The organism is Hoeflea phototrophica DFL-43 (assembly GCF_000154705.2).
GTDB lineage: Bacteria > Pseudomonadota > Alphaproteobacteria > Rhizobiales > Rhizobiaceae > Hoeflea > Hoeflea phototrophica.
The window spans coordinates 1,265,033-1,495,718 of the sequence record NZ_CM002917.1 but is presented as its reverse complement, the minus strand read 5'-3'; the positions used below and the strand labels follow the sequence as shown (position 1 = coordinate 1,495,718).

Annotated in this window: 203 protein-coding genes, 3 tRNA genes and 2 pseudogenes (2 of these 208 cut by a window edge); 89 read left to right on the top strand and 119 right to left on the bottom strand. The window is 60.1% G+C overall.

Going from position 1 to position 230,686, the window contains the following annotated elements; genetic code table 11:
- From HPDFL43_RS06905 to pufB, 3 genes are all read right to left on the bottom strand, one after another.
- On the bottom strand, window positions 1–352 hold the beginning of the coding sequence (locus HPDFL43_RS06905; protein ID WP_007196571.1) for a PucC family protein. The gene continues 1,052 nt to the left of window position 1, outside the view; 352 of the gene's 1,404 nt are visible here — the first part of the coding sequence; its start codon is at window positions 350–352; the stop codon falls past the left edge of the window.
- 254 nt (window positions 353–606) lie between these two features.
- A complete protein-coding gene (locus tag HPDFL43_RS21620; protein WP_007196570.1) occupies window positions 607–948 on the bottom strand; it encodes a light-harvesting protein in 342 nt (113 codons plus the stop codon).
- 12 nt (window positions 949–960) lie between these two features.
- Window positions 961–1,116, bottom strand: coding sequence for a light-harvesting antenna LH1, beta subunit (gene pufB / locus HPDFL43_RS06895; protein WP_007196569.1), 156 nt, complete (start codon window positions 1,114–1,116; stop codon window positions 961–963).
- 384 nt (window positions 1,117–1,500) lie between these two features.
- On the opposite strand from pufB, the gene HPDFL43_RS06890 reads away from it, so the two are divergent.
- Window positions 1,501–2,067 carry a hypothetical protein gene (locus tag HPDFL43_RS06890; protein ID WP_040449109.1) on the top strand — a complete coding sequence of 189 codons (567 nt, stop codon included), beginning with the start codon at window positions 1,501–1,503 and terminating at the stop codon, window positions 2,065–2,067.
- Window positions 2,068–2,352: 285 nt separating this feature from the next.
- Here HPDFL43_RS06890 and HPDFL43_RS06885 read toward each other — a convergent pair whose 3' ends face one another.
- Both HPDFL43_RS06885 and HPDFL43_RS21910 read right to left on the bottom strand, forming a co-directional pair.
- Window positions 2,353–4,461 (bottom strand): mechanosensitive ion channel family protein, encoded by a 2,109-nt coding sequence (locus HPDFL43_RS06885; RefSeq protein WP_156970215.1) that lies wholly within the window; start codon window positions 4,459–4,461, stop codon window positions 2,353–2,355.
- Between the two features lie 328 nt (window positions 4,462–4,789).
- Complete coding sequence (locus HPDFL43_RS21910) at window positions 4,790–4,954, bottom strand: hypothetical protein (protein ID WP_007196567.1); 165 nt, start codon at window positions 4,952–4,954, stop codon at window positions 4,790–4,792.
- Window positions 4,955–5,068: 114 nt separating this feature from the next.
- On the opposite strand from HPDFL43_RS21910, the gene HPDFL43_RS06880 reads away from it, so the two are divergent.
- A complete protein-coding gene (locus HPDFL43_RS06880) occupies window positions 5,069–5,992 on the top strand; it encodes a LysR family transcriptional regulator (RefSeq protein WP_007196566.1) in 924 nt (307 codons plus the stop codon).
- 96 nt (window positions 5,993–6,088) lie between these two features.
- On the opposite strand, the gene HPDFL43_RS06875 is transcribed toward HPDFL43_RS06880, so the two are convergent.
- The gene (locus tag HPDFL43_RS06875) at window positions 6,089–7,426 is read right to left on the bottom strand and encodes a nucleotide sugar dehydrogenase (protein WP_210165625.1); all 1,338 of its coding nucleotides are present in this window, start codon (window positions 7,424–7,426) and stop codon (window positions 6,089–6,091) included.
- Window positions 7,427–7,860: 434 nt separating this feature from the next.
- On the opposite strand from HPDFL43_RS06875, the gene HPDFL43_RS06870 reads away from it, so the two are divergent.
- The 3 genes from HPDFL43_RS06870 (at window position 7,861) to HPDFL43_RS06860 (ending at window position 11,078) form a co-directional block, all read left to right on the top strand.
- Window positions 7,861–9,165 carry a UDP-glucose dehydrogenase family protein gene (locus tag HPDFL43_RS06870; RefSeq protein ID WP_007196564.1) on the top strand — a complete coding sequence of 435 codons (1,305 nt, stop codon included), beginning with the start codon at window positions 7,861–7,863 and terminating at the stop codon, window positions 9,163–9,165.
- Between the two features lie 75 nt (window positions 9,166–9,240).
- Window positions 9,241–10,344 carry a glycosyltransferase family 4 protein gene (locus HPDFL43_RS06865; protein WP_007196563.1) on the top strand — a complete coding sequence of 368 codons (1,104 nt, stop codon included), beginning with the start codon at window positions 9,241–9,243 and terminating at the stop codon, window positions 10,342–10,344.
- Window positions 10,341–11,078, top strand: coding sequence for a polysaccharide deacetylase family protein (locus HPDFL43_RS06860; protein WP_007196562.1), 738 nt, complete (start codon window positions 10,341–10,343; stop codon window positions 11,076–11,078). The genes HPDFL43_RS06865 and HPDFL43_RS06860 overlap by 4 nt, the downstream gene beginning before the upstream one ends.
- A 79-nt stretch (window positions 11,079–11,157) precedes the next feature.
- Here HPDFL43_RS06860 and HPDFL43_RS06855 read toward each other — a convergent pair whose 3' ends face one another.
- Window positions 11,158–11,940, bottom strand: coding sequence for an MBL fold metallo-hydrolase (locus HPDFL43_RS06855; protein WP_007196561.1), 783 nt, complete (start codon window positions 11,938–11,940; stop codon window positions 11,158–11,160).
- 286 nt (window positions 11,941–12,226) lie between these two features.
- On the opposite strand from HPDFL43_RS06855, the gene HPDFL43_RS06850 reads away from it, so the two are divergent.
- Window positions 12,227–14,017 carry a metallophosphoesterase family protein gene (locus HPDFL43_RS06850; protein WP_169743234.1) on the top strand — a complete coding sequence of 597 codons (1,791 nt, stop codon included), beginning with the start codon at window positions 12,227–12,229 and terminating at the stop codon, window positions 14,015–14,017.
- A gap of 22 nt (window positions 14,018–14,039) precedes the next feature.
- Here HPDFL43_RS06850 and HPDFL43_RS06845 read toward each other — a convergent pair whose 3' ends face one another.
- Genes HPDFL43_RS06845 through HPDFL43_RS06835 form a run of 3 tightly spaced genes read right to left on the bottom strand, consistent with a single transcriptional unit; the run spans window position 14,040 to window position 17,836 of the window.
- Window positions 14,040–14,510: a cyclic nucleotide-binding domain-containing protein gene (locus HPDFL43_RS06845; protein WP_007196559.1), complete on the bottom strand. Its 471-nt coding sequence runs from the start codon at window positions 14,508–14,510 to the stop codon at window positions 14,040–14,042.
- 43 nt (window positions 14,511–14,553) lie between these two features.
- Window positions 14,554–17,271 carry an ABC transporter ATP-binding protein gene (locus HPDFL43_RS06840; RefSeq protein ID WP_007196558.1) on the bottom strand — a complete coding sequence of 906 codons (2,718 nt, stop codon included), beginning with the start codon at window positions 17,269–17,271 and terminating at the stop codon, window positions 14,554–14,556.
- Between the two features lie 7 nt (window positions 17,272–17,278).
- Entirely contained in the window at window positions 17,279–17,836 is a 558-nt protein-coding gene (locus HPDFL43_RS06835; RefSeq protein WP_052093172.1) for a hypothetical protein, read from the bottom strand.
- A gap of 40 nt (window positions 17,837–17,876) precedes the next feature.
- Here HPDFL43_RS06835 and HPDFL43_RS06830 point away from each other — a divergent pair, with 40 nt between their 5' ends.
- Window positions 17,877–18,551 (top strand): class I SAM-dependent methyltransferase, encoded by a 675-nt coding sequence (locus HPDFL43_RS06830; RefSeq protein ID WP_040449839.1) that lies wholly within the window; start codon window positions 17,877–17,879, stop codon window positions 18,549–18,551.
- Here the strand turns inward: HPDFL43_RS06830 and HPDFL43_RS06825 are convergent.
- The 7 genes from HPDFL43_RS06825 to HPDFL43_RS06795 form a co-directional block, all read right to left on the bottom strand.
- Window positions 18,548–19,696 (bottom strand): glycosyltransferase family protein, encoded by a 1,149-nt coding sequence (locus HPDFL43_RS06825; protein ID WP_007196555.1) that lies wholly within the window; start codon window positions 19,694–19,696, stop codon window positions 18,548–18,550. The genes HPDFL43_RS06830 and HPDFL43_RS06825 overlap by 4 nt on opposite strands.
- Window positions 19,693–20,931, bottom strand: coding sequence for a glycosyltransferase (locus HPDFL43_RS06820; RefSeq protein WP_007196554.1), 1,239 nt, complete (start codon window positions 20,929–20,931; stop codon window positions 19,693–19,695). The genes HPDFL43_RS06825 and HPDFL43_RS06820 overlap by 4 nt, the downstream gene beginning before the upstream one ends.
- Before the next feature lie 16 nt (window positions 20,932–20,947).
- Window positions 20,948–22,156: a glycosyltransferase family protein gene (locus HPDFL43_RS06815; protein ID WP_007196553.1), complete on the bottom strand. Its 1,209-nt coding sequence runs from the start codon at window positions 22,154–22,156 to the stop codon at window positions 20,948–20,950.
- Window positions 22,157–22,316: 160 nt separating this feature from the next.
- Window positions 22,317–24,209, bottom strand: coding sequence for a dipeptide ABC transporter ATP-binding protein (locus HPDFL43_RS06810; RefSeq protein WP_007196552.1), 1,893 nt, complete (start codon window positions 24,207–24,209; stop codon window positions 22,317–22,319).
- Window positions 24,210–24,347: 138 nt separating this feature from the next.
- Window positions 24,348–25,253 (bottom strand): polysaccharide lyase family 20 protein, encoded by a 906-nt coding sequence (locus tag HPDFL43_RS06805; RefSeq protein WP_007196551.1) that lies wholly within the window; start codon window positions 25,251–25,253, stop codon window positions 24,348–24,350.
- Between the two features lie 186 nt (window positions 25,254–25,439).
- Complete coding sequence (locus HPDFL43_RS06800; protein WP_007196550.1) at window positions 25,440–26,588, bottom strand: DUF3095 domain-containing protein; 1,149 nt, start codon at window positions 26,586–26,588, stop codon at window positions 25,440–25,442.
- A 106-nt stretch (window positions 26,589–26,694) separates the two neighbouring features.
- Entirely contained in the window at window positions 26,695–27,732 is a 1,038-nt protein-coding gene (locus HPDFL43_RS06795; protein ID WP_007196549.1) for an NAD-dependent epimerase/dehydratase family protein, read from the bottom strand.
- A gap of 240 nt (window positions 27,733–27,972) precedes the next feature.
- Between HPDFL43_RS06795 and HPDFL43_RS06790 the strand changes: the two genes are divergently transcribed.
- The 4 genes from HPDFL43_RS06790 to HPDFL43_RS06775 all read left to right on the top strand — a co-directional run bounded on the left by HPDFL43_RS06790 (window position 27,973) and on the right by HPDFL43_RS06775 (window position 33,684).
- Window positions 27,973–29,343, top strand: coding sequence for an adenylate/guanylate cyclase domain-containing protein (locus HPDFL43_RS06790; RefSeq protein WP_007196547.1), 1,371 nt, complete (start codon window positions 27,973–27,975; stop codon window positions 29,341–29,343).
- A 266-nt stretch (window positions 29,344–29,609) separates the two neighbouring features.
- The gene (locus tag HPDFL43_RS06785; RefSeq protein WP_040449833.1) at window positions 29,610–31,511 is read left to right on the top strand and encodes an ABC transporter substrate-binding protein; all 1,902 of its coding nucleotides are present in this window, start codon (window positions 29,610–29,612) and stop codon (window positions 31,509–31,511) included.
- 2 nt (window positions 31,512–31,513) lie between these two features.
- Window positions 31,514–32,512 (top strand): ABC transporter permease, encoded by a 999-nt coding sequence (locus HPDFL43_RS06780; protein WP_007196545.1) that lies wholly within the window; start codon window positions 31,514–31,516, stop codon window positions 32,510–32,512.
- Window positions 32,509–33,684 carry an ABC transporter permease gene (locus tag HPDFL43_RS06775; protein WP_007196544.1) on the top strand — a complete coding sequence of 392 codons (1,176 nt, stop codon included), beginning with the start codon at window positions 32,509–32,511 and terminating at the stop codon, window positions 33,682–33,684. Before HPDFL43_RS06780 ends, HPDFL43_RS06775 begins: the two co-directional genes overlap by 4 nt.
- A gap of 8 nt (window positions 33,685–33,692) precedes the next feature.
- Here HPDFL43_RS06775 and HPDFL43_RS06770 read toward each other — a convergent pair whose 3' ends face one another.
- The 3 genes from HPDFL43_RS06770 to HPDFL43_RS06760 form a co-directional block, all read right to left on the bottom strand.
- Window positions 33,693–35,048 carry an adenylate/guanylate cyclase domain-containing protein gene (locus tag HPDFL43_RS06770; protein ID WP_007196543.1) on the bottom strand — a complete coding sequence of 452 codons (1,356 nt, stop codon included), beginning with the start codon at window positions 35,046–35,048 and terminating at the stop codon, window positions 33,693–33,695.
- Window positions 35,049–35,307: 259 nt separating this feature from the next.
- Window positions 35,308–35,384: transfer RNA gene (locus HPDFL43_RS06765), tRNA-Pro, on the bottom strand.
- Between the two features lie 154 nt (window positions 35,385–35,538).
- Window positions 35,539–35,805, bottom strand: coding sequence for a DUF3329 domain-containing protein (locus HPDFL43_RS06760; RefSeq protein WP_156970213.1), 267 nt, complete (start codon window positions 35,803–35,805; stop codon window positions 35,539–35,541).
- Between the two features lie 251 nt (window positions 35,806–36,056).
- Here HPDFL43_RS06760 and bhcC point away from each other — a divergent pair, with 251 nt between their 5' ends.
- The 5 genes from bhcC (at window position 36,057) to HPDFL43_RS06735 (ending at window position 44,004) form a co-directional block, all read left to right on the top strand.
- Window positions 36,057–37,220 (top strand): 3-hydroxy-D-aspartate aldolase BhcC, encoded by a 1,164-nt coding sequence (gene bhcC / locus HPDFL43_RS06755; protein ID WP_007196541.1) that lies wholly within the window; start codon window positions 36,057–36,059, stop codon window positions 37,218–37,220.
- A gap of 79 nt (window positions 37,221–37,299) precedes the next feature.
- The gene (locus tag HPDFL43_RS06750) at window positions 37,300–38,502 is read left to right on the top strand and encodes a glycosyltransferase family A protein (RefSeq protein WP_007196540.1); all 1,203 of its coding nucleotides are present in this window, start codon (window positions 37,300–37,302) and stop codon (window positions 38,500–38,502) included.
- On the top strand, window positions 38,499–39,623 hold the full coding sequence (locus HPDFL43_RS06745) for a glycosyltransferase family 2 protein (protein ID WP_007196539.1): 1,125 nt from the start codon (window positions 38,499–38,501) through the stop codon (window positions 39,621–39,623). The genes HPDFL43_RS06750 and HPDFL43_RS06745 overlap by 4 nt, the downstream gene beginning before the upstream one ends.
- Before the next feature lie 209 nt (window positions 39,624–39,832).
- Complete coding sequence (locus tag HPDFL43_RS06740) at window positions 39,833–40,801, top strand: efflux RND transporter periplasmic adaptor subunit (RefSeq protein ID WP_007196538.1); 969 nt, start codon at window positions 39,833–39,835, stop codon at window positions 40,799–40,801.
- Complete coding sequence (locus HPDFL43_RS06735) at window positions 40,798–44,004, top strand: efflux RND transporter permease subunit (RefSeq protein WP_007196537.1); 3,207 nt, start codon at window positions 40,798–40,800, stop codon at window positions 44,002–44,004. Before HPDFL43_RS06740 ends, HPDFL43_RS06735 begins: the two co-directional genes overlap by 4 nt.
- A gap of 12 nt (window positions 44,005–44,016) precedes the next feature.
- On the opposite strand, the gene recQ is transcribed toward HPDFL43_RS06735, so the two are convergent.
- The 4 genes from recQ to HPDFL43_RS06715 form a co-directional block, all read right to left on the bottom strand.
- A complete protein-coding gene (recQ, locus tag HPDFL43_RS06730) occupies window positions 44,017–45,894 on the bottom strand; it encodes a DNA helicase RecQ (protein WP_007196536.1) in 1,878 nt (625 codons plus the stop codon).
- Window positions 45,895–46,026: 132 nt separating this feature from the next.
- On the bottom strand, window positions 46,027–46,554 hold the full coding sequence (gene mog / locus HPDFL43_RS06725) for a molybdopterin adenylyltransferase (RefSeq protein ID WP_007196535.1): 528 nt from the start codon (window positions 46,552–46,554) through the stop codon (window positions 46,027–46,029).
- Window positions 46,555–46,631: 77 nt separating this feature from the next.
- Window positions 46,632–48,245 (bottom strand): GMC family oxidoreductase, encoded by a 1,614-nt coding sequence (locus HPDFL43_RS06720; protein ID WP_040449107.1) that lies wholly within the window; start codon window positions 48,243–48,245, stop codon window positions 46,632–46,634.
- 115 nt (window positions 48,246–48,360) lie between these two features.
- On the bottom strand, window positions 48,361–49,086 hold the full coding sequence (locus HPDFL43_RS06715) for a Crp/Fnr family transcriptional regulator (RefSeq protein WP_040449106.1): 726 nt from the start codon (window positions 49,084–49,086) through the stop codon (window positions 48,361–48,363).
- Window positions 49,087–49,280: 194 nt separating this feature from the next.
- On the opposite strand from HPDFL43_RS06715, the gene HPDFL43_RS06710 reads away from it, so the two are divergent.
- The 3 genes from HPDFL43_RS06710 to HPDFL43_RS06700 are packed head-to-tail and all read left to right on the top strand — an operon-like array spanning window position 49,281 to window position 53,593.
- On the top strand, window positions 49,281–50,006 hold the full coding sequence (locus HPDFL43_RS06710; protein WP_007196532.1) for an ABC transporter ATP-binding protein: 726 nt from the start codon (window positions 49,281–49,283) through the stop codon (window positions 50,004–50,006).
- Window positions 50,003–52,378, top strand: a complete 2,376-nt coding sequence (locus HPDFL43_RS06705) for an ABC transporter permease (RefSeq protein ID WP_156970212.1) — start codon at window positions 50,003–50,005, stop codon at window positions 52,376–52,378. The genes HPDFL43_RS06710 and HPDFL43_RS06705 overlap by 4 nt, the downstream gene beginning before the upstream one ends.
- A gap of 3 nt (window positions 52,379–52,381) precedes the next feature.
- Window positions 52,382–53,593 (top strand): efflux RND transporter periplasmic adaptor subunit, encoded by a 1,212-nt coding sequence (locus HPDFL43_RS06700; RefSeq protein ID WP_007196530.1) that lies wholly within the window; start codon window positions 52,382–52,384, stop codon window positions 53,591–53,593.
- 45 nt (window positions 53,594–53,638) lie between these two features.
- Here the strand turns inward: HPDFL43_RS06700 and HPDFL43_RS06695 are convergent, their stop codons facing one another.
- From HPDFL43_RS06695 to HPDFL43_RS06675, 5 genes are all read right to left on the bottom strand, one after another.
- Window positions 53,639–54,262: an SCO family protein gene (locus HPDFL43_RS06695; RefSeq protein WP_052093169.1), complete on the bottom strand. Its 624-nt coding sequence runs from the start codon at window positions 54,260–54,262 to the stop codon at window positions 53,639–53,641.
- Entirely contained in the window at window positions 54,252–54,785 is a 534-nt protein-coding gene (locus tag HPDFL43_RS06690; RefSeq protein WP_007196528.1) for a copper chaperone PCu(A)C, read from the bottom strand. Before HPDFL43_RS06690 ends, HPDFL43_RS06695 begins: the two co-directional genes overlap by 11 nt.
- A 170-nt stretch (window positions 54,786–54,955) precedes the next feature.
- A complete protein-coding gene (locus tag HPDFL43_RS06685; protein WP_007196527.1) occupies window positions 54,956–55,351 on the bottom strand; it encodes a hypothetical protein in 396 nt (131 codons plus the stop codon).
- A gap of 116 nt (window positions 55,352–55,467) precedes the next feature.
- Complete coding sequence (locus HPDFL43_RS06680) at window positions 55,468–55,827, bottom strand: cupin domain-containing protein (protein WP_007196526.1); 360 nt, start codon at window positions 55,825–55,827, stop codon at window positions 55,468–55,470.
- A 92-nt stretch (window positions 55,828–55,919) separates the two neighbouring features.
- Window positions 55,920–55,994 (bottom strand) — tRNA-Gln (locus HPDFL43_RS06675).
- 248 nt (window positions 55,995–56,242) lie between these two features.
- Between HPDFL43_RS06675 and HPDFL43_RS06670 the strand changes: the two genes are divergently transcribed.
- Window positions 56,243–57,205, top strand: a complete 963-nt coding sequence (locus HPDFL43_RS06670; protein WP_007196525.1) for an MBL fold metallo-hydrolase — start codon at window positions 56,243–56,245, stop codon at window positions 57,203–57,205.
- A 32-nt stretch (window positions 57,206–57,237) separates the two neighbouring features.
- On the opposite strand, the gene HPDFL43_RS06665 is transcribed toward HPDFL43_RS06670, so the two are convergent.
- Window positions 57,238–58,074, bottom strand: coding sequence for a DUF1499 domain-containing protein (locus HPDFL43_RS06665; RefSeq protein ID WP_007196524.1), 837 nt, complete (start codon window positions 58,072–58,074; stop codon window positions 57,238–57,240).
- Window positions 58,075–58,323: 249 nt separating this feature from the next.
- Between HPDFL43_RS06665 and HPDFL43_RS06660 the strand changes: the two genes are divergently transcribed.
- Entirely contained in the window at window positions 58,324–58,821 is a 498-nt protein-coding gene (locus tag HPDFL43_RS06660; protein WP_007196523.1) for a hypothetical protein, read from the top strand.
- Window positions 58,822–58,832: 11 nt separating this feature from the next.
- Here the strand turns inward: HPDFL43_RS06660 and HPDFL43_RS06655 are convergent, their stop codons facing one another.
- From HPDFL43_RS06655 to HPDFL43_RS06645, 3 genes are all read right to left on the bottom strand, one after another.
- Window positions 58,833–59,921, bottom strand: a complete 1,089-nt coding sequence (locus HPDFL43_RS06655) for a YeeE/YedE family protein (protein ID WP_007196522.1) — start codon at window positions 59,919–59,921, stop codon at window positions 58,833–58,835.
- 221 nt (window positions 59,922–60,142) lie between these two features.
- Complete coding sequence (gene ppdK / locus HPDFL43_RS06650; RefSeq protein WP_040449816.1) at window positions 60,143–62,815, bottom strand: pyruvate, phosphate dikinase; 2,673 nt, start codon at window positions 62,813–62,815, stop codon at window positions 60,143–60,145.
- Between the two features lie 175 nt (window positions 62,816–62,990).
- Window positions 62,991–63,872: a LysR family transcriptional regulator gene (locus HPDFL43_RS06645; RefSeq protein WP_169743233.1), complete on the bottom strand. Its 882-nt coding sequence runs from the start codon at window positions 63,870–63,872 to the stop codon at window positions 62,991–62,993.
- Window positions 63,873–63,974: 102 nt separating this feature from the next.
- Between HPDFL43_RS06645 and HPDFL43_RS22240 the strand changes: the two genes are divergently transcribed.
- Both HPDFL43_RS22240 and HPDFL43_RS06635 read left to right on the top strand, forming a co-directional pair.
- Entirely contained in the window at window positions 63,975–64,337 is a 363-nt protein-coding gene (locus HPDFL43_RS22240) for a DUF1127 domain-containing protein (RefSeq protein WP_007196518.1), read from the top strand.
- 273 nt (window positions 64,338–64,610) lie between these two features.
- The gene (locus tag HPDFL43_RS06635; protein WP_007196517.1) at window positions 64,611–65,753 is read left to right on the top strand and encodes a DegT/DnrJ/EryC1/StrS family aminotransferase; all 1,143 of its coding nucleotides are present in this window, start codon (window positions 64,611–64,613) and stop codon (window positions 65,751–65,753) included.
- Window positions 65,754–65,808: 55 nt separating this feature from the next.
- Here the strand turns inward: HPDFL43_RS06635 and HPDFL43_RS06630 are convergent, their stop codons facing one another.
- From HPDFL43_RS06630 to HPDFL43_RS06615, 4 genes are all read right to left on the bottom strand, one after another.
- Complete coding sequence (locus HPDFL43_RS06630; protein ID WP_007196516.1) at window positions 65,809–66,759, bottom strand: alpha/beta fold hydrolase; 951 nt, start codon at window positions 66,757–66,759, stop codon at window positions 65,809–65,811.
- Between the two features lie 61 nt (window positions 66,760–66,820).
- Window positions 66,821–70,285 (bottom strand): chromosome segregation protein SMC, encoded by a 3,465-nt coding sequence (gene smc, locus HPDFL43_RS06625; protein ID WP_007196515.1) that lies wholly within the window; start codon window positions 70,283–70,285, stop codon window positions 66,821–66,823.
- An 87-nt stretch (window positions 70,286–70,372) separates the two neighbouring features.
- Window positions 70,373–71,128 carry a DsbA family protein gene (locus tag HPDFL43_RS06620; RefSeq protein WP_007196514.1) on the bottom strand — a complete coding sequence of 252 codons (756 nt, stop codon included), beginning with the start codon at window positions 71,126–71,128 and terminating at the stop codon, window positions 70,373–70,375.
- A 182-nt stretch (window positions 71,129–71,310) separates the two neighbouring features.
- A complete protein-coding gene (locus HPDFL43_RS06615; protein WP_007196513.1) occupies window positions 71,311–71,814 on the bottom strand; it encodes a DUF721 domain-containing protein in 504 nt (167 codons plus the stop codon).
- Window positions 71,815–71,987: 173 nt separating this feature from the next.
- On the opposite strand from HPDFL43_RS06615, the gene mutY reads away from it, so the two are divergent.
- Complete coding sequence (gene mutY, locus HPDFL43_RS06610; protein ID WP_007196511.1) at window positions 71,988–73,070, top strand: A/G-specific adenine glycosylase; 1,083 nt, start codon at window positions 71,988–71,990, stop codon at window positions 73,068–73,070.
- A 12-nt stretch (window positions 73,071–73,082) separates the two neighbouring features.
- The gene (locus HPDFL43_RS06605) at window positions 73,083–73,700 is read left to right on the top strand and encodes an HAD family hydrolase (protein WP_007196510.1); all 618 of its coding nucleotides are present in this window, start codon (window positions 73,083–73,085) and stop codon (window positions 73,698–73,700) included.
- A gap of 56 nt (window positions 73,701–73,756) precedes the next feature.
- Here the strand turns inward: HPDFL43_RS06605 and HPDFL43_RS22330 are convergent, their stop codons facing one another.
- From HPDFL43_RS22330 to HPDFL43_RS06595, 3 genes and pseudogenes are all read right to left on the bottom strand, one after another.
- Window positions 73,757–74,344 carry an efflux RND transporter permease subunit gene (locus tag HPDFL43_RS22330; protein ID WP_280949345.1) on the bottom strand — a complete coding sequence of 196 codons (588 nt, stop codon included), beginning with the start codon at window positions 74,342–74,344 and terminating at the stop codon, window positions 73,757–73,759.
- Between the two features lie 34 nt (window positions 74,345–74,378).
- Window positions 74,379–76,919, bottom strand: a pseudogene (locus HPDFL43_RS06600) (efflux RND transporter permease subunit); the annotation flags it as partial.
- On the bottom strand, window positions 76,919–78,085 hold the full coding sequence (locus HPDFL43_RS06595; RefSeq protein WP_007196508.1) for an efflux RND transporter periplasmic adaptor subunit: 1,167 nt from the start codon (window positions 78,083–78,085) through the stop codon (window positions 76,919–76,921). The gene HPDFL43_RS06595 and the pseudogene HPDFL43_RS06600, both read right to left, overlap by 1 nt.
- Window positions 78,086–78,196: 111 nt before the next feature.
- On the opposite strand from HPDFL43_RS06595, the gene HPDFL43_RS06590 reads away from it, so the two are divergent.
- Window positions 78,197–78,820 (top strand): TetR/AcrR family transcriptional regulator, encoded by a 624-nt coding sequence (locus HPDFL43_RS06590; protein WP_007196507.1) that lies wholly within the window; start codon window positions 78,197–78,199, stop codon window positions 78,818–78,820.
- Between the two features lie 108 nt (window positions 78,821–78,928).
- Here HPDFL43_RS06590 and HPDFL43_RS06585 read toward each other — a convergent pair whose 3' ends face one another.
- Entirely contained in the window at window positions 78,929–80,062 is a 1,134-nt protein-coding gene (locus HPDFL43_RS06585; RefSeq protein WP_007196506.1) for a site-specific DNA-methyltransferase, read from the bottom strand.
- Between the two features lie 204 nt (window positions 80,063–80,266).
- Between HPDFL43_RS06585 and HPDFL43_RS06580 the strand changes: the two genes are divergently transcribed.
- Window positions 80,267–80,956: an HAD family hydrolase gene (locus HPDFL43_RS06580; RefSeq protein WP_007196505.1), complete on the top strand. Its 690-nt coding sequence runs from the start codon at window positions 80,267–80,269 to the stop codon at window positions 80,954–80,956.
- Window positions 80,957–80,998: 42 nt separating this feature from the next.
- On the opposite strand, the gene HPDFL43_RS06575 is transcribed toward HPDFL43_RS06580, so the two are convergent.
- Window positions 80,999–81,550, bottom strand: coding sequence for a hypothetical protein (locus HPDFL43_RS06575; protein WP_007196504.1), 552 nt, complete (start codon window positions 81,548–81,550; stop codon window positions 80,999–81,001).
- Window positions 81,551–81,720: 170 nt separating this feature from the next.
- On the opposite strand from HPDFL43_RS06575, the gene thrC reads away from it, so the two are divergent.
- The 4 genes from thrC to HPDFL43_RS06555 are packed head-to-tail and all read left to right on the top strand — an operon-like array spanning window position 81,721 to window position 88,025.
- Window positions 81,721–83,124 (top strand): threonine synthase, encoded by a 1,404-nt coding sequence (gene thrC, locus HPDFL43_RS06570; protein WP_007196503.1) that lies wholly within the window; start codon window positions 81,721–81,723, stop codon window positions 83,122–83,124.
- Between the two features lie 18 nt (window positions 83,125–83,142).
- Entirely contained in the window at window positions 83,143–84,441 is a 1,299-nt protein-coding gene (locus HPDFL43_RS06565; protein WP_007196502.1) for a M16 family metallopeptidase, read from the top strand.
- 33 nt (window positions 84,442–84,474) lie between these two features.
- The gene (locus HPDFL43_RS06560; RefSeq protein WP_040449105.1) at window positions 84,475–85,098 is read left to right on the top strand and encodes a GNAT family N-acetyltransferase; all 624 of its coding nucleotides are present in this window, start codon (window positions 84,475–84,477) and stop codon (window positions 85,096–85,098) included.
- Complete coding sequence (locus HPDFL43_RS06555) at window positions 85,095–88,025, top strand: EAL domain-containing protein (protein ID WP_007196500.1); 2,931 nt, start codon at window positions 85,095–85,097, stop codon at window positions 88,023–88,025. Before HPDFL43_RS06560 ends, HPDFL43_RS06555 begins: the two co-directional genes overlap by 4 nt.
- Before the next feature lie 45 nt (window positions 88,026–88,070).
- On the opposite strand, the gene HPDFL43_RS06550 is transcribed toward HPDFL43_RS06555, so the two are convergent.
- On the bottom strand, window positions 88,071–88,622 hold the full coding sequence (locus HPDFL43_RS06550; protein WP_425348854.1) for a YqgE/AlgH family protein: 552 nt from the start codon (window positions 88,620–88,622) through the stop codon (window positions 88,071–88,073).
- Window positions 88,623–88,867: 245 nt separating this feature from the next.
- On the opposite strand from HPDFL43_RS06550, the gene HPDFL43_RS21315 reads away from it, so the two are divergent.
- Both HPDFL43_RS21315 and HPDFL43_RS06540 read left to right on the top strand, forming a co-directional pair.
- Window positions 88,868–89,746, top strand: a complete 879-nt coding sequence (locus HPDFL43_RS21315) for a protein-disulfide reductase DsbD domain-containing protein (protein WP_007196498.1) — start codon at window positions 88,868–88,870, stop codon at window positions 89,744–89,746.
- Window positions 89,747–89,843: 97 nt separating this feature from the next.
- Window positions 89,844–90,329, top strand: coding sequence for a peroxiredoxin (locus HPDFL43_RS06540; protein WP_007196497.1), 486 nt, complete (start codon window positions 89,844–89,846; stop codon window positions 90,327–90,329).
- 21 nt (window positions 90,330–90,350) lie between these two features.
- Here HPDFL43_RS06540 and rnhA read toward each other — a convergent pair whose 3' ends face one another.
- From rnhA to coxB, 12 genes are all read right to left on the bottom strand, one after another.
- Entirely contained in the window at window positions 90,351–90,815 is a 465-nt protein-coding gene (rnhA, locus tag HPDFL43_RS06535) for a ribonuclease HI (protein ID WP_007196496.1), read from the bottom strand.
- Window positions 90,812–91,792 (bottom strand): homoserine kinase, encoded by a 981-nt coding sequence (locus HPDFL43_RS06530; RefSeq protein WP_007196495.1) that lies wholly within the window; start codon window positions 91,790–91,792, stop codon window positions 90,812–90,814. The genes rnhA and HPDFL43_RS06530 overlap by 4 nt, the downstream gene beginning before the upstream one ends.
- Before the next feature lie 2 nt (window positions 91,793–91,794).
- Window positions 91,795–92,793 carry a 4-hydroxy-3-methylbut-2-enyl diphosphate reductase gene (gene ispH, locus HPDFL43_RS06525; protein ID WP_007196494.1) on the bottom strand — a complete coding sequence of 333 codons (999 nt, stop codon included), beginning with the start codon at window positions 92,791–92,793 and terminating at the stop codon, window positions 91,795–91,797.
- Between the two features lie 32 nt (window positions 92,794–92,825).
- The gene (locus HPDFL43_RS06520) at window positions 92,826–93,191 is read right to left on the bottom strand and encodes a DUF1304 domain-containing protein (protein ID WP_007196493.1); all 366 of its coding nucleotides are present in this window, start codon (window positions 93,189–93,191) and stop codon (window positions 92,826–92,828) included.
- Between the two features lie 68 nt (window positions 93,192–93,259).
- Complete coding sequence (locus tag HPDFL43_RS06515; protein WP_007196492.1) at window positions 93,260–94,003, bottom strand: SURF1 family protein; 744 nt, start codon at window positions 94,001–94,003, stop codon at window positions 93,260–93,262.
- On the bottom strand, window positions 93,996–94,379 hold the full coding sequence (locus HPDFL43_RS06510) for a DUF983 domain-containing protein (protein ID WP_007196491.1): 384 nt from the start codon (window positions 94,377–94,379) through the stop codon (window positions 93,996–93,998). Before HPDFL43_RS06510 ends, HPDFL43_RS06515 begins: the two co-directional genes overlap by 8 nt.
- Window positions 94,380–94,476: 97 nt before the next feature.
- The gene (locus HPDFL43_RS06505; protein WP_007196490.1) at window positions 94,477–95,352 is read right to left on the bottom strand and encodes a cytochrome c oxidase subunit 3; all 876 of its coding nucleotides are present in this window, start codon (window positions 95,350–95,352) and stop codon (window positions 94,477–94,479) included.
- A gap of 64 nt (window positions 95,353–95,416) precedes the next feature.
- Window positions 95,417–96,025, bottom strand: coding sequence for a cytochrome c oxidase assembly protein (locus tag HPDFL43_RS06500; RefSeq protein ID WP_007196489.1), 609 nt, complete (start codon window positions 96,023–96,025; stop codon window positions 95,417–95,419).
- A gap of 8 nt (window positions 96,026–96,033) precedes the next feature.
- Window positions 96,034–96,183 carry a hypothetical protein gene (locus HPDFL43_RS22105; RefSeq protein WP_169743232.1) on the bottom strand — a complete coding sequence of 50 codons (150 nt, stop codon included), beginning with the start codon at window positions 96,181–96,183 and terminating at the stop codon, window positions 96,034–96,036.
- A 2-nt stretch (window positions 96,184–96,185) separates the two neighbouring features.
- The gene (locus HPDFL43_RS06495) at window positions 96,186–97,124 is read right to left on the bottom strand and encodes a heme o synthase (RefSeq protein WP_007196487.1); all 939 of its coding nucleotides are present in this window, start codon (window positions 97,122–97,124) and stop codon (window positions 96,186–96,188) included.
- A gap of 120 nt (window positions 97,125–97,244) precedes the next feature.
- Window positions 97,245–98,897, bottom strand: a complete 1,653-nt coding sequence (gene ctaD / locus HPDFL43_RS06490; RefSeq protein ID WP_007196486.1) for a cytochrome c oxidase subunit I — start codon at window positions 98,895–98,897, stop codon at window positions 97,245–97,247.
- An 18-nt stretch (window positions 98,898–98,915) separates the two neighbouring features.
- A complete protein-coding gene (gene coxB, locus HPDFL43_RS06485) occupies window positions 98,916–99,791 on the bottom strand; it encodes a cytochrome c oxidase subunit II (protein ID WP_007196485.1) in 876 nt (291 codons plus the stop codon).
- 426 nt (window positions 99,792–100,217) lie between these two features.
- On the opposite strand from coxB, the gene HPDFL43_RS06480 reads away from it, so the two are divergent.
- The 3 genes from HPDFL43_RS06480 (at window position 100,218) to HPDFL43_RS06470 (ending at window position 103,433) form a co-directional block, all read left to right on the top strand.
- Entirely contained in the window at window positions 100,218–100,682 is a 465-nt protein-coding gene (locus HPDFL43_RS06480) for an invasion associated locus B family protein (protein ID WP_483423440.1), read from the top strand.
- Between the two features lie 122 nt (window positions 100,683–100,804).
- Window positions 100,805–102,220, top strand: coding sequence for a metalloprotease TldD (tldD, locus tag HPDFL43_RS06475; RefSeq protein WP_007196483.1), 1,416 nt, complete (start codon window positions 100,805–100,807; stop codon window positions 102,218–102,220).
- 157 nt (window positions 102,221–102,377) lie between these two features.
- Window positions 102,378–103,433 (top strand): polysaccharide deacetylase family protein, encoded by a 1,056-nt coding sequence (locus tag HPDFL43_RS06470; RefSeq protein WP_052093168.1) that lies wholly within the window; start codon window positions 102,378–102,380, stop codon window positions 103,431–103,433.
- A 2-nt stretch (window positions 103,434–103,435) separates the two neighbouring features.
- Here the strand turns inward: HPDFL43_RS06470 and pdxH are convergent, their stop codons facing one another.
- A complete protein-coding gene (pdxH, locus tag HPDFL43_RS06465) occupies window positions 103,436–104,050 on the bottom strand; it encodes a pyridoxamine 5'-phosphate oxidase (RefSeq protein WP_040449103.1) in 615 nt (204 codons plus the stop codon).
- Window positions 104,051–104,088: 38 nt separating this feature from the next.
- Between pdxH and HPDFL43_RS06460 the strand changes: the two genes are divergently transcribed.
- The 5 genes from HPDFL43_RS06460 (at window position 104,089) to HPDFL43_RS06440 (ending at window position 107,252) form a co-directional block, all read left to right on the top strand.
- Window positions 104,089–104,547: an RT0821/Lpp0805 family surface protein gene (locus tag HPDFL43_RS06460; protein WP_052093167.1), complete on the top strand. Its 459-nt coding sequence runs from the start codon at window positions 104,089–104,091 to the stop codon at window positions 104,545–104,547.
- Window positions 104,548–104,654: 107 nt separating this feature from the next.
- A complete protein-coding gene (locus HPDFL43_RS06455; RefSeq protein WP_052093166.1) occupies window positions 104,655–105,101 on the top strand; it encodes a J domain-containing protein in 447 nt (148 codons plus the stop codon).
- Window positions 105,004–105,702: a J domain-containing protein gene (locus HPDFL43_RS21310; protein WP_169743231.1), complete on the top strand. Its 699-nt coding sequence runs from the start codon at window positions 105,004–105,006 to the stop codon at window positions 105,700–105,702. Before HPDFL43_RS06455 ends, HPDFL43_RS21310 begins: the two co-directional genes overlap by 98 nt.
- A gap of 113 nt (window positions 105,703–105,815) precedes the next feature.
- Entirely contained in the window at window positions 105,816–106,628 is an 813-nt protein-coding gene (gene fabI, locus HPDFL43_RS06445) for an enoyl-ACP reductase FabI (RefSeq protein WP_007196480.1), read from the top strand.
- Between the two features lie 36 nt (window positions 106,629–106,664).
- Complete coding sequence (locus HPDFL43_RS06440; RefSeq protein ID WP_007196479.1) at window positions 106,665–107,252, top strand: histidine phosphatase family protein; 588 nt, start codon at window positions 106,665–106,667, stop codon at window positions 107,250–107,252.
- Between the two features lie 32 nt (window positions 107,253–107,284).
- Here the strand turns inward: HPDFL43_RS06440 and HPDFL43_RS06435 are convergent, their stop codons facing one another.
- Window positions 107,285–107,545, bottom strand: coding sequence for a DUF1344 domain-containing protein (locus HPDFL43_RS06435; protein WP_007196478.1), 261 nt, complete (start codon window positions 107,543–107,545; stop codon window positions 107,285–107,287).
- A gap of 223 nt (window positions 107,546–107,768) precedes the next feature.
- On the opposite strand from HPDFL43_RS06435, the gene aroC reads away from it, so the two are divergent.
- The 3 genes from aroC to HPDFL43_RS21305 are packed head-to-tail and all read left to right on the top strand — an operon-like array spanning window position 107,769 to window position 110,947.
- Window positions 107,769–108,863 (top strand): chorismate synthase, encoded by a 1,095-nt coding sequence (gene aroC / locus HPDFL43_RS06430; protein ID WP_007196477.1) that lies wholly within the window; start codon window positions 107,769–107,771, stop codon window positions 108,861–108,863.
- A gap of 12 nt (window positions 108,864–108,875) precedes the next feature.
- Window positions 108,876–109,976, top strand: a complete 1,101-nt coding sequence (gene ribB / locus HPDFL43_RS06425) for a 3,4-dihydroxy-2-butanone-4-phosphate synthase (RefSeq protein ID WP_007196476.1) — start codon at window positions 108,876–108,878, stop codon at window positions 109,974–109,976.
- Window positions 109,976–110,947: a hypothetical protein gene (locus HPDFL43_RS21305; protein WP_007196475.1), complete on the top strand. Its 972-nt coding sequence runs from the start codon at window positions 109,976–109,978 to the stop codon at window positions 110,945–110,947. The genes ribB and HPDFL43_RS21305 overlap by 1 nt, the downstream gene beginning before the upstream one ends.
- A gap of 12 nt (window positions 110,948–110,959) precedes the next feature.
- Here HPDFL43_RS21305 and HPDFL43_RS06415 read toward each other — a convergent pair whose 3' ends face one another.
- On the bottom strand, window positions 110,960–112,153 hold the full coding sequence (locus HPDFL43_RS06415) for a winged helix-turn-helix domain-containing protein (protein ID WP_007196474.1): 1,194 nt from the start codon (window positions 112,151–112,153) through the stop codon (window positions 110,960–110,962).
- 149 nt (window positions 112,154–112,302) lie between these two features.
- Here HPDFL43_RS06415 and HPDFL43_RS06410 point away from each other — a divergent pair, with 149 nt between their 5' ends.
- The 7 genes from HPDFL43_RS06410 to HPDFL43_RS06380 all read left to right on the top strand — a co-directional run bounded on the left by HPDFL43_RS06410 (window position 112,303) and on the right by HPDFL43_RS06380 (window position 118,978).
- The gene (locus HPDFL43_RS06410; RefSeq protein ID WP_007196473.1) at window positions 112,303–113,229 is read left to right on the top strand and encodes a histone deacetylase family protein; all 927 of its coding nucleotides are present in this window, start codon (window positions 112,303–112,305) and stop codon (window positions 113,227–113,229) included.
- Window positions 113,230–113,232: 3 nt separating this feature from the next.
- Window positions 113,233–113,478, top strand: coding sequence for an exodeoxyribonuclease VII small subunit (locus HPDFL43_RS21905; RefSeq protein ID WP_007196472.1), 246 nt, complete (start codon window positions 113,233–113,235; stop codon window positions 113,476–113,478).
- Window positions 113,479–113,501: 23 nt separating this feature from the next.
- Window positions 113,502–114,422 carry a pirin family protein gene (locus tag HPDFL43_RS06400; protein ID WP_007196471.1) on the top strand — a complete coding sequence of 307 codons (921 nt, stop codon included), beginning with the start codon at window positions 113,502–113,504 and terminating at the stop codon, window positions 114,420–114,422.
- Window positions 114,423–114,547: 125 nt separating this feature from the next.
- Window positions 114,548–116,479: a 1-deoxy-D-xylulose-5-phosphate synthase gene (dxs, locus tag HPDFL43_RS06395; protein WP_007196470.1), complete on the top strand. Its 1,932-nt coding sequence runs from the start codon at window positions 114,548–114,550 to the stop codon at window positions 116,477–116,479.
- Window positions 116,480–116,568: 89 nt separating this feature from the next.
- Window positions 116,569–116,880 (top strand): hypothetical protein, encoded by a 312-nt coding sequence (locus HPDFL43_RS06390; protein ID WP_040449102.1) that lies wholly within the window; start codon window positions 116,569–116,571, stop codon window positions 116,878–116,880.
- A 62-nt stretch (window positions 116,881–116,942) separates the two neighbouring features.
- Window positions 116,943–117,722, top strand: a complete 780-nt coding sequence (locus HPDFL43_RS06385) for a TlyA family RNA methyltransferase (RefSeq protein WP_007196468.1) — start codon at window positions 116,943–116,945, stop codon at window positions 117,720–117,722.
- Window positions 117,719–118,978, top strand: coding sequence for a class I SAM-dependent RNA methyltransferase (locus HPDFL43_RS06380; RefSeq protein ID WP_007196467.1), 1,260 nt, complete (start codon window positions 117,719–117,721; stop codon window positions 118,976–118,978). The genes HPDFL43_RS06385 and HPDFL43_RS06380 overlap by 4 nt, the downstream gene beginning before the upstream one ends.
- Window positions 118,979–119,397: 419 nt before the next feature.
- On the opposite strand, the gene HPDFL43_RS06375 is transcribed toward HPDFL43_RS06380, so the two are convergent.
- The 4 genes from HPDFL43_RS06375 to HPDFL43_RS06360 form a co-directional block, all read right to left on the bottom strand.
- The gene (locus HPDFL43_RS06375) at window positions 119,398–120,732 is read right to left on the bottom strand and encodes an alpha/beta hydrolase family protein (protein ID WP_007196466.1); all 1,335 of its coding nucleotides are present in this window, start codon (window positions 120,730–120,732) and stop codon (window positions 119,398–119,400) included.
- A gap of 122 nt (window positions 120,733–120,854) precedes the next feature.
- Complete coding sequence (locus HPDFL43_RS06370; RefSeq protein ID WP_007196465.1) at window positions 120,855–121,613, bottom strand: crotonase/enoyl-CoA hydratase family protein; 759 nt, start codon at window positions 121,611–121,613, stop codon at window positions 120,855–120,857.
- 19 nt (window positions 121,614–121,632) lie between these two features.
- Window positions 121,633–123,414: an acyl-CoA dehydrogenase family protein gene (locus tag HPDFL43_RS06365; protein ID WP_040449101.1), complete on the bottom strand. Its 1,782-nt coding sequence runs from the start codon at window positions 123,412–123,414 to the stop codon at window positions 121,633–121,635.
- A 224-nt stretch (window positions 123,415–123,638) separates the two neighbouring features.
- Window positions 123,639–124,715 carry a GGDEF domain-containing protein gene (locus tag HPDFL43_RS06360; protein ID WP_007196463.1) on the bottom strand — a complete coding sequence of 359 codons (1,077 nt, stop codon included), beginning with the start codon at window positions 124,713–124,715 and terminating at the stop codon, window positions 123,639–123,641.
- Window positions 124,716–124,849: 134 nt separating this feature from the next.
- On the opposite strand from HPDFL43_RS06360, the gene HPDFL43_RS21610 reads away from it, so the two are divergent.
- The 3 genes from HPDFL43_RS21610 (at window position 124,850) to HPDFL43_RS06340 (ending at window position 128,227) form a co-directional block, all read left to right on the top strand.
- Window positions 124,850–125,607 (top strand): IS5 family transposase gene (locus HPDFL43_RS21610; protein ID WP_156970165.1). Its coding sequence is split into 2 segments (ribosomal slippage): window positions 124,850–125,186 and window positions 125,186–125,607, totalling 759 coding nucleotides; the frame shifts between segments, so codons are not numbered across the junction.
- A 134-nt stretch (window positions 125,608–125,741) separates the two neighbouring features.
- The gene (locus HPDFL43_RS06345; protein ID WP_007196460.1) at window positions 125,742–126,713 is read left to right on the top strand and encodes an L-threonylcarbamoyladenylate synthase; all 972 of its coding nucleotides are present in this window, start codon (window positions 125,742–125,744) and stop codon (window positions 126,711–126,713) included.
- Window positions 126,714–126,796: 83 nt separating this feature from the next.
- Entirely contained in the window at window positions 126,797–128,227 is a 1,431-nt protein-coding gene (locus HPDFL43_RS06340) for an FAD-binding oxidoreductase (RefSeq protein WP_007196459.1), read from the top strand.
- A 42-nt stretch (window positions 128,228–128,269) separates the two neighbouring features.
- On the opposite strand, the gene HPDFL43_RS06335 is transcribed toward HPDFL43_RS06340, so the two are convergent.
- Window positions 128,270–131,155 carry a DUF1217 domain-containing protein gene (locus HPDFL43_RS06335; protein WP_007196458.1) on the bottom strand — a complete coding sequence of 962 codons (2,886 nt, stop codon included), beginning with the start codon at window positions 131,153–131,155 and terminating at the stop codon, window positions 128,270–128,272.
- Between the two features lie 289 nt (window positions 131,156–131,444).
- Here HPDFL43_RS06335 and HPDFL43_RS06330 point away from each other — a divergent pair, with 289 nt between their 5' ends.
- Entirely contained in the window at window positions 131,445–132,011 is a 567-nt protein-coding gene (locus tag HPDFL43_RS06330; RefSeq protein ID WP_040449100.1) for a DUF6101 family protein, read from the top strand.
- A 68-nt stretch (window positions 132,012–132,079) separates the two neighbouring features.
- Here HPDFL43_RS06330 and ubiA read toward each other — a convergent pair whose 3' ends face one another.
- From ubiA to HPDFL43_RS21900, 3 genes are all read right to left on the bottom strand, one after another.
- On the bottom strand, window positions 132,080–133,042 hold the full coding sequence (gene ubiA, locus HPDFL43_RS06325; RefSeq protein ID WP_040449793.1) for a 4-hydroxybenzoate octaprenyltransferase: 963 nt from the start codon (window positions 133,040–133,042) through the stop codon (window positions 132,080–132,082).
- 113 nt (window positions 133,043–133,155) lie between these two features.
- Entirely contained in the window at window positions 133,156–133,587 is a 432-nt protein-coding gene (locus HPDFL43_RS21300) for a BLUF domain-containing protein (RefSeq protein WP_084594585.1), read from the bottom strand.
- Complete coding sequence (locus HPDFL43_RS21900; RefSeq protein WP_007196454.1) at window positions 133,553–133,897, bottom strand: hypothetical protein; 345 nt, start codon at window positions 133,895–133,897, stop codon at window positions 133,553–133,555. Before HPDFL43_RS21900 ends, HPDFL43_RS21300 begins: the two co-directional genes overlap by 35 nt.
- 18 nt (window positions 133,898–133,915) lie before the next feature.
- On the opposite strand from HPDFL43_RS21900, the gene purD reads away from it, so the two are divergent.
- A complete protein-coding gene (purD, locus tag HPDFL43_RS06315) occupies window positions 133,916–135,196 on the top strand; it encodes a phosphoribosylamine--glycine ligase (RefSeq protein ID WP_007196453.1) in 1,281 nt (426 codons plus the stop codon).
- Between the two features lie 96 nt (window positions 135,197–135,292).
- Complete coding sequence (locus HPDFL43_RS21290; protein ID WP_007196452.1) at window positions 135,293–135,871, top strand: plant virulence effector HPE1-like domain-containing protein; 579 nt, start codon at window positions 135,293–135,295, stop codon at window positions 135,869–135,871.
- Window positions 135,872–135,981: 110 nt separating this feature from the next.
- Here the strand turns inward: HPDFL43_RS21290 and glyS are convergent, their stop codons facing one another.
- From glyS to HPDFL43_RS06285, 5 genes are all read right to left on the bottom strand, one after another.
- Complete coding sequence (gene glyS / locus HPDFL43_RS06305) at window positions 135,982–138,348, bottom strand: glycine--tRNA ligase subunit beta (protein WP_007196451.1); 2,367 nt, start codon at window positions 138,346–138,348, stop codon at window positions 135,982–135,984.
- A gap of 107 nt (window positions 138,349–138,455) precedes the next feature.
- Complete coding sequence (locus tag HPDFL43_RS06300; protein WP_007196450.1) at window positions 138,456–138,941, bottom strand: fasciclin domain-containing protein; 486 nt, start codon at window positions 138,939–138,941, stop codon at window positions 138,456–138,458.
- 241 nt (window positions 138,942–139,182) lie between these two features.
- On the bottom strand, window positions 139,183–139,428 hold the full coding sequence (locus HPDFL43_RS06295; protein ID WP_007196449.1) for a CDGSH iron-sulfur domain-containing protein: 246 nt from the start codon (window positions 139,426–139,428) through the stop codon (window positions 139,183–139,185).
- Window positions 139,429–139,551: 123 nt separating this feature from the next.
- On the bottom strand, window positions 139,552–141,474 hold the full coding sequence (locus HPDFL43_RS06290) for a DUF2207 domain-containing protein (RefSeq protein WP_007196448.1): 1,923 nt from the start codon (window positions 141,472–141,474) through the stop codon (window positions 139,552–139,554).
- 26 nt (window positions 141,475–141,500) lie between these two features.
- Window positions 141,501–142,061, bottom strand: a complete 561-nt coding sequence (locus HPDFL43_RS06285) for a LemA family protein (RefSeq protein WP_007196447.1) — start codon at window positions 142,059–142,061, stop codon at window positions 141,501–141,503.
- 309 nt (window positions 142,062–142,370) lie between these two features.
- Between HPDFL43_RS06285 and HPDFL43_RS06280 the strand changes: the two genes are divergently transcribed.
- Window positions 142,371–143,840 carry a sensor domain-containing diguanylate cyclase gene (locus tag HPDFL43_RS06280; RefSeq protein ID WP_007196446.1) on the top strand — a complete coding sequence of 490 codons (1,470 nt, stop codon included), beginning with the start codon at window positions 142,371–142,373 and terminating at the stop codon, window positions 143,838–143,840.
- 43 nt (window positions 143,841–143,883) lie between these two features.
- Here the strand turns inward: HPDFL43_RS06280 and HPDFL43_RS06275 are convergent, their stop codons facing one another.
- Window positions 143,884–144,837: a glycine--tRNA ligase subunit alpha gene (locus HPDFL43_RS06275; protein WP_007196445.1), complete on the bottom strand. Its 954-nt coding sequence runs from the start codon at window positions 144,835–144,837 to the stop codon at window positions 143,884–143,886.
- A gap of 176 nt (window positions 144,838–145,013) precedes the next feature.
- Between HPDFL43_RS06275 and HPDFL43_RS06270 the strand changes: the two genes are divergently transcribed.
- Together HPDFL43_RS06270 and HPDFL43_RS06265 are read left to right on the top strand one after the other, a co-directional pair.
- Window positions 145,014–145,595 (top strand): TetR/AcrR family transcriptional regulator, encoded by a 582-nt coding sequence (locus tag HPDFL43_RS06270; protein WP_007196444.1) that lies wholly within the window; start codon window positions 145,014–145,016, stop codon window positions 145,593–145,595.
- Between the two features lie 25 nt (window positions 145,596–145,620).
- Window positions 145,621–145,908, top strand: coding sequence for a YciI family protein (locus HPDFL43_RS06265; protein ID WP_007196443.1), 288 nt, complete (start codon window positions 145,621–145,623; stop codon window positions 145,906–145,908).
- Here HPDFL43_RS06265 and HPDFL43_RS06260 read toward each other — a convergent pair whose 3' ends face one another.
- The 4 genes from HPDFL43_RS06260 to HPDFL43_RS06245 form a co-directional block, all read right to left on the bottom strand.
- A complete protein-coding gene (locus HPDFL43_RS06260) occupies window positions 145,909–146,100 on the bottom strand; it encodes a hypothetical protein (RefSeq protein ID WP_007196442.1) in 192 nt (63 codons plus the stop codon).
- Window positions 146,101–146,152: 52 nt separating this feature from the next.
- The gene (locus HPDFL43_RS06255) at window positions 146,153–147,010 is read right to left on the bottom strand and encodes a S49 family peptidase (RefSeq protein ID WP_007196441.1); all 858 of its coding nucleotides are present in this window, start codon (window positions 147,008–147,010) and stop codon (window positions 146,153–146,155) included.
- 160 nt (window positions 147,011–147,170) lie between these two features.
- On the bottom strand, window positions 147,171–147,977 hold the full coding sequence (locus HPDFL43_RS06250; protein WP_040449787.1) for a tRNA1(Val) (adenine(37)-N6)-methyltransferase: 807 nt from the start codon (window positions 147,975–147,977) through the stop codon (window positions 147,171–147,173).
- Between the two features lie 4 nt (window positions 147,978–147,981).
- Window positions 147,982–148,227, bottom strand: a complete 246-nt coding sequence (locus tag HPDFL43_RS06245) for a putative signal transducing protein (protein ID WP_007196439.1) — start codon at window positions 148,225–148,227, stop codon at window positions 147,982–147,984.
- Window positions 148,228–148,360: 133 nt separating this feature from the next.
- Here HPDFL43_RS06245 and HPDFL43_RS06240 point away from each other — a divergent pair, with 133 nt between their 5' ends.
- From HPDFL43_RS06240 to HPDFL43_RS06230, 3 genes and pseudogenes are all read left to right on the top strand, one after another.
- Window positions 148,361–149,377 carry a polyprenyl synthetase family protein gene (locus HPDFL43_RS06240; protein WP_007196438.1) on the top strand — a complete coding sequence of 339 codons (1,017 nt, stop codon included), beginning with the start codon at window positions 148,361–148,363 and terminating at the stop codon, window positions 149,375–149,377.
- 141 nt (window positions 149,378–149,518) lie between these two features.
- Window positions 149,519–151,420: a tetratricopeptide repeat protein gene (locus HPDFL43_RS06235; protein WP_007196437.1), complete on the top strand. Its 1,902-nt coding sequence runs from the start codon at window positions 149,519–149,521 to the stop codon at window positions 151,418–151,420.
- Window positions 151,421–151,435: 15 nt separating this feature from the next.
- Window positions 151,436–152,322: pseudogene (locus HPDFL43_RS06230) on the top strand (4-(cytidine 5'-diphospho)-2-C-methyl-D-erythritol kinase).
- A gap of 32 nt (window positions 152,323–152,354) precedes the next feature.
- On the opposite strand, the gene HPDFL43_RS06225 reads toward HPDFL43_RS06230, so the two are convergent.
- Window positions 152,355–152,870: a glycosyltransferase family protein gene (locus tag HPDFL43_RS06225; protein ID WP_040449783.1), complete on the bottom strand. Its 516-nt coding sequence runs from the start codon at window positions 152,868–152,870 to the stop codon at window positions 152,355–152,357.
- A gap of 224 nt (window positions 152,871–153,094) precedes the next feature.
- Between HPDFL43_RS06225 and HPDFL43_RS06220 the strand changes: the two genes are divergently transcribed.
- Together HPDFL43_RS06220 and HPDFL43_RS06215 are read left to right on the top strand one after the other, a co-directional pair.
- Entirely contained in the window at window positions 153,095–154,252 is a 1,158-nt protein-coding gene (locus tag HPDFL43_RS06220) for a PA0069 family radical SAM protein (RefSeq protein ID WP_007196434.1), read from the top strand.
- Window positions 154,253–154,412: 160 nt separating this feature from the next.
- On the top strand, window positions 154,413–155,057 hold the full coding sequence (locus tag HPDFL43_RS06215) for a ribonuclease HII (protein ID WP_040449781.1): 645 nt from the start codon (window positions 154,413–154,415) through the stop codon (window positions 155,055–155,057).
- An 80-nt stretch (window positions 155,058–155,137) separates the two neighbouring features.
- Here HPDFL43_RS06215 and HPDFL43_RS06210 read toward each other — a convergent pair whose 3' ends face one another.
- The 9 genes from HPDFL43_RS06210 to HPDFL43_RS06170 all read right to left on the bottom strand — a co-directional run bounded on the left by HPDFL43_RS06210 (window position 155,138) and on the right by HPDFL43_RS06170 (window position 162,396).
- Window positions 155,138–155,617, bottom strand: coding sequence for a F0F1 ATP synthase subunit B (locus tag HPDFL43_RS06210; protein ID WP_007196432.1), 480 nt, complete (start codon window positions 155,615–155,617; stop codon window positions 155,138–155,140).
- 15 nt (window positions 155,618–155,632) lie between these two features.
- Window positions 155,633–156,220: a F0F1 ATP synthase subunit B gene (locus HPDFL43_RS06205; RefSeq protein ID WP_040449779.1), complete on the bottom strand. Its 588-nt coding sequence runs from the start codon at window positions 156,218–156,220 to the stop codon at window positions 155,633–155,635.
- A gap of 68 nt (window positions 156,221–156,288) precedes the next feature.
- Window positions 156,289–156,516, bottom strand: coding sequence for a F0F1 ATP synthase subunit C (locus tag HPDFL43_RS06200; protein WP_007196430.1), 228 nt, complete (start codon window positions 156,514–156,516; stop codon window positions 156,289–156,291).
- 67 nt (window positions 156,517–156,583) lie between these two features.
- Entirely contained in the window at window positions 156,584–157,333 is a 750-nt protein-coding gene (locus tag HPDFL43_RS06195) for a F0F1 ATP synthase subunit A (RefSeq protein ID WP_007196429.1), read from the bottom strand.
- Window positions 157,334–157,373: 40 nt separating this feature from the next.
- Complete coding sequence (locus tag HPDFL43_RS06190; RefSeq protein ID WP_007196428.1) at window positions 157,374–157,778, bottom strand: AtpZ/AtpI family protein; 405 nt, start codon at window positions 157,776–157,778, stop codon at window positions 157,374–157,376.
- A gap of 239 nt (window positions 157,779–158,017) precedes the next feature.
- Window positions 158,018–159,196, bottom strand: a complete 1,179-nt coding sequence (locus tag HPDFL43_RS06185; RefSeq protein ID WP_425348835.1) for a cell wall hydrolase — start codon at window positions 159,194–159,196, stop codon at window positions 158,018–158,020.
- A 269-nt stretch (window positions 159,197–159,465) separates the two neighbouring features.
- A complete protein-coding gene (der, locus tag HPDFL43_RS06180) occupies window positions 159,466–160,965 on the bottom strand; it encodes a ribosome biogenesis GTPase Der (protein WP_007196426.1) in 1,500 nt (499 codons plus the stop codon).
- Window positions 160,966–161,004: 39 nt separating this feature from the next.
- Window positions 161,005–161,676 (bottom strand): tetratricopeptide repeat protein, encoded by a 672-nt coding sequence (locus HPDFL43_RS06175; RefSeq protein ID WP_007196425.1) that lies wholly within the window; start codon window positions 161,674–161,676, stop codon window positions 161,005–161,007.
- A 132-nt stretch (window positions 161,677–161,808) separates the two neighbouring features.
- Window positions 161,809–162,396, bottom strand: coding sequence for an NnrU family protein (locus HPDFL43_RS06170; RefSeq protein ID WP_007196424.1), 588 nt, complete (start codon window positions 162,394–162,396; stop codon window positions 161,809–161,811).
- 188 nt (window positions 162,397–162,584) lie between these two features.
- Here HPDFL43_RS06170 and HPDFL43_RS06165 point away from each other — a divergent pair, with 188 nt between their 5' ends.
- Together HPDFL43_RS06165 and HPDFL43_RS06160 are read left to right on the top strand one after the other, a co-directional pair.
- Complete coding sequence (locus tag HPDFL43_RS06165; RefSeq protein WP_007196423.1) at window positions 162,585–162,917, top strand: TraR/DksA family transcriptional regulator; 333 nt, start codon at window positions 162,585–162,587, stop codon at window positions 162,915–162,917.
- Window positions 162,918–163,001: 84 nt separating this feature from the next.
- Window positions 163,002–164,045: a polysaccharide deacetylase family protein gene (locus tag HPDFL43_RS06160; RefSeq protein ID WP_084594584.1), complete on the top strand. Its 1,044-nt coding sequence runs from the start codon at window positions 163,002–163,004 to the stop codon at window positions 164,043–164,045.
- Between the two features lie 58 nt (window positions 164,046–164,103).
- On the opposite strand, the gene sbmA is transcribed toward HPDFL43_RS06160, so the two are convergent.
- The gene (sbmA, locus tag HPDFL43_RS06155) at window positions 164,104–165,342 is read right to left on the bottom strand and encodes a peptide antibiotic transporter SbmA (RefSeq protein ID WP_040449771.1); all 1,239 of its coding nucleotides are present in this window, start codon (window positions 165,340–165,342) and stop codon (window positions 164,104–164,106) included.
- A 152-nt stretch (window positions 165,343–165,494) separates the two neighbouring features.
- Complete coding sequence (locus HPDFL43_RS06150) at window positions 165,495–166,670, bottom strand: YbfB/YjiJ family MFS transporter (RefSeq protein WP_052093163.1); 1,176 nt, start codon at window positions 166,668–166,670, stop codon at window positions 165,495–165,497.
- A 200-nt stretch (window positions 166,671–166,870) separates the two neighbouring features.
- Here HPDFL43_RS06150 and HPDFL43_RS06145 point away from each other — a divergent pair, with 200 nt between their 5' ends.
- The 5 genes from HPDFL43_RS06145 to xdhC all read left to right on the top strand — a co-directional run bounded on the left by HPDFL43_RS06145 (window position 166,871) and on the right by xdhC (window position 173,544).
- Window positions 166,871–167,644: a 3-hydroxybutyrate dehydrogenase gene (locus HPDFL43_RS06145; protein WP_007196419.1), complete on the top strand. Its 774-nt coding sequence runs from the start codon at window positions 166,871–166,873 to the stop codon at window positions 167,642–167,644.
- A complete protein-coding gene (locus HPDFL43_RS06140) occupies window positions 167,641–168,732 on the top strand; it encodes a patatin-like phospholipase family protein (RefSeq protein WP_245271106.1) in 1,092 nt (363 codons plus the stop codon). The genes HPDFL43_RS06145 and HPDFL43_RS06140 overlap by 4 nt, the downstream gene beginning before the upstream one ends.
- 128 nt (window positions 168,733–168,860) lie before the next feature.
- Window positions 168,861–170,345, top strand: coding sequence for a xanthine dehydrogenase small subunit (gene xdhA / locus HPDFL43_RS06135; protein ID WP_007196417.1), 1,485 nt, complete (start codon window positions 168,861–168,863; stop codon window positions 170,343–170,345).
- 2 nt (window positions 170,346–170,347) lie between these two features.
- Window positions 170,348–172,708, top strand: a complete 2,361-nt coding sequence (gene xdhB, locus HPDFL43_RS06130; protein WP_007196416.1) for a xanthine dehydrogenase molybdopterin binding subunit — start codon at window positions 170,348–170,350, stop codon at window positions 172,706–172,708.
- A 5-nt stretch (window positions 172,709–172,713) separates the two neighbouring features.
- Window positions 172,714–173,544, top strand: a complete 831-nt coding sequence (gene xdhC, locus HPDFL43_RS06125) for a xanthine dehydrogenase accessory protein XdhC (protein WP_007196415.1) — start codon at window positions 172,714–172,716, stop codon at window positions 173,542–173,544.
- On the opposite strand, the gene HPDFL43_RS06120 is transcribed toward xdhC, so the two are convergent.
- The 5 genes from HPDFL43_RS06120 to ugpB form a co-directional block, all read right to left on the bottom strand.
- On the bottom strand, window positions 173,529–175,145 hold the full coding sequence (locus HPDFL43_RS06120; RefSeq protein WP_007196414.1) for a GMC family oxidoreductase: 1,617 nt from the start codon (window positions 175,143–175,145) through the stop codon (window positions 173,529–173,531). The genes xdhC and HPDFL43_RS06120 overlap by 16 nt on opposite strands.
- A 157-nt stretch (window positions 175,146–175,302) precedes the next feature.
- The gene (locus HPDFL43_RS06115; RefSeq protein WP_007196413.1) at window positions 175,303–176,325 is read right to left on the bottom strand and encodes a sn-glycerol-3-phosphate import ATP-binding protein UgpC; all 1,023 of its coding nucleotides are present in this window, start codon (window positions 176,323–176,325) and stop codon (window positions 175,303–175,305) included.
- Window positions 176,326–176,331: 6 nt separating this feature from the next.
- Window positions 176,332–177,168 carry a sn-glycerol-3-phosphate ABC transporter permease UgpE gene (gene ugpE / locus HPDFL43_RS06110; protein ID WP_007196412.1) on the bottom strand — a complete coding sequence of 279 codons (837 nt, stop codon included), beginning with the start codon at window positions 177,166–177,168 and terminating at the stop codon, window positions 176,332–176,334.
- A gap of 8 nt (window positions 177,169–177,176) precedes the next feature.
- The gene (gene ugpA / locus HPDFL43_RS06105) at window positions 177,177–178,058 is read right to left on the bottom strand and encodes a sn-glycerol-3-phosphate ABC transporter permease UgpA (protein ID WP_007196411.1); all 882 of its coding nucleotides are present in this window, start codon (window positions 178,056–178,058) and stop codon (window positions 177,177–177,179) included.
- A gap of 63 nt (window positions 178,059–178,121) precedes the next feature.
- The gene (gene ugpB / locus HPDFL43_RS06100) at window positions 178,122–179,432 is read right to left on the bottom strand and encodes a sn-glycerol-3-phosphate ABC transporter substrate-binding protein UgpB (protein WP_007196410.1); all 1,311 of its coding nucleotides are present in this window, start codon (window positions 179,430–179,432) and stop codon (window positions 178,122–178,124) included.
- A gap of 299 nt (window positions 179,433–179,731) precedes the next feature.
- On the opposite strand from ugpB, the gene HPDFL43_RS06095 reads away from it, so the two are divergent.
- Together HPDFL43_RS06095 and guaD are read left to right on the top strand one after the other, a co-directional pair.
- The gene (locus HPDFL43_RS06095) at window positions 179,732–180,970 is read left to right on the top strand and encodes a urate hydroxylase PuuD (RefSeq protein ID WP_040449763.1); all 1,239 of its coding nucleotides are present in this window, start codon (window positions 179,732–179,734) and stop codon (window positions 180,968–180,970) included.
- Window positions 180,967–182,265, top strand: a complete 1,299-nt coding sequence (gene guaD / locus HPDFL43_RS06090) for a guanine deaminase (RefSeq protein WP_007196407.1) — start codon at window positions 180,967–180,969, stop codon at window positions 182,263–182,265. Before HPDFL43_RS06095 ends, guaD begins: the two co-directional genes overlap by 4 nt.
- A 197-nt stretch (window positions 182,266–182,462) precedes the next feature.
- On the opposite strand, the gene uraH is transcribed toward guaD, so the two are convergent.
- The 5 genes from uraH to HPDFL43_RS06065 all read right to left on the bottom strand — a co-directional run bounded on the left by uraH (window position 182,463) and on the right by HPDFL43_RS06065 (window position 186,097).
- The gene (gene uraH, locus HPDFL43_RS06085) at window positions 182,463–182,840 is read right to left on the bottom strand and encodes a hydroxyisourate hydrolase (RefSeq protein WP_007196406.1); all 378 of its coding nucleotides are present in this window, start codon (window positions 182,838–182,840) and stop codon (window positions 182,463–182,465) included.
- 22 nt (window positions 182,841–182,862) lie between these two features.
- Entirely contained in the window at window positions 182,863–183,354 is a 492-nt protein-coding gene (locus tag HPDFL43_RS06080) for an ureidoglycolate lyase (RefSeq protein ID WP_007196405.1), read from the bottom strand.
- On the bottom strand, window positions 183,355–183,858 hold the full coding sequence (uraD, locus tag HPDFL43_RS06075) for a 2-oxo-4-hydroxy-4-carboxy-5-ureidoimidazoline decarboxylase (RefSeq protein WP_007196404.1): 504 nt from the start codon (window positions 183,856–183,858) through the stop codon (window positions 183,355–183,357). It lies immediately after the preceding gene.
- Complete coding sequence (gene puuE, locus HPDFL43_RS06070; protein WP_040449099.1) at window positions 183,855–184,778, bottom strand: allantoinase PuuE; 924 nt, start codon at window positions 184,776–184,778, stop codon at window positions 183,855–183,857. Before puuE ends, uraD begins: the two co-directional genes overlap by 4 nt.
- A gap of 134 nt (window positions 184,779–184,912) precedes the next feature.
- The gene (locus HPDFL43_RS06065; protein WP_007196402.1) at window positions 184,913–186,097 is read right to left on the bottom strand and encodes an NAD(P)/FAD-dependent oxidoreductase; all 1,185 of its coding nucleotides are present in this window, start codon (window positions 186,095–186,097) and stop codon (window positions 184,913–184,915) included.
- On the opposite strand from HPDFL43_RS06065, the gene mnmC2 reads away from it, so the two are divergent.
- Window positions 186,096–186,830: a tRNA (5-methylaminomethyl-2-thiouridine)(34)-methyltransferase MnmC2 gene (gene mnmC2, locus HPDFL43_RS06060; RefSeq protein WP_007196401.1), complete on the top strand. Its 735-nt coding sequence runs from the start codon at window positions 186,096–186,098 to the stop codon at window positions 186,828–186,830. The two genes, HPDFL43_RS06065 and mnmC2, sit on opposite strands and share 2 nt — an antisense overlap.
- 44 nt (window positions 186,831–186,874) lie before the next feature.
- Here mnmC2 and HPDFL43_RS06055 read toward each other — a convergent pair whose 3' ends face one another.
- On the bottom strand, window positions 186,875–190,888 hold the full coding sequence (locus tag HPDFL43_RS06055) for a PAS domain-containing hybrid sensor histidine kinase/response regulator (RefSeq protein ID WP_007196400.1): 4,014 nt from the start codon (window positions 190,886–190,888) through the stop codon (window positions 186,875–186,877).
- Window positions 190,889–191,186: 298 nt separating this feature from the next.
- On the opposite strand from HPDFL43_RS06055, the gene HPDFL43_RS06050 reads away from it, so the two are divergent.
- Complete coding sequence (locus tag HPDFL43_RS06050) at window positions 191,187–192,785, top strand: trimethylamine methyltransferase family protein (protein ID WP_007196399.1); 1,599 nt, start codon at window positions 191,187–191,189, stop codon at window positions 192,783–192,785.
- A 6-nt stretch (window positions 192,786–192,791) separates the two neighbouring features.
- On the opposite strand, the gene HPDFL43_RS06045 is transcribed toward HPDFL43_RS06050, so the two are convergent.
- Window positions 192,792–193,679: a DMT family transporter gene (locus tag HPDFL43_RS06045; RefSeq protein ID WP_007196398.1), complete on the bottom strand. Its 888-nt coding sequence runs from the start codon at window positions 193,677–193,679 to the stop codon at window positions 192,792–192,794.
- Window positions 193,680–193,690: 11 nt separating this feature from the next.
- Between HPDFL43_RS06045 and HPDFL43_RS21895 the strand changes: the two genes are divergently transcribed.
- From HPDFL43_RS21895 to HPDFL43_RS06025, 5 genes are read left to right on the top strand one after another with little or no spacing between them, the layout of a single operon-like run.
- Window positions 193,691–194,002 (top strand): hypothetical protein, encoded by a 312-nt coding sequence (locus HPDFL43_RS21895; RefSeq protein WP_156970208.1) that lies wholly within the window; start codon window positions 193,691–193,693, stop codon window positions 194,000–194,002.
- A complete protein-coding gene (locus HPDFL43_RS06040; RefSeq protein WP_007196397.1) occupies window positions 193,996–195,390 on the top strand; it encodes a circularly permuted type 2 ATP-grasp protein in 1,395 nt (464 codons plus the stop codon). Before HPDFL43_RS21895 ends, HPDFL43_RS06040 begins: the two co-directional genes overlap by 7 nt.
- A gap of 2 nt (window positions 195,391–195,392) precedes the next feature.
- Window positions 195,393–196,337: an alpha-E domain-containing protein gene (locus HPDFL43_RS06035; protein ID WP_040449098.1), complete on the top strand. Its 945-nt coding sequence runs from the start codon at window positions 195,393–195,395 to the stop codon at window positions 196,335–196,337.
- Between the two features lie 4 nt (window positions 196,338–196,341).
- On the top strand, window positions 196,342–197,136 hold the full coding sequence (locus HPDFL43_RS06030; protein WP_007196395.1) for a transglutaminase family protein: 795 nt from the start codon (window positions 196,342–196,344) through the stop codon (window positions 197,134–197,136).
- Between the two features lie 34 nt (window positions 197,137–197,170).
- A complete protein-coding gene (locus HPDFL43_RS06025; RefSeq protein ID WP_007196394.1) occupies window positions 197,171–197,905 on the top strand; it encodes a proteasome-type protease in 735 nt (244 codons plus the stop codon).
- A gap of 16 nt (window positions 197,906–197,921) precedes the next feature.
- On the opposite strand, the gene ureG is transcribed toward HPDFL43_RS06025, so the two are convergent.
- From ureG to HPDFL43_RS05970, 11 genes are all read right to left on the bottom strand, one after another.
- Window positions 197,922–198,554 (bottom strand): urease accessory protein UreG, encoded by a 633-nt coding sequence (gene ureG / locus HPDFL43_RS06020; RefSeq protein ID WP_040449097.1) that lies wholly within the window; start codon window positions 198,552–198,554, stop codon window positions 197,922–197,924.
- Between the two features lie 57 nt (window positions 198,555–198,611).
- Complete coding sequence (locus HPDFL43_RS06015; RefSeq protein ID WP_007196392.1) at window positions 198,612–199,271, bottom strand: urease accessory protein UreF; 660 nt, start codon at window positions 199,269–199,271, stop codon at window positions 198,612–198,614.
- Entirely contained in the window at window positions 199,268–199,492 is a 225-nt protein-coding gene (locus HPDFL43_RS06010) for a DUF6434 domain-containing protein (RefSeq protein ID WP_245271105.1), read from the bottom strand. The genes HPDFL43_RS06015 and HPDFL43_RS06010 overlap by 4 nt, the downstream gene beginning before the upstream one ends.
- Window positions 199,479–199,958 (bottom strand): urease accessory protein UreE, encoded by a 480-nt coding sequence (locus HPDFL43_RS06005; RefSeq protein WP_007196390.1) that lies wholly within the window; start codon window positions 199,956–199,958, stop codon window positions 199,479–199,481. Before HPDFL43_RS06005 ends, HPDFL43_RS06010 begins: the two co-directional genes overlap by 14 nt.
- A gap of 76 nt (window positions 199,959–200,034) precedes the next feature.
- Window positions 200,035–200,199, bottom strand: coding sequence for a hypothetical protein (locus HPDFL43_RS06000; protein WP_007196389.1), 165 nt, complete (start codon window positions 200,197–200,199; stop codon window positions 200,035–200,037).
- Window positions 200,200–200,405: 206 nt separating this feature from the next.
- Window positions 200,406–202,118 carry an urease subunit alpha gene (ureC, locus tag HPDFL43_RS05995; RefSeq protein WP_007196388.1) on the bottom strand — a complete coding sequence of 571 codons (1,713 nt, stop codon included), beginning with the start codon at window positions 202,116–202,118 and terminating at the stop codon, window positions 200,406–200,408.
- 70 nt (window positions 202,119–202,188) lie between these two features.
- The gene (locus HPDFL43_RS05990) at window positions 202,189–202,605 is read right to left on the bottom strand and encodes a lysozyme inhibitor LprI family protein (RefSeq protein WP_007196387.1); all 417 of its coding nucleotides are present in this window, start codon (window positions 202,603–202,605) and stop codon (window positions 202,189–202,191) included.
- Window positions 202,605–202,910, bottom strand: a complete 306-nt coding sequence (locus HPDFL43_RS05985) for an urease subunit beta (protein WP_007196386.1) — start codon at window positions 202,908–202,910, stop codon at window positions 202,605–202,607. The genes HPDFL43_RS05990 and HPDFL43_RS05985 overlap by 1 nt, the downstream gene beginning before the upstream one ends.
- Window positions 202,897–203,085, bottom strand: a complete 189-nt coding sequence (locus tag HPDFL43_RS05980; RefSeq protein WP_007196385.1) for a hypothetical protein — start codon at window positions 203,083–203,085, stop codon at window positions 202,897–202,899. Before HPDFL43_RS05980 ends, HPDFL43_RS05985 begins: the two co-directional genes overlap by 14 nt.
- Window positions 203,086–203,091: 6 nt before the next feature.
- Window positions 203,092–203,394, bottom strand: a complete 303-nt coding sequence (locus tag HPDFL43_RS05975) for an urease subunit gamma (RefSeq protein WP_007196384.1) — start codon at window positions 203,392–203,394, stop codon at window positions 203,092–203,094.
- Window positions 203,395–203,404: 10 nt separating this feature from the next.
- On the bottom strand, window positions 203,405–204,265 hold the full coding sequence (locus HPDFL43_RS05970; protein ID WP_007196383.1) for an urease accessory protein UreD: 861 nt from the start codon (window positions 204,263–204,265) through the stop codon (window positions 203,405–203,407).
- Between the two features lie 232 nt (window positions 204,266–204,497).
- On the opposite strand from HPDFL43_RS05970, the gene HPDFL43_RS05960 reads away from it, so the two are divergent.
- From HPDFL43_RS05960 to HPDFL43_RS05945, 4 genes are all read left to right on the top strand, one after another.
- On the top strand, window positions 204,498–205,505 hold the full coding sequence (locus tag HPDFL43_RS05960; protein WP_007196381.1) for an ABC transporter substrate-binding protein: 1,008 nt from the start codon (window positions 204,498–204,500) through the stop codon (window positions 205,503–205,505).
- 89 nt (window positions 205,506–205,594) lie between these two features.
- The gene (locus HPDFL43_RS05955) at window positions 205,595–206,410 is read left to right on the top strand and encodes an ABC transporter ATP-binding protein (protein WP_007196380.1); all 816 of its coding nucleotides are present in this window, start codon (window positions 205,595–205,597) and stop codon (window positions 206,408–206,410) included.
- A complete protein-coding gene (locus HPDFL43_RS05950; protein ID WP_007196379.1) occupies window positions 206,410–207,192 on the top strand; it encodes an ABC transporter permease in 783 nt (260 codons plus the stop codon). The genes HPDFL43_RS05955 and HPDFL43_RS05950 overlap by 1 nt, the downstream gene beginning before the upstream one ends.
- A gap of 154 nt (window positions 207,193–207,346) precedes the next feature.
- Window positions 207,347–207,616: a YMGG-like glycine zipper-containing protein gene (locus HPDFL43_RS05945; RefSeq protein ID WP_007196378.1), complete on the top strand. Its 270-nt coding sequence runs from the start codon at window positions 207,347–207,349 to the stop codon at window positions 207,614–207,616.
- Between the two features lie 116 nt (window positions 207,617–207,732).
- On the opposite strand, the gene HPDFL43_RS05940 is transcribed toward HPDFL43_RS05945, so the two are convergent.
- Window positions 207,733–208,851, bottom strand: a complete 1,119-nt coding sequence (locus tag HPDFL43_RS05940; protein WP_007196377.1) for a hypothetical protein — start codon at window positions 208,849–208,851, stop codon at window positions 207,733–207,735.
- Window positions 208,852–209,017: 166 nt separating this feature from the next.
- On the opposite strand from HPDFL43_RS05940, the gene HPDFL43_RS05935 reads away from it, so the two are divergent.
- Complete coding sequence (locus HPDFL43_RS05935) at window positions 209,018–210,208, top strand: BaiN/RdsA family NAD(P)/FAD-dependent oxidoreductase (protein WP_007196376.1); 1,191 nt, start codon at window positions 209,018–209,020, stop codon at window positions 210,206–210,208.
- 37 nt (window positions 210,209–210,245) lie between these two features.
- On the top strand, window positions 210,246–211,130 hold the full coding sequence (locus HPDFL43_RS05930) for an NAD-dependent epimerase/dehydratase family protein (protein WP_007196375.1): 885 nt from the start codon (window positions 210,246–210,248) through the stop codon (window positions 211,128–211,130).
- 10 nt (window positions 211,131–211,140) lie between these two features.
- On the opposite strand, the gene HPDFL43_RS05925 is transcribed toward HPDFL43_RS05930, so the two are convergent.
- The 3 genes from HPDFL43_RS05925 to HPDFL43_RS05915 all read right to left on the bottom strand — a co-directional run bounded on the left by HPDFL43_RS05925 (window position 211,141) and on the right by HPDFL43_RS05915 (window position 214,194).
- A complete protein-coding gene (locus tag HPDFL43_RS05925; RefSeq protein ID WP_007196374.1) occupies window positions 211,141–211,599 on the bottom strand; it encodes a tripartite tricarboxylate transporter TctB family protein in 459 nt (152 codons plus the stop codon).
- The gene (locus HPDFL43_RS05920) at window positions 211,592–213,106 is read right to left on the bottom strand and encodes a tripartite tricarboxylate transporter permease (RefSeq protein ID WP_040449746.1); all 1,515 of its coding nucleotides are present in this window, start codon (window positions 213,104–213,106) and stop codon (window positions 211,592–211,594) included. The genes HPDFL43_RS05925 and HPDFL43_RS05920 overlap by 8 nt, the downstream gene beginning before the upstream one ends.
- A 131-nt stretch (window positions 213,107–213,237) precedes the next feature.
- A complete protein-coding gene (locus HPDFL43_RS05915) occupies window positions 213,238–214,194 on the bottom strand; it encodes a tripartite tricarboxylate transporter substrate binding protein (protein WP_040449095.1) in 957 nt (318 codons plus the stop codon).
- 499 nt (window positions 214,195–214,693) lie between these two features.
- Here HPDFL43_RS05915 and HPDFL43_RS05910 point away from each other — a divergent pair, with 499 nt between their 5' ends.
- Window positions 214,694–217,360 carry a bifunctional diguanylate cyclase/phosphodiesterase gene (locus HPDFL43_RS05910; RefSeq protein ID WP_052093162.1) on the top strand — a complete coding sequence of 889 codons (2,667 nt, stop codon included), beginning with the start codon at window positions 214,694–214,696 and terminating at the stop codon, window positions 217,358–217,360.
- Window positions 217,361–217,630: 270 nt separating this feature from the next.
- Window positions 217,631–217,707 (top strand) — tRNA-Arg (locus HPDFL43_RS05905).
- 340 nt (window positions 217,708–218,047) lie between these two features.
- On the opposite strand, the gene HPDFL43_RS05895 is transcribed toward HPDFL43_RS05905, so the two are convergent.
- From HPDFL43_RS05895 to HPDFL43_RS05880, 4 genes are all read right to left on the bottom strand, one after another.
- A complete protein-coding gene (locus HPDFL43_RS05895) occupies window positions 218,048–219,421 on the bottom strand; it encodes an HlyD family type I secretion periplasmic adaptor subunit (protein ID WP_007196367.1) in 1,374 nt (457 codons plus the stop codon).
- A complete protein-coding gene (locus tag HPDFL43_RS05890; protein WP_007196366.1) occupies window positions 219,418–221,649 on the bottom strand; it encodes a peptidase domain-containing ABC transporter in 2,232 nt (743 codons plus the stop codon). The genes HPDFL43_RS05895 and HPDFL43_RS05890 overlap by 4 nt, the downstream gene beginning before the upstream one ends.
- Window positions 221,646–223,319 (bottom strand): ABC transporter transmembrane domain-containing protein, encoded by a 1,674-nt coding sequence (locus tag HPDFL43_RS05885; protein ID WP_007196365.1) that lies wholly within the window; start codon window positions 223,317–223,319, stop codon window positions 221,646–221,648. Before HPDFL43_RS05885 ends, HPDFL43_RS05890 begins: the two co-directional genes overlap by 4 nt.
- Window positions 223,320–223,443: 124 nt before the next feature.
- On the bottom strand, window positions 223,444–230,686 hold the 3' portion of the coding sequence (locus HPDFL43_RS05880; RefSeq protein ID WP_040449093.1) for a cadherin domain-containing protein. The gene runs 3,098 nt beyond the window's last position; only the last 7,243 of its 10,341 coding nucleotides appear in the window; the start codon falls outside the window, past its right edge; it ends in the stop codon at window positions 223,444–223,446.

Sequence of the window (230,686 nt, the reverse complement as noted above, 5' to 3'; positions counted from 1 at the left end):
GGCCGCCAAATTGCAGCATGGTGCCGCGCCAGATGAACGGGACCCGGCGCCAACCCAGCGCCGAGGTGTGGACATCGGATTTGAACCCGATGATTGCGCGGAACGGCGCGAAAAGAATGGGCAGTGCAATCATGACACCGACAAGCGAAGCCGGCACGCCGAGTTCGACGATCATGACGCGGTTGAGCGTCCCGATCAGCAAGACCAGCGCCATGCCGACCGAAACCTGAAACAGCGACAGCCGAAGCAAGCGGCTGAGCGGCAGATCTTCGCTTGCCACGTCGGCAAACGGCAGGAACCTTGGACCAAGGCTGGCCCAGCTCTGTATCGCTTTCTGACTGATGCGGTTCATATCCCTCCCCGCCTCTCATCTGGTTTGTGGGCTGCCAGATCAGCCATTTGAGTCGCCGGGTGTGGCGCGAGCAACGCTTCGAAAAAGCGCGCTCGCAGCCATATGACCCTGCCAATGCCCGATCCGGGGTCCGTCGCGGACCCAAATCCGGGCTTGAATTCATTCCCTCAAGTTTCCAAAGACGGGACCCGCAGGCCCCGGCCTTGGCTTTCATCCCCTGCTTCACCGGAAGGCAAAGCCTGACATGTCCCACGCTATTTAAGCAGGGCAGTCTTGGTGCCATCGACGATTTGTGGCTCATCGAATACGACACGGGCCGTGCGGCCATCGGGCAGCACAACGACGCCCTGCTGGCCGGTACCGACCTGCTGGACACCGTCGAAGACAACGGTTGCGTTGCCGCCGGCCGGAACAATGCCCGGGGTGTGAATGGAGGCCTGCTCCATTGCGGCACCGCCGGACAGGAACTGAGGCAGCCAGGTTGTGTTTCGCAGGACGGACACATGGACTGCAAACGAGCCCACTGCCACTGCGGTGAGGAAGAGTGGAACACCGACGGTCGGCTTAACAACCAACCACATTTTTGCGTTGTTCATATCGTTCTCCCCTCACCCGAACCAAGGCGAATACACGTAGGCGAGAATATGCGCCAAAACCGCGATAAACCCGAATACACGTGTGCCGTCGATGATATGCCGGTGAAGCTCCTCAGCTTCCCCGATCGTCAGGCCGGATGGCCATACTTTGTCAGGATCATAGTTCATTGCGCCGTCTCCTTAAGGCGGTAGCATTACGATCCGCGTCATAAATCAGCGGATCCAACAGAGCAGCAACCTGGAGAATCGTGCATATGCGCAATCACCACAGGATGTCGCCACCGCCCAAATTGTCACAGGTTTTTGACAGTTTCAAGTGTCAACAACAATATACATTCGTTTTTGTCACAAATCAGCGTCATTCCCGTCATGCTAATATTTGAAGAACCGCGCCGATTCGGAAAGCCCGCATCTCCGGGCTTTTTGGCAAAATGTAAATTTTGCTAGACATATTAATATGTTAAATATTTGTGACGACTTGTGCTTGAATTGATCAAGTGATCGCTCTATCCTTACACTTATTGTTTCGGTGCCATCAGGCTTGGAGATATCATGACAACGCTCATTACGCGACTTTATGCCACCCAGCAGCTCGCCGATCAGGCAGTTGCAGCGCTCGCAGCCGATGGCTTTCGGGACAAGCATTACACCGTCATCGCCGCCCCATCGGGCAAGAAGGCGTCCAAGGCTGATCTCGGCAGCATTTCGGCGGCACTTTCCGCTGCGGGCGTGATTCCAAGATCAGCTGGGATTTACGCTCCGCTGATTGCAGAGGGCAATGTGCTTCTCACAGTGCGTGCCCCGGTCGGCGCCGCATTCCGGGCCAAAGACATTCTTGCACCGTTTGAGACGGTTGCGACAGACGCCCGCGATGAGGTTCATTTGCCGGCGGAAGTGTATCGCCCAATGCGCAAACACCGGCCCAGCGCCACATCACTCCTGGCGCGCGATGCGATGATCTTGTCAGGCAGGAAGTTCATGCCACCACTCACCTCATCATCGCGAACCATATCCGAGATGCTCGGCCTGCCGCTGCTTTCGAGGAAAGGCCCGCGCGCCAATCTGTCCTCATTCAGCATGTCAAGAATGTTTGGCCTGCCGCTGCTGAGCAAGCGCTGAAGCAAGTCACTTAAAGACCAAACGCCGCTAGCTTTGACGGGCTTGCGGCGTTTTGCATTTCAGCAGGCCTCTCATTCCGGCGCCAACCTGCCGCCGATGTCGATCGGCCATCGGACCTCCAAGGTCCGTTGCAATGGATCGGAGCGCCCGTGAAGGATTGAAACCCTTCAACTGCCCCGTTGCGGAGCCGCGCATCAACCAACATCGTTGGCCCTAGCACCTGACCACCAGACTTGGACGCCAGGGCTGATGCGGCGTGATAGCTGACGCGATTCTTGTACGCTATTACCCCTTCGCAGGGGCAGCCTCCGCTGCCATCTTGCGCGCAATTGCGGCTTGGGCCGCAGCAGTGGAATCGGTTTCTTCCCCGCCGCCGCCGCCGCCGCCTTGAACGTGAACGGTCGGGAACGGAATCTTGATCCCGTTCTCCTCGAACAAATGCTTGAGCCGGACGTAGGCTTTCCGGCGAATGGTGAACTGCTCGCCCGGTTTGGTCTTCATCTTCATCCGGAGTTCGATTCCGTAGTCACCGAAATTCTGAACGCCCTGCATTTTCATCGGCTCGATCACATGCGGGGCGAACTCCGGATCTTCCGCCAGTTCGATGCCCAGTTTCTTGATCAGCTTGCGAGCCTTGTCGATGTCGGTGTCGTAGCCGACGGTCACGCTGAACTTGTCGATCGCCCAGTCGCGGCTCATGTTCTGCACCGCGCCAAGTTCGCCAAAGGGAACGGTGGTCAGATAGCCTCTATGATGACGCAACTTTACAGAACGCAGGCTGAAACTCTCGACGGTGCCACGATAGGTCCCAGTTTCAACATATTCCCCGACACGAAAGGCATCATCGAATAGGTAAAACATGCCCGAGATCACATCCTTGACCAGCGTTTGGGCACCAAATCCGATTGCCACCCCGACCACGCCGGCACCTGCAATGAGCGGGCCAATTTCCACGCCGATGGCCGACAGGCTCATCAAAACCGCCATCACGATGATGACCGCCAGGAGAACGTTCTGGATGATCGGGAGCAATGTGCGCATACGTGACTGTTTGGGTGTCAAGGGAGCCGGCTGGCCATCGGGCAAAAGGGCTCTGCCTTCGTTGAGCCGGTTCTCGATAATGGCCCGGATAATTGCCCAACCAAAATCAGCGGCGAGAAGGATGACAACAGCGGTCAATCCACCACGCAACAGGCGCTGTTGCGTGTTTTCCCCCTGGGCAATTCCTGAAACATCGACACCCCAGATGTTGGCAAGGAAGTAGGCCGCCAATATGATGACCACACAACGGATGCCGCGGTCGATCACCGCAATAGTTACCGGCGTCAGGGAGGCGCTATCGTCCTCCGGTGCCCGGAAAAGGTAATCTACCGCATCGCTGGCGGCCATAACAATGACGGGGATCGCAACGATCGCGAGCAACAGCCAAAATGCGATGTTCGCACCGCTGACCCGCAAGGCCCACAACACGACAAAGAACACCGTCAGCAACCAGGAGATCGCAACTGGCCCAAGCAAAACACCACTGCCGCTTGTCTTAACCTGCTCTGGACGTCGCCACACCGCCGTCAGCAGCAGCAGCAGCTGAACCAATCCGACCACCCCTGCGATCAACATTCGCCCGGGTTCATCGAACCCGAAGGTCTTCAGAATGCCGATGGTCGCTCCGGTGAACAAGAAAAACGCGGTGTTGATGCCGACATACAGATACCAATGCCCGGCACGCGCGTCGCTCATCGGCAGCGCACGGTACTCCTGGGACGGGTGCAATCCGAGCATCGGCGGCACCAGAATGACCCGGGACATCATCAAAACGATCCAGGTGATCAGACCGACAGACAGATAAGTCAGGACAATCTCACGCATCAGCAACGGCCAATCAAAAATCAGGAAAACGCCCACACTGCCAGCAAAGAATGCGGCAATAAGGATCATGGCATACAAGAAACGGGCCGCCAGTCCTGCCAACCTGCCTCTGGGGTTCGTCGTCGGCAAGCTTTGCATCCAGCGCCGATACCCACCGGTCGCCATTCGCGCCAACCGATCAAACCCGAGACCCGCAACAGTCAACCCCAGAACCAATGCGATGATACTCAGAATACCCCGGTCCTCGAACTCGAGCATCAAGATGTTTCGGGCACGTTCAAATTGCGCCGGGATCGTGGGCAAGGCTTCTGTCAGCTCCTGCAAATGGGCCTTGATCGAATGGAGCCTCGTCGAAAGGGCAGCCCCTCCACCTGACTGCGCAGACTGGCCCGCAGACGAACCATTCTCCAATGCCCGTTGAGCAAGCCAGGATTGAATCACCGGATCCGAAAGCAAACCGATCAATTGATCGACCTTCTCGGCAGGGGGTGTCTCAGGAACGGCAGGGCTGGCTGTATTCGTCCCCACCACCCCTGGAACCAAGGATTGCGCGCCAGCAGTCTGCACAAGACTGAGCTGACTGGAGATCAACAGCAAAACACCAAGGACGCGAACACCACCCCAAAACAGTCTAATCAATTGCGCCCCCAAGGTCAGCTAAGACGCGCATTAACACCCAACTGCTTCGTCGATGTCAAATCATTATGGCCTCTGCCGAAGCAGTTGCTTCGATGAGAGCTCAGGGCTCAAGTATTGGGTCGCAAGAACTGCCAGAAACAGAGCAATTGTGCCGCCATCAGGCAAGCAGGATAGTTTCCGGGACAGTCGGGGAGGCTGCGACGTCCCGGACGCGATTCTACATGCCCGTCAGGCGGCCCCAGATTGCCGAAAGCGCGGCATTGATGGCGAGCGTGCGCTGGTGCTTGGCGCGGTCGCGCAATTGCAGAAAATCGGGTGTGCTGTCCGGCCAGACCATGTGATCGCGACCCTTGCCTCGTGCGGCTTTGGAATAATCGTTCATGCTCGTCTCCTTCGGGTGAGGCCGAAAACGATGCGGCCGGTGTAAAAACAGATGTATTCCTTTTTTTAGTCTTTATAATTAGCATTCATTGGCATTCACTCCGGACTATCAGTCATGAATAAGACATCCGCTTCCGATGAAATCGCGATCTTTGTGCGTGTGGTCGAGCGTGGCGGCTTTGCTGCGGCGGCCGAGGAGACCGGGCTTACACCGTCCGGCGTCTCCAAGGCGGTCACCCGGCTTGAGGACCGCCTCGGGGTCAAGCTGCTGCAGCGGACCACGCGGCGGCTGATGATGACAGCGGAGGGCGAACTGCTGCTGGCGCGTGGCCGCGACATCCTGGCGGCGATCGAATCCACCGAGGCCGAGGTGATGGCGGCGCGCGGAAAGCCACGCGGGACCATCAGGGTCAATGTCGGCACCGCCTATGCCAAACACCGTCTGGCCCCGGCGCTGCCGGAATTTCGCGAACGCTATCCCGAGATCGATCTGATCATCTCGGTGGCCGACCGCAGGGTGGACGTGATCGGCGAGCAGCTTGATGTGGCCATACGCACAGGGCCACTCACCGATTCGAGCCTGGTGGCGCGGCGGTTGGGCGAAGCGACACGGGTGATTGCCGCCAGCCCCGCCTATCTGGCGAAGTTCGGCGAACCCAAACAGGCGTCGGATCTCAAGCACCATATCTGCCTGACGGTGACCGGTTTCTCGCGGCTGTCGGAATGGCCGCTCAAGATCGACGGAAAGGTGACCCCGGTTGCGATCAAGACGGCCGTAAGCTGTGACAATGCCGATATCCTTGCCGAGATGGCGCTTGCGGGCATGGGCATCGTGCGGCTGGGCAGCTTCGTGATTGACGACGCGCTGTCTGATGGACGACTCAAGCCACTTCTGGTCGACTGCCATGTCTCTGAAACGGTGCCGATTACGGCATTGATGCCACCCGGGCGGCAACATCTGCCGCGGGTCAGGGCTTTCGTGGATTTCCTCGTCGAACAGACCCGAACATCAAATCCGGCAGAGCGGCCCGGCCCATGACGGTCAAATCGCGTCTGGAACAACCCGCGCAGAAAACAAAGCCAGGCACGGCTGAAGATGGAGATTTCGGTCTCTGATCCGAAAGGCCGCGTGACTCTATGCCAGCACCACATTCGAGCGGTCACCGACAGACTTGGTGGCGTTGCGGGTGTCGACAACCAGATCCATGGCTTTGACAATTGCGGCGTAATCGACACTGCTGTGATCGGTGCAGATGAGCCCCGCATCATAAGAGCCGAGCATGTCATCATCCAGGGCAACACTTTCGCGTCCGGCCAGTGCTGCATGCTCACGGGTGGGAGGGATGACGGGCACGAATGGATCATGGAAATCCACGGTCGCGCCGTGGCTCTCCAGCAATTCGATGAGCTTGAAAGCCGGACTTTCGCGCACGTCCTCCACGTCTTTCTTGTAGGCCAGGCCGAACAGCAAGATCCTGGCGCCCGAGATGGCCTTCGTCCGCCGCATCGACAGCGCCGACACAAGCTTCTCCACCACATGGTAAGGGGCTCGGGTGTTGATTTCGCCGGCAAGCTCGATGAAGCGCGTCGAGATGTCGTATTCGCGCGCTTTCCAGGTCAGATAAAACGGATCGATCGGAATGCAGTGTCCACCCAGTCCCGGTCCGGGATAGAATGGCATGAAGCCGAAGGGCTTGGTTTTCGCCGCCTCGATCACTTCCCAGATATCAATGCCCATCTCGCCGTAAATGACCTTGAGCTCGTTTACGAGCGCGATGTTGACGGCGCGGAAGATATTTTCCATCAGCTTAGATGCTTCGGCCACCTCACAGGAACTGACCGGGATGACCTTGTTGACGACCGCCCCATAGAGAGCGACCGCCAGTTCAGTCGAGAGCGGACCATCACCGCCAACGATCTTGGGAATGGTGGAGGTTTCAAAGTCCTTGTTGCCGGGATCCTCGCGCTCAGGTGAAAACGCCAGGAAGAAGTCTTCGCCCTGGCTGAGGCCGGTTTTCTCAAGAATTGGCTTCAACAGACCGGTGGTCGTCGTTGGATAGGTGGTCGATTCGAGAACGATGAGCTGGCCACGGCGGAGAATTCCGGCGATCATTTCCCCCGACTTGACCACATAGGAAAGGTCCGGCTCGTGGTGCTTGTTAAGCGGTGTGGGAACGCAGATCAGGATTGCGTCGCATGCTGCAAGCTCGGCGGCCTCGCCAGTGAGGGTCAAAGCCCCGTTGCCGGTGTAGGTGAGAACTTCCGACCCTGCGACCCGGCCGATCGTCGAATGACCAGATGCGAGCCGGTCGATATGGGCCACGTTGACATCATATCCGACCACACTGAGCCCGGATCTCAATGCCGCAATCGCCAGTGGCAGGCCGACATAGCCCAGACCAATGACGCCCACTTTGGCTTCGCGCGACTGGATCAAGCTCCGACAGTGTTCAAAATGCGTGTTTGTGCTCAACTTGGACTCTCCGACTAGGCTCCCGTCAATTAGATGGTTTTCAACGATTGGCAAATGGGTTTCGACAAGCTGGTCTCCGTTTGCAAATGAACCGCCGGCGTTTTTGCGCGCCCTGCGCCCGGGAAAGCCGGCTTCCTGCAGATCATGACTGACTGGTGATGGTAACGCCCTGACGAACGATCTTGTGATCGCCACCGGATAAACCGTGATTGATCTTGCCCCCTTTCAAAGATATGCATCCATCTGAAGGCTCCCGGGGAAATTCGGGTGTGCCAGATCCTCAAAGGGCGCCAAAACAAAGGCAATGCGGAATTGTAGCCCCCGTCAATTTCATCGGGCGGCAGTCATCACAGGACGGAGCTCTCCGTCCAAATTCAAGACAGATCGACGGGTTTTTCGCATTCCGGCGCCGGTCATTGAACAACGGATGAAACATGAGAATATCCATCGTTGGAGCCGGATATGTCGGACTGGTTTCCGGCGTGTGCCTGTCTTCATTCGGACACGACGTTACCTGCATTGATAACTCGTCCGAAAAAATCGACATGCTCAACTCGGGAAAGGTGCCGATCTATGAACCCGGCCTCGAAGAGCTCATGGCGGAAAATGTCGCTCTCGGCCGGCTTCACTTCACCTCGGACCTTCCCGCATCGGTCTCCAATGCCGATGCCATTTTCATTGCCGTGGGCACGCCCTCGCGCAATGGCGACGGACATGCGGATCTGCAATATGTCAATGCGGTCGTCGCCGATGTGGCGAAAGCGCTGAACGGCTACACGGTGATCATCACCAAATCGACCGTGCCGGTCGGAACCGGCGACGAGATCGAACGGATCGTGCAACAGGCCAATCCGGACGCGGATTTTTCCGTCGTCTCCAATCCCGAGTTCTTGCGCGAGGGAGCCGCGATCAGGGATTTCCTGGAACCGGACCGCGTGTTGATCGGCGCCGAGGATCCGCGCGCCATCGAGGTGGTGCAGGACATCTACAAGCCTCTGGACCCGGATCTCCACCCGCTTGTCATCACGTCCCGGCGCACCGCGGAGCTGACCAAATATGCTGCCAATGCTTTTCTGGCGGTCAAGCTCGCCTATATCAACGAGATTGCCGATTTGTGCGAGCAGGTGGGCGCGGATGTGCAGCATGTCTCGCTCGGGATCGGGCTCGACAGCCGAATTGGCAAGAAGTTTCTCAATGCAGGCCCCGGCTACGGCGGATCCTGTTTTCCGAAGGACACGCTGGCGCTGCTCAGGACCGCGCAGGATCATGATTCACCGATCCGGGTCATCGAAACCATTGTCGGGATCAATGAGACACGCAAACGGGCGATGGCGCGAAAAATCGAACGGGCCATCGGCGACGAGCTGAGAGGCAAGACGATCGGCATTCTTGGCCTCACCTTCAAGCCCAACACCGATGACATCCGCGAGTCGCCGGCACTGACGATCATTCAGGCTCTTCTGGACAAGGGCGCCATCGTCAAGGCCCATGACCCTGCAGGGATGGATGCCGCCCGTTCCGCGATGCCAGAAATCGAGTATTCGGATAGCATCCAGGCCACAGCAAGGGACAGCGATGCGCTGGTGATCATCACCGATTGGGACGATTTCAAGTCGCTCGACTTCGAGGACCTTCGTGAAGTGATGAAGTCGCCGGTTCTGGTGGATCTGAGAAATCTGTACAATCCGGCGCAGGTGCGCGAGCTCGGCTTCACCTACCACAGTATCGGGCGCAGCTGATCGCAACCAGGTGGCGACGGGCGGAAGAGAGTCTGGCCTAGGGTATTTTGGTGCTTAGGAAGGGTGTGCACTGGAATGGACATTGCATTTTACGCGCCGTTGAAATCGCCAAACCACCCCGTCACCTCGGGGGATCGGCTGATGGCGCGGATGCTGGTCAGGGCCCTTGAACACAAGGGGCACAAGGTCCGTGTCGTTTCCGAGTTCCGGAGTTTCTCTAAGGATCCAGGGACCGATGCCTGGAACGCGCTCAATGCGAGCACTCAAAGCGAGGTGTCTCGGATCTCGGCTCTTTGGGGTACAGATTCCCAACCGGATCTCTGGTTTTGCTATCACCCCTATTACAAGGCGCCCGATCTGATCGGGACCAAACTGGCTGATGCTTTTGGCCTGACTTATGTGACGGCGGAATCCTCCTATGCGGCCAAGCGCGATGGTGGACCGTGGGCACACTGGCAGGCTTGCGTGCGTGCTGGACTGGAGAAGGCCGCGGTCAACATCTGCTTCACCGAGCGGGACCGGGCGGGACTTCAAAGTGCGGTTTCAGATGCACAGACCGCCATGCTGAAGCCCTTCATTGATACAGAGCGGTTCGCCATCGGGCCTTACGGCCAGACGGAGCCCGGCACGAAGCTGATCAGCGTCGCGATGATGCGCGATGGTGACAAGTTCGACAGCTACACCATGCTTGCCAAGGCACTGGAGCGGCTTCCGGCTGACATGTCCTGGTCGCTTCAGGTGATCGGCGATGGCCCGAAGGCCGCCGAGACCAAGCTCCTGTTCTCCGGGTTGCCTGAAGACCGTATCGACTGGCTCGGCGCGAAGTCAGAGCAGGAGGTCGCCGATCTGTTGAAGCGTGCCTCGGCCTATGTCTGGCCCGGATGCGGCGAGGCCTATGGCCTGGCCTATCTGGAAGCACAGGCTGCCGGGCTGCCTGTTGTCGCCCAGAACATTGCCGGCGTTCCCGAGGTTGTTGTGGATGGCGTATCAGGGATGCTCACACCACCCGGTGATATCGACGCCTACAGCGCGGCGATTGCGCACTTGCTCGGCGATGATGACAGTCGCAAAACCCTTGGAATGGCGGCCCGGAATTTTGTCCTCAATCAACGCTCGTTTGAACGTGCGGCTGACACCTTGGACCGGATTCTCACCCAAGCTCTGGATTTGAAATCATGAACAGCAAACAGCCCTGGCGGCTCCTCAAAGACGAACTTGACCGGTGGCAGGCCCATGGCCGCACCGCCAGGTTCTGGCTGCGCGACGATGATGCGGTCATGCCGACAGATCTTCTGGAACAGCTGGTCGGACTGACCGCCCTCCAGAACGTCCCCCTCACCCTGGCCGTAATCCCGCAAGACACCGGCGCTGCACTTGCGAAGACGATTGCCAAGGCCGGCCACGTGTCGATTGCTGTGCATGGCTGGTCCCACCAAAACCATGCCGATGCATCTGACAAAAAGCAGGAACTCGGGCTCCATCGCCCCAAGGCCATCGTCCTTGATGAACTCTCAAAGGGGTTCGGCAAGCTGGCAGAGCTTTACGGGCAACAGTTCAATGCCATGCTGGTCCCGCCATGGAACCGGATCGACGCGGATCTTCTGCCCGAACTCGCGTCGCTGGGATACCGTTCCGTCTCTGTGTTTGGTGCGGAGAAACCGGCTCCGATCCGGAAGATCAATACCCATGTCGACCTGATTGACTGGCACGGCAGCCGTGGTGGACGGGATCCAGAGGCCCTGATCGCCGAGATTGTTGCGCGTCTGCGCGTCATGTTCGACCAGTCAGGGCACATGGGGTTCCTCACACATCACCTTGTCCATGACGACGCTGCGTGGAACTTCCTGGCCTCCCTGTTCGAGCGCAGCACTGCCCACCCGGCCTGCCAATGGGTGGACGCGGCTGACTTGTAAAAGCCCTTTGATAGCGTGGGCTAAGCCTGCATGGACTGGCGAACAGTGTGACCGGCGAGCGCACGGAATTCGCTGGAGTTCAGATCTCGATCGTCTGGCCTTCGTAGGCGCAGAACGCACCCTCAAAGCGTTTTGCGGCCATCTCACCTATCTCGGAGAGTTCCGCATCCGTGCGCGTCGGCGAGTGATGCATGAAGCCGACACGCTTGGCTCCCGCGGCCTGGGCAAGCTTGACTGCTTGCTCCCAGGTGGAATGACCATAACCGCGATAGGTCTCGATCTCGTCTTCCAGATAGGTCGTGTCATACAGGAACAGGTCAACATCGCTGATGAGATCCATGACGACCGGATCAAGTTCGCCCGGTGTATGTTCGGTATCGGTAATCATGGCGAATGATCGCCCGCCCCATTCGACCCGGTAGCCGATCGCCCCGCCCGGGTGGACCAATGCACCAGTCTTGATGGAAAGGTTTGGGAATGGCTCAAGCACATCACCGGCCTTGAAATCGACAGTGCTCATGCTGGCTCTGCAGATGTCGGGGGCGACCGGAAACCATGGCGGCCGTATGTAGCCGTAAATCATTTCTCTGGTCGTCATCGTGCCGGCCAGGTGCCCGGACCAGAAGCCAATGGTGAAACCAGGCAAATACATCGGCTTGAAATGCGGAAGTCCGCAGATATGGTCATAATGGCAGTGGCTGAAGAAAAGATTGAAGTCCTTTACACCTTCTGCAGCAAGCGCTTTTGCGGCATTTGGCAGGCCAGAGCCCGCATCGAAAATCAGGACATGATCGCCGCAGCGAACCTCAATGCAGATTGTGTTTCCGCCAAACTGCCGAAACTCATCGCTGCAGACTGACATGGTGCCACGCGCGCCCCAGCATCGCACCTGGAATAGGGAATCTTCCGATCTTTTTTCTTCGGTCACAAAACCCCGTTTCTGTGCCTGGGACAAATCTGATGGCAGAATCTTTCCAGTTCAGCCACGCTGCCATGCAGCCTGCCCTGGCTACTTGTGCACACACCAACCCTCATTGGCCCAAATGTAGCCAAACTCAATGTCATATGCGAGGGTTGATTTTTGGTTCATCCTGATCGCTTTTGTTCGCAGCCGGAGCAAAATTTTCCTGTGTCTGGAATGTCTTCTTATGTCAGAGACCGATATGCCGTCGATCGCCGTTATCGCCGACGCTCATTTCCACGATGTGCATGCTGATTTCGGTCTGTCTGCGAACGAGGCCGGACTTTCCCTCCGCCGCTTGGCCGACACGGTCAAATCCCTGCGTGTGTTCAATGAGAGCGCGCGTGCGCTCAACCATGCCCTTGAGGACATCGCCAGGCGCGGTATCAAGCATGTGGTTTTGCTCGGGGATTACTCCGATGACGGGCAAGTTGCCACTCTCGACAGGCTGAGCCGCTTGTTGTCGGACTTTGAGCTGCGGTTCGGAATGCGGTTTTACGCCGTTGCAGGCAACCACGACATCTTCGCGGCCCAGGGACGGCATCGCAGCAAACGCTTTCTCTGTGAGGGCGGAGATTATGTGCTGTCGACCAGCGATCCCGCCGTATCGGATGTGAACGCGCGCCGGACAGTGGTTACGCCGGCCATGTATTGCCACGGCTATCCCGCCGGGCTGCAGCCCATGCAGCGCAATGGCTTCTTCAGACGCGGTGACGAGATCTTGTGGGAGACGCCCTTTGGCGACAGCGACAATCCGCTTTCCCGGGTCTACGAAGCCAATTCCAGCCAAGGTGAGGTCACGCATCAACTGATGGACGCGTCCTATCTTGTAGAGCCCCTCCCCGGGCTCTGGATGCTGATGATCGATGCCAATGTGTTTGTGCCCCTCGGGCCATGCGATGCCGACACCAATGCGGAGACCTTCGCGGACAGTACCGACGCGGGTTGGAATGCCATTCCTGAGCAGAAGCCCTTCATTCTGAAATGGATGAAAGAGGTGGCCGTTCGTGCCGAACAGTCCGGCAAGCATCTTTTGACGTTTTCACACTACCCGGCGCTCGATCCGTTGAGGAACACGTCCGAGAGCGAGAAGATGCTGACCGGAGAGACCATGCTGAGCAAGCGCATTCCAGGCGCCGCGGTGGCTGAGGCCTTTTTGGAGGCGGGTATCAAAGTGCATTTCAGCGGCCATCTCCATATCAATGACACCGCCTTGTATGAGAACGCCCGAGGCTTTGTCGTCAATGTCGGCGTCCCCTCGCTTGTCGCCTATCCGGCGGCCTACAAGATCGTTTCGCTGTCTGGCGATAAGCTTGAGATCGAGACGGTGAGCATCGGCGAGTGCGGATTTGATCCGGTCGTCACGCAATCCTACCGACACGAAATCGAAGAGACAGGATTGCCGGCAGAACGGCTGATGCGGGCCCGCAGCTATGGCGAGTTTCTTTATGAACATCTCGGGCATCTTGTTTCGCGGCGTTACCTGCGCCGGGAATGGCCTCCGGAGCTTGCGGAACTGGTCCGGGCGTTGACGCTTGCCGATGTGGCGGCGATCGCGCTGCAGACGGGAGCCGCAGCTGAACCAGACCCGGCGGATTTCAGCGACACAACGATGCGGAAACCTGAGTTCAACGCGGATATGACCGCCAGGCTCAAACTCCTGACCGGAACCGAACCCGAATATCTGGCAACGATCCCGCTGCTGACGTTTCTTGAGGATTGGTACCGCCTGAAAATGGCGGGTGGTCTGGCGCTCCGGGATATTCCGGTGGAGCGAAAGCAGGCCTATGACGCAGTCATGAGGTTGTTTGACCGCGGCGCGGATATGGTGAAGCCAGATGGCTTGAAGGCACAGTTAGCAATGCTGTTTGCCATCTATGAGAAGTACGATGGCCTGCCGTCGGAAAATTTTTCGGTCTGCCTGCAAACGGGCAAGATCTCGGTTAGGCGACCTGAAGCCGACGCCTTGGCCTCATGAAACAAAGTCACGAACCGGACGTTCAGTTGGGCTTCTGCTTTGCAAGGCTGCGGGCTTCTGTCAGTTCCGTGGTGGTCTGGCTGAGCCGGTCGGCGAGAACCCGCATGACCTCGATGGTCATTTCAGGATAGTCGGTCAGCATCTTGACGAAATCATCCTTGCGAATTCTGAGGGCCTCGATCTCCGTGGCGGCCTTGACCGAGGCGGTCCTTGAGACGTCACACAAGATCGCAATCTCGCCTACAAGAGAGTTTTGCTCCACCTCGGCAACCCGGATCTGGGACTTTCCATCAGGCGAGTTGACGAGAATGTCTGCCTTTCCGGTCAGGATGACATAGGCCGCATCACCGGGATCTCCCTGATTGAACAGGACCTCCCCTTCCCGATAGGAAATACGTTCGGAGGCAAAGGCGAGAAGCTTCAGCTTGGTCTGATCGATGCCAGCCAAAAGCGGCACTCGCCGCAGCATTTGAACCTCATCTTTAAGCAGCATGACCGCTCTCCTGTAAGTGTTGACCTCGTCAGTCCCGCCATTTCTAGCCAGACATCATCTTGTTGAAGACGTCCTTTTGCAGCAGGCTATCATAAGACCCGTCCTCGACGACCGCACCCCGGTTGAACAGGATGATGCGGTCGAACTCAGACGCCAAACCGGACTGGGCAAGCACCCAGATCACCGTTGGGTTGTTGCCGTCGCTTTCCAGCTTCTTCAGTACCGAACGCCCGATCTGCTCCTGCGTGCGCTGATCCAAGCTGGCCAGAGGACGATTAAAGACATAGTAATCCGACCGCCGCAACAGGACCCGTGCGAGATTGAGCTTCTGGCGCTGTGCAATCGTCAGACGCTTGCCGGAGGTTCCGATGTCGAAATCAAGCCCGATCGAGAACACGTCATCATACAGACCCAGGGGCCGCAGGATCTGCATGACAATCATTTTTATCTGTTCTGCACCATCAGCAAACCTGTTACTCAGGCGGCCAAACAGCACATTGTCCATGATGCTGGCTGAAGCGATGTAGCGTTCAGGATCATAGCGCTCGAAGGATTCGCGCATGTCTTCGGGCATGTTGGCGTGGAAATCCTGCCGTGCCGCCACGATGGTTTGCATCAGTTCATCGGTGAGAAGGCCGAAGCGGTGGCGAGGTTCCACATAGGCGAAACTCAGCCGGATGATCCGGGTTTTCTCATCCTCGCTGGCGTCCTCGAACGACTTGCCTTTCAGCTTGTTGAGCAATGCCTGGTAGACCGGGATGTCGTCTGAACTCATAAAAGTGAGCTGCTGGAAGAACGGGTGGTCCGGCGGCAGGTCACTGAACAGTTCGATCGCATTCTCAGCTATCTCATAGCCCATCTTGAACAGGGACACGTGAAGCTGATGGCTGGCGATCACCTTTCGGAAGTAGGGATTCTTGCCGATCGCACCGTCCGCAAAGACCGCCCCCACCGTATTGCCGAACAGGAGATTTTCTCCCACCGTCGCCTCGGCATTGTAGGAATCGGGCTCAAAGGCCACCACGAGATTGGCCAGGCCTTCCTTTTCCAGAGCCGTGCGCAAGGCTCCGCGCATTCCGATCAAACCCTCGGCCAGCGATTTGTTGCGTTCAGGATCGACCTTGGAGCGAAGGGCCAGTTCAAGAATGTCCGAGGAGAGCTGAACGGCCTCAAGCACAGACCCAATCGGCCCGATCAAGTCCTCGGGACCGGTGGCATTGGCCGATTCATAATCGATCCAGTCACTGGCGACATCGTAGTCCGGGTTGCCCGACAGCTTTGCCTCCGCGACATGCCAGTTGCGGTCCTGCATTCCCTTTTCATCATATTCAGCGGGCCGTATCGGCGCATGTTTGAGGCCATACAGGAGATTGTCCCTCAGCGCTCCCGAGAAGAAATAAGGATCGGATGACACATAGGAAATCGACCTGCCGGTCACGGATTCAGGCAGTTCGAGAATATCGTTCTCACCTGCGGTAATTCGTCCGCTTTCCGGCCACACAATACGCCCCAGCGCCTCGGCGAAAGCTTCGCCACCATCTGCCGCATTGCCCAGGATGGCGACTTTCTCGCCTCTCTGGACCTTGAGATTGATCCGCTCGATGAGCTTGGCGCCGCTGTCATCGGCCACCGTCAGGTTCACGACAGACAGGGGATGACTGACGATGCCCTCGGGCAGCTTGTCTGACACGGTTTGAATCGATGGATCGATCATGCTGTCGACGGTAAACTGGCTAACAACCTGGGAGTATTTGACCTGCACGTCCTGCCTGGTCTGGTCCCAGTCGATCAGTTCCTTGAGCGGACCGGGAAGATCCTTGTAGGCAGCGATCACGGCCACGAGCTGGCCGATGTCCAACTGCCCGTTCAAGGCAAGGTAACCGCCAACGATGTAGAACAGGAACGGTGTGACCGAGGCCAGAAAATTGTTGATGAATTTGACCAGAAATTTCCACTGATAGAGATCATACCGAATGCGGAAAATGCGCCCCAACCGTGAGGCAACATCCGCCCGTTCGTAATTGGATGTATCAAAGGCGTGAATCGCATGGATGCCTTCAACGATTTCACTGACACGGCCTGAAAGCTGGCGCGCGGTCAGCTGGCGCTCGCGCCCCAGAACGAGCAGCCGCTTGCGCATTCTGGGAATAAGCACGGCTTGGATGCTCACCATGAAAGCGGTGATGAAGCCAAGCCACATGTTCTGGGTGAAGATGAAGGCAAGCGCGGTCAGCGCCTGACCGCCCAGCAAGGCAGGCTGCACGAAAGCATCGCCGGTAAACCCGCCGATCGGCTCGACCTCATCCTTGACCATGCTGGCAATTTCAGCAGGCTTGACTTGCTTGAACATCCGCGGCGGAAACCGCAACACCCGGTCAACCAGATCAAACCTTATCCGACGCAGCAGACGCTCGCCCAGCCTGCCCTTGTAGGTGTTGATGTAGAGCTTGAACAAGCCGTTGATGATGACCAGCATCAGGAATGACAGGCTCAAGGCGTACAGCGTGTTCAACCGGTCCAGATCAAGCCCTGGCAGAAGTACGGTTTCACCCAGATAGGGAAGATCCATAGCGATCCGGCCAAAGACCTGCGTGGCGTCAGCGGTTTCAAATCCGCCACCCTGGATCGGGCCATTGACGATCCGCTTGGGGACATCAAACGACAAGAAATAGGGGATCATGGACAATGCGATGATCAGCAGAATCCAGAGCTGCTGCTTGCTGGTATGGGTCCAGATGTATCGGGAAAGTCGTGATTCCATAAAGACTTCAATTGCTCACATGGATGGATTCCAGAACATGGAATCGGCGTTCGGCGAATGGCGTATCTGCGATCTCAGGATCAAAAAGGCGAAGTTCCAGCATGCACAAGGTTCGTAGGACCGGTCTCTCCAGAATGGCGGGCACCTGCGATACAGCCCGGTCCAAGCCCGGAGTGTAGTCGACAATCACCATCTTTGCATTGTCTATCAGCGAAAAAAGCACATCACCCAAAGGATCACGAGTGCCAAACGGCTTTAGCGAATATCCCAGCAGGACCAGCCCATAGGATTGCGGGACAAAATCAAACTCGACTTGCTGAAATTTCCGCGCGAGATGGCGAACACGGCAAGGCTTTCCATTAAGTGTCGAGGCCTCAAGGGCCGGCGTCTTCGGATCGACGGAGGTTACCGAGCGGGGATGATGGGTCAGGAAAGATGTGATCGGCCGTTCATGACCGCCAATCTCGACAACATGCTCACAATTGCGCAAATAGTGCGCTGCCAGCACCTGGCGTGCATCTGATCCGACTCCACTAAGATGGGGTATACCCCCCTGATGATGCATGGCTTGCGCTCCGATCGAAAGAGATTACAACACGCCAATGATGAACACTACCCGCCCCAGCGAACCGCCCGCAAAAGATTGGCATGACACTGCTTTCGACCTGACAAGGGGTCTGGCCGCCTACACAGGCAGCCCCCTGATTGCGGGCATCGCCAATGTGATCGGGAAACATCCGCAAGCCGATATCGGCAATGCTTTCAACCACAAACAGGTGGCCTCCAAGATCTGGGCCCGTCAGATGCTGTTCGAACATCTCGGCCCCGCCTACCGCCATATCCTTGTGGTCGGTGGATGGTACGGCATTCTTTCAGCCATGCTGTTTGATGATGAGCGTTTCGAGATTGGCCGCATCGTCAGCAGCGATATCGACCCGGACGTGGCAATTGTCGCTCACGCTCTCAACCGGGCTTCATCAGACAGGTTCGAGGCCATTACCGCAGACATGTATGAGATGGACTATGCCTCTCTCGGTGCCGATCTGGTGATCAACACGAGCTGTGAGCACATTGCAGACCTTAAGGCCTGGCTTGCGCTTTTGCCGGGCGGCACAAGGGTGCTGCTGCAATCCAATGACTATTTTTCCGAGCCGACCCATATCAGCTGCGTGCCCGATCTCGACGCATTCCGGGCGCAGGCCGGGCTGGCAAGTGAGGTTTTCGGCGGCGGCCTGAAAACCAAGAACTACACCCGCTTCATGCTGATCGGTTCAGTTTAGAGCCCATGAACCAGCCCACCTGGCCGCAATATGGCTGCGGTCCGGGTGGCGCCATCAAGGTCGATCCCGTGGTCCGCGGGTTTGGGCAGCGCGAGCGCCAGGCCGATCTGGTCAGCCAGCTTGTCCGCGCTCAGCTCGCGCTCATGGATTGACCGGGCCAGCCCTCTGTGGACCAGACGGTCGGCACGGACCTGCTGCTCGGTCTCACCGCCGGAGGTAAATGGGACCACGACAGAGCGGCACCCGGCATCAAGCACGTCGCCGACCGTGTTGTAGCCGGCCTGCGAGACCGAGAGTTCGGCCGATTTCAACAAATCGCGAAAATCCTCGCGAAACCTGTGCAGCTCCACATTGGAGCCCACGCTCTGGACAATTCGGTCGTAGTCAAGCCGGGGCATGTTGGGCCCTGCGATGAGGCACCAACGCAAGGACTGCGGCAGTCTCCGCGCGGCTCCGGCGGCCGCCTCAACAAGATCGGCGCCGACTGCGCCTCCCCCGGCCGAAACCACGATGTCAAAGACATCTGTCTGCTGCGCCGGCGTTTTCGGTGCGACCACAAGGCCGGTATAGATGATCTTGTCCTGGATTGCTCCGGCGAGCGGAAAGGTCTCGTCGAGGCGAACGAAATCCGGGTGGCCGTGAACGAGAACGGCGTCGAACCATTTGTTGAGCAGCGCCACGCTTTCCTCGTCCCGGCCCGGTTTGGCACGGGCCTGCAGGATATCGCGCACCGACGAATAGATACGCGGACGCGGGCTGGTCGCGTGGATGGCCTCGAGAAACGGCAGCAGCTCGAAACGCATCTGCCTGCGTCCGAAGGGAAACGCCTCGATCAGTACAATATCTGGTTTGATCGTCGTGAGGGTATCGAGCAGCATTGCACGCCGACGATCCTTGAATGCCTCATCCACCGGGTTTCCGTGCATGTCGGCCAAACCGGAAAACCCGGCATCGGCGGCGACCGCGGGCGGCAAGACCACATGACGGACAGTGTCGGGCGGAAATCCCTTCACCGGCAAACCGCCGGTTACCATCGTCACGTCATAGCCATCTTGAGCCAGGGCCTGCGAAATGCGGCTGGCCCGCGCCAAATGCCCGATACCGAGCAAGTGCTGGACATAGAACAGCACCGATTGCCCCGTCATCGCTGTTTGCCCCAGGCTTCGATGAACAGTTGCTTGAGCTGTGCGATGCTCGAATGATGATCGAACTGCGATCTGACCCGGGCTTCAACCGCGTCGCCCAGCCGGTGCCGCAACTCCGGACCGGTTATGGCTGTCCCGATAAGAGCGGCAAAGGCGTCAGGATCTTCGGGTGGACAGAGCAAACCGGTCTCATTGTGCGTGATCAGTTCGGGAATGCCTGAAATCTCGGTGGAGACCGTGGCAAGGCGCTGGCTTGAGGCCTCGACGATGACGTTTGGAAGCCCGTCGCGATCTCCATCCGCGGTGATCCTGCAGGCAAGCGCAAAGAGATCCGAACGCTGATATTCGGCCAGCACCTCGGTCTGGTCGAGGGCGCCGCGCCATTCGATCCGATCGGCAAGGCCGAGGCTGCTTGCCAGAGCCCGAAGTTCGGGCAGCTTCTCGCCGCCGCCAATATGGGTGAACCTCCAGTGCAGGGACGCGGGCAACCGGCTCAGCGCCGTGAGAAGAATGTCATAGCCCTTCTTCTCAACCGCCCGGCCGACACTCACGATCCGCACCGGGTCATCAGGATTGGACCCGTCACGTGCTGGCCTGTCGGCCTCGAATCTGGAGAAGCGATCGAGGTCCAGGCCATGATAGCTCAAATGGACCTGCCCCTTGCCCGCCGCCAGTTGCTTGAGGTGCACAAACCCGCTCCTGGTGCATGTCACGGTCCAGGCTGACGCCTGCAGCTTCTGGACAAGTTCCCAATCGGCGGAGGTCCAGATGTCCTTGGCATGTGCCGAGCAACTCCAGCCGATTGAGAGCATCTGGCTGGCGTAGGACGCGACAGAGGCCGGCGTGTGTATGAAATGGCTGTGAATCCAGCCTGCATCCTTTGGCCATTCCGCACATAGCACCGCGGCCTGGCCGAAGCGGCGGACACGGTTGCGGGTAAAATCCTTGCCCAGATCGCGCAGAAACGTTGCCGCCGCGCGCCATAATCCAGGCTTGGTCAGATTTGAAAAGACAGCCTTGAAAACCCTGACAGGCTCTTCATGAAGGTACTCAGGCAGATAGAAGACCGGCGCCTTGATCTCGTCATTGACGGGGTGGCGCTTCTTGTCGGTCGGATGGCGCAGCGCGACCAGCACAAGGTCAAAGCCGGCACGCTCCAATCCGAGAATTTCCTGGGCGATGAAGGTTTCCGACAGACGCGGATAGCCCTTCAGAACTATGACCGTTTTGCGCATCGCGACCAAATCTGGCTCAATTCTTGACAACGCTCAAGCGGCCCGGCTCGGCAACGCTCATCCATTTTCCGACAATCTCGGAAATGTGCGGAAGCCCTTCAAGGCGCAACCCACCCGCTTTGGCGGATGGAGGCGCACGATCAGGCAGCGCCTTGAGGGCATCGGCCATACGTAGGGGCTCAGCGGCTTCTTCAGGCAACAGCATGTCGATCAGGCCCAGCTCCGAGGCGCGGCGGGCGCGGATCAACTGCTCTTCACGCGGTTTGACGCGCGGAACGATCAGTGCCGGCTTGTCGAACGAGAGGATTTCGCAATAGGTGTTGTAGCCGCCCATCGCGACCACGCCCTTGGCGCCCGCTATCAGCTCTTCCATGCGGTTGTCGAACTCTATGATCTCCAGATAGGGAATCTTGCCGCCCTTGAGCTTGAGTTTGCGGCGCTGCTTTGCAGGCATATAAGGGCCCAGGACGACCAGCGCCCTGCAGGTCAGGGTAGGATCATTCTGGTAGGCATGAATGACATCGTGAACAAGATCGGCACCATCACCGCCGCCACCGGTGGTGACGAGGATGTAGTCCCCCTTTGGACGGTGGCTTGAGTCCTCGTCGCTGGACACCCGGCGCTGAAGAAAGCCGACAAAATCCATCTTTGAACGCACGGTTTCAGGCACATCGAGGCCCGTGAGCGGATCATAGAATTCCGGCGGCCCGTACACCCAGACCCGGTCATACAAGCGATCAATCTTTTCCATCACCCCATTGGCTTTCCACTCCGCATCCAGCAGATGCGGCGCGTCCATGACTTCGCGCAGTCCCAGAACCAGGCGCGTACCACGGGTCTTGAGATAGGCGAGCGTATCCTCAACCTCCCCCTTGAGGCCAAGGGGTTCCTTGTCGACGATGAAGATGTCCGGCTTGAAGGTCTCCGCCGTGTGGCGAATGATCGAAGTCCGCATCTCAAGCGTGTCGTGAAGATCGATGTGGCGGTCAAGCGACGTGTATTCACCGTTTCTGAGCTTGATAACGCTGGGGATTTTCACGAAATCGACGCGCGCCCGGTAATCAAAGGCGCCGGCGATCGTGGCGCCGGAAATAATGAGAATATTGAGACCGCGAAAGTCCTCGACAAGCGAATGCGCGATTGTCCGGCAACGTCGCAAGTGTCCCAAGCCAAATGTATCGTGGCTGTACATAAGGATGCGGGCGTCTTCAAAGCGCTCGATCATGGTTGAAGCCTCGCATCTCCAAATTAAACTCCCGGAGCGGCATGAGATCCTCTTGAGCGAGGGAAAACAAAACAATTCTCCAGGTCACGGCCGCAACGCCGTTCGCCTGCTAAAATTTACTGTGAACACCTGTGTCCACAGACCGCATGCCAGAACGCTGTCAAAGCCGCAACTCCCGGGCATCAACATTCCTGCGCGCAAGCACCAAATGCCCGTCTCCGAGATCCTTGGCCTGCAGCGGTTCATCCACGTCGGGGGAGACAAACATGTTGCCCCAATTGCTGGTGTCGGATGCTCCGCTGGAGCGGAGCATGGCGAAATCAAGCGGGCGGTCCAGATCCGGAAACGGAACCGCCGCCAGAAGCGATTTTGTGTAGGGGTGAACCGGGGACCGCATCAGCGTGGTCCGCGGCGCCAATTCGACAATCCGGCCTCCACACATCACCGCAATGCGGTCGGCCATGTAATCAACGACGGCCAGATTGTGCGAAATGAAGAGATATGTGAGCCCCAGATCCTTTTGCAAATCCTTCAGGAGGTTGAGAATCTGCGCCTGCACGGACACATCAAGCGCCGACACGGGCTCATCGCAGATCAACAGATCAGGTCCGAGTGCGAGCGCCCTGGCGATGCCGATGCGCTGACGCTGACCGCCGGAAAAGCTGTGCGGGTAGCGGTTGAGATAGCGCTTGTCCAGCCCGATCGCCTCCATCAGCTTGGCCACTGTCTCGAGCCGCGACGCCGGGGTCCCGCGCTGATGGATCTCCAGCGGCTCGAGCAAGATGTTCTGGATCGTCATACGCGGCGAGAGCGAGGATACCGGATCCTGAAATACCATCTGGATGCTGGTGCGCAAGGTCCGCAGCCGCTCTGCGGAAGCGCCGAGAACGTCGATCTCGCCATCGCGGCCATGGTACACGACCGACCCTGAATCCGGCGTCACGGCGCGCATCAGGATCTTGCTAACCGTGGTCTTGCCGCAGCCGCTCTCCCCCACCAGTCCGAGGCATTCGCCGCGTTTGATGTCGAAGCTCACACCGTCGACCGCGCGAACCGGAGCGGAGACCTCGCGGTCGAACATCCCGGATTTACGCGTGCCGTAGGATTTGATGATATCGCGAACCGTCAGCACCACGTCCGATGCATTTTCGTTTGAGGCGGCTTCCTTCCCCAGAAGGTGCCCGGCGTTGACCGGAATTTCCCGCAATGCCTTCAGCCTCTCGCCAGGCTTCATGTCGAAATGCGGCACCGCTGCCATCAGGCCCTTTAGATAGGGGTGGCCGGGGCGGCGGAAAATCGGCTCGACTTCGCCCGCCTCCATGATCTGCCCATGGTAGATCACAACCACCTCATCAGCGATGTTGGCGACCACACCGAGGTCGTGGGTGATCAGAAGCATCGCCATATTGAATTTGGACTGCAGCTCCAGGAGCAGTTCCAGGATCTGGGCCTGAATGGTGACATCGAGCGCTGTCGTCGGTTCGTCGGCGATCAGCAGCGCCGGCTTGCAGACCAATGCCATGGCGATCATTGCGCGCTGGCGCATGCCGCCCGACAATTCAAACGGATACATATCGAATGCCCGGCGCGGATTGGGAAACCCGACAAGTCCCAGCATTTCCTCGCTGCGATCACGCCGCTCGGATTTCGACATATTGATGTGGATGCGCAGGGTTTCGCTGATCTGGTCACCGATCGTGTGCAGCGGAGACAGCGATGTCATGGGCTCCTGGAAAATTTTGCCGATCCGCGCGCCGCGCAAGGCACGGATTTGCGGACCGTCCTTGGGAAGCGAATTTATGTCGATCGGTTCGGCATCCGTCTCCGGATCGTTGAACAGGATTTTGCCTGTTGCTGTCGCGGTTTTCGGAAGAATGCCCATTACGGACTGGCTGATGACCGATTTGCCGGACCCGGACTCCCCCACAAGGGCGGTGACCTTTCCCGGCAGGACCCTTAGACTTGCATCTTTGACAGCATCAAGCTGTCCGCCAAGCAGCGAAAAAGAGATCTTCAGGTTCTCGATGCGCAAAAGGTCGGAACCTGAAGACATAGGACATTATCTCATTGATACAGCGTCGATTGGCTGTGACGTTATCGCACAGTTCCCAAGCTGTCCATGACCTAAAGGCCGCATGTTACAAACGCATGAAGGCATCTTGGCGACGATCCGTTGGACGGCCTGCGAAGTCTAGTTGATTTTGGCGCATTGCGCGCTGTCTGTCAGCACCTCTTCACATTTCAGACTGCGGCGGAAGTCATCATAATACATCGTCCATTCATTGTCGGCCGCAGCCCGGTAAGGGCCAAACTTGAAATACTGGTTTTCACCCAATCCATGGTCATTGTGGCCGATGTGCCCCTTGACGGTGACCACCCATTGATTGTTGGCGAAAATCTCGATGTGTCCGGTTCCGTCGGGGCCCGGCTTTGACAGGATGGCAAAATCCATCCAGCCCGACGTCGGAAGCGGCAATGGGTTTCCGCGATCGATAACGGTCAATTTGTCCGAGCAGGAATTGAACAGGGCGCCATCCTCGGGCTCCCATTTGGCATCGGTGGCCACCAATGCGCGGATCTGGTTGGTGTCCGGGCGAAGCCAGACTTGCGTTATGCCGTCTTCGCAGTCAGCAGGAACGCCTTTGGGGCCTGTCGACAGGCCGGGATAGTAGTTCGTCTCAACCGTCGCAAACAGCCGGCCATTGTAGACCCTGAGCGCCAGCAGCGGGCTGAAATTGCCGACAGCTTCGGGGCCGATCTCACGCTTCCACTGGGCAATCACATAACGGTGCTTGTCCTCCGGAACGGGATCGCCGAACTTGAGCGCAAAGCCGAACCAGACCGGTATGTCATAGGGCACCCTGAGCGGCGTCTTTTCCCAGATTTCCGCGCGTTCACTGCAACCATCGCTGTCCGCAGGGCAGATCGGCTTGACGCCCAGTCTGAGCGCGCCCGCGCCGTTGAATTTTTCCGTTTTCTCAAACTCAACAATCCCTGCAGACTGTTCGAAATTGTCACGGTAATAAAGACCGCCCTCGGGGCTAAAATCGTCGCCGTCAAAACCATCGACAAGCGTCTTTTTCCATTCCTGCGCCATCGCCGGCAGTGCGCTTGAGGAAAGGCAGAGTGCAAGAGCAACGAGAGTTCTCTTTGTAACGGCACCAATTCGAACTCTCATGTCTTCTCCAGTATTTTCGACAGGGTTGCGTGGGTTTGAGCGGAAGATTGCAAGGCAAACCTACAGCAGTCAAGAACAGTATGTGCATTCAACCAGAAGGTTTTATCACGGCTCCCGCAACTGCTTTGCCGCCTCGGCATAGCCACCAGCCGCCCCATCCACAAAATGCATGTGATCGCGGCGGATTGCGGAGGGGACGATGCAGGTCATCAAGGCCGCATTCTGGTTGTGAATTCCGTAGCGGCAAGCGCCCGCGCCAGCAGCCTTGTCGAGCCGTTCGACAAGACGGCTGGTCGTCTCGGCGCTGATATCGACGGTCAGCTTCAGCCCGTCGTCGAACTTCCTGAAATCGGTGTTCAAGGCCACATCCTTGAGATAGTCGCGAGAGCTGAAGCCTGCGATGCGGCCGTTGAAGACACCGAGAATGACCACCAGCAACCAGTCTCTGAGAATGGAAAGCCTTGTCCGGATGCGGCTGCCCTCAAGCGCGGTGGCCTTGGTCTCAGCTTCGACGCCATCAAGCGAGAGGCCGTAACTTGGCCCGTTTGAAGGGACTGGATGGCCATCGCGGGCTTCGGTTGCAAGCAAGGCCAGAACATCGGCAACAAGGGTTGAAAACACCCTGCTGTCGCCGCCTGGCACAGGCAACAGGATGAGCGAGACAATCTGGCCGTGCCGCGCCGGGATCGGGTTCCAGCGGCAAGACAATCCGGTGAGATCGGGCACTGCCCCTTCGGGTGCCAAGTCAACCTGGAACCGGCCAGCTTTCATCTGTTTCTCAGCCCAGGATGCGCCGCCGCCTGCGAACATGGCATAGGTGACATTCGGGCTGGCCTGATAGCGGGCCACCCTGACTTCCAGGCCATTGGCCTCGATCTCGGAAACCGGCACGATTGCACCCCGCAACTCGATGCCGAGTTCCGCCCCGGCCCAGCGGACCACCGCCGATAGCGCTGCCCTTGCGGTCTCGATGCCATCAGGCGGGATGGCGACGCTGGCCCCGTCACCGCCAAAGACAAACAGCAGCTCCCGGCCCTCGAGCGCGTTCAGCATGGCGGAAATCACCGACGCGCCTGCCATGTTGACGGACTTGTACTTGCCATTGGAAATGGCTCCGGTCGAATCCACCACATCGGCAACCGCAAGCGCCCAATTGCTGGGCAAGGCGCGGTAGCGTGACACATCCTCGACACCATCAAAGTCTGTAAAGACCGGAAGCCCGGCCAGAAAGTCGTTATGCACTGCTTTGTCCATTTCCGGCCTCTGTCGAGTTTCTCAGGCGCCCGGCATTGCCGAGGCTGGCACTGGCACATCATGGCATGTCCGCACGGCATGCACACCCAAGGGTGTCAGATAGACCCTATGAAGCAGGCGGCAATGTGTGGAACTCGAAGCTGGTTCCTTCACGGACATACCAATCCACAAACGCCCTGACGCCTTTTTCAAGCGAAGTCTGCGGCTTTGAGCCGGTCAACGCCACCAGAAGATCCGCGTTGGCGAAGGTTTTTTCCATATCACCCGTTTGCATCGGCAGCAGTTTGCGCTTTGCCTTTTTGCCCACGGCCTCCTCGATCACCTCGATAAATTCAAGAAGGCCGAAGGGTTGGCCACCGCCGATATTGACCATGCGGAAAGGCGCCATCGCCGAGAGCGTATCCTTGACCGCAGCCGTTTTGACCCGGTTGGCCTCCGAGGGAACAATTCGCGAGAGATCAACAATTGATGCAACCAGATCGTCGATGTAGGTGAAGTCGCGGCTCATCCGGCCTTCGCCATAGATCTCGATTTCCCTGTCTTCGAGAATGGCTTTGGTGAATTTGAACAGCGCCATATCAGGGCGGCCCCATGGTCCGTACACAGTGAAGAACCGGAAGGCCGTGGTCGGAATCCTGTAAATGTGGGAGTAGCTGTGCGCCATTGCCTCCATGGCTTTCTTGCTCGCTGCATAGAAAGTCAGCTGTTCGTCGGCCCGGTCATTTTCGGAATAGGGAATTGACTGATTGGCGCCGTAGATCGAGGACGTCGATGCGAGCATCAGATGCGAAACGTCCAGAGTGCGCGCCAGTTCCAACACGTTCCAGGAACCGGTGATGTTTGAATCAAAATAGGCTTTGGGATTTTCGACGCTGTAGCGCACGCCGGCCTGGCCCGCGAGGTGGACAATGACATCGGGCCGCTCGTTTGCGGCATTCTTGAGCGCCGGCGCATCTTCAAGCATGCCGATTACCGCAGTGAAGTTGGGATGGCGTTCCAGGATCGAATGCCGCATCTGCTTCAGTCGGACATCGTAATAGGAGGTCATTCCATCGAATCCGGTCACGCTGTGGCCATCTTCGAGGAGCCGTTTTGCCAGGTGAAATCCGACGAAGCCGGCTGTTCCCGTTATCAAATATCGCATGATTGTTTTGAGCTTTCAGTGGCTATGGAGCTGCGAAAGGCGGGCATGGACATCTTCGCCGCCAATCCCCAGATGATCACCCCGATGACAAGGGACATCGGTGACAGCTCCACCGTTTGGTCTTCGACGGTTGGTTACTTATATGTAGGCCAAGCGCAATGGCAATAGTGGGGCAAGAGCCCCTTCCGGCCCCGTTTTTGGCTCGGGCAACAACAACAATACGGAATGTAAGGGCACAGAGTGAGCGAAGCTGGCATAGAGATATCCGAGACACTGATGGACCGTGTTGTGGCATGGATGCGCCAGGCTGCACTTCAGGGCGACAATCTTGGCACGATCGTGACCGGAACCTGCGAGCGGTTGGCCGCTGCCGGACTGCCGCTGGCAAGGGCTCATCTGAGCTTTTCGATGCTTCATCCGCTTTATGATGCCTCAAGCTTCACATGGAATCGCGGTGCAGAAATCAGAATGCAGGAATTTCTGACAGTACCGGACGGCGCGACGCCGGACGCCTTTGTCAAAAGTCCGTATTTCTATCTGCTCAACAACAACCTCGCCCATCTGCGCCGCCGGCTTGGAGAAACGGGGTACAATGAGTTTCCGGTTTTCAAGGATCTTGAGGAGCTGGGCATCACCGATTACCTGGCCTTTGTGCAATCCTTCGATGAACCAAACCGGGGGATGATGGGCTCGTGGGCAACCGATGCCAAGGGCGGCTTCAACGAGGAAATGATCAAGGTCCTGATGCGCATTCAGGGCAACCTTGCGATGGCGGCACGCATCGCGGTTCTGGGTCAATTGGCCGAGAACATGCTGACCACCTATATCGGCGGCGATGCCGGAAAGCGGGTTTTATCCGGCCAGATCCGGCGCGGCGATGGCGAAACCGTTCGCGCGGTGCTGGTGATGGGTGATATGCGACAATCAACGGAGCTCGCCGAGGGCAGCAGCCGTCAGACTTTCATCGATACGCTCAATGATTTTTTCGACGCCGTGGCATTGCCGTTCAATCGAAATGGCGGCGAAATCCTGAACTTCATTGGCGATGGTTTTCTTGCAGTCTATCCCTGCGACCGTCACCGGGTTCCATCGGAGATGGCCGCAAAAGCCGCAATGGCCGCGGTTCGCCAAGCAAATGCGCGTATGAGCGCACTCAATGCCGGCCGCAAACATCTTGGCCTGGAGCCAATCGGCTTCGGGCTGGGGTTGCATGTCGGCAACGTCATGTACGGCAATGTCGGGCTGAAGAACCGCCTGGCGTTTTCGGCCTTTGGCGCTTCAGTCAATGAGGTGCAGCGCCTTGAAGGTCTTACCAAGAAACTGGAAAATCCGGTCGTGGCAAGCGAGGAATTCGTAAAATATTGCGGCGGAGATTGGGTCTCGCGTGGCGAAGAACAATTGCGCGGCATCGACCACAAAGTCTCGGTCTATGTACCAGGTGCATCCAATATCGAGCTCAAGGAAACCGAAGCCTTTGTGGACAGTGCCCGAAAGCCCCGCTCCGATGCCGAAGAAGTCATGGATCTGATCCAGAGCAGCAAGCTTGCCCAAAAAGACGGGGTGTGGACAAGAACATCGTCCAACCGCTTGATCAAAAGCTCAACGCGCTGACAGCTCCTATCAACCGCGCACCAAACGCTGTGGCCTTTGTTACCGTTCAAAGGCCGGCAGACTGCTTGATCGTTGCAGTCTGACCCATTCACTTTGCACGGCATGGATGGACAGTCCGAAAGGTCTGGGATACGGTTTGCTTGGGCGATCCGTTGCCGAAGCATGAGGGGCATAAGAAACATCATTTACCTATGCAGGTAAGCATTTGATGTTTCTGTCTGTTTCGAGAATGCGTAACAGAAAAACGATCAAGTGGGACCATGACTTTGATCAAAAGGCGCACAGTGCTTTGCATGCTTGCCGCAGCCGCAACTCCGGCGATTGCGAAAGCTGCCCCTGTTGAACAGGATTTCTTCAAGGATCAGGTTGCAAAGGGCACCCTGCCCGGCGTCAAAGACCGCCTGCCACTGGTCCCTCGAATTGTAAAACTTAAGGAAAAGGGCAGATTGCCTGGCACGCATGGCGGTACCGTGCGCATGCTTATTGGCAGGCAAAAAGACATCCGCCTGATGACCATTAACGGTTACGCCCGCCTTGTCGGCTATGACGAGAAGCTCAATCTTCAACCTGACATCCTGGAGAGCTTTGAGCAGATTGATGACCGGATCTTCACATTCCACCTGCGCCCCGGTCACCGCTGGTCGGATGGAAGCCCGTTTACGACCGAAGACTTCCGCTACTATTGGGAAGACGTACTTACCAACAAGAAATTGCGCAGGCGGGGTCTGCCGCGCGAGCTTTTGTCCGATGGCAAGCCGCCGATTTTCGAAGTCATCGATGAGCTGACCGTGCGATACACCTGGGGCAGTCCGCATCCGGGTTTCCTGCAGAGCCTGGCCTCTGCGCAGGCTCTGACTCTCGCCGTGCCGTCCGCCTACATGAAGCAGTTTCATGTCGATTATGTCGGTGAAGAAAAGGTCGCCGAGGCAATCAAGAAATACAGGGTCGAAACCTGGCCGGATCTGCATACCAAGCTGTCGAGAAGCTATCGTCCCGAAAACCCGGATCTTCCAACACTTGATCCCTGGATGAACACGACCGAGCCCCCGGCTCAGCAGTTTGTCTTTGACCGTAATCCCTATTTTCATCGCGTCGACGAGAACGGCCTTCAGTTGCCCTATGTCGACAGATACCTGCTCAATGTCAGTTCATCGGACATCATCTCCGCCAAGACCGGAGCTGGCGAGACCGATCTGCAAATCACCAACCTCGATTTTTCCGACTACACATTCCTCAAGTCGGCGGAAAAGCTGCATCCGGTCAATGTGAGTCTTTGGAAACGGGTCCAGGGGTCGCGCATTGCACTCTTGCCCAATCTCAATTGCGCCGACATGGCCTGGCGGGACTTCCTGCGCAATCGCGACGTGCGACGCGCATTGTCGATTGCGATCAACCGCCGCGAAATCAACATGGTTTCGTTTTTCGGGCTGGCGAAGGAAAGCGCCGACACGGTGCTGGAGGAAAGCCCGCTTTACAAACGGGAATATGCCGAGGCATGGGCGCAATACGACCCGGATGAAGCCAATGCGCTTCTGGACCAGGCGGGATATTCCGAGCGCAACAGTTCCGGCATCCGGCTGTTGTCTGATGGCAGGCCGATAGAAATTGTCATTGAAACCGCTGGCGAAAGCACGCTGGAAACCGATGTGCTCGAACTTGTGACCGACCATTGGCGCGCCATCGGCCTGGCGCCCTTTATCCGGGTTTCACAGCGCGATATCTTTAGAAGCCGGGCCATCGCAGGCGAAACGACAATGGCTGTCTGGGTGGGTCTCGACAATGGGGTGCCGACCGTCGACATGTCGCCGGAAGGGCTGGCACCCACCGCAGACGACCAGATGCAATGGCCGCTGTGGGGCATGAACCATATCACTCAGGGCAAGGAAGGCCTGCCGGTCGACTTGCCCGCGCCACAACGTCTGCTTGATCTGTTCAATGCCTGGGAACGGTCGACCAACACGGCCCAACGCGAGAAGATCTGGCATGAGATGTTGGCAATCCGTGCCGAGAATGTCTTTTCGATCGGCATCGTCAACGCAGCCCTGCAGCCGATTGTCCATTCCTCGCAATTGAGAAATGTGCCCGCAGAAGCGCTCTACGGCTTCGCGCCGACCTGCTATTTCGGGGTCTATATGCCCGACACCTTCTGGTTTGATGAAAGCGTCTGACAATGTTGAGATATATTGCATGGCGCTGTCTGGTCATGATCCCCACGCTTCTGTTTATATCGCTGCTGGTGTTTGCGATCATCGAACTGCCGCCAGGTGACTACTTTGAGAGCTACGTGGCCGAGCTTCGCGCCTTGGGCGAAGCCACCGATATGGCCGAAATCGAGGAATTGCGGGTCAGATACGGCTTCGATCAGCCGTTGCCGGTGCGCTACGTGCAATGGGTCAGCGGCATGCTGGTCGGTGATTTCGGGTATTCGTTCGAATACCGGCTTCCGGTCAATGAAGTCGTCGGCGATCGTCTCTGGCTGACAATTCTGGTGTCCTTCGTCACCATTGTCGTGACTTGGCTGATCGCCTTTCCAATCGGCATCTACTCGGCAACGCACCAGTACAGCTGGGGTGACTACGGCTTGACGCTTGTTGGCCTGATCGGACTGGCAATTCCAAACTTCATGATGGCATTGGTGATGATGTATTTCGCCAATGTGTGGTTTGGAACCTCCATCGGCGGCTTGATGGATGAGGAATACTTCAACCAGCCGATGTCGTGGGAGAAGTTCAAGTCGATCATGGAGCACCTCTGGATCCCGGTGGTGATCATCGCGACCGCCGGAACAGCCGGCATGATCCGGCGGCTGCGCGCCAATCTGCTCGACGAACTTGAGAAGCAATATGTCACCACGGCGCGCGCCAAAGGCCTCAGCCCGTTCCGCACCCTGGTCAAGTATCCGCTGCGGATGTCGCTCAACTTTTTCATATCCGACATCGGGTCAATCCTGCCCGCCATCATCTCCGGGGCTGAAATCACCGCGATCGTGCTGTCGCTGCAAACAACAGGACCGATGCTGATCCAGGCGCTTCAGAGCCAGGATATGTATCTGGCGGGGTCGTTCCTGATGTTTCTCGCATTCCTAACCGTTATCGGCGTTCTGATATCAGACATTGCGCTGGCCTATCTGGATCCGCGTATTCGACTTCAGGGCGGGAGCACAAAGTGAGCACATCCCTTCCTCCCTCAGGTGCGCCGCTCGAGCATTTTGTCTCCACGGCTCCGTTCGACCCGCATTCATTCGAAGCCATGACGTCGGAGCAGGAAAAAGTTCACCGCGCCTCTCAGCTGCGTCTGATGTGGTGGAAGTTCAAGCGCCATAGATTGGCCCTGGTCTCCGCCATTTTTCTGGCGGTGCTTTACGGCATGATCGTGATTGCGGAGTTTCTTGCTCCCTACAACCTGCACACGCGCAACACCGAGTTCATTCATGCGCCGCCGCAAGGTATTCACCTGTTCCATGAGGGCGAGTTTGTCGGGCCGTTCACCTACGGACGGACCATGTCGCTGGACATGGAAAACCTTCGCCGCGTTTACACCGACGACACATCCGACATTCAGCGGATCCGGTTTTTCTGCAGCGGAGATTCCTACCGGTTTTGGGGATTGGTTGACGGAAGTTTCCACCTCTTCTGCCCCGCGGAAGACGGAGAACTGTTCCTGCTTGGCACTGACCGGCTTGGCAGGGATATGTTGTCGCGGATTCTCTACGGCGCGCGGATCTCGCTGACCATCGGGCTTTTGGGCATTGCTTTCAGTTTCGTGCTCGGAATCGTCATCGGCGGCATCGCGGGCTATTATGGCGGAAAGGTCGATCTGGTCGTTCAGCGCGTCATTGAGGTTCTGCAATCCATTCCGAGCATTCCGCTGTGGCTTGCGCTGGCGGCGATCATGCCGGTGACATGGAGCCCGATCCTTGTCTATCTGGGCATCACCATAATCCTGGGATTGCTGGATTGGACCGGGCTTGCACGCGCGGTGCGATCGAAACTCTTTGCGCTGCGCGAGGAAGACTATGTGCTCGCCGCGCAACTGATGGGCGCGCGCGCCAGGCGCATCATTGGCCGGCACCTGGTGCCCGGCTTCATGTCACACCTGATCGCGACGGCGACAATTTCCATACCGGGCATGATTTTGGGTGAAACCGCCTTGAGTTTCCTGGGGCTTGGCCTGAGACCACCAATTACCAGCTGGGGCATTCTGCTCACGGAAGCCCGCGATGTGAGTGCGATCGCGTTCTATCCGTGGCTTCTGCTGCCGACGGTTCCCGTCATCCTGGTGATCCTGGCGTTCAATTTCATGGGTGACGGAATGCGCGATGCGGCCGACCCTTACAAGTAAGGCGCCGCTCAAGTCCCGTAAGCGTAAACCTCCTGAACGCGGCCCAGATCCACAATCCTGCCGCTGGTCAGTTTCGGTTCGAGTTTCGGATCAAAGCCACGCTCCAGAGCCTTCTCGTAGGTCGCCTTGTCAATGACCGCCAGCGAGCCTAGTTCCTTGTTGTATTTCTCAAGCTTGGCGCAAAGATTAACCGCAGAGCCGATGACCGTCATCTCGAGCCGGTGATCGTCGCCCACGACACCAAAGACGATCTGGCCGGACGACAGGGCAATGCCAATGCCGCCTGACGCGAACCGGGCCAGCAGCGGATCGTCGCCCCAGGTCTTGAAATCCGCCAAAATCTCCTCGACCGTACGCACCGCGCCGACCGTGAATTCCTCATCAACGTGGGCGGCACCGAAACTGGCCAGAATGCCGTCGCCGAGAAACTTGTCGATGGAACCGCCATTGCGCTGAATGATCGGTATCAACCGTTTCTGATACTGGCCAAGCATGCTCATGACATCCGAAGGCTGCATCGACTGGGCTGCCTTGGAGAACCCGCGCAAATCCACCATGAGAATGGCAGCGTTGCGATTGACGCCCTCGCCCGCGCGCAATTGAAGATCGGATTCGCGCAGTTCCTGCGCCACGTCGGAATCAAAGAAGCGGGAGAATGTCTGCGCCGCGTCGCGGTCGGACAAGGCGCGTTCAAGAATACCCTTGGCGCGGTGCAGCGACAGCGTAAGCGTTCCGGTCACCAGCAGGATCAGAATGATCTTCTCAACTTCCGCGCCAACCAGCAGACTGTTGGACGTCAGGTAGGTGACATAGTCGCGCGTGATCATCATGTCCTTGGAATCGCTGAACGCGACATAGCCAATCATCCCCACCCAGCCCATGATGGCAGCCAGACCGGCGACCAGGACAAAGCGGGGCTCGAAACGCAGCGTTCGCAAACCAATGAAGATGAAGACATACATCAGGGTCGGCGATTTGAGATAGAACGAGGGCGGTTGCCCGTATTTGATGTGAAAACTCCAGATCAACGAATAAAGCAGCGCCATATCGAAAATGATCGACGCATAGACGGCCCAATCGGGAATTCTGGCGCGCGTGGCCCAGAACAGTCCCACAAGGGTCAGGCAGATGTAGAGTCCTATTGCGAATGGCACTGTCCATTGCAGGTCCGGATCGCCGCGTTTGGGCGACAGAAAGTAAAGCACGGCCATAACTGTGATGATGGCAAGCTGAATGAACTTGATCACCACCTCGCTGGAATTGTCATGATCCGATATGGCCTGGACAACACGAGCGGGCAGCCTGACTGTCTGGCTTGCAGCCGGGAAAAGGCTCTGCCGCAGCACACTGATGGAATGTATCATCTTGCCAACTCCTCGCAGCGACCGACACACCGTTTCACAACCATGATGTCTTGATGCCTCGGCGTGAAGCCTAGCACAAGGCTGCTGCAGTCTGCGGCACAAATCGAATGCCTCACGGCCCAAATCACTGCCTTTTGAGGATCACGTTACCTTGAGACGCTACGGCCCGGATCGGTGTTTGATCGTCGCCAAACAACGGATCGCCAACGCCAAAGGGCGAATTGATTGTCGATGTGACAAGAATGGACCCGGGAAAATCTGGTCGGAGTGAGAGGATTCGAACCTCCGACCCCGTCGTCCCGAACGACGTGCGCTACCAGGCTGCGCTACACTCCGTGACCAGCGGGCTGGCTTATAGACCGGTGACCGGCGCGCCACAAGCCCCCTTCCCTTCAATTGCGGCCTCTGGCGGCAATGTTTTTAGCACATTGCCGCTTGCCTTTGGTTCGGAGGTCCCAGAGGCTCGGCTGCCGACCGGCAAGGTGCGGTGTTATTGGCTGATAGGTGGGTCGGATTGATCGCTCTCGGCGGACTTCGCCTCAGTCTCATCGGGCTTGGGTTCAGGTTCATCGGGGTGACCGGAAAGGAAAAACCCCCAGGCGACATAGGCGGTCAGGGCTCCGAAGAAGATACCCCATGCGTCCGAACCGGCGACGAACTCGAAGACCGTCCAGGCCGCCATCAGCGTAATGATCACAACCCGCCGGGTCATGGGCTTGAAGAACGGGTGGCGAAAATCAACGAGTACCAGCCGCATGGCATTTTCCTTCTGCATACGGGCGCCTTGATTTCAGATGCTCGCAAGAGAGCAGCCCGGACGCGCCATTTCTTGCGGCCACATGACCCGATCGGCTGTGCCAGGTCAATCCTGCTCGAGAAGGATCGGCACAAGAGCCGCTTGACTGCATCCCGGCTTCGGACCATCCAAGGAGTGGTATCTCCCTGTTGGCAAACTTGAAGGGCGAAGGGATCACCCGTTTTGGAAATATGGCTTTTGGCGAGGACAGCATGGATGCAACAACGCGCTTAGAGGGGCTTGAAGTCGGCTATGACGTGCCCGCCCTGCCCGGCATGGATGAGACCGAGATCCAGACACCCTGTCTGGTGCTCGATCTCGACGCGCTGGAACGCAACATCATCAAGATGGGCGAACAGGCCAAATCGATGGGTGTGCGGCACCGGGTGCACGGCAAGATGCACAAGTCCGTCGATGTGGCGAAGCTCCAGGAAAGGCTCGGCGGCGCGGTTGGCGTTTGTTGTCAGAAGGTGTCGGAAGCGGAAGCCTTTGCCCGCGGCGGCATCAAGGACGTGCTGATTTCCAACCAGGTGCGCGATCCGCTCAAGATTGACCGGCTGGCGCGAATGCCGAAACTGGGCGCGCGCACCATCTGTTGCGTCGACGATGCGGCCAATATCGCCGATCTTTCCCAGGCCGCTGTTCGTCACGGAACAATGGTCGAATGCCTGGTCGAGATCGATTGCGGCGCGGGCCGGTGCGGTGTGAGCACGACCAAAGATGTGGTGGCGCTGGCGCAAGGGATCGCGGCAGCAAAGGGTCTCAAATTCGCCGGGCTTCAAGCCTATCAAGGGGCGATGCAGCACTTGCCGGCCTATGCCGACCGCAAGGCCAAGATCGACATTGCAGTGGCAATGGTCAGGGAGGCGGTCGATGCGCTCAAGGCCACCGGGCTTGAGTGCGACATCATCGGCGGCGGCGGCACCGGCAGCTACCAATTCGAAGGCCAATCGGGCCTCTACAACGAGCTGCAATGCGGCTCCTATGCCTTCATGGATGCAGATTACGGCCGGATTCTCGACGCGGACGGCAAGCGCATCGATGAGACCGGATTCGAGAATGCGCTGTTTCTCCTCACCTCGGTGATGAGCCACGTTAAAGAAGGCAAGGCGATCTGCGATGCAGGGCTGAAAGTGCAGTCAATGGACAGCGGGCTTCCGGTGGTCTTCGGCCGCGATGATGTCCGCTATGTCGCCTGTTCCGACGAACATGGCGAGATTGCCGATCCGGAAAACGTGCTCGCGATCAACGACAGACTGCGTCTGGTGCCAGGCCATTGCGACCCGACCTGCAATCTTCACGACTGGTATGTCGGCGTGCGCGGCGGCAAGGTGGAATGTCTGTGGCCTGTTTCAGCGCGCGGCAAGGCTTTTTAGGCAGGAACCAGGTGCAAGCATGGCACAAGTTTTCTCTGCCAGATTTGCGCCATCGGGATTCTCCGCATGAAAGCTGTCCATGGTTCTCCTGACGATCTGCCTGCCGACGCGCAATCGCCAAGCCTACTGCATCAAGACCATCACGGCGCTGGCCCAGTCCGAAGGCAATGATTTCGAGGTGATTGTCTCGGACAATTCCGACGATCCCAGTCAGCTTGGCGACTTCTTTGCACAGCATTTTTCGGATCCGCGCTTCCGGCTGATCCCGCCGGGACCATCGGTGCTTTCAATGGTCGACAACTGGGAGCGGGTTGTCAGTCATGCCGAAGGGCGCTGGATTTCGGTGATCGGCGATGATGATTACATCGACCCCCAGCTTGCTGGCATAATCCGGCGCTACGAAGTGCTCTACCGCGATGTCGACGCCATCAGCTGGGAGTGCATGACCTACCAGTGGCCCGACAACAGGCCGGTTCCGACGCTGGCCAGCATTCCACTTGCCAATGAGACCCGTTTGCCTTCGCATGAAGGCCTAGCTGACCAGCTTTACCGGTGGAGCGAACGCAAACGCAGCCCCAGTGTGGGCGTCGGCATCTATCATGGCGCGATCAAACGCTCGCTGATGCAGCGGATCCGCGATACCTATGGCGGGCGCTACTTCGAGCACCCGATCGTCGACTGGGAAAACACCTGCAAGGTGCTGGCCCAGTCAAAGCGGATTGTTCATTCCGAACGTCCGTTCTCAGTGCTTGGTGCCTGTCTTGCATCGAACTCCGCGTCCATTCTTTCGCCCGATGTCCTCAAGACAAGGGTCAAGACATTTGTTGCCGAATCCAGCGGTTCTATCGAGCTTCACCAACCGTTCTTCCCGTTCGTGTTCGATGATCCGGGCGCATCTTTATGCCAGAGCATTGCTGCCGCAACGGCCTGGTTCTGTCACACCTATTGCCACAGCACAGCAAGTTTTGGGATCAACTTCGCCCATGCCGCCATGGACGAATGTAAATTCTCTACTGACGCGCAAACCCATGCGGCGAAGGTTGAGTGTTTCTCACGCGGGTTTGCTGATTGGGAGGGTGGGAAATGGGCATCGCATTTCACGCCGGCACCATTCAGCCCACCCAGATCCGTCAACCAGCTCAGTGGGGTGAATGATAACCGTCTCAATGTTCGCGAAGCCGACATCGGCGCTCAAACACCAGCCGAGTTCTACCGGTTTGGTGAACATGCCATCATTCCGGTTGACAGCCTGATAAGCGGAACCAGGGTGTTCGCGCTGTGACTTTGCTTTCGATCTGCATTGCGGCAATCAAGCCTGCCGCCGGGTTCGAGAATGCACTCAAGCAAATGTTGCTCAGCTCCCGGAGTGATTTCGAAATCGTGGTCGGCGATTTCCGCGATGGAGTGGAGCGGGCCAGTGAACCGCTTGCAGCCGCGATCCATGATCCACGGTTGCGGGTGATTGAAATGGATACGGCTCCGGCGAGCTTGAGTGCTGACTGGAACCAGATGATCGAGCATGCCACAGGGGACTGGATCTCGATCATCGGCGAGAACGACTACGCCGATCCGGACATCTGCGAGGTGATCGCTGCAACGCTCAAACGGGTGTCCAACGCTGACGCGCTGTCCTGGGGACGGGCCGAATTCGTGCCTCCGGAGCTCGGTGACGGGAAGGAGATTGCGCGTGTTCCCACCGGCAGCAAACTGCTGTTGCCCGAGCAGGACGAGATGATGCGCCGTCTGTTCTACTGGGCCGGCGCATCCGAGCGGCCGGACTGCCATTTCAGCGCCTGGCACGGCGCGGTGCGGCGCACGGTGCTCGACCAGATCAGGTCAGCCTTCTCGAACGTGTATTTCGAGAACGCCCGCCCGGACATCGACAGTCTTTGCAAGGTGACAATGCTGGCCAAGCGCATGGTGTTCTGGGAACGTCCACTGTCTGTGCAATGCAGGTGCTCGACCGATGCTGATGCGGCGCTATCCATGGAGTCACAGGCGCTTGAGGGGTTTCCGTTTTCTCCCACCATGGGTGTCGCAGGCGCCACTGCCCTTGCGATCGAGGCGTTCAAACGCCGCTACGGTATCGAACTTGATGGCTGGCAGAGCGGTTTCATTGCCGCCTGTGTGAAGGATTGCGAAACCGCCACCTCTGGCGAGGCTTTTCATGCCCGCAAGGCGGCCTATGCCAAGGCGATTGAGGACTGGATTGGCAAACGCGGGCTCAAGGATTTCAAGCCGGAGTTCAAGCGCAAGCCCAAGGTGCCACGGTTTCAGGGCATCATGGAAGAGACCCTCTATTTCGACATGGCCATGGATGCCACGCAGGATGCTGCTTCGTTCTACCGGCTGATCAACGCGATCTCGTTTCCGGTGCACCTTCTCGATCACAAGCTCGCCTGAATCTGGCCGCTGTCTGTCCGAGTGGCGACTGTGCGGACAGACAGTTGATTTTATATCTACGATATCATATATAAATGATTACATATATTCCTGAAAAGTGCCGGGAATTGATCGTGGGCAACGACTGGCGCTTGGCGCGGGTCCATTGTTTCAGAAACACACCCTGACTTCGGCCCCGGCTGATCCTGTATTGCAATGAGGCGAAACGAATGAAAACGCGAAGCTTGATCCTGGCAGTTCTGCTCTTGGCCAACGGTGCCGAAGCCGAGACGCTGAGCATCTCTCCAACCGAGATCACGGAGTGGAAAGCTGTTCAGGCGCGCGTCGAATCGCGCGACATCGTGCCCGCACGGGCGCGCATCGGCGGCGTCATTGAAGAGCTCATGATCAGCGAGGGGGATCTGGTCACGGCAGGGCAGACATTGGGGCTGGTGATCGATGACAAGATCGCCTTCCAGATCGACGCGCTTGATGCGCAGCTTGCAGCGCTTGAAGTCCAGCTTGAAACGGCCCAGGCAGAGTTCGCACGCGGGGAGACCCTGCTCAATCAGGGCGTGGTCACCCGCCAGCGGCTGGCGCAATTGTCAACCGATGTGGAGGTCACCCGCAACCAGATCGTCTCGACCCAGGCGCAGCGCGCGGTTCTGACCCAGCAGCAAAGCGAAGGCACGATCGTCGCGCCGGCAGATGGCCGGGTGCTGACAGTACCGGCCAGCCGCGGCGCGGTGATCATGCCCGGAGAACCGGTGGCGACCATCGGCTCCGGCGGCTTCTATCTCAGGCTTGCCGTGCCTGAACGCTTTGCCGGTCAATTGCAGACCGGTTCCAGCATCCGCATTGCGACAGCGGGGGCGGAGGCAGGAGGCCGGCTTGCAAAGATCTATCCGCAGATCGAAAACGGACGGGTTATCGCCGATGTGGAGGTCGACAAGCTCGACACCGCGTTCGTCAATGCGCGCATTCTGGTCGATGTGCCGATCGGCACGCGGCAGGCTTTGCTGGCACCCCAGTCGGCCCTCATCAGCCGCCACGGGGTGGATTTCATCCGCGTTGAAAACCGTGATGGCGTTGCAGTTGAGCGCACCGTCATCCTGGGCGCCAACCTTACCGGCGAGCACGAGGGCATGACCGAGGTGATCAGCGGACTGTCGGCTGGCGACATGGTGGTGCTGCCATGACAGCAGGCAAATCCCCCCTGGGCATCGCGGGCCAGCTGACGCGTGGGTTCATCGTTTCGCCACTGACCCCGCTGTTCCTTCTCGCAGCCTTCGCCTTCGGGCTGGTAGCACTGCTGACGCTGCCGCGCGAGGAAGAGCCGCAAATCTCAGTGCCGATGGTCGACATCATGCTCGCAGCACCAGGCCTGAAGGCCGACGATGCGGTCAAGCTGGTCACTGAACCACTCGAGACCATCGTCAAGAGCATAGACGGCGTCGAGCATGTCTATTCGCAAAGTGCGGACAACAAGGTTGTGGTGACCGCGCGCTTCATCGTGGGCACCCAGACCGATGCGGCAATCCTGAGGGTTCATGACAAGGTGCGCGCCAATATCGACCGGATTCCGGTCGGCATTCCCGAACCGTTGATTGTCGGGCGCGGCATTGACGATGTAGCAATCATATCGCTGACCCTGACGCCCTCCCCGGCGGCCGGCGACAGCGTAAGCGCCAATGACCTGACCCGGATTGCCCGTGAGCTCAGGACTGAACTTTCCAAGATCGATGATGTAGGACTCACCTATCTGGTGGGCGATGTCGACGAAATCATCCGCATTGCACCCGATCCCAAGCGGCTGGCGCTTTACGGGGTCACATTGCAGCAACTGGCTGCGAAGGTGACGAGCGCCAACCGCGCCTTTCCCGCGGGCCAGGTGACGATCAACGGCCAGGCAGCTGATCTGATGGTCGGCGAAACGCTCTATGCGCCCGCCGAGATCGGCAATCTGCTGATCACCAGCCGCGACGGGCGGCCGGTCTATGTGCGCGATCTCGCCGACATCTCCTTTGCCACCGACGAGACACCCGAGATTGTTGCCACCGTGGTTCGCTCCGGCGATGGTATCACGCGGACACCAGCCGTCACTTTGGCGATCGCCAAGCGCGCGGGCGCCAATGCGGTGCTGGTGGCCGGACAGATCCTCGAGCGCACCGAGCATCTGGAAGGCTCGCTGATTCCCGACACGATGGCCGTGGAGGTGACGCGCGATTATGGCGAAACCGCCAACGAGAAAGCCAATGAGCTGCTCTACCATCTGGGTCTGGCGACCGTCTCGATCATCATTCTGGTCTGGATGGCGATCGGCTGGCGTGAGGCGCTGGTGGTGGCCGTCGTCATTCCGGTGACGATCCTGCTGACGCTGTTTGCCTCCAGGGTGATGGGCTATACGCTCAATCGCGTGTCGCTGTTCGCGCTGATCTTCTCGATCGGGATCTTGGTGGACGACGCCATTGTGGTGATCGAAAACATCGCCCGGCACTGGGGCATGGGCGACGGGCGCGAGCGCAAGCAAGCCGCGATCGAGGCAGTTGCCGAAGTCGGCAATCCGACCATTGTCGCGACGCTGACCGTGGTGGCGGCGCTGCTGCCGATGCTGTTTGTCTCAGGCATGATGGGCCCCTATATGAGCCCGATCCCGGCCAATGCATCCGCGGCGATGGTGTTCTCGTTCTTTGTCGCGGTGATGGTAACGCCCTGGCTGATGCTCAAGATCGCCGGCCGGGCGCCGATCCATCATGGAGACGGCGAAGGCGCGGAGCCGGGTGGGCTGCTCGGCAGGCTCTACCGCGCCGTGGCGCGTCCGGTGCTCGCCAGCAAGGCGCGGGCCTGGATCTTCCTGATCGCGGTCGGAGTGCTGACGCTCGGCTCGCTGTCGCTGTTCTACACCAAGCATGTGACGGTCAAGCTCCTGCCGTTTGACAACAAGTCAGAGCTTTCGGTGTTCATCGACCTGCCCGAAGGCACCCCGGTGGAAGCGACCGACGCCATCGCCCAGGCCGTGGCGCGCGAAGCGCTCAGACTGGAAGAAGTCAAATCCGCCCAGACCCATGCGGGAACGGCAGCACCGTTCAATTTCAACGGCCTGGTGCGGCATTCGTTTCTGCGCTCTGAAACCCAGATGGGCGATGTGGCGCTCAATCTGACGCCGAAACAGGAGCGCGAGAGATCAAGCCACGAGATTGCGCTCGACCTGCGTAATCGGATCGCGGCAATCCCGCTGCCGGACGGTGCCAGCCTGAAGGTTGTCGAGCCGCCGCCAGGGCCGCCGGTGATGGCCACGCTGCTGGCCGAAATCTACGGCCCGGACGCGCAGACACGGCGCGCGGTCGCCGCGCGGGTGGAAGAAGCCTTCCGGTCGGCTGATTTCATCGTCGATATCGACAATTCCTGGGGCCAGCCCGCAGACCGGGCGCGGGTGACGGTTTCCACCGATGCACTAGAGTTTTTCCGGGTCGAGGAGCGCGACGTGTTCGACACCATCGCCATTCTCAATTCCGGCCAGACGGTGGGTTACTCGCATCGCGGTGGCGGCCGGGCGCCGATTGCCATCAGGCTCGAGCGGCCACGCGCCGACCGGCTGATTGACGAACGCTTTCTGACAACGCCGATCCCGGCCAATGTGCTGCCGGGCGACCGCAGCATTGTCGAACTGGGCGATGTGGTGACCGTTTCGCAGGAAACCACCTCCTTCCCCGTGTTCCGGCACAATGGGCGGGCAGCGGAAATGGTGATGGCCGAACTGGCCGGGGCCTATGAGGCACCGCTCTACGGCATGCTCGCGGTTCAGGAAGCCCTGGACGCCATGGACTGGATCGGCCTTGAAAAACCGGTGATCGCGCTTCATGGCCAGCCCGCCGACGAACAGGTCTCGACGCTTCTGTGGGACGGAGAATGGGAAGTCACCTGGGTGACCTTCCGCGACATGGGGGCGGCCTTCGGCGTGGCGCTTCTGGGCATCTACATCCTGGTGGTGGCGCAGTTCGGGTCGTTCAAGGCACCTTTGGTGATCCTGACACCGGTGCCGCTCACCTTTATCGGCATTCTCGCGGGCCACTGGCTGTTCGGCGCGCCGTTCTCGGCCACCTCGATGATCGGTTTCATCGCGCTTGCCGGCATCATCGTGCGCAACTCGATCCTGCTGGTGGATTTCATCCGCCATGCCCATGAACCGGGCACGCCGTTGACCCCGGTGCTGATCGAGGCGGGCGCCATCCGCTTCAAGCCGATCATCCTGACAGCCCTTGCGGCGATGATCGGGGCGGCGGTGATCCTGACCGATCCGATTTTTCAGGGCCTGGCGATCTCGCTTCTGTTCGGGCTGGCCTCATCCACAGCGCTCACCGTGCTGGTGATCCCGGCGATCTACCGGGTGATGCGGACCTGACCAAAAGACCGCTTATCGCGTGTGCTTTCGAATGACGGTGAGAAAATCATCGCCATAGCGCTCCAGCTTGGACTGGCCGACGCCGGAGATATCCAGCAGTGCTTCCTCGTCGAGAGGACGGATGGTGGCGAAGGCGACCAGCGTCGTATCCGGAAAGATCACATAGGGCGGCACCGAAAGCGCCTTGGCGATTGTGGTGCGGGTGGCGCGAAGGGCCTCGAAGAGTTCGAGATCTGCGCCTTCGAGGCTCGCCTTGGCGCGCGCCGCGCCGGCCGATCCACTGCTGCGCGCGGCCTTGCCCTTGGTGGGGCGGTCCTTGCGGAACAGCACTTCGCGTTCACGCTTGAACACCGCACGGGCATCGGGCTCGAGTTTCAGGGCGCCGAATGCTTCATGGTCGACCGAAACCAGACCGGCTGCGAGAAGCTGGCGGTAGACCGATTGCCAGGTCTTGGCCGGCAAATCGTTCCCCGCGCCAAACACCGGCATATCAACATGACCGAAGCGTCTGGTCTTTTCATTCTCATTGCCGGTCAGAACATCCACCAGATGGCCGGTGCCAAAGCGCTCACCGGTGCGGTAGACCGCGGCCAGGGCCTTGATCGCCGCGTCTGTGCCGTCCCAGGTTTCCACCGGGGTCAGGCAGGTGTCGCAATTGCCGCACTTGCCTGGATGGGTTTCGCCGAAATGGGCGAGGATGGCCTGGCGGCGGCAGCCCGGGGTTTCGCATATGGCCAGAAGCGCATTGAGCTTGGCGCGTTCGACGCGCTTCACATCATCGCCAGAGCTGCCATTGTCGATCATCCGTCCGCGCTGGATCACATCAGCCATGCCGTAGGACATCCACACATCGGACGGCAGCCCGTCACGCCCGGCACGGCCGGTTTCCTGATAATAGGCTTCCACCGAGCCCGGCAGGTCGAGATGGGCGACATAGCGGACATTGGGCTTGTCGATGCCCATGCCGAAGGCGACGGTTGCGACCAGACAGAGGTCCTCCTCCTTGAGGAAGGCGTCCTGGTTGGCGTCGCGCATCGCGCGGTCCATGCCGGCATGATAGGCGAGCGCCCTCACCCCCTGCTTGTTGAGCCACCCGGCGGTGTCCTCCACCTTGGCGCGTGACAGGCAATAGACGATGCCGCTCGAGCCCTTGTGGCGCGACAGGAAGCGCAAGAGCTGCTGGCGCGGCTGGTCGCGTTCGACAATCTCATAGGCGATGTTGGGGCGGTCAAACGAGGTGGTGAAGACCTGGGCTGAATGGAGTGCCAGCTTGTCGATGATGTCTTCACGCGTGTGCGGATCGGCGGTCGCCGTCAGCGCCATGCGCGGCACGCCCGGATATTGCTCGGCCAGACGCCCCAATTCGCGGTATTCGGGCCTGAAATCATGGCCCCACTGCGACACGCAATGGGCCTCATCGATGGCAAAAAGCGCGATCCTGGCGTTGCCGATCAGATCCTTGAAGGATTGCGTGACGATCCGCTCGGGCGTGACATACAAGAGATCAAGCTGACCCGAGGAAATGGCGCTTGCCACCTCGATGAACTCTTCGCGTGTCAGCGAGGAATTGAGCGCTGCGGCCCTCACCCCCAATTGCCTGAGCGCCTCGACCTGATCGCGCATCAGCGCAATCAACGGCGAGACCACCACGCCGACGCCGTCACGGCAAAGGGCGGGGATCTGGAAACAGAGAGATTTGCCTGCGCCCGTGGGAAACAGCACCACCGCATCGCCGCCCGCGGTGACCTGATCAACGACCTCGGCCTGCCTGCCGCGAAAGGCGTCATAGCCGTAGACGCGTTTGAGGATCGCCAAGGGATTGTTCAAGGCCGGGTTGCCGGGGGCCGCGTCGTCAAAGACTGGCTCGATGCGGGTGTCGGGAGAGGGCATGGAATCGCTTTCGTGTTGAGACCGCACTATGGCACAGGCCGCGAACCCGCCACGAGGGTTGGTTGCAGATTTTTCGCGTCAGCAATGACAGATTTTGGCTTGTGGAAGGTGCCGGCGTTGGTTGAGGCCGCGCTACTTGGCGGGCCGGAACGCCTTGAGGATGTGATCATGGGTCTCGATCCGGCCTGCGCCGATCAGATCGAGGCAGAAGGGAATGGCCGGAAACACGGCCGTGAGGCAGGTGTCGATCGAACCGGGCTTGCCGGGCAGATTGACGATCAACGTCTTGCCACGGGTGCCCGCGGTCTGGCGCGACAGGATGGCGGTGGGCACGAAATCGAGGCTCACCTTGCGCATCAGCTCGCCAAAGCCCGGCAGTTCCTTCTCCATAACCTGTTTCATGGCTTCGGGCGTGAGATCACGTGGGCTGGGACCGGTGCCGCCAGTGGTCAGCACCATGTCGACACCGTCCTCGTCGCACAGCCGGATCAGTGTATCGCGGACGCTTTCAAGCCCGTCTGGAATGACGTGAACCGCGATCTCGGCAGGCGAGGACATTACCCGCTCGAGCCAGGCCTTCACCGCCGGCCCGCCCAGATCCTCATACTCGCCCCGACTGGCGCGGTCGGACACGGTGAGAACGGCGATACGAACGGTCATGGAAAGCTCCCGGTTATGTGACGACTGGAGGAATGCTCGTAGCAACCGGCGCGCAGCCCGGCAACCGCGATCCGCTCTTAGGCCTTTGACTGCGCCCGGATCATGTCGGCCGCCTTTTCTGCGATCATGATGGTGGGGGCATTGGTGTTGCCGCCGATCAGCGTCGGCATGACGGAGGCGTCGACGACGCGCAGTCTTTCAACGCCATGCACCTTGAGCGCGGGATCGGTCACCGCCATTGCGTCGCGGCCCATCTTGCAGGTGCCGACCGGGTGATAGATGGTGTCGGCGCGGGCGCGGATATGGGCCATCAGCTCGGCGTCATCCATGCCTTCGCGGGTGTAGACCTCCTTGAGCCGGTATTTGCGCATCGAGGGGGCATCCATGATCTTGCGGGTCAGCCTGGCGCCGTTGAGCATCAGCTGTGCGTCGCGCTCATCGGAAAGGTATTTCGGATCAATGCGCGGCGGCAGCATCGGGTCGGGACCGTTGAGGCCGACCTCGCCGCGCGAATGTGGCCTGAGCGCGCAGACATGGCAGGAATAGCCGTAGCCCCAATGCAGCTTGCGGGAATGATCATCAACCAGGGCGGCGACAAAATGGAGTTGCAGATCAGGTCGGTCGAGGCCCGGATCGGACTTGACGAACGCGCCGCTTTCAGCCCCGGGCGTGGCGACAAGGCCCGAGCCGTCACGCCGCCAATCCAGGATGTGGCGGAGAAGCTTGTAGGCGCCGACAGGACCGAGCCCCAGAACGTCGGTGTCCCGGGTCTTGGCGGTGTAGATGAAATCGAGGTGGTCCTGCAGATTGCGGCCAACGCCTGGCAGATCCTTGACCAAGGAGATGCCGCGCGAACGCAGATGCTCGCCCGGGCCGATGCCCGAGAGCATCAACAGTTGCGGCGAGTTGAACGCGCCACCGCACAGGATGACCTCGGCTCCAGCCATGACATGGTGCTCGGCTCCGCCCTTGCGGTAGGCCACGCCGGTTGCTGTCTGGCCGTCAAGCAGCACACGTGTGGCCCGGGCGCCGGTGATGACCTGAAGATTGGGCCTGTTCATCACCGGGTGCAGGTAGGCGGCAGCCGCCGAACAACGTTCGCCCTGTTTGCCATCCTGCCAGAACTGGGTCACCTGATAGAGCCCTGCCCCTTCCTGGTCAGGCCCGTTGAAATCATCATTGCGGCGGATCTGGACTTCACTGGCGGCATCGACAAAGGCATGGCTGATCGGGCGTGGATTGCGCTGTTCAGACACCTGCAGCGGTCCACCGGCCCCATGCAGTCCGTCCTCACCACGGATATTGGCCTCGGAGCGGCGGAAGATGGGCAACACATCGGACCAGCTCCATCCCTCGCAGCCGAGTGCCGCCCAGTCATCGTAGTCGGACGGGTGGCCGCGAATGTAAAGCATCGCATTGATGGCACTGGAGCCACCCAGCGCGCGGCCTCTTGGCTGATAGCCGCGGCGGCCATTGAGACCGGGTTGCGGCACGGTCTCGAATGCCCAGTTGTTGATCTTCGGACGCCCTGGCAGCATCGCGACCATGCCCAGCGGCGCGCGGACGAGAATGCCCTTGCCATCGCCGCCGGCCTCCAACAGGCAAACCCTGACCGCCGGATCTTCGCTCAGCCTTGCAGCGAGCACCGATCCGCCGGAACCGCCGCCGACGATCACATAGTCGAACTCCATACCCACCTCCCAATGGCTTCGTACGGCAAGCCTAGAACAGCTTCGGCGGGATGAAAACAGCAGTTTACGTTAGACAGAAATACGTAAGCTCTGGAATAAACCGGTGGGGCGATGGTCAGAAGCCGGCACGGTCGGACAGCCGGGAGATATCAGGCACTGTAACATGCCTGTTGTTGACGATATGGATCACGCCGTCCTTGCGCAGTTTGGTGAGCTGCCGGCTCACGGTTTCCATCGTCAGGCCAAGAAAATCGGCGATGTCGACCCGGCTCATCGGCAAATCGAACTCGATCGAATCCTTTTCATTGTCCGGGAATGCGTGGGTGGCGATCAGCAGCACGAAGCTTGCGACCTTTTCCCCGGCGGTCTTGCGGCCGAGGGTGAGCATCCAGTCGCGCGCCTCGTCGAGCTCATTGAGCGTCTGTTCAAGCAGCTTGTGTTCCAGTTCCGGCATTTCGGAAATCATCCGCTCGATCAGGTGCTTGGAGAAGGAACAGACCTGAACCTCGGTGGCCGCTTCAGCGCTGACGCCATTCTCGGAGCGGAAGGGACGGCCCAGAAAATCCGGTGCAAATTGCAGCCCGACGATCTGCTGACGGCCGTCCGCCATCATCTTCGAGAGCTTCACGACGCCGGAGATGATGTTGGAATAGCTCGTTGTCTGCAGGCTCTCGCCGACCAGCTCCGTGCCGGGCTCCACCGTTCGACGGGTTGAATGCTTGCTCAACCGCAACAATTGATCGCCATTGAGGGCACCGCACACGCCACGGTGCCTGCTCTCACAAGCCTGGCACAACACGGGTGTGTCCGAGTTGTGCACGTCTTTGCGTTGAACATCCATGGCACTCTCCGATCCGTTGCAGTGTACCGGAGCAACACGGAATGCCAACCCGCAAGATATCGCAGGATTTTCGCCTGAGTTGCATAAGCGGCCGACAATTCCCGCAAAATATCAGAGAGAGAGAGCAATTCAAATCATTCTGCAGACTTGATGCGCATCAAGGAGCGCCAATTTGGTCGCTGTATGATCCTGCGATGTCCAACGACCCGACCGCCGCCGCGCCGATCTTCGACGTTTCCGGATTGACCAAGATCTACCAGACCGGGGAGATTGAGGTGCGTGCCCTCAATGGTGTCGACCTGACGCTGCAGGCCGGTGAAATGGCCGTTCTGCTGGGCCCGTCGGGCAGCGGCAAGTCGACTCTGCTCAATATCATTGGCGGCCTCGACCGGCCAACCTCGGGGTCTGTGCGCTTCAGAGGCCGGGAACTCTCAGGCGCCAGCGACCGGGAGCTGACCGCCTACCGCCGGGATCATGTCGGCTTCGTTTTCCAGTTCTACAATCTGATTCCGAGCCTGACAGCCTGGGAAAATGTTGCCCTAATCACCGAGGTTGCCAAACATCCGATGCCACCATCGGATGCACTTGCGCTGGTCGGGCTTGAAGACCGGATGGACCATTTTCCGGCGCAATTGTCCGGCGGCGAACAACAGCGGGTGGCCATTGCCCGGGCCATCGCCAAGAACCCCGAGGTGCTGTTGTGCGATGAGCCCACCGGCGCACTTGATTCGGCCACCGGCATCATCGTGCTCGAGGCGCTGGCGCGGGTGAACGCTGAAACCGGCGCGACCACCGCGATCATTACCCACAACGCCGGAATCCAGAAAATCGCGCACCGGGTGTTTTCCTTTCGCGATGGCCGGATCGCATCAGAAGAGATCAACGCCAACCAGATCAAGCCATCGGAGGTCAGCTGGTGAACCCGTTGAGTATGCTCGACCGCAAGCTTGTCCGCGACCTTGCCCGGCTCTGGGCGCAGGCGCTGGCCGTGGCGCTGGTGATGGCCTGCGGGGTGATGACACTGATTCTGGCTCTGGGAGCGACGCGCGCTCTCGATGAAACCCGTTCGGCCTTTTATGACCGCACCCGGTTTGGCGACATCTTCGCCTCGGTGACGCGTGCGCCCGATGGCATCAAATCGGCAATCCTTGCAATTGACGGGGTGTCGGCCGTGGCGACCCGGATCGTAAATCCGGTGATCATCGACATTGCCGGCATGGCTGAACCTGCCTCAGGCATGCTGATTTCGATCCCGGACCATGGAGAACCGGCGGTCAACCGGCTCTATCTGCGTTCCGGCCGGATGCCCGAGCCCGGCCGCAGCGACGAGGCCGCGATCATAGAATCTTTTGCGCTGGCCCACGGGTTCCGGCCAGGCGATCAGTTCGATGTGCTGATCAATGGCCGCAAGCTTACACTGTCGATCACCGGGATCACCCTGTCGCCCGAGCATGTCTACGCTATCGGACCCGGCGACATGGTGCCTGACCAGCGGCGCTACGGCGTCATCCACATGCGGCGCGCGGCCATTGAAGGCGCCTACGACATGGTTGGCGCGTTCAATGACGTGTCGCTGACACTTGCGCGCGCAGCCGACAAGAAGGAGGTGATCGCCCGGCTGGACAGCATTCTCGAGCCCTATGGCGGCACCGGGGCCTATGACCGGAAGGATCATCCTTCCGATGCGTTTCTTGATTCAGAACTCGATCAGCTCAAGGCGATGGCCCAGGTGATCCCGCCGATCTTCCTGTTCATCGCCGTGTTTCTGGTCAACATGATCATGACCCGGCTGATTGCCTTGGAACGCGAGCAGATCGGCCTTTTAAAGGCCGTCGGCTACACCAACTCAGCCATTGCCTGGCACTATGCCAAGCTGACTTTGGTGATTTCGGTTGTCGGAGTGACAATCGGCGCAATTGCTGGCACACGGCTGGGGCACGGAATGGCGTCGCTTTACGGCGAGTTCTATTCATTTCCGTTCCTGGTGTTCTCGCGCGAACCCGATCTCTATGTCATCTCTACGCTGATCACCTTTGCGGCAGCGCTGGCAGGGGCCGCGAACGCAATTATGGGGGCCGTGCGATTGCCCCCTGCGGTTGCCATGCGTCCACCGGCGCCGACCAAGTATCGCAGCCTGTTGGGCGGTTTGTCTTGCGCCTTCCGGCAGTTGTTTTCGCAACTCACAGTGATGGCGCTCAGACATCTGGTACGCTGGCCATTGCGAACGACCCTGACGACGCTGGGGACGGCGCTGCCGGTGGCGCTGCTGATCACATCGCTGTTCGCGCTGGATTCCATTGATCACATGATCGACACCATCTGGTTCAGGGCTGACCGGCAGGATGCGACGCTTGTGTTTGCCACGGCCCGCTCGCAAGATGCGATCCGTGAGGTTGCGCGGCTGCCGGGCGTGATCGCGGCTGAACCTTTCCGCTCTGAAGCCGCAACGCTGAGAAACGGACACAGGTCGCGCAATGTTCAGGTCATCGGTTCCGACCCGGAAACCGATGTCAGCCGGGTGCTGGATCAAGACTTTGCTCCTATCAAGCTGCCGCCAAAGGGCATTCTGCTGTCAGAGCGCCTGGCCAGCCATCTCGGCCTGGCATTGGGGGATCAGGTCGAGGTTGAACTGAAGGACGGCCGCGACCGCACTGCGCTTGTCACACTGGTCGGCCTGACCAACAGCTATATCGGGCTGAATGCCAATATGAGCCGGGAAGCCCTCGACCGGATGGCCGGCGAGGGAAGCCGTATTTCCGGTGCGCGGGTGATTGTCGATGAAAGTCAGATCAACGCGCTCTATCAAGAGGTCAAGCAAACGCCGGCGATTGCCTCGGTGGCTCTGCAGGGGATTTCGCGGCAGCGCTTTCGCGCGCTGGTCGAGGAAAACATCGGCATCAGCATCACGATCTATGTGTCGCTGGCGCTCATCATCACATTTGGCGTGATTTACAACTCGGCCCGGATCCAGCTCTCCGAGCGCGCACGCGAGCTTGCCAGCCTCAGGGTTTTCGGCTTCACAAGCCGCGAAGTGTCGAGCGTTCTGCTCACCGAACTGAGCATTATGGTGCTCCTGGCCCAACCGCTGGGCTGGGTTATCGGAAAGAGTTTTTCGGCATTGGTCGCAAAGGGATTTGAAAACGACCTGTTCCGGATTCCGCTGATCATCAATCCATCAACCTATGCGCTGTCGAGCCTGGTGGTGCTCGCGGCGGCACTGCTTTCGGCGCTGATCGTGCGCCGGCGCATCGACCATCTCGACCTCATTCGGGTGCTCAAGACAAGGGAATGACCCATGGCTTCCATGCTTTTCAAAAGTCTCACCGGGCTGGCTGCCGCAGCGATTGTTGGCGGCGTGATCTATATCGCCTTCAAGCCGAATCCTGTCCTCGTCGATCTCGCAACCGTGTCGCAAGAAGCGATGCTGGTCACGGTGGAGGAGGACGGGATCACGCGCATCCGCAATGTCTATGCCATATCCTCACCGATTGCAGGCCATCTCGACCGGGTGATCAAATCGGTCGGCGATCCGATCGGCGCGGGCGAGGCGATCACCCGGATCCATCCGCTGGACCCACCCTTTATTGACACCAGGACCCACACCGAACTGATGGCGGCCATCGATGCGGCGCGTTCGAGCGTGGCGCTGGCGGAAGTCGAACTGACCCGGGCGCGCACCGCGCGCGATCTGGCCAAGGCCAGTCAGGACCGTGCAATGGAGCTCGCCAGGACCAATTTCGTGTCTGACAGCGTACTGGAGAGAATGGTAGGGGAAGTTGACCTGGCAAATGCACAGGTCGCCTCCGCCGAGGCGATGATTGCGCTCAGGCGCGCCGAACTCGCCAGCGCCGAGGCACGGCTGACGCAACCGGGACAGACCCCAATCCAAGCCGCCAATGGTCAATGCTGCATCGAAATTGTCTCGCCGATTGACGGCACAATCCTGTCGCTCAACGCCAAGAGCGAGCAGGCCGCAAGTGTCGGTCAACTGATTGCCGAGGTGGGGAATCCTGCGGATCTGGAGATTACGGTGGATGTGCTGTCCGCCGATGCGGTTCGTGTCCAGCCGGGCAGCCGTGTGCTGATCAGTGATTGGGGCGGAGATCAGGCGCTCGAAGCGGTGGTCGAGCGGATCGAACCCTCAGGCTTTACCAAGGTCTCCGCGCTGGGGATTTCCGAACAGCGGGTCAATGCGATTCTCACCCTCAAGGACCCGCCGCCGGACGATCTTGGCCACGGCTTCCGGGTTCTTGCCAATCTGGTCACCTGGTCCTCACCGGCGGCACTGCAGGTGCCCGTGAGCGCGATCTACAGGGCCAATGGCGATTGGGCGGTGTTCCGGATCGAGGACAGCACGGCCCGTGTCACGCCGGTCGAGATCGGCCACTTGACCGACCGCACGGCCGAGGTCCTGTCAGGACTGGATGCAGGTGACCGGATTGTTCTTTATCCCGGCGACACGCTGGAAGATGGCAGCCTGATCGCCGACCGCGCAACCGCCGACTGACCGGGCCGAAACCCGGTCAGGGCAAGCCTGTAAAAGGCAGGCATATTACGACAGCCCGGCAAGCCGCCTGAGCTTGGCGATGGCCGTTCCGGCATCTTCACCATAGGAGATCGTGCCTTTGAAGACGCCATGCTTGTCGACGAGAAACACCGAGGCCGTGTGGTCCATGGTGTAATCGCCATCCTCGGTCGGGATCTTCGCCGCATAGACATGCCAGCCGGCAACCAGCCGTGCACTCTCATCAGGATCGCCGGTGATCCCGATCACACGGTCGGTAAAGGCTTCCGAGTAGCCTTTCATGATCTCCGGCGTGTCACGTTCGGGATCGACAGTCACGAAGAATGCCTGCAGATCCCTGCCCTCATCGCCCAGGGCGTCCAGCCACCCAGCCATCTCGTAGAGTGTGGTCGGACAGACTTCCGGGCAACGGGTGAAGCCGAAATAGAGCAGCGTCGGCCGTCCCTCGAAGGCAGCCTGGGTGATTGGCTCACCATCATGATCCACAAGCGTGAAATCGGCCCCCAGCCGCATCCCTGACGTTAGGGAACTATCAGTGCCCTGAACGGCAAACTGCCAGCCCAGAACCCCAATGGTGACGAGGCAAAGGGCCGCAACCGCCCCCAAGGCCCCGGCTTTCAGCCAATGGTGCGACACTGAGTCAGTCGCCATGCTTCATCTTGCTGTGATCAATCTCGCCATGCTCCATGTTGCCGTGGCTGTCCTTTGACATGTTTTGCTTCATCCTCTGGATGGTCTGGACATTGAAGTTGATATCAATCGAGCCAGCCTTCTCGAAGGTCAGGGTGACCGCGCGGGTCTCACCGTCCTTGAGCTGGCCATCAAGGCCGATGAACATGACATGGAAGCCACCCGGGTTGAGTTCGACCTCGCCACCAGCCGGAATTTCAAGACCACCGGGCAGTTCACGCATCTTCATGACGTCGTTCTCCATGCTCATTTCATGGATCTCGACCTTTTTGGCGAAACCGGCCTTGCCGCCAATCAGACGGTCAGCTTCACCACCGGTGTTGCGTATCGTCATGTAACCGCCAGAAACCGGTGCATTGGGCGGAGTGGCGCGGGCATAAGGATGGGTGATTTCAATCGGCCCAAGCTTGTAATCATGGGCAACCACTGCGGTTGCTGAGAAGCCCAGAAGGGCGGCGGTGAGTGTGAAAACGATGTTCTTCATATCATTTGCTTTCTGGGTGGCGCTCGAACCTGAGCGCGCTTGTTCAAAGAGTCCGGCCCTGTGAAAGGACCGTGAAACAGGGGATTTGACGGGAAGAAGGCCTGATTGGCGCGCATGCGCATATGCTCAAGCCTCAGCGTGAGCAGATTTGAGGGCTTAGCGCCTCAAAATCAGGCCTGGAGTGCCGGCGGAGCGCGCGGCGAAGCGCCAGGTCGCAAGGCCACCGCGACAAAGCTGACAACCTTGGGGAAGGTTATCTTGTGAGCCAAAGACCCGCAATTGACCGAGACGCCACTTGCGGGAAGCGGCAGGTCGGCTGAAGAGGAGATCCGGCAGGCCTCACAGCCATTGCTGTTGGCATGATGGCCATCATGGTCTTTGCCGGTCAGGCAGAGATCAGGCAGGGTGCCATCGGGAAGTATGTACTGGGTGAAGTCAACATCGGCATAGGCCGCGAGCTTATGGGAGACACTGGGCGGATTGTGCGCGAAGGCGACCATCAACAGGGCCAGCGCGCATATGATGCGCACCCATGCCGATCTGCCTTTGAGCCGTTGGTAGGTCACACTAACCTCGCCCGAATTGTCTATGGCTGTGTCTTACCGAAGCCACTCAGGGCCCGCAAGGCCCCGGGAGCGCAGTGCGTCAAGATGCGCTGCACCTGATTGCAGGCCAGCAGGCATCACGGCTGGCTGGTCAACACATAGGTCTTTCGGACCTGTTCGTGAATGGTCCACTCACCTTCCCAGCCCAACGGAAGCACCAGCACATCACCAGGTCCGATGCGGCGCTCGTCGCCGCCCTGTTTTCCCACGACCGTGGCTGACCCGCTGAGGATGTGGCAGATTTCCGAGGACTTGGTGCGGTCGGCGGAAAACCGCCCCGGCGTGCATTCCCAGACACCAACCCTGCTCACGCCATCGGCGGACGCCCAGAGTTCCTTGGCGGCTTCCACCTGGCCCTCGGTGAAGGTGGTCGGCTTGGGTGAGAACGCGCCCAGATCAAGGCTCGCAAGATCGCCAAAGCTTTTCAGATCAATCATCACAGTTCCTTGGTGGGATCAGGTCCGGCAGAACGCGGAGCGGTAGGCCTCGATCTCGCGGACACCACGTCCGAACCGGGCTCAGGAAATCATGGCTGGGGCGCCTGGATTCGAACCAGGGAATGGCGATACCAAAAACCGCTGCCTTACCACTTGGCTACGCCCCAGCATGTCGGTCCCGCAAACCATTGCCTGTCAGGACCTTCGCGGGGATAGCAAAAGCCGGATCGGATCACAAGCGCGGAAAATGCCCCTTTCCATGATTTTCGAAAGCGGAGGCGCCACCCATGCTGCAGTGCTTTGCCGGTCTGTTGCCTTGCCTCCGGTGCAACAGGTTTTCCGGCGCGGCCAATGTTGACTTCACGCGCCTGGACGAGGACAGTCCCGGCGACATCGGCCGCCCTGCGTGCTCGGTATGGCACGTGGCTGTTTCCGGGTCTCAAGGCCCTGGCACGATCTGGAGCAAAATGTGAGCGACCCTGAATTCGATCGGGCCTTTGAGCCTTCCCACGGCAAGGCTGTGCCGGCGGCAGACAATGTGTTGCGGGTGACTGCACCCAATTCCGGTCCACTGACCTTTCACGGCACAAACAGCTACATCGTCGGGCGCGAGACCCTGGCAGTGATCGATCCAGGACCCGAGGACGAGAGCCATTGGCGGGCGCTCAAAACGGCGATCGGTGACCGCCCGGTCAGCCACATCTTTGTCACCCACACCCATCGTGATCATTCGCCCCTTGCGTCGCGGCTCAAAGCCGAAACCGGCGCGATTGTGGTGGCTGAAGGCCCGCACAGATCCGCGCGGCCGCTCTACACCGGGGAGGTCAACCCGCTCAAGGAAAGCTCCGACATGGAGTTTACACCCGACATCGCCGCCGCCCATGGCGCAATCACTCAGGGCGACCGCTGGGCGATCGAGACATTGCACACGCCCGGCCACACCGCAAACCATGCCGCGTTTGCGCTTCAAGGCACCGGGATCGTGTTTTCCGGCGACCATGTGATGGCCTGGGCGACTTCGATCATTGCGCCGCCCGATGGTGCGATGAGCGACTTCATGGCCTCGCTCGACATGCTCCTGGGGCGTGACGACCAGCGCTACCTGCCCGGTCATGGTGGCGCGGTGAAAGAGCCGCGCAAATTTGTTCGCGCGCTCAAGACCCACAGGCGCATGCGTGAACAGGCTGTGCTCTCCAGGGTCGGCAAGGGCGACCGGCTGATCAGCGAGATGGTGGCAGCGATCTACCGCGACACCGATCCCCGGCTTCACGGGGCAGCGGCACTCTCGGTGCTGGCCCATCTGGAAGATCTTGTCGGCCGCGGCGCGGTGGTGACCGACGGACCGCCCTCCATCAATGGCGAATATCAGCCGGGCTAGAGCACGCCCTGCCCACCATCGAGGCCCGGGCTTCAGCCTCCGGCAATCCCCAGCAACCGTACATCGAGGTCGCGCAGGAACCGGGTGATCAGCTCTGCGTTCAAACCAAGATCATGATTGCCGTCGCGGGTTGCTGCGCGCATGTCGACGAAGGTGGTTTCCTCTTCCTCAGAGAGGCGCACAAGCACATCCTGCGGGATGCCCAGAACCAGGGTCCTGGTGCGGTACTGAAGTACGGCAAAGGTGGGAAGCGGCTCCAACCAGTCACTCTCGACACCGGGCCGGGGGACGGGCACCGGCGCGCGCGACGGATCGGCTTCACCGCTGGCGGCCTCTTCATCCTCTTCGTCTGCCAGATTTTCCTCAAGACCATCAAACAGGGTCTCTGCGCCGATATTGGCGACAAGAACCCATTTGGCGTCTGCGGCGACGGCGTTGACCGCCGGCAGGACCCTGTCGATAGCGCCTTCATAACGGCGACCGGTGACACTCGGGTAGGCCTGCAATTGAAGATTTCGCGTCGCAGGATCCACCTCATCCGAGCGCAGCAGCCAGGACGCAACAAAAGGCGGAGGCTCAAGCCATTGAGGTGGATCTTCAATGTCGGTGGAAACATCATGCAGCGCAGGAAGCGTCACATAGCGCGCCGCGGCAAGACCGACAGGAACAAGCACCAGAAGCGCCATGACCATGCCGCTGAAAGATGCATGACCGCCCTTGGCTCCAATGTGCCAGAGCATGATAAAGCCGATCACCGCGAGACCGAACACCAGCATCGCGAGGAATGTGGCAATCAGGATAACCGCTACCGCGTTCGGCAAGGCCAGTATCGCCAGCCGATGCAACAGCACTGCCATCAGCGCGAGCATGAGCGTGAACCGGCCCAATCTGCGCGCCCAAGCGGCCGCGAGCGAGTTTGGTCTTTGAGGGCGGAAGGGCATGCGGCGGCCAGTCTCCGGGCGGGCGGCGCACAGTCGCGCGACGAACATTCGAGACGTTTCATTAGCCGCTCATTGCAAGCGCGGCAAGCGCCACACTTCGGCCATGCTTGGCAGTCTAGATAAAGAATTGGGGGGCAGATCGACCCGCACAGTCCTGTGCAGCGAAGGAGATCCGCCATGGAAACTGAACAAGTCCCGCCGCAAAATGCCGCGACCCCCCCCTATGGCGGCCGCCAGTTCATCGGCCCGCGGCTTCCGCTGCCAGCGGATCCCGCCGCTCTTGCCGCCCGCCCTGGTGATTACATCTCCAAGACTGCTCACGCTGTTCAAACCGGCTCCCAGCGCGCTTCACCGGCGCCGATCAGCCTGGACCTGATGGAGCTTGAACTGGCGCTTGATCCCGATGAGATCAACGGTCACGGGTTTTGCGAGGCTGTTCGCGATGCGGCCAAGGCCTCCGGTGCGGAGTTCCTGTTCGATCTGCCGGCTTCCGGGCTCATTGGAGATGCTCAGCGTATTGCCGTCATATGCCTGTCGCGCAAGGATGGCGGCCGCTTCGGCCTGGTTCTGCTTTCACCCGAAGGCGACCGTGCCACCGCTGTCGAGCCGGGACCGGAAACTGCCGGCCTGGTGCAATTCGCCAAGGCCTTCCTCGCCGTGCTGGAGAGGCTCTGATTTACAAGAGCCTATTCGGCGGGAACAATGGAGGCTGAGCCGGACTGCTGCGTTTCAGAAGCGCGAAGCGCGAACCTGGCCAGCGCCGCTCCAGCCATCATTGACGCCAATCCCACAAGCGAGGAAACCGCCAGAACAGAGCCACCTGTCAGGCCTGCCCCGATGGTGCAGCCGACGGCGAGAATGCCGCCGAATCCCATCAGTACCGAGCCGGCTGCATAGCGCCAGATCGAGGGCGTGCCGGGTTCGGCGAAGGTCGCGATGCGGAACTCGCCCGAAACCAGGGCCGCCAGGAATGCGCCCAGAACCGCGCCAATCAACACGCCCTGATCAAGCCCGGCAAAGCCGTTGCCCAGCGCCAGTTCGCCGGTGGTGGCAAGCGGGCGGATGAAGGACAGGCTCTCGGCCTGGATCGGCTCGAACACCTGTGTTGAAAGTTGCCAGGTAAAGTACCAGCCGACGGCCACAGTCAGGCCGATTGCGGCACCGCCAAACAAACGCCAGAGCGACAGCTTTGCCTTGAGGGCCAGCCCAAGCGCAATTGCAGTCAGCACGCCCCCGATTGCAAGGCCGGTTGACTGGCCGGCACCGAGATGGGCGAGCAGGTCATTGCCGCCGATGGCGGCGGTGCTCCAGACACCCCCGATGAGATCGCGCAGCGGCACCAGCAAACCACTGTAAGTGGCCAGCGCGGTCAGCGCGACTATCGCGATCGAGAAGACCCCGCGCAGATTGCCCGAAGCGCCCAGCACCATCAGCCGGGACACGCATCCGCGCGCCAGCACCATTCCGATGCCGAACACCAGGCCGCCGATGATGGCGCCCGAGAGGCTTTGAGCGGTGGAGAAAAAGCGGGTTTCCGCAACATCGATCTGGTCAGCGAACAACAGCCACTGAACCGCCAGGATCGCGGCGGCGAAGCCGGCTGTCCAGGTGGCCAGAGGCTTGATGTCGCTGTCACCCATTGCCGCAAGCACCGCCGAACGGGTGCAGAAACGGCTGCGCTGTGCGAACACGCCGAAAGCGAGGCCGAGCGCGAGGCCGCCAACCAACGCAGTTTGCGGCTCACCGATAAGATCGATCAGGGGAACGAGGTCCATGGCTTTAGTCTCCGTAGAAAGTATCGCCAAAATACAATTTATCACGAGGGACTGGATGGCTGCAGGTTTCGCCAAACAGCCGGTCCGCAGGTTTTTCTTTCTCACAGACCCGGCAGAAATAGAATTGATTTCCACGCAGGTGTTTTGACAGCCGCAAGAGGGCGAAAATTGTCTTTCAACCACACCAGCCGAACGGGGCATGCCGAAAGCCCTAAGGTTGTTCAGGCCGTTGGCTTCTTCGCAATGGCAGCCTGGGCTGCGGCCAAGCGGGCAATGGGCACACGGAAGGGCGAGCAACTGACATAGTCAAGCCCGATGGATTCGCAGAAGCGGACAGATGCCGGATCACCGCCATGCTCGCCACAGATGCCGAGCTTGATGTCGGGCCGGGTGGCCCTGCCCTTCTCGGAAGCGATCCGCACCAGTTCGCCGACACCGTCGATGTCCAGCGTAACGAACGGGTCCTGCTCGATGATGCCCTTTTGCTGATAGGTCATCAGGAAGGACGAGGCGTCATCGCGCGAAATCCCGAAGGTGGTCTGGGTCAGGTCGTTGGTGCCGAAGGAGAAGAATTCGGCCACTTCCGCAATCGCATGGGCACGGATGGCGGCCCGCGGCAATTCGATCATGGTGCCAACCAGATATTCAATGCCGACACCCGCCTCGCCGATGATCTCCTTGGCCACGGCATCGATCCGCGCCTTGACGAAATCGAGCTCCTCACGAAGGCCGACCAGCGGGACCATGATTTCAGGCACCACCGGCGCGCCGGTGGATTTGGCTGCCTCGACGGCGGCCTCGAAAATGGCACGGGCCTGCATCTCGGCAATTTCGGGATAGGAGATCGCCAGCCGGCAGCCGCGATGGCCCAGCATCGGGTTGAATTCATGCAGTTCATCGACCCGTTGGCTGAGCTTCTCAACCGAGACGCCGATGAGACCGGCAACTTCTGCGATTTCCGCGTCGGTCTTGGGCAGGAATTCGTGCAGCGGCGGATCGAGCAACCGGATCGTGACCGGCAGCCCCTTCATGATCTCGAACAGCTCGATGAAATCGGAACGCTGCATCGGCAAAAGCTTGGCGAGTGCCGCGCGGCGGCCATCTTCGGCGTCGGCCAGGATCATCTCGCGCATGGCGGTGATGCGGTCGCCCTCAAAGAACATGTGCTCGGTGCGGCACAGGCCAATACCTTCGGCCCCGAACGAGCGCGCGGCACGGGCATCGGCAGGGGTTTCGGCATTGGTGCGCACCTTCATGCGCCGCGTTGCATCGGCCCATTCCATGATCTGGCCGAAATCGCCCGAGAGTTCAGGCTGCAGCATCGCGACCGCGCCTTTGAGCACCTGCCCGGTCGAACCATCCAATGTGATCACATCACCGGCTTTCAGGGTCGTCCCAAGAGCCACCAGGGTTCCATTGCGGCCGTCGATGCGCAAACCGCCGGCACCGGAGACACAGGGCGTGCCCATGCCGCGTGCCACGACGGCGGCGTGGCTGGTCATGCCGCCGCGCGAGGTCAGGATGCCCTCGGCGGCGTGCATGCCATGAATGTCTTCCGGGCTGGTTTCGACCCGCACCAGGATCACCTTGCGGCCGGCCTTGACGGCTTCGACTGCCTCGTCGGAGGTGAAAACAATCTCGCCAGTTGCAGCACCGGGAGACGCGGGAAGGCCCGAAGCGATCACATCGCGGCGCGCATGGGGATCAATTGTCGGATGCAGAAGCTGGTCGAGCGACGCAGGATCGACGCGCAACACCGCCTCCTCGCGGGTGATCAGCCCCTCTTCGGCCATGTCGACGGCGGCCTTCAACGCTGCCTTCGCGGTGCGCTTGCCCGAACGGGTCTGCAGCATCCACAATTTGCCGCGCTCGATGGTGAACTCCAGATCCTGCATGTCGCGGTAGTGCCGCTCGAGCCGGTCGCAGATACCGAGAAACTCGCCGAACGCTTCGGGCATGAGTTTTTCGAGCGACGGCCGGTCCGAGCCGGCAGCGATGCGCGAGGCTTCGGTGATCGACTGCGGAGTGCGGATCCCGGCGACAACATCCTCGCCCTGGGCGTTGACCAGGAATTCGCCATACAGCTCATTGGCGCCGGTCGACGGGTTGCGGGTAAAGGCCACGCCGGTCGCCGATGTGTCGCCGAGATTGCCGAACACCATCGCCTGGACATTGACCGCTGTTCCCCATGATGCGGGGATGTCGTGGAGCTGCCGGTAGGTGATGGCGCGCGCATTCATCCAGCTTGCAAAGACCGCGCCGATCGCGCCCCAAAGCTGCTGGTGCGGATCCTGCGGGAACGGCACACCGAGTTCTTCCTCGATGACCGCCATGTAACGGGCGATGATCTCGCGCCATTCAGCTGCGCTCACATCGGTGTCCAGCTCATGACCAAGACGAGCCTTCTCATCTTCGAGGATTTCCTCGAACACCTCGTGATCGAGGCCCATAACCACATCGCCATACATCTGGATAAAGCGACGGTAGCTGTCCAACGCAAACCGCTCGTCGCCGGATGCACGCGCAACTGCTGCCACCGTGGCATCGTTGAGACCGAGATTGAGGACGGTATCCATCATGCCGGGCATCGAGGCGCGGGCTCCCGAGCGCACCGAAAGAAGCAATGGCTTTTCGGGATCACCAAAACGACGGCCGGCAATCTCACCAACCTGGATCAATGCGTCGGTAACGGCCTTCTCCAGGCCATCGGGCATTTTGCGCCCGTTTTCGTAGTACCAGACGCAGGCCTCGGTGGTGATGGTCAGGCCCGGTGGCACCGGAAGGCCAAGATTGCACATCTCGGCAAGATTGGCGCCCTTGCCGCCCAGGAGGTTGCGATCCCCCGCCGAACCTTCCGCCTGCCCGTCACCGAAAGTGTAGACCCATTTGGTCATGCAACTGCTCTCCACTTCGCCCGCCGCGGCCACTTGCCCGACCAAGCTTCCGGCAAGGCTTATGCGGTGCAGCATTGAAAGGTCAACCCCGCCTTTGGCAGCGGTTCCGCCTATATCGATTGAAAACGCAATGCGGTGCGATCAAGCGCAATTCGACCGCCGGCGAACAGGCATTTCAGGGTTTTGCATTTGCCTTGAGCCAGTCGAGCAGTACCAGTGCATCCGGATTGGGGCGCTGTTCTTGCCGCCAGAGGGGGCGAACCAGCAGGCCGCCCTCGAAACGGACAAAGCCCAGCGGGGCAATCAGCTCGCCGGTCTCGATCATGCCTGACACGAGAAACCGCGCAGCCATGGCGATCCCCATACCGTTCCGGGCGGCCTGAAAGGTCAGATAGGAATGGTCGAAGACCTGTTCCTTGCGCGCCTGGACGGTTACACCAGTCAAGCGGCTCCAGTTTTCCCAATCGCTTTCGTTGCCATTGCGGTCAATGCGGGTCTGGACCGACAACACACCATCGGCATGTGTGTGTGGATAGTCAGGAGACAGGACCGGCCCCATTTCCACGTCACCCAAAGAAACAGCGCCATGCCAATGGCCGGGACTGAATACCCGGTTGTAGGAAAAGGTCAGATCCGCCCTGCCTTCATAATCGAGGCTGCCATTGGGGCCGACGAGCCGGATCGAAACGTCAATATGCGGATATTCGGCATTGAATCGGGCGATCACGGGTATCAGCCACGAGCGGGCGAAGGTCGCGCTGGCCAGAATCCGCACCGGCCGGTTGGCGCTATCGGCGGCAAGTTCGCTCCAGCCGGTGCGCATCTCATCAAGCGCGCGGGCCACAATCCTTGCGAATGTGCGACCCTCTGATGTGAGTTCTATTCCGCTTCCCTGTTTGGTGAACAACACTGTACCGGTGTGGTCCTGCAGCGAATGCAGTTGTTTTGACACGGCTCCGTGGGTTCTTCCCAGCCGATCCGCCGCTTCGGTGACGGAACCCGTGCGGTAAAATGCCTCAAAGGCTAGCAGGCTGGTCAGTGGCGGCAGAGACTCCATGGCATGCTCCATAGTGAGTTTTTCTCACGAGCCCGGTTCCAATTACTCAATTTTTTTATTCGGAAGAAGCAGTATTTTGCTGAAACATGAAAGGAAACCAAAATGCTGGCCGAGAATGTCCCTCCCGAAACCAGACTTGAGCGCAATGCGCATCACCTGGATTACCGTGGCAAGTCCTATCTGCGGTTCAATGCGCTGCCGGAAAGCAGCCCGGTTTCGCGCTACCCGGAGATCACCCGCATGCTGGAGCAGGCCGGCAAACGGGACGAGCCGCTAACCGTTACGGAGGTTCAAAGACCACGTCTTGGCGATACGCTCAGGCTGTGGATTGCCCGTTTCAGCGAACGCAGGCGCATGCTTCGCGAACTCGACGCCTTCACCGACACAATGCTTCTCGACCTTGGCATGACGAGGAAAGAAGCCCAGGCGGTGGCGCGGACGCCGTTCTGGCGAGACTATCCGTAAACGATCTGGCTGTTGCCTCCTGCCCCTCAGCAAACCGGCCTTGCCCGTGGCCGCCCGCTGTCACATGTCGTCACCAACGGCAACGCAAAGTGATCGCTTCCCGTGAAAGAAGACATTGTATCGCAGCATCAAAGTATGGACCCGGCCGCTCAAGCCGATTAACAGGAGAGCCGGTGTCATGCGGGCCCACTGTGTCCATCATCAGAGATGCAATGGTACCAAAACCCGTCCCACGGCACCGCGATGCCCCACAGACCCAGGACCGACCGCACAATGTCAGCAAGCCGCCAGGATCCAGTTCGTTTCGTTGATCTCGTGGCCCAGCAGGCGCGCATCCGCGACCGGGTTGATGCAGCAGTCGCGAGGGTGCTCGATCATGGTCAGTACGTTATGGGCCCCGAGGTCGCGGAGCTGGAGGCACAATTGTCGGCCCATTGCGGTGCCGCGCATTCCATCGCCTGCTCATCGGGAACGGACGCACTGGCGATGGTGCTGATGGCAAAAATGGTGCGGCCGGGCCAGGCTATCTTCTGCCCGTCCTTTACCTTTGTCGCCACCGCCGAGGTGGTGGCGTGGCTCGGCGCGCATATCTGGTTTGTCGATGTGGACGCCGATACCTTCAACATGGATCCCGCCTCACTCGAAACCGCTATTGCTGAAGCGAGGGCCGCCGGTCATGAACCGGTGGGCGTGATCCCGGTGGATCTGTTTGGCGTTCCTGCCGATTACGACGCCATATCGAAAATCGCCGCCCGCGAAGGCTTGTGGGTGCTTGGCGACGGGGCGCAGGCCTATGGTGCGCGCTATCACAACAGCCGGGTCGGCACATTGGCGATGGCGACCGCCACCAGCTTCTTCCCGGCCAAACCGCTGGGCGCCTATGGCGATGGCGGGGCGATCTTCACCGATGACGCGGAACTCGCCGAGACGCTGCGCTCGATCCTGTTTCACGGCAAGGGCACCAGCCAGTATGACAATGTGCGCATCGGCATGACCGGCCGCATCGACACCATGCAGGCAGCGATCCTGATCGAGAAACTGGCGATCTTCGATGACGAGATCGAAGCCCGCAACCGGATCGCAGCCCGTTATTCGTCGCTGCTTTCGGGCCATGTGGCCACACCGCACGTCCCCGAGGGGCTGCAGTCGGTCTGGGCGCAATACACAGTCAAGCTTCCAGACGGAGCCGACCGTGGCGCCATCCAGTCGCAGATGAAGGACAAGGGCGTCCCCAGCGCGGTCTATTATTCCAAGCCGCTGCATTTGCAGGACGCCTACAGCCATCACGGCATCGCAGGCAGCGCGCTGCCGGTGACCGACATGCTCTCGGGCTGCGTCCTCAGCCTGCCGATGCATCCCTATCTCGATGAAGAGACCCAGGACCGGGTAGCCGAGGCCCTGATTTCGGCCTTGTAGGGCATCCGTTGCACCGGACGCGGCAATTTCACGGGTCGAGAATTCGGCTGGTGAGCTATCGTTCGACTTGCCTGGCAACCCGCCTGATGAAGTCCGCACATGCCTCGGGGGCTGTCATCGGGATCATGTGGCCTGCGCCCTCCAGCTCCTCATAGTTCAGCCCATAGGCTTCCATTTGGCGCCCGTGAACATCCGGGTTCAGGATGGGATCTTCCGCACCGAACAGGACTGCTCCGGGCGTCTTGAGATCGGATTTGTAGCGGGCGACAAGTGCGGGCAATGACGCCGTTGTGGCGGCGAGATCGGCCGACGCTCCCAGGAAGGTTTTCGGGCGCGAGTTCAGCGCAAATCCGCCCTTGATCATGAAATCACCGGGGGCCGCCTCAGGTGCAAATACCTGCTCAAGAGTGGCCTTGGCGGTCATTTTTCCGACCGGTGCCGCAAGCGTGTAGGCCAGGAAGAGACGCAGGAGTTTTGGCCTGATCATCAGAATCTCAAAGACCGCATGTGGCTTCCCTTCCGCGTGGGTCAATGGACACAGCAGCGCCAGCGCACCGATCTTCTCAGGTCGTTCCAGAGCCATGGCAAGCGACACCGCCCCGCCAAGGGAATGGCCGACAAGAACCGGCTTCTCGACGCCAAGCTGATCGAGAAAAGCGCCCAATATGCGCGCCTGTGCAGGAAGCGTCGCCGCCTCGTCACTGGACCGGGTTGAATAGCCCGAGCCCGGACGGTCCAGATTGATCACCCGGAACTCTGACGACAGCTGTGCGGTCAGCGCGTAGCCAAGATTGTTCAGGTTGCCTGCAAGGCCATGGATCATCACCAGCACAGGTGCATCGCGCGGACCTTCATCAGTGTAGTGAATCTCATTGCCTGCAACTGTCAGCGTCTTGCCGTGCTTGGGAACCGCGCGCCTGGCGCCGCTGGAGACAATGAGCGTCCACAGAAAAAACGCGAACAAGAACAGCGCGATGATGATCAGCGCCCCGGCATAAACACTCATGGATTGAATTTCCTCTTCTCACGCCGAAAGTCTGTCGTCTTTCCTATCGGCGGCTCGTCCCTCACCCCGCATCCCGCAACTGCTCGGCTGTCTGAAGATCCACCGAGACCAGCTGGCTGACGCCCTGCTCGGCCATGGTGACGCCGAACAGGCGGTTCATGCGGGCCATGGTGATCGGGTTGTGGGTGATGATGACGAAACGGGTCTCGGTGGAGGCCGCCATTTCGTCCATCAGGTTGCAGAAGCGCTCGACATTGTGATCATCAAGCGGCGCGTCGACCTCGTCGAGCACACAGATCGGCGCCGGGTTGGTCAGGAATACCGCGAAGATCAGCGCCATGGCCGTGAGCGCCTGCTCGCCGCCCGAAAGCAGCGTCATGGTCTGCGGCTTCTTGCCTGGCGGCCGTGCCAGAATTTCAAGCCCGGCTTCAAGCGGGTCGTCGGATTCAATGAGCTGCAGTTCTGCCGTGCCGCCACCGAACAGATGGGTGAACAGCCGCTGGAACTGGGCGTTGACCTCGTCAAAGGCGACCAGCAGGCGCTCGCGGCCTTCCTTGTTGAGGCTCTGGATTCCGGCGCGCAGCTTCTTGATCGCGTCGATGATGTCTTCGCGCTCGGTGATGATGGTTTCGAGCCGTTCCGAGAGTTCGGTCTGCTCTTCCTCGGCGCGCAGATTGACCGCACCGAGCCGTTCGCGTTCGATCTTGAGGCGCTCAAGAGTGCGCTCGATCTGGGCCGGATCAGGCATCGGCGCGTCGGCAGCCAGGCCGGTGTGGCGCATGGCTTCATGCGGTTCGCAGTTCAGCGCTTCGCGGATGCGGGCCTCACCGTCCTCGCGCCGCTCCTTGGCCGCCATCAGGCGCTCCTCAGCCCGGCCGCGCGCTTCCCGGCCCTGAGACAAATGCCCGATCGCCTCGGTGGCGGTCTTGTCTGCCTCGCGCGATGTGGTCTCGGCGGCGGCCAGCGCATCGGCAGCCTGCTGGCGGCGCTTTTCAACCTCAGAGAGCTGATGCATCAGCTCGCGGCGGCGTACGGCGATTTCGTCGGGCGCTTCGGCGATTTGCGTCACTTCGGCTTGGGTTTCGTCGGCGCGGGTGCGCAAGGATGCAAGGTGGCTTTCCGCGTTGGTCGCGCGTTCGCTCCAGCTCGCGCGTTCCGCGGCAATCGCTTCAAGCCGCCGTGCGCGGGCCTGGTTCTCGCGCTCAAGCCCTTCATGGGCGGCACGGGCCTCGGCCAGCGCACCGCGGTCGGTTGCCACTTCGGCGTTGATCTTGGTCAGCGCGGCGTTGAGTGCGGAGAGATCGGGACAGGCTTTCAAAGCCGTCGCGGCCTCTTCAAGCGCAGTCTGTGTCTCGGCAAGCTGTGCACCCACCTGGGCGCGGGACTCGGTGAGCACCGCGCGGCGGTTTGACAGTTCACCCGAGGCGCGCTCGGCGCTGGCCAGTTCGTCACGGGCGCGGCTCACATTGCGGCTGGCATCGCGGATCAGATCGCGCGCGGCCTTGCCTTCGCCGACACGCTGGGCCACCGCCGCCTCGCTCTCCTGAAGTACGGCTTCCGCTTCACGCAGGGCCTTGGTGGCCTCCACGGCTTCGGCATCGAGTTCGGCCAGACGGTTCTTCTGCTCAAGGCGCATCGCAGCCGGTGTCGGCGCATCGGCGGATGCGACATAGCCATCCCATCTCAACAGCGCACCATCGCGGGTGACGAGCCGCTGGCCAGGCTTGAGCGCTGCATGGAGCGCGCGGCCATGGTCCGCATCGGCCACCAGGCCGACCTGTGCGAGGCGCCGGGCGAGTTCGGCAGGCGCACGGACATGGGTCGACAGCGGTGTCACGCCATCAGGCAATGCCGGATCATCTGCTACCGTTTCGAGCCTGGCCCAGTGCGCCGGTGCAGCCGGATCAAGCGGCAGGTCAAGATCATCGCCCAGCGCCGCGCCAAGCGCGGTCTCGTAGCCGCGGTCGACCTTGATCTTCTCGACCACCGGCGGGAAAAGGTCCGAGCCCTGCCCGGCATTGAGCATGCGGGAAATGGTCTTGGCCTCAGTCTCGATCGCATTGAGCCGGGCTCTTGCTTCCGTCACCGGCTGGCGTGCCCCGGCTTCCGTCTCGCGGGCAGCTTCAAGGGCGGTCTCGATGCGCGACAATGCCGTCTCGGCTTCGCTCAGCGCCTTTTCGGCGGTCTCGGTCTCGGCACGCTTGGCCGCAGGATCGGGCAGCCCGGCAATGCGTTCAGCGATCCCGGCAAGATCGGCGTCCTGGCTGGCGATCTGCCGCTCGAGCCGGGCCTTGCGCTCACCGGCTTCGCGGATGACACGCTCAAGCTGGGTGCGCTCGGCGGCGGCTTCGGCGCGCTCCGCGGTGACCACCCCGAGCGATGTTTCGGTTTCGGCGAGCTTGGCCTGGGCTGCTTCGAACGCCTGTTTGAGCTGAGCAGAACGCTCGCCGCTGCCTTCAAGGGCTGCGCGCAGTTCGCTCTCTTCGGCTGCCAGACGCTCCATCACGCCGGCATTGTCGGCGATCAGCCGCTGTTCGCGCTCGATATCGGCATGGAGCTGGGTGAGCCGGCGATCCAGCTCCTGACGGCGCTTTTCAAGCCGCTCCGCCTCCTCCTCGATCTGGGTGCGGGCGATCTGCAAACGCTGCAGGGCTGCAGCTTCCGCCGCCTCGGCCTCGCGCAGATCGGGCAGTTTGTGAGCCGCAATGGCCTGGTTCTTGGCCGCATCCATCTGCGCCTGCGCCAGTTCGGCCACGCGCGAGGTTGCCTGCGCCAGCGCGCTTTCAGCCTCCGCCTCCTGGGCTTTGGCAATCGACCAGCGCAGATGCAGAAGCGTCGCCTCGGCCTGACGGACATCAGCGGACAGGATCTTGAACCGGTTGGCCTGACGGGCCTGGCGCTTGAGGCTTTCGACCTGGGATTCCAGTTCGGACGTGACGTCATCAAGCCGTTCGAGATTGGTCTCGGCGGCGCGCAGCCTCAGTTCGGCCTCGTGGCGGCGTGAATGCAGGCCGGAAATGCCTGCCGCCTCTTCGAGCAATTGGCGCCGCGCCTGGGGTTTGGCCTGGATCAGTTCGCCGATACGGCCCTGCCCGACCATCGAGGGCGAGCGCGCGCCGGTGGAGGCGTCGGCAAAGAGAAGCTGCACATCCTTGGCGCGGGCTTCCTTGCCATTGATGCGATACACCGAGCCGGATTCGCGTTCGATGCGGCGGGTGACCTGGATCTCATCGGAATTGTTGAAGGCTGCGGGCGCGGTGCGGTCGGTATTGTCGAGATAGAGACCGACTTCTGCGGTGTTGCGCGCCGGGCGGTTGCCCGAGCCCGAGAAGATCACGTCGTCCATGCCCGAGGCGCGCATGTTCTTGTAGGAATTCTCGCCCATCACCCAGCGCATGGCTTCGACAAGATTGGACTTGCCGCAGCCATTGGGACCGACGACGCCGGTCAGGCCGCGCTCGATGTGGAATTCGGTCGGCTCAACGAAGGACTTGAAGCCCAGAACCCGGAGCTTGGTAAACCTCATGGCCGCAACTCCCGGCCACAGGCAATCACCGGCGCACTGCCCCCGCCCCGGCAAGCAAATTGCCGGGGGGCAATGCGCATGGACCGCTTACAGAAGCGGGTCGATGATCGCAGACATGGTTTCAACCGACATGTTCCCCGGATAGCGCTTCCCGTTGATGATGAAAGTCGGCGTCGACTGAACGCCAAACTCGTTTGCTGCCTTGGTTCTTACAGCATTCACATCGTCCAGAAGCTTCTGGTTCGTCAAGCAAGCCTCGAAGGACTCCTGTGTAAAACCGGCCAAACGGGCGATTTGCAGCAATGCCGCACGGCCATCCTGAGCCGTCGCCCAGCTGCGCTGCTGTTTGAACATCACATCGACCAGCGGGAAGAACTGGTTTTCAGGCGCGCAGCGGGCCAGCATGATCGCTGCAGCCGCGCGGGGATCGAAGGGGAATTCGCGCAGAATGAAACGCACCTTGCCGGTGTCGACATATTTCTCGACCAGCGGCTTGAAGTTGTCCTCGTGGAAGGACGCGCAATGGGGGCAGGTCATCGACATGTATTCGACGATCGTGACCGGTGCATTTTCATCTCCAAGCGCCATCTCCTTGAGCGGTCCGGGTGCAAGCACCGCAGCCATGTCGACTTCACCGGCGGCCTGCGGCGCTTCCACAGCGGGCGTTGTAGAGCCAGTGATTTCGGGCGATGGCGTTGCGGCAGCGGTGTCCACTGGCGCTGCGGTTTCGGTTGACACACCAGCCTGCGGCGTCTCGTCAGAAGAGTCCGAGCAGCCGGCAAGGGTCAGGGCAAGCAGCGAAACGGTTGCGGCAGCGGTCAGTCGGGACGTCTTGAGGAACATGGGTATCACCTGTTTTCGAATTGCTTGAACTGCGCGCCTGCAGGTTGGGAAGAGCTGGCATGCGCGCCTGGCACCACACCAATCTCGTGACTGCCAGCTTTGCCTCAAACTCCTATAACGTCAAATGTGGCCAAACAAGAGCATCACGTTCACGCAGCCGTGATTGCGGCCCTTTGGATCTGCTATTTACGCCTGCGGCCGATCACGCCGGTTCCCAGCCGTTCGAGCGCCTCGCGCAGCTTCGGATCCTCGACATCGGCCAGCATGTCGGCAAGCCGGCGCTTTTCCAACGTGTCGAGAGGGCGGGTCTTGAGCTTCTGGCTTGGCGTGTGGATGGCCTTCTGGACGATGCGGACTTCGGAGATCGCCTGAAAGCCGAAAAAGCTGTTCAAGCGCGAAATCAACTCAGCCTGCTGGTGCATCAGGAACAGCGCCCGCGCGCCCTCGCAGGCGATGGTCAACTGGCCCGGCGTGAAGCCGCCACCGGTCTCACTGGGACCATCCTGCTTGGGCCAGCGGATGCGCTCAGGCCTGGAGCATCCGGCAAACTGCTCGCCTGCGATCTCGTCCCAGGACCCCAGCAAAAGCGTGTTGATGCCCGCGCGCCTGGCCAGGATCGGATCGATCAGCCCATTGGCGACTTCGGCAATCTGGACGCTGCCTTTGCGGGTAAAGGGTTTTGCCACCAGTCCAACTCTCCCTGCCCTGCATCTTGCCGGTCCGAAACGGTTCCATACCGGGATAACCGGTTTTGACGGATTGCGCCGCGCGGTCCGGCGCGACATGATCCGGCATTGTGTTTGACCGGACGCGCACTGTGTCCGGATGCACCACTCCTTCCTAGCGCTGCCTGAGTTCAATGTCATCTGCAAAGCCCTCCCCGATTTCCGCAGGCATCGCGCCGCCGCTGCTCGCCTGGTATGACAGGCATGCCAGAACACTGCCCTGGCGGGTCAGCCCGGAGGATCGCGAACATGGCGTGGTGGCTGATCCCTACCGTGTCTGGCTGTCGGAAATCATGCTGCAGCAGACCACCGTTCAGGCGGTCAAATCCTATTTCGATGTCTTTGTGAGGCGCTGGCCGACAGTCAATGATCTGGCAGCCGCCGATACCGGGGACGTGATGAAGGCCTGGGCCGGGCTCGGCTATTACTCGCGGGCCCGGAACCTGAAAAAATGCGCCGACCAGGTGGCCACGGAGTTCGGCGGCGTGTTCCCTCAGACTGAAGAGGGGCTGCGCGCCCTGCCTGGCATCGGGCCCTATACGGCTGCGGCGATTGCGGCGATTGCCTTTGATGTTCCCGCAGCGGTAGTGGACGGCAATATCGAGCGGGTGTTTACCCGGCTTTTCGAGATCGACACGCCACTGCCTTCGGCAAAGCCCGAGATCACCACCCTGGTCGGCTCGGCCACGCCTGATGAGCGGCCCGGAGATTTCGCCCAGGCGCTGATGGATCTGGGCGCCACGATCTGCACACCAAAACGCCCGGCCTGCGCGCTCTGTCCGCTCGATGAAGGATGCGCCGCCCGCGTCTCCGGGCGGCAGGAGGCTTTCCCAGTCAAGGCTCCCAAGAAAACCAAACCGGTGCGCAAGGGCGCGGCCTTCGTGGCGGAACGTGGCGACGGCGCGGTGCTGCTGGTCAAGCGCCCGGACAAGGGCCTGCTTGGCGGCATGAGCGGACTGCCCACCAGCAACTGGACCGTGCGTGCGGATGGCAAAACCGGCATAAGCGCCGCACCATTTGAGGCTCAATGGCGCCAGACCGGGATGATTTCACACGTGTTTACACATTTTGAATTGCGGCTTGAGGTGTTTCATGCGGTTGTCACCGGCACGGATGACTATGGAGGTTGGTGGAGTGCCAGCGATTCGCTGGCCGAAGAAGCTCTTCCCACGGTCATGAAGAAGGCGCTGGCCAGTGCCTTTCCGGACCGGTTTTAGAAAAGGCGCGACATGAGCGAGACCAAACCAGCCATCCAGCACATCGTTTTCGATATCGGCAAGGTGCTGATCCATTATGATCCGAACATACCGTTCAGCCGGCTGATCCCGGACGAGGCGGAGCGGAAGAGCTTTTTCGACACCATCTGCACCCACGAGTGGAACCTTGAGCAGGACCGTGGACGCAGCTGGAGCGATGCCGAGGCGCTGCTGATTGCAGACCATCCGGAGAAGGAAGCCCTTATACGCGCCTTTCGCACCCATTGGCACGAGATGGTCAGCCACGCCTACCAAGACAGTGTCGACATCATGCTTGACCTGATCCAGCAGGGGCGCGACGTGACCATGCTGACCAATTTCGCGGCCGATACCTTCAAACAGGCTCAGGAGATGTTCCCCTTCCTCAAGGTGCCGCGCGGCGTGACGGTTTCAGGTGAGATCGGCATGATCAAGCCGGACCGGGAGATCTACGACACCCATGTGAACAGCTTCGGCCTCGACCCGTCGGCCTGCCTGTTCATTGATGACAGCGAGAAGAATGTCGAGGGCGCGATCGCGGCCGGCTGGCAATCGGTGCATTTCACAGGGGCTGCGAAATTGCGCGAGGATCTGGCAGGTTTCGGTCTCTAGACCCATGCATTGGTCACTGCGCAAAACCACCTGGATGGCTTTGCACCGGCTTCGCCCTACTCTGCTGCCATCGCCAGTTTCGGCATGTTGTCCTGACGCACATCTCCCGGCTCGACATTGGCCTTTTCGACCTCTCCAGGACGGGTCCTCCGCCCGGCATAGAGCAAGGCGAACATCGGCGGGGTGAAGTAGAACGACACCACCGTTGACAGCAGCACTCCACCGCCAATCGCCATGGCGAAAGGTGGCCAGAAGCCGCCGCCCGCCAGGATCAAGGGCAGGAAACCACCGAATGTGGTGATGGTGGTGCTGACGATATGGCGGCTTGAACGCATGATCACATCGACCATCGCCTCGGTGTCATTGGCACTGGCCTTCGCATCTGCCTGAAGTCCGGTCAGGATGATGATGGCGGCATTGATCGACACGCCGATGGAACCGATCACCCCGATGATCGCTGTAATCCCGAAAGGATATTGGAACACCGCGAGCGCGAGAATGCTCAGGCCAGTGGAAAGAGCGCAGACAACCATCGCCACCAGCGACAGCCGGAACGAATTGAAGGTCACGACTATTGTTGCGATCGTCAGCGTGACGATCAGGCGATCGGGGCAGCAGATTGTTGACCGTGTTCGAACGCGCATCGCTGTCGCCGCCAAGCTCCAATCGGTACCCGGCAGGCAGCTCGAACTCTGCGGCCTGCAATTCGGCCTGGGCAGCCTTGAGCGCTTCTTCCGGCAGGACGTCGCGCAGCAGGAAGGCCTGCACCGTGTTGACCCGCTCGGAATTGCGGCGGCTGATGGAACTGTCGCTGGGCTGCAAGCTGATCCTTGCGATTGCGGACAGCGGCACACCGGGATGATCGCCACGCGCGGCAATCGCTGCGGCGCCGGCAGGCAGGATCGGGATGTCGGACACCGCACCAAGGTCGCTTCTCACGGCGCTGCCGACGCGCACCCTGATATCGAGTTCCTCGGAGCCTTCGACCAGCGAGCCGCCGATGACACCCTCAAGGCTCGCCTCCAGCTGCCGCGAGACGCCCGCCAGATCCAGACCGAGCAGCCGCGCCTTTGCCTCGTCGACATTCACCGACACCTTCGGAGCACCCGACCCGACCGTCCCGCGCGACAGCGTGATAACGTCGATGCGCGAAAGGATCGTTCTTGCCTGATCGCCGAGATCGCGCAAGACATTCAGGTCCGGGCCAACCAGCCGTAATTCCACGGGCGCATTGACCGGCGGGCCTTGCACAAGCCCGCGAACCAGAAGCTGCACTTCGGGAACTTTCGGCGCTAAGGTGCGTTGCAGGCGCGGAACGATTTCCTCGGTCGCGGCGGGCGAGCTGGTTGTTATCAGGGCCTGGGCGTATTGCGGCGCGTCCTCGCGTCCGCCAACGATGTTGTAATAGAAGGACGGCCCCGAGCGGCCGACGATCCAGGTCACAGACCGGAGCTCCGGTTCAGCCGCGAGTTCGGCATCTATGCGGTCCACGATCTGATTTGCCTTTGAGATCGATGTCCCCGGCATCGCGTCAAACTCGATGTAGAACTGGTCACGGTCGACGCCAGGGAAGAACTGGGCCTGCAATGTCGGCATTGACAGGAACCCCACCAAGGGAAGCACCAGGGACAGCGCAACGGAGCGCAGCGGATTGGCGACTGCCCAGCGCAGGCTTGCCGCGAAGCCGCGTGCCAGGAAGCCGCCAGGAATGCCGGACTGCAGCGCCGTCGCCCTGGTCTCGTCCGGCATCAGCCATCCGGCAATCGCGGGCGTGACGGTGATGGCAATAATGAACGACCAGCCCAGCATGACCACTACGGCGATTGCAATCGACCCGACAAAATCGCCGGCGGGTCCGGGCAGCAGGATCATCGGCGTGAATGACAAAGCGGTGGTCACGGTGGAGGCGAACAAGGGGGCAACAAGCCGGCGCACCGACTGCCGCACTGCTTTAATCCGTGCCTCACCACGACGGATGCGTTGGCCAACCTCATCGGTCATGACAATGCCGGCGTCGACCAGCAGGCCAAGGGCAACGATCAGGCCGGTCACCGACATCTGATGGATGGCGAGCCCGATGTAGTTCATGGTCGCGATCGTGGCGAGCGTGACCACCGGCAGGATCAAGGCAACTATAAACGCCGCACGGACACCCAGCGTCAGCAGCAGGACCGCCACCACCAGGCCGACGCCGATGGCCATATTCAAGCCCACTTCCGCCAAACGGTCCGACGTGTAGCCGCTCTGATCAAACACCAGTTGCAATGACAATCCACCGGGCACCTTTGGCTGAAAGCCATCAATTGCCGCGCGGATATCGGCGCTCCAGACATCGATCTGCAATCCGTCTTCGAGCTTGGCTCCGACAAGGATCGCCCGGTTGCCATTCTGCCTGGCCATCTCGGCAACCGGTGTTTTCTGACTGCGGCTGACATGGGCAATATCGCCCAGCCTGGCGATCCGGCCATCGGCATCCTGACGGACGATGACATCGCGCAGCCGGTCAATGGCCGAGATTTCGCCATCCACCTCGATGACGAAGTCACCGCTTGCTCCACGCACGCGGCCAGCCTGTCCCTTGCTGTCGGAGGCGGCAATGGCCGCCGAGATCATGTCCGGGGTCAGGCCAAGCGCTGCAGAGCGCCCCGGATCAACGGCAACCAGAATCTCTTCCTCCGGCGCACCGAAAATCTCGACTTTCTTTGTGCCGCTCACACTGCGAAGCGTGTCGGCCAGTTCGTCGGCGTAGCGCGACACAATGGTCATCGGAACATCGCTGTGCCTGGCGGAAAGGGCTGCAATCGCGGAATAGCCACCAATATTGTCATTGGAGAATTCCGGATCACGAGCGCCAGCGGGAAACTCCTTGCGCGCGTCATCAAGGACATCGCGGATTTCCGACCAGACCTGCTCGATACGGTCATCGGCGAGCGTTTCAGACAGTTCGACCTGAACAATCGCGATGCCGGTTGAGGAGACCGACTCGATGTTCTCGATCTCCGGAATTTCACGCAAATGGTCTTCAATTTTCGTGGTCACCAGGGTTTCAACACGCCCCGGCTCAGCGCCGGGAAAGGCAGCCGTGACGGTTGCGAACAGATTGGTGATGGTCGGATCTTCCTGACGGCCGATGGCGAGCAGTGACGACGCACCTGCGGCGATCAGGACAAAAAGGATCAGTGCAACCAGCCGCGGCTGCCGGAAGGTCAGCGTTTCCATCAGTTGCCTGCCTCGATGATCTCGACCCGCTGGCCAGGCACGACCCGGTGCGGCCCATCGAGAACAAGCCGCGCGCCGTCCTCGAAGGTGCCCCTCACAAAGGCGCGATCCTGACCGGCATAAACGATTTCGACCGCTTGCGGGCTGATCACCAGATTGCCGCTGTCCGGTTCACCCTCAACAGTCATGACTTGCCACAAGCCGCGCATGCCTTCCTGCAAGGCTGGCACGGGCAGCCATGCCCCGCGCTCGGGAATTGTCTGATTGACGACCAGGCTTCCTGTCTGTCCGAACACCGTCGCCTCATCATCTTCGAGAGCGAAGCGGGCAATTCGTGTCCGGGTTACAGGATCAATGTTGGGCGCAAGCGAAATCAGCTGCGCCTCTACCGCGCGCCCCTCTATTTCAACCGTCAGACCGTTCGCATCGGCCAACAGCGGCGCCAGCGAAGGGTCGATGCCCGCCCGGAATTCCGGGCCGGCATGCTCAAGCAGGGAAATGACAGGCTGACCACCGGCAACAGTGGTGCCCTCATCGATATGGCGGGCGACAACGCGGCCGGCAAAGGGTGAGCTGATTTCAGCCTTTTCAATCTGGATCCGGTTCGTGGCCAGCGCAGCATCGACTTCGGCGATGCGGGCGGAGACTTCGGCCAAAGTGAAGGAAGCCTGATCAAGAGACTGAACGCTTGAAAAGCCCTGCTCCTGCAACTCTGTCTGCCGACTTGTCGTGCGCCGCGAGAGCTCGGCCTGAGCCTCAAGTGCGGCGCGCGAGGCCTGCAGGCGTGCGGTTTCGGCCTCCAGCAACTGAGTGTCGAGAACGGCAATACGATCCCCGGCAGCAATCAGGTCGCCATCATCAACCAAGACCTGAAGCACTGCCCCGCCCTGCTCGAACGCGATGTCCGTTTGCTGCTGGGGTTCGATCTGACCGACGAAGTGGCGTTCGATCTGGTAGGAATCGACATAGTTCAACGGCTGGATCCGGACAGTCACCAGCGGCGCGGAATCAACCTCTGCAACCGCGCTGGCCCGGTCTGCAATCACGCTCACCCCAAGCGATACCAAGCCGCCGGCAAGTCCGATAAAGCCGAGCGTCACGACGGCGGACAGCACGCGGCGCGCGACGGTTCTTGGCTTGTCAGTTCCAGTCGTGGCATTTTGCATGGAATCGTCCTGGCTGTTGCGTGCGGTGCAGTAAGGCCGTATGTAAGTATTCCTAACATGTGTGAGTAATACTCACTTTGTCAACCAACGGATCATTAGGAATTCAGAATATTGGCGACCGCAGACCCCAGGATCGGGATAAAAACCGGATATCATCATGGCGATTTGCGCGCGCAGCTGCTTGAAGCTGTTCGCCATTTGATTGAAATCAAAGGGAATTCCGACTTTTCAATTTCGGAAGCCAGCCGTCTGGCGGGCGTCAGCAGCGGTGCCCCGTACAAGCATTTCAAGGACAAACCGGCGATCATGAAAGCGGTTTGTTTTGAAGCCATGAACCGAAAATCGAGCCGGATGCAGTCGGCGATCAAGGACATCCCCCGAGGTTCGATCGCGCGAATCGAGGCATTGGGAAGGGCGTACATCGACTTTGCCCGCGAGGAGCCCGGGGTTTTCCGGCTGGTCTACGGCATGACCGAAGACCACAAGGACGACGAGGAATTGATGAAAGCCGGGCGTGACACACTGGCGATCGTCGTCAACGCCGTGGCGGACTATCTCGGAATAACACCGAATCACCCCGAGGCTGCGCGGCGAGCCTATCTTCTATGGTGCTTCGTTCACGGACACTCATTTCTGATCATAGACGACAAGGCGTCGGTGCATCAGATCCCCGTCGATGAAAACCAGATGCTTGCCGCAGTGGCCAGAGGTGTTCTTGATCAGCCAGTGGAATGAAACCGGCAGCTTTTGACACAAACGCCCGGAACGTCTTTCGACATTCCGGGCGCTTTATCGCGGCGGTGACTGAAGGTACATGACGCCCGCCGGATCTGTTTTGCAGGTCTACCCGGCGCGTGCCATTTCCTTGCGGATCACAGAACGGAATTCGTCGATCACAGTGAGACCGTCGGATGTTTCCAGATGCCAAAAGGTCCAGCCGTTGCAGGCGTCAAAGCCCTGCACATGGGCGCCGACCTTGTGGATCGATCCGGCCTGGCCGTTGGCAACAAGCGTCCCATCGGCGCGCACGATCGCCTGGTGCTTTCGCTTGGCGTCATGAAGCACATCGCCGGGTTTGACGTGACCAGCCTCGATCAGCACGTTGAAGGCGACGCGCGGCTCTGCGCGTTTGCCGGTCATCACCGTGAGTTCGTTCTTGCCGAGCGGTTCAACAGCATCAATTCGGGCGCGTGCTGCATCGATGTAATCCTGCTCGCGTTCGATGCCTACGAAATGGCGGCCCAGACGGCGCGCGACTGCACCGGTGGTGCCCGAACCGAAGAACGGGTCCAGCACCACGTCACCGGGCTTGGATGAGGCCATCAGCACCCGCGCCAGCAGCGCCTCGGGCTTTTGGGTCGGATGCACCTTCTTGCCGTCATCGCCTTTCAAGCGCTCGGCGCCGGTGCAGATCGGGAACAGCCAGTCCGAGCGCATCTGCACATCGTCATTGGAGGCTTTCATGGCTTCATAGTTGAAGGTGTAGCTCTTGGCGTTCTGATCGCGCGAGGCCCAGATCATCGTCTCATGGGCATTCTGGAACCGGCGGCCGCGGAAATTCGGCATCGGATTGGTCTTGCGCCAGACGATGTCGTTGAGCAGCCAGAAGCCGATGTCCTGGAGCTGCGAACCAACGCGGAAGATGTTGTGGTAGGAGCCGATCACCCAGATGGTGCCGTTGGGCTTGAGCACGCGGCGGCAGGCCATAAGCCAGGCGCGGGTGAAGGCGTCATAGGCGGCGAAGCTTTCGAACTGATCCCAGTGATCATTGACCGCATCGACCACAGACTGATCCGGCCTTGCCAGATCGCCGCCAAGCTGAAGGTTGTAGGGCGGGTCGGCAAAAATCACATCAACGGAGTTTTCGGGAAGCGCTTCAAGGGCTGCAACGCAATCGCCCTTGATGATGGTGTCGAGCCAGGATTGGGGCGCGGCTTTGACGGTCGGAACTTTGGCAAACGAAACTGAACGGGCCATTTGATACTCACCTTACTCGAACGCAACAACTGAGCATCATGGTTACCGAACAGGGTAAACATCTGGTGAATGACCCTGAGATGGATTTCAGATTTCCCTGATTACAGCAAGAAGCGTACCCGCGCTTGCCTGTCGCCAACGCTTGCTGTAGGCCCGGTGGCGAAAATCACCCCTCCGCAAATTTCCCACTACAGGAAGACTTCCATGTCCGGTTTCGACCTCATCATCTTTGATTGCGACGGCGTGCTGGTCGACAGCGAGGTTATCGCGGCGGAGGTGGAATCCGCGCTTTTGAGCGAGGCCGGATATTCGATCAGCCCGGAAGAACTGGCCGAGCGCTTTGCGGGTCTGACCTGGAAAGACATCTTGTTCGAGGTCGAGCGGGAATCGAACACTCCGCTGTCGGCCTCGCTGATCGATGCGTCAGAAGCGCTGCTGGACAAGAAGCTGGCAGCAGAGGTGCGCGCCATTGACGGTGCCGCAGTGGCGATCAGCCGGCTGCCGCAGCCGCGCTGCATCTGTTCGAACTCCTCCGCACACCGGCTCGCCGCCATGCTCAAGCGAACAGGTCTCGACCGGTTGTTCGGGGAGCGTGTCTATTCGGCCAAGGAGGTCGGCGAAGGCCGCACGAAGCCTGCCCCGGACGTATTTCTACATGGCGCCAGCGAATTCGATGTTAATCCGGCAAATGTGCTGGTGATCGAGGATTCGGTCCATGGCGTGGAGGCCGCGCGGGCGGCTGGCATGCGTGTGGTTGGTTTTACCGGCGGTTCCCACAGCTATCCCGGCCATGCCGACAAGCTGACCGAAGCGGGCGCGGAAACCGTGATTGCCCGCATGGCCGATCTTCCGGCAACCGTGGAAGCGCTGGCGGCCTGGTCGGAACTCGGCTGAACTCCGGCGACCAAAGCCCAAGCTTCAAGCCACCGCTGGACATCAAGGCGTGTCGTAGGGTCCGGGATCAAATCCAACCAGGATCTTGGCTGTTCCCGCGGAGCTTGCCGGGAACGTCACGGCTGAATTGGTGAATACGAACTGCGTCGTCGGCTGACCTTCTGGCAGTATGACGGGATGCTTGATCAATTCCGAGTAGATCAGATTCTCGCCATCCAGCACTGCAACGCGGATCGGAACATCAATCTGGCCGGATTTGCCGGCGGGGCCAGCAACAAGGCGGCCGGACGCCACGACGGTCGCGACCATCTGATCGCCATTGATCCGGCACTGTCTGGTCGTATCCGCAATCGATCCCTGGTGAATAACCTTGGTCGGATCGCCATCGCCACCCTTGACGTAACTGCGATAAATGGCGGTCCCTTCACGAAGCTCCACCTTGGGGCAGGTCCCCTGAACCACGGCGGCATTGGTGGCCGCATCGATTGCCGGCTGGCCATCTGATCCGCCCGGATTGAGAATGGCGCCGGGGTTGGCGCCGGTGCAACCCGCGATCAGAACTGCTCCGAGCAAAACCGGAATGGAACGCAACATACTGTATGACACTGTAAACCTACCTTCATCTGCATTCAGAGCGTCGGGCAAAGACTGCAACCCGTATATGGCCTTTGCATGACGACCGCCCTTGGTCTATATCAGCCGCGCGGCGAAAAATCGACCGGCGTTATCTCACCTTGCGCGATCCGCGTCCACCACCGGAGACCATGTCTGTGGACTATATTTCGACACGGGGCGAAGCGCCCGCATTAGGCTTCAGCGATGCTCTTCTGGCAGGGCTGGCGCGCGATGGCGGGCTTTATGTGCCGCGGCAATGGCCGCAATTCTCCCGCAAGGAGATCCGTGCCATGCGCGGGCAAAGCTATCAGGAAATCGCCTTCCGGGTGATCCTTCCCTTTGCTAAAGGCCAAATCGGCGCCGAGGCTCTGCGCCAGATGATCAACGAGGCCTACGCAACATTTCGTCACCCCGCGATCACACCATTGGTGCAAAGCGGCCCGAACGCCTTTGTGCTCGAGCTGTTTCATGGACCGACCCTGGCGTTCAAGGATGTGGCAATGCAGCTGATCGCCAGGCTGATGGATCACGTGCTGGCCGAGCGCAACGAGCGTGCGACGATCGTTGGCGCCACCTCGGGCGATACCGGCGGAGCCGCGATCGACGCCTTTGCCGGGCGTGACCGCACAGACATCTTCATCCTGTTTCCCGAAGGCCGCGTGTCGCCGGTGCAGCAGCGCCAGATGACCACATCGACTGCGTCAAACGTGCATGCGCTGGCGATCAAGGGCAATTTCGATGATTGCCAGGACATGGTCAAAGCCATGTTCAACCACACCTCGTTTCGCGAAAATGTGCGGCTTTCCGGCGTCAATTCGATCAACTGGGCGCGGATCATGGCCCAGATCGTCTATTATTTCACCGCTGCAATATCGCTCGGCGCACCGGACCGGAAGGTCTCGTTTACGGTGCCGACGGGCAATTTCGGCGATGTTTTCGCCGGATACTGCGCCAAGCGCATGGGACTTCCCATCGACAAGCTGGTGGTGGCGACAAACGAGAATGACATTCTGGCGCGGACCATGCGCACCGGACGCTACGAGATGCGCGGTGTCACAGCGACCACATCGCCATCAATGGACATCCAGATCTCTTCAAATTTCGAGCGGCTGCTGTTTGACGCCAATGACCGCGACGCCGGTTCAGTGCGCCAGGCGATGGCCGGGCTCAAGCAATCAGGTGCCTTCGACATCGCGGCACCTGCGCTCAAGGCAATTCGCAAGGAGTTTCGCGCCGGCCGCGCCAGCGAGCGCCAGGTCAAGGCAACGATCCATGACGTGCAGGCTGAAACCGGCTATGTGCTCGACCCTCACACGGCGGTAGGCGTGTTTGTCGCCAACAAGATGATGAAGCCGTCAGCGCCGATGGTGACGCTGGCAACGGCGCATCCGGCCAAGTTCCCGGCTGCCGTAAAACAGGCCTGCGGTATTGACCCGGCGCTCCCGGCATGGCTCTCTGATCTTATGCAACGGGAGGAACGGTTCAGCGTGTTGCCCAATGAGCAGGAAAAGGTGGAATCCCACATCCTGACACATACGCGGGCAGCTCCATGAACCGCGGAAAGTGACAGTATGAAAGTCAAGACCACCAGTCTCGCCAACGGCGTGACAGTCGTTACCGAAACCATGGATCATCTGGAGAGCGTTGCTCTCGGTGTCTGGGTCAAATCCGGTTCGCGCGACGAGACCGCCAACGAGCACGGAATTGCGCATCTGCTTGAGCACATGGCGTTCAAGGGCACCCGCAAGCGCAGCGCGCGTCAGATTGCCGAGGAAATCGAAAATGTGGGCGGCGAGCTCAACGCGGCCACATCGACGGAAACCACGGCCTATTACGCCCGCGTGCTCCGGGATCATGTGCCGCTGGCAATCGATATCCTGCACGACATCCTGACGGATTCGGTGTTTGACGAAGCGGAATTGCAGCGCGAGAAGCACGTGATCCTGCAGGAAATCGGTGCTGCCAACGATACGCCCGATGATGTGGTCTATGACCGCTTCACCGAAGCCGCCTTCCGCGAGCAGACCATCGGACGGCCCATCCTTGGCACCCCGGACACCGTCAAGTCGTTTACGCCGGACCAGATCCGCAGATATCTTTCGCGCCATTACACCGGCGACCGCATTGTTGTCGTCGCAGCAGGCGCGGTTGATCATGACGCTTTCGTCAAGCTGGTCGGTGAACGCTTTGGCCAGTCGATCCAGCCGACGGGCACACAACTGCGCGCCATTCCAACCGCAAGCTACACTGGCGGAGACTACCGTGAGGACCGCGACCTGATGGACGCGCAGGTGCTAATCGGTTTTGAGGGCCGCGCCTATCAGGTCCGCGACTTCTATTGCTCGCAGCTGCTCGCCAACATTCTGGGCGGCGGCATGTCATCGCGGCTGTTTCAGGAGGTGCGCGAGAAACGCGGGCTGTGCTACTCGGTCTATGCGTTTCACTGGGGCTTCTCGGACTCGGGCATTTTCGGCATTCACGCGGCAACCGGCGGAGACGATCTGCCGGAGCTGATCCCGGTGATCCTGTCAGAGCTGGCCAAGGCTGCTGAGGGCGTTGACGAGCAGGAGATCAACCGCTCGCGCGCCCAGGTCCGCTCTGGCCTGCTGATGTCGCAGGAAAGCCCTGCGGCACGGGCAAGCCAGATTGCGCGGCAGATGCTGCTGTTCGGGCGCCCGGTGAGCAACTCCGAACTGATGGAGCGGCTTGAGAACATCACACCTGAACGGCTTTCGGATCTGGCGGAGCGGCTGTTTTTCAACACCCCGGTCACGGTTTCGGCCATCGGACCGGTCAGCAATCTCATGCCGGTCAAAGATATGACGGATTTACTCGTTCAGAATGGCTCAAGAACGGCTGCGGCTGAATAAGCCAAGCCGAGAACTCATCAGGGAAATCGGGCTATGGCGTCGTCGGTTTTTCGCTTCCGCAGCCGGAGCCAGGTATCATTCCGCCTCGACGGGGAGCGGACATGTCTTCGCTATCCCGTGATGGGCGACTATCTGGAATGGAGCCGCCTGCGCGACGCAAGCCGCAACTTTCTGGAGCCCTGGGAGCCCCGCTGGGCGCATGATGACCTCACACGCGCCGCCTTTCGCTACCGGATCCAGCGCTACGACGCAGACCGCGCCGCCGGACAGGCCCTGCCCTTGTTTGTCTGCCTCAAATCCTCCGGACAGCTGGCGGGCGGGGTAACCCTTGGCGCGATCCGGCGCGGAGCGGCGGAGAGTTGCACATTGGGGTACTGGATGGGAGAACAGCACGCCGGCAAGGGCCTGATGCGCGACGCTCTTACTGCACTCCTTCCCCATGTGTTTGACAGCATGCGGTTGCACCGGATCGAGGCGGCCTGTATTCCGGACAATTCCAGGAGTCAACGCCTCCTGGAAGCGGTCGGGTTTCGGCGCGAGGGATACTTGAACGGCTATCTAAAAATCAACGGCGCCTGGCGCGATCACCTGCTGTATGCGCTGGTTGCCGAGGATTGGCACTCCATGCGCACGCAAAGCTCCAGGTCCGGCGAATGACAGGTCTTCATGGTTTCAGACGGTTCAGTCGCGGCAGGGCGGCAGCGTTTGATCGCGGTCTCTTCCTGCTTGGCCTTCTGGCGTTATGCCTGACACTGTTTTCCGCACCAGCGGCGCAGGCGATTGAACCCGTCAAGATCGGCCGCGACGACACCGCACTTGATCTCACCGCGACCACGGAAATCTACAATCAGCGCGGCGAAGCCTTCCAGGTTTCCACCGCAGCCGGGGCTGACGGTATCGTCCGGCGGATCGAGGTGCGCGCGAACTCAGCCCAGCATTCGGGTGATTGGGCAGTGTTTGCGCTGGCCAATGTCACCGATGAGCAGATCGATCGCCTGATTGTGGCGCCGCATTTCCGGCTGGTCGCTTCGGGTCTGCTGTGGCCGGATCTCGGATCGGCACGCATTCTTGGAATCACGCCCAGCGAGGGGTTTGCCCTCGACCGGGTGCCGAGCAGTGAAGACGACGTGTTCCGGATCACGCTCAACCCGGGGACGGTCATCACCTTTGTTGCCGAACTTGCGGCCCCGGAATTGCCGCAGATCTATCTGTGGGAGCCGGAGGCGTACAAGGACACGGTCAACGCCTACACGCTTTATCGCGGCATCGTGCTTGGCATCGCAGGACTTCTAGCGGTGTTTCTGACCATCCTCTTCGTGGTCAAGGGCACGTCGATGCTGCCTGCGACAGCAGCCCTTGCCTGGGCGGTTCTTGCCTATGTGTCGGTGGATTTCGGGTTTTTGTCGAAACTGATCCTGATCACACCTGGTGATGAGCGGATCTGGCGCGCGGGCACCGAGGTGCTGCTGGCCACCGGGCTTGTGGTGTTCCTGTTCACCTATCTCAATCTCAACCGCTGGCACACCAACCTGTCCTATGTGACTGTTGCCTGGATCCTGGGCCTGGGCGCGCTGTTTGCCGTGGCGATCTATGATCCGCCAGTGGCGTCGGGCATTGCCCGGATCTCGTTTGCCGCAACCGCAATCGCGGGGGTGGCGCTGATCGCCTATCTGGGCTTCAACCGGTATGACCGCGCGGTAATGCTGATACCGACCTGGGCGCTGATCCTGTGCTGGCTTTTCGGCGCTTGGGTGACCGTGACCGGGCAACTGGCCAATGACATCGTTCAACCCGCGCTGGGCGGCGGCCTGGTGCTGATCGTGCTCTTGATGGGCTTTACGGTGATGCAGCACGCCTTTGCCGGCGGCGCTTATCATCAGGGCCTCTTTTCCGACATGGAGCGCCAGGCCATGGCGCTTGCGGGGTCCGGGGATACGGTGTGGGACTGGGACGTGACCCGCGACCGTGTGGTGACATCACCGGATCTGTCGCCGCAATTGGGTCTTTCCCCCGGAGCCCTCGCCGGGCCGGCCCGCAATTGGCTGCCGCGCGTTCATGCAGATGACCGTGACCGCTTCCGCACCACCCTCGATGTTCTGCTCGAACACCGCAAGGGACGGCTAAATCACCAGTTCCGGATGCGTGCGGAAGACGGCCATTATCACTGGATGGCGCTGCGCGCCCGCCCTGTGATCGGTTCCAATGGCGAGGTGATCCGTTGTGTCGGCACCATCATCGATGTGACCGAGCAAAAGACATCGGAAGACCGTCTTTTGCATGATGCGGTGCATGACAATCTGACCGGGCTTCCCAACCGGCAATTGTTCGTCGACCGTCTGCAGACCATGATCAGCATTGCCGCGCAAAGCCCGGAAGTGCGGCCCAGCGTGTTCATGATCGATATCGACCGTTTCAAACAGGTCAACGACAAATTGGGGATGTCGGTTGGCGATACCATCCTGCTGGCGCTCACCCGGCGCCTGAAACGGCTTTTGAAGCCGCTCGATACGCTGGCCCGGATTTCCGGGGACCAGTTCGGGCTGGTGCTGGTTTCCGAGCAGGACGCGGTGAAGGTTGCCGCGCTGGCCGAGGCGATCTCCAAAGCCATCTCGGCGCCGATTGATTTTGCCGGACAGGATATCCGGCTCACGGCCTCGATCGGCCTGGTTACATGGGTGGAAAGCGACGCACAGCCCGAAGACCTGATCAAGGATGCTGAGCTCGCCATGTACCAGGCCAAGCGCTTTGGCGGCAACCGGATCGAACCGTTCCGCCCGGCCTTCCGCACGGTCGGCTCCGACAGGCAGAGGCTGGAAAGCGATCTGCGGCGGGCGCTTGAGCGCAAGGAGCTGACGCTCGTCTACCAGCCAATTGTCGAATTGAAAGACGCCGAGATCGCCGGTTTCGAGGCCTTGTTGCGCTGGGAAGATCCAAAACGCGGGACGGTTCCGCCCTCCGAGTTCATTCCAGTGGCCGAAACATCCGACCTGATTCTCGAACTGGGCATGTACGCGCTCAAGCGCGCTGCCGACGATCTGGCGATCTGGCAGGAGACGATTGGCGAGGTTCCGGTGTTCATGTCAGTCAATCTGTCGAGCGCCCAGTTGCTCAAGAGCGACCTGTGCAATGATGTGATCAAGGCGATTTCCGCCTCGCGATGCGAACCTTCGCAGTTCCGGCTCGAACTCACTGAGTCGCTTGTGATGCACAATCCGCAGCAGGCGCTGATGACGCTGGCGCGTCTTTCAGAGGCAGGCATCGGGCTTACGCTGGATGATTTTGGAACAGGCCATTCGTCACTGGCCTATCTCACCCGTTTCCCGTTCCAAACGATCAAGATCGACAAGTCGCTGGTTATCGACCAAACCGAGAAGGGCGGCATTCTGATCCGCTCGATCGTCAACTTGGCCAAGCATCTCGACATGAGCGTCGTGGCCGAGGGCGTGGCATCTGAAGACGACGCGATCCAACTCTCGGAGATGGGCTGCGACTACGGTCAGAGCTTCCTGTTTGGACCGCCGATTGGCGCGGACTCCGTGCAGAAGCTTCTCAAGGAACGCTTTCCCGTTGCCAAATCCAGTTGAACCGGCACAGAATGTTCGGCTTCGGAATTGAAGACTTCGCCAGGTTCAGGCGTGACCGGCTTCCATCGACAGCATGGCCGGGCTCACACCCATGTGGCTAAGGACACGGTCATATTTTGCCGAATGGTCCCGATCGAAGACGATGTCATCGCTGGCGGGGCAACTCAGCCAGGCGTTGGCCGCCATCTCCTGTTCAAGCTGCCCAGGCCCCCAGCCGGCATAGCCCAGCAGCATCATGCCACGCACGGGACCGCAGCCATCCTTGATCGCACGCAGAATATCGATCGTTGCCGTCAGGCAGAGATCATCGTTCACCGGCATGGTTGATTCAGTCATGTAATCATCGGAGTGCAGCACAAAGCCACGGCCCGGGTCGACGGGGCCGCCGAACTGGATCGGGAAATTACGGGCGCATTCGCTCATTCCGATCTTGCGGCTCTTGTCGGCGTCACGGCGCTCCTGGCTGTCGAGGTCCAGGTTCTCTACCAGCTCTTCAAAGCTCAAGGGCTGCGGCTGGTTGAGGATGAACCCCATGGCACCGTCTTCGGAATGCGCGCACACGAAAATGACCGCGCGTTCGAAACGCTCGTCGCTCATCGACGGCATTGCCAGCAGGAAGTGCCCGTCCAGACAGCCGCGTTTGCGCCGCGACAAATGATCTTCAAGTGCAAACATGATGAGAGCCTACCAAGTTTTGGGGGTTTGAAAAGTCCTGTATTGCGGAGCGAAGCGCGGCCATGGCTGGCGTCTCACTGGAAAACACTGAGCGGTCACGGAAAAATGAGGTCGGCTCAAGTGAGTTTTATTGGATTTGCAAGCCTCTGATCCGGTAGGTTGCTGCAATGATCAAACTTTCCGCTCTTCCAACCATCGCACCGCAGGCTTTCAGGCCGTTTGCCGTGGCCGCGCTTGTCACCGCTCTGGCGGTTGCACCCGCGTGGTCCGCCGAAAGCGCCTGGGCAGAGACTGAAGGCGGACGCATGCGCCTGGTTGTCGACCCCGAACCGCGCGCCGACGGAAAGATCATGGCCGTGCTTGATGTGGACCTTGATGCCGGATGGAAGACCTATTGGCGTGACCCCGGTAGCGCCGGAATTCCGCCGATTGTCGACTTTTCCCAGAGCAACGGGATTGATTTGGTGGCGTTTGACTATCCGCCGCCGGTTCGGGTCGATGACGGCTATGCGGTCTGGGCCGGGTATACCGCGCCAGTGCGGTTTCCACTCACTCTGACTCGAACCGCAAGCGGGTCGGCCCAAATCCGCGCGCAGGCCTTCATCGGCATTTGCGAAAAGGTCTGCGTGCCGTTTCAGGCCGAGCTGACGGTCGACCTGCCGCCGGACGCAATAGCTTCGAAGAGTGCCAAAATCCTGGTCAGTGATGCCGTGGCCAGTCTTCCGGAGCCGGCAGGCACGGATTTTCATCTCACGGATGCACGCGCAGATCCCGGCCAGACCCAGATCGAGATTGCAGTCGCCCTGCCCGCATTCCGGCCAGCCAGCGTGACACCTGACCTGTTTGTCTCCGGACCTCCCGGCTTTGCCTTCGCCCCACCCAAACTGATTTCGGATTCGGACGGCGAGGCCCGCTGGAGTGTTCGGGTAGAGCGACTGCCCAAGGACACTGACCGGATCGACCTTGATGCAATCGACGCCACCGTCACATTCGGCAGGCGTGCAATGAATGAAAACCTGGGCACGGTGACCGCAGCAGCCAATTGACCGTCTCTGTTCGATTAATACGCTCACAGCCCTCGAAATCCGCCGTGCAATTCCTTATCTTGAGAGTCTATCAACGGCTAGCACAGGGAGCGCCGACGTGACGATTGCTATTGGGGACAAGTTGCCAGAGGCAACTTTCAAGGAAACCACCGCGGACGGGATGACCGAAGTTCAAAGCGGTGATCTGTTTGGCGGCAAAAAGGTCGTTGTGTTTGCGGTTCCGGGTGCTTTCACGCCCACCTGCCATCTCAACCATCTGCCCGGCTATCTTGAGAACCGCGACGCCATTCTCGCCAAGGGCGTGGATGAAATCGCGGTGATTTCGGTCAATGACGCCTTCGTCATGGCAGCATGGGAGAAGGCCACGAACGGCGCGGGCAAGCTGCGCTATCTGTCGGACTGGGACGCCAGCTTCACCAAGGCTGTCGGAATGGAAATGGATCTTTCCGCCGGCACCCTGGGTGTGCGCTCCAAGCGCTATTCAATGATTGTCGAGGATGGCAAGGTGACCGCTCTCAACATCGAGGACGCGCCGGGCCAGGCAGTGACCTCGGGAGCCTCGGCGCTGCTTGAGCAGCTCTGAGAGCCACTCAGGCCAGTTTACTCAGCCGGCGCTCCTTCGGGGCGCCGTTTTGTTTTTGTAGGGCTCCATGCCAAAGCGGGCCAGTTCATCGGCCCGCTCGTTTTCGGGATGACCGGCATGGCCCTTGACCCAGTGCCAGTTGACCTTGTGCGGTTTGCGCGCCTCTTCGAGAGCTTGCCAGAGCTCGGCATTCTTCACCGGCTTTTTCGCAGCCGTTTTCCAGCCGTTCTTCTTCCAGCCATGGATCCACTTGGAGATGCCGTCCATGACATATTTGCTGTCGGTGTGAAGCTCCACCTCACAGGCACCCTTGAGCGCGTTGAGGGCATTGATCGCAGCCAGCAACTCCATGCGGTTGTTGGTGGTCGCAGCTTCGCCGCCCGACATTTCCTTCTCGATCTCGCCATAGCGCAGAATCGCGCCCCAGCCGCCGGGGCCGGGATTGCCGGAGCAGGCGCCGTCGGTGAAAACCTCGACCTTTTTCATGAAACCATATCCTTTCGGCGCAGCCCGTACTCGACGCTGGAGCCAATCTGCCGATGAAAGCGCAGCTTACGCAGATATTCGAGCGGGTCCTTCTTGACCACCAGCGCGCCCTCTGGGGTCGTCAGCCAGTCATGCAGGCGGGTCAGGAAAAAACGCAGTGCCGCGCCGCGAGAAAGCACCGGAAGCGCCTCGGCCTCGGCCGCTGAGAGTGGTCGCACGGACTGATAGCCATCGATCAGGGCCATGCCCTTGGTCAGGTTGAACGCACCATCCGGCTCGAAACACCAGGCATTGAGGCAGATCGCGACGTCATAGGCGAGAAAATCATTGCAGGCGAAATAGAAATCGATCAGCCCCGACAGACTGTCCTCGATGAAGAACACATTGTCAGGAAACAGATCGGCGTGGATGACTCCCTCGGGCAAGCCCTGCGGCCAGTGGAGCTCAAGGTCCGAAAGCGCCTGATCGATTTCGGCGCGCAGGCCCGGCTGCACCTCATCCGCGCGCGTGCGCGAGCCATCCCACAGGGGACGCCAGTTGCCCACGGTCAGTGCGTTTTCGCGCCGTATCTGAAAATCTGCGCCGGCCACATGCATCTCCGCCATGGCGCGGCCCACCTCGCGGCAGTGGATCGCCTGTGGCTTGCGCAGCCACGCGCCATCCAGGAATGAGACCATTGCTGCGGGCCGGCCTGCCAGCTCTCCCAGGCTCTCGCCATCAAGGCGCGGGATCGGCAGCGGGCAGCTGAGCCCGTTTTGCGACAGATGATCCATCAACCCCAGAAAGAATGGCAGATCGGCCGCAGCCACGCGCTTTTCATAAAGCGTGAGAATGTAGAAGCCGGTGGTGGTCTTGAGCAGGAAGTTCGAGTTTTCGACACCTTCCGCAATGCCCTTGCAGGAGAGCAGCGTTCCAACATCATACTCGGTCAGGAAGGACTTGAGCTGATCTTCGCTCACATCGGTGTAAACCGCCATCGTCACCGCACTCCGTTGACGAAGGCCATATCGGCGGCCGTCAATTCGACATCACGAAGCTCGCGGTTGACCAGAAAATTCTCGGTCTCTTTCACGGTCTCGGCAAGCTCGATGGTCGCATCGAAGCGCTCCCTGAAAGCCTCGATGATCTCGTTGACCACGACCTCGGGGGCCGAGGCCCCGGCCGACACGCCAAGCAGGCCGATATCGCCCACCGCATCCCAGTCGATCTCGTGAGCGCGCTGCAGCAGGATCGAGCGTTTCGCACCTGCCTTGAGCGCCACTTCCACCAGCCGCTTGGAATTGGAGGAATTGGGCGCGCCAACCACGACGAACAGATCGCAACCCGGTGCCGCCTGTTTGACCGCTTCCTGGCGGTTGGTGGTGGCGTAGCAGATCGATTCTGCAGCCGGCGCGTTTATCAGTGGAAACCGCTCGCCCAGCCGGGCAATCACATCCGCGGTGTCATCGACCGACAGGGTGGTCTGGGTGACAAAGCCCAGAGCTGCGGGGTCAGCGGGTTCAAACGCATCAACGTCTTCGACAGTTTCGACCAGCGTCACAGCACCGGGTGGCAATTGGCCCATGGTGCCGATGACTTCCGGGTGCCCCTTGTGGCCGATGAGGACCACATGGCGGCCCTGGCGTTCGTGCCGCATGGCCTGTTTGTGGACCTTGGAAACCAGCGGACAGGTGGCGTCGAGGAAGAACAGATTGCGTTGTTCGGCATCCGCCGGCACCGATTTCGGGACACCATGGGCGGAGAAGATTACCGGCTGGCTCTGATGCTCGGCGGGGATTTCGTCGAGCTCTTCGACAAAAACTGCGCCAAGCGTCTCGAGGCCCTCAACCACAAAGCGGTTGTGCACAATCTCGTGGCGGACATAGACCGGCGCACCATATTTCTTGATCGCCAGCACCACGATCTGGATCGCGCGGTCTACACCGGCGCAGAATCCGCGCGGACCGCAAAGCCTTATGGTCAGGGGAGTTTTGGTCATGGTCTCATCTGCTTGTTCATACGGTCCGGGTCTCAGCGGGCGGCGATCACGGCGATCATCGCCAGCGCTGCAGGCAACGCCTGGATGAAAAGGATCTTACGCGAAGCGGTGGCGCCTCCATAGAGGCCGGCAACGACGACACATGCCAGGAAAAACAGCTTGAGCTGAAAGGCGACAGCTGCATCGGGATGGATCAGCGCCCAGATCAGGCCTGCGGCGAGAAAGCCGTTGTAGAGCCCCTGATTGGCCGCCATGACCTTGGTTGATTCCGCCTGTTCGCGGCTCAGGTTGAAGGCTCTCATTCCACGCGGCGAGGTCCAGAGAAACATCTCCAGCACCAGAATGGTGATATGCTCCAGCGCCACAAGCGCCACCAGGATCAGTGCAAGAACCGCCACTTGAATACCCTTCGTCGGATTGCCGTCATTCCCGGTACCATGTCAGAGCGGTCAGGTGCCAGATGCAATCAGGATTTTCGTCTCAACCAGGCGAAAAGGCTCACTGCAACAAGTGCAAGCGCCAACCCGTACCAGGTGATCGCGTATTGCAAATGATTGTTCGGCAGATCGATCACCGTGACACCGCCCCTTGGCAGCCCGCCGGGAACCGGCGTGGCGTCGGCATCAAGGAAGAACGGCAAGACCTTGTCGGCCGGCAGGCCGGCCCTGGCGGCCATAAGGTCGAGATCCTTCCAGTAGTAGATGTTTGCCTGCTCGTCATTGTCCGGAACCACCATGGATGGCTTTTGTTCGAGCTTTTCTCGGGCCAGACCGTTGATGCGCTGCTCGCCTTCCAGCAGGCTTTCGGGCCGGGTCGCAGGCTCCTTGAGGTCATAGGGCACAAAGCCGCGATTGACGAACAGGAAACGGCCATCGGCGAGTTCGAGCGGCGTGTAGACATAAAAGCCGCTCTGCCCATTGAAGGTGGCAAAGAAATGCTGTTCGCCGGCATTGAGGAACCGTCCGACAGCAAAAGCGGTGCGGTATTCAATCGGCTCTGATGCCGCAAGCGCAGATTGGATTTCCGGCAAGCCGACCGGCTCGGCCTGGCTGCGCTGTTCAATCGCGGCCAACAGGTTCTCTTTCCAGATCAGGCGCTGGACCTGCCAGGTGCCAAGCGCAGCCAGCACAACGAGAGCCGCCGGCACCAGCACAATGGCGATCCAGACGCGTGCTGGAGTGCGCGGCGCTTTGTGTGTTGCTTCAACCATGATCGATCTGACCTTCAGCCGCCTTGTTGCGGTACTGAAGCGCGATCATCAGCCCCTTGAGAGCTCGCAACAGACCAAGCGACAACACGGTCGCCAGCGGGATCCACATGATCAGATGCACCCAGAGTGCGGGGCTGTAATTGACCTCGAGCCAAAGCGCCAGGCCAACAACAATGAAGCCAACAATCATGATGACGAAGACCGCTGGTCCGTCGCCGGCATCGGCAAAGCTGTAATCCAGCCCGCAAGCGCCACAGGCCGGCTTGACACTGAGGAAACCGGCAAACAGCGCGCCATCGCCGCAACGCGGACAGCGTCCGCTCAGACCGACCGACACCGCGTCAACGGGTGGATAATGGGCTTGGTCCTTGGTCACTGCAGTCTCCGATCGGCGGGTTTTTGAAACACACTCTCAAAACGCGCAGGGCGGCAAGTTGCCCTGCCGCCCCACGCTACATGAATTCGGGTCTGCCTCAGTGGTGGTAAATCGGCGCACCCCAGGATGCCCAGACGTAGACCGCGAAGAACAGGAACAGCCAGACCACGTCAACGAAATGCCAGTACCAGGCAGCCGCTTCGAAGCCGAAATGCTGTTTTGCCGTGAAGTGCCCGCGCATGGCCCGGATCAGACAGACGACCAGAAAGATGGTTCCGACCAGCACGTGGAAGCCGTGGAAGCCTGTGGCCATGTAGAAGGTCGCGCCGTAAATCGAATCCGTGAAGTCGAACGGAGCGATCGAGTATTCATAGGCCTGGACGGACGAGAAGATCAGGCCAAGGATTATGGTGAGCGTCAGACCGTATACGAGGCCCTTGCGGTCGCCGTGCAGCAACGCGTGGTGCGCCCAGGTCACAGTGGTGCCGGACAGCAGCAGGATCACGGTGTTGTAGAGCGGCAGGTGAAGCGGGTCGAGAACCTCGATGCCGGCCGGTGGCCACTGACCACCAGTAAAGGCGGCGCGGGCCACCTGATGGACTTCATCAGGGAACAGGCTGGCGTCGAAAAATGCCCAGAACCATGCCACGAAGAACATCACCTCCGAGGCGATGAACATGATCATGCCATAGCGCAGGTGCAGGCCGACGACACGGGTATGGTGACCTTCATGGGCTTCCTTGATGGTGTCGCCCCACCAGCCAAACATCGTGTAGAGAACGATGGCCAAACCAACGAAGAAAAGCACCGGATTGGTGATCGGAAGACCCAGAAGCGAATCCGCTCCATTGAGGCCCTGCATCCAGCCGATTGCGCCAAGCGCCATCACAAGCGCCCCGATCGATCCAATCAGCGGCCAGGGGCTGGGATCGATAATGTGATAATCATGGTGTTTTTGATGTGCGTCGGCCATATCGTATTTCCCCGATAGTCATCTTTTCCCGCCCCGAACCAAGACGTCCGAAGCAATATTGGTCTTACAAGTTACTGTTGTCTTGCACCTGCACCGCCGCCGCCGCAACGGGTTTTTCCGTTTCATGCGGGAAGAAGGTGTAGGATAGCGTGATTGCGTCGATGTTTTGCGTCTCTGCAGCCTCAACAATCTCCGGATCCACGAAAAACAACACCGGCATTTCCATCGATTCGCCGGGTTTGAGTTCGGTTTCGGTGAAGCAGAAGCACTGAACCTTGTTGAAATAAGCGCCTGCGGCCATTGGCGTGACATTGAAGGTCGCCTGGCCGGTGGTCGAGATATCGGCAGTATTTGTGGCAGTGTAATTGACGAGAATTGTCTCGCCGATGCGGACTTCCACTTCGCGCTGAACCGGCTTGAAATCCCACGGAAGGCCCGAGGCGGTGTTGGCATCGAAACGGACCTTTACGGTACGGTCCAGAATGGTGTCTGAAAGCTGTTCGGTGCGCTGAATGGTTCCACCATAGCCAGTGACCTGGCAGAACAATTCGTAAAGCGGGACAGCGGCATAGCTGACGCCGAGCATCGACGCCACGAACGCTGAACAGGCAATCACAACCCGGCGGTTCGAGTTGCCTTTTACGTTCTTGGTCTGGTCGGAATCGGTGCTCATCTCGCTCCTCACAACGGCCGGTCAAGAATCGAGGGGCCGATCTTGACGATCGTCACCGCGTAGAAAATGATCACCAGCAGCGCCAGGACCACGGCAAGCGCCACCGAACGCGAACGCCTTGCCTTTTTCTGCTGCTCTGTGAGTTCCACCTGGTCCATGATCACGCCACCACGCCAAAGAACTTGGCGACAAGCCCATCCACAGCAAGTGCGGTAAAGACACCGAACAGATAGAGCAGCGAGTAGCCGAACAGCTTCTTTGCCGGGATCATCTTCTCGTCGCCATCAGGCATCTGCCAGGTCTTGACCGAGTACCAGATGAACGCAACTCCGAGAGCAGCAGCAACGATACCGTAGACGATACCGGCGAACCCCATCAGGGTGGGGACAACGCCACTGATCGCAGTCAAAACCGCATAGAGAACGATCTGATGCTTTGTGGCACGCTCACCCGAAACATTGGGAAGCATCGGCACGCCAGCGCGGCCATAATCGGCGGACTTGAACAGCGCCAAAGCCCAGAAATGCGCAGGCGTCCAGAGAAAGATGATCGAGAACAGAACGATGCTCTCAATCGAAATCGAGTTGGTGACACAGGCCCAGCCGATGATCGGCGGGAAGGCTCCGGCTGCACCACCGATAACGATGTTGTGCGGCGTCGAGCGCTTGAGCCACATCGTGTAGATGACGGCGTAGAAGAAGATGGTGAAGGCAAGCAGTCCGGCCGAAAGCCAGTTCACGGTCAAACCGAGCACACCAACCGAAAACACCGAAAGGAACAGGCCAAAAGCCAGCGTCGTCTCAGCGGACACCTTGCCGGCGGGAACCGGACGCTTGGCCGTGCGGCCCATCAAGACATCGATATCGGCGTCGTACCACATGTTGAGCGCACCGGATGCGCCTGCCCCCACGGCAATGCAGACAATGGCGAGAAAACCCAGCACCGGATGAATCTCTCCGGGAGCCAGCAGCATTCCTACGAAGGCTGTGAAGACCACAAGCGACATCACGCGCGGCTTCAGGAGCGCGAAGTAGTCGCCTGCATCACCGTCCAGCATGGCTGGTCCGGCAAGCCCATCATGTTCATTGGTCATTGACATCGGCGTTACGTCTTTCCCTCTTGCCCCAGGGTTATGGCCGGGGACCGGGTTTTGACCCGGGATTTGCGACCAGACCGCCGGAAGGTTCCGGCGGTCTGGAATTCTCATCGGCGGCGCATGTTACTTGATGCGCGGCAGCTTTTCCCACTGGTGGTAAGGCGGAGGCGATGACAGCTGCCATTCCAGCGTGGTAGCACCCTCGCCCCAGGGGTTGTCACCGGCAACGCGCTTCTTGGCGAAGGCTTCCCAGACACCGAAGAGGAAGATCAGCACGCCGATACCGGAAATGTAGGACCCGTAGGACGATATGGCGTTCCAGCCGGCAAAAGCATCCGGATAGTCGATGTAGCGGCGCGGCATGCCGGCCAGACCCAGGAAGTGCTGCGGGAAGAACACCAGGTTGACGCCCACGAAGGTGACCCAGAAGTGGATCCGCGCGATCAGCGGGCTGTACATGTAACCGAACATTTTCGGGAACCAGTAGTACCAGCCGGCAAAGATTGCGAACACGGCACCCAGCGAAAGCACGTAGTGGAAGTGGGCAACCACGTAGTAGGTGTCATGCATGGCGCGGTCGAGACCGGCATTTGCCAGCTGCACTCCGGTCACACCACCAACGGTGAACAGGAAGATGAAGCCGATGGCCCAGAGCATCGGTGTGCGGAAGGTGATCGAACCACCCCACATCGTTGCAATCCAGGAGAAGATCTTCACGCCTGTCGGCACCGCGATCACCATGGTGGCGAAGACGAAGTAGCGCTGCGTGTTGAGCGACAGGCCGACCGTGTACATGTGGTGAGCCCACACGATGAAGCCGACCGCACCGATGGCGACCATGGCGTAAGCCATTCCGAGATAGCCGAACACAGGCTTCTTGGAGAAGGTCGACACGATGTGGCTGACCATGCCGAACGCCGGCAAAATCAGAATGTAGACTTCCGGATGGCCGAAGAACCAGAACAGATGCTGGAACAGGATCGGGTCACCGCCGCCATCCGGCGCGAAGAAGGCCGTGCCGAAGTTGCGGTCGGTCAGAAGCATCGTGATGGCGCCAGCCAGAACCGGCAGCGACAGCAGAAGCAGGAATGCGGTGATCAGCACCGACCAGGCAAACAGCGGCATCTTGTGCAGGGTCATGCCCGGCGCACGCATGTTGAAGATCGTGGTGATGAAGTTGATCGCACCAAGGATCGACGAGGCGCCGGCAACATGAAGCGACAGGATCGCAAAGTCCATCGCGGGGCCAGGCTGACCTGAGGTCGAAAGCGGCGGGTAGATGGTCCAGCCGCCGCCAACACCCATGGCGCCCGCAGGTCCTTCGACAAACATCGACAGGAGCAACAGGATGAAGGCAGGCGGAAGAAGCCAGAACGAGATGTTGTTCATCCGCGGGAACGCCATATCCGGCGCACCGATCATGATCGGAACCATCCAGTTGGCGAAGCCGCCGATCAGGGCCGGCATCACCATGAAGAAGATCATGATCAAGCCGTGAGCGGTGGTGAACACATTGTACATGTGCTTGCCCGCGTCGATCGAGGCGTCGCCGTCGACGCCGTAGACCATGGACGCGAGACCATGGAAAATCTGGATGCCCGGCGCCTGCAATTCCATGCGCATTGCGATGGAGAGCAGCCCGCCGATGATGCCCGCGATGATCGCGAAGATCAGGTAAAGGGTACCGATATCCTTATGGTTGGTGGAATACAGCCAGCGACGCACAAAGCCCTGGGGCTTGTGATCGTGGTCATGAGCGACAGTTGAACCGGCCATTGCTCTCAGTCCCCTCTCTTAATTTTCGACGGTAGCGGCAACATCGACCGACTTGTTGGCGGTATCGATGGCAGCCATCAGATTTTGATTGGCAGCCTCGACATCGTCGGCCGCGGCAGCGAGCCAGGTGTCAAACTGCTCCTCGGACACAACGCGGATGGCGATCGGCATATAGGCGTGGTCCTTGCCGCAAAGCTCAGAGCACTGGCCGTAATAGAGGCCTTCAACGTCAGCCTTGAACCAGGTCTCGTTGAGGCGTCCGGGCACGGCATCCATCTTTACACCGAAGGCCGGCATGGCAAAGGCGTGCAGCACATCGGCGGCGGTGACCAGCAGGCGCACAGTCTTGCCGACGGGGACAACAACTTCATTGTCGACGGCCAGCAAGCGGGGATAGGCAGCGACATCTTCCTTGCCATAATCGGCGCGATCGCTTTCCTGCAGCATCAGGGCGTCAAACGACAGTTCGTTTTCGGTCTGATACTCGTAACCCCAGTACCACTGGTAACCGGTGGCCTTGATGGTCATGTCAGCTGGCGGTGGCGAATATTGCGCTGTCAGGAGATTGAAGGACGGAATGGCGATCGCCAGAAGAATGACGACAGGTCCGAGTGTCCAAACCACCTCGATGGCAGTGTTGTGACTGGTCTTCGATGGCGTCGGATTGGCGCCGGCACGGAACTTGACCATCACGTAGACCAGAAGTCCGAGAACGAACAGCGTGATCGGAATGATGAACCAGAGTGTGTAAACCTCGAAACCACGGATCTGAGCCATGATTTCGGTTGCTGCAGGCTGGAAAGTCATCTGCCAGTCAACTGGCTGCGCGGCGTAGGCCGAGCTGGCGCCCAGCGAAGCAAACGCTGCAAGCCCTGCAAAAAGCTTGTTGGTCACGTCAAGTCTCCCTCGAGTGTCGTGCCATCTGCATGCGCAGACGGAATCCCTCAATATGATCGGCGCTTCAAACCACAGAATGGCACTGCCCGCAACCGTCGTCACCTGTGTATGATGCGGCATTTTTGCGCGAAACTGGTTTCAGTGGTGTTTTGCACATTGCATCGAGCTGTAAACTGGCGCGAAACGGGGCTTGAAGCCATCTGCAACAGTGTCGCAGGGACCACTAATATGCTTCCGATGGCCGCAAGAATGGGCAGGAGCCGCATTTTTGCCGCAGAAAACAGCACAGAGTTGCCGCTAAGGGTTCCAATTTTGCGCTGTGGACTTACAAACTGTGCAATGATTCGGCGGCTCCGTGGAGTTGAAATGGCATTCTCTTTGAATTTTAAAACTGCTTTTGCGCTGGCTGCAGGGCTGCTTGTTATGCTTACAGCTGCGCACCAGGCACAGGCCCAACAAGCCGGCCAGGTCAAATCCTCGCATGGTGCCTGGTCGATCGTGTGCGACACGCCTGCGGGTGCTCCGAGCGAACAGTGCGCCCTGATGCAAAATGTCATCGCCGATGACCGGCCCGAAGTGGGGCTTTCGGTGGTGGTGCTCAAGACTGCCGATCAGCAGGCCCGCATCCTGCGCGTGCTGGCGCCTCTCGGGGTGCTGCTGCCATCGGGCCTGGGTCTCAATGTCGACGGCAAGGACATCGGACGGGCCTATTTCGTGCGTTGCTTCTCGGATGGTTGCTATGCCGAGGTAATCCTGGACGAGACCCTGCTGACCACGCTGCGGGCCGGAACCACAGCAACCTTCATCGTGTTCCAGACGCCGGAAGAGGGCATCGGCATCCCGGTAGACCTGTCAGGCTTTACCGACGGATACGCCTCGCTGCCGTAAGGCCGCCGGCCTGGGCGTGACGAAAACCCGTCAGCTTCCGGCCTTGGCACTTTTCCCCACGGTTCCAATCGCGAATTGACCACCTATATGTTGGTTTAACGAGACAAGAACGGATCCCGACCATGCAAGACGCGCTCACCAGCCAGTTCGACATTTCGGAAGCTCATGTCGAGCGGATCGTCGCCGATGCGCTCAAAGACGCGGATGATGGCGAGCTTTATCTCGAATACGAGGAAACCGAATCGCTGGTGTTCGACAATGGCAAGCTGAAATCGGGCGCCTATGCGACCGACCGCGGCTTCGGCCTGAGATCGGTGCTTGGCGAAACCTCTGGCTATGCCCACGCAGGCGAGTTGTCCGAATCCGCCCTGAAACGCGCCGCCGACGCCGTCTCTGCCGTCACGCGCGGCGCCACCGGTACCTATTCGGCAGCACCGCAGCGGACCAACAAACTGCTCTACACAGCTGACAATCCCCTCGCCTCGCCCGGGTTCGAGGACAAGGTCAAGCTGCTGCAGACGATTGATCATTACCTGCGAAACAAGGACGAGCGGGTCCGTCAGGTGTCGGTCTCGATCGCGGCCAATTGGCAGGTGGTCGAGATCTTGCGTGCCGACGGTCACCGGGTGCGCGATGTGCGGCCGCTCACACGGCTCAACATCTCGGTAGTGGCAGGCGTCGGCGACCGGCAGGAAAACGGCTCCTTCGGCATGGGCGGGCGCAAATTGTTTGGCGACTTCCTGACAGAGGAAAGCTGGCGTCACGGCGCTGACGAGGCGCTGAGGCAGGCCCTGGTCAATCTTGATGCGGTGCCGGCGCCTGCCGGCACGCTCGATGTGGTGCTTGGCGCGGGCTGGCCCGGCGTCATGCTGCACGAGGCTGTCGGCCATGGGCTCGAGGGCGACTTCAACCGCAAGAAAACGTCGGCCTTTGCCGGCCTGCTCGGCGAGCGAGTGGCCTCCAAGGGCGTCACCGTGGTCGATGACGGAACCATCGAAGGCCGCCGCGGCTCACTGTCGGTGGACGACGAAGGCACGCCATCGGGCTACAATGTCCTGATCGAGGATGGAATTCTGGTCGGCTATATGCAGGACCGCCAGAATGCCCGGCTGATGGGCATGAAGGCGACCGGCAACGGCAGGCGCCAGTCCTATGCGCATCAACCGATGCCGCGGATGACCAACACCTATATGCTGTCCGGCGACCGGACCCCGGGAGATATGATCTCGTCAGTCAAGAAGGGGCTTTACGCGGTCTCCTTCGGCGGCGGCCAAGTCGACATCACCTCGGGCAAGTTCGTGTTCGGCTGCACCGAGGCCTACATGATCGAGGACGGCAAGATCGGGGCACCGGTCAAGGGCGCTATGCTGATCGGCAACGGTCCGGAAGCAATGCAGCGGATCGCCATGGTCGGCAATGATTCAGCGCTCGACACCGGCATCGGCATGTGCGGCAAGGCAGGCCAGAGCGTGCCGGTCGGCGTGGGCCAGCCACATCTGCTGATGAACGCCATGACAGTGGGTGGCACCCAGGCATAAGAGTTCCGCGATTGTTGCTCGCGCAATGAGCGTGTTTCGCTGAAACCGGACACTCCCAGGCGTTGCCAAAAGCAACTGGAGATTGATTCAACAACGGTTAAGCCGCGTCTGTTAGCTTGGTCCCAACTCCGCCTTACCGCGCTTTTGGATCGGATTTATGCACGGACCCCACACTGTCGCTGCACGACGCATGATCAAACGGGCTGCCATTCAGGGCGGGCTGGAGGTCGTGTCGTTGATGGCGAAGTCCAAGATGATGCCGGGCGCGCGAGGGCTGGGCTCAATCTTCACCTTGCATCATGTGCGGCCCGCTCAACAAAAAGAGTTCGATCCGGTCGCGCACCTGGCGATCACGCCGGAGTTTCTCGACGCCAGCATTACCAAGCTCAAGTCGATTGGCTATGTCCCCGTGGCGCTTGAGGATCTCCAGGCATATCTGGCGCAGCCCGACCGCCCGGGACCGGCGATGGTTTTCACGCTGGATGACGGCTATCGCGACAATGATGTCCACGCCCGCCCGGTGTTTGAGAAACACGAGATCCCCTACACGATCTTCATATCCGGTGGCTTTGTCGACCGGACCCACTCGATCTGGTGGAAGACCGCGGAAGAGCTGATTGGCCGTGTCGACCAGTTCGATTTCGACTTTGGTGATGGCGAGACCAGCTATTCAACACGCACGATGCTGGAGAAATATGCCACCTTTGACCGGTTGCACAAGGCGCTGTCCTGCACCGAGCAGGATCACATCATTGCCCAGCTGGACCGCCGGGCACGCGCGGCGGGAATCTGCCCGACCGGGATCGTTGACCGGGAGGTCATGGACGAAGCCGAGCTTGAAGTGCTTGCGCAAAGGCCGCTTGCAAGCCTCGGCGCGCACACCATCAGCCACATCAATCTTGCCCACACCGACGCGTCGCGGATGCGCGAAGAGATCGACCGCTCCGCGGAGCGCGTTGCACAGATCACCGGGGCAAAACCCAGCACCTTGGCTTACCCCTATGGCGACCGCTGCGCGGCATGCCAGCGAGAGTATCAGGCGGCTGAAGAGCTGGGCTTCTCGCTTGCAGTGACGACCAATCCCGGGGTGCTGACAGAGCAGAGCCTTGCCTCGCGGTATTCAATGCCGCGCATCTCTCTCAATGGCTACTATCAGAAGGGCCGCTATGTCGGCGCGCTTGCCTCAGGCATTCCCTTCGCGCTTACAGGCTGATCTCAGGGATAGAGCCGGGTCTTGTCCCAGTCATCCTGGCTGCGATTGAAGACCACCCGGTCATGTAGCCTGAACGGCCGGTCGTGCCAGAACTCGATCGACTGCGGCAGGATGCGAAAACCGGACCAGTGTTCCGGACGCGGGATCTCGCCAACCGCGTGCTTTGCCGTATATTCGGCGACCGCCTTTTCCAGCGCAAAACGGCCTTCCAGCGGGCGCGACTGCTTTGACGCCCAGGCGCCGATACGGCTGCCGCGCGGGCGGGAAGCGTAGTATTCATCGGCCTCGGCGTCGCTGACCTGTTCCACCGGCCCTCTCACCCGAACCTGGCGGCGCAGGCTTTTCCAGTGAAAGCACATTGCAGCCTTCATCGACCCAAGGATTTCGCGGCCCTTCTGGCTTTCGAAATTGGTGTAGAAGACGAACCCGCGCTCATCGAACCCCTTGAGCAGAACCATGCGCACATTGGGCATTCCGTCCGTGTCCACAGTGGCCAGAGCAAGTGCATTGGGGTCATTGATCTCCGAGCCAGTGGCCTCTTCAAGCCAGCTTGCAAACAGCCGATAAGGCTCCTGCGCTTCGGTAAAGTCACCAGTCGTTAACCCTGTTTCGGCCATACTCTTTCCTCAATTCTCCGGATCGGAGCGGTGTATCGGTGACCAGTGACCTAACAGAAGCATACAGAAGCGGAAAGAGCCGGATCGCCATCCGCGCGCCTTTGGCGCTGGTGCTTCCGCTTGCACTGATTGCCGGCGGATGCATGAGCGGTCGGGACAGCGTGGTGTCTGCCCTGACCGTTGACCCTGTGACCACCAGCGCGGTGGCGCCATTGTCGGCGGAAGCCGAGATCATGTCAGATGAGACCGTGGTGCGCGATCTCGCAGGCAGTCTGGGCGCGTCGGAGCTGGCCGGTGCCCATCCCTGGTCGAACGCACTGACCGGTTCGGCCGGGGTCATCACCGGAATTTCCAAAATTTCTGATGGATCACGGGCCTGCCGGCAGTTTCAAACCACCCGCCATGCCTTTGACGGCGTCGCCCTGTTTGACGGCAAGGTCTGCCAAAGACCCGACGATTCCTGGGATCTGGTGACATTCGAGCGCACCGGCAACTGAGGCCCGACAGCGGCCCTGGCGGTTTTTCCCGCAAACTCGCTTTCATACACGGATGGTTAGCAAATCGTCGCTAGGTTTGTCGTACGATGCCCATACGGGAAAGTTCCATGCGTAATCCGTACACGGTGCTCGGCGTCACCCAGACCGCCAGCGTAGACGAAATCAAGAGTGCCTTCAGGCAACTCGCGAAGCACTGGCATCCGGACCAGAAGCCGGATGACCCGCGTGCAGGCGTACGGTTTGCAGAGATCGCGCAGGCCTACAAGCTGCTGATGGATTCGGATCTCCGGATCAAGTTCGACAAGGGTGAAGTGGATGCACGCGGCCGCCGGCGGCCGAAGCCGGCCCGCGGGTTCAGCATCAATCCATTCTCCGCATCCCGCAAATCCCGCTCCAAAACCCGCACCCCCAAAAACGACGGCGAAGACACCGAAACACAGACGCAAGACGCAGCCGATGAAGCCAGTTTTGAGGAAATGGTCGTCCACATCTTCTGGGGAAGCCGCCGCGAAGCAGGCCCGCCAGAGCGACCAGGACACCGGAAGCACAAATGAACGCAAGCGTGCGGATGCGCCGGGACTGGACGAGGACCCGCTTGATGCTCTCGATGAGCTGTTCGCGAAATGGAAAAGCCGGCACCATTCGCACGCCGCGCAATCGGATACGCCGCTCACCAATCAGCAGATCGAAATCCCGCTTGAAACCGCTTTGACGGGGTATCGCGGAGAAATCGTGTTCGGCGATGTCCATACAGTGAGCTTCACATCGCCTCCGGGCACCCTGGATGGCACCGAGGTCCGGGTGCCATCGCCTGATCCTGACGCCTTTGGCGACATTCTTGTCACCCTTCGGCATGCGCAGCATCCCCGGATGCGCGCTGCCGGCGCAGATTTGCATGGCGAACACGCAATCAGTCTGACTGAAGCGGTTCTCGGCGGCTCTTTCGTTTTCATGAGCCTTGACGGTCCGGTGCGCATCACCATACCGGAATGGTCGGGCTCCGACACGGTGCTCCGTATCCCCGGAAAGGGACTTCCCTCAGCCGATGGCGAGCGCGCGGCTCTGCATGTTCATCTCAGGGTATTGTTGCCCGAGAAGCCAGATTCCCGTTTGATAGACTTGATGCGCTCAAACCGGCGGTCATGGTTTATGTAATGCCCTCAGTTATTGGGGGAAATCAGTTGTGATCCATCATAGAAGATGGCTGCGGCTTGCAGCATATGGCGCTGTGTGCCATAGCCAGCGCGATGATTTCGAGGGAGACTGCAATGGCTGACACTTCCGGCCTGATGAAAGGCAAACGCGGCCTGATAATGGGCGTGGCCAACAATCGTTCGATTGCTTGGGGCATCGCCAGGGCCTGCGCCGACGCTGGCGCTGAACTGGCTCTGACCTATCAGGGCGAGGCGCTCAAGAAGCGCGTGGAACCGCTGGCCGCAGATCTGGGCGCAATTGTCGCCGGGCATTGCGATGTCACCGATCTTGACAGCATTGACGCGGTTTTTGCCGAACTTGAAGCGAAATGGGGCAAGCTCGATTTCGTGGTTCACGCCATCGCATTCTCCGACAAGGATGAATTGACCGGCCGTTACGTCGAGACCAGCCGCGAAAACTTCAACCGCACGATGGACATTTCGGTCTATTCGCTGACTGCCGTCGCCAAGCGCGCCGAACCGCTGATGGTTGACGGCGGTTCGATCCTGACGCTGACCTATTACGGCGCCGAGAAGGTGATGCCGCACTACAACGTGATGGGTGTTGCAAAAGCAGCCCTAGAGGCCAGCGTTCGCTACCTGGCTGTTGATCTGGGCGCCTCCAACATTCGTGTCAATGCGATTTCAGCCGGCCCGATCAAGACGCTTGCCGCCTCCGGGATCGGCGACTTCCGCTATATCCTGAAGTGGAACGAGTACAACTCGCCGCTCAAGCGCACGGTCACCATCGATGAAGTGGGCGATTCGGCAATGTATCTGGTGTCAGATCTCTCGCGCGGCGTGACCGGCGAGATTCTTCATGTCGATTCGGGCTACCACACGGTCGGCATGAAAGCGGTTGATGCACCTGACATAAGTGTCGTTTAGGATCGAAGGCCCCACGTTCCCAATCGAGAGCCTGATATGCTCCTTTACATGATCCGCCACGGTCAGACCGATTACAATCGGGAAGAACGGCTTCAGGGCGCGCGTGATATTCCGCTCAACGACACGGGGCGCGGTCAGGCGAGAGCAAATGGCCAGACCCTTGCCGCAATGCCACTGGAGCTGCCGCTGGACGGATTCGAGTGGGTTTCAAGCCCGATGTCGCGCACCCGCGAAACCATGGAACTGGTCCGCACCGCTGCAGGCCTTGTCCCGGACGGCTACAGGACGGATCCGCTCTTGATCGAATTGTCGTTTGGCGACTGGGAAGGCCAGACCCTGAGCGAAGTCGGCGAGCACTCGCCGCACTTGATCAAGGAGCGCGAGCGCGGCAAATGGCGCTTTCGCCCACCTGGCGATAGTGCCGAGAGCTACGCCATGCTGGCCGAGCGCACCGACAAGTTCCTGGCGAGTGTGGACCGGCCCACAATTTGCGTTGCTCATGGCGGCGTGATCCGGACGCTGTTTCAGCGCATCGGCAAGGTTCCCGATGAAGACGCAGCGGTGGTCGATATTCCGCAGGACCGGATTTTGAAGATTGATGGCGGTCAGATCGGCTGGATCTGATTCGGCTCAATGGCAGCGCCGATAGGCAGAAATCACTCGACCAGTTCGAGATCGTTGATCATCCGCTTGCCATTGACCTCGGTGTAAAACACCAGAACCTTCACGCCTGACGCCAGCCCTTCAAAATTGAATTCGGAAGGGGCCTGGTAGACTTGTCCGTCATTCAGGCTGATGGTCAGTTCTGCGGTCGAAACATCCGTTATTGTTCCCTCGACATCAGCGCTCTGCGCCCATGCGGAGAAGGATGCGAACATGGCTGCAACGCCCAACAAGGCGGAAATCGCAATACGCATTTTGAAGTCCCTGCTCAAATAATCTATGCGCACCTTCAAGGCGCTGAATGTGGCGAATTAACGTCACCATGTGAATGACAATGAATTGTGATGTCAACGAATTCGACGAACCTGAGACACACTGTGAACAAAAAGACTTCCCCCAAGGCCCTGATTTCCTCTAGAAGTCACGCCAAACTCATCAAGCGGGCATGATCCCGCGCAAACTCCACGGTTCGCCCGCATGTCGCACAATACTTTCGGCCATCTGTTCCGCGTCACCACCTGGGGCGAAAGCCACGGGCCGGCATTGGGCTGCGTTGTGGACGGCTGCCCCCCCGGACTGCGGTTTACCCAGGACTCGCTGCAGCACTGGATGGACAAGCGCAAGCCGGGACAGTCCCGCTTCGTCACCCAGCGCCGCGAAGCCGACCTTGTGAAGGTGCTGTCGGGCGTCATGCTCGAGGATGACGGCACGATGGTGACAACCGGAACGCCGGTTTCAATGCTGATCGAGAACACCGACCAGCGCTCCAAGGACTACTCCGACATCGCCAAGCGCTACCGGCCCGGCCATGCCGATTTCACCTATGACGTCAAATACGGCGTGCGCGACTATCGCGGTGGCGGCCGCTCCTCGGCACGCGAGACCGCCGCCCGGGTGGCCGCGGGTGGCCTGGCGCGGCTGGTCGTTCCAGGTGTGAACGTGCGGGCGGCGCTGGTGCAGATCGGCGAACACAGGATCAACCGCGATAACTGGGACTGGTCGGTGGTCGACACCAATCCGTTCTTCGCGCCCGACCCGGAGATCGTTCCCGTCTGGGAAGAGTATCTCGACGGCATCCGCAAGTCGGGCTCTTCCGTCGGCGCGGTGATCGAGGTGGTGGCCGACAATGTGCCCGCCGGGCTCGGCGCGCCGATCTATGCCAAGCTTGATCAGGACATCGCCGCAAATCTGATGTCGATCAACGCGGTCAAGGGTGTCGAGATCGGCAACGGTTTCGAGGCCGCGCGGATTTCGGGCGAGGAAAATGCCGACGAGATGCGCATTGGCGAAGACGGCAAGCCCGTTTTCCTGTCCAACAATGCGGGCGGCATTCTGGGTGGGATATCCACCGGGCAGCCCGTTGTTGCCCGCTTTGCCGTCAAACCCACCTCATCCATTCTCAATGACCGGCGTTCGATCGACGCCGACGGCAATGAGGTGGATGTGCGAACCAAAGGCCGGCATGACCCCTGTGTGGGCATCCGCGCCGTCCCGATCGGCGAGGCCATGGTGGCCTGCGTGATCGCGGATCACTATCTGAGAGACCGCGGCCAGACCGGCCGCCTCGACTGAAAGCATATTACCATGTCCTATGATCAAACCCGTGTTGTTGAAGCCATCCGCGCCATGGAAGCCGGCGAAATGGTTGTTGTCACCGATGATGGCGGCCGCGAGAATGAAGGCGACCTGATTGTCGCTGCTGTGCATTGCACGCCTGAGAAGATGGCCTTCATCGTGCGCCATTCATCGGGCATCGTCTGCACGCCGATGCCGCGCGAGGAAGCCAAGCGGCTGAACCTTCCGGCGATGGTCGCCGACAATGATTCGGCCCACACGACGGCGTTTACGGTTTCGGTCGACTACAAGCACGGCACCACCACCGGCATTTCCGCCGATGACCGGACGCTGACAGCGCGCAATCTTGCCAATCCCAATGCCGGCGCCAGCGACTTTACCCGCCCCGGCCACATCTTCCCGCTGGTGGCGCGGGAGGGCGGCGTGCTGATGCGCTCGGGCCATACCGAAGCCGCCGTGGACCTCTGCAAGCTCGCCGGTCTGCCGCCGATTGCGGTGATCTGCGAGCTGGTCAATGATGATGGAACCGTCACCCGCGGCGAGCAGGTGGACGCGTTTTCCGTCAAGCACGGCCTCAAGCAGGTGTCGGTGGCAGACCTCATCGCCTACCGCCAGCGCAAGGAAACATTGATCGAGCACATCGACAGCTTCGAGGTCGAGACCGTCGCGGGCAAGGCCAAGGCCTATTCCTACAAGCTGCCCTGGGATCCGATGCATCATCTGGCAGTTGTTTTCGGAGACATTCGCGACGGCGTCGATGTGCCGGTCAGGCTGCATCTCGAATCCGTGGTTGATGACGTGTTCTCCAGCGAAGCACCGATGACGGCGATCATGCAGCGCATGGCCAAGGAAGGGCGTGGCGCGATCGTCTATCTGCGCGAAGGCTCGGTTGGCGTCGGCAAGCAGGCTTCGCGGCGCAGCCCCATCATCGAAGGCGAAGGCCATGCCGAGGCCCAGGCGCGCGATGACGAATGGCTGGAAATCGGGCTTGGCGCGCAGATCCTGAAGGATCTCGGCATTTCCTCGATCAAGCTCTACGCTTCGCGTGAGCGCCACTATGTGGGGCTGGAAGGCTTCGGCATCCAGATCTCCTCGACCGAAATCATCTGATGCGAAGGGCGCGCCAGACATTGATCAGTCTGGCGCTGCTGGCCGTATTGCCGGCGCCCTCTAGCCTCGCCCAGACGGTTCAAAAGCTTGAGACAGACGCGCCGGTGCAGCGTGTCATTGAGACCGGCGACGGCGCGCTGGTGTACGCGGGTGAGCGTTATCAGGCCATCGTGCCCTGCTCCGATCCCATCGGCTTGTGCGTGGTCCCGGCCACAGCGCCAACCGGCCCAAAACCCGCACCGGCCAACGGGCTTCCCGATGGAGAGATCGCAACGGCCCCGTCCGGCGACATCAGCCGAGCCTGGTATGCACGGCCCACAAATCGCTACGCCCATGGAGTGCTGGGAGACGCAATTGAAGCGGGCTCGCTGGTGGTCGCCACTCAGGACGGGCGGGAGCTGGAGCTCATCCTGCCCGAGGCGCAGGTGTTCGAGGACATCACGCCCCGCATTGCAGATCTGGACGGCAACGGCACCAACGAGATCATCACACTACGGGCTTCTCGCACCGGCGGTGGTGGCGTGGCGATCTACGGCCTTGCCGATGGTGATTTGCGCGAACTGGCTGCCGGCAGCGAAAACGGCCGTCCCAACCGCTGGCTCAACATTGCCGGTCTGGTTCCACGCCCGGATGGCGGCTTTACGATCTATGGCGTGCGGACGCCGCATATCGGCGGGCGGCTGTTTGCGCTCAATTTCAGGGATGGCGCGGTTTCAGAGCGCAATGACATTGCGCTTGATCTCTCCAACCACGTGATCGGATCGCGCGAACTCGATCTTTCCGCCGTGGGCGAGTTTGGCGGCCGGACAGAGCTGGTTCTGCCCTCGCAGGACCGGCGCCGGCTAAGGTTCCCATTGTCTGACAGAGCCGACATCGCCCTCCCCGGCCCCATCGACAGAGCGATTGCGCTGGTTGACGGACAGATCGTGACCGCGACCGGGAGCGGCGATCTGCTGGTGATCAGGCCCTGATATCTGACGGCTTCACCCAGCGTTCCATCCCGGCGCGTAGACGATCTCCCCAACACCCGCAAACCGTGCCACCCGGGCAAGCTCCGCATCGAGTTTGGACATGCGGCCGGCCGACGCGCGCACCCCGGGTTCAAGCCAGAGCCGGGTGACGTTGAGGGTTCCTGCCTTGCGGTCGGCCTTCATGTCGATACGGCCGATAATCCGGTCCCCTTCAAGCAGTGGAAAGACATAGTAGCCATACTCGCGCTTTGCCTCCGGTACGAAAACCTCGATACGGTAACGGAAGCCGAACAGGCGTTCGGCCCGGTTGCGGTCCCGCAAAACAGGATCGAACGGGCTGAGCACCCGGACCCGGCCGGGCGGCTCGGGCCAGTCATCGGGATTGGACGACAATCCCGCAAGCGCATAGCCGGCACGCGGCTTGATGCCACCGGTGCATTCGATCTCGACCTCATCAAGCTGCTCACGGTTGGCCGCGACCCAGTTTTTCGCCTCTTCGGGCGACACCAAATCCCAGAAGGCGGCGATTTCACCATGGGTGGCAAACCCCAACCGCTCGAGCGCACTGCGGCAGGCCCAGTCGATGAACTGGTCATGGCTGACCTCGGCCTCAAGATGACCGGCGGGAATGACCCGCTCGCTCAGATCATAGACTTTCTGGAAGTTCTGCCGCGCGCTGATCGCCAGCTTGCCGGTGTGCCAGAAGTACTCAAGCGCTTTCTTGGAGGGGTGCCATTGCCACCAGCCGCCGGATTTATGGTCTGACTGCTTTATCTCGCGGGCAAGCACGGCACCGTTGTCAACAATATGGGCATAGGTCTCGCCAAATGCCTTGTCGAAGTCCTCGCCGTGCCATTTGGTCCAGCGCTGGCGCATGGTTGTTTCGTTGCGAATGAACTTGTGCTTCCAATAGGGATAGAATGCCGAAGGCAGGATCGCCGCATCATGGGTCCAGTGCTCGAACAGTTCCCGGTCCTGTTCCAGCAAAGCGGCCAGATGACGTTTGCGGAAGGTCTGGTTGCGGGAAAACAGGATCTGGTTGTGGGCGCGTTCGACCGTGGAAATGCTGTCGACCTGGACAAAACCGATCGCCTTGATCAGTTCCAGCAGATCCTGCTTGGCCAAGGCCTGGGCCGGAGAGCCGGAAAGCCCCTGCCTGGCCAGAAAGATCCGCCGGGCCGCTGTGTTTGAAAGCCGAATCGTCATCGGTTCAGACTATACATGTTCGCTTTTTGTTCAATATTCCCTAAAAATAAGCCTGGTTTTTCAACCGAAGGGGACATTGATGCGGAGCGATCTGTGCGAGTTCTGCGCTACCACTGGCATCGGCCACAATTGATCGCTAGATAGGATGGATGACCACGTTCTATTATTCCAATCCGATCTGTCTCGAACACGAGGTACCCGCCGGGCATCCCGAGCGGCCTGACCGGCTGCGCGCCCTTGAGGCCGTGTTCGAGCATGAGAATTTCAACCCGCTGGTGCGGCATCTGGCGCCGGAGGCTGCGGCGGAAACCGTGCTGACGGTTCATCCCGAGAACTATCTCGAGCGCATCCGCTCGACGATCCCCGAAAGCGGCATGGCGCGCATCGACGAGGACACGGTGGCGGGTCCGCGCGCTATGGAAGCTGCGCTGATTTCGGTCGGCGGCGCCATGGCGGCGGTTGATGCGGTGTTTGGCGGTCAGGCCGACAATGCCTTTGTGGCCACGCGCCCGCCTGGACACCATGCCGAGATAAACCGTTCCATGGGCTTCTGCCTGTTCAACCAGGCAGCCATCGCGGCGCGCCATGCCCAGAAGGCCTATGGCGCCGAGCGGGTGGCGATTGTCGACTGGGACGTGCATCACGGCAACGGCACCCAGGACATCTTCTATGACGACGCCAGCGTGGTGTATCTGTCGACCCACCAGATGCCGCTCTATCCCGGCACCGGCGCGCTGCGTGAGACCGGCAAGGGCAACATCTTCAACGCGCCGCTGTCGGTCAATGATGGCAGCGACCATTTCCGCGAGGCCTTCAAGACCCGCATCCTGCCGGCTCTTGAAGAGGCGCGGGCCGATCTGATCATCATTTCGGCCGGGTTTGACGCGCATCACCGCGATCCGCTGGCTGAAATCAATCTCACGGCCGATGATTTCGACTGGGCCACCGGCAAGGTGATGGAGATCGCGGGCCGCACCGCGGGCAACCGGGTCGTCAGCCTGCTTGAAGGCGGCTATGATCTTGTTGGCCTCGCCGAATCGGCGGCGGCCCATGTCATGCGCCTGCAGAGGGGTTGAGCGATGAGCCAAGCCAACGAAATTTCAGCGATGAGCTTTGAAGCGGCGGTTGCCGAACTGGAAGGCATTGTCGAGCAGCTTGAACGCGGCGATGTGGCGCTCGACAAGTCGATCGAGATCTATGAGCGCGGCGAAGCGCTCAAGGCCCATTGCGAGAAATTGCTGTCTGCTGCGGAGAAGCGGATCGAGAAAATCCGTCTCGACCGGCAGGGCCAGGCGGCTGGAACGGAGCCGCTGGACGCGGAGTAAATTCGACCAAAAAGGAGAACGGCATGAGCTTCTTTCCAGGCGGTGACCCGGAACCCGGTGATGCCTTCTCCTGCGATGCGATCGAACATCTGATCATCCCCTCCTCGCGCGACATTGGCGGATTTTCTGTCCGCCGGGCGCTGCCCACCGCGCGCCGGCGCATGGTGGGGCCCTTCATCTTTTTTGACCGGATGGGACCTGCCATCATCAAGGCCGGTGACGCGATGGACGTGCGTCCGCATCCACATATCGGGCTGTCGACCGTCACCTATCTGTTTGACGGCGCGATCCGGCACCGCGACAGCCTGGGCACCGAGATGGTAATCAGGCCCGGTGACGTGAACCTGATGACGGCCGGCCGCGGCATCGTGCATTCGGAACGCTCGCCCGAGGAAATGCGTGGCAATCCGCTGTCGATGTCCGGTCTTCAGACCTGGCTGGCGCTGCCCGAATCCCTGGAGGAAATGGACCCCGGCTTCGAGCACACGCCGACAACCGCATTGCCCGAGCTGAGCGACGGCGGCAGTCATGCCCGTGTGGTGATGGGACGGTTTGGCGGCGCGCTTTCGCCGGTCAAGCAGCATGCGGGCACGCTCTACATCGATCTTCGCCTGGAGGGTTCGGCCTCAGCCCCGTTTGATGCCGAGTGGGAGGAGCGCGCGCTCTATCTTCTCGAAGGCGAGATCGAGATCGCCGGCGACCGGTTTGGTCCCGATCAGCTGCTGGTGTTCCGCCCCGGCGACGCCATCACCATCAAAGCAGGGCCATCAGGCGCGAGAATGATGCTGTTTGGCGGCGACAGCATGCCCGGCAAACGCCACATCTGGTGGAACTTCGTCTCGTCTTCCAAGGAACGGATCGAGCAGGCCAAGGCGGAATGGCGTTCAGGCCGCTTCGACATCGTGCCCGGGGACGAGGAAGAGTTTATCCCACTGCCCGATTGACGCCGTGATCCTATGTCCTACGTTTGACGGAACTGGCGCTCCTGTCCTGCCAGAAATTGCGACGTTTAACCGGGTTTACACACCAATCGTTCCGGGTTACGCCGTGATCGATTGTGAGGCATGACGTGACAAACCCGCCAAATACCCCGCTTCTGGACACAGTCCGGTCCCCATCTGACCTGAAACAGATCGACGACAAGCAATTGCCGCAGCTGGCCGATGAATTGCGCGCGGAGATGATCGATGCCGTATCGCACACCGGTGGCCATCTGGGTGCCGGGCTTGGGGTCGTGGAACTGACAGTCGCAATCCACAAGGTTTTCGATACGCCGCATGACCGGCTGATCTTCGATGTGGGGCATCAGTGCTACCCGCACAAGATCCTGACCGGCCGGCGCGACCGGATCCGCACGCTCAGGCAGGAAAACGGGCTCTCGGGATTCACCAAGCGGTCCGAAAGCGAATATGACGATTTCGGCGCGGGGCATTCCTCGACGTCGATTTCAGCCGGCCTCGGGATGGCGGTGGCAAGCCAATTGCAGAACAAGCCGCGCCATGTGGTTTCCGTCATCGGCGACGGCGCCATGTCGGCCGGCATGGCGTTCGAAGCGCTCAATAATGCCGGAGCGCTGGATGCGCGGCTGATTGTGATCCTCAACGACAACGACATGTCGATTGCGCCGCCGACCGGCGCAATGAGCGCCTATCTGGCGCGAATGGCGTCGGGCCGGACCTATATGGGGTTCCGCGATTTCGGCAAGAAGCTCACTGCCTATCTCGGCAAGAACATCGACCGGGCGATCACCCGCGCCGTCGAGCATGCGCGCGGCTATGTGACCGGCGGCACCATGTTCGAGGAACTGGGATTTTACCACATCGGGCCGATTGACGGGCACAATCTCGACCACCTTCTGCCGGTGCTGCGCAATGTGCGCGACAATGGCGACGGGCCGGTGCTCATTCATGTGGTCACCCAGAAGGGCAAGGGCTATGGGCCGGCGGAAGCCGCGGCCGACAAGTATCACGGCGTCTCCAAATTCGACGTGATCACCGGAACCCAGGCCAAGGCCAAGCCGAACGCGCCGAGCTACACGGCCGTGTTTGGGGAGACGCTGGTTCAGGAAGGCGGCTATGACGACAAGATCGTTGCCATCAGCGCTGCGATGCCTTCGGGCACCGGGGTCGACAAATTCGCCAAGGTGTTCCCCGAGCGGACCTTCGATGTGGGGATCGCCGAGCAGCACGCGGTGACGTTTGCGGCCGGGATGGCGACCGAGGGTCTGAAACCGTTCTGTGCGATCTATTCCACCTTCCTGCAGCGCGGCTATGATCAGGTTGTCCATGATGTGGCGATCCAGAAGCTGCCGGTGCGTTTTCCGATCGACCGCGCCGGGTTTGTGGGGGCCGATGGCGCCACCCATGCGGGCTCCTTCGACACCACCTATCTCGCCTGCCTGCCCGGCTTCGTGGTGATGGCGGCGGCCGACGAGGCGGAACTCAAGCACATGGTGCGCACCGCTGTCGCCTATGACGAGGGGCCGCTTTCGTTTCGCTACCCGCGCGGTGAAGGCGTCGGAGTGGACATGCCAGAGCGCGGCCAGATCCTTGAAATCGGCAAGGGCCGGGTGATGCGCGAAGGGTCGAAGGTGGCGTTGATCTCCTTCGGCACCCGGCTGGCGGAATGCCTGGTCGCTGCCGAAGATCTTGACGCCGCAGGCCTTTCCACGACGGTGGCCGATGCGCGCTTTGCCAAGCCGCTGGACCATGAGCTGATCCGGCAGCTGGCGCGTCACCACGAGGTGCTGATCACCATCGAGGAAGGCTCGGTCGGCGGCTTTGGCAGCCATGTACTGCAGTTCCTCGCCACCGAAGGGCTGCTGGATGGCGGGCTCAAGGTGCGTTCGATGGTGCTGCCGGACATCTTCATGGACCACGCGTCACCGGATGTGATGTACGCCCGCGCCGGTCTCGACCGGAAAGGCATCGTCGACACGGTGTTTCGCGCGCTCGGCACCGAGAACCCCGCCGGTGCCGCGGTTACACTCCTGAAACCATAGACGTTTGCCCTTTCCTAACCACGTCTTTTGGCCGTTCTGAAAGGTCCTGATGGTATCCCTTGAGGTGAAGTTGGGGACTTTGGGGCACCATGATTGCGAAACCGGACCAGAGGGCAACGGGGCATACGGCATTTTCATATGCCGTTATTCTGTCTGTCATGGTTTTGGCCTGCGAATCCGCAAGGGCCACCGAGGCCCGGCCCACCTATGACCGCCGGATCGAGGAAGCCGCGATCCGGATGCTGCAGCCCAAGCTCGGCGAGATCCGCGGATCCCTGGACCTGACCGAACGCAACCATCTGTTCCCGCCACTGCGCCAGCGGCTGGTCGACAGCGGCAAAGCGGAATGGCCTATGTTCGATGGCCCCCAGCAGACCAGCAGCAGCATCATCCGCTACTGAGACATACCCTTTTGTGCACAAAAGCGCTTGCCCCGGCCCGGCTTCCGGGCGATGAGGGCGTCATGGCGCGCTGCTCCCACACTTCACCTACCGCACATGCACCGGATCGAGACCGGCTCGACCAGATACTGGTCCGGCTCGGACATTATGAAAGCCGGGCACGGGCCCGCGATGCGATTTCGCGCGGCGCGATCACGGTGGATGGCAAGGTGCTCATGAAAGCCGGCGTGCTGGTCAGCCCCACCGCAGCAATCGACATCGCCGATCCGGCGCAGGCCTATGTCTCGCGCGCGGCGCTCAAGCTCAAGGCCGGGCTGGAAGCCTTCGGGTTTGATCCGGCAGGCCGCACCGCGCTCGACATCGGCGCCTCGACCGGCGGCTTCACCCAGGTGCTGCTGGAGGCGGGTGCCGCCCATGTGATCGCGGTGGATGTCGGCCATGACCAGTTGCACCCCTCGCTGACCCGCGACAGCCGGGTGAGCAATCTCGAGGGCCTGAACGCCCGTGAACTGGGGGCCGATCATCTCGCAGGCCACGAGATCGGCGCTGTGGTCTCCGATGTCAGTTTCATCTCTCTGAAGCTGGCGCTGCCGCCTGCCCTGACGCTTGCCGCACCCGGCGCCTTTGCGGTTCTGCTGGTCAAACCGCAATTCGAGGTGGGGCGCGCAGGTATCGGCAAGGGCGGGCTGTTGAAGGATCCGGCGCAGGGTCCGCTTATCGCCGAGGAGCTGGCCGCCTGGCTCGGCGCGATGCCGGGCTGGCGTGCCGTTGGCCCCGTCGCATCACCGATTGCGGGCAGCGACGGCAACCATGAATTTCTGATTGGAGGCGTCAAATCATGAGCGCTCAGACACTCGACATCTCGAAGCTCGGCGGACAGGGCGACGGCATTGCCGAGACCGCTTCCGGTCAGGTTTTCGTGCCCTTCACGCTGCCGGGCGACGTGATCACCGCGGCGGTGGACAAGGGGCGCGGCACGCTGATGGCGGTGCTCACCGCTTCGGCGAACCGGGTCGAACCGCCCTGCCCGCATTTCGGACCGGACAGCGACGACGCCCAGTGCGGCGGTTGCGCGCTGCAGCACATGGCGGATGAGGCCTACCGGGACTGGAAGCGCGGGCTGGTGGTGTCGGCGCTTGAAAGCCGTGGCATCAAGACCGAGGTCGGCGATCTCGTGGGCGGCGCGCAGCATTCGAGACGGCGGGTGGTGTTTGCCGCGCGGCGCACCGAGACCGGCGCCGTGCTTGGCTTCAACAAGGCCCAGAGCCACCAGATCGTGCCAGTGGAGAGCTGCGTGGTTGCGACAGCGCGGATCAATGCGGCCCTGCCGGTCCTCACCCGCATGGCGGCGGCCGTGGCCATCGGCAAGGAGGCGTTCAGGCTCACCGTTGTCGACACGGCGGCAGGCTTTGATCTCGCCGTGGATGGCCCGTTCAAGCTGAGCGAGACCGAACGGCTGCGGATCATCGCCGTGACCCGCAAGGAGCAAGGCATCGCGCGGCTCAGTTTCAATGGCGAGTTGCTGATCGAGAAGCAGCCGCCGCAGCTCACATTCGGCACCGTGACGGTCAACCCGCCACCGGGCGGCTTCGTGCAGGCCAGCGAGGCCGCCGAGGCGATCATGGGCGATCTGGTCACCGGACATCTGAAAAAGGCCAAGCGGGTGGTGGATCTGTTTTCGGGATCCGGCACGTTTACGCTCCGGCTCGCCGCCAACAGCCATGTGCATGCGGTGGAGAGCGAAGAGGCCGCCCTTGCCGCGCTCGACAGGGCCGCGCGCCACGCCCAGGGCATCAAGCCCGTCAGCGTGGAGCGGCGCGACCTGTTCCGCCGCCCGGTGATGTTTTCCGAGCTCAAGACCTATCAGGGCCTCGCCTTCGACCCGCCGCGCGCCGGCGCCGAGGCCCAGGCCCGCGAGATCGCCAAATCCATGGTCCCCCGCATCGCCGCGGTCTCGTGCAACCCGGTGACACTGGCCCGCGACCTCGAAATCCTGATTGCGGGCGGCTACAGGATCACCTCGGTGACGCCGATCGACCAGTTCCTGTGGTCGAGCCACGTGGAAGTGGTGGCACTGCTGGAGCGGTCGCGGCGGTAGGTGTTGGATCCCTCCTCTCCCCTTGTGGGAGAGGATAGCAAGTCCGCGTACGGCGCAGCCGACCGCTGGACGCGCTTTGTGAGGGGGCGGCACTTGCCGCGCCCTGCCTTCATGCAAGCCGGTTGTTGCCGCCAACCCCAAGAAGGCCCCTCCCCAACCCCTCCCCACAAGGGGGAGGGGCTAGGATTGCCGCAGGCTCAATGCCCTCACTGCAGACCTTGCAACAGGTTCAACAGTCGATGCGAGGACGGTCGCCGAAGCCGGGTTAAGCCCCTCCCCCTTGTGGGGAGGGGTTGGGGAGGGGTTTGTAGCTCAAGGCCAGGATGACCGACAAATTGGGACGCCCTAGCAGCACCGACGCACACAAAAAGGCGGCACACCTCAATGCGCCGCCTTCCTTTGCAATCAAACCTTACGCCTTATTCCCCGGCCTTGAGCACCTCGTAGCGCAGGCCCTTGGCGGTGCGGTTCTGGAAGCCGTTCCAGTGGGTGTGTTCGGGCTTGTTGGTGCCGTCGTCTTCGCGGGCCCAGACGCCGTCATTGGCGGGGGGGGTGAGGTCGAGATAGGCGGCCATGGTCTCGTCGCCCTTGAGATAGTGGCCGAGCCAGGCGGTGACGAAGTGCTGCGAGATGTTGTTCATCCGCACCGAATCCCAGACCGCGTCATTGTAGTGTTCGGCGAGATTGAAGCCGAGGTCTGCGTCGACCTTGTCGGCCTCGGCGGGCGCGGGCATCGGGGCGCCGGCATTGTGGTTGGCGTTGTCGAAGGTCAGCAGCGAGCGGTCGGCGCTGGATGTGCCCTGCCAGATGGCGCGCACGCCCTTCTCATAGCCCGAGACATCGTCGATGGAACCGGCGATGAACAGCGACGGGATCTTGATGCCCTTGAGCGTCTCGGCATCCCAGAAGCCGCGCTCCATGCCCCATGGGCCGAAGGCGACGATGGTCTTGATGCGCGGATCGGGCAAGCCATTGTGGCTGTCGCTGCCGCTCAAATGCACGCCGAGCGTGCCGTGCGGGCCGCCCCAGCTCAGATCGACGGCGGCCTGGGTGACACCGCCGCCCGCAGTGATGATGGCGCCGTAGCCGCCCATCGAATAGCCGATGACGGCCGCATTATCGGCGTCGGCGAGGCCATTCAAGAAGTTGCCGTCCTCACCAGCGAGACGCGCCAGCTCACCCAGCACGAAGGTCTGGTCGAGCGAGCGGTTGACCAGTGTCGAGCCGAAGGCGGCGCGGGTGCGGTAGGTGGAATCGGTGTGGTCGATCGAGGCCACGACATAGCCCTTGGAGGCGATGTTTTCGGCCAGATGCGCCAGCAGGAAGCGGTTGCCGGGATAGCCGTGCGAGATGATGACCAGCGGCAGGGCCTCTTCGCTCGCAAGCGGTGCGGCTTCGCGCATGGCCTGGCCTACAAGCTTGACCTCGGTCTTGCCGTCACGCAGATAGGCCTTGAGTTCGGTGGAGCCTTCAGCCGTGCTCTCGGCGGGATACCAGACCTCGACGCTCAGCGGGCGGTCGTAGCGCGGCCACTCAGCAGGCTTTTCGGCAGCCGGATCGATGGCCAGAATGTCGATCTGGCCGGGATTGACCATCTCGAGCGTGCGCACGCCGACCTTGTACTCGCCATAGGCCGAGAGTTCCGGCGCATCGTGGCGCTGGGTGTCGATGCGGTTTTCAGCGAGGGCGTTGCCAGCAGCCATGGCGCCGGTGGCAATCACCGCCGCGAGGACGGTTGAACGTAGATGGAACATGATCTCTCCCTTGATCTGCGGTCATCAGGACTGCGGCATTCATCCATACCGGTGTCCTGTGACGGGTACGCGATGGTACCCCGGCAGATTACGCGAAGACAGGCGAGAACTTGCAATTGCATCTATTTTTTGCGGGCCATGAAGGTCTGGAACGCTGTGAGCGCCTCGGCGCTCTTGAGCTGCGCGGCGAACAGCTCGCCTTCCTCACGGATGCGGGCGACCACGGCTTCCGGATCGGGCTTGATGAGTCGGCGGGCGATGGCCAGCGCCTTGGGCGGCTTTTGCGCCAGGTTTTCGGCGGCCGCGAAGACCATCGGTTCGAGCTCATCAGCGGATGCTGTCTTGAAGATCAGGCCTGCCTGCTCGGCCTCCTCGCCTGAAAACGGGATGCCCGCGGCGAGCAGCGCAAAGGCCTTCTGATGCCCCATGACGGCTGGCGCCAGCAGGCTGGAGCCGGCTTCGGGCACAAGCGCCAGATCGACAAATGGCGTGTGGAAACGCGAGTCCGGAGTGGCGAAGGTCAAATCGCAATGCATGTGGATGGTGGTGCCGATGCCGATTGCCAATCCATCAACACCGGAGACCACCGGCTTTTTCACCGTCGCCAGCGCGATCAGGAAATCAAACACCTCGGTGCCCTTGGCGCCGCCCATGGCCACGGCCATGAAATCCTGCATGTCATTGCCCGAACTGAACGCGCCCGGAGTTCCCAGCATCACATGCACGCGCACACTGTCATCGGCATCGCCGGCGACCAGCGCCCTGGCCATGACCGCATACATGTCGCGGGTGATGGCGTTCTTCTTTTCAGGCCGGTTGAAGCGGATGACGTTGATGGCGCCGGTTTCGCCCGCGCGTTGGGTGAGAATGTGATCGCTCATATGGTGTCCCTTTTCGCGTTCAGGCGAGTGCAGCCTGGGCCGCTTCGAGGCTGTCGGCCCCGGTGGTGATGGTGACGCACAGCCCGGCCGTCTCCGGCGCAAGGCTGATGGCTGCAAATTTGGCGAGCGCCGCACGGCCATCGGCCTCCGGCGCATCAATATCGGCAAGCGCGCCGCGGGCCAGCATGGCGGCTGTTGCGGTCAGGCCGAAGAGCCTGAGATAGGGTGTCGCTCCCGCCAGGGCATCGGTCTGACGGCCTTCCGAAATGGCCAACTGGAGATAGGCGGTGGCGGTTTCGAGATCGGCAATCGCGGCATCAAGATGCTCGGCAACGCCATCCAGGCGCGGCGCATTGGAGGCACGGGCGGCCTCGGCGTCGGCCTTGAAGTCAGAGATCAGGGCCTTGACGGTGTCGCCGCCCGAGAGCGGAAGCTTGCGCATCACCAGATCGATCGCCTGAATGCCGTTGGTGCCTTCATAGATCGGGGCAATGCGGGCGTCGCGCAGATACCGTGCGGCACCGGTCTCCTCGATGAAGCCCATGCCGCCATGGACCTGAACGCCGAGCGAGGCGACTTCCATGCCGATGTCGGTGGCAAAGGCCTTGGCAATCGGGGTGATCAGGCTTGCGCGCTCGGCCCAGGCTTTCGCCTCGTCGCCCTCGCTGACCCGCGCCATATCCAGCGCCTCGGCACAGGAGTAGCAGATCGCGCGGGCGCCCTGGGTGAGCGCCTTCATGGTCATCAGCATGCGGGCGACATCGGGATGCTCGATGATTGGGCTCATGCCCTCGCCCTTAAAGCCCGGCGCGCGGCCCTGGGTGCGCTCCCGGGCGTAGGCGAGCGCCTTCTGATAGGCGGTTTCGGCAATCGCCACGCCCTGCATGCCGACGGCCAGGCGGGCATTGTTCATCATGGTGAACATGCAGGCCAGACCCCGGTTCTCCTCGCCGATCAACCAGCCGATGGCGCCGGGCTGATCGCCGAACTTGCCGTCGCCATAGATCATGGTGCAGGTGGGCGAGGCATGGATGCCGAGCTTGTGCTCGAGGCCCGAGCAGAACACGTCATTGCGCGCGCCGAGCGAGCCATCATCACCTACGAAGAACTTGGGCACCAGAAACAGCGAGATGCCGCGGGTGCCGGCCGGCGCATCGGGCAGCCGCGCCAGCACCAGATGAATGATGTTGTCGGTGAAATCATGCTCGCCATAGGTGATGTAGATCTTCTGGCCGAAAATCCGGTAGGTACCGTCGCCGACAGGTTCGGCGCGCGCCTTGAGCGCGTTGAGGTCGGAGCCGGCCTGCGGCTCGGTGAGGTTCATGGTCCCCATCCATTCGCCGGTGACGAGCTGTTCGAGATATCTGGCCTTGAGTTCATCGGTGGCGTGCTTTTCCAGAGCCTCGACAGCGCCCATGGTCAGCGTCGGGCCAATGCCGAAGGCGAGCGATCCGGAATTCCACATCTCCAGAGCTGCGACCGAGAGCAGCATCGGCAGGCCCTGCCCGCCAAACTCTTCCGGTCCGGTCAGGCCATTCCAGCCACCATCGATCCAGTTGCGATAGAGCTCTTTCCAGCCGGGCGGCGTGGTGACCGCAGCATCCTCGAGCACTGCGCCGTGGGTGTCGCCAATCTCGTTGAGCGGGGCAATCTGGTCGGTGGCAAAGCGACCGGCCTCGGCCAGAATGGCGTCGACCAGATCTTCGCCAAGATCGCCAAAGCGGCCGGCCTCAAGCGCCTTGCGCAGGCCCGCGACGGATTTCAACGTATGGGCAATTTCCTCAACCGGTGCACGATACATATCGTCTTCTCCCTGGCTCCAAAGTCGTGGTGATGGCAGATGCAAAACCAGTCTTTAGCGCTAAGTGATTTTTACGTAAACGTCAATTTACGTTGATGCGACAATCCACCTTTGGATGGGTGGATGCGACGCTGTGACACTTATGTCAGGGATACCTGCGGGGCTCAATCGGCAGCTTGTGGATCAACCGAGTCCCGTGTGCACCGCACGCCTTGCCCGAAGGGTCAGGGCCGGTAAATCATCCAGTCACGGCTGGCGCCAGTTGGCGCCTTGTCGGAATAGAGAGTGGCGCGGTTGCCACCGTTCTTGGCTGACATCACCATGGCCTTTTCGGCAAAGCTCATCAGTTCGGTGGCACTGTTGGCCAGGGTCGACATGGCAACGCCGAACGAAAGCGTGGCATTGCCGAGGCTGCGGCCATTCTTCTGGCTGATCATCGGCCGGGAGGCAATGCCGGCGCGAAACCCGTCGATCAACCTCATGATTTCGGATTCCTCGGCAGAGTTGATCAGAAAGGCGAACCGGTCCTTGTCCAGGCGCGCGACAAATTCGCCATTCCTGTTGACCTCGTGAAGCAGCTTGCCGACGTGGCGAACGAAGTGGTCACCCGCCAAGCTATCGGGGCCGGAGCTCTCGCCGGATGCGGCCAAGCCGCTGAAGCCGTCAATCTGGGCGAAGCCCAAACCGCACATCATCGGAAGATCCGGATTGGCATAGACTTTTGCAACCGCCTTGTTAAATGAGCGGCGGTTGGCGAGGCCGGTCAACGGATCGACAAATTTCATCCGTTCAAAACTGTCGATTTCGGATTTCACCTCCTCGATCGATTGAGCCTGCTGCTGTGCCGCAGCCGCCATGGCCTGGCTCTTGGAGGTTTGCTGTTCAGTCGCCTGGCTCAACTGCTGAATCGATTTGACCAGAGTTTCACGATCGATCTCACCTTCAACCGAAATGCTGCGTGAGGCTTCACCGATGATTTTGCCATAATCGTTCAGTGATGTTTTCTCTTCTTCGAGGAGATCAATGAACGACGCCATCTGATGGCGCATGTGATCGCTGGTCTTGCTCAGGACCGTTGCTTCATGATGGTGCGGCAGGTATTTCCGGCCGAGCTCATCCAGCGCCTGTTGCGACTTGACCTTGCCAATCGCGACAAATTCCTTCGTTAAATCAGAATTTTGGCCCGAGTAGGCTTCGTAAACGAGCTCGTAATTGCGTGGCAGGCCCTCGATACCCATCTGGAACATCGCGGTGGCGACACGGATGCCGACAGATCTTTCCGGGGATATCGGGTTGCTCATCAAAGTATCTCTTCGAATTTCTTCTTCATGGCTATTGTGTAGCGCAAAAGGTTATCGTCTAACTAGGGCCTGTGGACATTCAGGATTCCCATCGGGTTTGATTTCTGATTCAAACTTTCCAAACGGAGGTTTGAATGAACGAGCAGCGCTTTGTGGTGACGGATGATGTATGGCAGCGACTTGAGCCGCATTTGCGTGGAAAGGCCAGCGATGCGGGAGCCACGGCAAGAGACAATCGGCTGTTTCTTGAATCAGTTTTTTGGCGCGTTCGGACCGGCTCACCATGGCGCGACCTGCCGCCAGCTTTCGGGAATTGGAACAGTCAGTTTCGGCGGTTTCGCCGCTGGGCGAAGGCGGGAGTATTCGAGGGTCTTTTCAAAGCCATGAGCGGTGACCCCGACCTCGAATATGCGCTCATCGACGGCACCATTGTTCAGGTTCACCAGAAGGCAGCTGGCGCAAAAGGGGGACTCAGGCTCAGGCCATCGGGCGCTCACGCGGCGGCCTGACGACCAAAATCGTTGCACTCGTCGATGCTCTTGGCAACTTGGTCCGCTTTCTGCTGCTGCCGGGTCATGCGCACGACATGAAAGGCGTTGCGCCGCTGATCCGGGATGTCTCCTTCGGCGCGCTAATGGCGGATAAAGCATTCGACGCGAACTGGCTTCTAGAGGAGTTGGATGAGCGTGGCGCAAGCGCCGTGATCCCACCGAAATCAAACCGAAAGCAACAGCGTGACTACGATGTCGAAGCCTACAAGTGGCGGCATCTGGTTGAAAACTACTTCGCGAAGATCAAGGAATTCAGAGGCATAGCAACACGCTATGACAAAACGGACTGTAGCTACACAGCCAGTTGGAACCTTGCCGCGACCCTGATTGCGTCAAGATGATTGTCCACAGGCCCTAAACCAACTGTCTAAATTTGCATTTTTTGTGCCGTTTTTCTCGTAGTCAGCGGATTTCCCGCGGCGTTGCATCCCGCCGGAGCGACTGATAGAGCCAGCGCCGATGATATGGTGATGGCATGACGCAGATCCTTACGGTTTCAGATCCGAACACGCTCAGAGCGGCTGTCGAGGCTTTGCGCCGCGGCGAAGCTGTCGCCGTGCCCACGGAAACAGTCTACGGACTTGCAGCAGATGCCACCAACCCTTCAGCCATCACAGCAATCTACGAGGCCAAGGGCCGACCGCGTTTCAATCCATTGATTTCGCATGTGTCCGACATGGATATGGCGAGGGCACATGTCCTGTTCACACCGCTTGCGGAAAAGCTCGCGGCGGCGTTCTGGCCAGGACCACTGACCCTGGTGCTGCCGCTCAATCCGGATGGCGGGATACATGAGCTTGCAACCGCAGGGCTTGAGACTGCGGCCGTGCGGATCCCTGAAGGCTTTGCCCGCACACTGATAAAGAGCTTTGGCGGCCCGCTGGCCGCACCAAGCGCCAATCGGTCGGGCCGGATCAGCCCGACATCAGCGCGCCATGTGGCAGATGACCTTGATGGGCGGATCAACCTCGTTCTTGATGGCGGCCCCTGCCGGGTCGGCGTGGAATCGACCATCCTTGCGGTGAACGGCGATAAGCTGACGTTGCTCAGGCCCGGCGGCATTCCTGTCGACGCCATCGAAACGGCAGCGGGTGTGGCGGTGGACCGCCCTGGCCCTGATGCGCAGACGAGTGTGATCGCACCGGGCATGCTGAAGTCCCATTATGCTCCGGACGCCGCGCTGCGGCTCAATGCAACCAGCGTGCTGCCGGGTGAGGCAATCCTTCAGTTTGGTGGAAAGCCGCTTGATGGACAAGACAAGGCCTCACTGGTGCTGGACCTTTCCCCGTTGGGTGACCTGCGCGAGGCTGCGGCCAATCTGTTTTCGATGCTCAAACGTGCTGATGCGAGCCAAGCGACGGGAATTGCCGTCGCACCGGTCCCGCAACACGGGCTTGGCGAGGCGATCAATGACCGGCTCAACCGCGCGGCAGCGCCGCGCGACTGAAACCGGTTATTATATTGCCCATCAAGCCATGCCACGTGATTGACATCTCGACTTGAGAGAAGCCGGGCGCTAAATCGTTGCCTATGCTGAACTCCCAGATCGACTCGTCGCTTATCGCCCGCTTCACAGCCATCACCGGCGCGCAACACGCCGTGACCGAGCCGTCCGACATCGCGCCGCATCTGAGCGAGCCGCGAGGGCTGTACAAGGGTGAGAGCCCGCTGGTGTTGAAGCCAGCAGATACCCAGGAGGTCTCTGCGATCCTGCGCCTGGCCAATGAGACCGGAACGCCTGTCGTCCCCCAGGGCGGTAATACAGGCCTGGTGGGCGGCCAGTCGCCACGGCCCGGTCAGGGTGAGATCGTGATTTCGCTTGCCCGGCTCAATGCCATCCGCTCGCTCGATCTGGTGGGCCAGACCATGGTGGCAGAGGCCGGCGTGGTGCTCGCCAACGCGCAGCAGGCGGCAAGCGACGCGGGCTTGCTGTTTCCACTTTCCCTGGGGTCGGAAGGCTCCTGCCAGATTGGCGGCAACCTGTCGTCGAACGCGGGCGGCACGGCTGTGCTTGCCTATGGCAATATGCGCCAGCTGTGCCTGGGGCTGGAAGTGGTCTTGCCGAACGGCGAGATCTGGCACGGCTTGCGGGCCTTGAAGAAGGACAACACCGGCTACGACCTTCGCGATCTGTTCATCGGCGCGGAGGGCACGCTTGGCATCATTACCGCCGCTGTCCTCAAACTGTTTCCAACACCCAGCGGCCATGAGACCATCTATGCCGGTGTTGACAGCCCCGATGCGGCGCTGAAATTGTTCCGGCTGGCGCAGGACTATTGCGGGCCTTCACTGACCGGCTTTGAACTGATGCCACGCATCGGCATCGACTTCACCACCCGGCATATCGAGGGGGTGCGCGATCCTTTGGGCGAGCCCCACCCGTGGTACGCGCTTATCGACATCTCGTCAGGCCAGTCGCAGGACGCCGCACGCGCGATGCTCGAAGGGCTCTACGTCGCTGCCGACGAGCAAGGCCTTATCCGCGATGCGGCGGCTGCGGAAACCGAAGCCCAGCGCCAGGCTTTCTGGACGCTCAGGGAATCCATGTCATGGGCTCAAAAACCCGAAGGCGGATCCATCAAGCATGATGTGTCGGTGCCCGTGGCTCGGGTGCCCGAATTTCTGACCAAGGCAGATGCGGCCGTTCTGAAAGCCATGCCGGATGCGCGCATCGTCGCGTTCGGACATATGGGCGACGGGAACATCCACTACAACATCTCACAGCCGGTCGGCGCGGACACAGGCGCGTTTCTGTCGCGCTGGAAAGAGATGAACGAGATCGTCCACGCCATTGTCCTGGCGCTCGACGGCTCGATTTCAGCCGAGCATGGAATCGGACAGCTCAAACGCGATGAACTGGCCGCTATCCGCTCGCCTGTTGAAATGGCGATGATGAAGCAGATCAAGCAGGCTTTCGATCCCAAGGGAATCATGAACCCGGGAAAGGTGGTTGCAGGCTGATATAAAGTGAGCCCGCCGAGCCAAATCCGCTACAGCCCTCGCCTACCGGCCAAGCTGGCTGAGCGAGAGCAGCATATCGAAGCTGATTCCCGCGGAGGATGAACCACCCAGGATCACTTCCGCTGCTGTCGGTGAGGAACTGCTGTTTTCCAAATCATACATGATGGTGAAGCGCTCCACGAGCTTCTTGAGCTTTTCCGGATCGGCGAGGTCTGCCATGTCCATCCGGTCCTCAAGCAGCGCCGCCTGCGAATCGACACTCATGCCGGAAATCTCGTCAGGCAGGCTGAAGATGGTCTTGAAGACCTCATAGAGGGCGGTGTCACCCAGAATGTCATAAACGGATGTGATGGTTGGCGCCATACGCTCGAAATAGAGCGCAAGGCGGACGCCGTTGTCTTCCTCACCGCGTTCCAGTTCGATGGTCTGCCGCAAATACAGGTTCATCGTCTCATACAAATCTCCACGACTTGATATCTCGGCCGCATCACGCTGCATCAATTTCCCGGCTTCGTCGAAATTGAATGACGTCACCACCTCTGTGAGGCGAAAATCGGAAACGGTGTTTGCATAACTGTCGGGATCATCAAGGTCGGAGCGGAAAAGCAGCTGCAATTCGTCATTTGAGACCGTTTCCGGGTCGATGCCTTTTGCCGTCAACGCAAAATCGATCAACCGGCGATTGCCGAGCAACTGATCAAGCGTCTCAATGTTGCTCACGGTTCTCTGATAATAACTGGCTTCGGCCTCCGCATCCGATCGGGCCGTGGCCGCCTCTTCACCGGTCAAGAAGCGCGTTTTCTGTACAATGTAATCCCGGGAGATATCATCCATTCGCGCCTGGTCCTGGGCGGTCAGCGGAGCGGTCGCCACACCCTCGGAGTCAAAGTTGAAGAGATTGGCAAACTTCACATAGCGTTCGTCCTTGAGCGTGTACACGTAACTATTGGGATCCTGAAGGTCGCTGGTCAGCACCTTGCGCATAATTCGCTGAGGAATCTCGTTCGGATCAAGCTCAGCAGCCTGCATCGCAAAACTGTAGACGGCCGAGCTGTTGAACAGATCCTCAACTGTGGCGCCTTCCGTATTCAACCCGACCAAGTCGATCTGCATGCGCCTGATGGCTTCCTGGTCCGCCGCTTCGTCGGCATCATCGTAACCGCTGAAGTAGCGGCTCGACAAAACTGACTGGTTCTCCGCATCTACCGGCTGAAGCCCATCAGGCAATGTGCCATCTTCCTCGAAGTTGAATGCTCGGGACAATGCAACGAGGTCATCAAAATACGGTTTGCCCTTGTGGAAGGCGACCAGGTAGTTGGTCTCATCTTCAAGATCAGCATCGGTTGCGGGCGAGGTGATCGCGTTCTCGAGGGTGCTGGTCACCACGGTCAGATAGGTATCGAGATTGAAGGCTGACTTGAGATAGCTGACGATGCGTTCGTCTTCCATCATCTCTTCGGCGGTTGTGAACGAGCCAATGGTCTCTCTGAAATAGTCGTCATTGAGCATCGCACCGGTCAGCGTCAGGCGATCCTGGGAGGTTACATAGAGCTCTGTGGTCGCCTCAAGCTCGGCTTCGGTTTGAAATCCACCTGCAGGTACCGTTCCGTCATCGTTGAAATTGTACGCATAGGCCAGTGCCAGATATTTATCCGTTGCGTTGATGTAGTTTCTGGCCGCAGCAACATCTGTGTTCAACTGCGCCGCCAGCTGGTTTGTGTCATCGCCCAGCTCCGGCAGATCAGTGTAGGCTGCGATCGCGACATCCTTTGCAGCAACCGCATCATCAATGTCGCTGGTTGTCAGGGTCAAGTTGGCTTCCGCACCGGTAATCGTTACCCGCAGCGCATCGATTTGAGACTGTATTGCGGCCAGATCAGCACCTTCCTGGGTCTTGCTGGCCTCCAACTCGACAATCTCATTGAGCGATGTGGAGATGGTCCAGCGCGCATCCGTGTCGGCGGTCCAGACATCAATCTTGTTTCGCAGAGCCGTCATTTCCGGACTGTTTTCAAGACCATCTGCGATCAGTGCGCTTTCCTCCTCACGAAAGTCGATCATCGCCAGTTCAATGAAATTCCTGTACGTCGTGTGCAACCCATCGGTTAACACATCGATTTCCGTCTGGATGGAAGCTACGTCGGCACCCGGCTCGGACTGTCGAACCAGGGCTTCGTCAATAGCAGCCTGAATGGAGACAATGCCTTCACCATAGGCAACCATGGTTGCCTTGTCGTCGACTTCAGACTGGCGTGCGGCGATGTCGTTGAGAATGGGCTGGGCTGTTGAAAGCGTGGTTTCCGATGAGGTGCGATTGGCGATCAGGTTGGTGTTGAGGTAGCTGTTGGGGTCATCGGGGTCACTGGCTAGAATGCCGCGCAGGAACGTCCGGTCGACGGTGGATCCATCGATTCCGTAGGACTGGGTGATGAAGTCAAAGAGACGCGGGTCCGCGAGAAACTGATCAACATTCTCAACCAAACCTGCCATGGCGTTGTAGTAGTTGACTTCGCCGGAAATCTTGTCATCCAGGCTGGCAACGGTCTCGTCGTAGAGCCCGATAGCTTCATCGATCTGATTGACCGACATCGGCACCTTGCTGCCGTCCTCGAACTGAAAGGCCGCGGCAAAATCGCGGTAACGGCTGTCAGTCAACCGGTTGGCGTAGCTGTCACTGTCGGACAGATCACTCTCGAGGACCTTCAACATGAAGGCCTCGGCGTAGATCATGTCCTCAAGCCCGTGCGCCTTCATGGCATAGGAATAGAGCCGGTAATCGCCGACGAATTCCTCGGCTGAGCGGACTTTGCCGATGTTCTCCTTGAAGTAGGCTGTTTCCCGGCTGACCTGAGTCTGCTGGGAAACACGATTCATCTCTGCCTTGAGATCTTGGGCAACAAGGTTGTAGTTCAGATATGTGGTCGTCATGTCCGGCTCCGGGCACTTGGTAACAGCCCTTTGTCTTCATTTACAGATCCAAGCTTTCCTCAGGCCTGCGGGATGAAAGCCGTCCGGCACAGGCGGTGCTTGAATACTAAACAGGTCCTTACCTGTGGTTGTCTTTCGCTAACCATTTCCAAAACATAGGTTTTCTTAACCCAACTCCTTAAGCCGTCTGGAACGGCATTTGGGTCATGATCCGTCGTGTGAGAGGGCGAAAAGCCCCGAAAAGCGAGGACCGAAAAATCGGCTCTCAAGGGTTACAGAAGGCGAAAAAATGACCAACACAGTTTTGAAACCCGTATGGGCCGGGTACGAACTCAGACTGGATCCATCGAAATTCCCGCAACGCGTGTCCTATGCCGCACGCGACGAGATCGATGAAGTCTCGGTCCAGCTTGATGATCGCGGCGCGGTGATGAAGAAGGTGCTGGCCAAGTCCGGCCTTCCGTTGTCGATTGCCCTGCCCGCACGTGCTTTCAAAGGCGTCGCAGCCCGGGCAATCGATCATGGCGATGGCACCGTGACGGTCACACTGGAACTGCATCACAACGATCCGGCCATGTGCGTGCCGCTGCTGGTTGCTCACGATCTCGAGGACATTGCCGCGGACTGGCGGAGCTGGGCATCGGTCTATGGTCTGCCGATGCTGATGGTCGAGGCTGACGGCGTTGCCCGTCCGCTCGATGAAAACTCAGTCCATTACAATGTGCCTGCCCCCAGCCGTCGCCGCCGGCACAACCAGATCGCCGACCGGCGGCCGCGCTTTCTGGTGCGCCGCTCAACCGGCACCATGGGCATACGCATGAGGATCGAGGGACGCGAGATCATCGCCCGGCGCTGACCAGAGTTCAGATCAAACAGGAAAAGGCCCGCCAGCTCGACCAGCAAGGCGGGTTTTTTTTGTCCGCCTCAGCCCAGCAAGGCCGCGCCGAGGCCCAGAAAGACAATCAGACCTACGCGACTGTTGGCCTTGAACAGCGAAAGGCACTGGTCAGCATCATCGATGTTGATAACGCGGATCTGCCAGCCCAGCAGGATTACGCCGAGCGCAAGACCCGCATAGGCAGGCCAGGCGACACCGCTCAACCAGTAGGCCATCAGCGTCAGCGCCGCAAACAATCCGTAGAAAAGAACCAGCCACGCCTTGGTGTTTGCCCCGAACAGACGGGCGGTCGATCGAACGCCCACCAGGGCGTCATCCTCCTTGTCCTGGTGGGCATAGATCGTGTCGTAACCGATGGTCCAGGCAATCGCTCCCGCATACAGCAGGAGCGGCGCCAACGACAATTCCGCGAACAATCCGGCCCACCCCATCAGCGCGCCCCATGAAAAGGCGAGACCCAGGAAGAATTGCGGCCAATCCGTGAAGCGTTTGGCAAAGGGATAGACCGCAACCACGCCCAGAGAGGCAATGCCGAGAATGATGGAAAAAACATTGAACTGGATCAGCACCAGGAAACCAACCAGTGCCTGGGCCACCAGAAAGGCGACCGCCGCCCGTTTTGAAATCCGCCCGGAAGGCAATGGCCGCGACCGGGTGCGCGCCACCTTGGCGTCGATCTTGTAATCGACCAGATCGTTCCAGGTGCAGCCCGCGCCGCGCATGGCGATAGCGCCGGCCATGAACAGAGCCAGATGCCAGATGGTGACTGACGGTGACCATGTGCCCGACTGGCTGGCGACATTGGCCGCCAATGCCGCGGACCAGAAGCAGGGCCACATCAAAAGTTGCCATCCGATGGGGCGGTCCCAGCGGGCGAGCTGGGCGTGCGGCCAGAGCTGACGTGGCAGAACCCGGTAGACCCAATTGTCCGACGGCGCGTCAGCAACGCGGGAATGCTCTTCAGCGATGGGGTCCTGAAATTCGGGCATGCCGCGACTGTTGCCATCGGCGGCAAGGCAGGTCAAGGCGGCAAATCAGCCACCCCGGTTGCGCGCCCCGCCAAATCAGGCAGCGGCGCTGATACTCATCCTGAGCTTGGTGTTCACGCCCGAAGATCGGGAATGAAATCGAGACTGAAGGCAAGGACAATCTGGAAGAACAATCCTCCATCCTGAGAAGAGATCCGCTCGGCGAGCGCTTTCCGGGAAATCCTGAACACAGCCTTGTTCGAGGCATGGGCCGGATCAGGTTCTTTGAACCCCATGCTCCAATCCGAGAACAAGCGTTGATCCGTCGTTTGTTCGCTAAGGGCCATGACGTGGCGATGGCGCGAGTCGCGGCGAATGCGCGCCACCAGATTTTCCACCAAGCACGCTTCGCCCTCATGGATCTGGAGAAACATGGGATCAGCCCACATCAATATACCGGTTATGCCGTCGCGCAGATTGTTCTGACGGGAGGTCGTGAGAATATCTTGAAGATCAGCGTTCGACATCGGCCTAGAAGCGCCGCTGACGTAAATGGAAAGTATCATGGCCAAGTTTCTCCCGGCTCAATTTGCTTTTGGCCGCCGGGTGTTCGCTGAGCGGCTTCATGCCGCCCTCGGCAGGCTTTTCCCTGTCTAGCGCCGAGTGACTAAGGAAAACTGCAGGAAAATCTGTCATTTTTTGCACCACATATCCTTGGCATTGGCGGTCTTGCGGCGATCTTGGCTTGACCCCATGCCCGGGGTTTCCTAACCCGATGCTAGCCTTGCTGATGGCAAACGTCCGCGGATTGACGCGCAGATCGTTTTCCATCAGTTCGAAATCAGAGAAGCGTTGTGCCTCACTGTTTTCCAGCAATTGCGGAGTGCGATGAAAATGAATGTGCTTTTGATTGGATCAGGCGGACGCGAACATGCGTTGGCATGGAAAATCGCGCAATCGCCTCTGCTTGGCACCTTCTTCGCGGCGCCGGGCAATCCGGGGATCGCCGATCATGCCGAGCTGACGGGCCTCGACGTGAGCGACCACCAGGCAGTGATCGCATTTTGCAAGGACAAGGCCATCGACATGGTGGTGGTCGGCCCAGAGGCGCCATTGGTGGCGGGACTTGCCGATGCACTGAATGACGCCGGCATCAAGGTGTTCGGGCCTTCAGCCGCGGCTGCACAGCTCGAAGGCTCGAAAGGCTTTACCAAGGATCTGTGCGCGCGGCAGGGGATTCCCACCGCCGCCTATCAGTGTTTCAACAATGCACCCAAGGCCAAGGCCTATGTGCGGACCCAGGGTGTGCCAATCGTCATCAAGGCGGATGGCCTGGCCGCCGGCAAGGGCGTGACCGTGGCCATGACACTCGAAGACGCCTTTGATGCGATCGAGGATTGTTTCGAGGGCGCTTATGGCGAGGCCGGAGCGGAAGTCGTGGTCGAAGAGTTCATGACCGGCGAGGAAGCCAGCTTCTTCTGCCTGTGCGATGGTCAAACCGCCCTGCCCTTCGGCACGGCGCAGGATCACAAGCGGGTGGGCGACGGCGACACGGGCCCCAACACCGGCGGCATGGGCGCCTACTCACCGGCCCCGGTGATGACGCCCGAGATGATTGCGCAGACGATGGAACAGATCATCGACCCGACCATGCGCGGCATGGCGGAGATGGGCGCCCCCTTCACCGGCGTGCTCTATGCCGGGCTGATGATCGATGAGACAGGTCCGAAGCTGATCGAATACAATGTCCGCTTCGGCGACCCGGAATGCCAGGTGCTGATGATGCGGCTCAAGGATGACATTCTGGTGCTGCTTTCAGCGGCAGCGGATGGCGGGCTTCGCCACGTATCGGCGCGCTGGTCCGATCAGGCGGCACTGACCGTTGTGATGGCGGCCGAGGGCTATCCCGGCACACCGAAAAAGGGCAGTGCGATTGCAGGACTTAAGCAGGCCGAAGCCAATGGCGCCAAGGTGTTTCATGCCGGTACAGCGCAAAAGGACGGTCAACTGATTGCAAATGGCGGCCGCGTGCTCAATGTAACCGCGCAAGGCGCGGACGTCAAAGCCGCTCAATCGCTGGTCTATCAGGCGGTTGAAGCGATCGACTGGCCGGGCGGATTTTACCGCCGCGATATTGGTTGGCGGGCGGTTGAACGGGAAAGCAATCTTGACTGACTGTTAACCGCTTCCAAAAACCGGATCGTAACGGCCCGCTGCTAGGCTCAACTCACCAAAGGCCGGGAATACCGGCGCGAACGGGAGTAAGCAGCCATGCTGAGATTGATCACCGCCCTATCCCTGTGCGCAGTCGCGAGCGCCGCAAATGCAGCATCGGTCGAGGCGTTCAAGCCCACATCAAGCACCCGCAACAGCATCATCGAGATCGGCTGCCCACCCTGCGTGCTCGCAGCGCAGAAAGCAGCCGCCGAGGCAGAGGTCAAGCTCGCGCCAGGCGAACAGATCTTCGAGGTTCGCGATGTCGGCGGCGAGAAGATGATCTACCGCACCGAGGGCTGGCTGGGTGGTTCACCCGTTACCATGGTAAGCAAGGCCACTGAAGCCAATCTTGCCGCGCTTGGCATCGGCGAGGCGGAAACAGATGTCGCAGACGCACCGGCCACCGAAGATGGCGTCGTCGCGGCAGATGAAGTGCAGACGGCAGACGTGGCAAAGGAACCGGCTGTGACCGAACCCGCGCTCGTTGCGCCGCGGCTGATCGAGCAGCCGCTGTTTGAACCGGTCATCGCCAACAGCGCGCCTGGCATTGACACCGACGCCACCACATCAGCGGTCCAGGAAAAGGCCGCGAAGCCATTCGATCCATCGACGTTCGAGCTCAGGCTGAACTGATCGGTCCCTGCCCCACCTGGTCCGACACCGGACCGAAGGTGAAGGCACTCAGCCGGCGCCCTCCTCCAGGGGTTGCCGGCTCAGGGCATTTTGAGGGCCGTGTTTCCCGGTCAGCCGGATATGCGGGAGAAATCCGCAACCGCGCCGGTGGCGTGGCGGATCATGGCGAGCAGCGCCAGGCGGTTGGCCCGCACGGCCTCGTCATCGGCATTGACCAGCACAGCTTCAAAAAATGAATCAACAGGTTCGCGCAGCGTGGCAAGAGCTGACATGGCTGCCGCATAGTCTTCATTTTCAATGACTTGGATGGCCGCGCTGACAGATTGAGTCACCGCGTTAAAAAGATTTCTCTCCGCATCCAGCTCGAACAATGCGGGGTCAATCGTCTCGGCGACAGCCGTCCCCTTCTTCTCTTCGGCGGCCAGAATGTTGGCGCCACGCTTGGTTCCGGCCAGCAGGTTCTTGCCGTCATCGGTGTCGAGAAACGCGCCCAACGCCGCGACCCGGCGGGTGATGTCGAGCAGGTCATCGGACTGCGGGGTAATCACCGCGTCGATCAGATCGTGGCGTGCGCCCTGATCGCGGAGATAGACCTTCAGGCGGTCGTGGAAGAAGGAGAGGAGGTCGGATGCTGCTGCCCATGAGAGATCCGCTGTCTCATTGATGAAATTCTCGGCGGCTTTTCGGCTCACCATGTCTTTTGCGAACTGATCGCGATATCCAGAAGGAAGAGCTCCTTTGCTTTCCAACTTTTCCAAATCCGCAATGATTTTTGCAAGACCGCGCATTTGAAGCCCAACAAGGTGGTCGGCTACCGAGGTTCCAATAAACCGTAGTAAGCTGGCCGTCTCTCCACTTGAAGTTACTACGCGGAGATCAACGCCATTCTCCACCAAAATCCGGATCACGCCCAGCGCCGCACGCCGCAGCGCATAGGGGTCCTTGGATCCCGTGGGCTTTTCGTCGATGGCCCAGAAGCCGACCAGCGTGTCGAGCTTGTCCGCGAGCGCCACGGCAATCGAGACCGGATCGGTCGGCACCTGATCGGACGGGCCTTGCGGCTTGTAGTGCTCTTCGGCGGCCAGCGCGACCGAGGCATTCTCGTTCTGGAGGCCGGCATAGATGCGGCCCATGACGCCCTGCAGTTCGGGGAACTCGCCGACCACCTCGGTGGTCAGATCGGCCTTGGCGAGCATGGCGGCGCGGGTGGCATGCTCGGGATCGGCACCGACGATGGGCGCCAGCTCTGCGGCCAGTTTCGCGATGCGTTGCACCCGCTCGCCTTGCGTCCCGAGCTTGGCGTGGAAGGTGACGCCCAACTGGTCGAGCCGCGCCATGCGCTGGTCGAGCGGCTTGCTCATGTCAAGGCCGAGTTTCTCAGCCGAGGCGGTGAGCTTTTCGAGATCCGGCAGGTCGGCCTGGTCTGTGTTCCAGAAATAGAGCGCGTCCGAGAGACGGGCGCGCACCACTTTGCCGTTGCCGTAGGCGATTTCCTTGCCGGCGTCGCTGGCCTCGATGTTGGAAACCAGGATGAACTTGTTCGACAGCCCGCGGCCGGGCCTGCGCAGCACGAAGCACTTCTGGTTGGTTTTGATGGTGAGACGGATGATGTCGTCGGGAATTGCGAGGAAATCCTCCTCGAACTCGCCCATCAGCACAACCGGCCATTCGACCAGGCCGGAGACCTCATCGAGAAGCCCTTCGTCCTCAACCAGTTCAAGACCCGAGGCGAAGGCGAGATTGCGTGCATCCGACAGGATGATTTCCTTGCGCCGCTCGGCATCGAGCACCACGCGGGCACGCTCGAGCTTGTCGGCGTAATCATCAAAGCGGCGCACGGTGAAGGGATCGGGCGCATGAAAGCGGTGGCCCGATGTGGTGTTGCCGGCAACCAGCCCGTCGATCTCGAAAGCAATGACGGTCGGCTCTTCGGTTTCGGGACCAAAGGTGCAGATGATGGATTGCAGCGGACGCACCCATTTGAGCGATTCCGAGCCCTTGCCCTCTATGCCGTGGTAGCTCGAGCCCTTTGGCATCGAGGCCGCGCCCCAGCGCATCGATTTGGGCCAGGAAAAGCCGCGGATGATGCCGGGCATCACATCGGCGATAATCACTTCGGCGTCACGGCCGGGCCGGGAGATATGGGCGACATAGAAATCGCCCTTCTTCGGATCCGTGTGCACATGGGCTTCAGAGATATCGTTGAGGCCCGCCTTGCGCATGAAGCCAGCCAGCGCCTGCTCGGGTGCCTTGGTGGACGGGCCCTTGATCTCTTCATGCACATCCTTGGAGCGCGCAGTCAGCCCGCGGATATCGAGTGTCAGCCGGCGCGGTGTCCAATATTCGCGCGCAGCCTCATAGGTCAGCCCGGCATCGACCAGCGCGTCGGTCACGGATTTGCGCAAATCGCCCGCAGCCTTGCGCTGCATGCGTGCGGGAATCTCTTCGGAGCGGAGTTCAATGAGAAGATCGGGCATGGGACATCCTGAAAACAGATTTCGGGCGGGACTTAGCAAGCCCCGCCCGAAATGTCATCCGTCGATTGCCATTTGTGGCGCTGATGCGCGCCCTCAAACCGCTATTGTCAACTCGATGGCAACATCACCGTGTCGATCACATGGATGACGCCGTTGTCAGCCTTGATGTCAGCCTGCACCACGGTGGCGTTGTCGACCGTGACCGTGTGGCCGGATTTGGCAACAGCCAGCGTACGGTCACCACCCGATTTGATGGTGCGAACGTGGATCGGACCGGCGGGGAGCTGATTTGACACCAGTTCGCGCGGCAGCACGTGATAGCTCAACACCGCGACCAGCTGGTCCTTGTTCTCGGGCTTGAGCAGGTTTTCGACCGTGCCGGCCGGAAGCTTGGCAAAGGCTTCGTCCGTCGGCGCGAAGACGGTGAGATTTTGACCGGTGGCAAGTGCATCGGCAAGACCGGCAGCCTGGGCTGCGGCCAGGAGCGTGCCGAACACGCCGGCGCCCTGTGCTGTCTCAACGATGTTGGCGGCGTTGGCCGCGGGTGCGGAAAGGGTCAGCGCCATGGCGGCGGCAAGAAGGGTCTTTTTCATCAAGATTCTCCTGGGTTCGTAACGCCGTAGCGGCGGGCCACCTTGTGTGGTGGCGACAGGAGGGTTTACGCAGCCGACCGTTTCCGGATTGGGATTCCGAATTCACATAATTGTCAGAATGACCGTGTGATCCAAAGGCGTCGATCTGCCTTTTTGTTTCCAATCACAGCACAAAGCTCTGAACAGACTGGGATTCTCGCCTTCTTGTTTGTCCCCCAAGTCCCGGGGGCGAGGCTGTCCCCTATCCGGAGACAGTCGAATGGGAGCCGTCGCAGAAAGGCTGTCCATCGGTCTGCTTGCAGGTGCAGAAGAACTTGGCTCCGCTTTGCTCGGCGGTCCATTTGAGCGGCTGGAACTCCGTGCCACTGTGGCTGCCATCACAGAACGGTTGTTTGCTCGACTGGCCGCAGGTGCACCAGAAGTAGGATTTGTCAGCCTCGACTTCGATGCGGACGGGCACGGTGGCAGCGACTTGACCCTTGGTCATTGGCAATTCCTCTTCGGAGTTTTCGAACCAGTACTGAAGCTATCCTGACCCGAAGGAATTTCAAGGCCTTCCTAATAAAGCATGCAGTTAAGGCCCGTGCTCTTTTCAGCGCAGGAAGGCCTGTTACCAGCCTCCACCACCGCCACCACCGCCGCCACCGCCGGAGGAACCACCGCCAGACGAGCCGGACGAGCTCTTGGGTTGCGGCATGGAAGACGCCATGGCAGCCGATACGGCTGCAACCGACGAGGCCGCAGCGGCCCCTATATTGCCGGGCGACCAGGAATTGCCATGGTACCAGTTTGGCCGGTAATCCGGCTCTCGATCCGGCGCGATGCGCGCGAGTTGCGCCGCCCAGGCTTCCGACCAGAGTTTTTCGACACCCAGACCCGCCGCGTAGGGCAGAAACCGTTCGAACAATTCTTCAGACATTTCCGGCGCATCGCGCATGTTGAGGCGGTTGGTCTCGGCGGTTTCGAGATAGAGCTTGAAGCCCTTGATGTCGTTGAGCACCTTGGCGCCGATCTCGGTGGGCGCACCGATGAGACCGACCATCAGGATGAATGTCACCATGCCGATGATCAGCAGCGCTCCGGCGAACTGGTAGACCGGAAAATCACCTGGAACCAGGACCACCAGAACCGCGATCAGCAAGAGACCGGAGCCAACCAAGGCCAGAAGGCCGCCCATGATCCTGTTACCGATGCCCGGTTGCATGAAAACCGATCGTCCCGCAACCCAAAGAATGCCTCCAAAAAGCGACATGAAGAAAACAGGCAGCAGATACATCAAGCCATCTTCGGGCGGATCCTGGAGGATCAGGCCAATGATGAATGCCGGGATCGCGATGATGCCGCCAAGCAGAAGCCAGCCCAGGTTGGAATTGTAATAGCGGCCTTCATACTCTCTCGAAATCGCAAGGCGCAGCTTTGTCAGCGCGCTTTTCAGAACCGGGCCATTGCTCTTGTTGAGAGTGATTTCATCACGCTTGCCAAGCAGTGTCGAATAAAGCGCGTTCTCGCCACCGGGCAGGACCGCCGAGCCCGAGGCCTCCGCAGGGCCGCGCTGAATTGTAACGGTGCCGCGCGCGTCTTCGTCAATCACCATGAAGCGCTTCACTCCAAGCGACAGCAACGCAGCGATGAAAGGCAGATCAATGCCCTTCTTGCCGGAGCGGAAGCCATTGAAATGGGCAAAGGAAAGGGCGGCGGGCGATAGTTTTTCCGGCGGATGGAACAGCGGAATGACCGGCGGTGCCGGGGGGTCGCGCCCGACCTTGTTCCAGGCATGTAGAAGATAGACCGGAAGGCCGAGCCATCCCAGGATCATCACAACAATGCCGATATTGTCTCCCAGCAGCGCCGCGCTGCCGCCTGCATCAGGCACGACGAGGCCTTTGGTGAAGCCGACTGCAATCGTCATGCCCTCTTCAGGTCCGAGCGGCCTGGTCAGGTCGAAGCGAACCCGGGATCGGCCTTCACCGGCGGCCCGGTAGTCGCTGCCATCGGCCCCGAACGCGCCTGTATAGGCGGCAAGCTGTTCGGCGCGTGCGCCGTCGGGCAATTCCACGTTTGCCGCAGCAGACAGGATCGGGAACGTCCAGAAATTGCCGGTGACGTTCCAGTAGAGCTCGTCATAGCCCTCAAAGTAGCGAAGCTGCCGGGTGGTCGCGTAACGGATCGTGTAGGTGTGTTCACCACGGGGAATGAAAACATCCGCATCGCCGATGTAAATCCTGAAGAAACGTCCCTGCCATTCGGTGTTGTAGGGTGAGGGCTGCCCGTTGTGGAGCACCTCAAGAAGTTCAAAGCCGTTGCTCGACCACAGACCCCTGTCGTCGAGCGTGCGAAGCGGGATATCGCGAAAAATGCCACGGCCTATGACGTTGCCCTCGGCATTGACCCTGATGGTCTCTGTCACCTCAAGCGATGAATCCACGTTCACCTTGATATCGGCGACGAAAGCGCGGATTTCCTCGCGCGCCGAAGCCGCCTGCGGCGCGAGCAGCGCGATGCATATCAGAATCGCAGCAAGCCAAAGCCTCATCGTCCTGTCCGCCTTAATGTCTTGGATTACTGGAAGGACACCTTCGGCACCGCACGGTCCGCATCGTCCTCGATCTCGAAATACTCGGCCTTGACGAAGCCAAACTGATTGGCGATCAGCACCGAAGGGAAGGATTCCACCGAGACATTGAGGTTGCGGACCGCACCATTGTAATAGCGCCGCGACATCGAGATCTCGTTTTCGGTTTCCTCAAGCGCGTCCTGGAACTCCTTGAAATTCTCGTTGGCTTTGAGATCGGGATAGCTTTCCGCCACCGCCATCAGCCTTCCGAGCGCGCCGCTGAGCGCGCCTTCAAGCGTTGCACGCTGTTCGGGTGAACCGCTGCTGCCGGCAACCGCCTGGCCGCGCAGCCGGGTGACCTCCTCAAGCAGTTCCTTCTCGTGCGACATGTAGCCCTTGACGGCTTCGAGCAGGTTGGGAATGAGATCGGCGCGGCGCTTGAGCTGAACATCGATCCCGCTCCAGCCCTCACCGGCCATCTGCCGGTTCTTGACCAGCGTGTTGTAAAGCGAAATCCCGTAAAGCACGATGCCGGCCAGCACCGCCAAGATGATCCAAGTCCCCATACTTCCACTCCTGGCTTGTAGGCATTTTTCATTCGGACCCGCAGGCCCGACCTGACGGTTCAATGAACTTACGCACACTCACTGCAAAAATCCATGGCCGAGACGGGGACGGGCCGCATGATTACCCGACTCAAAACAGTCCGAGATCCCCGCGGCTCCTCGGCGCGACCAGCACGGAGGTGTTAATTCTTCCCAAAGCTGTAAAGCTTTGATTTATCATTAAGCCTTCATAGTCGAGGGCACCTTACCAACCGTTGCTGCGGTCGCTTTTTCGCCATTCAAATTCTGAAGACACAGGATCATTGCGAGATGAAAACCTTCGACGCCACCATTTTCGAGCTCGCGCCCGTCGCCATGTGGATCGAGGATTTTTCCGGGGTGAAGAAGCAGTTCGACAAGTGGCGCGCTGAGGGGGTCGAAGATATTCGGGCATTTCTCAAAGAGGATCTGACGCGCGTCGAATCCTGCTCGCGCGAAATCAAGGTGCTTGATGTCAACAGCAAGACGCTGGAGCTTTTTGAAGCCAGGGATCTCGCGCATCTGGTGGAAAACATCTCGGTCGTATTTTCCGAAGACATGTTTGAAAGCCACATCAATGAACTGGCAGCGCTGTGGGAAGGCAAGACGGAGTTCAGCAGCAACGCGGTCAATTATTCGCTGTCAGGGCGACGCATGGACATCCAGCTCAAAGGCTCGGTGATGCCGGGCCATGAAGAAACGCTTGGACAGATCCTGCTGACAACCGAGGATGTGACAGCGCGCGAAGACGCGCGGCGCAACGAGAACCAGAGCCGCCGGCATGCCGAGGGGCTGTTCGAGTATTCGCCGGTATCGCTGTGGGTTGAGGATTTCAGCCAGATCAAGGACCTGATCGAAATGGTGCGTGATCGCGGCATTGTCGATTTCCGCGTTTTCATGGACGTCCATCCGGAGTTTGTCCGCCAGTGCATGAGCGAGATCCGGGTCATAAACGTCAACCAGGCGACACTTGACCTGTTCGGCGCTCCCGACGTTCAGACCCTGCTGCTGCGTCAGTCGGAAATCTTCCGCGACGAGATGGAAAAGCCGTTCCGGGAACAGTTGATGGATCTTTGGGAAGGCAAGCTCTACCATCATCGCGAAGTGGTCAATTATGCGCTCGACGGGTCGACACGGCATATTCTGCTGCATTTCGCGGTGTTGCCGGGGCACGAAGACGATTGGTCCCAGGTCCAGGTGGCTCTTACCGATATCACCGCGCGCAAGAAGGCCGAGGCCTATCTCGAGTATCTCGGCAAGCACGACGTGCTGACCAAGCTGCACAATCGCGCCTTCTTCACCGATGAACTCAACAGGCTCGAGCGGAAGTCATCGCGGCCGGTCTCCGCGATCCTGATGGATCTGAACGGCCTCAAGGAAGCCAACGACCAGCTCGGCCATGATGCCGGCGACGCGCTGTTGCGCCGGTTTGGCGAGGTTCTCAACGGCGTGGTCTCGTTGCCCAACCATGCGGCACGGATCGGCGGCGATGAATTCGCCATCCTGATGCCCGGAGCCGACCGGAAAGCGGCCGCGTCAATGGTCGAAACCATCAGTGAATTGCTGCACATCAATAACCAGTTCTATTCAAACACTCCGATCAGCGTGGCGATCGGCATGGCGACGAGTCATGACGGCGAGAAGATGGAAGAGCTGGTCAAGCGCGCCGATATGGCGATGTACGAAGACAAGCGGCTGCATCACACCGGCGGCTCGACAATGGAACAGAAGGCAAAGGGCGCATCCGCACTCGCCAGCTGACAGCGCCGCCCCGATCAAGCAGACCCGGAGAGGCGGCTATCGCCTATTCGGCAGCCTGCAGGAAGCCGTGGCCGCCAGCGTCGGTCAGCAGGAAGGCTTCGCCACACTGACGCGACAGGTTGCGCACGCGCAGGATATAGCCCTGACGCTCGGTGACCGAGATCACGCCGCGGGCATCAAGCAGGTTGAAGACATGGCTTGCCTTGATGCACTGGTCGTAAGCCGGCAGCACGCATTTGTGAAGCGAACCCGGCTCGGATGGTGCGCCGCTCTTCAGAATGGCTTCGCATTCCTTTTCCGCATCCTCGAAGTGCTTGAGCAGCACCGCGGTGTCGGCGATCTCGAAATTGTACCGCGAATATTCCTGCTCGGCCTGCAGGAAGACATCGCCATAGGTCACCTTCTCTGCGCCTTCGCGGCCATTGAAGTTGAGGTCATAGACATTGTCGACGCCCTGGACATACATCGCCAGGCGCTCGAGACCATAGGTCAGTTCACCGGCAACAGGTGCGCACTCGATGCCGCAGACCTGCTGAAAATAGGTGAACTGGCTGACTTCCATCCCGTCGCACCAGCACTCCCAGCCAAGCCCCCAGGCACCCAATGTCGGACTTTCCCAGTCATCCTCGACAAAGCGGATGTCGTGCAGCAGCGGATCAATGCCGATGGCGGCGAGCGAGCCGAGATAGAGTTCCTGGAGGTTTGACGGATTGGGCTTGAGGATCACCTGATACTGGTAATAGTGCTGCAACCGGTTGGGGTTCTCGCCATAGCGGCCGTCCTTGGGGCGGCGCGAGGGCTGCACATAGGCCGCATTCCAGGGCTTTGGCCCAAGCGCGCGGAGTGTTGTTGCCGGGTGAAACGTGCCGGCGCCGACTTCCATGTCATAGGGCTGAAGCACGACGCAGCCGTAATCGGCCCAGTAGCGATGCAGCGCCAGAATGAGGCCCTGGAATGAACGGGTCGGCTTCATGTGATCTGGAAGGGTTTCGGTCATGGCTTGGGTCCGGATGGCGCATCATGGGGTCGCGGGCCGTTCTCGGTGCGGCCCTGAATGTGCGGCGACAGGTGCCATGAAGGGATTGACCGGTCAAGTCTGCAGCCAGGCTCTTGACTGCTTAGGGCAAGTGTCCTAATAAATTGGGACAAACGACCTAATATGGAAAATTCTCCATGAAAGCCGATGAAACGCGCCGGAAGATCGTGATCGCAGCCGACCAACTGTTTTACGAACAGGGGTTTGAGAAGGCGTCCTTTGCCGACATTGCCCGGGTCGTCGAGATTTCGCGGGGCAACTTCTATTACCACTTCAAGACCAAAGACGACGTTCTGGCCGCGGTGATTGAACACAGGCTTGATGAGCGCAAGGCGATGTTGCGCCATTGGGAGCAGCAGGAAGACAATCCCGCGAACCGGATCAAGAGCTTCATCAACATCCTGATTGCCAACCAGACCAAGATCATGGCCTTCGGATGCCCGGTAGGGACGCTTTGCTCCGAACTGGCCAAGCTCGATCATGCCCTTAAACCGGAGGCCGCAGGGCTATTCACCTTGTTCGCCGAGTGGCTGGAAGAGCAGTTTGTAGAACTCGGACACAGCGGCCAGGCCTCCGATCTCGCCATGCATCTGCTCATGCGTAGCCAAGGCGTTGCCTCTCTCGCCAACACCTTTCAGGACGGTGACTTCGTCCGCCGGGAGGTTGAAGCGATGTATCAATGGCTGGACAACCAGCTTTCAACTCACCGCCCAAATTGATTGTGGCCAGGAACAGGAGAATCCGGTGTTTCTCATCATGCTTCGTTTTTCCGACAACAAGGCAGCGGCCGCCGAACATATGCAGGCGCACAACGCATGGATTGCCAAAGGCTTTGAGGATGGTGTGTTCCTGCTCACCGGCAGCATCGAGCCGAAACAGGGCGGTACAGTGCTGGCTCACAACATCGCACGCGCCGAGCTCGAAATGCGCGTGGATGAAGACCCCTTTGTCGCTAGCAATGTGGTAACGGCCCAGATTGTCGAAATCACCCCGGGGCGTACGGATCCAAGACTGGATTTCCTCAGGGCGTGATCACTCGTCCGGCTTTCTCAGCCGATACTCGCCGGTTTCCGGATCTTCGATCAAGGTGCCCTGGGCGCCGGATTTGGTCTCTTTCTCAGCCTCTCGCACACGGGCGCTGACGCGCTCGGCCTCGGCCAGAAAGCGCTTGTACCCAAACCATCCAATCGCGCCCACGGCGGCGAGCAACAGAAGCTGCGGCATGGAGCGATCCTCCCTATCGTGTTTTGACCCGGAACTCCGCCGGGCCTCGTTCTCAGAGCCCGTAGCGGGACCAGAGTGCGCGTTCGTCGATGGCATTCAACCCTGCTTCGGCCACTCCGGCAAGTGCGTTTGCAGCGAACCCGGTGGCAACGCCGGGTACCTTGCGGCCGAACAGCCCGCGTTGCGGCGCGATCAGCCGCATTTTCACCTTGTCGCCATAGCGGGCGCGAAGGGTTGCGCGAAGATCGCCCAGATCATCAACCAGGCCCAGTTCCTTGCCGCGCTGACCGGTCCAGAAGCGGCCGGTAAACATGTCCGGATCATCCTTGAGGCGGGCACCGCGGCTGTCCTTGACGAGGTCTATGAAGACCTTGTGAATGTCGAGCTGCAGCTCCTTGAGATAGGCGATGTCTTCCGGGTTTTCCGGCTTGAACGGATCAAGCAACGACTTGTTCTCGCCGGCGGTGTAAACGCGGCGCTCGACGCCGATCTTGTCGATCAGGCCGGTGAAGCCGAAACCGGCGGAGATCACGCCGATGGAACCGACCACGGAGGACGGATCGGCGATGATCTCGTCACCGGCGCAGGCGATCATGTAGCCGCCGGAGGCTGCCACATCCTCGACGAACATCAGCACCTTCTTGTCCTTCTCTTCGGCGAGATCGCGGATCCGCTTGTAGATCAGCCGCGACTGCACCGGAGACCCGCCAGGCGAATTGATCATGATCGCCACCGCAGGCGCCTGCTTGTCGGCGAAGGCCCGGGCGAGCAGAGGCGCAGCAGTTGCCAGATTGAGGTTCTGGCGAAACTGGTTGCCGCCGGCCATGATCGCGCCAGAGAGCCGCACCACGGGGATCACCGTCATGTCCTTGCGGAAGCGGGCGGGAAGAAGGGATTTCAAAGAAGCCATAGCTCAGTTGTCCTGACATGCATGGCGCGCATTCGGCGCCTCAAACAATGTTAGGCAACATGTATGTCTTTTCATTTCCAGTACAATGTCTGGTGCGGCGGGAATGTCCCGGAGCATCGTGTTTCCGTATTGCGAGCCCTGTGGTCAGCCCTGTTCCGGTTTATTTTAACGCGCGCGTTCTCACCCGGCGCGGCCATGATCCGTGCCCATTGGCCAGGTCGTTCATCAGCGGCGAGAAATCGCGCGCCTCGCCTTCATGAATCACGATCCTGTCCCGCAGGACCAGCCGCGCCCGGCTGCCCTTGATCGCCGTCAGCAGAATGCGGATCGCGTCATCGCCATGTCTGGGGCAGACCGGGGTGATTTCGACACCACCGAAACGCCGCTTGAAACCGGTGAGGATGTCGCCAAGCGATTCGGGCCGGGCGATTACGGAAACCTGACCGCCCGGTTTGAGAATGGCGCTTGCGGTTCTGAGCCACTGCTCGAACAGGTCGGGGCTGTCCATCGCATGGGCTTGCGCCTTGAGGGGATCGGGCGTGGTGCGATCCCTGCCCGAGTTGAAAGGCGGGTTCATGATCACATAATCATGCGACGCATCCATCAGGCCCGCGGCACTGCGGGCGTTGCCGCGGAGGCTCACATCGGCCTCAAGCACTCTGACGCGCGATGCGAGATGGACATTTTCAGCCAGCAGAAGCGTGCGGCGGGCGCAACCGGCCATCTCCGGCGCGCGCTCGACCAGCAGGACATCGAGAGCGGGGAGCCGGCTTGCTGCAGCCAGACCCGCAGCCCCTGCGCCGGCCCCCAGGTCGGCCAGCGATCCTGTGGCGCCATCGGCAATGGTTGCTGCCAGCAGCATGGCGTCCATCCCGGCGCGGTGACCGCCATCCGAAGGCTGGACCACAAAGAACCCGCCATTGTGAAAGGCGTCGACCGTGTAGCCGTCAGGCACGGCTTGCGGCATCAGGTCAGCGGCCTTCGTCACGGTCGCCCCACGGCCGAAGCTCATTCTCAAGACCCGCGTCGATGACAATCCGGCGGGCCTGGGACGCCATTTCCGCATCCACCAGAATCCGGCGCGGAATGATGCCCACCGACCCTTCCAGAATGCTCATGCCGCTGTCCGCAACGAGACAGCCAATGCCCGCGTCACGCATCAGGCTCTCGACAAAGGAGATAAGCACCGGGTCATTGGTGCGGATAAGATCATGCATCGGTTTTTCCTTTGCCCATTTGTTTCATCCGAGCATATCAGATATCAAGCCCTGCCCGTGCCAATTCGCCGCTTGCGGCATGGTTCGGGCCTGAATATTGTGGCGCAAAATTGGCAAGCAGGAGTGCGGTCCCGTGGGCGTAGTCGTATCACTGGAAGATGGAAAACAACGTGACGCTTCGGTCAAGCCACTGGTCGACAAGACCCGCGGTGACATGGAGCGCGTCAACCAGTTGATCTTGTCCAAGGCCGGTTCGGATGTGGCGATGATTCCCGAGGTCGCGAACCATCTGATTTCTTCAGGTGGAAAGCGGCTCAGGCCGATGCTGACGCTCGCTTCGGCCACCATGTTCGGCTACAGCGGCGACTTCCATATCAAGCTCGCCACTTCGGTCGAATTCATGCACACCGCAACATTGCTGCATGACGACGTGGTCGATGAAAGCGATCTGCGGCGCGGACGCTCGACAGCGCGGATGATCTGGGGCAACCAGGCAAGCGTTCTGGTTGGCGACTTCCTGCTCGGACAGGCCTTCAAGATGATGGTCGAAGTCGGCTCGCTCGAGGCGCTTGATGTGCTCTCCACCGCCGCCGCCGTGATCGCTGAGGGCGAGGTCCTGCAGCTGTCGGTGGCCAAGAACATGGAAACCACCGAGGACGACTATCTCTCGGTGATCCGCGCCAAGACGGCGGCCCTGTTTTCAGCGGCCTGCGAGGTCGGCCCGATCATCGCCGAGACCAGCAAGGCCGAACGCAGCGCGCTGCGCTCCTACGGGATCAATCTGGGGCTGGCGTTCCAGCTCATTGACGATGTGCTTGATTATGGCGGCTCGGCCAATGATCTGGGCAAGAATGTCGGCGATGACTTCCGGGAGGGCAAGATCACCCTGCCGGTGGTTCTGGCCTACCGGCGCGGTTCGGAAGCCGAACGCGCGTTCTGGCGCGAGGCCATCGAGGGCGGCAAGAACGACGATGCGGCGCTGGAGAAAGCGCTCGGCCTGATCACCAAATATGGCAGCCTCAAGGACACTATGGCGCGGGCAGAGCACTATGCATCGATTGCGCGTGACGCGCTCGCACCGCTGCCTGATTCGGACGAGAAAGCAGCGCTTCTGGAAGTCATTGCCTTCTGCCTGAACCGGGCCAACTAGCGCGTCTGGGCCGGTTCACAACGCGGTCGGGCCAACTAATCGCGTGCGCCTTGCCGCACTGCGCCAAAAAAGCCATTGTGTTGGGCAACATGCTTCGGCAAGTGGCCTGTGCGCGGCCAATCAGATATGAGGCACGACTTGATGCGGCAATACCTTACAGCCCGGCTTGCAGCCAGCGTGGCGCTTGGCGTCCTGCTATCGATCAGCGGAGTGGCAACCGGCGCAATCCCGAATGAAGCGCGGGCTTCCACACAGGACGAGCAACCCAATTTCCTCGGATTTGCCAGCGCCTTCCTGGCTGCGCGAAGCGCGGATATGGACAATGACACGGTCAACGCGATCGAGTTCTACACCAAGGCGCTGGAGTTCGATCCCGAAAACATCGATGTGAAGCAGCGCCTGATGGTGGCGCTGTTCACCGATGGGCGGTTTTCCGAAGGCGTTGCGCTGGCACGCCAACTCAAGGACGACCCGGCCGTCGCGCAGGTTTCGCAACTGGCAATGGCGGTGGAAGCCACGACCAAGCGGGAGTACCGCAAGGCGGCGAGCCTGCTTAACCCGGCTGACAACAACCCGATTGACCGGCTGCTGAACACGCTGTTGAAGGCCTGGGCCGATTTTGGTGATGGCAAGGGTGAGGAGGCACTTCAGTCGGTTGTCGGGCTGGAGGGACCGACCTGGTATCCGGTGTTCACCCGTTACCACGCCGGTGCGATGTCACTGGCGCTGGGCGACAAGGCCGGCGCCCGGACACAGTTCACGGACCTGATCGCCGATCCGCAGGGCGGTGGCGCGGCACCGGACACCTATATTCGCACCGTGATGGCGCTGGCCAGCATGGAGGCGCGTGACGGAAACAAGCGGGCAGCGCTTGACGCTTTGGCCGCGGGCGAAGACTTTTCGCCCAATTATGCCCCATTGGCGGCACTCAGGCAGTTGATTGAAGCCGATGGCAAACCCGAGCCAGGCGTCAAAACCGCACAGCAGGGCGCGGCGGCAGCGTTGTTCACGCTGGGCGCAGCCCTCAATCGCGATGGTGCGGAAGAAACGGTCGCTGTCTATCTGCAGTTCGCGCGCACACTCAATCCCGATGACGCCGCGACCCTTGTGATTCTGGGCAGCCTCAAAGAGCGGCTCGGCAAGATGGAAGACGCGATCGCACTCTACCAGATGGTCCCCGAAACGTCACCAATGCGGCGTGTTTCGGAGTTGCAGCTGGGCCTGGCGCTGGCCGATATGGGCCGCAGTGCCGAGGCCAAGGACCACCTCAAGTCACTGATTGAATCTGATCCGAAGGATCTGAGAAGCTACCTGGCCTATGGCAGCGTTCTGTCCCAGGACAAGGACTATGCGGAAATGGCGCTCAACTATGAGACGGCGATTTCGATGGCCGGACCAACGCCGACCCGCAATGACTGGAACCTGTTCTTCCAGGCCGGCATTGCCCACGAGCGGCTCAAGCAATGGCCGCGGGCCGAAGCGCATTTCAAGCGGGCGCTGGAGCTGTATCCCGACCAGCCGCAGGTGATGAACTATCTCGGCTATTCCTGGATCGACATGAACATGAATCTCGAAGAGGGCATGGATCTGATCCGCGCAGCCGTCGATCTTCGCCCGAATGATGGCTACATTGTCGATTCGCTCGGATGGGCGCATTACCGTCTTGGCAACTTTGAGGATGCGGTGCGCGAACTCGAGCGTGCGGTCGAACTGAAACCGGCGGATCCGACAATCAATGATCATCTGGGGGATGCCTATTGGCGGGTCGGCCGGAAGCTTGAAGCCACCTTCCAGTGGAACCGGGCGCTTGCCAATGATCCCGATGAGGATCTCAAGCCGAAGATCGAGTTGAAGCTCGTCGAGGGCCTGGCGGAAGAGGATGGCGCTGTTCCCGCAACAGCCAATGGCAATCTGGGCACGGCACCATCAGGTGCGCCCGAGCTCAATGGGGCCGGATCCGACAAGAAAGGCAGTCTTGAGCAGGACGGAGCGCGCAACAAGCATGCCGGGCTTACGGGCGGAAGCCCGGTTGTTCCCAACTGAAGCGCGATCTCCTTCATGTCCACGCTGCAGAGCCTGAACGCACCTGCCAAGGTCAATCTTGCGCTGCATGTTACCGGACGCCGTGAGGACGGCTATCACCTCCTTGAGACTTTCGCGGTCTTTACCGCGCTCGGGGACCGGATTTCCGCCGAACCGGACGATCATGACAGTTTTTCCATCGACGGCCCTGAAGCAGGACCGCTGAGGGGCGAAGCGTCCGGATCCAATCTGGTGGCGCGCGCGCGCGACGCCCTGCGTGAGGCGGCACGGGCGGATGGTCATGCGGCGGAGCCGGTGCGGCTTCATCTTGACAAACACTTGCCGGTCGCCTCGGGCATTGGCGGAGGCTCGGCGGACGCCGCTGCGGCGCTCAAGTTGTTGGCGCGCCTGTGGGGCTACCAACCGGCACCAGAAAAGTGGCGGCGATCGGGCTTCAAATTGGTGCGGATGTTCCCATGTGCCTTGCCAGCCGGCCACTGATTGCCAGCGGCATCGGCGAGGCCTTGGCGCCTGTCGAGCTTGGTTTCGTGCTTGATCTGGTGATCGTCAATCCGCGGATCGGCGTGTCCACTCCGGTTGTGTTTTCCGCTCTTGAAAGCCGCACCAACCCGCCGCTTCCCGCGCATAAGGGCCTATCGGACAGATCAAGCTTCATCAGCTGGCTGACGCAGACCCGCAACGATCTGGAACCACCGGCCTGCGCCAAGGTTCCCGGCATCGCCGAATGCCTTCAATCATTGCAGGATGCGGGTGCATTGTTTGCGCGGATGTCGGGGTCAGGGGCCAGTTGCTTCGGGATCTATGAGAGTGCTGCAGCGGCCGAAACAGCGGCACTTGCCATCCGCAAGGCGCAACCGGGATGGTTTGTCGAAGCGACCCACACATTGCCGCAGGACAGCTGAACGCGCCGGGAACGGGCGCAGCGGTTCCCCTTTCAGGAAAAGGCCAGCACGGCCGCAGGCACGATTTCGCAGCGGAGCTTTTTCATTGCCAGGCCGCGCCCAAGGCTTTCAAGCGATTGGCCAGACCTTGCATTGGCGATTGCCTGTCGCTTGGGCAGGACCACGCCATGCTCAAGCGCGGACAGCGGCCTGCGCCACCTTGCGAAGAAAGGCAGACGGTAATCGCGTGAAGGCCGCATCCGTGCCGGAGGACCGCCAAGCGCAAGGTGCTGGACAAGCTGTTCGATCCAGCCCTGCAAGGGCCGCGCACCAGGCTCTATCAGCAGCAGCCATTCACCACGCGCAGCACGGACAACATCGACAAGATCGCCATCTTCGATGAACTTGCAGCCTGCAGCATCGGCGAGCCTGGCCGTGCCGTCACGTGAGCCGCGATCGAGAATCACCACTTCCGCTATCAAGCCTTCCACAGCACCCGGGACAAGGGCTGCGAGACTGACAGCAAGCGCGTTTTCCTGATCCTTACATTCGATGAGAACACTTATCATGCCTTCTTTTAGGCGAACTCCTTCTGAAATCAAAGCAATGGCGCATGTTCGGTTCAGATTCCGAAGAATCTGGGCGCTTTCCGGAACCAATTCCGTCATCGGGAATCGAGCCTCCAAACCTTCCTGTTCTTTTTGTTCTTGCTTCGTTCCGTTTTTTGCGATAGGAAAATAATCAGCAAAGTCACCGGAACGACATTCACCCAGCCGGTGCGATTGGAGGTTTCATGCCGAGCCTTTCAACATTGAAGCAGACCGCCTTTGACCCGTCGCTGCAGGCCCTGGAAGCCGATGCACTGGTCAAGGCAAGTGGTCTGCGCGTGGCTGACGAGCGGGCTCGCGGCCGTGGCGCAGGACTGAACATGTCCGGCCGCTTCGAGATTGCAAGCCGTGAAGTCTTTGATGACGGCTGGAGCAGCCTTGAAGATCTCGCCCCGTTCAAGACCGAGGTTCAGGTGGAAAAGCCGCGCACGGTGATCACCCGCAACCAGTCGCCGGATCTGTCGTTTGACCGTTCGATCAATCCCTATCGCGGTTGCGAGCATGGATGTGTCTATTGCTTCGCACGGCCGTCGCACGCCTATATGGGCCTGTCGGCAGGCGTGGATTTCGAGGCCAAGCTGTTCGCCAAGCCTGATGCTCCGCGGCTGCTTGAGCGCGAACTGTCGCGACCTGGGTACAAGGTGCAGCCAATCGCGATCGGAACCAACACTGATCCCTACCAGCCGATCGAACGGCAATGGCGCATCATGCGGCAATTGCTAGAGGTGCTGGAGGCGGCGGGCCATCCGGTTGGCATTGTCACGAAATCTGCGCTGGTCACGCGCGACATCGACATTCTCTCACGCATGGCATCGAGGGGACTGGCGCGGGTGGCGCTCTCGGTCACCACGCTCGACCGCAAACTGTCGCGCACCATGGAGCCAAGGGCCTCGACGCCCGAGAAGCGGCTGGAAGCAATGCGCGCTCTGTCAGACGCGGGCGTTCCGGTTTCGGTGATGGCAGCGCCGGTGATTCCGGGGCTCAATGATCACGAGATCGAGCGTATCCTCGATTCGGCCAAGGCCGCAGGCGCCGATGCCGCTGGCTATGTGATGCTTCGGCTGCCGATCGAGGTCAGCCCGCTGTTTCGCGACTGGCTGCTCCGGCACTATCCCGACCGCTACCGCCACGTGATGTCGCTGATCCGCTCGATGCGTGGCGGCAAGGATTATGACGCGGAGTTCGGCAAGCGGATGCGCGGCAGCGGACCTTATGCCTGGCAGGTCGCACGACGGTTCCAGATGGCCTCAAAACGCCTCGGGCTCAATCTGCGCAAGACACCGTTGAGGACAGACCACTTCGTGCCGCCCCTGGGTGACGGCGTGCAACTGAGCCTTTTGTAGCCACAGTGGCGGCGGCGCCGATTTCGCTTTCGCGCCGCCCCCCTTTCAGATCCGGATCGTCACCCGCCCCTTTTACGACGATCCGGCGCCCGCGCGGTTTCCGCCCCGTGCCGCCCGGGCCTTGCAGAGGATCGGGCGGGTGTGCGAGCTTCGCCGCAACATGGCCCGCACCCCGCCCGATTCCCTGTTCCCCGATTACCCGGCATCGCCTGATGACCGTTTCGAACGGCATTTCAGCAAGGACGGCCTTTTGCCGGTTGCCGGTCTGGATGAAGCCGGCCGGGGTCCGCTTGCCGGCCCTGTCGTCGCCGCGGCAGTTATCCTTGATCCGGCCCGGATTCCCGAAGGGCTGAACGATTCCAAGGCGCTCAGCCGGAAGAAGCGGGAAACTCTGTTTGATCAGATCATCGCCACCGCCATGGTCTCCATCGCAAGCGCGTCGCCGCGCGAGATCGATGTCACAGATATCCGCAAGGCGAGCCTCACTGCAATGCGCCGGGCGCTTATCGCGCTTCCGGTCAGGGCCGGTTACGCGCTCATTGACGGGCGGGACATTCCACCAGGCCTCACCTGCCCCGGACGGGCGCTGGTCAAGGGTGACGCGCGATCCTTGTCGATTGCAGCCGCCTCGATCGTTGCCAAGGTGATGCGCGACAGGATGATGATGCGGGCAGCAATCCTGTATCCCGTCTATGGTTTTGACAGCCATAAGGGATACGGCTCCGCAAAGCATCTTGCGGCGATCCGGGAGCATGGCCCTTGCCCGCTGCACCGGATGAGCTTTCGGCCGTTGCGCGCCGATTAAAGGTTTCGATTTCGCAAGCCAACGAAAAAGGCCGGGATAAATCCCGGCCGTTATTCATTCTCCTGATGCGATGAAACCGCTCAGTTGAGGCGTGTCTTCAGATCACCAAGCGATGCTTTGAAAAGCGCGTCGGATGCCTTTGAATCGACTTTCTTGCCGATCAGGTTTTCCGCAGCCACAACTGCCAGATCGACGGCAGCGGCCCGAACCTCGTTGATCGCATCGGCCTCGGCCTGCTGGATCTTCTGTTCAGCCATTGCTGTGCGGCGGCTCACATATTCTTCGGTCTTGGCCTTGGCCTCGTCGCGCAGGATTGCAGCTTCCTTCTCCGCGGCGCTCAGAATGCCTGCGGCCTCGGCCTCGGCTTCCTTGCGCTTGCGCTGATATTCGGCAAGCAGCTGTTGCGCTTCTTCACGCAGCTTCTTGGCCTGCTCAAGTTCGTTGCGGATCTGGTCCGCGCGCTTGTCCAGCGCACTGCCCATCATCGCGGGAACCTTGATGTAAGCCATGATGCCCAGGAAGATTATCAGACCAACGAGGGCCCAGAATGAAGCGTCCATAATCGTTTCTCCCGCTTACTTGCCGGACGCAGCACGGATCGCGGCTGCGACCTCGGCTTTTGTCACGGTTCCGCCGAGCAAGTGCTTGACCAGATCGGTGGCGGTGTCCTGGGCAATCGTGTCGACGTCACCGAGCGCCTTGGCCTTGATGGCGGCGATGCTCTTTTCCGCATCAGCCATCTTGGCAGACAGTTCGGCTTCCGTTGCGGCCCGTTCGGCGTCCGCTGCAGACTTTGCCTTTTCGCGAGCGGCCTCGGCAATTGCCGATGACTTCTTGCGTGCCTCGGCCAATTCCTGCTCATAGGCGGCAATTGCTGCGTCGGCTTCTTCCTTCAGGCGATTGGCTTCGTCGAGATCCTGAGCGATCCGGTCGCGCCGGTGCTCGAGAATTCCGCCAATCCGGGGAACGACGACCCGCGACATCAGCAGGTAGAACAGCCCGAAGGTGATCGCCAGCCACAGAAGCTGCGAGGCGAACGTCGATTGATCGAAGGGCGGGAACACGCCGCCGCCACCATGGGCGTCGCCGCCGGGAGTCCCGGCTTCCGAATGTGTCCCTTCGGTGGGGTTGGACTCGGCGTAAGCCGGTGTCACAACAAACATGGTCACCTCCAGATGAACTGCCACGCCGGAGAATTCCGGCGCGGCAAGCCTAGATCTTCAAACGTCGATTAGACGGCGAAGAGCAGAAGGAGAGCGACGAGCAGCGAGAAGATGCCCAACGCTTCGGTCACGGCGAAGCCGAAGATCAGGCGGCCGAACTGGCCGTCAGCTGCCGAAGGATTGCGCAGAGCGCCCGACAGGTAGCTGCCGAAGATGTTGCCCAGGCCGATGCCTGCGCCGCCCATGCCGAGGCATGCGATGCCGGCGCCGATGTACTTTGCTGCTTCTGCTTCCATGATAGAGCTCCTTTGGAATGGGATGGATGCAACTGTCTTGGCGGGGATCCGCCGGTGATTTGTAGTCCTAGTGGCCTGGATGCAGGGCGTCGTTGAGGTACATGCAAGTCAGCACCGCAAAGACATAGGCCTGAAGGAAGGCAACGAGGAATTCGAGAGCGGTCAGCGCGACGGTCATGATCAGCGGCAGGATGGCGCCGCCGATGCCGAGCGCGCCCATGCTGCCAAGCGACACGACGAAGCCGGCAAACACCTTGAGCGTGATGTGACCCGCCAGCATGTTGGCGAAAAGACGAACCGAAAGGCTGATCGGGCGCGACAGGAAGGAGATAACCTCGATCATGACCACAAGGGGCATAAGCACGCCGGGCACGCCGGATGGCACGAACAGATTGAGGAAATGCAGGCCGTGCTTCCAGAAGCCGTAGACGATGACTGTGCCGATCACCAGCATCGCAAGAGCGAAGGTCACGATCAGATGGCTGGTGACGGTGAAGAAATAGGGGAACATGCCCAACAGGTTCGCCACCAGAATGAACATGAACAGCGAAAACACCATCGGGAAGAAGCGCATGCCTTGCGACCCCGCCCCGTCTCGAAGCATCGACGCCACGAATTCGTAGGACATTTCCGAGATCGACTGAAGCCGTGAGGGCACGAGACCGCGGTTTGCCGTGGTCATGAACAAAAAGCCGGCAGCCACTGCAACTGTCGCCACCATGAACAGCGACGAATTGGTGAAGGACAAGTCCAGACCGCCAATTTCGATAGGCACGATTTTGCTGATCTGGAACTGACTAATCGGATCGTTGGCCACCTGATGCCTCTTTCTCGCTGTCCGGGCCTGCCGGACGTATCTACTTGTCTTCGTCCCCGCGTCCACCGGACTGGCCACGCCCCGTCCCATCGGACTGGGCCACCGCGCCGGTTGAGCGCAACACATTGAGTACTCCGGCACAAAACCCAAGGAGCAGAAAAACAATCATGCCCCAGGGCGCTGTGCCCGCAAAACGATCTATCAGATAGCCCAGAAGCGCTCCAACGATCACGCCGGCGATGAACTCGCTCGACAATTTGATCGCAAGCGCGAAACCCTTGGCAGCTTCCTGGTTTGGTGCCTTTTCAACCTCCACCTTGCGGCGGGCGAGAAGTTCGGCGTCCAGTCGCTGTCTACGGGCCTCAAGGCTTTCTGATCGGCCGGTTTCGCCACCGTCGCTGTTACCCGGGGTCTCCGGGTGGTCGGACCCGCGCTTTTCATCCATGAAGGCGCACTCCTGACATGCCAGCAACGGCCACAAAAAGGCCGCTTTGAAGTCGGGCGCAACATAGTTTTAGGCTTGGTTATAGTCAAGGCGCGCCACAGCTATCTGCAACGCCAATTTTTATAATAAAATTCAATTACTTAGAACGAGTGGCCAGACCACCGCTACGGAAGTATCAGAAAAACTTCACCAGGTGCGTCAGACTCACGCAGATGGCAGGGCGCGGCTGGCGGCAGGGATCAGGACCAGCCGCCGCCATATGTGACGTAGAAAATATGCAGGCCGATTTTGCCTACGCGGCGCATTCTGTGGGCCCAGGGCGGGTTCACATAGGTGGCGTGGTAGTGAGTCGAAGACCCCACCTGATCAAGCCAGATCTTGCCTGCGGTGGTCGCCAGCGCGATTTCCTCGGCCATATCCCAGTGCTTGGGCGACCGGACCCGGTCCTTGATTCCATCGCAGGCAAAGGAAAACTGGCAGCGGTTGCGCCAGGTCTTGTTCTGGTAAACGACGCCGCAGATCGTCTTCGGATAGGTCGGATTGCGGACCCGGTTGAGAATCACCTGTGCAACGGCGGCCTGGCCTTCCACGGATTCGCCGCGGGCTTCGAAATAGATGCCGGCGGCAAGGCAGCGCTGTTCTGATTCGGAGAATGTGTGCGCAGGAAGCGCCGTGGCCGCCCAGGCATGGTCCTCAGGGGTCACCGGCGGAATGAAGCGGCCGCGCCGGGTTTCTTCGCGCAGTATCGAGCTGAACGGAGACTGGCGCGCATAGTCCGGCTTCGCGGGCGCATAGGCTGTGGCCAGAATGTCGGGATTGTCGTTGGTGACCAGGCTGGCCAGCATCGCCGGCACCTGGGGATCACGCTTGGCCTCGCCCTTTGTGTAAAAGGCGGTGGCAATCTCGATTTCCTTGCCGCGAATGTCGGGCTTGAGGAAGGCCATTGCCTGTTTGCCGTCGAGTGTCGGGCGCAACAGGCTCGACTGGCGTTCGAGAACGCTTCCTGCAGAAAAATCCTTGGGCGGGCTCACCGGCGCGACCGTCACCACCCGGCCCTTCTTGAGGTGGCGGGTCACCCTTTCGGCGTCCGGACGCGCATCCATGGCGCCAATCTTGCCCTGAAACGCGATCTTGTCGCCATTGGGCAGAACCACACCGGCTCCGGAAACCGTGGATGACGTCAGGATCGGATCGGTAAAGGTGATTTCCGCCGCCTGGATCGATCCCGCGGGTGACGCTGTCAGATTGGTTTTCCAGCGGGTTTCGGATCCTTCGCCGCCGGCAAGCATCGCCGTCATGTCGGCATGGGATGTGATGGTCGGTGTCGACAAAAAGGCGGCCAGGCCAAAAAGGACCGGCGCGGACAGACGGCCAAGCAGGGAATGGCCGCTGGCGGACATACGACGCTTCTGACGCAAGACAACTACTCCGGAACACAACAAACGCAACTGAACACTGCAGAACAGAATGGAGCATTAACCTTGATGGAGCGTTAATGCGGATGCTGTTGTGGTCAATTGCATGGCCAGGCGCGGTTTCTGCGCGCAAAATCCGGCTTCGCTTGGACCGGCTTGTGGTCATTTCAGGGCGGGCAGACACCCTCGACAAGCCCAGACCTCATCCAGAGATGTGAAGGCTGCCAGGCAACACTTGCAGGATCAACGCAGCGACAGCTGCGCCGAAGGAATCAGCCGCGGCGCTTTCCGCCCGGCTTTCCGGATTTGCCCTTGGTGGCGGATTTTTTCGGCATCAGCGAGGGCCGCCTGGCCTTGCCGTCCTTGGGCGCAAATGGATTGTCGCCGCTGCGGTAGACCACGCGCAGGGGCACGCCCGGCATTTCAAAATCCGCGCGCAGGGAATTGATGAGGTAACGGGTGTAGGATTCAGGCACCGCCTCAGGGCGGGTGCAGGAAATCATGAAGCCCGGCGGCCGCGCCTTTATCTGGGTCATGTATTTGAGCTTGAGCCTGCGGCCCGACACCGCCGGGGGCGGATGATGGCCCTGGGTGTGATCCAGCCAGCGGTTGAGCTTGGCGGTGGAAATGCGCTTGTTCCAGACCCGGTGGACGAGCGCGATGTTTTCCATCAGCCGTTCGAGCCCCTCGCCGGTCTGACCCGCCACGGTAACGGCTCGGATGCCGCGGATCTGCGGCAGCAGCCGGTCGGTCATCTCGCGCAGTTCGGCGAGCTTTTCCTGGCGGTTGTCGATCAGATCCCACTTGTTGAAGGCAATCACCGGCGCCCGGCCTTCGCGCACGACCAGATCAGCGATCTGCAGATCCTGTTTTTCAAAGGGGATGGTGGAATCGAACACGATCACCACCACTTCGGCAAAGCGGATGGCGCGCAGCGCGTCGGCAACCGAGAGCTTCTCGAGCTTTTCCTGAACGCGGGCCTTGCGGCGCAGACCAGCTGTGTCGAACAGCTTGATCTTGCGCCCCTTCCATTCGAAATCGACGGCAATGGAATCACGGGTGATACCGGCCTCGGGACCGGTCAGCAGCCGGTCCTGTCCGAGAAACTGGTTGATCAGCGTCGACTTGCCGGCATTGGGCCGTCCGACAATGGCGACGCGCAACGGCTTGGTCTCGTCATATTCGGGACCTTCGTCATCCTCATCAACGGATGTGGGAATATCAATATTGGTGACGGCGTCGGCAAAGGCGCTGTCCTTGGAAGGAAAACACCGCTCTTCGCCAAACGCCTCAACGATCGCATCACGCAGATCGAGCATCCCGCCGCCATGCTCGGCGGAGACCGGGCAAGGCTCACCAAGCCCCAGCCGCCAGGCATCGAGCATGCCTGATTCGGAGCCCTTGGCCTCGGCCTTGTTGGCGACCAGCACCACCGGCTTGCCGCGTTTGCGCAGGATATCGGCCAGCAATTCGTCGGCAGGAGTGAGGCCCGCCTTGGCATCGATCAGGAACATTGCGCCATCGGCTTCATCAATGGCTGCTTCGGTCTGGGCGCGCATGCGGCCTTCAAGCGTATCGGGCCCGGAGACTTCGAGACCCGCCGTGTCGATCATGGTGAAACGCAGATCGACCAGCCGCGCATCGCCCGGCCGGCGGTCGCGGGTCACGCCCGGAGTGTCGTCGACCAGCGCCAGCTTACGGCCGGCGAGCCGGTTGAACAGTGTGGATTTGCCGACATTCGGACGCCCGACAATGGCAAGGGTGAGGCTCATGCTAGCTCCTTGCCCGAAGGCCCGGCCCGGGGCTCACGCTCAGGACGCACCGCCGCGGGCGGCAATCAGATCGAGGATCACACGTGCGCGATTTGCAACGCCGCGTGGCGTCTGATTGTCATTTATAACTTCATTGAACCATTCAGACGCCTTGGCAAGATCGCCTGCCTTGAAGGCAGCCAGGCCCAGTGCCTCACGAGCTGCGTGGCGGGCGGCATTGCCGGGAACAGCGAGCACCTCGACCTCAGCCGAGACATCATCATAGCTGCCGTGATCGACCAAAAGGTAGGCTGCGCGCATCCGCGCTGCATCGCGAATGGCGGTTGGCTGCGACGCGTCCTTGCCGATGGAGGAGAAGGCGGAAATGGCAGCTGCCGAATCGCCCTGATCCGCCAGAACTGTGGCTGCGCGCATGCGCGCCAGAACCGGATAGGAACCATGCCCGGTCGCTTCCAGTTCCTGGAAACCGGCGAGGGCTGCATCGGTGTTGCCGTCGCGGGCCAGTTCGAGCGCTGCTAGGAATGCGTCGCCGGATTTCGCAGCGGTGCTTTCCTGCCAGTATTCCCAGCCACGCAGACCGGCGGTGACGGCCACGATCGCGATGGCCGCGCCGATAATGACAAAGCGGAACCGCGCCCACAGCGCCTTGAAGTAATCCGAACGAAGGTCGTCATTGACCTCGCGCACAAAGGTTGAATTGTCGTCGCTCATCGCGTTACCGGCAGAGACCGGTCCTCTCAAAGTCATGCCACATCGGGCGTTTCGTGTGGCCTTTTAGCGGATTTTGCAGCTTCTGTAAGGGGGGGGAGCTCACGAAAGCACCTAAACCGTTGGCGACAGGCATCACATTCCGATGATCGGAGACACGCCAAAGAACCAACGGTGCAGCCAGATCACGAATGCGACATAGAGCGCCAGTCCGCCAACAACCGAAACCAGATCCCATTTGATCGGGCCGGCGACGGGATTGCTTGTCAGACCGGCCTGAAGGCGCTTCTTCTCCGAAATCCGGTCCACAACGGCCCAGGCCAGAAAGCCACCGAACAAGAACAACGATGCCAGATCGCCATTGGCCAGCAGATGAACCAGCGCCCAGATCTTCACGGCCAGCAGCATGGGATGCTTCACTGCCGCCTTGATCTTGCCTGCGGGCACCTGGGACGCCACCAGAAAAATCATGGCGAAGAGCATCGCCAGGAGGACCACGTGGCTCACCCATGCCGGTGCAACCCAAAAGACAACCGGATCCAGGCGCGCCTGACCATAGCCCCAGACCAGGACCAGGAACCCAAGAAGCGACACAGCGGTATACATGCCTTTCCAGGCATTGAGCCCGCGCGCCTCAATCTGCGACTGGCGGAACTCGGGCGCAACGATGCGGACCGAATGAACTCCCAAAAACAGCACAAGCCCGACAATCAGCCAGATCATTCCTGAACTCCCATGTGGCAACCGGTTCCTCCGGCCAAAACCTGCATCAACATAGCCCGGCAAGCCCATTTATCAAAGCTGTCTGATGACAACATTGCCCGGCGCCAATTGCCGCACGAAGCGCCTCAGGTGGCGCGGCCAAGTCATCGGGGTTTGTCCGGCAGGCTTCTCTGCTCCATGATACCTTGATGGAACCGGACCTTGAGACTGCACGCAAGCGGCTTGCCGAGAAGAAACGAGAGCTCGAAGCCATGTCGGAGATGAGCGAGGAGGCGCGCGCGCCGGTGACGCTTGACCAGCAATCGGTCGGCAGGCTTTCGCGCATGGACGCGATGCAGCAGCAGCAAATGGCGCAGGCACAGGAGCGCGCCCGCAAGCGCGACCTGGTTCGGATCGAGATGGCCGAACGCCGGCTGGCCGATGGTGAGTATGGGTTTTGCGCCGAATGCGGCGAGCCCATTGCCGGTAAACGGCTGGAGATCGACCCTATGGCTGAAAAATGCGTTCGCTGCGCATCCTGAGCGGACGTTCACAGGACCGCCGCAATTGGCGGGCAAACCTCCTTTCAATGTTCTGATTGCGCGTAATGACGGGTTGCCACCAGCATGCCACTCCCTGCCCCATTGGCCCTACGGGCCGCACCTACCCTTCTCTACGGCAGCCTGATTGCCGCACTTAGCCTGGCCTTAACGTCAGCTCGCGCCGCATCCGCTGACGCGTCACAGGGACGAGACGGCCAGGCCGAGCGGCCTGATCAACTGGTGCTGATTTCCTTCGATGGCGCGCATGACAACCGGCTCTGGGAGCGCAGCCTCGGGCTTGGGAAACGCACCGGCGCAAAATTCACGTATTTTCTCTCCTGCACATTTCTGATCAGCAAGGACGAGCGCAAGAGCTACAGGGCGCCGGGGCATTCCGCTGGGCGCTCCAATGTCGGCTTCGCGCCGGACAAGGCCGATGTGCTTTCGCGGCTCGGCCATATCTGGACCGCACACCAGTCCGGCCACGAGATCGGAAGCCATGGCTGCGGCCATTTCGATGGCAAGGACTGGAGCAGGACACAATGGCTCGACGAGTTCGCTCAGTTTGACGCGGTTCTGGCGCAGGCCTGGAAAAAAAACGGTGCTGAGCCGCCGGCCGGCTGGGCCGATTTTTCGACCTCGACCATCAAGGGGTTTCGCGCGCCCTATCTTTCGACCGGCAAAGGACTGTTTGCGGCGCTTGAAGCCCATGGACTGCGCTATGACGCCAGCACAGTCTCGCGCGGACCAGTGAAGCCCGACACAAGCCAGAAGGTGGCGCGATTCGCACTGCCGCTTATTGCAGAGGGGCCGAGGCAGCGCCCGATTATCGCGATGGATTACAATCTGTTCGTGCGGCATTCAGGTGGGCTGGAAAACCCATCCAAATCAGAGGAATTCGAAGAGCGCGCACTGGCCGCCTTCCGGGCCGCGTTCGAAGCGGAAAATTCCGGCGAGCGCCGGCCGTTGCAGCTCGGGTTTCATTTCGTCGAAATGAACGGCGGCGCCTATTGGCGTGCGCTCGAACGCTTCGCCGGAGAGGTCTGCGGGCAACCCGAAGTCGCCTGTGTGAGCTATCAGGAGGCCATCGATCGCATGGCCCCCTCTTCATCAAAACCTGACAGCTGACCGCCTCGCAAATCCGCTGCAAGCGCTGACCGCCCCGGATCGGGCCTAGATGGCCAGATCAGGCATTGGCGGCGCCTGCGATGGGCTCGGGCAATGGATCGCCATGGATCAATGCCTCGAAGGCGATCAGACGTTTGTGGATCGAGATCAGATCGATGATCGTGGTCCATGAGTTGGCAAGGAACTTGAAGCTTTCCTCGACCTGGTTGAAGGCGTTGTTGATCTGGGTGAACACACCGAGCGTGATTGCGCCCGCCACCACGGTCGGCCCGAGCGCGACCAATGGCACGAAGTTCGATGCCTGGAGATAGGACCAGCGGGCGATGCCGAAATAGAGATAGTGGAAATAGAGCCGGTAGTAATTGCGCCGGACGGCGGAGAACAGTTCGGTCACATGCGGTGGGGCTGCGCGCTCGACATGATCCTCGCCATAGACCAGCTCCTTGCGGTAGGCCGCCTCCACCTTCTGATTGTTGAATTCGAGACCTGGCAGCTTGAAACCGACCACCGCAAGCAGAACCGTGCCAAAGGCGGCTGACAAGAGCGCCACATAGACCAGGGATCCATCGACCTGGCCGAAGAGCGGCATTTCGGTGACCTGTTGAGACAGTGTATAAAGCAGAGGCAGGAACGCGATCAGAGTCATGATCGAGCGGACAAAAGAAACGCCGAGGCCCTCGACGATGCGGGCGAAGCGCATGGTGTCTTCCTGCACACGCTGGGCCGCACCTTCGACCGATCGGAGCTTGGGCCAGTGCTCCATGTAGTAGTTGTTCATCGCCGTGCGCCAGCGGAACACATAGTGGGACACGAAGAAATCGAGCAGCACGAGAACCATGATGTAGGGGATCAGGATCCAGGCTACGGTTGCGAGTTTGCCGAAATACTCCCCCGACGTGACCGAACCCGGCTCACCCAAAGCCTTCTGAATGAGGTCGTAAAATGCCCCGTACCAGTCATTGAGGAACACGGAAATCTGCACGTTGAAATAGGTCGACAACATGATCAACGTGGTGCCGCCAACCGACCAGGCAAACCATTTGTTGCGTTCGCGGACCGCCCAACCAGCAACAAACACCAATCCACAAGCCACGATATAGATATAGGTCCAGGCCTTCTCGGCGGAGAGAAACGGAGGTCTTTCGCCTTCGATCACCGCGGGAACATAGGAACCCAGGATATCAAGGCCGGTCTGCCACTCACTGAAGCCGGAGAACCAGATGGCCATGGCAATGCCGGTCCAGAGCACTGCCGACAGAAAGAACACCTTGGGCGTGGGAAAGAATGAAACAAACAATTGGGGCAGATCCTGCACTTGGCCCCGCGGGAGCGGGACGTGATTCGTGGATGGCTCGTCAATACCTAGGACACCGCGCCGGGCGCGGCAATCGAACAAGATAGCAATCACGCCATTGTGCAAAAACCAAGGCACTGCTTGCCGACCACGGTTCAGCTCTTGCGAAACCCCAGCACGATTGCGCTTGAAGCAACAAGTCCGGCAGCGGCTGCAAGGCTCGCCCAGGTATAGCTGCCGGTCCAGTCGGCCAAGTATCCGGCGACAACGGGCCCCAGGATCTGACCAACACCGAAGGCCGCCGTCATCAAGGCAAGCGCCCGGCGCGGGCTTTCACCGGCGAGGTTGCGGCCGACCTGAAGTCCGAAGGCGGTGACCATGATGAAGGTCGCTCCCAGAAGGACACCCCCGATCAGCGGTCCGAAAGGCAACGGCAGAAGGACGCTGGCGCCGACACCCAGCGCTTCGACCAGGCAGCCGAGCGCGAACACATTTGTCAGCCCGATGCGCCGGACCGCCGGCATCCAGTAGGCAACCGATGGTGCTGCGGCCAGACCCGTCACGAGCCAGACGCCAGCCTCAAACAGCGAAGATCCGCCGCCATCGCGCACGATCGCGACCAGAAAGGTTGCCGTGACAATATAGCCGAAGCCGAAGATCCCGTAGGCCACCGTCAAGGCGATGAGCGGCCGGGTCCAGGCAAGCGGCGGCTCTTTTTTCGCAGGACCGGAGCGCATCACATCGCCCGGCAAATAGCGGAAGACCATGGCCAGACCCGCAAATGCCAGGCCGGCCGCCAGAAACCACGCCAGCCGCCAGCCACCATCAAACAGGACCAGAATGGCGAACATCAGCGCAGATACGCTGATGCCGACGCCGACACCGCCAAAATGTCCCGATTGCACCCACGGCTTCGCCGCGGCCAGGCCGTGCGAGAGCACGATTGCCGAGGTGAAGATCATCACGAATGCACTCGCAAGACCTGCCAGGAAACGAATGCCTGCCAGCACAAGCGCATCGCTCGCCAGTCCCATGGCAAGCAGGAGCAGCGCGGTTGCGACAAGGGCCGACAGAGCCACCTTGCGCTCAATACCCTCCGCCCAGCCCCAGGCAGCAAGGATGGCGCCGAGCAGATAGCCGGCATAGTTGGCCGAGGCGATCCAGCCCGCCTCTGATGGCCCTAGCCCCAGCCCATCCATCATTTCAGGCAGAACCGGCGTGTAGAAAAAACGCCCCAACCCCATGGCAACAGCCATGGCGATGGCGCCGGCGAGTGCAGTCAGCAGGATTTGACGATCGCGGTCAGCACCGCTGTCGGACAAGGGGGGCATGGGCGGAAAAACTGGCCAAAAAGTTGAATGAATGAAACCCATCATTGAACCCGTTGGCGCCTCGAGGCAACCCGGTTGTCCGCATCGCCTCAAATTGCCCAGCATCACTTCTATTTGAAGGCAATCTCGGCCAGGCCGCTTGGAAGTTCTTCCGCGACACCTTATTTGTGCAATGCAACACGCACAGAAAGGACCGTGTCATGAAAACTGTCATCGTCACCGGATCGACCAGCGGAATCGGACTTGGCATCGCCGAGAATTTCGCACTCAACGGCTTCAACGTCGTGCTCAACGGATTGGGCAAGGAGGAGGGAATCGAGAAGACACGGGCCAGGCTCGCGGCACTTGGAGCCGGTGATGTGGTGTTTCATGGCGCCAACATGCTCGAACCGGAAGAGATCGCCGATCTGGTCAAGACCACCGAAGAGAAATTCGGTTCCGTCGATGTGATCGTGCCCAATGCCGGCATCCAGCATGTCGAGAAGATCGAAGATTTTCCGGTCGGCAAATGGGATGCGATCATCGCCATCAATCTGAGCTCGGCCTTTCACCTGATCCGCGCCGCAATGCCGGGCATGAAGAGCCGCAAGTTCGGCCGGATCATTTCGATCGCCTCGGCGCACGGACTGGTCGCCTCGCCCTACAAGAGCGCCTATGTGGCCGCCAAGCACGGCACACTCGGGCTGATCAAGACCGTAGCACTGGAAGGCGCTGAATATGGCGTCACCGCCAACGCCATCTGCCCCGGCTATGTGGAAACGCCGCTGGTTTCGGGCCAGATCGCAGACACTGCCAAGGCCCGCAACATGAGCGAGGAGGAGGTGATCAACGAGGTGATCCTCAAGGCACAGCCGACCAAGCAGTTTGTTCAGGTGGGCCAGATTGCGGCTCTGGCGCTCTACCTGGCCTCCGATCAGGCCGCACAGATCACCGGCGCAGCGTTGCCGATGGACGGTGGATGGACCGCACAATGAGTGCGGCCCGTTCAACAGACAAGCAGGACAGGATCATCAACCTCGCACTTCAGGGTGGCGGCGCGCACGGCGCCTTCACCTGGGGGGTGGTCGACCGGCTGCTTGACGAACCCGATATCGGCTTTGAAGGCCTGTCCGGCACCAGTGCGGGCGCAGTCAATGCGGTTGTGCTCGCCCATGGGCTGATGAATGGCGGACGAAAAGGCGGCCAGGCTGCGCTGGAGGATTTCTGGCGCCGCTGCTCGGAGGCCGGCACGGTGTTTTCGCCACTCCACCCCATGCCCGAGCTCTCGCTTCCGGGCATGGACGCGGTCCGGTCTGCGACCTATTCGATGTTCGACACGCTGACCCGCACGTTTTCGCCTTACGAATTCAACCCGTTTGACATCAATCCCTTGCGGGATCTGTTGTCGGATTGCGTCGATTTTGACGGGTTGCGCAAGAGCTGTGACGTCAAGCTGTTCCTGAGCGCAACCAATGTCAGGTCCGGACGCGTCAAGGTTTTCAAGACCAATGAAGTCAGCGTCGAGGTGGTGATGGCATCTGCCTGTCTGCCGTTTCTCTACAAGGCGGTCGAGATTGACGGCCAGCACTACTGGGACGGCGGCTATATGGGCAATCCGGTGCTGTTCCCATTCTTCTATGAATGCGAGAGCCGCGACGTGATGATCGTCCACATCAACCCGATGGAACGGGACGAGGTGCCGATGACCGCGCCGGAAATCCTCAACCGGATCAACGAGATTTCCTTCAACTCCTCGCTGATCGAGGAGATGCGGGCGATCAATTTCGTCACCCGGCTGGTCGAACAGGACTGGCTCAAGGATGATTACAAGGACCGGCTGAAACACATCCTGGTGCATTCGGTGCGCTCGGATCTTGCTCTCGAAAACCTTGAGGTTTCCTCCAAGTTCGACGTGCGCTGGTCGTTCCTGTGCGACCTGCGGGATCGTGGAAGGGTCGAAGCGGATGCCTGGCTCAAGGCCAACGGAAAGGACATCGGCAAGAGCTCCACCGTGCATCTTGAAAGCCAGTATCTTGGCCTTCCTGGCCCCGCCACCAAGCAGGCGTCTGCGCCGGTTGATTGAACGGTTTTTCCTGAAAGATCGTCAATTGACCGGATTTGCCTGAAGCTGTCTCGTCTCATGGACAGGCTTTCGCACTGCAGCGATGTGGGTTAGGTTTTTTGGGATTGATCCAAACAACACGAGGCGACATGGCGCAGTCCCACCGCTCATCCATCCGCTTTCTGCTCAATGACCAGCAGATCGAGCTTTCAGGTTTTGCCCCCGATCTGACGCTTCTTGACTGGCTCCGGCTGGACCGCCGCCTGACAGGCACGAAAGAGGGCTGCGCGGAGGGCGATTGCGGCGCCTGCACGGTGCTGGTGGGGCGGATCGACAATGGTGTTCTCGCCTATGAAACCGTCAATGCCTGTATCCGGTTTGTGGGATCGCTCGATGCCACCCATGTGGTGACCATCGAGTATCTCAACCGGCCAGATGGCGCCTTGAGCGCCGTACAACAGGCGATGGTGGATCATCACGGCTCGCAATGCGGTTTCTGCACGCCGGGCATCGTTGCCTCGCTGCACGCCTTGTGGCTGGCCGAGCCCAACCCTTCGGACGCCGACATCGAACGGCAATTGCAGGGTAATCTGTGCCGCTGCACCGGCTATGAGCCGATCGTGAAGGCCGCGACAGCTGCTGCGTCGACGATACCGGATGCCGAGAATGACCGGCTGGTGGCGGCCTATGACCAAACGGTCGCCGCGCTCACGGAGCTTGCGGACGGTGCTCGGGTCACCATCGAAAGCGAGCATGGCACGACCTATCTTCCGGCCGATCTCGATGATCTGGCGGAGCTCTACGCAGCACACCCGGAGGCGACGATTGTTGCCGGCTCGACCGATGTCGGGCTTTGGGTGACCAAGCACATGCGTGACATTTCGCCGGTCATCCATCTGGGCCATCTCGATGCGCTCAAGGCCATGACCATCGAGGCCGAAGGCGTGACCCTTGGCGCCGGCGTTTCCTACACCGCGGCACGGGCAGCGCTGACTTCGATGTTTCCGCAGATGGAAGAGCTCTGGGACCGGATCGGCGGCGAGCAGGTGCGCAATATGGGGACCGTCGGCGGCAACATCGCCAACGGTTCGCCGATCGGCGACACCCCGCCCCCTCTGATCGCGCTTGGCGCCAGCGTGACGCTGCGCCACGGCGCAACACGCCGAAGCCTGCCGCTCGAGGAGTTCTTCATCACCTATGGCAAACAGGACCGTAAGCCCGGCGAGTTTGTCGAAAGCGTTGCGGTTCCGGCGCTGGACGACGGGGCCTTCTTCGCGGTCTACAAGATTTCCAAGCGCCGTGACGAGGACATCTCGGCGCTGTGCGGCGCCTTTCATGTGACACTCGACGACGACGGTCAGGTGGCCTCGGCACGGATCGCATTTGGCGGCATGGCCGGCACGCCGAAACGGGCGAGCGCCACCGAAGCGGCCCTGACCGGCCAACCCTGGGCATGGGACAGCATCGAAGCGGCGCGCCTTGCCATGAGCCAGGATTATCAGCCGCTCAGCGACTGGCGGGCCAGCGCGGACTACCGGATGGTGTCAGCGCAGAACCTGATGATCCGCTTTTTCCTTGAAACCTGTGGCGCACCGGTTCGCATTCAGCGCCACCCGGCCATGGCGGAGGCTTGAGCATGGACGCACCTTCAAGCCGCAGCAAGACCGAGATTGCCGGCGGCGCGCACAGGCCGCGCCAGCATGATTCCGCCCACAAGCATGTGACAGGCAGCGCCGATTACATTGACGACATGGCCGAACCCGCGGGCACGCTGCACGGCTATCTCGGACTGAGCGAGCGGGCGCATGCGAGCATCGTTTCGATCGATCTCGATCCGGTGCGGGCTGCGGGCGGCGTGGTCGCGGTTCTGACCGGACACGATGTCCCCGGTGTCAACGACATCTCGCCGAACGGTCTTGACGACGAGCCGATCCTGGCGACAGACAAGGTGCTGTTTCACGGCCAGCCGGTGTTTGCCGTGATTGCCGAAACCCGCGACCAGGCGCGGCGCGCAGCCAAGCTGGCTGTGATCGCCTATGAAGAGCTGCCGCATGTCACGGATGTTCGCGCGGCGGTGGATGCGGACTATCCGCTGGTCACCAGCCCGCTTAAACTCGAACGCGGCGATGTCGAAGCCGGGCTTGCGGCAGCGCCGCTCAGGCTCAAGGGCGAGATGCGCATTGGCGGGCAGGATCATTTCTATCTCGAAGGCCATATCGCCTTTGCCATTCCCGGCGAGGACGACGAGGTTACCGTCTGGTCCTCGACCCAGCACCCGAGCGAAGTGCAGCACATGGTGGCGCACGCGCTGGGAACCGTGTCGAACGCCGTGACCGTTCAGGTGCGGCGCATGGGCGGCGGCTTTGGCGGCAAGGAAACCCAATCCAACCAGTTTGCGGCGATCGCGGCCATTGCCGCCAAGAAGCTTAATCGTGCCGTCAAGATCCGTCCTGACCGCGATGATGACATGATCATCACCGGCAAACGCCATGACTTTGTGGCGGATTACGATGTCGGTTATGACGAGAGCGGGCGTATTCTTGCCGTCGACGCGAGTTTTGCGGCAAGGTGCGGCTTTTCCTCCGACCTGTCGGGGCCGGTGACGGACCGGGCGCTGTTTCATGCCGACAACTGCTATTTCTACCAGGATGTGCGGCTGGTCTCCAAACCGATGATGACCAATACGGTCTCCAACACCGCCTTCCGCGGCTTTGGCGGACCGCAGGGTATGCTCGGCGGCGAGCGGATGATCGAAGAGGTTGCCTATGCGCTGGGGCGCGATCCGCTGGAGATCCGTAAGGTCAATTTCTATGGCGGGCCCGGACGGAACATCACGCCCTACCACCAGACGGTGGAAGACAACATCATCGCCCAGATCGTCGAAGAGCTTGAAACCTCCTCTGACTACCAGGCGCGGCGGGCGGAGATCATCGACTTCAACGAAAACAGCCCGGTGATCAGGCGCGGCATCGCGCTGACACCGGTCAAGTTCGGCATCTCGTTCACCGCGACCTGGTACAATCAGGCCGGCGCGCTGGTGCATGTCTACCAGGACGGCTCGATCCACCTCAATCATGGCGGCACCGAGATGGGCCAGGGGCTCAACACCAAGGTGGCGCAGGTGTTGGCGGACGAATTTCAGGTCGATCTCGACACCATCCGGATCACCGCCACCACCACCGGAAAAGTGCCCAACACCTCCGCCACCGCGGCCTCCTCCGGCACCGATCTCAACGGTATGGCGGCTGCCAATGCGGCGCAGCAGATCAAGGCCAGACTGGTCGCCTTTGCATCCGAGAAATACAGCGTGCCGCCCGAGCAGGTAGTCTTCGAGCCCAATCATGTGCGCGTCGGCAATGAGCTGATGGCCTTTGGCGACTTCATCAAACAGGCCTATCTGGCACGTGTGCAACTGTCGGCAGCAGGCTTCTACAAGACGCCGGAGATCCACTGGGACCGGGCCAAGGGCCAGGGCCGACCATTCTACTATTTCGCCTATGGCGCGGCGGTCTCGGAAGTCTCCGTCGACACGCTGACCGGCGAATACCAGGTCGACCGTGCCGATGTGCTGCATGATGCAGGAAAATCGCTCAATCCGGCGCTCGATATCGGCCAGATCGAAGGCGCGTTCGTGCAAGGGATGGGCTGGCTGACGACGGAGGAATTGTGGTGGGATGACGCGGGCCGGCTTCGCACCCATGCGCCCTCGACCTACAAGATCCCGCTCGCATCCGACCGGCCGAAGATCTTCAATGTCGAACTGGCCAAGTGGTCGGAAAACCGCGAACCGACAATCCGGCGCTCCAAGGCCGTGGGCGAGCCACCGTTCATGCTGCCGATTTCGGTGCTGGAAGCGCTCGGCATGGCGGTTGCCTCGATCACCGATTATCAGGTGTCTCCAGGGCTTGACGCGCCGGCCACGCCTGAGCGAGTGCTGATGGCGGTCGAGCGTTTGAAGGCGATGGCTGCGGATGCGCCGTCCGGCTCCGAGAGTTAGGAGCCATGACGCGGCGTGCCGCCTATCTGGAATTCGAAGCACAGACAGACGACGCCGGTTTCGTTCTGGTCCGCGTGGTCGAGGCCAAGGGGTCGACGCCGCGCGATCAGGACGCTTGGATGCTGGTCTCGAAACAAGCGTTTTTCAGCACGATCGGCGGCGGGCGCCTGGAACTCGAAGCCATCGAGAAGGCGCGCGGGATTCTCGATGGTGCGACTGCCTCCGATCTCGCACTGCCGCTTGGGCCTGCCATCGGGCAATGCTGCGGCGGGCATGTGACCTTGTCTTTCGAAATCATCCCCCCTGCCCGGTTTGGCGAGATCGCCGCCATGGTGGAAGCCGAGGATGAGTCCGACCCGGAAGTCTGGCTGTTTGGCGGCGGCCATGTCGGCCGGGCGCTGACGCGGGCGCTGTTGCTGCTGCCGGTCAAGGTGCATGTTGTGGAGACCCGGGCGGATGAACTGGCTCTGACGCCAGAAGGCGCGACCCGGCATTTGACACCCCTGCCCGAGAGCCTGGTGGCTGGCATTGCGTCCGGTTCGGTGATCATCGTGCTGACCCATGATCATGCGCTGGATTTCCTGATCGTGTCCGCTGCCCTGGCGCGAGATGATCTGGCGCAGGTGGGCATGATCGGCTCGGACACCAAGCGTGCCACCTTCGCCCATCAATATATCCGCGAAGGCGGCAACAAGACACAGCTTTCGAAGCTCATCTGTCCGATCGGCTGCAAGATCGCCGACAAGCGGCCCGAGGCGATCGCCGCCACGGTGGCTGCCGAGATCATTGCAGCACTTGCAGACTGGCGGGACAGTGGGTCTCAGCCTGCGTCCTGAAGCACCAGCTCTGCGGCCCGCCAGCCCGTGGCGATGGCCGCGGCGTTGGTGTTTCCGGCCATGATGTTGGGGAAGACCGAGCAATCGACCACCCGCAGGCCCTCAATGCCATGCACCCGAAGCCGCGAATCGACCACCGCGTGAGCCGCATCCGGGCCCATCCGGCAGGTGGACACCGGATGATAGACCGTGCCGGATCTGCGGCGGATGTCATCGATCATGGCTTGGTCATCGGTGATCCCGGGACCGGGCAGCAACTCGGCTTCAATGTGGTCTGCCATGGGCTTCGCCGCCGCCATTTGCCGGATGAGCTTGCCGGTGGCGAGCATCTCGGCCACGTCATCCTCATGCGAGAGCGCATTGGGCGTGATCCGGGGCGCGTCGAACGGATCGGCTGAACGGATCATGATTTCGCCACGGCTCTTGGGGCGGCAATTGGACCAGCCGATGGAAAAGCCCGGCCAGGGGTCGGGGTTGAGGATCGGGCGCTCGCCGGGACGCGGAATGACCGTCGAGATTGCCTGGAAATAGAGCTGCATGTTGGGCCGGGTCCTGCCTGGATCGGTACGGATGAAACCGCCGGCCTGGTTGAGGCTGACCGACAGCGGCCCGTCGCGCAACAGCAGATAGTGCAGGCCCGCCGACAGCTTGCCCCACCAGGACCCAAGCTGCTGGTTGATCGTGGGGCAGTTTGCCCGGTAGGTATAGTTGGTGCCGACATGGTCCTGAAGGTTGCGCCCGACATTCGAATTGTCGAGACGGACCTCTATGCCAAGGCTCTTGAGATGCTCGGCTGGCCCAATCCCGGAAAGCTGCAGCAGTTGCGGGGAATTCACCGAGCCGCCGCTCATGATCACCTCGCGTCCCGCAGTCACTGTGACGGTCTGGCCGCTCCGTTTGTAAGTCACGCCGGTCACGCGATTGCCATCGAAGGCGAGACCGGTCACATGCGCGCCGGTGATCACCCGCAGGTTCGGACGTTTCATCGCAGGACGCAGGAAGGCGCGGGCGGCGGAAAGCCGGCGTCCCTTGTGGATGGTGAATTCAAGCAGGCCGACGCCATCCTGGCTTTCGCTGTTGAAATCGGGATTGAGCGGCAGGCCGATGGCGTGGGCGGCCTCGAACCATTTGCGGGTCAAGGGATGGACGGTCTTGCCGGGCACGAAGAGATTGAGCGGGCCGGTGCGCCCGCGATGGCTGTCGTCACCGATGACGGCGCATTCGACGGCGCGAAACGCGTCCCACATCTCATCAGAGCCCCAGCCGGGATTTCCAGCATCGCGCCAATCGTCGAAATCGGCGCGGTGGCCGCGCATCCAGACCATGGCATTGATCGAGGAGGAACCGCCGAGCACCCGGCCACGCGGCCAGTGATCGACATTGCCCGCCAGACCCGGGTCCGGCTCGGCGCGGTACATCCAGTTGACCTTGGGGTCGAAGAAGGTCTTGCCGTAGCCAAGCGGCATCTGCACGAAAAAGCGGCGGTCATCGCCACCGGCCTCAAGCACCAGAACCTTGTAGCGGCCGCTGGCCGAAAGCCGCTCGGCCAAGACGCAGCCTGATGATCCGGCGCCGATGATGATGAAGTCCGGATTGTCCATGCGGGGTCTGCCTTGGCGAACGCACATTCACGGCAGTCCGAGCTCAGCGCCGCAGCACTCGCCCTCCTCCGTCAGTCAAATCGTTGTCACAAAACATCGGTCGTTTCAACACGCAGAAACGACCGGATCTTGATCAATTGCGAAGGTTTAAGACGTTTCAGACTTTGGTGCGGCGCCCGGCGGCATCGAAGGCCATGATGCGCGCGGGATCGATCCCAAGGCCGATACGTGTGCCGTCCGCCGGAAGCTTGATCCCACCATCGATGCGGACCACCAGCTTGTCACCCGCCGCCGTGACACCATGGACAAGCGTTTCCGCCCCGAGCGGCTCACAGAAGGCAACATCATAGTCGATAAGCCCTTCACCGGGCGCGACCAGCTCAATGTGCTCCGGCCTCACACCGATCACTGCACCAGGCTCCAGCGGTCCGCGGCCCGGGCGGATGTCGTGCGAAAGCACATTCATGGGCGGCGAACCGATGAAGCCTGCGACAAACAGCGTCGCCGGATTGGCATAGACATCGAGCGGTGCGCCGATCTGTTCGGCGACGCCACCGTTCATCACGATCATCCGGTCAGCCAAGGTCATCGCCTCGACCTGGTCATGGGTGACGTAAAGCGCGGTGACCCCGAGCTTGCGCTGCAACGCCTTGATCTCAAGCCGCATCTGCACGCGCAGCTTGGCATCGAGATTGGACAGCGGCTCGTCAAACAGGAAGACTGCGGGCTTGCGCACAATGGCCCGGCCCATGGCAACACGCTGACGCTGACCACCGGAGAGCTGGCGCGGCTTGCGATCGAGATAGGGCGCCAGTTCGAGCATGCGTGCCGCCTCGGCCACGCGGGACTGGATCTCCGGTTTCGGCACATTGGCGATCTTGAGGCCATAGGCCATGTTGTCGAAGACGCTCATATGCGGATAGAGCGCATAGTTCTGGAACACCATGGCGATGTCGCGCTCGCGCGGCTCGAGCTTGTTGACGACCCGGTCTCCGATATGGATGTCGCCCGAGGTGATGGTTTCCAGACCCGCGACCATGCGCAACAGAGTGGACTTGCCGCAGCCCGAGGGGCCGACGATAACGATGAATTCGCCATCGGCAATATCGGCATCAATGCCGTGAATGACCTCAGTCCGGCCGTAGCTTTTGCGGATCGCTTCAAGTTTGATTTCAGCCATGGGAACTCATTTCTCGCTTTCGACCAGGCCCTTGACGAAGAGCCTCTGCATGCCGATCACGACCAGCACAGGTGGCAGCATCGCCAACATGGCAGTTGCCATGATGACCGGCCACTCGACCGTCTGATCGCCCGTTGGCAGCATCTGCTTGATGCCCATGATCACGGTGTTCATGGAAGGATCGGTGGTGATCAGCAACGGCCAGAGATACTGGTTCCAGCCGTAGATGAAGAGGATGACAAAGAGTGCCGCGATGTTGGTGCGCGACATCGGCAGCAAGATATCGAAGAAGAAGCGCATCGGCCCTGCGCCATCAACGCGGGCGGCTTCGGTCAACTCGTCCGGAATGGTCATGAACAATTGCCGGAACAGGAAGGTGGCCGTGGCGGAGGCAATCAACGGCAGGATCAATCCGGTGTAGCTGTTGAGCAGCCCGAGATTGGCCACAACCTCGTAAGTTGGCACGATGCGCACCTCGACCGGAAGCATCAGGGTCAGGAAGATCAGCCAGAAAAAGATCATCCGAAACCGGAAGCGGAAATAGACGATGGCATAGGCGGAGAGCAGGGAAATGACGATCTTTCCGATTGTGATCCCCAGCGCCATGACCATGGAATTGAACAGCATTTGCCAGACCGGCGCATTGCCCCCGGTGACCAGCGCCTCGAAGTAATTGTCAAAGAAATGCGGCCCCGGAAGCATCGGCATTGGCGGGCGGACCAGATCAGCCTGGGTGACGGTTGAGGCAACAAAGGCAATCCAGATCGGGAAACAGATCACTGCCACACCGAGGATCAGCCCTGCATGGGTGAACCAGGTTCCGATGCCGCGCTTTTCGACCATGCCGCTCATCAGTAATGCACCCTGCGCTCGATGAAGCGGAACTGAACCACCGTGAGAATGCCGACCAGCACCAGAAGGACGACCGACTGGGCGGCTGAGGAGCCCAGATCCTGACCGACGAAGCCATCGGCAAAAACCTTGTAGACAAGGATCGTGGTCGATTGTTGCGGCCCGCCCTGGGTGATGGTGTGAATGACACCGAATGTATCGAAGAAGGCGTAGATCACATTGACCACCAGCAGGAAGAAGGTGGTCGGCGACAACAGCGGAAAGATGATGGTCCAGAACCGGCGGGCAAAGCTGGCGCCATCAATCGCGGCGGCCTCGATCACACTTTTCGGGATCGCCTGCAACCCTGCCAGGAAGAACAGGAAGTTGTAGCTGATCTGCTTCCAGGCCGAGGCTGCCACGACCAGCGCCATGGCCTGTCCGCCATCCAGATTGTGGTTCCAGTCATAGCCGAACTGGGACAAGCTCCAGGCGACAATGCCGGTGAACGGGTTGAACATAAACAGCCACAGCACGCCGGCAATCGCCGGGGCCACGGCATAGGGCCAGATCAGCAGCGTCCGATAGGTGCCCGAGCCCTTGATGACGCGGTCTGCGAGAACCGCCAGCCACAGGGCGAAGCACATTGCCGACACTGTCACCAGCACCGAAAAGACGGCGGTGGTGAAGAACGATTCACGGTAGAAACGGTTGCCGAAAAGATACTCGAAATTGCCGAAACCCACGAACTGGGTTTTGAGACCGAACGGGTCCGGGATAAAGGCTGATTGGTAGATCGCCTGCCCTGCCGGCCAGAAGAAGAACACAAAGGTGACCAGCAACTGGGGCGCGACCAGAAGATAGGGCAGCCAACGGTTGTCGAATACGACGCGCTTTTCCATGGAACACCGACCGGGGAATAAGGGGCCGGCGGAGCCATCAAAGGCTCCGCCGGTTCATTGGTCTTAGCGGTTGGCCTGCTCGAAACGGCGGAGCAGCTCATCGCCGCGTACGGCAGCTGAGTCGAGCGCTTCCTTTGCGGTCTTCGAGCCATTCCACACACCCTCCAGCTCTTCATCGATGATGCCGCGGATCTGGTCAAAGCTGCCCAGACGCAAGCCCTTGGAGTTTGCGGTCGGAGCCTTGCCTGTCATCTGGATGATGGCGATATCCGTGCCGGGGTTCTCATCATAGAAGCCCGAAGCCTTGGTGGCTTCATAAGCGGCCATGGTGATTGGCAGGTAGCCGGTGTCCTGATGCCATTTGGCCTGGATGTCAGAACTCGACAGGAAGTTGAAGAAGGCTGCAACGCCCTTGTACTCTTCCGGGGTCTGGCCTTCCATGACCCAGAGAGACGCCCCACCGATGATGGTGTTCTGCGGTGCGCCGTCGACTTCACTCCAGTAAGGCAACGGCCGGATGGCAAAGTCGAAAGTGGCTTCATTCTTCACGCCTGCATAACCGGCGGAGGATTCGGTGAACAGACCGCACTCCCCGGCGCGGAAGGTCGCGCCGCCTTCATTGCGGCGGCCCGAATAGATGAACTTGCCATCCTTCGCCCACTGACCGAAGGTTTCGATGTGCTTGACCTGAACGTCGCCATTCAGTGCCAGTTCAGTATCCAGACCGGCAAAGCCGTTGTCCTTCGTGGCAAAGGGCACATTGTGATAGGCGGAGAGGTTCTCCAGATGAACCCAGCTTTGCCAGGCGGTCGTCATCGGGCATTTGGAACCCGACGCCTTGAGCGCATCGAGCGCGGTTCCGACCTTGTCCCAGGTCGACAGATCCATTTCCGGATCAAGACCTGCGGCTGTTAGAGCATCCTTGTTGACGTAAAGCACCGGGGTCGATGAGTTGTAGGGCAACGACAACATCTCGCCGTCGGTGGTGGTGTAGTATCCAGTGACGGCTGCGAGATAGGCTGACTGGTCAAACGGCAGACCTGATTCGGCCATCACTTCATAGACCGGCTTGATGGCGCCCTTGGCGGCCATCATCGTGGCGGTGCCGACTTCAAAAACCTGAAGAATGTCAGGCTGTTCACCGGCGCGGAACGCGGCGATGCCTGCATTGAGGGTTTCGGAGTAATTGCCCTTGCTGGTGGCGACCACAACATAGTCGCTCTGCGACGCGTTGAACTTCGAAACCTGTTCATCGAGCAACTCTCCGAGTCGTCCCGAGAAGGCATGCCAGAAATCAATCTGGGTTGCGGCGGTAGCCGGTGCGACACCAGCCATCAGAGCGGCGAAAACGCCGGCAGCGATAAACTTCTTCATTTGATAATCCTCCCTTGCAGGGAAACGCGTGAAAACGAACGCATCCCGAAAGAGATACGTAGCGTCTGGCCTTTTATCCGGCAACAGAAAACAGGTTTGTGACAGGAGCTGTGGAAAAACGAAAGGCAGATGAATTCATGCGAACCGGCGCACCCATGCCTTCGATTATCAGGAAAAACCCGGAACTGATTCATCCGTGTGAAAGTGCCCGCGGGCTTTTCATTCCGCCTGGCATTGCGCATCATGTGCACTGCAAAAAATGCTGCAACAAAGTGCGAGGGGCACCAATGTCCGAGTTTCTGTATGAGTATCCCTTGGTGTGGGAATGGCTCAGCTTCGCCGTGCGCTGGCTGCATGTGATCACCGCCATTGCATGGATCGGCTCGTCGTTTTATTTCATCGCGCTTGATCTGGGCCTGGTGCAGCGGCCAGGCCTGCCTGCAGGTGCCTATGGCGAGGAATGGCAGGTACATGGCGGCGGGTTCTACCATATCCAGAAATATCTGGTCGCGCCCGAGCGGTTGCCCGAGCACCTGACCTGGTTCAAGTGGGAGAGCTACGCCACCTGGCTGTCGGGCTTTGCGCTGCTGTGCGTGGTCTATTATGCCGGTGCCGAACTCTATCTGATCGACACCAATGTGCTCGACGTCTCCGCACCGGTGGCGATCGGCATTTCGCTGGCTTCGATCGTGCTCGGATGGATCATCTATGATGTGCTGTGCAAATCCCCCATCGGGAAGAGCACGACGGGGCTGATGGTGGTGCTGTTTGGCGTGCTGGTCGCCATGGCATGGGGCTACACCCAGGTCTTCACCGGCCGCGCGGCACTTCTGCATCTGGGCGCGTTCACCGCCACGATCATGAGCGCCAATGTGGCGATGATCATCATCCCCAACCAGAAGGTGGTTGTCGCCGATCTCAAGGCCGGACGGACGCCGGATCCGAAATATGGCCGTATCGCCAAGCAGCGCTCGCTGCACAACAACTACCTCACCCTGCCGGTGATCTTCCTGATGCTGTCGAACCATTATCCGCTGGCCTTCGCCACGCCGTACAACTGGCTGATCGCCTCGCTGGTGTTCCTGATGGGCGTGACCATCCGGCACTGGTTCAACACCGTTCACGCGCGCAAGGGCAAGCCGCACTGGACCTGGGCCGCCACGGCTGCCCTGTTCATTGCGGTAATGTGGCTTTCGAGCCTGCCGCGCAGCGATGAAGCGATTGAAGAGTCGGCGCTCGCGCCGGTGCATCAGCAGTTCATCGACAACGCGCATTTTCAGGCCGTCAGCGAGACCATCATGGGACGTTGCTCGATGTGCCACGCGGCGGAGCCGTTCTGGGACGGCATTGCCCACGCACCGAAAGACGTGAAGCTCGAGACAGAGGCCGACATCGCCCGCCATGCGCGCGAGATCTATCTGCAGGCAGGACGAAGCCATGCGATGCCGCCGGGCAACATCACCTATATCGAGCCCGAGGAACGCCGCCTGATCGTGGCCTGGTACGAATCCGCTGTGGCCGGGGCGGCGGACCAATGACCATGCGGCTGCTGCGTGGCCGGACCTTGAGCTTTGTGTCACGGCCACAGGCACGCGATGACCATCAGAGCTATGTCTATGAGGAAGACGGCGCGCTGCTGATCGCTTATGGCAAGATCATTGCCGCAGGCACCTATGATAGCGTCATCGGCCAGGCATCTGACGGTGTCGAAACTATCGACCACCGCCCGCATCTCTTGATGCCCGGGTTCATTGATCCGCACATCCATTTCCCGCAGATGCAGGTGACGGCGAGCTATGCCGCCAATCTGCTTGAATGGCTCAACACCTACACCTTCGTCGAGGAACAGCGCTTCGCCGATGAGGCTCATGCGAAGCGTCTGGCAAAGCTGTTCTTTGACGAATTGCTGCGTCAGGGCACGACCACGGCCGTTGCCTACTGCTCGGTGCACAAGGGCTCGGCCGACGCCTATTTCGCGGAAGCAGCGCGGCGCAACCTGCTGATGGTCGGCGGCAAGGTGATGATGGACCGCAATGCCCCCGATGCGCTCACAGACACCGCGCAATCAAGCTATGACGACACCAAGGCGGTGATCGCTGAATGGCATGGCCAGGCCCGCAATCATGTGGCGATCACACCACGCTTCGCCATCACCTCGACGCCAGCGCAGCTCGAAGCCGCAGGCACGCTGGCGCGCGAACATCCCGATCTCCTGATCCAGACCCACCTGTCGGAAAATGACGCCGAGATCGCCTACACGCTCGAACTCTACCCCGAAGCCAAGGACTATACCGATGTCTACGCGCGCTACGGGCTGCTGACCGGCAAGATGCTGCTCGGGCACGCCATCCATCTTTCGGACCGCGAGATGGGCGCGATTGCGGAAGCCGGGGCGATTGCCGTGCATTGCCCGACATCCAATCTGTTTCTCGGCTCGGGCCTGTTTGATCTCAAACGCCTCAAGGCGCATGGCGTGCGCACGGCGATCGCCACCGATATTGGCGGCGGCTCAAGCTACTCGATGCTCCGGACGCTCGATGAAGCCTACAAGATCCAGCAATTGCGCGGCCACCGGGTGCCGCCGATCGAGAGTTTCTGGCAGGTGACGCGCGGCAATGCCGAAGCTCTGGGACTGACAGACCGCATCGGCACGCTGGAGCCAGGCAGTGACGCCGACATCATTGCGCTTGATGCATCAGCCACGCCGGCGATGGACATCAGGATGGAGACCGTCACGCGGCTGGAGGAGGAGTTGTTCCTGCTGCAGACGCTGGGCGATGACCGGTCGGTGCGGGCGGTCTACGTCGCAGGCGAACCGGTTTCGGTTGATTGAGCAGGAACCGGACAACCGTCACATTTCCGTCTTAACTGTTTGTTAAACACCATCCTGCAAGCTGTAAGTCAGCAGCGGCTTTTTAAAGGGTCGCTTATAAGTCGCGTGAGCACGGATGTACTGCCACGCGGCTTTCGCTTTTTCCGGACCATGGCTCTTCTTCTACACGCTGCGGCAAGGCACACCACGTCTGGCCGTCAGCTGCCGCGATAGGTGGAATAGGCATAGGCCGAGATCAGCAGCGGCACATGATAATGCGCGCTCGTGTCCGCGATGCCGAAGCGGATCGGGATCACATCGAGAAATGCCGGATCAGGCAACGTCTCACCGGTACCGCGCAGATAATCCCCGGCATGAAACACCAGTTCGTAGACCCCACCCGCAAGATCAGGGCCCGCAAGCAGCGGACCGTCAACACGTCCATCGGAATTGGTTCTCACGGTCTTGATCAATCGGTGGTTCTGGCCCTCGACCCGCACCAGTTCGATCACCAATTTGGCCGCGGGGCAGCCACGCGCGGTGTCAAGCACATGGGTGGTCAGTCGGCCTCCTGTGGGAAGCGGTTGGGCGGCCATCGGCGTCTCCTCCTTTTTGTCTTCAGGGTTCAGTGATCACATAAGGGGCGGGATAGCCAATCTCCTCGAGATTGTCGCCCTCACCTTCCCTGTCCATCACCAGAAACTGGCTCGGCTCACCAACCGCGATCAGCGGATGATGCCAGATGTTTCGACCATACTGCAAACCAGTGTTGCCTGGCACCCGGAATGCGCGCGGCTCGCCCGGTCTGCCGTCGTCATCGAGGGCAACAACGGCAATCCAAGTCCGGTTTGTGACCGGGAAAAAGGCCTGGCTGCCGAGCGGATGCCGCTCCATCATCGTGATCCTGTAAGGAAAGACGCGCGGCTGACCGCGAAACAGCGACAGGATGGTGCGTCCGCCTTCGGCTTCGGTATCGGCCATGGCCAGCGCATGAAAGCGCTCGGTGGTGCCCTCATTGATCATCCGCTTTTCGGCGAGATCCTTGTCCAGCACAACGCCAAACGGAGCGAAATCTGCCGGCGTCAGTTGTTCGAGCTTGAGCTCTTGCATCTATGCGCTCTCCTGCGGCAACAGCGCCGCAATGCGCAGACCAGCAATCCGCTCCACCTGCGCGCAGGCGGTCGCAAACTCGGTGTTCACGTCATTGGCGACGCGCGCTTCAAAGGCCTTGAGTATGTCGTCCTTGCCGAGCCCCTTGACCGCAATGATGAACGGAAAGCCAAGGTCATGCATGTAGCGCTCGTTCAATTCGGTGAAACGGGCATGCTCATCTGCGCTCAGCCGGTCGAGCCCGGCGCCAGCCTGTTCCGCGGTCGATTCTGCGGTCAGCTCGCCGTCGATGGCAAGCTTTCCGGCCAGATCCGGGTGTGCCCGGAGGACACCAAGGCGCTCTTCCCGGCTGGCTGCGCGGAACTCGGCGCACAGTGCCTCATGGAGCGCGTCTGCCATCAAAGGCGCAGCAATTCGGCCGTGATCATAGGCGCGCTCGGCGATCCAGGGGGAATGTTCGAACACACCACCATAGAGCCGGACAAATTCACCACGTTCAATCATGCACCCGTCCCCGGATGGTGATGGGCATGCCAATGATTGGCGATGTCGATGCGGCGTGTGACCCAGGCCTTGTCGTGGGAGCCGACATAATCGAGGAACCGCGCCAGCGCCGCCGCCCGTCCGGGACGCCCAACAAGCCGGCAGTGCAGCCCGATCGACATCATCTTCGGACTGCCAGCCGCGCCTTCCGCCATCAGCACGTCGAACGTGTCCTTGAGATAGGTGAAGAACTGATCGCCGGAATTGAAGCCCTGCGGGGTGGCAAAGCGCATGTCGTTGGCGTCAAGCGTGTAGGGCACAACAAGGTGCGGACCTTTGGGACCCTCTACCCAATAGGGCAGCTCATCGGCGTAGGAATCGGCTGAATAGGCAAAACCACCCTCCTCCATCACCAGACGCAAGGTGTTGACCGAGGGCTTGCCCTGGTAGATGCCGAGAGGTCGCGAGCCGGTGACTTCGGTGTGAATTCGAACGCATTCGGCGATGTGCCGGCGTTCTTCCGCTTCCGGGAAATCCTTGTACTCGAGCCAGCGCAGGCCGTGACTGGCGATCTCCCAGTCCGCTTCCTTCATCGCCGCCACGGCTTCCGGATTGCGCTGCATGGCGAGCGCCACGCCATAGACCGTGACCGGCATGTTGCGCTCGGTGAACAGCCGCCAGAGCCGCCAGAACCCGGCGCGGGACCCGTATTCATAGAGCGATTCCATGTTCATGCTGCGCTGGCCCGGCCAGGGCTGAGCGCCAACGATCTCGGAGAGCAGGGACTCGGACGCCGGATCGCCATCCAGGATGCAGCTTTCACCACCTTCTTCATAATTGACGACGAATTGCACCGCGCAATGGGCGCCTGAGGGCCATTTCGGATCCGGCGGGGTGCGTCCGTAGCCGATCAGGTCGCGGGGGTAGTCTGACTGATACATGTCTTGGTCCATTGTTTGAAATGCCGCGTCCGGGCGCCGGTGCAGCGAGGCAATCACAGCCACAACGCTATCATCCGGGACGCAGATGTCGAGTGGCGCGCTTTGAAGAAAAACCGCAAGCTGTTGCGCCTGTTTCAGGGGCGGGCTTGCGCCTGTGCAGCCTTCGCCGCGTGGCTTTCCACCGCGAAGCTGACGGGAACATCCGGACCCTTTGTGTCGGTCACCCGGGCGATCAGGCAATCGGCCATGCGATGGGCGATCCCGAAGCTGATCTTGAAGCCGCCGGCCATGGCGAGCACATGGGGTGCAGCAGGCACCGGGCCCAGCATCGGATCGCGTCCAGCTGCGCGGGGGCGGACATTGGCCCATCGCCCGACCACGGGCGCGTCCTTGATCAGCGGACAGAGCTTGCGTGCGCGCTTGATCAATTCATTGAGCTGTTCATCGGTTTCGGTTGCCTGTTCAAACTCCCGTTCGCTGGTTGAGCCGATGGCGACAAGACCGTTCTGGTGAACCAGCACATAGACACCGTCATGATAGACAAGCGGAAGATCGGGCGGCGCACCGGCATCAAGCAGCGCCGCCTGCCCCTTGACCGCGCCGCCAAGTTCAAGACCAGGAACGCCGTGGGCTTGGGCGACAAACCCGAATGCGTCCACGCCATTGGCGAGCGCAATATGGCCGAACGGGAGCTTTGATCCGTCTGACAAACGCGCCAAGCGCCGCTCATGGTCAATGCCGGTCAGCGCCAGCTCTTGGCAAATGGTCACGTTGGGCAACGCGGCAAGGCGCGCCGCGAGAGCGGCGATCAGAGCCGGTGGTGAAAGCCGGGCCGACAGGGTCTCATGCACAATGCCGTGCGGCGCCCAGAGAATGCTGGGCCAGTCATGCTTGTCAGGCGTGTTTGCAACATCAAAGCTGAACCGGGCACCCCAATTTGTGTGCGCGTTGGCCACGTTCTCCAGCGCCGCTTCTCGTGCCCTTGCGCTTTGCAAAGGCAGCAACCGGCCCACGCGCCGGTAACCGCAGGGCAGTCCGGTTTCGCTTTCAAGGCGCGCTACTTCGTCTTCAAGATCAACCAGCGCACGGAACTGGAAGTCCTTCTTGCCATTCCAACGCTCGGGGCTGTGCGGCATCAAGGCGCCGAGAAAACCGCCGCTGGCGCCATTGCCGATCTGGTCACGTTCGATCAGTGTCACCGACAGCCCGACACGTGCAGCTTTGAGCGCCAGCCACAGTCCTGCGATACCCGCACCGACGACCACAAGGTCCGACGATGGTTGACCACTGCCATCCAGGCCGTTATCGGCAACCACCATGACCACCCCTTTCCAATCCAAAAGCGAAGACCAAACCCGTCAGGACAAACTCACCTGGCGCGAAGGCGATATGCCTTATTCGGAGGAATTTGGCGACTTCTATTATTCACAGGCCGATGGCCGGGCTGAATCGAGACATGTGTTTCTGGCTGGAAACGGTCTGCCGGAACGGTTCGTTCCGGCCTCGCTTTTCACCATCGGGGAACTCGGTTTTGGCACCGGGCTGAACTTTCTCGAAACCTGGGAAGCTTGGGACGCGGCAGCCGCTGAGGGCGCCGAACTGGTGTTTCACACTTTTGAGCTCAACCTGCTTGAACCCGCGGCGATGGAACGCGCCCTGTCCGCATGGCCCGATTTGACGGAACGCACAAACAGGCTCGTGAGCGCCTGGCCCACGCACCCCGAGGGCGACGTTGAGCTTGTGTTTTGTGAAGGTGCAAAGACCGTGCGGCTGCATGTGCATCATGGCCTTGCCCGCGAGGTGATGCCGGATATGAGGTTTAAGGCTGACGCCTGGTATCTCGATGGCTTCGCGCCGTCACGAAACCCCGAGATGTGGTCAGCGGACCTGCTTGCGATTGTCGCGGAGAAAACGGTGGATGGCGGGACTTTCGCCACCTACTCCGCAGCCGGCTGGGTCCGCCGCAACCTTCAGGCGGCTGGCTTTGAAGTCGAGAAACGCCCCGGCCATTCGGGCAAGCGCGACATGAGTGTCGGCAGGCTTATCGGATAAGAGCACGCCGGCGAGACGTTAATACGGCTGAGGCCGGGCCTCAATCAGATCTGGTTCATCCGGTCGGCGATTTCGGCGGGAAGCCACTCACGGATCTTCTCTGCAAGTTTTTCCGGGCTGATCGGTTTGGAGAGATAATCATCCATTCCGGCCTGCAGGCATTTTTCCATATCCCCCGTCAGCGCATGTGCGGTGACCCCGATGACAGGCGTGTGGCCAAGCGCCGGATCGGCAGCCTCAGCTTTTCTGATCGCCTCGGTGGCCTGGTGCCCATTCATGACCGGCATGGAAACATCCATCAAGATCAGCGCGGGGTTGGCCATTTTCCAGAGTTCCACCGCGCTGCCGCCATTGTCGACAATCTGGTATTTGACACCCAGATCTTCGAGGATCTGGGTGAAGACGATCTGGTTCACCTCATTGTCCTCGGCCACCATGATCTCCAGACGTCCAGAAGCGCGTTCCGCATCAGATTGCTGGGCCGGTGCGCTCTGATCAGAAACGGATGGCAAGTCTTGAGCTTTGGCGGACCATGCGTCATCGGCCGGGCCGGTTTCCGCCACGGCGCCCATGACTGCCGCATCATGATCTTGCACTGTGTCAGCAGGTGATTGCGGCAATGCCGCCGCCGGTTTTGGCTGCGCGGCAACCTGCAGCACCTTTGTGAGCTTTTCGAGCAACTCGGATGAACGCACAGGCTTCATCAATGTGGCCTGTACGATCTCCGTCTGGATATCGGGTTCGCTGGCTTTCACATCCATCGACGTCAGCATGATGATCGGCAATGCCTCGGCAGAATAGTTTTTCCGGATCGCCCTGGCGACCATTGCGCCATCCTGCTCGGGCATCTGGTAATCCAGGATCACCGCATTGACGTCCACATTGTAATCGGAAGCCGCCTTGAGAACGCTTAGGCCTTCCTCACCGGACACCGCTGCGCATGCATCAAACTCCCAAGCAGACAGCTGCTCGATGAGAATTTCCCGGTTCACCGCATTGTCATCAATAACGAGGACCCGGGCGCCCGACACATCAACCGGGGCAATTCGCACAGTTTCCGTCCGCTTTTCGACAGGCATCGTGATCTTGACACAGAAGACCGACCCCTCGCCCGGAGTGCTCTCTGCACTGATGGTCCCATCCATAAGCGCCACCAGGCGTGACGTTATGGCCAGCCCGAGACCGGTTCCTTCATGACGGCGGGTTGAGGATGTATCGACCTGCGAGAACTTATCAAACACCGCATCCAGTTTTTCCGGCGGAATTCCGATGCCGGTATCGTGGACCCGCAAGGTGAGATCCACGGATCCTTCGGATGCGGGACTGCCTGTCACTTCGATCAGGACATGGCCGGTTTCAGTGAACTTGATCGCATTGCCGACCAGATTGGTCATCACCTGGCGGATCCGGCCCACATCTCCGACAAGACAATCCGGCAGCGCGGGATCTATACGGACAATCAGTTCTATGTCTTTTTCCGCAGCGCGGCTCGAAATGAGCGTCGCCACGTCTTCGATGGCTTCACGCAGATCGAACGGTTGAGATTCCAGCGTCAGCTGGCCGGCATCTATTTTTGAGAAGTCCAGGATGTCGTTGATGATCGTCAGCAACGCAGTGCCAGATTTAACGATAATGTCGGCAAAGGTACGCTGCCTCGTGTCGAGTTCGGTGCGGGACAGGAGTTCCGCCATGCCCAGGACACCGTTCATCGGCGTGCGGATTTCATGGCTCATATTGGCAAGGAACTCAGACTTGGCACGATCGGCGGTCTCGGCCTTGCCGAGAAGGTCATGCAACTCGGCTTCGCGTTGTTTTGTGGCGGTTATATCGGAAAATGTCGCAATGATTGCATTGCTGCTACCGACCTTGGCATCCACCTTGAGCCAGCGATTTTTTGCCGACTTGCGTTCGACAGCGTATGGCTTGCCATTCTCAATGGTCCGGCGGATCTTTTCGCGAGACTCTGAAGCCTTTTCGCCTTCTCCGAAATCGCCGCGTGCCTCACAGTAATCCAGATACCTGTCTGCCAATTCACCGGGTTTCACCAGTTCTTGCGGCAGGTCCAGGATTTCGCAGAATGCCTTGTTGCTGAATTGTATCCTGTTGTTTTCCACCACCAGCAGGCCTTGTGCCATGGCGCTGGCCGCGTCGCGGAGAATTTCGTTGGCACGCTCGCCTTCTGCGCGCGCCAGATCCCGCTCATGTTCACGCTGTTTGAGTTCGGTGACATCGAAATAGGTCACCATGCGCTTGCCTTCGGAAAGCGAGCGCACCGAGTAAATCAAGGTCTTGCCATCGGCGCGGGAAAATTCACGGGGTGCAGCAAAACCGCCAGAGATTTCCGACAACCGCGTTTCGATGTATTTGTCGAAGTCGTTATCGGGAACATCATAGATGTTGTTGTACCGATTGAGCTCGATCACCTCCTTGAATGAGGCATTGGTGAGATCGCGGTCCTGATCCACGTTCCAAATGCGATAAAAGGCGCTGTTTATCAGCTTCACATCAAGGTTCTTGTCCAAGACGATGACGCCCATATGCATCGTCTCAAGAATGCTTTCGAGATCGTCCCTGTGGATCTCTGCCAACCGCCGGGCCTCAAACACCTCCTCCTCACGGCGCTTGCGTTCGCTTACATCAATCGTGGTGCCGAGAAGAAACCGCTGGCCGCTGGGATCGGTGAAAGGCACCTTTCGGTCAATCAGTTGCAGCGGGCGGCCGTCGGTTGCGTTGAGTTCGATCTCGCATTCAACAAGGCCATTGCCGCTCATGACGCTGGTGTCGACGTCCCGCAAGGCTTGGCCCTGGTCTCCAAAGATCCGAAAATCATCTTTGCCGAGCATGTCTTCAGGCGTAAGGCCGGTCAGTTTCCGGTGAGCGCGGTTTACATAGACGTAGCGCAGGTCCTCGTCCTTGACGAAACTCGAAACCGGCATCTCATCAAGGATCGCACGGAACAGTTCATTTTGCGCGGCATGCGTTTCCAGCAATGCCTCGCGCTGCTTGAGTTCGGTGACGTCGATGCGCAGACCAAGCGTACACCCGTTGTCAAGCTGACGATTGGTCAAGCGTAACCATCGGCCATTTGTCAGCCGTTCGACCGTTGCGCTGCCGAATTGACGATGAACGCTCAGACGATTCTCGATCCAGGCCGCTCTGGCGACCGGGTCTTCAGATTCCTTGATGTGACAGGTTTTCTGCAAAAGATCCGGCAGCGCTGTTCCGACCTCGAGACGGTAATCCGGGGCCGTCAATGCATCCATGGCCGGGTTCACGTAGATCAGAACATCGTTCGCATCATAGATCACGATGCCGACATCCATGGCGTCGAAAATATCCCTGACGGGCGCGAGCAAATCACTTTCGTTGTTCGATTGTTCAACACCAACGGGCGGTTGCGGCCGAGCCTGGAGAGGCTCTGCTGCCGCTGTCACATGCGCTGGCTCCTGCGCGACGTGGCGCATCTTTCCGCCGCCAGGAAGCAGGGTTTCTAGCCACGGACCTGTCGCAGTTTTGCTATGTTTGCTGGCGGCGATCACCTGGTCGTCGGCATCAACTACCAGCATCGGCACAGCGGCGGCCTCAATTGCCGCCAGCAGCAGATCGTGATGGCCACGTTGTGCCAAATCGCGCTGCGAGGTTGCTTGCGCCTCATGTGCCGCGGCAGGATCGGCGCTGCGGCCGGTTTCAAACCGAACACCCGCAATTGGCTCGAAATGACCAACGATGAATGTCTTGCCATCTTCCTGGCGCTGGCGCTGAACACGAATCCGGTACCGGACGTCCTTGAGCGGATGGGCGAACAGAGCGACCTGATCCTTGCCGAACACAAGACTGCGACGTTCCTTTTCGTCCCTGTCGTTCTGCTCGACCGAATCGAAACACTCATGGCTTTTCTGACCAATCAAAGTTTCGGCTTCGCAGTCCCACATTTCGGCATAGGCCGCATTGACTGCGATATAGCGCAGCTCGGAATCCTTTATGAAGGCGGGATTGGAATCGCAAGCAACGCGCTCATAGGCGCGGTTCAACATGTCGTCGCCATCTATGCGCCCCATGTCTGCCAAAACCCGGATCCCTTTCTGAGAACATACTTCCCGCCACAGGTTAGCAGAACTGCACATTTGTCTTGAACAAAGCGTTAACCATAGGGCCGAAATCTCACGACAAGGGCCGCCAACGCCGTTTTTGACAGCGATCCATGGCGGCCCGGTCACTGCAGCAGCTTCCGTGGAAAGGCGACATGGAGTTGCTTGCGGGAAGTGAAAACCCGGAATAGCGTCACAGTGACAGCCACCAGCGTGAAGACGCAAACACACGGGGGCGATGAGAAACCTGCGTTGGGGAGCAACCCGCATGAGCAGCATCGACGATATCGTTCCAGCGGCCATTGAAAACACTGCCGGTGCTCCAGAACGCCGGCGCCGGGTCGGCGGTGGCCGTGGCGGGGACCGAGGGAAGGGCCGCAAGGCACCGGCAACGCTGCGCTACCGGTCGATACTCAACACCATGGATCCATCATCGATTGTGTCCGATGAGGGCCTGGAAGCCATCCATGAAGCCTCGCTTTCGGTTCTTGAAAAGACCGGCATTGACTTCATGCTGGGCGAAGCGCGCGACCGGCTCAAGGCTGCCGGCGCAGATGTCGCTCCGGGAAGCGAACGGGTTCGGTTTGACCGCAGCCTCGTTATGGATCTTGTGCGCAAGGCACCGGGGCCATTCACCCTGCATGCGCGCAATCCGGAGCGCAACATCGAGATTGGTGGCCGCAACATCGCCTTTGCACAGATTGCGTCCGCACCCTATTGCTCGGACAGAGACAACGGCCGCCGGACCGGAACCCAGGAAGATTTCCGCAACCTGATCAAGCTGGCGCAATCCTTCGACATCATTCACATGACCGGCGGCTATCCGGTGGAGCCGACGGATCTGCATGCATCAACGCGGCACCTCGATTGCCTTGCGGATATCGTTCGCCTGACCGACAAACCCTTCCATGCCTATTCGCTGGGCCGTGAGCGCAATCTCGATGCACTCGAGATTGTCCGGATCGGCCGCGGCATCAGCGCGGACCAGCTCGAAGCCGAGCCGTCCCTGTTCACCATCATCAACGCATCCTCGCCGCTGCGCTATGATGCGCCGATGTTGCAAGGCATCATCGAGATGTCGGCCCGCAATCAGGTGGTGGTGATCACGCCGTTCACACTGGCGGGCGCCATGGCGCCTGTGACCGTCGCAGGCGCGCTGGTGCAGCAGAACGCAGAAGCACTGGCGGGGATCGCCTTCACGCAACTGGTCCGTCCCGGCGCGCCGGTGGTCTATGGCGGATTTACCTCCAATGTTGACATGAAATCCGGCGCACCGGCCTTCGGAACGCCTGAATACATGAAAGCGGTGATGGCGGGCGGGCAACTGGCGCGGCGCTATGGCGTTCCTTACCGGACCTCAAACACCTGCGCGGCCAATACGCTCGACGCCCAATCCGCCTATGAATCGATGATGTCGCTGTGGGCCGTGGTCCAGGGCGGAGGCAATTTCATCATGCATGCCGCAGGCTGGATGGAGGGCGGACTGACCGCCTCGTTTGAAAAATTCATTCTCGATGTCGACATGCTGCAGATGGTCGCGGAATTCCTGACCCCGCTCGATACAAGCCCCGATGCGTTGGCCATGGATGCGATCCGCGAAGTCGGACCTGGTGGCCATTATTTCGGAACTGCACACACCCTGTCGCGCTACGAGACGGCGTTCTATTCACCGATTCTGTCGGACTGGCGCAATTTCGAAAGCTGGAGCCAGGCCGGCCAGCCGACCACCTATGATCACGCCAACCGGGTCTGGAAAGACACTTTGGCGAATTACGAGGCGCCGGCGCTCGATCCGGCGATCCGCGAAGAACTTGATGCCTTCGTGGCAAGGCGTAAGGGCGAAGGCGGAGTGCCGACAGATTTCTAGAGCCTATCAGGCAACAATCCGCGTCTTCCGGTTGGTCAGCCAGACCCCGATCACGACAATCACAGTGCCGATGATCATCGGCACGGTCAGTTCTTCACCAAACATGATCCAACTTTCGATGGCGACGGCAGGCGGCACCAGATAGGTCAGCGAGGCGGCGCGTGACACCTGGCCGCGCCGGATCAGGTAGAGCAGCAGCATGACCGAGACCAGCGACAGGCCGAGCACCGACCAGCCCATGGCGAGGAAGAACTCAAGCGTCCAGTCGACCCGCAGAGGTTCGATCAGCAGTGCCAGCGAGGCGACCACGAGAAAACCGCCGACATATTGCAGCGAAGCAATGGCGCGCAGGTCGCCCTCCTGCAGATAGCGTTTTTGATAGACTGTGCCCGCCGTCACCGAGACCATGGCAAAGACATTGATGATCAGGGGCACAAGGGCGACATGAAGCATGGCCGGATCGAGCTCCAGCAGCCGTGGCGCGATGGCGACGGCAAGGCCCGCAAAGCCCAGCAGAACACCGAATTTCTGACTTGGGGTCAGCCGCTCGCCAACAATAAAGGGCGCGGCCACAGCCGTCAGCAAGGGCTGAAGCGCTGCAATCAGACCAGACAGGGATGACGGCACGCCTTGCGAGATCGCCCACCAGACGCCGCCCAGATAAAGGCCATGCAGCAAAACGCCTGACAGCACGGCGTGGCTCCAGCCAGCGCGGGTCGATGGCCAAATGGCTCGGCTGAATGTTGTGATGACCGCCAAAAGAACGGCAGCTAGCAAAAAGCGAATACTCAGGAATGTCAGTGGGTCCGCATGCGGACTGGCATATTTCGCCGCAACCCATCCGGTTGACCAAAGCAACACAAACAGAGCCGGCGCAATCCGGTCAAGTGTCATTGGAAACCGTCATGAGCACGCATCCTGGTGTGGCGTTCCTGTTGATTAAAAATCAGGCAGTTCGGAACCTGAAGCCTGCGCCGGGGAGCCGCCAGGATGTGAGCGATAGCGTCGCAAGCAAAAATGCGCAAGCGCTAAGCCCAGCGGTTGAGGTGCGGGGCACCGCAGATCAAAAACCCGGCGCTGTTTGCAGTCCTATACAAGAAAACGGTTTCAATGCAGATGTTTCGCAACGTTGCACGGTTCTTGCTTTATTACTGATGATGCGATCTTATGATCTTAAAAGGGGAGCGCCAAACACGTGCCTTTCGATGAAATGCTGATCACGGAAAGTGAACCACGAGATCCTTACAAAAGGTATTTCGACTGGCATTCGGAGCAGAAGACCTCTGATCTGATCAAGAAATCCCGAGATGCTGAAAATGTTTTTCGCAAGACCGGCATCACATTTGCTGTTTACGGGAAGCAGGAATCCTCTGAACGACTGATCCCCTTCGATGTGGTTCCGCGAATAATTGCCGGATCGGAATGGCGCAAGCTTGCGCAAGGCATTGAACAGCGCGTGGTGGCGCTCAACGCGTTTCTCGATGACATCTACCATAAGCAGGAGATCATCAAGGCCGGGCGGGTTCCCCGTTCGCTCATTGAGCAAAATGATGCCTTTCTGCCGGAGATGATCGGGATGCGACCTCCCGGGGGTGTCTATACCCACATCATCGGGACTGACATTGTGCGCACCGGCGAAGGTCAGTTCTACGTTCTCGAAGACAATGCCCGGACACCGTCTGGCGTATCCTATATGCTCGAAAACCGCGAAACCATGATGCAGATGTTTCCGGAACTGTTTCATATCAACAAGGTCCGGCCTGTCGAGAACTACCCGAAGCTGCTGCGCCAGAGCCTGGCTGCGGTCGCGCCTCCGGGATGCGAGGGCAAGCCACGCATTGCGGTGCTGACGCCGGGCATCTTCAACTCTGCTTACTATGAACATGCCTATCTTGCCGATCAGATGGGTGTGGAATTGGTCGAAGGGTCCGACCTGAGAGTGATCAATGGCAAAGTCGCCATGCGCACGATCCAAGGTTATGAAGCCATCGATGTTCTTTATCGCCGCGTTGATGACGATTTTCTCGACCCCCTGACATTCCGACCGGACTCGGCGCTGGGCGTGCCAGGCATCATGGATGTCTATCGCGCAGGCAACATCACGATTGCCAATGCACCAGGCACCGGGATCGCCGACGACAAGGCAATTTATTCCTACATGCCGGAAATCGTGGAGTTCTACACGGGCCGCAAGCCACTTCTGGAGAATGTGCCGACCTACCGTTGCTCCGAGCCTGACACGCTGCAATATGTGCTGGACAATCTGGCCGAACTGGTGGTGAAGGAAGTGCATGGCTCGGGCGGTTACGGCATGCTGGTGGGACCGGCAGCGAGCAAACGGGAACGGACAGAATTCGCAGCCAAGCTCAAATCCAAACCCGGCAATTACATCGCTCAGCCGACCCTTTCCCTGTCCACCGTGCCGATCCTGGTCAAGAAGGGCCTGGCACCACGCCATGTTGATCTGAGACCTTTCGTTCTGGTTTCGAACAAGATCCAGATCATTCCCGGTGGCTTGACACGGGTCGCACTCAAGGAAGGGTCGCTTGTGGTCAATTCCAGTCAGGGCGGTGGCACCAAAGACACTTGGGTGCTGGAGGATTGAACATGCTGGGAAGAACCGCGAATGGCCTTTTCTGGATGTTCCGCTACATCGAACGGGCCGAGAACACCGCACGGCTGATTGATGCGGGTCTGCGCATGTCGCTGACCCGCATGGACGGGCAGGAAGAAGACTGGGAATCGGTGCTGCGAAGCTCGGGCGTGTTCGGCGCCTATTCCGAAAACCGGTCCGAAGTCACAAGTGCTGATGCCGTCAATTATCTGCTGCGAGACAAGTCAAACCCATCGAGCGTGCTGTCGGCGATCGAAGCCGCCCGCAACAATGGCCGGATGGTGCGGACCGCGCTGACACGGGAGGCTTGGGAAGCGACGAATGAATGCTATCTCGATATCAAGGCTCAGCTTTCACGCCGCGTGCCGAACGCCGACATGCCAGCGGTTATCGACAACATCAAGCAACGCACGGGCCTGATCCGCGGAGCTTTCCATGGAACGATGCTGAGAACCGAGCGGTACAATTTCTCGCGCATTGGAACCTTCATCGAGCGCGCCGACAACACCGCGCGGATTCTTGACGTGAAGTACTACGTGCTGCTGCCGGCAAATTCATATGTCGGTTCGTCACTCGACAATGTGCAATGGGAATCCATTCTGAGATCGGTTTCAGCGCACCGTTCCTATGGCTGGGTCTATGAAGATGACTACAAACCATCAAATATCGCCGATTTTCTGATCCTGAACGGCCGGATGCCGCGGTCGCTGGCCTATTGCTACGACAAGATCAATGCCAACCTGTCTTATCTCGAAAAGCAGTACGGCACGCGCAAGTCCTGCCATGACACCGCGGCGGCGACCCAGGGGATGCTCCGCGAACGGGAAATACAGTCAATCATGGACACAGGGCTGCACGAATTTCTCCAGGATTTCATCAGCCAGAACAGCCGGGTTGCTGCCGAGATCTCCGAAGCCTACCGGTTCTACCAGGACTGATTTGATGCAGCTCAAGATTTCGCATGTTACAGACTATACCTATGCGCAACCTGTCCGGTACGCGCTGCAGCGGTTGCGGCTGACCCCGCAAAACAGCCCGCTGCAGACCGTGAGTTCCTGGAACACGGAGGTGGACGGCGGCAGTGTCGAGGCGCGCTACATTGATCACTACGGCAATGTGGTGGAACTGGTGAGCGCCAGCCGAGACACCGAAGCCATCAGCGTGGTAGCCTCCGGCGTCGTTGAGACCTATGACAAGATCGGTGTTTTCGGACCGCACAAGGGCTATATGCCATTGTGGCTGTATCAACGGGAATCGCCCCTGACAAAGCCGGGCAAAACCATCCGCGAGCTGGCACGCGGCATCGAAAAGGGCGAACCGTTGGACCAATTGCACAGCCTGAAGACGGCTTTGCATAAGGCGATGTCCTATGTTCCGGGCGCAACCCAGACACAAACACTGGCGGAAGACGCATTGGCTTCGGGACAAGGGGTCTGCCAGGATCACGCCCAGACATTTGTCGCAGCAGCCAGATTGATGAGTTTTCCGGCGCGGTATGTTTCAGGGTATCTGATGATGGAAGAGACCGTTAATCAGGCGGCAAGTCACGCCTGGGCCGAAGCGCATGTCGACGGTCTGGGCTGGGTCGGGTTTGATCCGGCCAACGATATCTCGCCTGATCATCGCTATGTCCACATCGCCTATGGGCTCGATTACCGCGATGCGGCACCGATTTCGGGTATTCGCACCGGCTTCGGCGAAGAACAGCTTGCAGTCCGCATCACAGTGGAGCAATAAGATTCACCTCTGCTGAAAGCTGGATTCGCTCAAAATGACCTATTGTGTCGGGATACGCCTAAACCAAGGCCTGGTTTTCATGTCCGACACGCGGACAAATGCGGGCGTCGACAATATCTCCTCATTTCGCAAGATGTACACGTGGTGCAAGCCGGGCGACCGGCTGATCACACTGCTGTCGGCTGGAAATCTGGCAACCACGCAGACCGTGGTCGGGCTTCTTGAAGAGCACACCAAGGCGGCAGGCGACCGCAACCCCGACATCATGGAAGTGCCTTCGATGTTTCAGGCTGCGCGTCTGGTTGGCGAGACCGTGCGCGAGGTGATCAAGACGGCCTCGGACAACGGCGCACAAAGCCAGGCCGCCTTCAGCGCGACATTCATTCTCGGCGGACAGATTGCAGGCGGCGCCATGCGCATGTTCCTGATTTATCCTGAGGGCAATTTCATCGAGGCTACCGATGACAATCCGTTCTTCCAGATCGGCGAGCACAAATACGGCAAGCCGATCCTGGTCCGGGCGCTTGATCCGGACATGAGCTTCGAGATGGCGGCGAAGCTGTTGTATGTCTCCTTTGATTCAACGCTGAAATCCAATCTCTCGGTGGGATTGCCGCTCGATATGCAGTTCTACGAACGCGACAGCCTCACCAAGGGGTATGAAAAGCGCGTCGAAGCGACGGATCCCTACTACCGCTCGATTTCCGAAGGCTGGTCGGACGCACTGCGTTCCGCCTTCAACAGCCTGCCGGATTTCAAGCGCGACTGACCCCCGAGGGTTCGGGCTATTCGGCGGCCTGAGAGACGCCGAGACCGCCGGTTTCGGCAATAAAGGCCACCACGTCCTCAATGCCCGCGCCACGGCGCATGTCGGTGAACAGGAAAGGCCGCCCCGCCCTGCCCGAGTCTGCATCCCGTGCCATCACATCAAGATCCGCGCCGACATGAGGGGCCAGATCCATCTTGTTGATCACCAGAAGATCGGAGCGGGTTATCGCCGGGCCGCCCTTGCGCGGGATTTCCTCACCCTGACACACCGAAATCACATAGATCGTCAGGTCAGCCAGATCGGGTGAGAAGGTGGCGGCAAGATTGTCGCCGCCGGATTCAATCAAGATGACATCAAGGTCGGGGTGACGCTCGTTGAGCGCATCTATGGCGCGCAGATTGAGCGACGCATCTTCGCGGATCGCGGTGTGCGGGCAGCCACCCGTCTCAACACCCATGACCCGGTCGGAGGGCAAGGCCTGCATGCGCACAAGCGCCTCCGCATCCTCGCGGGTGTAGATGTCGTTGGTGATGACGGCGATGGACCAGCGATCGCGCATGGCCTTGCAGAGCTTGTCGGTGAGTGCGGTCTTGCCGGAGCCGACGGGACCGCCGATGCCGATGCGCAAGGGGCCATTTGGTGAAGTCATGGGGTCACCTCTGTTTGCTCGGGAGAAGACGGGACGAGACATATTGCATGATCGGGTTCATGACAGGAACAATCTCGGCTCAAGCGTTTCATGGCGCATCGCCATGGTGTCGGCAATAAATGCCGAACTGCCTATGTCATCCAATGTTGCGACCGCTGCCCGCCCGGCGCAGTCCGCAATAACCGGCTCCAGCCGGGCCAGAAGATCGGCCGCGCCGTTTTGCCCCGTTACAGAGAGCCGGATTGCACATTGAAGCTGGTTGGACACGAAAGCGTGCAGATAGGCGGCGATCGAAAGCTGCCGGTCTATCTTTTCAAGTCCTGCCGCCACGCCAACCGCCACGCACAGAGGCGTGCCCTGTCCCGGCAATTTGGCTTGATCGATCCAGTGTGCGGCGGCCTGAAGAAACGAGGTGCCCTGATCTTGCGTCTCGCGCAGCCGTTCATTTGCCGCGCACAGTGCGATGGCAAGGTCTGCCAGTTCTGCGATCTTCTCCGGGTCGGCTGCATGGCGGTGCGCTTCGCTCATGAGGACCGCATCGTTCCAAAGCCCGCCATGGCTGATCTGGGCTGAAACCCAGTCACGCAAGCTCGGCAGGTCCGCAACATGGCCGGTGGCGACAGCCTGCTCCAAACCGGCTGAATAGGCGAAACCGCCGGTGGGAAACACCGGCGAGAGCCAGCTCATCAGCTTGAGGATGGACGTGCTTTCGCTCATTTCCCAGCCTCGCGCGCACACCATTCACGCACCGCATCGCCCATCGTGGCTCCCTGACGGGATTTCATCCAGGCCATGAATGCGCGGTCGAACTTGAAGTGATCACCGATCTGGGCCTTGAAGAACCGCCGCACATTCTGTGTGGTCTTGTAGCCGCCGTCGATCAAAGTATCGCTGGTGATCGGATCGCTGTGCCAGTCACGCTTGTCAGCCATGGTCATGACCATGCTCATGGGCGTGATGCGCCCCGCCATAGGCGCCACCTTCGGGATCGAATGGCGCTTCGATCTCATCCACCTTTGCGCCAAGCCCGATCAGCATGTCGCGGATGACGTGATCGCGCCGGATACGGATGGTCTGTGAAGTGATTTCGGCGGCCAGATGCCGGTTGCCGATCTGCCAGGCCAGCGCCACAAGATGCTGCGCGTCGCGGCCGCGCACCTCCATCAAGGCTTCCGGCATGGCGCGCACTTCGATGACACGGCCGTCATCAAGCAACAAACCATCGCCATGGCGCAACAACCGGGCTTCAGGAAGATCGAGCAGAAAGGAGATCGTCGCACCGGTTTCGAGCCGGTCGGAGACCAGCTTCATGCGGCGGCGGTGGCGCGCTGTTTCATCAAGCGTGATGGTGGCGGCAGGCGCGTCAAACTGGCGTGTGACTGTTGCGGCGACGGGCAGCGTCATGCCGCTGCCCCTGCGGAGATGTCCCGCCCGTAGAGCGAGCGCGGAAACCGCCAGGAACTGTTTGGCTTGTGAGGGCTTAGAGCTGATCGATCAGGTCGCGCAACGCCTGCTGGCGCGTTGTGCCGCGGGAGACAAAGACGTCGTCCGAGGTGTGGTAGATCGTCTGCGCCTCGCGAGCAAAGTTGATCGACCGGGCTGCTGCGCTGAAGAAATTGCTGAACCGATTGCTGGTCTTCGCCATGACAGGACTCCTTTGAAGTGCTGTCACAATAGTTTTTTGCTGCACCGCAAAAAAGCGCTGAATGGGGAACGCAGCCATGCAGGTTGCGCATAGCTGCCGCCACGGCAATTGCCCGAAATGTGTGGCTCCGCCTTCCCTGCCGAACCCTTCGCGACGGGGCTGCGTCCAATACATCCGGGCTCCGGCTGTTGCTCATGGTCAAATGCCTAGAACAGGAAATAGCGCTGCGCCATCGGCAGTTCGGTCGCCGGCTCGCAGGTCAGCAATTCGCCATTGGCGCGAACCTCGTAAGACTCGGGATCAACCTCGATCTCCGGGGTGAGGTCGTTGAGCACCATGGATGACTTCGAGATACCGCCGCGGGTGTTCTCCACTGCCATCATTTGCTTCGCAGTGCCGAGCTTGTGGGCCAGGCCATCCTCGATCGCCGCCTTGCTGACGAAGGTGACGGAGGAATTGGTGCGGGCCTTGCCGTAGGCGCCGAACATGTAGCGGTAATGCACTGGCTGCGGTGTCGGGATCGAGGCGTTCGGGTCGCCCATGGGGGCTGCGGCAATGGAGCCGCCGAGCAGCACCATGTCGGGTTTGACGCCGAAGAATGCCGGGTTCCACATCACCAGATCAGCGCGCTTGCCGACCTCGATCGAACCGATGTGCTTGGAGATGCCATGGGCGATGGCCGGATTGATGGTGTATTTGGCGATGTAGCGGCGGACCCGGAGATTGTCGTTGTCGCCGGTTTCCCCGGGCAGACTGCCACGCTGACGCTTCATCTTGTCGGCGGTCTGCCAGGTGCGGATGATCACCTCACCGACCCGGCCCATGGCCTGGCTGTCGGACGCGATGATCGAGAAGGCGCCGATGTCGTGCAGGATGTCTTCGGCAGCGATGGTTTCCTTGCGGATGCGGCTTTCAGCGAAGGCGATATCTTCGGGGATGGAGCTGTCGAGATGGTGGCAGACCATCAGCATGTCGAGATGTTCGGCAATGGTGTTGACGGTGTAGGGCCGGGTCGGGTTGGTCGAGGACGGAAGCACGTTCTGCAACCCGCAGATCTTGATGATGTCGGGCGCGTGGCCGCCACCGGCGCCTTCGGTGTGGAAGGCGTGGATGGTGCGGCCCTTCAAGGCCTCGACCGTGCTTTCGACAAAGCCGCTCTCATTGAGCGTATCGGTGTGGATCATCACCTGGACGTCATACTGGTCAGCGACCGACAGGCAGGTGTCGATGGCCGCCGGTGTGGTGCCCCAATCCTCATGCAGCTTGAGCGCACAGGCGCCGCCGAGCACCATTTCCTCAAGCGCTGCGGGAACCGAGGCATTGCCCTTGCCCGCAAACGCCAGGTTCATCGGGAAGGCGTCGGCGCTCTCGATCATCCGGGCGATGTGCCAGGGTCCGGGCGTGCAGGTGGTGGCAAGGGTGCCATGCGCAGGCCCGGTGCCGCCGCCGAGCATGGTGGTCAGCCCGCTCATCAGCGCTTCCTCGATCTGCTGCGGGCAGATGTAATGGATATGGCTGTCAAAACCGCCGGCGGTGAGGATCTTGCCTTCGCCGGCAATCGCCTCGGTGCCGGGTCCGACGATGATGTTGACCCCTGGCTGGGTGTCGGGATTGCCGGCCTTGCCGATGGCGGCGATGCGCCCATCTTTCAGGCCGATGTCGGCCTTATAGATCCCGGTGTGATCGACCACCAGCGCATTGGTGATGACGGTGTCGACAGCGCCATCAGCGCGAGTGACCTGGGACTGACCCATGCCGTCGCGAATGACCTTGCCGCCGCCGAACTTCACTTCCTCGCCATAGGTGGTGAAATCCTTCTCGACCTCGATGAAGAGTTCAGTGTCGGCAAGGCGCACCTTGTCGCCGACGGTCGGGCCGTACATGGCGGCGTAGGCTGAGCGGGAGATCTTGGCGGGCATTGGTTTATCCTCGAATTTGATCAGGCATTCAGGCGGTCAATCAGATATTCAACATGCAAGGCGCGGGCCATCAGCGATCATTCAACCCCTGACGCAGTTGTTCGGTACGCTCCCGGGTCAGCTGCGCAAGGCAGAGGCTGCCAATCATGGGCTGACCGGTGCCACCGAAGAATGCATAGGACTGGTATTCGCATTCCGCGTCGCGAAACTTCAGCCAGGCCCGCTGGGCTGCTAGCAGCGCTTCCGATGCAGTCAGAAGCCCCCTGGACCTTGCATCATCGGCGATATATTCGTCTTGCCTTTTCGCGGCCGCACGGGCCTGCGGCCAGACGCGATTGAGCTCTGCGTCGGCGTTTTCGTAGTCCACGCCTGCGCAATAGGTCATCGAATATTGGTCTTGCGGGTTTGCGCAATCGAGCTTGTCTTCGGAAAGCGCAGGAGTTGCATAGAGCAGGCCCAGGAAAAACAACGCCAACCGTCGCGACATCAAAGCTTGCCCATGATCTGCTGACGGAAACCGTAGACTTCGCGGCCGCCGGACAGCGGCACCAGGGTGACATCACGCTCCTGGCCAGGTTCGAACCGCACGGCGGTACCGGCGGCGATGTCGAGCCTGAAGCCACGGGCCCGGTCGCGGTCAAAGCTCAGAGACGGATTGGTCTCAAAGAAATGGTAGTGGCTGCCGACCTGCACCGGACGGTCGCCGGTGTTGGCAACCTTGAGCGTGACGGTTTCAGCGCCTGTATTGAGTTCAATATCGCCTTCGGGGGTGAAGATTTCACCTGGGATCATCGGGGGCACTCCTGTGGTTCATCTCGTCAGCGATCGCCGCAGTCGGATCGGTTCGGGCAGGCTTGCGCAGGATGCGCCGGACACCCAGAACCAGCATGACCAGCGTCAGTGTTGCGCCAATCGCGGCAAGATCGAAGGTTCCGAACGGGTGGGCTGTGCGCCTGACAAATTCCATTACACTTTACCGTATCGGTTCATGCACGGTCACCAGCTTGGTGCCGTCCGGGAACGTCGCCTCGACCTGGATGTCGTGGATCATCTCGGCGATGCCCTCCATCACCTGGCCGCGGGTGATCACATGGGCGCCGGCTTCCATCAGGTCTGCCACGGGGCGGCCATCGCGGGCGCCCTCGACGATAAAATCCGTGATCAGGGCAATCGCTTCTGGATGGTTCAGCTTGACGCCGCGTTCGAGCCGCTTGCGCGCCACGATCGCCGCCATGGCGATCAAAAGCTTGTCTTTTTCTCTCGGGGTCAGGTTCATTGCGTCTCTCTCATGTCGACCAGACTTTCGGCAATCCGCCATCAGGGTTCAAGAGCCTGATCAGCGGCCCGAGCCGCTGGCGCAGCTCGTAACTGTCTTTGGCAACCAGCCTCGCAAGAAGTTTGCCAGTTTGCGCCCCGCGCGGCGAGACGAAACTTGCACCGCCCGATGCACCGATGATTTGCCGGACGGCGTCGAGCCGGGTTTCGGCTTCGGGCGCGATCATGACAACCGTCGCGATGGCCAGTCCACCGGCGGCAATGGCCGCGCGATTGAGGTCCGCATCGACATCCGGGCCGATGCGAGTCTCTTCAGCGTGCAGCAGACGGCCATCCATGCGAAGGCGCCAGCGGTCCCGGAACAGGCCCTGCAACACGGCCTCGTTCATGGCCAGCCGGCCAAAAACCACAGGTTCCACCATCAGCAGACGGGCATCTGCCGCCATGTCGACATCGATGGTTCGTTGCAGCCGGGCGCGGTCAAACAGGATGGTTTCCTGCGGCAGCCAGGCAATGGAACTTGCGGATTGAAGCTTGAGCCCCACGGTGACGCGGGCTTCGGTCACGCCATTGGCCTTGTACGTCTTTTCGCAGGCCTGGGTGGTCAGGCTCATGCGCGCGCCCTCGCCCGCCTCGAACTGCCAGTCCATATGGTCGCCGCCGGTCAATCCACCGGCAGTGTTGATGATCACCGCTTCAAGCGGCGCACCAGGCGCAACCTTGGGCAAGCGGATGCGGGCCGAGCCTTCCTGGAACAGGCGGTCGATCCGGCTTTGGCCGGCCGAGTGCTTGGCTGACAGCCGTGCGCTCCCTCGCGTCCGCTGCAGCGGCACCGCATTCTCAGAAGATGGGATCGGGTACAGGGACGTCATGGCCGCTCGCAAAATTTACCGGCCCAATAATCGAGAACGTCCGTCAATTGCGCAAGCGCCTTGCCGCAATATACCGCCTGCATTCTGATCAACCCTGACGACAAGGCGCCCAAATAATCGTCAACATGCCTATAATTTGGACATTCAAAATTCTGCTTGATTTTTTGGCATTTGATTTTCAGGATGGCATCCAGATCAAAACAAAAAACAACCATCTTTACAGGGGTACTTCATGCGTCAGATTCTCGGAGTTTGTGCCGCGCTCGCGTTGTCCATCAATATGGCGCAGGCGGAGACAGCACTCAAATTCACCCTCGACTGGAAATTCGAAGCTCCGTCGGCACCCTTCTTCATCGCGCTCGACAAGGGCTACTTCAAGGATGAGGGACTGGAGGTCACGATCGACAGCGGCGCAGGCAGCCGCGAATCCATTCCGCGGGTCGCAACAGGGGCCTATGACATGGGCTTCGGCGACGTCAACGCGCTGATCAAGTTCATCGAGGAAAATCCGGACGGCAAGGTCAAGGCCGTGATGATGGCCTATGAGCGCCCGCCCTTCGCCGTCATCGGCCGCAAGAGCCTGGGCGTGACAGAGGATCCGAAATCGCTTGAAGGCAAGACACTTGGCGCGCCGCCGCCGGATGCAGCCTTTGGACAGTGGTCCGCCTTCTCGACCGTCGCAGGAATCGATACCGGTACGATCACAATCGAGAATGTCGGCTTTCCGGTTCGCGAACCGATGCTGGCGCAGGGCCAGGTCGATGCGATCTTCGGCTTCTCGTTCTCTTCGGTCATCAATCTGAAAGCGCAGGGCGTTGATCCCGACGACATCTCGATGATCATGATGGCCGAAAACGGGCTCGATCTTTACGGCAATGTGGTGATGGTCAATTCGGATTTCGCCGAGGCCAATCCCGATGCGGTCAAGGGCTTCATCAAGGCACTGATCAAGGGCTTCCAGGACACCGTCAGCGACCCGGAAGCAGCGGTCACCCATGTGATTCCGCGCAATGAAGTGCTCAACAAGGATGTCGAACTCGACCGGCTCAACATGGCGATTGCACAGTCGATCAAGACCCCGGCTGTTGTCGCCAACGGGTTTGGCGGCATTGATCCGGCCAAGCTCACCCAGTCGATGGAGTTTCTCAAGACCTCCATGGGCGTGACCACGCCGCCCGCTGCAGAGGCGGTGTTTGATGCCTCGTTCCTTCCCCCCAAGGAAGAACGGATGCTTCCCTGATCAACACCTTGCAACTGTGGGTCCCGCATTCGGGGCCCACATGAACTGTTGACGGGCCACAAGACGCGCAGGCCAGGCGGGACAACACAATGACCAGCACAACCGCCGGCCCGATGGTCGGCATCGAGAATGTCGACATGCGCTATGGCGGCGCGGACGGAACGCTGGCCGTTTCCGGCCTGACCATGTCGGTTGAAAAGGGCCAGTTCGCCGCAGTCGTCGGACCGTCGGGTTGCGGCAAGTCGACCTTGATGAAGCTGGTGACCGGGCTCTACATTCCTCAAACAGGCACAGTCAGCGTCGCCGGCGAGAGGGTGAGCGAACCCGTTTCGATGGTCGGGATGGCGTTCCAGAACCCGACCATGCTGCCCTGGCGCACGACGCTCGACAACATCCTGCTGCCGCTTGAAATCGTCGCCAAGCACCGCCGCAGAATCCGCACACACCGCAAGGAATATGTCGAAAAGGCCGAGCATCTGCTCGAAACCGTGGGGCTCAAAGGCTTCGGCTCGAAATTCCCCTGGCAGCTTTCAGGCGGCATGCAGCAGCGCGCAAGCCTTTGCCGCGCGCTGATCCATGAACCGGAACTGTTGATGCTGGACGAACCGTTCGGCGCACTCGACGCGTTCACCCGCGAGGAGCTGTGGTGCGTGATCCGGGATCTGCATTTTTCCACCGATGTCACGGTGGTGCTTGTCACCCATGATCTGCGTGAAGCGGTGTTTCTGGCCGACCGGATCTTCGTGATGAGCGCCCGGCCGGGCAAGATCATCACCGAGCGCGAGGTGCATTTCCCGCGCCCTCGGGACCTCGAGATCATGTTTGAAGCCGAATTCACCGATGTGGTGCATGATTTGCGCGGGCATATTGCAACCGCACGCGCACAGCAGTCGGAGGCGGTCTGATGAGTGGAACGCCAGCCAAACGCGATTTCACACGCTATGCGCCGTGGATCTACACCTTCGTGCTGTTTGCTCTGTGGGAGGCGTGCTCGCGCGGGTTTGACCTGCCGGTCTACATCCTGCCCGCACCGACGGTGATCGCCCAGTCGATCGTCGATTACTGGCCGGCGATCTGGAAAAACTCGCTTCAGACGCTCTACACAACACTGGTCGGCTTCGCCTTGGCTGTTGCCGGTGGCCTGGCGCTCGGGCTGCTGGTCGGCTGGTCGCGGTTTATCTATGCGGGGCTTTACCCTTTGATGATCGGCTTCAACGCGGTGCCCAAGGTGGCCGTTGTGCCCATCCTCGTGATCTGGTTCGGCATCGGTACGGTGCCTGCGATCCTGACGGCGTTTCTGATCGCCTTCTTCCCGATCGTGGTCAATGTCGCAACCGGCCTTGCGACCATCGAGCCGGAGATGGAAGACGTGCTGCGCGCGCTTGGCGCCAAGAAGCTCGACATCATGCTCAAGGTCGGCATTCCGCGCTCCATGCCCTACTTCTTCGGATCGCTGAAAGTCGCCATCACACTGGCTTTTGTCGGATCGGTGATTTCCGAGACCGTCGCTGCAAACTCCGGTCTTGGGCACATGATGCTGGCTGCACAAAGCCAGTTCAACGTTCCACTGGTGTTTGCCGGGCTGGTGATGCTCGCGATCGAAGGCATCGTCATGTACGCGCTGATGGCCTGGCTCGAGATGCGGATGACCGGCTGGGCCCACCGCTCCGGCATGAACCGCCAATAGCTTGAAACATGACCCGCGTTGACACGGTGCATTTCATCGCTTGTTCAAACGCGGGGATTTGATGTGCTGTACAATAGCATCACTGCGTTCTAAAGTTCGTACTGGCTAGTGGGGCAGCAGCCGCTTCTAGACACACACAACATTGGAGCCTTTGATGAAAAGAATTCTCATTTCTACGCTTGCCGCTCTGTCGCTGCTTGCAGCAGCCGGCTGCACGACCACCGAAAAACGAGCGGGCACCGGTGCTGTCGTCGGCGCAGGGACTGGCGCATTGATTGCAGCGGCAACGGGCAGCAGCAGCCGCGGCGTCGCCACCGGCGCGCTGATCGGCGGCGCAGCCGGCGCGCTTATCGGCGCGGCAACGACGCCGGGCCAGTGCCGCTACCGCGACGCCAATGGCAACGTCTATGAGGCAGCTTGCTGATCCACAAGCATCAAACGCATTGGAAAGTCCCTGTCACCTCGTGGCGGGGACTTTTTTAATGGCGGTTCGAAACCTGAAGTGTCAAAGGCGTTTTCCGGGGCATTTTCCGGACGGGTTCAGTTTTCCTGGCTTTCCAGGAACTCCGAATCAAACGGCAATGTGCGGGATGATCCGCCCTCAAAATGCAGCGTCACTCGCCCCGGCTTAACACTGAGATCTGCAACTTCGCCCTCGTCGGGCGCAATTGCACAGGCACCAATCACCTGGCGAATCCTGACAGTCTGATCGCTACCCAGATCAAAGGCTGTCGGAATGCCATTGCTGTTCATCGCGTTGGGGCGGATAGAATCGGCGTGACCAAGACCTGAAGCTCTGCCATCTTCGATGCCAAGCACGCCCGTGTGACGGCTGGACCAGGGCGCATAATCACGGCCGCCATTGCTCATCCACAACATTGTGACCGGCAGAGTTTGGCTGTTCTTCAAGATCAGAATGCGATCCTGCTCGGCGATGCGGCTGACCACGCTCCATCCCAATGCGACTCCGTTGCGGTTCCCATCCTGCCGCTCGACAAGGGTCAGAAAATCCTCGTGGCTCTCTCCTGGCGGGTACCGGGTAAGATCAGCTGTGCCACCGCCCGCAAGCGGAAACGCACCGAGATCCTCGCTTCGCGCTGGATAAGCCAGGATCGAACGGCCGCGCGCAGGGTCGGGCTCAAGGCTCTCGGGCGGCGTGAACGCGAACGCCTTCGGCGAGACGGCCAGCCTTCCGCCCTCCCGCAAATGAACTATCACATGATGCGCCACCGACACTGCGCCCTGCCCGCCCTCAAACCGGTGTTCCTGATAGATGAAGGGATGCCCGGCGCGAAGCGTGATGCGCTTTTCCAGCGTTGCGCCCATGACCTCGTGAGCGAGGGTGAAAACAGCCGTAAGGTGATCGCCAGCATCGGTGGTTTCGACATGCTCCCAGTCGCTGTTGGCGGGCCAGCCATGGGACGGCGCCTCGACCACATCGTTGCGGCCAAAGGGTGCACAGAAGAAATCGCCCGACAGGCGTTTCACATTGGGTGGTGTTGTGGCCTCAAAGACGGCTTCACTGTCATCGGCCCAGGGCGCGCGATGCAGCGGCGAAAGCTGGCGATCACCATCGGCAATGTGAAGGGCTGCGATGTGGCCAACGTCTGTGTCGAGGCTGAAGGAAACCGGAGCAAGATCGAATCTGTGAAGGGGCATGGCGTTCTCCGGAAAGGCGGAGTTTCTCCCTATCTCTCCTCGGGGTGGGCTGGCAACTCGGCTGAGCGGCTCGTATGTCCGTCGCGGGCTTTGTCGATCCTGTTTCATCTGCTAGGGCCTCAGAGCCGATCCGCGGACACACTTCCGGCGGGTCCTGGGAGAGCGAATGCCGACACGCAACAAAACCGATGTGATGGTGCTGGGCGCGGGAGCCGCCGGGATGATCTGCGCGGTCGAGGCCGGTCGTCGCGGGCTTTCGGTCACGGTGATCGACCATGCCCGTGCGCCGGGAGAAAAAATCCGTATCTCGGGCGGTGGACGGTGCAATTTCACCAATCTGCATTGCGGGCCTGGCAACTTTCTGTCGAACAACCCGCGCTTTGCGATTTCCGCGCTCAGATCCTTCACCCAGCATGATTTCATTGACCGGGTGAAAGCGCGTGGCATCGCCTATCATGAGAAAACGCTTGGCCAGCTGTTTTGCGACAGCTCGGCGCGCGACATCATCAACATGCTGACCGGCGACATGCGCGATGCCGGTGTACGGCTCGAGCTCTCGACCGAGATCCTTGAGGTCAACCAGGCAGATCAAGGCTTCGATGTCCAAACCAGCCAGGGTAACTGGCAAGCCGACAGGCTGGTGGTTGCGACCGGCGGCAAATCGATCCCCAAGATGGGCGCCACCGGTCTGGGCTATGAGATTGCCGCCCGGTTCGGCCACAGGGTGACCGAGACACGCGCCGGTCTGGTTCCCTTCACATGGGCCTCAAACATGGCGGAAAGCTGGAGCGCACTGTCCGGCGTTGCCGTTGATGTCAATGCGCGCTGCAATGGCGCGACCTTCCGCGAGGCGATGCTGTTCACCCATCGCGGGCTTTCCGGTCCGGCGATGCTGCAAATATCCTCCTATTGGCGCGATGGCGACCGGCTCAGCATCGATCTGGCACCCGACCGTGATCTCGCGGACGCACTCAAGCAGGAACGTTCGTCGCGGCCCAAAGGCTCGCCTTGGACAACGCTGGGCGAGATCGTGCCCAAGCGCCTGGCGCAGCATCTCGAGAGCCAAACCGGAGACTCCGCTATTCGCCTCGCGGATATGAGCAATGCGGCCATCGAGACGATTGCCGCGCGACTGCACGGCTTCGAACTGATCCCTGGCGGGACCGAAGGATACCGCACAGCCGAGGTGACACTTGGCGGTGTGGACACAGATCAGCTAAACCAGAAGACGATGGAAAGCCGCCTGGTGCCCGGATTGCATTTCATCGGCGAAGTGGTCGATGTCACCGGTCATCTGGGGGGACATAATTTTCAGTGGGCCTGGTCATCAGGCGTGGCCGCGGGGCGGCATATTTAGGTCAGGGAAGAGGCTGGCTAAAAAAGGGAGTTGAAAAATGCGCATTCTGTTTACAGGTGGTTCCGGCAAGGCCGGTAAACATGTGGTTCCCTATCTGCTTGATCAGGGCCACCGGGTGGTCAATGTGGATCTGACGCCGCTCGACCATCCGGGCGTGGACAATCTGACCGCCGACATCACGGATTCAGGCCAGATGTTCAACGTGATGTCGAGCTACGCAAATTTCGATGAGTTGGAGCCGGGCACCGGCGTTCCGAAATTCGATGCCGTGGTGCATTTTGCGGCCGTACCGCGCATTCTCATCAATCCCGACAATGAAACCTTCCGGGTCAACACTGTCGGCACCTACAATGTGGTTGAGGCTGCGGTGAAGCTCGGCATCAACAAGATCATCGTGGCTTCTTCGGAAACCACCTATGGCGTCTGCTTCGCCGATGGCACGGCCAACCCGCCTGCCCTGCCGGTCGAAGAGGACATGGATGTCAATCCGATGGATTCCTACGGGCTTTCAAAGGTGCTCAACGAACAGACCGCGCGCAGCTTCCAGCGCCGGTCCGGGTTCGACATCTATGCACTGCGGATCGGCAACGTCATAGAGCCGCATGAATATCCCAATTTCAAGCACTATTGCGCCCATCCAGAGGTCCGCCGCCGCAACATCTTCTGTTACATCGATGCGCGCGATCTGGGACAGATCGTCGACCGGTGCCTGAAAACCGACGGGCTCGGGTTCCAGGTCTTCAATGCCGGAAACGACACCAATTCGGTCGACATGCCGACGGCCGAGATCACCGAGCGGTTCTTCCCAGGTGTGCCCGTCACCCGCGAGATGGGTGAGCATGAGGCGCTTTACTCAAACCGCAAGATCCGCGAGATGCTCGGATTCAAGGAAGAGCACGACTGGCGCAAATACGTGGAATAGGCGGTCCCTGTCACGGCAGCGGGACGCCGAGCGCAAAGCGGAACAATGCGTAGAATCCGGCCATGATGACCGCGCCGGAGCCGGCAAACACAAGCCCGCTTCGCATGTCCCAGCCTTCATGCCGCGCGGCGAACAGGCTGCCGGCAAAGGCAATCGCCGTTGCCGGTAAAAAGCCTGCATAGGGCATCACCAGGCAGGCAGCGATCATGCTTGCGACCAGCAGCAGCCGGCGCCACCAATCGCCCTTGCCGAAGCCATTGTCGGGGTTGGGTTTGAGCCATGAATAGATGATCACCAGCACCGACATGAAGATCAGCGCATAGGCGACGAAACTCGGAAACACGATGGAATCGGTGTCCGAATAACCGGTTACATCATTGAGCGTGATCAGGCCGAGTGCCACGAAAAGACCCGCAATGATGAGCGTTCCGACATCTTTCTTGCCGGGATTGGACGAGCTGTCAGTCATTGGAATTGGCCTGCATTTCGAGAAGACGTTTGGCACGGCGGCTTTGAAAAACCGGGTACAGCAGCGAAAGGATCGTGAAGGCGATGATCGCCAGCGAAATCGGCCGCCCGAAGAACATGCCCATGAGGTTGCCGGTGGCATCGCCGATGATCCAGGCCTGGACAAAGCCCTGCTCGGCAATCGGACCCAGAATGAGGCCGAGCACGATCGGCGAAGCCGCAAAGCCAAAGCGCGACAGCACCCAGCCAACGGATCCCAGAACGATCATGATGATGACATCGGAAATCGAATTGCGGATGGCGAAGGTGCCGATGATGGTCATGAAGCCAACGGTTGGCACCAGTATCGTCTTGGGGATCGTGACGATGGTCTTGTAGGCATAACGCCCGATCAAAAGCCCCGTCGGCAACATCAGGATGGTGGCAATGAAAAGCCCGAAGATAAAGGTATAGACGATCGAACCGCCGCCATCAAACAGCGCCGGGCCGGTGCGCACGCCCTGCACCAACAGCGCGCCGAGGATCACCGCATCGGGCGGCGTGCCGGGAATGCCGAGCACCAGCGTGGGAATGAAGCCGCCGCCAACAGTGGCATTGTTGGCGGATTCGGTGGCCATGATGCCGTCCGGCTCACCCTCGCCGAATTTCTGATGCGGCTTTGCCGTGCGCTTGGCTTCGGAATAGGCGACCAAGCCCGCGACCGAGCCGCCGGCGCCGGGCAAAATGCCGATCACGGTTCCGATGATGGAGGAGCGAACCAGGTTGAAGCGCGAGGCCCAGGCGATCCTGGCACCTTCCCTGAAGCGCACCGCGCGGACGCCGTCCTCGACCTTGAGATGACGCTCCGGCGTTGCCACCAGATCAATGAGCACCGGGATGCAGTAAAGCCCGATCAGCGCGCCGACCACCTCGATGCCGCCGATCATCGTCGAGCTGCCAAAGGTCAGCCGGATGTCGGCGGAGATCTCGGCGACGCCGACACAGGAAAGCAGCAGGCCGAAGGCGCCACCGGCCAGCCCCTTGAGCACATTGCCGGTCGACAGCGACGCAATCAGCGACAGCCCGAAAATCGACAGCCATAGATATTCAACCGGACCGAATGCCAAGGCCACGGTGGAAAGCGGCGGGGCGAGAAGCAGCAGCGCCAGCGCGCCAATCAATCCGCCGACCACGCTGGCATAGCAGGCTATTGCCACGGCGAGATCACCATCACCGCGCTTGGCCATGGGGTAGCCGTCAAATGTGGTCGCAATCGCGGAAGGTGTGCCGGGGGTGTTGAGCAGGATCGCCGAATAGGCCCCGCCATAGATCGCGCCGGTGTAGATTGCGCCAAGCAGGATCAGGGCCGAAGCCGGCGCCATGGCAAAGGTAATCGGCACCAGAACGGCCACTGCCATGGTTGCCGAAAGCCCGGGGATCGACCCGATCACCGTGCCGGCGACAACGCCGAACAAGGCCAGCGCCAGATTGGTCAGGGTCAGCGCATTGGCGAGATTTTCAAAATCCATCAGATCCACCCGTTCAGACAAAGCCGCCCGTCATCATTGCCGCCCTCACGATATCCATGAGGCGCTGCAACGCAGACCGGACCAAAGAGGAGCACGCCCGGATCATATCTGATCCGGGCGTGTCGGGCAGATCAGTTGAGAAGGCCGGCCGCAGTTGCAGCAGCAACATACTCCTCGGTGCGCGCCTTCATGAAGTCAGCCATGCCGGCCGAGTCCACATCGAGAAGTGCGAAACCGCCATCAAGCATCTGTTTGCGGAAGGCCTCATCGGCATTGACTTCTGCAAATGCATCCGACAACGCCTTGACGACATCAGCAGGCGTTTCCTTGGGAACGGCCATGCCGCGGTAAGCGCCGCCGACCATGTCGAAGCCAAGCTCCTTGAAGGTCGGCACGTCCGGGAACAGCGGATGCCGCTCTTCCATGGCCACGGCCAGCATGCGCACGGCATCCCCCTGCGCCGCGCCCACGGTGGTGTAACCCCATTGCGCCTTGACCTGCTTGCCAAGATTGGCTGTGGTCGAAGCGCCGGTGCCCTTGAACGGCACATAGGTGGTCTTGATCCCCGCCATCTCGTCAAAGCGGATCTGCGCGAGATGGTTGGCGGTGGCCTTGCCGGAGCCGGACATGGTCAGCGCACCGGGATTGGCCTTGGCATCAGCAATCAGGTCCGCCAGCGTCTGATAGGGGCTGTCCGCAGTCACCACGATCGCATCAGGCGTGTAGTGGAACATAAAGAAGGCGTTGATGTCGGCCGTGGTGTAGCCAACGTCCTTCTGGGCCGGTTGAATGACGATGTGAGGCAGGTTGATGCCCATGATGGTGTAACCATCGCCAGCCATCGAATTGAGCTGCGCCCAGCCAACGGCACCGCCGCCGCCAGGCTTGTAGGAGACCACGAGATCCTGACCGAACTTGTCCTTGAAGAAAGGCTGCTGGAACCGCGCCGAGATATCGGATTCGCCCCCTGGACCAAACGGGATGATGTATTCGATCGGCTTGTCCGGGAACGCCATGGCGCCCGTTGCGGCAGCCAACGAAACGGCCGAAGCGATCGCCAATGCCTTGACGGTTTTAAGATTGAGCATGTGTTTCCTCCCAAGGAATTTCATAGGATTACAGCGGCTTTGCGAGCCATTTGCAAAAGACTGGCCTGTCCAAGTCGCGATCCTCTCTCCCTGATCAGCAACATGGCAGCGCTTACATTTATACACCGGGAAGCGGCTTTGTCATCCATGCTTTCCGGCGGATGACCGATGGTCCGCGCCCCGCTGGTGGAGCCTTCAAGGCGCCAGACTGCAGATCGGGCCCCCTGGAATGGTGTTCGCAAGACAGGAAAAAGCAAATGGGCCTGCTCTGAAGATGAAGTCTGCTGAACCAACCTGAGAGCCGTTGAAATTGTCAGGAGCTTGATTGGACGGAGAGCATCTATCATCCTTTTCGGCGTCAACCCTGGACAAAACACAGACTTGGGGCACCGCGAACATCGAATTTAACATTTTATAATATTTTCCGATGGATCATGAACTGATCAATTTTCATGCAAGGCACACTCATCGGCTGTAGAAATACGTTCCAGGAACACCAATGCCCAAGGTCTCACACACTACTGAGATGCAGAGCCGCATGTGGTCACGGCCGAACCTTTTCGCGGCCTGTATCGCCCTGGCGGTTACATGTGCAGCCGGTTTCTTGGCGGAGCAGCAAAACCAGGCTGTTCATCATCAACGCGAACGCGCCACGGTCAGCAATCAGCTGGGGCAGGTTCGCGCCAAACTGGAAGACAGCTTCAACAGCAAGATCCAAATCGTACGGGGCATGGCGGCGGTCATCGGAACTGAACCGAACATGTCCCAGCGCCGCTTCAGTGCAATCGCCAGAAACCTCATGCACAGGCAGCCAATGCTGCGCAACATTGCCGGCGCGCCTGATCTCGTCATAAGTCTGATGCATCCCATCGAGGGCAATCGCGCGGCCGTAGGGCTCGACTACCGCAAGAACCAGGCACAACGTGAAGCGGCCATGCGCGTTGTTGAAACCGGTGACGTGGTTGTTGCCGGCCCGACAAATCTGTTGCAGGGCGGACAGGGCTTCATCGCCCGGTTTCCTGTGTATCTGAATGGCATTGAGACAGAAGACAATTTCTGGGGAATTGTCTCCGCCGTGATAGATGTGGAAATGCTCTACGCAGACAGCGGCATTCTGGCGGACGACCTGCCGCTTGATATCGCAATCACCGGAAAGGACGCGACCGGGAAAGACGGGGCGGTGTTTTTCGGTTCGGCGGAGCTTTTCGACAGAGACCCGGTTTCCCTGGATGTGCGCTTGCCAAGTGGCAGCTGGCACCTTGCCGCAACCCCGCGTGAGGGATGGTCGACGCATCCTCCCAATGCCTGGCAAGTCAGGATGCTTGTTGTTTTGGGCGGTTTGCTGGTGGTCGTTCCAATCCTGGTTGCCGGGCATTTTTATGATCGTCATCGGGCAGACATCAAAGAGCTCAACCGTCGTGAGCGGTTGCTGCAGCAACTGTCGCAGCGGCTGACACTGGCGCTTGAAACGTCAAAAATCGGCGTTTGGGAAATGGATACCGACTCCGGCGATTTAACCTGGGACAGCCGGACACGTGAATTGTACGGCATCGATGATGACACAACACAGCTTCGCGTCGAGGACTGGAAGAACGCGCTTCACCCAGAAGACAGGGTGCGCGCGGAAGTCGAGTTCGAGCATTCACTGAATTCCAGCGCGCCTTACAATTCGGAATTTCGCGTTGTCAGCCGCAATGGGGATTTGCGCTGGATCCGGACAATCGGCGCCATCAACCAGGAGACGGATGGCAGACGCAAGATCATTGGCGTCAACTGGGACGTCTCGCAGGACATCGAGCTCAAAGACCACCTCATGACCGCCATGGAGAGCGCAGAGCTGCGCAATCTTGAGCTCGAGGACGCTCGCGCACAGATGGAGTACAACTCGCTGCATGACAGCCTGACCGGGCTGCCCAACAGGCGTTACCTCGACCAGCATCTGACCCAGGCCAGCAAGGACAAGTCGATCACCGCGCTTTTGCACATCGACCTGGACCGCTTCAAGCAGATCAACGACACGCTGGGGCATGCAGCCGGTGACGCCATGCTGATCCACACGGCTTCCATCCTCCAGGAGAGCTCCCGGGCGGGCGATTTCATTGCCCGGATTGGTGGCGATGAATTTGTTCTGGCGATCACCAGCGAGACGGGAGAACCAGAGCTGTCGCGGATCGCCAGCCGCATCATCGACAGGATCCGCAAGCCGGTCCCCTACGGCAAGCATGAATGCCGCTTCGGCGTCAGCATCGGCATCGCCTTTGCAGATCTCGAGACGCCGAGCTGTGGCGAGCGGCTTCTTATCGACGCGGACATTGCGCTCTACCGTGCGAAAAGCAACGGCCGGAACCGTTTCGAGTTTTTCACCAGTTCGCTGAAGGCGGAAATCATCCACAACAAGCGCGTTGCCGACGACATTCTCAATGGTCTGGAACGCGGGGAGTTTCTGCCCTACTTCCAGCCACAGTTCGACGCCCAATCGCTCGAACTTATCGGTGTTGAAGCCCTGGCGCGGTGGGACCACCCCAAGGATGGCCTGCTCGTCCCGGACCAATTCCTTCAGACGGCCAACGAACTCAATGTGGTCCATCTCATTGACCGCAGCATTCTCAAGCAGGTTCTCTGGCATTCGACGCGCTGGAAGGCCGCGGGCATTGATGTGCCGAAGACCGGGGTCAATGTGTCGGCCGGCCGGTTCCATGAAGACGATCTTATCGAAAGCCTTGAGGGGCTGTCGTTCACGCCGGGAACATTGTCCTTCGAACTTCTCGAATCCATCTTTCTCGATGAGCGCGACGAGACGGTCACCCGCAACATCGCCAAACTGAAGCAACTGGGGATCGAGATCGAGATCGATGACTTCGGTTCCGGCTATGCCTCCATTGTCAGCCTTCTCCAGGTCCGCCCCAGCCGTCTGAAAATCGATCGGCAATTGATCTTGCCGATCGTGAACAGCTCCAGCCAGCGGCGGCTTGCAGGTTCGATCATCGAAATCGGCAGATCGCTCAACATCAGGGTCATCGCCGAGGGGGTGGAAACTATGGAGCATGCCGCCATCCTGCGCGACATGGGGTGCGATGATCTGCAAGGCTATGCGCTGGCCCGTCCGATGCCATCAGCTCAACTGATCGAGTTCATGAAAAACAGCCAGTTGCGCCACATCGCGTGAACGCCCTGCCGCACACCCGCAACACCCTCCTCATTTATCATAAAGGGCGCATTCGCGATTGCTGTTGCGGTCGCGAATCCGGTTCCATAGTCCGGCCCGATGATTGCGGGCTTGCGCGCCATGCGGTTCGCGCACCAAGGTTTCAAAGCAGTTGATTTCGCCATTGATGCGGGCTGCAGGATCAGCTAGAAGACGGCGTCTCAGCTGCTTTGCGGACTGGATCGTGCCTGCACACAGCAGGCGGGTTCCAACCCGTCAAGCGCCACGGATGCACCCGTAGCTCAGCTGGATAGAGTGCTGCCCTCCGAAGGCAGAGGTCACAGGTTCGAATCCTGTCGGGTGCGCCACTTCCGTTAAAACTGCCAACACCCTGTGAAATTTTCCTTTGTTCACATCCCCAAATATGTCCCAAAGGCGCTGACGTCAGACAATCGAATGTCCTCTTGGCGCATTGTGCTCTGGTGAAAACAAGATGTTTAGTTCCTGCATTTGGTGGTTTCGGCTGATGGTCAATCTCTGTCGTTCAGTTGTCCAAACATTGTAATTCTTTTGCCCCTTCTCCCAGATGTTACCAAGCACCGGGACCGGCGATTGCGACGAATAGAACACGGAACCGTCCTCCGGGCGCTTGGATTGCTGCATGCCATTTTCGAGACCGCCGGCCGCGAACAGCTCGTTTGCCTTCAATTACCGTTGCGACATGGCGCGGTCTGTAAGGCTGCGCAAGGGCTTGAGCAGAAAGTTCATGACAGTCTTCTTGCCCAGCTTGATATCTGCTGCGACCGACATGCCGGATTGAATCGGTCGGTCCTGGGCCGAGTTGGCAATGCTTTCTTTATCGAGTTCAAGACGAACGTTGAAAAAGGGCGGGTCTTCCTCACTGTGCTTGAGACTTGAAGCCGAAATGCTGTCCACCTTCGCCGGGATGCTGCCAAACCGGGTGTAGTCGAAGGTGAGAATTTTTACACTCGCATCCATTCCCGGAGAGATGAAACCTATCTGGTCTGCGGGAATCTTGACTTCAGCATAGATGGCCTGACCCTCGGGGATGATCTGCGCGATCTGCTCACCAGGAGAAATGACCTGGCCCCTGTTGCTGGCTGCAAGGTCGAAGATACGTCCGGTCTCGGGCGCGACAATGAGCGTACGATCCAGTCGGTCCTCCAACTGCCGGACCAGTTCTTCTGTGCTGGCTGCCTCTATTTCCAGTTCTGCAATGGCTGTTTCGGCAGTTTGCCTGAAACCCGCGCGCAATTCGTCAACCCGCGCCTGAGACTGGGACAACCCGGCCTCGGCAGCAGCGCGCTGACCTGTTACGGTGAGGATGGAGGATTCCATCTGGATTTTTTCGCGGGCGATCTTGTCACGCTCGCTCCGGCTCACCGCCCCGGCCGTGAATGCCTTTTCAAAGTCGACGAGCGTTCGTTCGATTATGCGCAGCTCTTCGAGCATCTTCTGTTCGCGCTGTGACAGTGAAAAGAGTTCGGCCTTTCGGGTTTCCACCTCGGCAAGGGCAACCTCGATTTGAGCAGCATGAAGCGTGTCTTCAGCCAAGGCTGCTGCCTGCTGGCTTTCCGCGATTGCGGACAAACGCAGACTTGCTTCAAACACGGAAACAGGTTCGACCGCAGTCTTGGACGATCGGCGTGCAATCTCCAGCCGAATGCCGTCAGCCCGTGACTTCGCCTTGGCGAGTTCTGCTTTTGAAGCAAGGTCATCCATGCGCAGGATCGGCTTCCCCTGAACGACACGATCTCCTTCGCGCACAAAGAGTTCAGCGACAATCCCGCCTTCCAGGTGCTGGATGGTCTGAACGAATCCATTCGGAACGATCTCACCCGTTCCGGTGGCAATTTCCGTAACGGGGGCGAAGCTGGCCCACACAAGAAAGACGGCAAGCGCCAGGCTGACAAGGCGAATTGCAGTCCGTGCAGTTCCCGCCTCTTGGCTTTCCTCGATGGAAATGCTTGAGGCCAGAGAAACATCCAGGGCATCGTCGGATGTGGAGCCGGCAGGCGATTTGCCTTTAAGACCCACGAATTGGGAAATGAAGTGGCTCATGCAGCCACCTCATCGTTCTTGGGTGGTGGATCGAAGGACGTGATCTGCCCCTGGTCTAGGGCAAGCACACGATCGGCAAGACGGATATGGCTTGGCCTGTGGCTGACCATCACGATCGTAATTTTCCCGCGCCTTCGCTCGAGGCAGGCGAGGAAGGCCGCTTCAAGATCGTAATCGAGGGTTTTCGCGGGTTCATCCAACAGCAAGATGCTGGATTCCCGGAGCAAGGCCTGGGCTATTGCAAGCGCTTGTCTGAAGCCTCCAGGAAGGTTTTCCTGACGCGCGTGGTCAAGCAGGGTGTCCATGCCTTTCGGCAATTGATCGATCGCTTCGAGCAGACCGACTTCGCCGCAGATCTGTCGAAGCCTGTCATCAGATGCGGAAGGCGAGACCAAACGCAGGTTCTGGGCAATTGTGCCATGGAAGAACGCCGGTGTTTGCGGAACATATCCAATTGCTGCGCGCAGGTTTTCGGTGGGTATCTGCTTGACGTTGACACCGTCAATCTGAACGTTTCCGACCTGAGGCTGATACAGATCGAGGATGAGCCGCAACAGACTTGATTTGCCAGAACCTGAATGCCCTTTGACCGCAATGAAAGCGCCGGGCTCAATGGTGAACGTGAGGCCCTGCAACGTGCCTTGTGAGGATCCGTTGTACCGGAAACTGACCCGGTCAAACCTGATCTGACCGGCGAAACTCCGCTTGACCTGACCGTCATTGAACTGACGGGCGACCGGCAGGCGCATCACGCCATCGATCTGAGTCATCATCTGGGCCATGTCCGTATAGCGCGACAGCATGAGGAACAGCTGCTGGATTGGCGCCAGCACGCGCCAGACAATGATCATCGCACCGATCAGCACACCGACAGAGATCTGGCCATTCATGACCATCACTGAACCAATGACGACTGTGGCGGTGCCGGCGACGGGGACTCCGGCGCCCGAAAGGGTAATGAGAAACCGTTGCGACAGGTTCGCACGCCGCTTGGCCTTCGCGCTTTCGGCAGTCTTCTTGGCCAATCGTTCCAGCCACACATCCTGGCAGCCGAGACTTCGTATGATCCTAAGGTTGGTCGCGGTCTCCAGGGCGGTCTGATAATGGGCCCTGCGTGTCTGAGCAGCAAGCTCGTTTTGGCGCCGCAACGGCCCAATCATGAACGCGCCGATACAGATATAGGCGATTATCAGCACCAGGGGCACGTAGCCCAGAGGCCCACCGACAAGAAAGAGACCGACAATGAAGACAACAATGAAGGGCACTTCCAATCCCACGGCCACAAACGGTCCGGCAAAGATGTCGCGCACGCTCTCAAACTGCCGCAGACGACCGATCTGGTCACCTACGGGTGTATTTGTGACCATATGAACCGGGAGCGAAACCAGTTTGCTGAAGATGGCCGAGCTTAGCAGGTATTCGAGACGGCCGGTGATACGACCAATCTGCCTGGCTTTCAGAGACCTGAAAACGAGTTCAAAACCACTGGCGAGCGCAACACCTAGCACAATTGCTGCCAAGGTATCATAGGCCCCGGCTGGTATGACGCTGTCGTAAATGCTCATGACCGAGTAGGCGACGATAAGCACCATGGTGTTTATGACAGCCGTAAGCCCAAGCAGACCGAGAACTTGAGGAAAAAAACGCCGCAGTGTCTTGGCAAGCCAGGGCTCGCGCCCGGTCGCTGATTGCTCGTCTACAGTCCGAGCCGTGAAAGAGACAATCTTGTACCTTTTCTTGCGTTCAAAGGGCCGCTCCACGCCTGTCGAAGGATCAACTGGAACAATATCGCCAACGGCGTTGGCACGAAGCAGCGAAACACTGTTTCCGATCTGAACGACGGCGGGCAGAAAAAGGCTATCGGCTTCAGCCAGTCTCAGCTTTCTGGCCTGACTTTGGAACCCGAGAAGGGCCAGGGTGCCACGCATTTCAGAGAGTGAATAGCTTGTCGGAAAATGCGGCATGCAACGCGCAAACCGTTCCAGCGAACGGGGCCAATTCAATTCTTCAAGCAATGCCACCAAAGCGGATGGAACATCGCCCTTCAGTGGTACGCCTCCAAATTTCCCTGCCTCAAGACCTGATCTCAAGTCATGCAGATAGCTCTGATTTCCCTTGGCGGCATCCTCGTTCGTTTGAAACGCCGAGCGGAGCCGCGCCTGCAGCGAGTGTGCCGTCGCAGCGGAATGAGATTTCTCCGGCAGGTTAGGATCAAGGTTCTCTGTCACAGCGCAGCCACCGCATTGTCCGGAACGGGGCCGGCGTCCTTTTTCAAGAGAGAAAGCTGGCCGTCCGACAGCATGTATTTGCGGTCGGCCAGTGCGACATAGGACGGTCTCTGGGTCACCAGAATGACGGCAGCCCGCTGCTTCAACGAGGCGATGTAGTCCTTGAGGCACTTGTCGCCATGCATATCAAGATTGGCATTTGCCTCATCGAACAGCACCAGGTCGGGGTTGCCAACCAGAGCGCCAACCAGCGGCACGCGCTCCACAACCGAAGTTGGCAGCCCTGCACTCAGCCCATATCCGACCTTTATACCCAGCCCTTCCTGATGGCTGGCAAAATACTCTTCAAGCCCAAGCTCAGTTGCGACATGGAGTGCATCCTCCAGGTAACGCTGCGGCTGAAAACGCGTCATGTTCTCAAGCACCGTTCCTTCGATCAGGCGAGGTCGCGGTGGCAGATATGCAATGCGCCCGCGCAGTTCGGACTGATTGTAATCCTGAATCGGAACGCCGTTGACGCGCACCATGCCGGAATCCGGTTGGCAATACCCCATGAGCAGCCACATCAGCATCGAACGGCCGGAGCCGTTGGTGCCATCTATTGCGATGATTTCACCCCGTTTGAGACTCAGATTGAGGTTTGAGAACAAATTGGTATCGCTGTCGGGCCGCTTCAATTGAATACCGGAAAGTTCGATGCTGTCGATCTGGTCACACGTCTTTCCGCCGTTTGCCGGCAGTGGAATGGAGATATGCTCGGCAATTTCGGCTTCTGCACGGTTGGTGTCTTGCTCACCCACGCGCAAAGCCTCGAGCTTGAGCACCGGCTGCACGATGCGGGAACTCAAAAGCATGGCGGCTGCCAGACCGCCGATGGTTATGGCCTGATTGATCACCAGCACCGCACCGACGCTTGCAATCAGAACAGGCGTGAGTTGCCCGATGGAGCCTGTGACGGCTTGCGAAAAATTGTTGCGCCGGGTGGATTCCGCACCAACTTCTGCAGCCGTCGAGCAAAGCCTTTCATAGCGCCGTTCCATGAACGCTTCGAGGTTGAAACTCTTGACCGGCTCAATACCTTCAAGCACTTCAATCAGAAATGAAAACCGGCGCCTGTCGATTTCATGCCGCTTTTCGGAAAGATGCAGCGCATGGGTTTGCAGCATCCGGACTGTGGCGACCGCGGCCAGCGTGAAGACCAAAATGGTTGCCGCAATGACAGGCGAAATGAGAATGACGACGAACAGAAAAACGACGGCGAATGGCATGTCCAGCACCGCCATCGCGGTGTCGCCGTACCTGAATTCACGGATCCGGTCGACGCTGGACACCTGATCCAGATAGACACCGGGCGATTGCCGCTCGATCACACTCAGATCGGCTTTGAGCAACCGTTCGAACAACTTCGCCTGGATGCCGCGTTCAAATGCATCTCCGGCAATCGCCATCAACTGAGCACGCGTGGTCCGCAAGACCATCTCCAACACGATTGCCACCACCACACCGATGGTAAGGACAGTCAGCGTTTCATAGCCCTTGCTTGGAATAACCCGATCATAGACCTGCAGCATCAGCAGCGGAAGCGCCAAAGCGAGCAAATTTGCCGCAACGGATGCCGCAATGACATGCGGATCCGATCTGATCCTCCAAAATGATACGCGTCCACTCATACTCTGGTCCCACGTGGCGCACCAAAACCGGCTTCGGCGTCGTCCAATGTGGAAACCATATTAGATCATGGTAAATGGCTAATTAATATTGGTCTGATCGCAGCCTGGCACCGCAAAACCGCATCTACCAGGTAATCCTTTCAATGCCGGCAAAGTCAATCCTGTCTCCATCCGCAAACTCGATCCTGCCCGACGCATCGTTGCTCAGCGTCAGTGACTCACCGTTTTGCGACACCACAGAGCTGCCTGAATCCAGATCCATTTCCCATCCTTGACCCGTGACCTCCCGACCGTCGATGGAGATGGCGCCGTCCATCCCCTGGAGTGTAATTGCATCTGTCCAGCCGCCGCCGGAGCCACCTGAAACGTCATCGCGTCCATCGCCAGCGGCATAGATGAAGATGTCGTTGCCGTCTTCGCCAAACATCGTGTCGTCACCGGCCCCTCCAGAGAGCAGGTCATCACCGGTACCGCCGGACAACTGGTCTTCGCCGACTTCACCGTAAAGATTGTCATCGCCGGCGCCGCCACTGATCGTGTCATTGCCGTTGTCGCCATAGAGTGTTTCCGCAGCCGAACTTCCGGTCAAGATATCGTTGCCGTCGCCGCCCCAGACTTCCTCGATGCCAGAGACCGTCGTTCCATTGACCCCGGTTCCGCTGACGGTGCCGGTCGCCAGATTGACCGTGACGCCGCCACTGGACCAGATATCCAGGACGTCATGACCATCACCGCCATCAAGCACGTCCGCGCCGGATTCGAGCCTGAGCGTGTCATTGCCGGCACCGCCATAGAGCCTGTCATCGCCCGCGCCACCGATCAGAAGGTCGCCTTGCGCGCCGCCATGGATCGTGTCGTTTCCAGCCCCACCATTCAGCGTATCCGGATCATCGGCGATTTCCAGCATGGTCACATTGTCGAAGAAGCCGCCATATAAATTGTTGTTGGTAGCGTCTTCACGGAACTCCAGCCGGTCCAGCCCTCCCGTCCCGGTTACGGTGAATGTCAGGGTTTCCCATGACGTGTTCGTCGGCACGATTGTCTCAATGAGCTGGCCAGCCCAATAGACATGGATCGTGTTCGTCTCTGCGCTATGACCTGAACGCCTGGCCACATCTAGACTGAGGATGTAGTCCGTGCCAGCCTGGGTCTGAACATCCTGATAAACCATGTCGACTGCGCTCTGGGCATCCATCTCCAGCCATTGGTTGCCATCGGATGCATTTATTCCGGCATGCCCGTCTCTTTTGATCTCGATGTCTCCAGTGGTCGTCGACCAGCCCGTGATGCTGGAAAAATTCTGTACCTCCCCACTGATGATGTCAGCCTCGAAGGACCCATTGACAATCAGATTGGATCCGGAGGTCGAAAACGACCCCAATCCGTATATGATGTCATCATTGGACGTGCCGGTAATGCTGTCGTTTTCGGTGGTGCCAAGCTGGATGCCAATTGTCTCGTTATAGGTGTTGCCCCCGCTGTCCGTAACCTGAACAGTGACCGTATCGCTCACAACCTGGCTTATGTCGGTGTTGGCAACGAGTGAAACCGCGCCGGTGGCGGAGTTGATCGTGAAGGCGCCGCCCGCATCATCCGTCAGTGCGTAGGTGAAGCTGTCGCCCGCATCCGGGTCAGCAACCGAGTCAATATTTGCGACGATCGTGCCCGCTGCAATCGTGTTTGAAACAGCCGAAACTGTCGCGCCGCTGAATGCTATGTCTGTCGGAGCCTCGTTGACATCGTTGACATTGATCGTGACGGCCTGCGAATAGGTGTTTCCGGCGCCGTCATTGACCTCCACCGTGACCGTGTGAGACGTGGCCGCCTCGAAATTTGTTTCCATGCCGGGCCTGACAATGATCTCGTCGCCCGATATCTCGAACAGGCCGCTGGGATCGCTGGTCAGCGTATAGGTGAAACTGTTGCTGGCATCGGCATCGGTGGTCGACAGGGTCCCCGCGATCTGCCTGATGTCCCATCCACCGCTCGGCGGCAGGAAACTTCTTGGAGCGTTGTTCCCGTAAACCGACGCCCACTCGCCATAGGTCCCACCGGCACCGGTGGCCTGATAACCAGGCACTGTAGTCTCGCCGACAGACACCTCCCGAATATAGAAATTCGTGTCATAGCCGTTCACCGGGTCATAGCTATCATTGAGCATGGTAAAGGAGATCGTGCCGGGATCGGTCACGCCGACCGGCAGGTCCAGGGTGAAGGTCTGCGCGATGGCCTCGAGATCGGACTCGCTGGCGTTGCCGTGGGCGCGGGTATCGTGGGCATCGGTCAGTTCGACGATGCCAAGCGAGACGCCATTGGCAAAGACCTCGATCAGCGGCGGGTCCAGGTCCTTTTCGCCTGCCAGCGTAAAGGTGATCTTGCCCGTACCCTCTTCGTTGATGCCGCTGCTGGCGAAGGAGATATTGGTCGGCGTCTCGTCATTGATGTCGTTGATGCCGATGTTGAAGCTCTGGGTCGATATCGAGCCGTCGGCGGACGTGGCGCGGACTGTGATCGCGTGGCTCGTCTGGCTCTCGAAGTCCAGGGCACCGGCCACGGTCACCACACCCGTGCTGCTGTCGATGGCAAACAGGCCGCCGGCATCATCGGTAAGCGAATAGGTAACGCCATTGGTTGTGGCGTCGCCGTCGGAAGCGAATGCGGTGATGCCGACCGTGGCGCCGATGGCGGCAGTCTCGTCGACCGAATTGGCCGCACCATTGCTGTCGCTGACCGGGGAGACATCGAACTCGTCGACGTCGTTGACGGTGACTGTCACCGGTTTCTGGAATGTGAAGCCGGCGCTGTCGGTCACCTGTACGATCAGGTCATGAGACGTGCTCGTCTCAGCGTCAAGGCTGGACCCCGTCTTCACCCGGATCTCGTTGCCGACGATCTCGAAGTTCGAATCCGTGAGCGGATTCCCGGTTCCATCCACCAGGGCATAGGCAAAGATCTCGCCGCTGTCGGCATCGGTGGCCGACAACGTGCCCACGACCTGTCCCGCCGTGGCATCCTCCGCCACGCCCGAGGACGTCAGCGCAAGGTCGGTCGGCGCGGAATTGAGCAGATCTGCTTCCGCCACGGTCATGTCGGCGAACTGGAAGTTTTCGACATTCAGAACCAGATCGCTTCCGTCGGGCGATCCGCTGCGCGTGTCGGTGATGCGGTAGCCACTGCCCTCTACAACAATGGTGTAATCTGAACGATTTCCAGAGAAGATCGCCGTATCAATGTCCGCACCGCCATCAATGGTGTCATTGCCGCCGCCACCGGTGAGCTGGTCTGCGCCATCTCCCCCCTCGACGAGATCATTGCCATCGCCACCGGTGAGACTGTCGTTGCCGCCATTGCCGCGCAGCGTGACCCGCACCGTCGAGCCGGTGGCATCGAAATGGTCATTGCCGGCATTGCCGACGGCGTTCTCGATCTCGGCGGTGGTCATGTCGAGCGTCACGCCGGCCGCAGTGTCAACCAACACCGTGTCCTCGCCCGCACCGCCACGGATCAGCGTGTCATCGGCATCGATATAGAAAAAATCATCGCCGCCACCGCCGAAAAGCTGGTCCGCACCGGCACCGCCATTGATCTCGTCATTCCCTTCGCCGCCGGTGAGTACATCGTCACCACCATTGCCGCGCAGGGTGACCCGCACCGTCGAGCCGGAGGCATCGAACTGGTCATTGCCCGCATTGCCGACCGCGTTCTCGATCTCGGCCGTGGTCATGTCGAGCGTCACGCCGGCCGCAGTGTCAACGATCACCGTGTCGGCCCCGGCACCGCCACGGATCAGCGTGTCATCGGCATCGATGTACATGAAATCATCACCGCCACCGCCGAAGAACTGGTCCGCGCCGGCACCGCCATTGATCTCGTCATTCCCTTCGCCGCCGGTGAGTACATCGTCGCCACCATTGCCGCGCAGCGTGACCCGCACCGTCGAGCCGGTGGCATCGAACTGGTCATTGCCCGCATTGCCGACCGCGTTCTCGATCTCGGACGTGGTCATGTCGAGCGTCACGCCGGCCGCAGTGTCAACGATCACCGTGTCAGCCCCGGCACCGCCACGGATCAGCGTGTCATCGGCATCGATATAGAAGACATCATTGCCGCCACCGCCGAAAAGCTGGTCCGCGCCGGCACCGCCATTGATCTCGTCATTCCCTTCGCCGCCGGTGAGTACATCGTCGCCACCATTGCCGCGCAGCGTGACCCGCACCGTCGAGCCGGTGGCGTCAAACTGGTCATTGCCCGCATTGCCGACCGCGTGCTCGATCTCGGCCGCTGGCATGTCGAGCGTCACACCGGCCGCTGTGTCCACGATCACCGTGTCGGCCCCGGCACCGCCATGGATCAGCGTGTCATCGGCGTCGACATAGAGATAATCATCGCCGCCGCCGGCGAAAATCTGATCCGCCCCGGCACCGCCGCTTATGGTGTCATTGCCGGCGCCACCGGTAAGAACATCCTCTTCAGACGTTCCAGTGATGTTCTGGCCAGCGTCGGAGGTGGTATAGCTCCCCTCGTAATCGGCAACGTTGATCGTAATCGTTTCCAAATAGGTCGCACCATTGGCATCGGTCACCTGGATCGTCACATCATGACTGGTGGCAGTCTCATAATCGATGTTCTGGCCCGATCTGACGCGCACCTCATTGCCGACGATTTCGAAGTGGCCGGACGGATCATTGGTAATTGCATAGGTGAAACTGTCTATTCCACCGTCAGCATCCGTGGTTGACAAGACCGCAACGGTGGCTCCCGAAGGGTTATAGCTGCTGTCAATGCTCCCGCCGGATGCTACGGTTTCATTGACCGTGCCGCCGGTAAAGGTAATGTCGGTTGGTGCCTCATCCACAACATTGGTGACATCAATCGTGAAGGTCTGGTTCGACGTCGATCCGTCGGCAGAGGTGGCGGTGACCACGATGTCGATGCTCTGCTCGGTCTCGAAGTCGAAGCTGGCGCCGGCGGCCACCCGCACGGTGCCGTCGGGATCAACGCTGAAGCGGGTGTCATCGACGCTGTAGGAGATGGCATTGGTGGTGGCGTCGGCATCGGAGGCAGAGGCAACCACGCCCACCGCAGTGCCCGCGCCCGCAGTCTCGGCCAGGGTGTTGGCGCCCGCATCCGTATCGATCACCGGGGAGACATCGAACTCGTCGACGTCGTTGAGGGCAATCGTGAAGCTCTGGGTCGAGGTCGAGCCGTCGCTCGAGGTTGCGGTGACCTCGATGGTGTGGCTTGCAGCACTCTCCCGGTCGAGCGCACCGGCAACGGTGACCACCCCGGTCGTGGCATCGATGGCAAACAGCCCGCCCGCGTCATTGGAGAGGCTGTAGCTGACGCTGTCGGTGCCGTCGCTGTCGCTGGCAAACGCGGTGATGCCGACATTGGTGCCGATGGCGGCATTCTCATTGACCGCATTGGCCGCGCCATTGCTGTCGGAGATCGCAGAGACCGCGGCCTCGTTGATGTCGGTGACCGCCAGGGTGAAGCTCTGGTTCGAACTTGAGCCGTCCGCAGAGGTCGCGGTGACCACGATGTCGATGCTCTGCTCGGTCTCGAAGTCGAAGCTTGCGCCGGCGGCCACCCGCACGGTGCCGTCGGGATCAACGCTGAAGCGGGTGTCATCGACGCTGTAGGAGATGGCATTGGTGGTGGCGTCGGCATCGGAGGCCGAGGCAACCACGCCCACCGCAGTGCCCGCGCCCGCAGTCTCGGCCAGGGTGTTGGCGCCCGCATCGGTGTCGATCACCGGGGAGACATCGAACTCGTCGACGTCGTTGAGGGCAATCGTGTAGCTCTGGGTCGAGGTCGAGCCGTCGCTCGAGGTTGCGGTGACCTCGATGGTGTGGCTTGCAGCACTCTCCCGGTCGAGCGCACCGGCAACGGTGACCACACCGGTCGTGGCATCGATGGCAAACAGCCCGCCGGCATCATTGGAGAGGCTGTAGCTGACGCTGTCGGTGCCGTCGCTGTCGCTGGCAAACGCGGTGATGCCGACATTGGTGCCGATGGCGGCATTCTCATTGACCGCATTGGCCGCGCCATTGCTGTCGGAGATCGCAGAGACCGCGGCCTCGTTGATGTCGGTGACCGCCAGGGTGAAGCTCTGGTTCGAACTTGAGCCGTCCGCAGAGGTCGCGGTGACCACGATGTCGATGCTCTGCTCGGTCTCGAAGTCGAAGCTTGCGCCGGCGGCCACCCGCACGGTGCCGTCGGGATCAACGCTGAAGCGGGTGTCATCGACGCTGTAGGAGATGGCATTGGTGGTGGCGTCGGCATCGGAGGCAGAGGCAACCACGCCCACCGCAGTGCCCGCGCCCGCAGTCTCGGCCAGGGTGTTGGCGCCCGCATCGGTGTCGATCACCGGGGAGACATCGAACTCGTCGACGTCGTTGAGGGCAATCGTGTAGCTCTGTGTCGAGGTCGAGCCGTCGCTCGAGGTTGCGGTGACCTCGATGGTGTGGCTTGCAGCACTCTCCCGGTCGAGCGCACCGGCAACGGTGACCACACCGGTCGTGGCATCGATGGCAAACAGCCCGCCGGCATCATTGGAGAGGCTGTAGCTGACGCTGTCGGTGCCGTCGCTGTCGCTGGCAAACGCGGTGATGCCCACATTGGTGCCGACCGCCACATTCTCATTGACCGCATTGGCCGCGCCATTGCTGTCGGAGATCGCCGAGACCGCGGCCTCGTTGATGTCGGTGACCGCCAGGGTGAAGCTCTGGTTCGAACTTGAGCCGTCCGCAGAGGTCGCGGTGACCACGATGTCGATGCTCTGCTCGGTCTCGAAGTCGAAGCTTGCGCCGGCGGCCACCCGCACGGTGCCGTCGGGATCAACGCTGAAGCGGGTGTCATCGACGCTGTAGGAGATGGCATTGGTGGTGGCGTCGGCATCGGAGGCAGAGGCAACCACGCCCACCGCAGTGCCCGCGCCCGCAGTCTCGGCCAGGGTGTTGGCGCCCGCATCCGTATCGATCACCGGGGAGACATCGAACTCGTCGACGTCGTTGAGGGCAATCGTGTAGCTCTGGGTCGAGGTCGAGCCGTCGCTCGAGGTTGCGGTGACCTCGATGGTGTGGCTTGCAGCACTCTCCCGGTCGAGCGCACCGGCAACGGTGACCACACCGGTCGTGGCATCGATGGCAAACAGCCCGCCGGCATCATTGGAGAGGCTGTAGCTGACGCTGTCGGTGCCGTCGCTGTCGCTGGCAAACGCGGTGATGCCCACATTGGTGCCGACCGCCACATTCTCATTGACCGCATTGGCCGCGCCATTGCTGTCGGAGATCGCAGAGACCGCGGCCTCGTTGATGTCGGTGACCGCCAGGGTGAAGGTCTGGTTCGAACTTGAGCCGTCGGCA

Bases quoted from the DNA above. Each gene is read 5' to 3' on its own strand.
- HPDFL43_RS21620 (WP_007196570.1), bottom strand. From the start codon at position 948: ATGAACAACGCAAAAATGTGGTTGGTTGTTAAGCCGACCGTCGGTGTT.
- pufB (WP_007196569.1), bottom strand. From the start codon at position 1,116: ATGAACTATGATCCTGACAAAGTATGGCCATCCGGCCTGACGATCGGG.
- HPDFL43_RS06890 (WP_040449109.1), top strand. From the start codon at position 1,501: ATGACAACGCTCATTACGCGACTTTATGCCACCCAGCAGCTCGCCGAT.
- HPDFL43_RS21910 (WP_007196567.1), bottom strand. From the start codon at position 4,954: ATGAACGATTATTCCAAAGCCGCACGAGGCAAGGGTCGCGATCACATG.
- HPDFL43_RS06880 (WP_007196566.1), top strand. From the start codon at position 5,069: ATGAATAAGACATCCGCTTCCGATGAAATCGCGATCTTTGTGCGTGTG.
- HPDFL43_RS06870 (WP_007196564.1), top strand. From the start codon at position 7,861: ATGAGAATATCCATCGTTGGAGCCGGATATGTCGGACTGGTTTCCGGC.
- HPDFL43_RS06865 (WP_007196563.1), top strand. From the start codon at position 9,241: ATGGACATTGCATTTTACGCGCCGTTGAAATCGCCAAACCACCCCGTC.
- HPDFL43_RS06860 (WP_007196562.1), top strand. From the start codon at position 10,341: ATGAACAGCAAACAGCCCTGGCGGCTCCTCAAAGACGAACTTGACCGG.
- HPDFL43_RS06855 (WP_007196561.1), bottom strand. From the start codon at position 11,940: ATGTCAGTCTGCAGCGATGAGTTTCGGCAGTTTGGCGGAAACACAATC.
- HPDFL43_RS06850 (WP_169743234.1), top strand. From the start codon at position 12,227: ATGTCAGAGACCGATATGCCGTCGATCGCCGTTATCGCCGACGCTCAT.
- HPDFL43_RS06845 (WP_007196559.1), bottom strand. From the start codon at position 14,510: ATGCTGCTTAAAGATGAGGTTCAAATGCTGCGGCGAGTGCCGCTTTTG.
- HPDFL43_RS06840 (WP_007196558.1), bottom strand. From the start codon at position 17,271: ATGGAATCACGACTTTCCCGATACATCTGGACCCATACCAGCAAGCAG.
- HPDFL43_RS06835 (WP_052093172.1), bottom strand. From the start codon at position 17,836: ATGCATCATCAGGGGGGTATACCCCATCTTAGTGGAGTCGGATCAGAT.
- HPDFL43_RS06830 (WP_040449839.1), top strand. From the start codon at position 17,877: ATGAACACTACCCGCCCCAGCGAACCGCCCGCAAAAGATTGGCATGAC.
- HPDFL43_RS06825 (WP_007196555.1), bottom strand. From the start codon at position 19,696: ATGACGGGGCAATCGGTGCTGTTCTATGTCCAGCACTTGCTCGGTATC.
- HPDFL43_RS06820 (WP_007196554.1), bottom strand. From the start codon at position 20,931: ATGCGCAAAACGGTCATAGTTCTGAAGGGCTATCCGCGTCTGTCGGAA.
- HPDFL43_RS06815 (WP_007196553.1), bottom strand. From the start codon at position 22,156: ATGATCGAGCGCTTTGAAGACGCCCGCATCCTTATGTACAGCCACGAT.
- HPDFL43_RS06810 (WP_007196552.1), bottom strand. From the start codon at position 24,209: ATGTCTTCAGGTTCCGACCTTTTGCGCATCGAGAACCTGAAGATCTCT.
- HPDFL43_RS06805 (WP_007196551.1), bottom strand. From the start codon at position 25,253: ATGGCGCAGGAATGGAAAAAGACGCTTGTCGATGGTTTTGACGGCGAC.
- HPDFL43_RS06800 (WP_007196550.1), bottom strand. From the start codon at position 26,588: ATGGACAAAGCAGTGCATAACGACTTTCTGGCCGGGCTTCCGGTCTTT.
- HPDFL43_RS06795 (WP_007196549.1), bottom strand. From the start codon at position 27,732: ATGCGATATTTGATAACGGGAACAGCCGGCTTCGTCGGATTTCACCTG.
- HPDFL43_RS06780 (WP_007196545.1), top strand. From the start codon at position 31,514: ATGTTGAGATATATTGCATGGCGCTGTCTGGTCATGATCCCCACGCTT.
- HPDFL43_RS06770 (WP_007196543.1), bottom strand. From the start codon at position 35,048: ATGATACATTCCATCAGTGTGCTGCGGCAGAGCCTTTTCCCGGCTGCA.
- HPDFL43_RS06760 (WP_156970213.1), bottom strand. From the start codon at position 35,805: ATGCGGCTGGTACTCGTTGATTTTCGCCACCCGTTCTTCAAGCCCATG.
- bhcC (WP_007196541.1), top strand. From the start codon at position 36,057: ATGGATGCAACAACGCGCTTAGAGGGGCTTGAAGTCGGCTATGACGTG.
- HPDFL43_RS06750 (WP_007196540.1), top strand. From the start codon at position 37,300: ATGGTTCTCCTGACGATCTGCCTGCCGACGCGCAATCGCCAAGCCTAC.
- HPDFL43_RS06740 (WP_007196538.1), top strand. From the start codon at position 39,833: ATGAAAACGCGAAGCTTGATCCTGGCAGTTCTGCTCTTGGCCAACGGT.
- HPDFL43_RS06735 (WP_007196537.1), top strand. From the start codon at position 40,798: ATGACAGCAGGCAAATCCCCCCTGGGCATCGCGGGCCAGCTGACGCGT.
- recQ (WP_007196536.1), bottom strand. From the start codon at position 45,894: ATGCCCTCTCCCGACACCCGCATCGAGCCAGTCTTTGACGACGCGGCC.
- mog (WP_007196535.1), bottom strand. From the start codon at position 46,554: ATGACCGTTCGTATCGCCGTTCTCACCGTGTCCGACCGCGCCAGTCGG.
- HPDFL43_RS06720 (WP_040449107.1), bottom strand. From the start codon at position 48,245: ATGGAGTTCGACTATGTGATCGTCGGCGGCGGTTCCGGCGGATCGGTG.
- HPDFL43_RS06715 (WP_040449106.1), bottom strand. From the start codon at position 49,086: ATGGATGTTCAACGCAAAGACGTGCACAACTCGGACACACCCGTGTTG.
- HPDFL43_RS06710 (WP_007196532.1), top strand. From the start codon at position 49,281: ATGTCCAACGACCCGACCGCCGCCGCGCCGATCTTCGACGTTTCCGGA.
- HPDFL43_RS06700 (WP_007196530.1), top strand. From the start codon at position 52,382: ATGGCTTCCATGCTTTTCAAAAGTCTCACCGGGCTGGCTGCCGCAGCG.
- HPDFL43_RS06695 (WP_052093169.1), bottom strand. From the start codon at position 54,262: ATGGCGACTGACTCAGTGTCGCACCATTGGCTGAAAGCCGGGGCCTTG.
- HPDFL43_RS06690 (WP_007196528.1), bottom strand. From the start codon at position 54,785: ATGAAGAACATCGTTTTCACACTCACCGCCGCCCTTCTGGGCTTCTCA.
- HPDFL43_RS06680 (WP_007196526.1), bottom strand. From the start codon at position 55,827: ATGATTGATCTGAAAAGCTTTGGCGATCTTGCGAGCCTTGATCTGGGC.
- HPDFL43_RS06670 (WP_007196525.1), top strand. From the start codon at position 56,243: ATGGCACGTGGCTGTTTCCGGGTCTCAAGGCCCTGGCACGATCTGGAG.
- HPDFL43_RS06665 (WP_007196524.1), bottom strand. From the start codon at position 58,074: ATGCTCGCGCTGATGGCAGTGCTGTTGCATCGGCTGGCGATACTGGCC.
- HPDFL43_RS06660 (WP_007196523.1), top strand. From the start codon at position 58,324: ATGGAAACTGAACAAGTCCCGCCGCAAAATGCCGCGACCCCCCCCTAT.
- HPDFL43_RS06655 (WP_007196522.1), bottom strand. From the start codon at position 59,921: ATGGACCTCGTTCCCCTGATCGATCTTATCGGTGAGCCGCAAACTGCG.
- ppdK (WP_040449816.1), bottom strand. From the start codon at position 62,815: ATGACCAAATGGGTCTACACTTTCGGTGACGGGCAGGCGGAAGGTTCG.
- HPDFL43_RS06645 (WP_169743233.1), bottom strand. From the start codon at position 63,872: ATGGAGTCTCTGCCGCCACTGACCAGCCTGCTAGCCTTTGAGGCATTT.
- HPDFL43_RS22240 (WP_007196518.1), top strand. From the start codon at position 63,975: ATGCTGGCCGAGAATGTCCCTCCCGAAACCAGACTTGAGCGCAATGCG.
- HPDFL43_RS06635 (WP_007196517.1), top strand. From the start codon at position 64,611: ATGTCAGCAAGCCGCCAGGATCCAGTTCGTTTCGTTGATCTCGTGGCC.
- HPDFL43_RS06630 (WP_007196516.1), bottom strand. From the start codon at position 66,759: ATGAGTGTTTATGCCGGGGCGCTGATCATCATCGCGCTGTTCTTGTTC.
- smc (WP_007196515.1), bottom strand. From the start codon at position 70,285: ATGAGGTTTACCAAGCTCCGGGTTCTGGGCTTCAAGTCCTTCGTTGAG.
- HPDFL43_RS06620 (WP_007196514.1), bottom strand. From the start codon at position 71,128: ATGTTCCTCAAGACGTCCCGACTGACCGCTGCCGCAACCGTTTCGCTG.
- mutY (WP_007196511.1), top strand. From the start codon at position 71,988: ATGTCATCTGCAAAGCCCTCCCCGATTTCCGCAGGCATCGCGCCGCCG.
- HPDFL43_RS06605 (WP_007196510.1), top strand. From the start codon at position 73,083: ATGAGCGAGACCAAACCAGCCATCCAGCACATCGTTTTCGATATCGGC.
- HPDFL43_RS22330 (WP_280949345.1), bottom strand. From the start codon at position 74,344: ATGCGCGTTCGAACACGGTCAACAATCTGCTGCCCCGATCGCCTGATC.
- HPDFL43_RS06595 (WP_007196508.1), bottom strand. From the start codon at position 78,085: ATGCAAAATGCCACGACTGGAACTGACAAGCCAAGAACCGTCGCGCGC.
- HPDFL43_RS06585 (WP_007196506.1), bottom strand. From the start codon at position 80,062: ATGGCCCGTTCAGTTTCGTTTGCCAAAGTTCCGACCGTCAAAGCCGCG.
- HPDFL43_RS06580 (WP_007196505.1), top strand. From the start codon at position 80,267: ATGTCCGGTTTCGACCTCATCATCTTTGATTGCGACGGCGTGCTGGTC.
- HPDFL43_RS06575 (WP_007196504.1), bottom strand. From the start codon at position 81,550: ATGTTGCGTTCCATTCCGGTTTTGCTCGGAGCAGTTCTGATCGCGGGT.
- thrC (WP_007196503.1), top strand. From the start codon at position 81,721: ATGTCTGTGGACTATATTTCGACACGGGGCGAAGCGCCCGCATTAGGC.
- HPDFL43_RS06565 (WP_007196502.1), top strand. From the start codon at position 83,143: ATGAAAGTCAAGACCACCAGTCTCGCCAACGGCGTGACAGTCGTTACC.
- HPDFL43_RS06560 (WP_040449105.1), top strand. From the start codon at position 84,475: ATGGCGTCGTCGGTTTTTCGCTTCCGCAGCCGGAGCCAGGTATCATTC.
- HPDFL43_RS06555 (WP_007196500.1), top strand. From the start codon at position 85,095: ATGACAGGTCTTCATGGTTTCAGACGGTTCAGTCGCGGCAGGGCGGCA.
- HPDFL43_RS06550 (WP_425348854.1), bottom strand. From the start codon at position 88,622: ATGAGCGACGAGCGTTTCGAACGCGCGGTCATTTTCGTGTGCGCGCAT.
- HPDFL43_RS21315 (WP_007196498.1), top strand. From the start codon at position 88,868: ATGATCAAACTTTCCGCTCTTCCAACCATCGCACCGCAGGCTTTCAGG.
- rnhA (WP_007196496.1), bottom strand. From the start codon at position 90,815: ATGAAAAAGGTCGAGGTTTTCACCGACGGCGCCTGCTCCGGCAATCCC.
- HPDFL43_RS06530 (WP_007196495.1), bottom strand. From the start codon at position 91,792: ATGGCGGTTTACACCGATGTGAGCGAAGATCAGCTCAAGTCCTTCCTG.
- ispH (WP_007196494.1), bottom strand. From the start codon at position 92,793: ATGACCAAAACTCCCCTGACCATAAGGCTTTGCGGTCCGCGCGGATTC.
- HPDFL43_RS06515 (WP_007196492.1), bottom strand. From the start codon at position 94,003: ATGGTTGAAGCAACACACAAAGCGCCGCGCACTCCAGCACGCGTCTGG.
- HPDFL43_RS06505 (WP_007196490.1), bottom strand. From the start codon at position 95,352: ATGGCCGACGCACATCAAAAACACCATGATTATCACATTATCGATCCC.
- HPDFL43_RS06500 (WP_007196489.1), bottom strand. From the start codon at position 96,025: ATGAGCACCGATTCCGACCAGACCAAGAACGTAAAAGGCAACTCGAAC.
- HPDFL43_RS22105 (WP_169743232.1), bottom strand. From the start codon at position 96,183: ATGGACCAGGTGGAACTCACAGAGCAGCAGAAAAAGGCAAGGCGTTCG.
- HPDFL43_RS06495 (WP_007196487.1), bottom strand. From the start codon at position 97,124: ATGTCAATGACCAATGAACATGATGGGCTTGCCGGACCAGCCATGCTG.
- ctaD (WP_007196486.1), bottom strand. From the start codon at position 98,897: ATGGCCGGTTCAACTGTCGCTCATGACCACGATCACAAGCCCCAGGGC.
- HPDFL43_RS06480 (WP_483423440.1), top strand. From the start codon at position 100,218: ATGCTTACAGCTGCGCACCAGGCACAGGCCCAACAAGCCGGCCAGGTC.
- tldD (WP_007196483.1), top strand. From the start codon at position 100,805: ATGCAAGACGCGCTCACCAGCCAGTTCGACATTTCGGAAGCTCATGTC.
- HPDFL43_RS06470 (WP_052093168.1), top strand. From the start codon at position 102,378: ATGCACGGACCCCACACTGTCGCTGCACGACGCATGATCAAACGGGCT.
- pdxH (WP_040449103.1), bottom strand. From the start codon at position 104,050: ATGGCCGAAACAGGGTTAACGACTGGTGACTTTACCGAAGCGCAGGAG.
- HPDFL43_RS06455 (WP_052093166.1), top strand. From the start codon at position 104,655: ATGCGTAATCCGTACACGGTGCTCGGCGTCACCCAGACCGCCAGCGTA.
- HPDFL43_RS21310 (WP_169743231.1), top strand. From the start codon at position 105,004: ATGAAGCCAGTTTTGAGGAAATGGTCGTCCACATCTTCTGGGGAAGCC.
- fabI (WP_007196480.1), top strand. From the start codon at position 105,816: ATGGCTGACACTTCCGGCCTGATGAAAGGCAAACGCGGCCTGATAATG.
- HPDFL43_RS06440 (WP_007196479.1), top strand. From the start codon at position 106,665: ATGCTCCTTTACATGATCCGCCACGGTCAGACCGATTACAATCGGGAA.
- HPDFL43_RS06435 (WP_007196478.1), bottom strand. From the start codon at position 107,545: ATGCGTATTGCGATTTCCGCCTTGTTGGGCGTTGCAGCCATGTTCGCA.
- aroC (WP_007196477.1), top strand. From the start codon at position 107,769: ATGTCGCACAATACTTTCGGCCATCTGTTCCGCGTCACCACCTGGGGC.
- ribB (WP_007196476.1), top strand. From the start codon at position 108,876: ATGTCCTATGATCAAACCCGTGTTGTTGAAGCCATCCGCGCCATGGAA.
- HPDFL43_RS21305 (WP_007196475.1), top strand. From the start codon at position 109,976: ATGCGAAGGGCGCGCCAGACATTGATCAGTCTGGCGCTGCTGGCCGTA.
- HPDFL43_RS06415 (WP_007196474.1), bottom strand. From the start codon at position 112,153: ATGACGATTCGGCTTTCAAACACAGCGGCCCGGCGGATCTTTCTGGCC.
- HPDFL43_RS06410 (WP_007196473.1), top strand. From the start codon at position 112,303: ATGACCACGTTCTATTATTCCAATCCGATCTGTCTCGAACACGAGGTA.
- HPDFL43_RS21905 (WP_007196472.1), top strand. From the start codon at position 113,233: ATGAGCCAAGCCAACGAAATTTCAGCGATGAGCTTTGAAGCGGCGGTT.
- HPDFL43_RS06400 (WP_007196471.1), top strand. From the start codon at position 113,502: ATGAGCTTCTTTCCAGGCGGTGACCCGGAACCCGGTGATGCCTTCTCC.
- HPDFL43_RS06390 (WP_040449102.1), top strand. From the start codon at position 116,569: ATGATTGCGAAACCGGACCAGAGGGCAACGGGGCATACGGCATTTTCA.
- HPDFL43_RS06385 (WP_007196468.1), top strand. From the start codon at position 116,943: ATGGCGCGCTGCTCCCACACTTCACCTACCGCACATGCACCGGATCGA.
- HPDFL43_RS06380 (WP_007196467.1), top strand. From the start codon at position 117,719: ATGAGCGCTCAGACACTCGACATCTCGAAGCTCGGCGGACAGGGCGAC.
- HPDFL43_RS06375 (WP_007196466.1), bottom strand. From the start codon at position 120,732: ATGTTCCATCTACGTTCAACCGTCCTCGCGGCGGTGATTGCCACCGGC.
- HPDFL43_RS06370 (WP_007196465.1), bottom strand. From the start codon at position 121,613: ATGAGCGATCACATTCTCACCCAACGCGCGGGCGAAACCGGCGCCATC.
- HPDFL43_RS06365 (WP_040449101.1), bottom strand. From the start codon at position 123,414: ATGTATCGTGCACCGGTTGAGGAAATTGCCCATACGTTGAAATCCGTC.
- HPDFL43_RS06360 (WP_007196463.1), bottom strand. From the start codon at position 124,715: ATGAGCAACCCGATATCCCCGGAAAGATCTGTCGGCATCCGTGTCGCC.
- HPDFL43_RS06345 (WP_007196460.1), top strand. From the start codon at position 125,742: ATGACGCAGATCCTTACGGTTTCAGATCCGAACACGCTCAGAGCGGCT.
- HPDFL43_RS06340 (WP_007196459.1), top strand. From the start codon at position 126,797: ATGCTGAACTCCCAGATCGACTCGTCGCTTATCGCCCGCTTCACAGCC.
- HPDFL43_RS06335 (WP_007196458.1), bottom strand. From the start codon at position 131,155: ATGACGACCACATATCTGAACTACAACCTTGTTGCCCAAGATCTCAAG.
- HPDFL43_RS06330 (WP_040449100.1), top strand. From the start codon at position 131,445: ATGACCAACACAGTTTTGAAACCCGTATGGGCCGGGTACGAACTCAGA.
- ubiA (WP_040449793.1), bottom strand. From the start codon at position 133,042: ATGCCCGAATTTCAGGACCCCATCGCTGAAGAGCATTCCCGCGTTGCT.
- HPDFL43_RS21300 (WP_084594585.1), bottom strand. From the start codon at position 133,587: ATGATACTTTCCATTTACGTCAGCGGCGCTTCTAGGCCGATGTCGAAC.
- purD (WP_007196453.1), top strand. From the start codon at position 133,916: ATGAATGTGCTTTTGATTGGATCAGGCGGACGCGAACATGCGTTGGCA.
- HPDFL43_RS21290 (WP_007196452.1), top strand. From the start codon at position 135,293: ATGCTGAGATTGATCACCGCCCTATCCCTGTGCGCAGTCGCGAGCGCC.
- glyS (WP_007196451.1), bottom strand. From the start codon at position 138,348: ATGCCCGATCTTCTCATTGAACTCCGCTCCGAAGAGATTCCCGCACGC.
- HPDFL43_RS06300 (WP_007196450.1), bottom strand. From the start codon at position 138,941: ATGAAAAAGACCCTTCTTGCCGCCGCCATGGCGCTGACCCTTTCCGCA.
- HPDFL43_RS06295 (WP_007196449.1), bottom strand. From the start codon at position 139,428: ATGACCAAGGGTCAAGTCGCTGCCACCGTGCCCGTCCGCATCGAAGTC.
- HPDFL43_RS06290 (WP_007196448.1), bottom strand. From the start codon at position 141,474: ATGAGGCTTTGGCTTGCTGCGATTCTGATATGCATCGCGCTGCTCGCG.
- HPDFL43_RS06285 (WP_007196447.1), bottom strand. From the start codon at position 142,061: ATGGGGACTTGGATCATCTTGGCGGTGCTGGCCGGCATCGTGCTTTAC.
- HPDFL43_RS06280 (WP_007196446.1), top strand. From the start codon at position 142,371: ATGAAAACCTTCGACGCCACCATTTTCGAGCTCGCGCCCGTCGCCATG.
- HPDFL43_RS06275 (WP_007196445.1), bottom strand. From the start codon at position 144,837: ATGACCGAAACCCTTCCAGATCACATGAAGCCGACCCGTTCATTCCAG.
- HPDFL43_RS06270 (WP_007196444.1), top strand. From the start codon at position 145,014: ATGAAAGCCGATGAAACGCGCCGGAAGATCGTGATCGCAGCCGACCAA.
- HPDFL43_RS06260 (WP_007196442.1), bottom strand. From the start codon at position 146,100: ATGCCGCAGCTTCTGTTGCTCGCCGCCGTGGGCGCGATTGGATGGTTT.
- HPDFL43_RS06255 (WP_007196441.1), bottom strand. From the start codon at position 147,010: ATGGCTTCTTTGAAATCCCTTCTTCCCGCCCGCTTCCGCAAGGACATG.
- HPDFL43_RS06250 (WP_040449787.1), bottom strand. From the start codon at position 147,977: ATGCCGCAAGCCGTGCCTGACGGCTACACGGTCGACGCCTTTCACAAT.
- HPDFL43_RS06245 (WP_007196439.1), bottom strand. From the start codon at position 148,227: ATGCATGATCTTATCCGCACCAATGACCCGGTGCTTATCTCCTTTGTC.
- HPDFL43_RS06235 (WP_007196437.1), top strand. From the start codon at position 149,519: ATGCGGCAATACCTTACAGCCCGGCTTGCAGCCAGCGTGGCGCTTGGC.
- HPDFL43_RS06225 (WP_040449783.1), bottom strand. From the start codon at position 152,870: ATGATAAGTGTTCTCATCGAATGTAAGGATCAGGAAAACGCGCTTGCT.
- HPDFL43_RS06220 (WP_007196434.1), top strand. From the start codon at position 153,095: ATGCCGAGCCTTTCAACATTGAAGCAGACCGCCTTTGACCCGTCGCTG.
- HPDFL43_RS06215 (WP_040449781.1), top strand. From the start codon at position 154,413: ATGGCCCGCACCCCGCCCGATTCCCTGTTCCCCGATTACCCGGCATCG.
- HPDFL43_RS06210 (WP_007196432.1), bottom strand. From the start codon at position 155,617: ATGGACGCTTCATTCTGGGCCCTCGTTGGTCTGATAATCTTCCTGGGC.
- HPDFL43_RS06205 (WP_040449779.1), bottom strand. From the start codon at position 156,220: ATGTTTGTTGTGACACCGGCTTACGCCGAGTCCAACCCCACCGAAGGG.
- HPDFL43_RS06200 (WP_007196430.1), bottom strand. From the start codon at position 156,516: ATGGAAGCAGAAGCAGCAAAGTACATCGGCGCCGGCATCGCATGCCTC.
- HPDFL43_RS06190 (WP_007196428.1), bottom strand. From the start codon at position 157,778: ATGGATGAAAAGCGCGGGTCCGACCACCCGGAGACCCCGGGTAACAGC.
- der (WP_007196426.1), bottom strand. From the start codon at position 160,965: ATGAGCCTCACCCTTGCCATTGTCGGGCGTCCGAATGTCGGCAAATCC.
- HPDFL43_RS06175 (WP_007196425.1), bottom strand. From the start codon at position 161,676: ATGAGCGACGACAATTCAACCTTTGTGCGCGAGGTCAATGACGACCTT.
- HPDFL43_RS06170 (WP_007196424.1), bottom strand. From the start codon at position 162,396: ATGATCTGGCTGATTGTCGGGCTTGTGCTGTTTTTGGGAGTTCATTCG.
- HPDFL43_RS06165 (WP_007196423.1), top strand. From the start codon at position 162,585: ATGGAACCGGACCTTGAGACTGCACGCAAGCGGCTTGCCGAGAAGAAA.
- HPDFL43_RS06160 (WP_084594584.1), top strand. From the start codon at position 163,002: ATGCCACTCCCTGCCCCATTGGCCCTACGGGCCGCACCTACCCTTCTC.
- HPDFL43_RS06150 (WP_052093163.1), bottom strand. From the start codon at position 166,670: ATGCCCCCCTTGTCCGACAGCGGTGCTGACCGCGATCGTCAAATCCTG.
- HPDFL43_RS06145 (WP_007196419.1), top strand. From the start codon at position 166,871: ATGAAAACTGTCATCGTCACCGGATCGACCAGCGGAATCGGACTTGGC.
- HPDFL43_RS06140 (WP_245271106.1), top strand. From the start codon at position 167,641: ATGAGTGCGGCCCGTTCAACAGACAAGCAGGACAGGATCATCAACCTC.
- xdhA (WP_007196417.1), top strand. From the start codon at position 168,861: ATGGCGCAGTCCCACCGCTCATCCATCCGCTTTCTGCTCAATGACCAG.
- xdhB (WP_007196416.1), top strand. From the start codon at position 170,348: ATGGACGCACCTTCAAGCCGCAGCAAGACCGAGATTGCCGGCGGCGCG.
- xdhC (WP_007196415.1), top strand. From the start codon at position 172,714: ATGACGCGGCGTGCCGCCTATCTGGAATTCGAAGCACAGACAGACGAC.
- HPDFL43_RS06120 (WP_007196414.1), bottom strand. From the start codon at position 175,145: ATGGACAATCCGGACTTCATCATCATCGGCGCCGGATCATCAGGCTGC.
- HPDFL43_RS06115 (WP_007196413.1), bottom strand. From the start codon at position 176,325: ATGGCTGAAATCAAACTTGAAGCGATCCGCAAAAGCTACGGCCGGACT.
- ugpE (WP_007196412.1), bottom strand. From the start codon at position 177,168: ATGGTCGAAAAGCGCGGCATCGGAACCTGGTTCACCCATGCAGGGCTG.
- ugpA (WP_007196411.1), bottom strand. From the start codon at position 178,058: ATGGAAAAGCGCGTCGTATTCGACAACCGTTGGCTGCCCTATCTTCTG.
- ugpB (WP_007196410.1), bottom strand. From the start codon at position 179,432: ATGAAGAAGTTTATCGCTGCCGGCGTTTTCGCCGCTCTGATGGCTGGT.
- guaD (WP_007196407.1), top strand. From the start codon at position 180,967: ATGACCATGCGGCTGCTGCGTGGCCGGACCTTGAGCTTTGTGTCACGG.
- uraH (WP_007196406.1), bottom strand. From the start codon at position 182,840: ATGGCCGCCCAACCGCTTCCCACAGGAGGCCGACTGACCACCCATGTG.
- HPDFL43_RS06080 (WP_007196405.1), bottom strand. From the start codon at position 183,354: ATGCAAGAGCTCAAGCTCGAACAACTGACGCCGGCAGATTTCGCTCCG.
- uraD (WP_007196404.1), bottom strand. From the start codon at position 183,858: ATGATTGAACGTGGTGAATTTGTCCGGCTCTATGGTGGTGTGTTCGAA.
- puuE (WP_040449099.1), bottom strand. From the start codon at position 184,778: ATGTATCAGTCAGACTACCCCCGCGACCTGATCGGCTACGGACGCACC.
- mnmC2 (WP_007196401.1), top strand. From the start codon at position 186,096: ATGACCACCCCTTTCCAATCCAAAAGCGAAGACCAAACCCGTCAGGAC.
- HPDFL43_RS06065 (WP_007196402.1), bottom strand. From the start codon at position 186,097: ATGGTGGTTGCCGATAACGGCCTGGATGGCAGTGGTCAACCATCGTCG.
- HPDFL43_RS06055 (WP_007196400.1), bottom strand. From the start codon at position 190,888: ATGGGGCGCATAGATGGCGACGACATGTTGAACCGCGCCTATGAGCGC.
- HPDFL43_RS06050 (WP_007196399.1), top strand. From the start codon at position 191,187: ATGAGCAGCATCGACGATATCGTTCCAGCGGCCATTGAAAACACTGCC.
- HPDFL43_RS06045 (WP_007196398.1), bottom strand. From the start codon at position 193,679: ATGACACTTGACCGGATTGCGCCGGCTCTGTTTGTGTTGCTTTGGTCA.
- HPDFL43_RS21895 (WP_156970208.1), top strand. From the start codon at position 193,691: ATGAGCACGCATCCTGGTGTGGCGTTCCTGTTGATTAAAAATCAGGCA.
- HPDFL43_RS06040 (WP_007196397.1), top strand. From the start codon at position 193,996: ATGCTGATCACGGAAAGTGAACCACGAGATCCTTACAAAAGGTATTTC.
- HPDFL43_RS06035 (WP_040449098.1), top strand. From the start codon at position 195,393: ATGCTGGGAAGAACCGCGAATGGCCTTTTCTGGATGTTCCGCTACATC.
- HPDFL43_RS06030 (WP_007196395.1), top strand. From the start codon at position 196,342: ATGCAGCTCAAGATTTCGCATGTTACAGACTATACCTATGCGCAACCT.
- HPDFL43_RS06025 (WP_007196394.1), top strand. From the start codon at position 197,171: ATGACCTATTGTGTCGGGATACGCCTAAACCAAGGCCTGGTTTTCATG.
- ureG (WP_040449097.1), bottom strand. From the start codon at position 198,554: ATGACTTCACCAAATGGCCCCTTGCGCATCGGCATCGGCGGTCCCGTC.
- HPDFL43_RS06015 (WP_007196392.1), bottom strand. From the start codon at position 199,271: ATGAGCGAAAGCACGTCCATCCTCAAGCTGATGAGCTGGCTCTCGCCG.
- HPDFL43_RS06010 (WP_245271105.1), bottom strand. From the start codon at position 199,492: ATGACCATGGCTGACAAGCGTGACTGGCACAGCGATCCGATCACCAGC.
- HPDFL43_RS06005 (WP_007196390.1), bottom strand. From the start codon at position 199,958: ATGACGCTGCCCGTCGCCGCAACAGTCACACGCCAGTTTGACGCGCCT.
- HPDFL43_RS06000 (WP_007196389.1), bottom strand. From the start codon at position 200,199: ATGGCGAAGACCAGCAATCGGTTCAGCAATTTCTTCAGCGCAGCAGCC.
- ureC (WP_007196388.1), bottom strand. From the start codon at position 202,118: ATGCCCGCCAAGATCTCCCGCTCAGCCTACGCCGCCATGTACGGCCCG.
- HPDFL43_RS05990 (WP_007196387.1), bottom strand. From the start codon at position 202,605: ATGTCGCGACGGTTGGCGTTGTTTTTCCTGGGCCTGCTCTATGCAACT.
- HPDFL43_RS05985 (WP_007196386.1), bottom strand. From the start codon at position 202,910: ATGATCCCAGGTGAAATCTTCACCCCCGAAGGCGATATTGAACTCAAT.
- HPDFL43_RS05980 (WP_007196385.1), bottom strand. From the start codon at position 203,085: ATGGAATTTGTCAGGCGCACAGCCCACCCGTTCGGAACCTTCGATCTT.
- HPDFL43_RS05975 (WP_007196384.1), bottom strand. From the start codon at position 203,394: ATGAACCTGACCCCGAGAGAAAAAGACAAGCTTTTGATCGCCATGGCG.
- HPDFL43_RS05970 (WP_007196383.1), bottom strand. From the start codon at position 204,265: ATGACGTCCCTGTACCCGATCCCATCTTCTGAGAATGCGGTGCCGCTG.
- HPDFL43_RS05960 (WP_007196381.1), top strand. From the start codon at position 204,498: ATGCGTCAGATTCTCGGAGTTTGTGCCGCGCTCGCGTTGTCCATCAAT.
- HPDFL43_RS05955 (WP_007196380.1), top strand. From the start codon at position 205,595: ATGACCAGCACAACCGCCGGCCCGATGGTCGGCATCGAGAATGTCGAC.
- HPDFL43_RS05950 (WP_007196379.1), top strand. From the start codon at position 206,410: ATGAGTGGAACGCCAGCCAAACGCGATTTCACACGCTATGCGCCGTGG.
- HPDFL43_RS05945 (WP_007196378.1), top strand. From the start codon at position 207,347: ATGAAAAGAATTCTCATTTCTACGCTTGCCGCTCTGTCGCTGCTTGCA.
- HPDFL43_RS05940 (WP_007196377.1), bottom strand. From the start codon at position 208,851: ATGCCCCTTCACAGATTCGATCTTGCTCCGGTTTCCTTCAGCCTCGAC.
- HPDFL43_RS05935 (WP_007196376.1), top strand. From the start codon at position 209,018: ATGCCGACACGCAACAAAACCGATGTGATGGTGCTGGGCGCGGGAGCC.
- HPDFL43_RS05930 (WP_007196375.1), top strand. From the start codon at position 210,246: ATGCGCATTCTGTTTACAGGTGGTTCCGGCAAGGCCGGTAAACATGTG.
- HPDFL43_RS05925 (WP_007196374.1), bottom strand. From the start codon at position 211,599: ATGACTGACAGCTCGTCCAATCCCGGCAAGAAAGATGTCGGAACGCTC.
- HPDFL43_RS05920 (WP_040449746.1), bottom strand. From the start codon at position 213,106: ATGGATTTTGAAAATCTCGCCAATGCGCTGACCCTGACCAATCTGGCG.
- HPDFL43_RS05915 (WP_040449095.1), bottom strand. From the start codon at position 214,194: ATGCTCAATCTTAAAACCGTCAAGGCATTGGCGATCGCTTCGGCCGTT.
- HPDFL43_RS05910 (WP_052093162.1), top strand. From the start codon at position 214,694: ATGCCCAAGGTCTCACACACTACTGAGATGCAGAGCCGCATGTGGTCA.
- HPDFL43_RS05895 (WP_007196367.1), bottom strand. From the start codon at position 219,421: ATGAGCCACTTCATTTCCCAATTCGTGGGTCTTAAAGGCAAATCGCCT.
- HPDFL43_RS05885 (WP_007196365.1), bottom strand. From the start codon at position 223,319: ATGAGTGGACGCGTATCATTTTGGAGGATCAGATCGGATCCGCATGTC.